Source organism: Kluyvera sichuanensis (assembly GCF_040930405.1).
Classification (GTDB): Bacteria; Pseudomonadota; Gammaproteobacteria; order Enterobacterales; family Enterobacteriaceae; genus Kluyvera; species Kluyvera sichuanensis.
In genome coordinates, this window is the sequence record NZ_CP162271.1 from 2,160,176 (window position 1) to 2,388,852 (window position 228,677).

Genomic DNA, 228,677 nt, shown 5'->3' on the forward strand with positions numbered 1-228,677 from the left:
GATAATTTGCGTCTGGAAGATAGGCGTCACCGAACCGTAGCCAATACCAATTAACGCGCCTGCCAGAATCATCGACGCGCTGCCGTGGGTGTATCCCAGTACCACCAGGCCGATAGTGAACGCCAGCAGGCAAGGATAGACCACATATTTCGGCCCTTTTTTATCGCAAATGTTGCCGGTAAAGGCTCGGCAGATCATCAGGAAAATGGCGTAGCACAGCAGGAAGTTGCTGGCGGCGGCCATCAGATCCAGCTCACGCGCATACAGGGCGAGGAACGCAGAAACGCCAGCGTAGGAGAAGGTCATAAAGAAGGTGACCAGCGCAAACGGCATGGCGGCGCGATCGAACATAGCGGAGAAGCCCAGCTTTGGCTGAGAACCATCGGCATGGCGAATGACCGGCGGCACGCGGACTATCAGCGACAGCACAATGCCGATAGCTGAGACGACGGTACACATCCAGAACGCCTGGGTAAACGCGCTATGCCGCGCCATATTCAGGCCAATCCACGGCCCAACGACCATCGCCAGCCCCATGGCTAAAGAGAAAAAGCTGATGCCCTCCCCACGTCGGGAAGCAGGAATCAGGCGCGCGGAGATCGTACCCTTCACCGTGGTGATCACCCCAAAGGTAATACCGTGCAGCACGCGAATAAAAAGCAGTGCTTCAATGGAATGACAGAACGGATACAGCGCAGTCACCGCTAAAAACGCCAGGGAGGAGAGCATCAGAATCGTTTTGTTCGAATATTTTCCCACCCATTGCCCGGCAAACGGGCGGACGATAATCGCGGCGGCGAGGAAAAAGGTCACCAGCAGCCCGGCTTTATCCGCCGTGGCATGGAGGTTATCGGCGATGTAAATCGGCAGGAGCGTGAGAAGAACATAAAATACGAAGAAGATAATAAAGCTAATAATCGTGATTGCCCAAAAATCTTTAGTCCATAATTTTTCTTTCATTTATATGCAACCTAATTAAACGGCGCGCATTATCACATTCATCACGAATATATAATTCAAGAATGCATTACAAATACAAATAATTGCGTGCGTGATTGTGTGATTCAGTCCGTAGAAAAATTATAAGCAGACGATGTAAATTAGTAAAATTAATCGTCTTAATAGCTTTAATTAGGAAAAACTAATGACACTAACGCAGATCGGCGCGCTGTTAACGGTCCTCGAATGCGGGGGATTCACCGAGGCGGGCAAACGACTGTACATGACCCAGTCCGCCGTCAGCCAGGCCATTTCCGCTCTGGAAGAGGAGTTGGGCGTCGCCATCCTGGTCCGCGAGCGCCGTAAGGCCATCACGCTGACGGTCGCAGGCGTGCGCATCGTGTCCCACCTTCGCCGCCTGATGAGCGAAGTCAGCGCGGTTAAAGAGATTGCCGAGCAGGAGAAAAAAACGCCGCTACGCCAGTTACGCATTGGCTGCTTTCCGAGTATTTGCGCCAGCGTACTGCCCGAGGTGGTGCGATATTTTGAACAGCATCATCCGAATATTAAAATCGTCCCCCACGAAGCCAACAGCGCCGAAATTATCGACGCGATTCGCGACAATAATATTGACGCCGGCTTTGTGCATATTCCGGTTGAAGGCATGTTCGTTGCCCCGGTCTATAAAGACCGCTTTGCCGTCGTGGTGCCAGATAATCATCCCTTTGCGGGGAAAAAAGCCATTTCGCTGAACGCCCTGTTTGACGAGCCGCTGATTGTCAGTAAAGGGCGCTATGAAATGAGCATCATGTCGCTGTTTGCCGGCATGAATATTACCCCCAACATTAAATACGAATTTAACCACCCCAGCACGGCGATGAGCTTTATTCGTCAGGGACTAGGCATCGCACTGCTGCCGGAGCTAACCCTGAAAACGCTGGAGCAACCGCTGCGCTCGGTACCGCTGGAGCCGCCGTTCTATCGCCAGGTGTCGCTTATCGCCAGCGAGCCTCCGGTGAGCGGTAGCCCTTTACAGTTATTACACGACTGCCTGCATCAGCTCGTCGGGGACGGGCACATCTAAGAAAGGCGATACGCAGCACATTTCTCACCATTACCCTTTTCGATTAATGCGCGAATATGTTCGAAATCAAACAAAATAATCCATACACATGACTTAATGTTGTTAAAACGAACATTGAGGACACATTATGGACAGCGCCTCTGTCAATCAATACGATGCCATCATCATCGGCGGCGGAGCCACCGGAGCCGGTATCGCCCGCGACGCCTCCCTTCGCGGGCTGAAGGTTGCGCTGGTTGAACGCTTTGATATTGCCACCGGCGCCACCGGCCGCAACCATGGTCTACTGCACAGCGGCGCACGCTATGCGGTGACCGACAGCGAATCGGCGCGCGAATGCATCAGCGAAAACCAGATCCTGCGACGCATCGCCCGTCACTGCATTGAGCCCACCAGCGGGCTGTTTATCACCCTGCCCGAAGACGACCTCAGCTACCAGCGCACCTTTATGGATGCCTGCCAGGTAGCGGGCATTCAGGCCGAAGCTATCGACCCCACGCTGGCGCGTCGAATGGAGCCTGCGGTAAACCCGGCATTAGTTGGTGCCGTGCGCGTACCCGACGGCACCGTTGACCCCTTCCGTCTCACCGCCGCCAATATGCTCGACGCGCGCGAACACGGCGCGGCGATTTTTACCGCCCACGAAGTCACCGGCCTGATTCGCCATAATGACCGCATCAGTGGCGTTCGCCTGCTCAACCACACCACCGGGCAACCGCGCGAACTGCGTGCGCCAGTGGTGGTTAACGCCGCCGGGATCTGGGGCCAGCGCATCGCCGAATACGCCGACCTGCGCATCCGCATGTTCCCGGCGAAAGGCTCGCTGCTGATTTTTGAAAACCGTATCAACCAGCACGTGATCAACCGCTGCCGCCCGCCTGCCGATGCCGATATTCTGGTGCCCGGCGACACGATTTCGCTGATTGGCACCACCTCAACGCACATTGATTACGATGATATTGACCGCTGCCGCGTCACCGCCGACGAGGTGGATATCCTGCTGCGCGAAGGTGAGAAGCTGTCACCAATCATGGCGAACACCCGCATTCTTCGCGCTTACTGCGGCGTGCGTCCGCTGGTTGCCAGCGACGATGACCCCAGCGGGCGCAACGTTAGCCGGGGCATTGTCCTGCTGGATCACGCCGAGCGCGACGGGCTGGAAGGGTTTATTACCATTACCGGCGGCAAGCTGATGACCTACCGCCTGATGGCGGAATGGGCCACCGATGCTATCTGCCGCAAGCTCAACCACAGCGGCACCTGCACCACCGCCCAAACGCCGCTGCCCGGCTCTCGCGAATCCGCAGAGAAAACGCTCCAGCGCATGATTTCCCTTCCCGCCCCGCTGCGCGGTTCAGCGGTCTATCGCCACGGCGACCGCACGCCGGAGTGGCTCGGCAACAGTCGATTGCAGCGCAGCGTGGTCTGCGAATGCGAAGCCGTGACCGCAGGCGAAGTGGAGTACGCGGTGGAAAATCTGGCGGTCAATAACCTGTTGGATTTACGCCGCCGCACCCGCGTCGGCATGGGAACCTGTCAGGGCGAGCTATGCGCCTGCCGCGCCGCTGGCCTGCTCCAGCGCTATCGCGCCGCCACTTCGGCGCAATCACTCACCCAGCTTTCTGCCTTCCTCAACGAGCGCTGGAAAGGCGTGCAGCCGATCGCCTGGGGCGATGCGCTGCGCGAAAGCGAACTGACCCGCTGGGTGTACCAGGGATTGTGCGGCCTGAAAAAGGAGCCTGAAGATGAAATTTGATAGCGTAATTATCGGCGGCGGGCTCGCCGGGCTGCTGTGCGGCATTCAGCTACAAAAAGCGGGCCTGCGCGCGGTGATTGTTAGCCGGGGCCAGAGCGCGCTGCACTTCTCTTCCGGTTCGCTGGACTTGCTCAGCACTCTGCCCGACGGCCAGCCGGTTACCGACCTCGACAGCGGGCTGGCCGCGCTGCGCGAGCAATCTCCACAACATCCCTATAGCCAGATTGGCGCTGACCTTGTGCAGCGCTACGCGCGACAGACGCAGACCCTGCTGGCAGAGTGTGGGATGAACATGCTCGGCGATATGGCAAAGCCGCATCAGCGCATTACCCCGCTGGGCACCCAGCGCGCCGCCTGGCTCAGCCCGTCGGAAGTACCGATTATTCCGCTCACACACGGGCGCATTCGGGTGGTGGGCATTAGCGGGTTTCTCGATTTTCAGCCGCACCTGGTCGCCGAATCCCTGCAACAGCAGGGATTTAATGCCGATGCTGCGGAAATCGATTTACCGGAGCTGGATGTGCTGCGCGAGAACCCCACCGAGTTCCGCGCGGTGAATATCGCCAGAGTGCTGGATGAAAAAGCACACTGGTCGGTGCTACATCAGGCGCTGCTGCCGCTCAGCGAAGGGCGCGACACGCTGGTGATGCCCGCCTGCTTTGGCCTGCGCGATACCGCGCTGTTCGACTGGCTTAACCATAACCTCCCCTGCACCCTTTCGCTGCTGCCAACGCTGCCGCCTTCGGTGCCAGGCATGCGGCTGCACGCCTCGCTGCAACGGCGGTTTGTTGCGCTGGGCGGCACCTGGATGCCGGGCGATGAAGCGGTGCGCGTCAGCCACGACAACGGCGAGGTTCGCGAAGTCTGGACACGTAACCACGGCGATATCCCACTGCGCCCGCGCTTTGCGGTGCTAGCCAGCGGCAGCTTCTTCAGCAACGGCCTGGCCGCCGGGCGCGACGGTATTCGTGAGTCGATCATGGGGCTGGATATTCAGCAGCCCGCCTCGCGCAGCGCAGGCTATCGCGATGATTTCTTTGACCCACAGCCGTGGCAGCAATCCGGCGCTATCGTCGATGCCGAACTGCATCCCGCGCTCCGGGGCTTACCTATGCGCAACCTGTTTGCCATCGGCTCGGTGCTCGGCGGCTTCGACCCGATTACCCAGGGCTGCGGCGGTGGCGTATGCGCCGTCACCGCGCTGCACGCCGCCGCGCAGATTATCCGTTTGGCGGGAGGTGAAGCATGAGCCAGCAAAGTTTCGAAAACTGCATTAAATGCACCGTTTGCACCACCGTCTGCCCCGTCAGCCGCGTCAATCCGCGCTATCCGGGGCCGAAACAGGCCGGGCCGGACGGCGAACGCCTGCGCCGCAAAGATGCCGGGCTGTATGACGAGGCGCTAAAATACTGCATCAACTGCAAGCGCTGCGAGGTGGCCTGCCCGTCCGATGTAAAAATTGGCGATATTATCCAGCGCGCCCGCGCCGACTATAGCCAGCAAAAGCCGGGCATCCGCGATACGATCCTCAGCCATACCGATCTGATGGGCACGCTCTCTACGCCGTTCGCCCCCATCGTCAACGCCGCCACCGGCCTGAAGCCGGTACGCCAGTTGCTGGATAGCGCCCTCAAGATTGACCACCACCGCGCCCTGCCGAAATACTCTTTCGGTACCTTCCGCCGCCGTTACGCTCGTCTTGCTGCACAGCAGGCGCAGTTTGCCGAGCAGGTGGCGTTCTTCCACGGCTGCTACGTCAATTACAACCACCCACAGCTCGGGCTCGACCTGATTAAGGTGATGAACGCGATGGGGATTGGCGTGCAGCTGCTCAGCAAAGAGAAGTGCTGCGGCGTGCCGCTGATTGCCAACGGGTTCTTTGACAAAGCGCGCCGCCAGGCACAAAGCAACGTTGCCTCACTGCGGGAAGCGATTGGCGGCAAAAAGCTGCCGGTGATTGCCACCTCATCCACCTGCACCTTTACGCTACGCGATGAGTACCCGCACCTGCTGGACGTCGATAACCACGACCTGCGCGACAACATTGAGCTGGCGACCCGCTGGCTGTGGCGCAAACTGGACGATGGCGCTGCATTGCCGTTAAAGCCGCTGCCACTGAAGGTGGTGTATCACACGCCGTGTCATATGGAGAAGATGGGCTGGTCGCTGTACACCCTCGAACTGCTGCGGCGCATACCGGGTATTGAGCTGCAGGTACTGGACTCACAATGCTGCGGGATCGCGGGAACGTATGGATTCAAAACGGAGAACTACCCAACATCACAGGCGATAGGCGCACCGCTCTTCGCACAAATTGAAGCGAGCGGTGCAGACCTGGTGATTACCGACTGCGAAACCTGTAAATGGCAGATTGAGATGTCCACCAGCAAGCGCTGTGAACATCCGATTACGCTGTTGGCGCGGGCGTTAGTTTAAACAACGCCTTCCAAAGGGGGAGAACGCTAGTAGCTCCCCTTTCCTTTTGGTTGTTCGGCCACGGGTTTGAATATCGCCAGACGTTCATCAAGCGCGCGGGTATAGAGATTGGTATCCACCCCTACCGCAACAAAATTAGCCCCCCACGCGAGTACTTTTTGCGCCATTTCTGGGTCAACGGCCAGGAATCCAGCGGCCTTTCCCGCGGCGCGAATGCGTCGTATGCTCTGCTCAATAACCCGCTGAACTTCCGGATGCCCGGCATTATCCGGATAGCCTAACGAGGCGGATAAATCAGCAGGGCCGATAAAGACGCCATCAATACCTTCCACTTCGAGGATCTCATCCAGATTTTCAAGTGCCGTTTTACTCTCCATCTGAATCAGCAAACACAGCTCGTCGTTGGCCTGCGCCATATAGTTCTCCACGCGTCCCCAGCGCGCGGCGCGAGCCACCCCAGCGCCAACGCCGCGGGTACCGACAGGTGGGTAGCGGGTGGCAGAGACAATATCCCTCGCCTGCTCGGCGGTATCGACCATTGGGATCAACAGCGTTCTGGTGCCAATATCCAGCACCTGCTTAATCAGGCTACGATTGCCCTCTACCGGACGAATGACCGGATGGCTGGCGTAGGGAGCAATAGCCTGGAGTTGGTGGTACAGATCCTGGACCGTATTCGGCGCATGCTCGCCGTCAATCAGCAACCAGTCGTAGCCCGAAGTGGCGGCAATTTCCGCCATGTAGGAAGAGGTCGTGCTCAACCACAGACCAATTTGCGCCTCTCCCTGCAAAAGTCCCGCTTTAAATGGATTCGATAAAATGGCGTTCATAGTGCTCCCTTAAATTAATGCTGTAAGGTGCTAGCCTGCGGCACCGTGCGATTAACACGCAGTGAAAAAATAATAACGACCCCAACAATCGCGACGCAGGCGAGCGTCAATAATCCGGCAGAATTGCTGGCGAAGATCGTTTCGGCCTGAACGCGAATAATCGGCGCCAGAAAACCACCGATGGCGCCAAACAGGTTGACGAACCCAATGCCAGCCGCCAGCGCCGTACCGGAAAGCAGCTGCGTCGGCATGGTCCAGAAGACCGGCTGTACGGCAATAACGCCAACGGCGGCTACACACAGCGCGATGATCGCCAGCACCGGTGAAACCAGACCGGAGACCGCAATACCTATTGCTGCCGCCAGCAGAGTGAATGCCGCGATATTACGCCGCTCACCGGTACGGTCGGAGTAGCGTGGAATCAGCCAGGTACCGAACAGCGCCGCAACCCATGGAATCGCAGTCACGACCGAGGCCACAAACCCCACTTTGGTGCCCAGCAGCGCAGCGACCTGAGTCGGCAGGAAGAAAATCAGGCCATAAACCGCAACCTGAATGGTCAGATAGATAATCGCCAGCTGCCAGACGCGGCCATTGCGCAAAGCATCGGACAACCGCGAAGTGACCTTTTTCTGCTCTTCGTTGGCCAGCTCGCTGATTAACGCCTGTTTCTCAGCGGACGTCAGGAAACGCGCATTTTGCGGGGTGTCGTCGAGCCAGAGGAAGGTGAAGAATCCCGCGCCAACGGCAAGCAGCCCTTCAATGATAAACATCCAGAACCAGCCGGGATGCCCCATAAAACCGTGCATTTCCAGCAGCGCGCCGGATAAAGGCGAGCCGAGCGTCAGCGCCAGCGGCGCGCCCATATAAAATAGCCCCATAATGCTGGCGCGGTTTTGCTGCGGGAACCACTGGGAGGTCAGGTAGATCATACCGGGGAAAAAACCCGCTTCAGCGGCGCCGAGCAGCGTGCGCACCAGCAGAAATTTCGCTTCGGTATCCGCCCACGCCATCGCTGCTGACAGAACGCCCCACAGCAGTGTGGTGCAGCCAATCCATTTTCGCGCGCCGAATTTGCGCATCAGCAGATTAGCGGGCACCCCGAGAAAGGCGTACACCACAAAGAAGATCCCCGCCCCCAACGCATAGGCTTCATTACTTAGCCCGGTATCCAGCTGATAGGTCTCTTTGGCAAAGCCAATATTCGAGCGGTCAAGAAATGCCAGCACGTACAGCGCCAGCATAAAGGGGATCAAACGGGCGCGGTTTTTCTTCACCACGCTCTCAAGCAAGGTGTTGCTCATCGTAATATCCTCAAAAAATGGGCCGCACATCAATGCTGTACGGCACGGCTGGATCAGTGGCTATAAGGACGTTTCAGGTTGCAGTCGCGGTTCAGCTCAACGCCGAAGCCCGGTTTATCGAGAACGGTTTTATGAATGCGCCCATTTTGCGGCACCGGTTCACCGACCAGAATCGGGTCAAACTGCGGACGCATTGTTGAGCAGTCCGGGCTGGTCATCAGGAATTCGCTGAACGGTGTGTTGGTAAAGGTAATGACCGCGTGGTGTGAATAGACCGATGATCCGTGCGGGACCACCAGTTGACCGCGCGCTTTAGCAATAGCGGCAATCTCTACCAGCGTGGTCAAACCGCCACACCAGCCCACATCAGGCTGCATAATATCGATGCCGGTTTCTGACAAAGTGCGGAAAGATTGCAGCGTACCGTGGTGCTCACCGCTGGTGACCATCATCCCGGCTGGCGCATTGCGTTTGAGTTCACGATAGCCTTCATACTGCTGCGGTGGCAGGCACTCCTCGATCCACTTAAGGTTGTGAGGTGCGCAGGCGTGAGCCAGCTTAGTGGCGTAATTAACGTCCTGGCTCATCCAGCAGTCAAGCATCAACCAGAAATCCGGGCCGCATTTTTCACGCATATCAGCGACCATCGCGGCGTCTTTGCGGATCCCTGCATCGCCATCGTGTGGCCCCCAGTGGGTCGGCATTTTCCCGCCGATAAAGCCCATCTCTTTCGCCAGGTCTGGGCGTGCGCCGGTGGCATAGAACTGAATTTCATCACGCACCGCGCCGCCCAGCAGTTTATACACCGGCAGGCCAACCACTTTACCGAACAGATCCCACAGTGCGAGATCGATACAGGAGATGGTGTTCATCACCAGGCCGCCGGAGCCGGAATAGTACATCGTGGCGTTGAGCATCTGATCATGGATCAGTTTGATATCGCTGACGCACTTACCTTCGATAAAGCGGTTCAGGTGTTTTTCAACGATAAAGCAGCCCATTTCCCCCGCCGTTGATACCGCAAAACCGGTCTGCCCATTTTCAGCTTCAACTTCAACAATCAGCGTCCCCAGAACGTTGATGCCAAATGACTGGCGAGACTGCTCATACTGTTTGTACTTGCTCATCGGCGTAGCAATGTGATCATCAATCCAGTGGTTTGCACCCTGATCGTGATAATCACCGCCGCCAGCGCCTTTCTCTGCGGTAGCGCCGCCGATAAACCAGGCGCGAACGTGTTTAATTTTCGGTAGGGTCATGATGTTTTTCCTTATTATGAGGCTTGTTGTTCAAAGGGGCTTTTCCACCCCAACAGGCGTGAAATATCTTTCGCGCAGGCAATCGCCTTACCGGCGAGGTAATCACGATTGTCTTCGTTGATTTGCAGGCGCGTGCCCACCACTGAGATAGCAGCGGTCAGCTCGTTATTCGCGTTAAAGACCGGTGCGGCGACGCAGCGAACGTCGGGATAATCTTCGCCATTATCGAAGCTCCAGCCTCTGGCACGAATGCGTTTTAGCTCATCGTGAAGCTGCTGGGCAGTGATGATGGTGGTCGGCGTGGCCCGCTCCCAGCGCAGTTCGCTGATAATCGACTCCTGAACCCGCTCAGGTTGCCAGGCCAGCAGGCATTTACCGATACCGGAACGATACAGCGACAGGCTCTTGCCTTCATGTGAACGCACGCTGATGGTGGCCGGAGATTCGATCTTCAGAATGTAATAGGCGTTGCCGTTATCGATGATCCCCAGGTGGCAGAGCAGTCCGCACTGATCCATCAGCTGCGTCAGGCGCGGGCGCGCCAGTTCGCGCAGGTCCATTTTGCTCAGCGCATGACCGGCCAGTTCAACCAGCTTAGTCCACAGGCAATAGTTATCCTGATTATCCAGGCTGAGGAAGCGCTGTTTTTTTAACTCCCCCAGCAGCAGATAGGCAGTGCTTTTCGGGATACCCAGTTCGTCAATAATGGTCGCCGCGCTACAGGGGCCGATACGGGCGATCAAATTGAGAATATCAATGGCGCGGGTGAGCGCCGGGACTTTGCTTGATTCCAACATACTGGACTCCAATCCTGAATACTGGAATCAGTGTTGCGGTTGTCAGGGCGCTAAATTGTGAGCAACTTCAAACGATGGGGCTATTCCAGCCTGATGGAGGTTTGGAGGGAAAAAGATGAGAGATGGCGCACAGATTATTTCAAAGCAAGTACAACAGGTTGGACTGAAAAAGCGCCGAAGGCCATCTCCGACGCGTTGATGTGTTACAGCACCAGCGAATCCACCACGCTAATCCAGCCGTGTTCACTGGCAACCGGGCGACCGTTCAGCCAGCGGCGCAGCATGTTCAGCGCCATCATTGCGCACACTTCCTGACGCACCGCCAGACCATGACGCGTATTGCTGAACTTCATCTGGAGCGCGTGGGTGGCTTCCGGCGTAGCGAGCGCAAAGTTGATGTGTTCGCTTTCAAGGCCGCTTACCGCCAGCGCCAGCCCGGCGAAATGATTAACCCGGCGCTCAGCGGCCCAGCGGGCGGTCTGCGCTAAGCTCTCATCCTGCGGCGGTACCACTTCGCTGGCGAGCAACGGCGCCTGCGCGCGGGACAGTTGCAGGGCAATCAGCCCGCTGGTGAACTGCTCGCTTAGGGTCAGGCTGAGCTGTTTCTCTTTTAGTACCCGCGCCAGCTGTGCAGGCAGCCCTTCGGTACCTTCGAAAATCAGACTTTCACCCGCCACTTTCTGCACTTCCGGCCACAGCGCCAGCATCGCCTCGCGATGTTCCGCAGGCCCGGTTAGCTTCAGTTCGATAATCGGCATTGAGGAGCGATAGCCCATGCTCACGCCCGGCGGTAGCTCAAGGTGCTGCAGGCTCTGAGCGAGATCGCTTTCTGAGCGGCCAAAGGTGGTCAGACGCAGGCACAGCGGCGGTTCGCCGACCGGATAACGCTGGCGAATGCGCGGCAGAATCTCTTTTTCTACCATCACCTTAAACTCGGACGGCACGCCCGGGGTGAAGAACATCAGGCAGCGGTTGAGCTTGACGGCAAAGCCGCAGGCGGTGCCGACCGGGTTATCGATAAGCTCGGCGCTGGCCGGGATTTCGGCCTGTTTGCGGTTGCTCGGCGCCATGACGCGGCCGCGCTCGCTGAAAAAGCGCTCCATAAACGCCAGCCACTCTTCGTGCAGAATCAGCGATTCGCCTTTGGCCGTTGCCGCGGCAAGCGCGCTGAGGTCATCACTGGTCGGCCCCAGGCCGCCGTTCACAATCAGAATATCCGCCTGGGTACTGCGCTCGCGCAGAATCGCCACCAGGTCTTCCAGGTTATCGCCCACGGTGTTGCGTCGCGTCAGCGGGATTCCCTGCTGAAAGCAAAAGTCGGCAAGCCAGGCAGCGTTTGTATCGACGATCTGCCCCGATAAGACTTCGTCACCGGTGGACAGCATCTCAACCGTTATCATCACTTTCTCCAATAAAAAGAGGACGAGTCACTATAACGCAAGCGGAGGATTTAAGAAGAGAAAAACTGGCGCAGCGGTGCCGCCGCGCCGGGGGGAGATTAGAACGCTGCGCTCACGCCAACGTATGGGCCATCGGCCACGGTGTTGTCGCGATGACCGTCTTTACCCGCGAGGTTCAGGTAACGATAACCCGCTTCGATGCTGATTGGACGCATGATGGTGTAACGCGCGCCCGCGTTCGCTTCGGTGTAGCTGTCGATACCGCTGGAAAGCGAATCTGGAGAGTAGTAGTACTCACCGAACAGACGCAGGCTGTCGCCAATTTTCCACTGCAGGCCGCCGCCGACCGCAGCGGCATAGCCGGAATCGCTGTCGTTCGGATCGGTATAAACGCCTTTACCGCCCACGGTTGCCATGAATGGACCGAGAGGGATATTCAGACCCAGGCCCAGACCTGCGACATCACCGTCGTCGTCGCTGTGCGTCCAGTTACCGGTTAACGCCAGGCCGGATGTCTCAGTGCCGAGACCAAAACCCAGGTTAGTGTAATCTTTACCGGCCTGGCCGCTAAAGCTGACTGCACTCGCTGACGCGGAGACAAACATCAGCCCCGCCAGACCCAATAACACGCTCTTTTTCATCTTCATCCTTTCACGCAAACGCAAAAATAAACGCCCATAACCCGCTGAATTGTACTGCGATACGCAGCGGATTCAATGTACGAAACAGGCAATAATCAGTGGGATTGTAACGAATTACTTCTCATACATCAGCAGGAATAATAATACTTACCAATGCAATCACGCATATCTATTGATCACAATTTTCCCTGTGCGCTTACCCACTGGGTCAACTGATGGCGAGAAACTTTAATTCCCGTCCCTTTCATCGCCTCAGGCAGCAACAGCCAGCGACATGGCTGCTGGAAAACCGCCAGCTTGTCCTTTGCCCACTGCGTTAGCTCGGCCATATTCAGCGTCGGCTCGGCGTCCAGCACCGCCACCGGGCGCTGACCAAATTCGATATCATCAATGGGCACAATAAAGACCTGATTCACCGCCGGATGTTGTACCAATACCCGTTCAACGTCTTCCGGCTGAATGCCCTCACCGCCACTGAAAAACAGATTATCCAGGCGACCAATGACGTGCAGCTTGCCGTCGTGGATTTCTCCGCGATCGCGGGTGGCAAACCAGCCTTCGGCGTTCACCAGCGGCACCAGCTCACCGTTGCGCCAGTAACCTGAGGCCATGCTGCTGGCCCGCAGCCAGATTTCGCCATCGACCAGCCGTAGCTCACGCCCCGGCAGCGGCACGCCAACATCCTCGCCGCCGTTGGCTTCGCGCGCACAGACGGTAGAAGCAAACTCGGTCAGGCCGTAGCCGCAGAAGGTTTGAATCCCCTGCGCCGCAGCTTGTTCAGTCAGCACCGCAGGGATCGCCGCACCGCCCAGCAGCACCGTTTTTAGGGTGAGCGGCTGTTCGTCATTAAGCAGACGCCAGAGCTGCGTCGGCACCAGCGAGGCGTGGGAGCAGCCGTGCAGCGCCTGCGCGAGCGGGCGTTCACTGACCGCCATCTGCGCGCCCATCAGCAGCCAGCGCCAGAAAATCCCCTGGCCGGAGACGTGGAACAACGGCAGCGACAGCAGCCAGCAGTCATCCTGATCAAACGGCATCAGGCTCAGTACGCCGTGCGCGCTCGCCAGATGCGCCGCGCAGGTATGCACCGCCGCTTTCGGCAGGCCGGTTGAACCCGAGGTGAGCGTCATGGAAGCCAGGCGTTCAGCACGCCAGCCGCACGACGATGTCAGCGATGCACAACGCAGCTGCAACGGCGCGAGGCCATAGTGCTCATCGGCTTCCAGATTTAAAAAGTGGCGCAGGCTGAGGCCCGGCAGCAGTTGGTTGACCAGCGTCGTCGGCAGCCGTGGGTTCAGCGGCAGAATACGCGCGCCGCACTGCAACAGCGCCAGCCAGGCCAGCACCGCCTCCGGGCGATTACGCGCGCAGAGCGCCACGCCGTCTTCAGGCTTCACGCCCTGCGCCTGAAACCCGGCGGCCAGCGCGTCGATACGTTCGCACAGCGCCGTCCAGCTTAGGGTTTCATCATCGAAACGCAGGGCAACCGCGTCGCCGCGCACGTCACGCCAGTGCCGCCACGGCCAGGTTGTAAAGGTCACAGCAGTGGCTCCATATCCTCGATCGCGCCGCACGGCAGCAAGCTGCCAGGCCAGCAGCGAATCAGCTGGGTCTGCATCAGATTCAGGGTATCGAGGCCGGGGATGGTTTGCGGCGTTAGCCACGCGGCAATGCGCGCCAGTTGGGTTAAGCCGAGGCTTGATTCCAGCGAGGAGCTGATCACCGCCGTCAGGCCGAGCGCGTGTGCCGCCGCCACCTGGGCTTTGACGCGTTCCAGGCTGCCGGTCAGCGTTGGCTTGATCACCACGGCTTTGAGGCCGGGCTCGGCTTCAAAGCGGAAATCCGCCTCGCGCAGGCTTTCGTCCCAGGCAATCGCAATGCCGGTTTCACGCGCAAAGGCGCGCGAGTCATCGCGGGTTTTGCATGGCTCCTCAAGGAAAGCGATACGCGAGCGGTGATCCGGGTTGACGTATTTGGCGAACTGCTGGGCTTTCAGCGGCGTCCAGGCGCGGTTGGCGTCAAGGCGCAGGGTCAACTCTGGAATGGCTTCGAGCAGCAGGTTCACCACCATGCCGTCGCGGACCGCTTCATACAGGCCGACCTTCACTTTCGCCACCTTCTCGCCGGACATGTCGGCAAGCTTGATAACCAGATCGTCCGGGTCACCGGTACACAGCGGCGCAGCGCGATAATCCGCCGCCTCAGGCAGCGCATCGTTCAGCTCCGCCAGCGCGCAGCTGATGCCGAAGGCTACCGAGGGAACCTCTGGCAACGTGCGATCGTCACCCTGCCGCCAGGCGTTAACCCAGCTCAGCAGCGCCGACTGCGCGTCGTCCAGCGACTCCAGGCTAAAGCCCGGCAGCGGGGAGATTTCTCCCCACCCGTCCCGTTCGCCGTCACGCAGGTAGACGAATAACCCATCACGGGTTTTCAGCCGCCGCTCGCGCAGAACCACACCTGCGTCCATCGGTATCTGCCAGCGGTAAACCTGCGCACTACGCATTACGGATTCCGTTTGAATTTGCTGAAGTCAGGCTGACGTTTCTGGTTGAAAGCGTTACGGCCTTCCTGACCTTCTTCGGTCATGTAGAACAGCATGGTGGCGTTACCCGCCAGCTCCTGCAGACCCGCCTGACCGTCACAGTCAGCGTTCAGCGCGGCTTTCAGGCAGCGCAGCGCCATCGGACTGTTTTGCAGCATTTCGCGGCACCAGCGAACGGTCTCTTTTTCGAGATCGGCCAGCGGTACCACGGTGTTCACCAGGCCCATATCCAGCGCCGCTTTAGCGTCGTACTGGCGGCACAGGAACCAGATTTCACGCGCCTTCTTCTGACCCACGATACGCGCCATGTAGGAAGCACCCCAGCCGCCGTCGAAGGAGCCGACTTTCGGGCCGGTCTGGCCGAAGATGGCGTTATCCGCCGCAATGGTCAGGTCACACATCATGTGCAGCACGTGGCCGCCGCCGATGGAGAAGCCCGCGACCATCGCCACGACCGGTTTCGGGCAGGTACGAATCTGACGCTGGAAGTCCAGCACGTTCAGGTGGTGAACGCCGCTGTCGTCCTGGTATCCGCCGTAGTCGCCGCGCACTTTCTGGTCGCCGCCGGCGCAGAAGGCTTTGTCGCCCGCACCGGTCAGGATGATCACGCCGACGTTGTCGTCATAGCGGGCATCCGCCAGCGCCTGAATCATCTCTTTGACCGTCAGCGGACGAAACGCGTTGCGAACCTGCGGGCGGTTAATGGTGATTTTGGCGATGCCGTCAGCGGATTTTTCGTAGCGAATGTCGGTAAAACCTTCGGAACAATCGTGCCACTCAGCGGGGGCGTACAGCATAGCTTCATCAGGATAGATCATAGCGAGTCCTATAAGTTAACAGGCAGAATCTGAGCCAGGCACGCGGCCACGCCCGCGGGATTTTCCCGGTGCGCGTTGTGCCCGGCATCATGAATAAGGTGGTAAGGGCGCGAGAGTGCCTCGGCAATAGCCCGAAACTTGCGGTCGCGCTCGCCACAGAGATACCAGAATGGAGATGAAAGCGTGTGCAGCGCAGGACGGAGGTCTTCCTGCACGGCTAACGAGGTGGCTAGCAGCATTGCCGCCAGCGCATTGCCGTCGTTGTGCTGACGCAGCGCCACCAGCGAATCGCGCTGCGCGTCGGTGAGGCTGGCAAAGACCGGTTGTTGATACCAGGCGCTGAAAACGTCCGCTAGCGGAAGCTGACGAAAACGCTGCGCCCAGGCTTCGTCATTGCGCCAGCGCGATTCTCGCTCCGCGTCGTCCGTCAGGCCAGGGTGACCGCCTTCGACAATCAGCCCTGCGAGGCCTTCCGGCCGCGAGCAGGCGTAGTGCATGGCAATCCGTCCGCCCAGCGAGTACCCCACCAGCCAGTAATTAAGTATGTTGTAACTAAGCAGCGTAGCCTGGAGTGCGGCGTCCATCTCAGTGAAGTCATTGACCCGGACAGACGCAGAACCACCGTGGCCGGGGAGATCGACATACAGCCGATTCGCCCGCGCAAAGCGCTGCCCCACCGGCTGCCATTCGCGATGGTCGCCGGAAAAACCGTGCAGGAAAACCAGCCACGGCTGCGTGGAGTCGCCCTGCTCGGCCACGGCGTGCAGAATCATAGCTTGCTGACCTGCGCCAGCAGATGCTGCAGCGTTTGCGCACCGTCAGTGTCGTTAACCACCAGCTCAATTACCGTGGTCGCGGGCGTACGCCAGGCGGTGCTCAGCGCGGCTTCCAGCGAGGCCCAATCCTCTGGCTGCTGATAGCGCAGGCCAAACATCTTCGCCGCATGTTCGAAGTGAACATTTTGCGGCATCGCGTAGAAGCGCTCGCGCTCTTCCACCGGCGTCGGCAGCAGAGAGAAAATCTGCCCGCCGTTGTTGTTGACCACAATCAGCACCAGCGGCGCGGAGACCTGACGCAGCAGCGCCAGTGCGTTGAGGTCGTAGAGCGCGGACAGGTCGCCAACGATAGCCAGCGTCGGCCTCGCGCTGGCACGCTGCACACCAGCCGCCGTAGAAATCAGGCCGTCGATGCCACTGGCACCGCGGTTGCTATAAACCGGATAGCCCGCCGGAAGCTGGCCTAAAGCGTCAATTAAGCGCACCACCAGGCTGTTGCCGACGAACAGTTGCCCTTGTTCAGGAAGATAGCGGCGAATACGGTGCGCCAGCTGCGCTTCACCAAAATGTTCACTTTGCGCAGCGACCGCATCCCATGCCTGCTCGGAGAGCGTGGGGATGACCGTGGTCCACGGCGCGCGTTTTTCCGCTGGGTGTTTTTCCAGCCACTGGGCGATATTGCTCACCAGTCGACGACCACGATGGTGCGCCGGATCAAGACGGCCGGAGAGCGGGTCGACCAGCCAGTACTCGTCCGGTTCGCAGGCCAGCTGCCATTGCAGCACGCGTTTGCCGGTAAGGCTGCTGCCGAGCTGCACCACAATTTGGGCCTGCTCAAGCTCGCTGATGGCAGCCGGGTTGCCGAGCCAGAGATCCGCACACGGCAGCGGCTGCCCGGTTTGCGACAGCACGTCGCCAATCAGCGGCCAGCCGAGGGTTTTCGCCCATTCGGCAACCTTCTTGCCCTCTTCCGCGCTCATGCGCCCGGCGACAATCACGCCGCGCTTTTGCCGCCAGAAGAACCAGTCGCGCTGGACGGCACTCTCCTGATGCAGCGCTTCGCGCAGCCAGGGTTTTTCCCCCTGCCACCAGTCGCCTAACGCCTGCTGCCAGGCAAGGCCAGTATCGTCCATATCGCCATACAGCGGTTCAGCAAACGGGCAGTTGATGTGTACGCCGCCGGAATGCAGCGAGCCCAGCGCGTCATCCACCACGGAGACCAGCCAGCGGGCCGGAATATCCTGGCTCGGGCGCGGTAACGAGAGGGTGCTGGACGGGTGTGAGGCAAACATACCGGGCTGGCGGATCGCCTGATTCGCGCCGCAGTCAATCAGTTCAGGCGGGCGGTCGGCGGTCAGCAGAATAATTTTTTCACCGGTCAACCCCGCTTCAATCAGCGCCGGGTAGAGGTTCGCCACCGCCGTGCCGGAAGTGACAATCACCGCCACCGGCTGCTGGCTGACCTTCGCCAGCCCCAGCGCCAGATGCCCAAGCCCGCGTTCATCAAAATGGGTGTGATGAATAAAGGTGCGGTTCTCCGCCGCCGCCAGCGTAAGCGGTGTGGAACGAGACCCCGGCGCAATGCAAACGTGCCGCACGCCGTGACGGGTTAATGCTTCAAGGATCACCGCCGCCCAGCGTCGGTTAAATGCGCTTACTGACATGAAGTTGTCCGGTATCAAATAATCGACTCAGTATAGATTCTACGGCTTAGTAGGATTTTGATATGAATCGGTAATGTTCTATTCAGGGAACAGCAAAGCGCGCAGACCCGCCGCTTTATTTTCGATTTCCTGCCACTCTTGCTCAGGATCCGAGCCGTCGATGATGCCGGCACCGGCATACAGGCGCACCGTGTTGCCTTCCACCTTCGCCGAGCGCAGCGTGACGCAAAATTCGCTCTGGCGACGAGAAAGATAGCCCGCCGACCCGGCGTACCATTCGCGGGTAAACGGCTCGAAACGGTCGATAAAGTCCAGCGCCTGCGCGCGCGGCAGCCCCGCCACCGCCGCCGTCGGCTGCAGTTGCAGCAGGCAGCGCGTGTCGTCCGCCACGTTAAGCTCCGCCTGAATGCAGCGTCGCAGATGCTGCACCTTGCGCAGGCGAACGATTTCCGCGGGCAGAACGTCGAGGGTGTGGGTCAGCCCCTGTAAGCGCTGGCAGATATCTTCCACCACCAGGCTATTTTCCCGCTGGTTCTTATCGTCGTGCATCAGCCAGTCACCCAGCCGCTTTGCGGTTGCCGCATCGTCGTGCGCCGCCACGGTGCCCGCCAGCGCTTCGGTACGCAGCGCCGTGCCGCGCCGCCGCCATAAGCGTTCCGGCGAGGAACCGAGAAACGTCCGCTGCGCGTCGAATGCCATATAGAAATGATAGCAAGAGAAATTGACCCGGCGACTGGCGGCCATCAGCGCACTGGCGTTCGGCGCACTGCTAAAAACCAGATCCGTTGCCCGCGCCAGCACCACTTTGCTAAACGCGCCGTCGCGAATCGCCTGGGTAGCCTGGTCAATCAGCCGACACCAGCCCTCTTTGCCAGGGCGATGGGTTTCACTTTTCTGCTGCACTGCCAGCTCCGCCGAGGCGTGATGAGCAGTGAGTAAGGCCAGCCATGCCCGCGCCTGTTCGGCATCCTGCCGGAGTGAGGTGTCACTCCACAGGTTGATGCGAAGCTGAGCGTGCCCGGCTTCGCGCCGCCATTCCAGACGCGGCAGGAACAGCTGGCCGACGTTGGGATCAAACGCGTTCACGCCGCAGACACGCAGATCGTCGCGCTCAAGCGTGTGCAAAAAGGCATTGGCATTAGCCAGGGAGGAAAAGGTCTGTACGGCACCCAGCGCGGCAATCTCTTCTTTGCCGCTGCGCTGCTGCCAGTAGAACTGCGGCCAGACCGCCTGCCCGCTAAGCCAGGCAAGCGGGTCGAAGGCATCGCTCAGGGGGAAAGAGACTTCGAGGGTTCGCGTGCCGGGCAACGCTGGAAAATCGTCTGTCAGCAGCCCTGACAGGCTCTGCAACGCCGCTAAAATGGATCGCACGCAAACCTCCCTATTATAAAAACCACATAGTATACGGGGTACTTGTTATAAAAAGCAGTACCCACGATTAGGGAGCGGAAACGTAACAAGGCAATATCGCACTGAAAATCAACGCTCTTTGCCTTTCACTATAGACGGGATTTGGGGTTATGCCTGCGCCACTTCGCGCGCCATCCCCACGTGTGGAATACCATCTTCGTCGTAGACGTCGGTGACGGTGATAAACCCGAAATGGCCGTAGAACTCGCGCAGATGCGCCTGCGCGCCAAGATAGAGCGCCCGCTGCGGCCAATGCTGCTGGCAGCTGGCCAGCGCGTGTTCCATCAGCTGATAGCCCAGACGCTCGCCGCGCACCGCTGCGCTGACAATCACCCGGCCAATCACCACCGGTTCAAATTCTTCCTCACTGACCAGAATGCGCGCGTAGGCCACCAGCTTGTCGTCTTTCCAGCCCAGCAGATGGCGGTTTTCGCCGACCAGATCGTCGCCGTCGATATCCAGATACACGCAGGCCTGTTCCACCACGAAGACTTCGCTGCGCAGCTTCAGCAGGTCGTACAGCGTCGGGACGGTTAATTCAGAATGGTGCAAATCTTGCCAGCGAATCATGGTAGGCTCCTTAAACCTTATTTTTTACCGCCAGGGGCGCGGCGCTATGCAATTGACGTTTTTAGGTACATCCGCGGGCGTGCCAACCCGAACTCGCAACGTAACAGCAATGCTGCTGAATCTGCAACACCCGACGCAGCCGGGACTGTGGCTTTTCGACTGCGGCGAAGGCACCCAGCACCAACTGCTGCACACCGCTTTTCATCCGGGCAAAATCGAACGCATCTTTATTAGCCACCTGCACGGCGACCATCTGTTTGGCCTGCCGGGGCTGATTTGCAGCCGTTCAATGTCGGGAAGCGCCCAACCGCTCACCTTGTACGGGCCAAAAGGGTTGAAAGAGTTTGTTGAAACCACCTTGCGCCTGAGCGGTTCGTGGACCGATTTCCCGCTGGAAGTGGTCGAAATCAGCGGCGGGGAGATCCTTGACGACGGCCTGCGCAAAGTCACCGCCTTCCCGCTGAATCACCCGGTCGAGTGCTATGGCTTTCGCGTGGAAGAGCACGATAAGCCGGGTGCGCTGGATGCGCGCAGGCTGGTTGCCGCAGGCGTCGCGCCCGGCCCGCTGTTCCAGCAACTTAAGGCCGGTGAGCAGGTAACGCTGGCGGACGGTCGCGTAATTAGCGGCGCGGATTACCTCTCCCCCGCTACGCCCGGTAAAAAAGTGGCGATTTTTGGCGACACCGCGCCGTGCGACGCCGCACTAGAGATGGCCCGCGACGTTGATGTAATGGTGCATGAAGCGACGCTGGAAGCCGCCATGGCGGAAAAAGCCAACAGCCGTGGGCATTCGTCCACCGAGCAGACCGCCCAGCTGGCGCAGGCCGCCAATGCGAAGCGGCTTATCGTCACTCACGTCAGCTCGCGTTACGACACCGAAGGCTGCCGCCGCCTGCTCAGCGAGTGCCAGGCCTATTTCCCGGCGTGCGAACTGGCCGAGGATTTTGCCACCTTCACGCTGTGATAACGTTTTAGCCGCGCCTGCCGATAACTCAGCTAATAAGAGAACGCTTTTTACGCTGAGGGCACGATGGATAACTTCCAGAAAGAGATCGACGACAGGGCTAACCTGACCCTGTCCAACCGTTTTGAGCTGCTGCTTTTCCGCCTCGGCGCGTCATCGCAGAGCGACGCCTCGGAGCTGTACGGCATTAACGTCTTTAAGCTGCGGGAAATTGTCCCGATGCCGAGCTTCACCCGCCCCGCCGGGATTAAGCCGCCGCTGATGGGCATGGTGAATATTCGCGATCAAATCATTCCGGTTATCGACCTCGCCGCCGTGGCGGGCTGCAAACCTGCCACCGGCCTGAACATTCTGCTGATTACCGAATATGCCCGCAGCGTGCAGGCCTTCGCCGTCGAGTCCGTCGAGAACATTACCCGCCTCGACTGGACGCAGATCCACACCGCCGAGAAAGCGGTGAACGGCAAATACATCACCAGCATCGCCTGCCTCGACGATCATAAGGAGAGCAACAACCTGGCGATGGTTATCGACGTGGAGCAAATTCTTTACGACATCACCCCTTCCAACCACGACCTACACGCCAAAGAGCTGAACCCGCGCAAATTCAATATTAAGCCGGGCGCCACGGCGATTGTCGCCGAGGACTCGAAGGTAGCGCGTGCCATGCTGGAAAAAGGGCTGAAGGCGATGGACATCCCCGCCCAGTTGCATGTGACCGGCAAAGAAGCGTGGGAGAAAATCGAGCTGATCGCCCAGGAAGCGGCGAAAGAAGGCGTGCCGGTGAGCGATAAAATCGCCCTGGTGCTGACCGATCTCGAAATGCCGGAGATGGACGGCTTTACCCTGACCCGCAAAATCAAAACCGACCCACGGCTGCGCAATATTCCGGTGGTGATCCACTCCTCACTCTCCGGGAACGCTAACGAAGACCATATTCGTAAGGTTAACGCCGATGGGTATGTGGCTAAGTTTGAGATTAATGAGCTGGCGGCGGTGATTGAGCGGGTGCTGAATAAGGCGGCTGGGAGGGGGGAGAGTGGGTTGCATGCGGTGAGGTGATTGGGGAACCGCCAGGAAGTGTAGGTGCCTGGCGGGTTTGAGGGCGGCTATGAACGAGAAACGGATGTTTACAATTGTTAACACGGACCAATACTTAGCAGAATAATCTTCATCAACAAAGCACGGCCAGCTTGACCAACAAGGCGGGAAGGTCTGTAAAACAGCTAGAAATGGCGATTCAGACTTGACAACCTAGGTTCGATTGTGAGAGCAAAGATTGCTTAATCGGTAAATTCCTGAGCAGGCATAAAATAAACAGACAGTCCTATCTTGCTAAGTTTCTTCCTGGACAAGGTTTTCAATCGAATGCAGGGAAGGGTTATATGTTAGATGCTAAAGAACTCAATTGCTTCCATAATATTATTCATCATCTGCTTATCACCGCTTGTGACTGCTTGGTGCAAAAGGCCTGAGAGCATGGCATTACGTGTGTTAGCTGGTATGACACAGGGACTGAGTATCCCACGTGACTGCGGATATCCATCCCAGTGAACTCCGAGTTCTTTAGTGCCTCCATTATATTCGTGCTTATGATCATAGTGACCATAAATTAATATCATACCATCATCTTCATGGAATGGTTTAGAGTTTTTCCAGTACGAAATCATGTTCATTTTTATTTCCTCTAATAAAAAACGTTAAGTTAGCTTGCAGCGCCTCAATTAAGATTGGCATTTATTTTCTTAATAGCAGACAAATACATCTCTTTGAAGTTATTATCTACCACATCAATTGAAATAACTTTGACATTAAATGCTTCAAGTAGCCCTTTTTTTTCATCACTAATATCATGTGTGTAAAAATATATTTTGTTATTTATTATTGCTTCTGATAAAAAACGGGCTCTTTTATTTAACAACCACCAAATGTCAGTCTCACTATAGTCTAATGAAAAACCGAGAATATGAACATTGCTTGAGAAAAAAAGATCAACCCAGGATGTGTGGCAAAATGAAGCATCTCGAAGTTTATTTAACATAGACTTAACAGTAACATCCACACCATGAACCTTATGTGAGTATGTACCTTTAACATATGCATCGATTTTACTTACTGAACCACAATAATGGTCTAACCCAAGCATGATAGATTTAGGATTATCTATTTCACCATGAATATTCCAGAGGATTTTTTTATCGTTATTAGACTCATACATTCTCTTCCTTCTCAGACTATAGATATCTTCTGAACTGAGCTTTATTGGCGGAATTTTAAGAGCCTTTTCGAAGGCGTAATCATAATTAGTAGTAATATAATTTCCAACTGATAACAACGCTAACTCTTCAAGAACCTCATTAGTACCTTGTTCTCGTAGTTCGCTGGCTATAATATTTTTTATTTCTAGTTCATCTTTTTTTTCGCATCTATCTGGCGCATGCTTTTCCAGATAGATACGCTCATAAACCATAGTGTTTGGAAGTTGCCCATTTTCAAATTTTTTGATGCCTTTTATACTATCTAACAAATTACTCCAAGTAACATGATTTTCAGAAAGCCTATTTATTCCATTGCCAAAAAAAAGAGTGTTCGCCATTTGTTTCATTTGTTCTTATCCAGTTTAACATGTTAATAAATTGTATGTTTTATAAAATATTCGTGATCTATAATCACTTTTTCTAATAGTAGCGTTAAGAATACAAGCGAGCGCTCGCAATTAATTTAATGTTTTCCTTGTGGTATCGACTTGATGAACATAAGCATATCCCCGGGATAAAACGACTGATTTTTAGGCAGTTTAAGCCTCCTTTCCACCATCCCATCCACTGAATTACTCTGATCACAAACCAGTGTTTCAGAACATCAAGACATTCCTAAACCTATATAACCAGTAAAAAGGGATGGTAAAGACTTTTCGGCAGGTTTCAGTATGGAAAATACTCACCTACCAAAACTATTGCATCCCTATTGGATATACTTGCAGAAAAAGCTTCACTTCCATTTTTCCCCATACTTACTTATGAAGTATGGAATTAATAATTATCACAATCGCAGATAGTTGGCTATAGATCCGAGTCCTTAACTATGTAACTGAGTTGTTCCAACGGATTAATACCGTTTGCATGTTAGCAACATTCACTCATAGCAAAGTAACAGAACTGAATATCCGCTATGAGTGGAAAACGGAAGATATGTCAGTATGAAAATAGGTAGTGTATTAAAACTATCCACTAACGTCTGATTATGCTACATATTACATTGAATCTTGTAAGGTATGCTCTTCTTGTGCTTAAAACGGTTCCCAACACTCGCATAGCTACCAACATTACTACTTTGTGTATGTAAAAAAACGATTCCTCAGCCCATGTTTATTACTAAATACTGACAATACACCCGATAAGATGATTATCATTAATTAATAAGGATAAAATATATTATGAGTGATGAAATAGAAAAGAACACCCCTGCAATCCCTAGGATTATGAAACTGCACATAAAAAACTTTGGATGTTTTGATGAAAAAGGTGTGTCCGTTGACATAAATAAAATCGTGGTCATTGTGGGTGAAAATAATATAGGCAAAAGCACTATTTTGAGAGCGTTTGAGGTCGTCACAACCTCTGGGAAGCTTACATTAGAAGATTTTCATGATAGAAATGACGCGAACAAACCAGAAATAATTATTCACTCATTAGTTGTTAAAGCCAATAAGCCAGGTGATGAATGGTGCATTGCAACAGAAAATAAAAACGAATGGGAAGTACAAGAAAAATGGGTATGGGAAAAAGTAAATATAGCACCAACAAGATATGGGTGGCTAAAAGATCCAGCCTCAAAAGACGGATATAGATGGGCAAATGATAACGATAAAGAAAAATGTCCTTGGGGAGCATCAAACGTAGCAAAATCAAAAAGACCAGATCCTCACAGAATAAATACTTTCGACTCTCCGAGTGAGCAGGAAAAGAAAACCTTAGGTTTACTTGATGCATTGATTGATACATACATAGATCTATTGCTATCAAATGAAAATAATGAAAAGGATGCGATTAAATTCAAAAAAGACATTGAGAAGATTAAAGAATATAAAGGTGCAATAACTGAATCTCAAAAGAAAACAACTGATATGATTGAGGAGGAAGTAAATAAAGTTATATCAAACGTATTCAAAGATCATAAGTTCTACATAAAGAGGAACGATGACTTTATCAGGGCATTATTTAAAAACAACTACCTGATAGAAGTAGGAAGTGATGAATGCAGTTATCCACTATCAAAACAAGGTAGCGGTACACAACGAACTGTACTATGGTCAATTTTAAAAACACTAACAGATAAAAAGGCGCTTCTCGATAAAAAAACAAAACCCGCTAGTAAAAATATTTCAAACATATTGCTCATTGATGAACCAGAACTTAGCCTGCATCCAACAGCAGCAGCTAATGTAAGAGATGTGTTATACAACTTAGCAAATACAGATGGATGGCAAGTTATGATTACAACTCATTCACCTGAATTCATTGACTTGAGCAAGGATCATACAACCATAATTAGGGTAGAGAGAAAAGATGGCGATATCAAAGCCTCAACTCTTTTCTCTCCCGAAAAAGCTAAGCTCGATGGTACAGATAAAGAAAGGTTAAAATTAGAAAACTCTTTTGACTCGCACATATCTAAGGCTTTCTTCGGCGGAGACGTTTTAGTAATCGAGGGGGATACTGAATATAGCATATTTAACTATATAAAGATGAAAGAACTTGAGACTGGAAACAATGAATACTTAAACCTAAATATCATACGAGCTAGGGGTAAAGTTACCGTTGCATCTATGATGAAAGTTCTAAATCACTTCAAGAAGAAATATTATGTTCTACATGATAGTGATACTCAGACATGTTTTTCAAAAAGAAGAGTTGGAGCTAAAACTGATGCTCTAACAATTGAGTATAAGAAAATAGAGCAAGTGAATGGTGCTTGGACAAATAATGAAAAAATAATGAATGAGATGACTGATAGAAGTGATGTTTATGCATCTATAATAAATTTTGAAGATGCTTACCTGTCAGAAATAGTATCATCTGACAAGCCTTCCCACTCAATAGAAATAATAAAATCAGATAATGGATTCTATAAAAAAATGAAGTGTATTTTAGATATAGTACTTGGAAAAAATGAAATAAATGAAGAAAATAAAGACAAGATAATAAAATGGAAAAAAATGGATGATCTAAATTCTGCATATGAAATATGGAAAGGTAAATAGGCAGCAAACTCTGTAACAAATCAAGCGGCTGAAATATTGCCGCTTATATTACTTTCACCTTATACATAAATCCATTATGCTTCCTTTTTCTTCGCCAGTGGTTTGTATTGTGGTAGTGAAAATTATTCTGATGCCAGAAACGTCCTATATTGGCACAAAGCAGAAGTGCGATCCTCAGATTATTCCCGCACAACCCCCGGCCGTCGCTCCGCTCGGCCGGGCTACCATTGTCGCTTGTCGTTAGAATTTCCCGCCCGATTTACTTCGCTTAATCGCCGGAATATCCCCGCTATCGTTCAAGGCACCGGGAAAGGTTTTCAGCCATGCTTTCACTTTGCGCTGGTTGATACTTGCGACGCTCATACCTTCAATGCAGCCCCATAGCTCGCGGGTGTTCTGCGGAGTGATTACGATGCAATCTTTCATTACGCGGACTTTGATGGGCATGCCGTCGATAAATCCGGCTTGGGAGAGCCATTCACCGCCAAGGTGGACGGCGCGGCCTTCAACGAAGGAGTAAAACTCGCAGTGGGTGAAGTCTGGTACGGTAGTCTGAGTGAGGGGTGTCGCCATCGTGGCAGCCTCCAATAAATGATATTTTCTCTCTCATTGGTGGCTAAACCAGACGGGGTTAGAACGACCGACTCATCGATTCAGGTGCATCTTTCAATGCCCCCGCTAGCCCACCATTGAGATGGTGACTGTGCATACGACATAAATATGCGTTAACGCGCTTTATGTCGTCGATGAGGTTAGTTCAGGGTTCCAATCCCGGCACCTGATTTTGCAGGTACAACAACAGGATACTGCGCTTAACGGGCCTGAGCAATACGGGTTGCTGGAAGGACGCTCGCAAAACTGAATGAAAATCCTGGCGCTGTAACATCATTAAAGCCCGATGCACAAAACGTCATCGGGCTTGATTCCGCACTACCAGCAAACAGAGATTACGGGTAAATCCCGCGCTCTTTCCTCGCGGTAAGAATACGCTCGCAGGCAATCGCATACGCCGCCGTACGCAGCGAGATCTTCAGCTGCTGCGATTTATTCCACACATCATCAAAGGCGTTGAGGATGATTTTATCCAGCTTTTGATAAATCTCGTCTTCTGACCAATAGAAGCTGGAGAAATCCTGCACCCACTCAAAGTAGCTCACCGTCACGCCGCCCGCGTTACAGATAACGTCCGGGAGCACGATAATGCCGCGTTCGCGCAAGATGTCATCGGCCTGCGGCACCGTCGGGCCATTCGCGCCTTCCAGCACCAGGCGGCATGAGAGGCCTTCGGCGCGTTGGGCCGTAATCTGGCCCTCCAGCGCGGCGGGGATCACGATGTCATAGTCGTATAGCCAGAACGCATCGGGGCTGACGTCAGCCGCGCCCGGGAAGCCCTTTATCTTGCCGTTCTCGGTTTGCCAGGCGATAAGCGCGTCAATATCAATGCCGGAAGCGTCATACAGCGTGGCGGAGTGATCCTGCACGGAGATGACCTTGGCCCCTTCGCTGGCAAACAGCTGCGCGGCGACGCTGCCGACGTTACCAAAGCCCTGCACGCCAATACGCGCGCCGGTGATGTCGAGGTTAATGTGTTTCGCCGCCGCCATCCCGGTGACAAAGACCCCGCGTCCGGTGGCCTTAACGCGCCCCAGTGAGCCGCCAAGGTGGATAGGTTTTCCGGTGACCACACCGGTGGTGGTAGAGCCGACGTTCATCGAGTAGGTGTCCATCATCCAGGCCATCACCTGCGCATTGGTGCCCACGTCCGGTGCCGGAATGTCCTGCTGTGGCCCAATAATCAGGCCAATTTCGCTGGTGTAGCGGCGGGTCAGCCGTTCCAGTTCCTTCTTGCTGAGCTCGCCTGGGTCAACGCGAATACCACCTTTAGCACCGCCGAAAGGCAGATTCAGCGCTGCGCATTTGATGGTCATCCAGGCGGATAACGCCATCACCTCTTCTAAGGTGACATCCGGGTGGTAGCGCACCCCGCCCTTTCCCGGCCCGCGGGACAGGTTGTGCTGTACGCGATAGCCTTCGAAATGGCGCACGGTGCCATCTTCCATCTCCAGCGGAATGTCGACAATCAGCGCGCGTTTGGGGCGGATCAGGGTGTCGGCCCAGCTCTCCAGCTCGCCTAAATACGGCAGCACGCGCTCAACCTGGGCAATAAAGATATTCCATGCGGAGTCGGGATTGTTATTCAGAAACGACAGCGTTTTCATCGTTTACCTCAACAGTGAAATCGGATTTTTAATAAAAAAACCGACGATACGGATGGCTATCGTCGGTGCTCGGATGAGCAAAGTACCACGGCACTAAAGATGTCCATCTTGTGCAGAAAGCGAGGGTAACGTGGCGGTTCGTCAGTCCTTCAGGGCGTTTTTGATAATCTCCAGCGCCTGGGTGAACTGGAACTCCGGAATGGTTAACGGATAGAGGAAGCGGATCACGTTGCCATACTGGCCGCAGGTGAGCAGCAGTAACCCCTGCTCCAGCGCTTTACGCTGCACGCGCTGAGCCAGTTCGGCAGACGGTTCTCCGCTTGTCGGGTCGGTAAACTCTGCGGCAATCATCGAACCTACACCGCGCACTTCTGCCAGACCCGGCGCGTATTCACGGGCGTCGTTCAGGGTGGCACGCAGGCGTTCGCCTAACGCATCAGCACGCAGGCATAGTTTCTCATCATCAATAATATCCAGCACCGCCAGCGCAGCCGCGACGGAGAGCGGGTTGCCCGCGTAGGTGCCGCCCAGGCCGCCTGGCGCTGGCGCATCCATAATCTCGGCTTTGCCCACCACGCCGGAGAGCGGCATACCGCCCGCAAGGCTTTTGGCGATGGTCATCAGGTCCGGTTTGTCCGCGTAGTGGTCCATGGCGAACAGCTTGCCGGTACGGGCGAAGCCGCTTTGTACTTCGTCGGCAATCATCACGATGCCGTGCTTATCGCAGATGCGGCGAATTGCCGCGACGAAATCTGGCGGCGCGACGACAAAGCCCCCTTCCCCCTGGATAGGTTCGAAGATAATGGCGGCCACCTGCTCAGCATCAATATCGGCCTTAAACAGGCGTTCGATGGCTTTTACCGCATCGTCGGTGGTGATCCCGTGCAGGGCGGAAGGATAAGGCGCGTGGAATACCGAGCCCGGGAAGGGGCCAAAGCCTTTTTTGTAAGGGGCCACTTTGCCCGTCAGGGCCATGGTCATGTAGGTGCGGCCGTGGAAGCCGCCGCCAAAGGCGATAACGCCTGGTCGGCCAGTGTGGGCGCGGGCAATTTTCACCGCGTTCTCTACCGCTTCGGCACCGGTGGTGAAGAAGGCGGTTTTCGCGTCGCTGCCCACCGGGGCCGCGGCGTTAATCTTCTCGGCCAGGGTGACATAGCTTTCGTAAGGGACAATCTGGTAGGCGGTATGGGTAAAGGCCTGCAGCTGCGCTTCAACGGCCTGCACCAGGCGCGGGTGGCGATGACCGGTGTTGAGTACCGCGATGCCGGCAGCAAAATCAATGAACTGGCGACCTTCCACGTCCGTCAGGGTGCTGTTCTCAGCGGACTGCGCGAAGAAATCGCACATCACGCCCACGCCACGTGGGGTGGCGGCCAGGCGACGTTGATGCAGGTTTTTATTACTCATAGTGTTGCCTCATCCTTTTTTTATAAGTCTGTGAATACATCTCACTGCTATTTATTCACCATCTGGTACTCTAATCGAGAGCCAAAACGTTTTATTTTAAGGATCCAAATGCGTTCTCTTGCTGTAGATGTGATCACGCAGGCATTTTCGCAACAGACCGGTGAGAAATTGCATCGTCGTCTTTATGCGGCGATATGCAGTTGCATTCTGGAAGGCAGCCTGAAGCCCGCCACCCGCATCCCTCCTTCCCGGGATCTGGCCGATGAACTGGCGCTGTCGCGTAACACCGTGCTGCGCGTTTATGAACAGCTGCAGGCGGAGGGGTATATCTCGGCCCGCACCAGCAGCGGCACCTTTGTCAGCGAGAGCGTGCTGGACAATCTGGTCCAGCGAAAGATGCCGCCTTCATCCCCGCCGCAGCAGGCGCTCAGCATCCAATTGTCGGAACGCGGCCAGGCGCTGCTGGGCAACGCCAGCGCCAGCCCGCGCCAGTGGGGGGCGTTTGTGCCGGGCGTCCCGGACGTCACCCTCTTCCCGCATCGCGCGCTGAAAAAAATTCAGGATCGCCTCTCCCGCCAGCCGCTACCGCAGTATCTGACCTACGATGCCTACGGCGGCGTGGCTGAACTGAAAGCATCGCTGACCGATTACCTGCGCACGGCGCGCGGGGTGCGCTGCTCCCCGGACCAGATTCTGATAACCGAAGGGATCCACCAGGCGCTGGATTTGGTAACGCGCACCTTATGCAATCCGGGCGATCAGGCCTGGGTGGAGGAACCGGGCTACTGGGGCATCAAAAATATTCTGCGCATGAATGGGGTGAATTTTTCCGCCATCGCGGTGGATGAAGAGGGGCTGGTGCCTGTAGAAGAGAACGCGGTGCCGCCGAGAATGATTTTTGTCACCCCCTCGCATCAGTACCCGCTAGGGTCGGTAATGAGTCTGAGCCGCCGTCAGCAACTGCTGGCGCTGGCGCGTAAAACCCAAAGCTGGATTGTCGAGGACGATTACGACAGCGAGTTCCGCTTTGCCGGGCAGCCGATCCCGTCCCTTCAGGGGCTGGAAGAGTCTAGCCCGGTGATTTACATCGGCACCTTCAGTAAAACCCTCTACCCGGCACTCCGCCTCGGCTATATGGTGCTGCCGGAACCGCTGGCGGCGGCGTTAAAAAAGGTGCATAGCGATCTCTATCGTGGGGGCCACCTGCTGATGCAGGCCGCGCTGGCGGAGTTTATTCGCGAAGGTTACTACGCCGCCCATATCCGCAAGATGCGCCAGCTCTACAGCCGCCGTCGCCTCGCGCTGGTCGCGCTGATTACCCGTCAACTGGGGAAACAGTATCTGGGCGAGTTCAGCAGCAACGCCGGGCTGCATCTGATTTTGCAGCTACCCGATGATGCCGATGACCTCGCCATTACCCAGGAGGCGAACCAGCAAGCGCTGCTGGTGCGCCCCCTGTCACGCTATTTTGCCGACACGCCAACGCGCAAGGGGCTGCTGCTGGGGTTTGCCAGCATTGATGAAGAGGCAATGGCGCTGGCGTTTACCCGGCTGGCGGAGATCATCAAAAAGCACCTCCTTAACCCTGCTTAACTGGCAGCCCATATTAGACATCCCCCTTTACTAACAAAGGGGGTGGCCGATTATTTGTTCTCAGGTTTCAGCTCTTCATCCAGCTTTTTGGAATCGTAATAATCCCCCTGCCAGGTGATTTTTCCGTCCTTCACGCGGATATAGCTCACGCCTTCAAATTTGATGGCGTTGTTGGTAGCCGGGCTACCTGCCCACTCACCGCTGTTTTTACCGACAAACTGCCAGCGAAAGGCAACGGTATCTTTGTCGTAAACCGGCTTATCGGTCATGGTCCATTTCAGGTCGGGCACGGCGTGAATAAAGGCACCGATCACCTCTTTTTCGGCGTTATCCCGGCCCTTCACCGGCTCACCCGCCGCCGCGTCGTAATAGACCACGTCGCTGGACAGCAGGGTCGCCGCCTTGCTGGCATCATGGGCATTCCATGCCGCCATATAGGCTTTTACGACTTCCAGAGAGGAGCTATGGGCCTGCGCCAGCCCGGAGAACAGCACGGCGGAAAAAAGGGCAACTTTAAGGGTTTTCATTTTTTATCCTTGTTATTCAGTGATATCGCACATGATGTGTTTCACTCTGGTGTACTCGTCGAGTGAATAGGAGGAGAGATCTTTGCCATAGCCGGACTTTTTGAAGCCGCCGTGAGGCATTTCGGCACACAGCGGGATATGGTTGTTGACCCATACGGTGCCGAAATCCAGCTCAATGCTGAAACGCTGAGCACGGCCGTGGTTACTGGTCCAGACGCTGGCCGCCAGGCCATACTCCACGTCATTGGCCTTATGCAGCGCTTCTTCTTCGCTGCTGAACGATTGAATGGTCATCACCGGGCCGAAGACTTCGTGCTGGATAGCTTCATCCTGCTGATGCAGGCCGGAGACCAGCGTCGGTTCGAAATAGAAGCCCGGCCCCGGCCCCGCATGGCCGCCCATCTCAATTCTGGCGTGTGACGGCAGGCGTTCAATAAAGCCTTTCACCTGCTCCAGCTGATTTTTGCTGTTCAGCGCGCCGTAAAGCGCAGATTTGTCATCCGGCAGCCCAAAGCGGATGGCTTTGCCTTTCTCGAGCAGTTTTTGCAGGAAAGTGTCATAGACCGACTGCTCAACCAGCAGGCGCGTGGCGGCGGTGCAGTCCTGCCCGGCGTTGAAGAACCCGGCGGTGAGGATGGTATCCACGGCTTTGTCCAGATTGGCGTCAGCAAACACCACTACCGGCGCTTTACCGCCCAGCTCCAGATGTGCTTTGGTCAGGTTGGCTGCCGCCGATGCGGCGACCTGCAGACCGGCACGCACGGAGCCAGTAATCGATACCAGCGAGGCCGTGGGGTTTGAGACCACCAGCGAACCGGTACCGGCCTTACCCAGCACCACGTTAAACGCCCCTGCCGGGAAGAATGGCGCGGCAAGTTCCGCCAGCATCAGGGTGCTGATAGGGGTCGTGTCGCTCGGCTTTAACACCACCGTGTTACCTGCTGCCAGCGCCGGAGCAATTTTCCATACCGCCATCATGAAGGGGTAGTTCCAGGGGGTCACCTGCCCCACAATCCCCAGCGGCTCGCGGCGAATCGTGGAGGTAAAACCTTCGCTGTACTCTCCGCTGGCTTTGCCTTCCAGGCAGCGAGCGGCCCCGGCAAAAAAGCGAATGGCGTCGCAGGACGCGGCAATTTCCTCTTTCTCGATAAAGTGCCGCAGTTGCCCGGTCTCCTGGCTCTGAATTTCCGCCAGGCGCGCGGCGTTGCTTTCAATCGCATCCGCAAGATTCAGCAGCGCCTTCTGACGCTGCGCCGGGGTCGATTTTTTCCATACCGCGAAAGCCGCTTTTGCCGCCGCGTAAGCCTGATCGACCTCCGCTTTGCCGCCGTTCGGGCTCATGGCATAGCATTCGCCGTCGACCGGGCTCACCAGCTCAAACGCCTCTTCCGACGACGACGAGACAAACTGTCCGTTAATAAAATGCTTCAGCGTGTTCATGACCAACTCCTGACATTTAAAACATAAAGAAACTTATGTAATATATTTGTTACCGTCAGGATTCAAACGTGCTGAGCGAACAATATGATACGCTTCGCAAATTTAACTATTTTATTACATTAGAATCACAAAATAGCTAAATCTCAGCGGGGAGGGATTGCTCACCGACGGGATGACGCTATGTTGGCTCAGTGCCAGCAGGCCAGGAGATCGCGAAAACGGGGGTTATCTGCCGTGATTCTCTCCTTTCCTGCCCGGCAGGCTTATGTTAAGAAGGGTGCTCTTTCAGGGAATAAATAATAGAAAAGCTTATGATTACTCATGCAGTTATCTTTGCGCCTATTGGACAGGCCAGTCGCTCCGATCAAATAGTTCAGCGCCTCTCCAACGCGATCATTACCGGGCTGCTGGAACCTCATGAACAGCTGCCCAATGAAACCGACTTAGCGAAAATGATGGGCGTTTCGCACATTACGATCCGCGAGGCGCTTAACACGCTGCGGGCCAATGAATTGATCTACACCGTGCGTGGCAGAAATGGCGGCAGCTTCGTGTGCGAAAGCGTGCGCGATAAAAACAGCAGCCTGCACCCGTTCAAAACCATCAGCACGGATTACCTTTCCGATTTAGGAGAGATGCACTCCGCCATTATCAGCCATAGCGCCAGGCTGGCTTCCCGCCGGGTGACCGCGGCGGATATTGACCGGCTGCGAGGGTTTGTTGACGTGCTGAAGCACGCCGGGACGCCGGAGCAAAGGACCCAGTCTGATATGCGCTGTCTGCTGGCTCTTGCCGCCAGCTCGCATTCAGCCAGGCTGGCAAACCAGGAGCTACAGCTACAGGCTGAGTGGGCCTCACTGGTGGCGGTACTCTACCGTTCCGATGAGATTTTCCCGCAGGTTGTGGCCCTGTACGAGACGCTGACGGAGGCGCTGGCGAACCACGACGAACTGGCCGCCATGGCGATTGCAACCCGACTTATTGATACGTTTATCTACCACCTGATCGACCAAAAGATGAAATATAATCTGAGCGAAGGCTGACCGCAAAATGACCTCTCCCATATCGTTTACCACCCTGATAGATAAAATTGAGGATATTACCGCCTCAACAGTGGCGTCCACCGTCGCGCTGGCAGACCGCATACGTGAAAGCATCACCAGCGGGCAAAAGGCGTCGGCGGAGATGTTATTAGAGCCTGCCGTGAAGGCTACCATTCAGGGGCATATCCAGCACACGTTGCAGCATAACCGCTACTGCTCGGGGGCCGGTTTTGCCAGCCATATTGAGAGCAGCCCAACCGCCAGCGAATACTGGTTGCTGGAGTGGTGGTTTAAAAAGGCCAACGGGATGCAGCAGGTCAATCTCGACCTGGACCAGGCTACCCAGCAGCGGCTGGATTTCAGAACGTTTGAGTGGTTTAAACACACGCCGTCGGTGGGTAAGGCCTGTATTCACGGCCCTTATGTGGATTACGTCTGTAATACCGCGTACACCCTCACCTCTGCGGTGCCGGTTTACAGCAACGGGCAATTTCTTGGCGTGGCGGCTATCGATATGCTGGTAGGCCAGATTGAAGAGGAGCTACTTTCCTGTCGCCCTCCCGCAAAAGTGGTGCTGACTAACCGCGACAGACGCATCATTTTTTCGACTGAACCCCGTTTCCGGGTGGGCAATCTGCTGACCACGCTCCCGGCTACGGTGCTGCATCAAAGCGACTACTTCATTCTGTATCAATGTGACAATTAAGGGCCCGCAGGCCCTTGAGTATTAATAACTTTCTCTTGCTTTCAGCTCATCCGCATAGGCGATGGCATCATTTTCCGGCGCGCTGGAGCGACCAAACGGTCGCGCAATCGCCATATAGAGCAGACCGGTTCCCAGCACAATCGCCAGCCCAATCAGCACCGTCCAGCGATCGAGGAAGGTACTCCCTTCCGCAGGCTGCGCCAGCAACCAGATAGCCGCGACGCCATAGGCCAGCGCCAGTCCATTCACCAGCGTCCCCCAGCCACCGATAGTCCACTCACCGGCCGGTTTCCAGCCGTTCAGGCGTTGACGCATGGCGGCCAGCACTACCATCTGGAAGGAGATATAAATGCCGATCACCGCAAACGCAGTAATGCGCGCCAGGTTGTCAGGCTGGAAGTAGACGCAGACGCAGACAATCACCGGGAGCAGGCAGCTGACGATCATCGCGTTGTCCGGCACGCTGTTTTTGGAGATTTTAGACATCCACTCGCTGCCCGGTAACATTTTGTCGCGGGAGAAGGAGAAGATCAGTCGGCTTAACGCCGCCTGCAGAGAGAGAATGCAGGAGAGCATGGCAATAATCGCGATCACGATAAATACCGTCGCACCGGTTTCGCCCAGCGCTTCATGCAAAATTGCCGGGATAGGATCCGCCACCTTGCCGTTCACGATATTGAGCAGATTCGGTGAGGAGAGCAGATAGCCCAGTACCGAGATAATGGCGGAGATAGCGCCGAAGACGATACTTAAAATCATGGCGACCGGGATCTTCTTGCCTGGGTTTTGCACCTCTTCCGCCACGTTGCCGCAGGCTTCGAAGCCAAAGAACATAAACAGGCCCATCAGCGCGGCGGACATAAAGGCGGTGGTGTAGCTGCCATCATGCGCCATCACGCCCATCGAGTCGAAGATCACCGAGAACGGCTGAGTGCGATGGAAAATCAGTAAGTAGATCCCCAGCGCAATTACGCTGACAATCTCGCACCAGAAGCCGATACGGGCGACGCGCGCCAGGTTTTTGGTACCCGACATATTGATAGCCATCATCATCAGCAGCAGTACCGCTGAGGTTATCAACATCGTCATCGGCGTTTGTCCGTACTTGAACAGCGACTCAACGAAGGTCGCGGTGTATTCCGCAATGGAGGTAACGGTCACGACCAGCGCCCAAAGGTAGATCCAGGCAGCAATCCAGGCGTATTTTTTCCCCCACAGGCGTCTGGCCCAAGGGTATAACCCCCCGGTAATCGGGTATTGCGAAGAGACTTCACCAAAAACCAGCGCCACCAGCAGCTGCCCGCAGGCGACGATCAGAATCCACCATACCGCCGGTGGCCCCGCCAGCGTCACCGCCAGGGCAAACAGCGAGTAGACGGCGGTCAGCGGCGAAAGATAGGTAAAACCCAACGCGAAATTTGAGACCAGGCCAATAGATCTTGTGAATTGCTCTTTGTTATCAGACTGAATATGTTCAGTTTTTTTAGCAGGTGTCTGTTCCATATACGTTTCTCATTTGTAGGTAAAGCGCAGAGTACACCCGCTAATTTATAAAAGATAATAAGTTATATGTATATTGTCATTGTCACATTTTTGTTAAGTTTTTGTGTGGATTTGAGGTACTAAGGAATGGTTTGTCCGAAATCATGCTGCGTTTAGCTCAGCAACCCCGCCCCGACGTTCACCGACAGGCCCAGAATCGCCAGATTGAATACAAAAGAGATAACTGAATGGCAAATGAGGTGGGAAGATCTTTCATTTAGTGCTAATTACAGCGGTATTTAAACCGCTGTTAGCTATCTTTTAGCGCTATATATCAGGCTGGATATATTTATAACGTCTTTATAAATTTAAAAATCTGCCATAACGGCAGATTTCTGTAATCTATAATTAGAGGTTAGCAACGTTGTGATAGACTTTCTGCACATCGTCATCATCTTCAAGAGCATCAACAAGCCCTTCAAAGATGGCTAAATCTTCTGGTGACAGTTCAATTTCTGACTGTGCAATCATTTCTAATTCTGTGGTCGCGAATTCAGTAATACCAGACGCTTTCAGCGCGGCAATACCTTTATGAAGGTCAGTGGCTTCAGTATAAACAATAATGTTGCCTTCTTCTTCAGTCACATCACGAACTTCCACTTCAGCTTCAAGCAGAATTTCAAAAATACTATCAGGGTCTGTTCCCTTAAATACAATCACACCGGTGTTGTCAAACATATAGCTGACCGCACCCGTTGCGCCGATGTTCCCGCCTTTTTTATTGAAAATGTTGCGGACATTAGCAATCGTGCGGTTAACATTAGAGGTCAGCGTTTCAGCGATAAGCATAGAACCGCTTGGCCCAAAGCCTTCATAACGCCCTGCTACGAAGGTTTCATCTCCGCCGCCTTTGGCTTTATCAATGGCTTTATCAATAACGTGCTTTGGAACCTGTGCTTGTTTAGCACGTTCAATAACGAATTTTAACGCGGAGTTTGATTCTGGATCTGGCTCGCCTTGTTTAGCAGCGGCATAGATTTCTACACCGAACTTTGCATATACGTTTGACGTTGCACCGTCTTTAGCCGTTTTTTTAGCAACGATATTGGCCCATTTACGTCCCACTGGAAGAGTCCCCTCAAATATTTATTTACGTTAACGCCAGATTAATAATCTGCACGTTTTTCCTCCGCATTATATCATGATATGTAAATACTCGTCTATGAGAACTAAAAAAAGCAAATTTTCACGACATGTTACTTTAATTATATAAATAATTAACATTGCGGATGAATTATTTTGAAATGAACGCCAGGATATTATATTTCTATTATTAATAACCAAACACCAGCAATAAAATATAATAGAAATAAGGCGGTATTCCTGAAAAATATCGCCGTCATTTTATTATAAAACCACGCACACCTGCCCTACCCTGCCAGCGCCCCAAAGCTCACGATCCGCGAACGCCCTAGCTCTTTCGCCCGGTACAACGCCACGTCCGCCGCACGCAGCAGGCTGTCGCTCTGGGCGTGCTGCGGGTAGCTTGCCACGCCGATGGAGACATCCACATGACCAATCTCCGCACCGCTAAAGCGCAACACCAGTTCGCGTACGCCGTCGAAAATCTCGCTGGCGATGCGGTTAGCGGCCTCATCGTCCATGTCGTACAGCAGCACCAGAAACTCTTCGCCGCCGTAACGGAAAGCTAAGCCTCGGTCCTGCACCACGCGCTGAATGGTGGAGGCGACGCTTTTAATTACGCCGTCGCCCGCCTCATGACCGAAGCGGTCATTGATATTTTTGAAGTGATCGATGTCAATCATCAGACAGCTCATCGGCTCTTCGTTGCGAATCGCCTGGCTCATCTGGGTATTCAGGGTATCGTCCAGATGGTGGCGGTTACGTAGACCAGTGAGCGGGTCGTAGAGCGCTTTTTCCAGCAGCGCATCACGCAGGCGCTGGTTGGCTAACGCCAGGCCCAGCGCTTCCGCCATCAGTTCAAGGTAGGCGCGGGAAGGTGCGGTCTGGTCGTTGAGATTCTGGAATGAGAGCAGGCCGATGGCCTCGCCCTGGGCAATCAGCGGGACGCACAGCGTATGGTCGAGACACGACTCCGGCAGATGGTAGCAGCCGATATCCGGCTCGCCATGTACCGGCGGGTGGCTCTGCCCGCGGCGCACTGCCCAGCACTCATCCGGGTGGAACGGCGTTGGCTCGCCCTCGGGTGATAACCAGGAGGCCACGCAGCGCATCTGCCACGGATCTTTGTCGAGAATATAGAGTCTTCCCGCGACGCCCGGTGCAATATTGGGGGCGAAGAGTTCTGCCACGTTCACCACGTCGTCAAAGCATTCGCAGCCCTGCAGACGCTGGGTCATGCGCGCCAGCAGTTCGCGTATCGCCCAGTCGGCATCGCGCTGCCGTTCAAGCTGTTGCCGCACCAGCCCGTTCTCGCGGAAAATGCGGATCGCCTGCGCCATGTCGCCAATTTCATCAATCTGCTTAAAGTTCGGCGTATCAACGGCGTAGTCCTGAGAAGCCAGGCGATGTACCACGTCGCTCAACCGCACCACCGGGCGCAGCACGCGGCGTTTTAAAATAAAGCCGAGGACGAATAAAAACAGCAGCGCCGTCAGCCCGACCATCACCTCGGATAGCGTACGCAGCATGCGGGAGTCGCGGGTCGCTTCCTGAACCGCACGCAGCGCCCGGCTATCAAGCATCTGGCGGAAATGATCCATGCGCTCCTGCGCCCGATCGAGCTCCTGCTCATAGATTTTGCCATACAGCAACGAGACGGCAATCGGCGCCTCCTCATGCGCTAAGTTGGCGAGCGCAGTTTGTTGTTCATCCTGGAGGTCATACACAATCTGTAGCCCTTCGTGCAGCAGCGCCAGCTCTTCACCCGTCGCCCCGACATCTTCGAGCTTCGACAGATGGTGTTCTATCTCCACCTGCTGCTTTTCCCGTTGATGATATTCGCTCAGCACCTCAGGGTCTTTATTCACCACGTACAGACGCGCCAGGTCAGAGAGCGACCAGGCATTGCTCTCGATTTCATCCGTCAGTCGATCGAACACCAAACGCTGCTGCACCGCCTGCCGCTCGGCGTTATCCGCACTGGAGGCCATCAGCATGACGATACCGGAGACAATCGTCAGACATACCGTCGCGCCGTAGGCCCAGTTGGTTATTGTGGCAATTCTCACCTGTCGGTTCCTTCTACTACCTGAAAACAAGAAGCATGATTGAAATTATAGGAAACGCCTGATTTCTCGTGACAATAAAAAGGCGACCTCAGGCCGCCTTTTGCTATTTCGTGATCGTCATGCCTCGGGCGGACTTTTGCCCTCTTCAATAAACTCTTCATCCAGCCCCTCGACGTTCCCGGCGTGATCTCGCCCGGAGAAGAGGTTCCAGCAGGCGAGGAACAGCGCGGCAATCAGCGGGCCAATCACAAAGCCGTTGATACCGTAGATTTCCATACCGCCAATGGTGGTGATAAGAATCAGGTAGTCCGGCATTTTGGTATCTTTGCCCACCAGCAGCGGGCGCAGAATATTGTCCACCAGCCCGACAATAATCACGAAGAAGCCGACGATAAACAGCCCCTGCCACACCTGCTGGGTGGCGAAGAGGAAGATTGCCGCCGGTACCCAGATAATCGCCGCCCCTACGGCAGGCACCAGCGAGAGAAACGCCATCAGCGCGCCCCACAGCACGCTGCCGTCGATGCCGACAATAGCAAAGGCTATGCCGCCGAGCGTCCCCTGCACCACTGCAACCACCGCCGTGCCTTTGACCGTCGCCCGCGTGACGCCGACAAACTTGGCAAACAGGTGCTGCTTAACGATATCCGTCAGCGGCAAAGAGTCGAGGATCTGGCGCACCAGAAACGGCCCGTCTTTCAGCAGGAAGAACAGCAGATAGAGCATGATGCCGAAGCTGATGGCAAAGCCAAACGTCCCTTTACCAATCAGGAAGGCGCTGCCAGCAAGGTACTGCCCACCCGCCAGTGCGACGTCAGAGAGTTTTTTCTGGATCTGTGCGACGTTATCGAGATTGTGTTCTATCAGGAACCCGCGCGCCCAATGCGGCAGATGCGAGAAGAGGCTGGCTATCACCTGCGGAAAACGGGTGTTGTTCTCCTGCAGCTTGGTGTACACCACGTTTAGCTCAAGCGCCAGCGAGGAGAGGATCACCATCAATGGAATAAAAACGATCAGACAGATAATGCCGATAGTCAGCAGCGAGGCCAATCCGTTACGATCGCCCAGTGCGCTGCGCAGTTTGTTTTTCACCGGGTTAAAGACGACGGTGAGGATCGCAGCCCACAGAATGGCGGAGAAATACGGCGACAGTACATCGAAGAATGCCCAGGTCACGAGCGCGAGAATGAAAATAAAGAAGCCTTTGGTCAATCCGTTAAATCGCATTAGTGAATCCTGTTGCGGGGAAACAGTCTCGACTATAGAAGCGTTTAGCCGGATTTACCAGGCGGCATGTTCATTCTCCCTAACGGACAAGTGACCGCGCCTGGTAACCTACAAAGACCGTTTTCCGGCCCATTGACCGGAAGACACAACGGGAGGAAGCATGTCAGAAGTACTCAACGATAATGAACTTGCACGCATTGCCCAACGTTTACAAGCGCTGGCGCAGACCGGACTCACGTACACCAAAGACGCTTATGACCGGGAGCGTTATGAAGAGCTGATGGGCATCGCCGAACGAATGCTAACCGCGCGCTTTGACCTGCCGGAAGCCACGCTGAAAAATCTGCATAAGGTAGACACCGGCTACGCCACGCCAAAAACCGACGTGCGCGCCATCATTCTGCATGAAGGCAAGCTGCTGATGGTTCAGGAATCTGACGATAAAGGCTGGAGCCTGCCGGGCGGCTGGGCCGATATTGGCGATAGCCCTGCGCAAGCGGTCGAGCGTGAAGTGCGTGAAGAGACCGGGCTTGAGGTGAAAGTAAGCCGCCTTCTCGGCGTCTGGGACCGCAACCAGCACGGGCATCCGCCCTATCCCTGGCATGTCTATAAGCTGATTTTCCTCTGCGAAACGTTGGGCGGCGAGCTTGCCATCAGCCATGAATCGCTGGATATCGCCTACGTTGACCCGAACAATCTGCCGCCGCTCTCCCTGACGCGTATCGTGCCGGAAGAGATCCACGCTAGCATCCGTAGCGTGCGTGAAAACGAACCGGTGTGGTGCGACTAAATATCCGGCAATAAAAAACCCCGCATTGCGGGGTTTTTCACATCGGTGACGATGGATTACATCATCGGCATCGCCAGACGCACAATGCTAATCAGCGGCTGTGGATAGATACCCAGCACCAGTACCAGCAGCGCGGAGATCAGAACCACAATACCGCCTGCGCTGTACTGCCAGTTAGACGGCGCATCGCGGTTTGGTTTTTCCGGCGCGCTCAGGTACAGGCTCACCGCCACACGCAGGTAGTAGTAGAGACCAATCGCGGAACCGACAACCACCGCGCCAACCAGCCACCACAGGTGTGCCTGGACGCCGACGGCCAGCACGTAGAACTTGCCGATAAAGCCGAGGGTCATTGGGATACCGGCCAGAGACAGCATCATCACGGTCATCACCGCCGCCAGAATCGGACGGTGCCAGAACAGACCACGGTAGGCGTACAGAGACTCTGCATCCGGGCCGCGGTACGGGCTGGACATCAGGCTGACGACACCAAACGCACCGAGGCTACTGAACAGGTAACCCGCCAGGTACACGCCAACGGTTTCCATCGACATCTCGCCGCTATGCAGCGCAATCAGCGCCACCAGCAGGTAGCCGAGGTGAGAGATGGAAGAGTAACCGAGCAGACGCTTGATGTTGGTCTGGCTCAGTGCCATCAGGTTACCGAAGATGATGGAGGCAAAGGCGATAAGGCCCAGCACCACGCGTACCGCTTCGCTGTCGCCTACCGGCGCGTACAGGAACAGACGCATCACCACGCCAAAGATAGCAATCTTGCTGGCGGTGGCCAGGAAGGTTGATACCGGCGCAGGGGCACCCTGATAAACGTCCGGCGTCCACAGGTGGAACGGCACCAAAGAGAGCTTGAAGCCGAGGCCAACAATCATCATCCCCAGGCCTGCCAGCAGCAGCGGTTCGTGCAGCATGTTATCGCCGAGGCTCTTACCGAGCGCGACGAAAGACAGGTTGCCGGACTGCGCGTACAGCAGCGCCATACCGAACAGCAGGAATGACGATGCGGCGGCGGACAGAATGGTGTACTTGATGCTCGCTTCCAGAGAACGTTTCTGGCGGAACGCGTAACCAATCAGGCCAAACAGCGGCAGAGAAATCAGCTCAATACCGAGGAACAGCGCCGCCAGGTGGTTGGCGTTCGCCAGCAGAATGCCGCCGAGGGCAGCAATCAGCACCAGCAGGTAGAACTCTTCCTTGTTGTCGGTATAGCCCTCAAGCCACGGGTAAGCAAAGGTACAGGTCGCAAGGCTCGCCAGCAGCACCAGGCCAGTGTAGAACATGGCGTAGGCATCAACGCGCATCAGCGGCGTGACGTCCATCGCCCCCGCCTGACCAACAAACCAGAGCGAGACCAGCGCGGCGTTAAGCCCAAGCACTGACAGCGTGGCATTCAGGAAGTGATTGCGTCGCCACGCAATGGAGAGCATCACAACCACCACCGTCAAGCCGACGATCAGCAGCGGTAATAGCGCGATCAGTTGTTGTGGAGTTATTGTCATGGCGAATTACGGCCTTGTAGTTGAAACAGAATTAACAAACCACTGCTGGATGTTACTCATCGCAGAATGTGACGTGTCCAGAATCGGCTGCGGGTAGAAGCCCAGCAGAACCAGAAGCACGACCAGCAACAGGACGATAAACAGCTCGCGCAGCGACATCCCTGGCAGTTCTTTTGCCGCGATTTCACTCTTCGCTTTGCCAAAGTACGCACGGTGCAGCATCGCCAGCGAGTAAACGGAAGCGAACACCAGACCGAAGGTCGAAATCACCGTAATCGTCGGAACCACATGGTAGCTGCCGAACAGGATCATGAATTCGCCGACGAAGTTACCGGTACCCGGCATCCCCAGCGTACAGACCGCGAAGAACAGTGACAGCGCAGGCAGCCATTTAATTTTGCTCCACAGGCCGCCCATCTGACGCATGTCGCGGGTGTGCAGACGTTCGTAAAGCTGACCACACAGAATGAACAGGCCGGCTGCGGACAGACCGTGCGCAATCATCTGGATAACCGCACCCTGGTACGCCAGCTGGCTGCCGGTGTAGATAGCAATCAGCACGAAGCCCATGTGGGAAACGGAGGTGTAGGCAATCAGACGTTTGATGTCGTACTGCGTGAACGCCATCCATGCGCCGTAGAAGATACCAATCACACCCAGCCACATGGCGATAGGCGCGAATTCTGCGGAAGCGTTCGGGAACAGCGGCAGCGCGAAGCGCAGCAGACCGTAGGCCGCGGTTTTCAGCAAGATACCCGCAAGGTCAACAGAACCGGCGGTTGGTGCCTGTGAGTGTGCGTCTGGCAGCCAGCCGTGCAGCGGAACCACCGGCATTTTCACCGCGAAGGCGATGAAGAAGCCCAGCATCAGCAGGTATTCCACGCCGTGGGACATTGGCGTCTTCAGCAGGTCCTGATAGTTGAAGGTCCATACGCCGGTCGCATCGTGGTGAACGAACACCAGCGCCAGGATGGCAATCAGCATCACCAGACCGCTCGCCTGGGTATAGATGAAGAACTTGGTGGCCGCCGTGATACGCGTTTTACCGTCGGAGGCTTTATGGCCCCACAGCGCGATCAGGAAGTACATCGGCACCAGCATCATCTCCCAGAAGAAGAAGAACAGGAACATGTCGATGGCCAGGAACACGCCGATAACGCCGCCCAGGATCCACATCAGGTTGAGGTGGAAGAAGCCCTGGTATTTCTGGATTTCATTCCAGGAACAGAGCACCGCCAGCACACCCAGCAGACCGGTCAACACCACCATCAGCAGCGACAGGCCGTCGAGCGCGAGGTGAATCGTTATCCCAAAGCGTGGGATCCACGGCAGGATGAATTCAGACTGCCACTGCGGCAGACCGGTGGATTGGGTGAGTGAGTAGCCGCCCTGCAGCCACAGCTGCAGGCCAAGCGCCAGCGTCAGTCCCATGGTTACCAGCGCTATCCAGCGCGGCATCTTCACGCCAAAGCGTTCGGTCTGCCAGCAGAGGAAACCGCCGATAAAGGGAATCAGTATTAGCCAGGGTAATAACATGGCAATTCATTTCCTTATTAATCTATCCGGAGGCGACAAGCCTGCCAGAACAGGAAAACAGCACGACATTTTCATGGGGAGGAAACTCCTCCCCAACGAATTAACGCAATACCATCAACAACGCCAGCACCACCACGGCACCGATGCTCATTGACGCAACATACCAGCGCAGATACCCGTTCTCGCTCAGTACCAGGCCTTTGCCTGCGAAGCGGGAGAGGATAGCCGGAATGTTCATCAAGGCATTGAGCGGGTCGCGCTTCAGCAGCCAGGCGATGCCAAGGAACGGCTTCACGAACACCTTGTCGTACAGCCAGTCGAAGCCCCAGGCGTTATACCACCAGGTCCCCAGCAGGCGGCCAGGTGCGCTGTTGGCGATGGAGGTCACCAGCGTGCGTTTGCCCAGCCACAGCCATGCGGCAATCAGGATCCCGGCAATCGCCACGACACCCGAGGTGATTTCCAGCGTCAGCACGCGGCCGTGTTCCAGTTCGGTCGTTGCCGGCAGTACGCCGTGCAGCGGTGGCACAATCAGCGCGCCGATAAAGGTCGACAGCACCATCAGCACGATCAGCGGCAGGTGGTGAGTAATCCCCTTCCCTGCGTGGGCGTGAATCTGCTCTTTGCCGTGGAAGACGATGAAGATCATACGGAAGGTGTAGAGCGAGGTCATGAATGCACCGACCAGACCCGCTACCATCAGGTTGATATGACCGTTCGCCATCGCACCGGCAAGGATTTCGTCCTTACTGAAGAAGCCTGCGGTAATCAGCGGCAGCGCGGAGAGCGCGGCACCACCGACCAGGAAGCAGGCATACACCAGCGGAATCGACTTACGCAGGCCACCCATCTTGAAGATGTTCTGTTCGTGATGGCAGGCCAGAATGACCGAGCCGGACGCAAGGAACAGCAGCGCTTTGAAGAACGCGTGGGTCATCAGGTGGAAAATCGCCGCATCCCATGCCTGTACGCCAAGCGCCAGGAACATGTAGCCAATCTGGCTCATGGTGGAGTAAGCGAGTACACGTTTGATATCGGTCTGTACCAGCGCGGCAAAGCCTGCCAGCACCAGCGTTACCGCCCCAATAATACCGACCAGATGCAGCACTTCCGGCGTCAGCAGGAACAGGCCGTGGGTACGGGCAATCAGGTAAACACCGGCGGTCACCATGGTCGCCGCGTGGATCAGCGCAGAAACTGGGGTTGGGCCAGCCATCGCATCCGCAAGCCAGGTCTGCAACGGCAGCTGCGCGGATTTACCCACCGCACCGCCCAGCAGCATCAGGGTTGCCCACATCAGCATGTTGTTGCCCGCGGCGAAGTGCGCCGGTGCCAGTTCAACCATTTCGCGGAAGTTCAGCGTGCCCAGCTCGTTGTAGAGAATGAACAGCGCGAACGCCAGGAATACGTCACCGACACGGGTCACCACGAAGGCTTTCATGGCCGCCGCGCCGTTCTTCGGATCGGTGTAGTAGAAACCGATCAGCAGATAGGAGCACAAGCCCACGCCTTCCCAGCCGAGGTACATCAGCAGCAGGTTATCGGCCAGCACCAGAACGACCATGCTGGCGATAAACAGGTTGGTGTAGGCGAAGAAGCGAGAGTAACCCTCTTCCCCACGCATATACCAGGAGGCGAACATGTGGATCAGGAAGCCGACGCCGGTCACCACGGAGAGCATGGTCAGGGATAGGCCATCCAGCACCAGGTTAAAGCCGATGTTGAAGTCGCCGACGGACATCCACGTCCACAGCGGCAGGCTGAAAGCCTGCTTGCCGTTGGCGAAGAAATCCATGCCAGCATACGCCGTGACCAGCGCCGCGAGGCCAATCGACCCGACGCCAACGGTGGCGGAGAGATTCTCCGACCAGCGTCCGCGGGAGAAGGCCAGCAGAACGAAGCCAATGAATGGCAGAATAATGGTTAAGGCAAGCATGTTCATCCGCGCAACTCACTTACTGAATCGATGTTCAGGTTCTGGCGGCGACGATGGAGCTGCAGCAGCAGCGCCAGGCCAATACTCGCTTCCGCAGCCGCGAGGGTAATGGCGAGGATATACATCACCTGACCGTCGGTCTGGCCCCAGTAGCTGCCGGCAACCACGAAGGCCAGCGCGGCGGCGTTAATCATAATTTCCAGCCCAATCAGCATAAACAGCAGGTTGCGGCGGATAACCAGACCGGTTAAACCCAGCACGAATAAAATCGCCGCGAGGATCAGCCCATGTTGTAAAGGAATCATGCGTGTTCCTCCGTTTTCCTTTTCGCGCTATCGCCAGCGCGGTTGCTCAGCACTTCGCCCATGCGGTCTTCACGACCGATATGGAAGGCCACAACCAGGCCTGCCAGCAGCAGCATCGATGCCAGTTCAACCGCCAGTACGTACGGCCCGAACAGGGCAATACCGACTTCTTTGGCGCTGATAGCGTTACCGTCAATACCCTGGTCGTTCAGGCCCATGATGGCGTACACCATCACCGCCAGCAGCACGGCGGACAGAACCGCCGGGCCAATCCAGATTTGCGGCTTCAGCCACTGACGTTCCTGGGCGATTTCAGCGCCGCCCAGGTTCAGCATCATCACCACGAAGACGAACAGCACCATGATGGCGCCCGCATAGACGATGATCTCCAGCGCACCGGCGAAGTAAGCGCCCAGCGAGAAGAACACCCCGGCAATAGCCAGCAGCGAGACAATCAGATACAGCAGCGCGTGTACCGGGTTAGTGTGCGTAATCACTCGCAGGGTCGCGAGGACAGCAATCAGGCCACAGATATAAAAAGCGAATTCCATTGCCCCTCTCCTTACGGTAACAGGCTCTTGACGTCGATAGGCTTAGCTTCGTTCTCTGCTTCGCCCTTATCTTTGCCGTCGATTGCCATACCCGCCATCCGGTAGAAGTTATATTCCGGGTATTTGCCCGGACCGGAAATCAGCAGATCCTCTTTTTCGTACACCAGATCCTGACGCTTGTATTCGCCCAGTTCGAAGTCCGGGGTCAACTGAATCGCCGTGGTCGGGCACGCTTCTTCACACAGGCCGCAGAAGATGCAGCGTGAGAAGTTAATGCGGAAAAACTCCGGATACCAGCGGCCATCTTTGGTCTCTGCTTTCTGCAGAGAGATACAGCCAACCGGGCAGGCTACCGCGCACAGGTTACAGGCAACGCAGCGCTCTTCGCCGTCCGGGTCGCGCGTCAGCACGATACGGCCACGATAGCGCGGCGGCAGGTAGACCGGCTCTTCCGGGTACATCTGCGTTTCGCGTTTGGCGAACGCATGCAGGCCGATCATCCAGATACTGCGTACCTGGGTGCCGAAGCCTACGAGTAATTCTTTTAAGGTCATGGTCTATAGCCCCTTATGGCTGCTGCCAGAGAATGACAGCCGCCGTTACCAGCAAGTTGATGAGCGTCAGCGGCAGGCACACTTTCCAGCCGAAGGACATTACCTGGTCATAACGAGGACGCGGTAACGACGCACGAATCAAAATGAACATCATCATGAAGAACGCGGTTTTCAGCGCGAACCAGATGAATGGCGGTAAGAACGGGCCTTGCCAGCCACCGAAGAACAGCGTCACGATCAGCGCCGACACGGTGACGATACCGATGTATTCCCCCACGAAGAACAGACCGAATTTCATACCGGAATATTCGATGTGGTAACCATCGGCCAGTTCCTGCTCCGCTTCCGGTTGGTCAAACGGGTGACGGTGACATACCGCCACGCCCGCAATCGCAAAGGTAATGAAGCCGAAGAACTGAGGAATGACGTTCCACAGGTGAGCCTGGTTATTGACGATGTCGGTCATGTTGAATGAACCGGCCTGCGCCACCACGCCCATCAGAGACAGACCCAGGAACACTTCGTAGCTCAGGGTCTGCGCAGACGCACGCATCGCACCCAGCAGCGAGTATTTGTTGTTGCTCGACCAGCCGGCGAACAGCACCGCGTAAACCGCGAGACCCGCCATCATCAGGAAGAACAGGATCCCGATGTTGAGGTCGGCGACCACCCAGCTTGGGCTGACCGGCACAATGGCGAAGGCCAGCAGCAGCGAGGTGAAGGCGATAACCGGTGCCAGCGTAAAGATCATGCGGTCCGTAAATTTCGGAACCCAGTCCTCTTTAAAGAACATTTTGATCATGTCGGCAACCAGCTGGAGCGAACCGCCCCAGCCCACGCGGTTTGGCCCGTAGCGGTTCTGGAACAGGCCCAGAAGGCGACGTTCACCGAAGCTCATGAACGCCCCGCAGGTGACGACCACCAGCAGGATGACCACGGCCTTGATGATGCTAAGGAGGATCTCAATCAGATCCGGCGTTAACCAACTCATTGCTGTGCCTCCTGCAGATTCTCAAGACGCGCGCCCGCCAGTGCTGGAGCAATGCCCGGCATGCCCATCGGCAAACCAACCTGCCCTGCCACCAGCCCGCTGGAAATGACCAGCGGCAGCGTGACCGTCTGACCATCAAAGCTGAACGCCATCTTCGCGCCTTCGTTTACGCCAAGCGCCGCGGCATCGGCCGGGTTGAGCTTGAGGTAAGGCTGCGGCATCCGGCTCTGGAACACCGGTGCGCGCTGTGACATCTCGTCGCTACCAAACAGATGGTAGTACGGGGCCACGCGCCATTTCCCGGCTTCAGCCTGGAAGCTTGCCGGTACGGTGGTGAAGTAATCCAGACCGTTAGCAGACGCTTCAATCAGACGTACGCCCGGGTCACCGTGACGCAGTTTGCCGCCCACTTCCGCCTGGAACTTGTTCCATGCCTGCGGGGAGTTCCAGCCTGGAGCCCATGCAAATGGGATCTGCGAGCGCGGCGCGCCCGGCTGGTTGTTCCCTTCCATAGAGAAGGCGAACATGGTGTCTTTATCCTGCGGCTGACGCGGTTCGTGAACGCTGATGTTCGCGCGCATGGCCGTACGACCACTGTAGCGGTGCGGTTCACGCGCCAGCTTCTGACCGCGAATGCGGAAGGTCGCATCCGGCGCAGCATCTTTGATACCTGCCAGCTGCGGCAGCGCCGCGACGGCAGCGTCAATCACGTGGTCCAGCTGAGTCCAGTCAACCTGACGGTTTTCCAGGGTGCTGTGCAGCGAGTGCAGCCAGCGCCAGCTTTCCAGCATGATGGTTTTGCTGTCGTAGTAGCTTGGGTCATACACCTGGAAGAAGCGCTGTGCGCGACCTTCGTTGTTGATGACCGTACCGTCGCTTTCAGCAAAGCTTGCCGCCGAGAGCACCAGGTGTGCATGGTCCATAATCGCCGTACGCTGATGGTCAATGACCATCACCAGCGGAGCTTTATCCAGCGCCGCGTTCACACGGCTGGCAGCCGCATGACGGTGCAGGTCGTTTTCCAGCACGATAACCGCATCGGCAGCGCCGCTTTCCAGCTCGTTCAGGGCGTCATCCAGAGAGCCGCCGCCAATCATGCCGAGGCCAACGCTGTTCACCGCACGAGCAATCATCGTCACGCCAACGTCAGAACCGCGCGCTTTCAGGGCTTTCGCCACGTTCGCTGCAGCCTGAATCACTTCAGCGCTACCGGCGTTGGTGCCGGAGATAATCAGTGGTTTTTTCGCCCCGGCCAGCGCCTGAACGATCACGTCGATCTTGCCCTGTAGATCACGATCGATACCGTCAACGGCCGGCGCGTTGTTGTCCAGCGCATGGGCAATGGCGAAGCCTAAACGCGCCTGATCTTCTACCGGTGCGCGGTAGGTCCACGCGGCGATATCGTCCAGACGGGTGTCGTCCACGTTAGTGACAAACAGCGGGTGTTTTGCACGCTGGCCGATGTTCAGGATTGCTGCAATCTGCCAGTCAGCCACTTTCTGGGCCGCTGCCATTTCACGCGCTTTACCTTTCACCGCCTGGCGTACCGCCAGCGCAACGCGAGCGCCGGTCTGGGTAACGTCTTCGCCCAGCACCAGTACCGCATCGTAAGATTCGATTTCGCGCAGCGCCGGCGTATGAATGCCGCCTTCGCGCAGCACTTTCAGCGCCAGCTGCAGACGTTCCTGCTCGCCTTTGGCGATGCCGGTGTAGAAGTTATCCGCACCCACCAGTTCACGCAGCGCGAAGTTGCTTTCCACGCTCGCACGTGGAGAACCGATACCAATCACTTTCTTCGACTGACGCAGAATATCCGCCGCGCCCTGCATCGCCTGCTCGGCGTTGAGGGTGATGAGGTCATCGCCACGACGCTGAACCGGCTGACGCGGACGGTCTTTCAGGTTCACATAGCCATAGCCGAAACGACCGCGGTCGCAGAGGAAGTAGTGGTTAACGGTACCGTTGTAGCGGTTTTCGATACGACGCAGTTCGCCGTAACGCTCGCCCGGGCTGGTGTTACAGCCGATGGAGCACTGCTGGCAGATGCTTGGCGCAAACTGCATGTCCCACTTACGGTTGTAGCGCTCGGAGTGCGTCTTATCGGTAAATACGCCGGTCGGGCAAATTTCAACCAGGTTACCGGAGAATTCGCTTTCCAGGGTACCGTCTTCTGGACGGCCAAAGTAGACGTTATCGTGCGCGCCGTATACACCGAGATCGGTGCCGTCAGCGTAGTCTTTGTAGTAACGCACGCAGCGGTAGCAGGCGATGCAGCGGTTCATTTCGTGAGAGATGAACGGCCCCAGGTCCTGGTTGCGGTGGGTACGCTTGGTAAAGCGATAGCGACGGAAGCTATGACCGGTCATTACGGTCATATCCTGAAGGTGGCAGTTACCGCCCTCTTCACAGACCGGACAGTCGTGCGGGTGGTTAGTCATCAACCACTCCACCACGCTCTCGCGGAACTGCTTCGCTTCTGCGTCGTCGATAGAAATAAAGGTGCCGTCAGATGCCGGTGTCATACAGGACATCACCAGGCGGCCACGCGTGTCTTCCGCGTTCTGATATTGCTTCACCGCACACTGGCGGCAAGCACCGACGCTCCCAAGCGCCGGGTGCCAGCAAAAGTAGGGAATATCAAGACCCATAGAGAGACATGCCTGTAGCAGGTTGTCCGCTCCGTTGACCTCGTACTCTTTGCCGTCTACATGAATCGTAGCCATTAGCGTGCTTCCAAATTAAAAAAATCGTTACCACTTCCTCATTCAGGCTGCCTCTGCGTTGGCTGCCTTCATTCACCCCAGTCACTTACCAATGTAAGCTCCCGGGGATTCACTCAGTTGCCGCCTTGATGCAACCTGAATGAGTTTGTGGGAATCACCAGCGCGTCTTTAGCAGGTTCGGCTGAATCCCGTTAATTGCATGGGTGTTGCTGAACTGCTGCTTGATGCCTGCTTCGAATTCTTCGCGGAAATATTTAATGGCGCTCTGCAGCGGCTCAACCGCACCAGGCGCGTGCGCGCAGAAGGTTTTACCCGGCCCTAAGAATCGACACAGTTGCTCAAGTGTCTCGATGTCGCCAGGCTGGCCTTCACCGCGCTCAAGGGCGCGCAGAATTTTGACGCTCCACGGCAAGCCGTCGCGGCACGGTGTACACCAGCCGCAGGACTCACGGGCGAAGAACTCTTCCAGGTTACGCACCAGCGGAACCATGCCGATCTCGTGGTCGACGGCCATTGCCAGCGCGGTACCCAGACGGCTACCCGCTTTACCGATGCTTTCAAACTCCATCGGCAGGTCAAGGTGCGATTCGGTCAGGAAGTCAGTCCCTGCGCCGCCCGGCTGCCAGGCCTTAAATTTCAGGCCATCACGCATACCGCCAGCGTAGTCTTCAAGGATTTCACGCGCGGTGGTGCCAAACGGCAGTTCCCAGACGCCTGGGTTTTTCACACGCCCGGAGAACCCCATCAGCTTGGTGCCGGCATCTTTACTGGTGGAGATGTTCTGATACCACTCAACGCCGTTGGCCAGAATCGCCGGAACGTTACAGAGGGTCTCCACGTTGTTGACGCAGGTCGGTTTACCCCACACACCAGAGCTCGCCGGGAACGGCGGCTTAGAACGTGGGTTAGCACGACGGCCTTCAAGGGAGTTAATCAGCGCGGTTTCTTCACCGCAGATGTAGCGCCCTGCCCCGGTGTGCACGAACAGCTCGAAGTCAAAACCGGTGCCGAGAATGTTTTTCCCAAGCAGGCCCGCTTCGGTCGCTTCCGCAATGGCGCGACGCAGGTGCTGTGCGGCTTCAATGTATTCACCACGCAGGAAGATGTAGCCGCGGTACGCCTTCAGGGCGAACGCGGAGATCAGCATGCCTTCCACCAGCAAGTGCGGCAGCTGTTCCATCAACAGGCGGTCTTTATAGGTGCCCGGCTCCATTTCATCGGCGTTACACAGCAGGTAACGGATGTTCATGGATTCGTCTTTCGGCATCAGGCTCCACTTCAGACCGGTGGAAAAGCCCGCGCCGCCGCGCCCTTTCAGGCCAGCGTCTTTGACCTGGTTGACGATCTCGTCCGGGGCCATCCCGGAGAGCGCTTTACGCGCACCGGCATAGCCGTTTTTCGCCTGATACTCTTCCAACCACACCGGCTGTTTGTCGTCGCGAAGACGCCAGGTCAGCGGATGGGTTTCGGGAGTCAGAATAATATTTTTCATTATTTATACTGCTCCAGCAGGTCAGGAATGGCTTCCGGCGTCAGATGGCTGTGAGTGTCCTCATCAATCATCATGGTCGGCCCCTTGTCGCAGTTGCCCAGGCAGCAGGTCGGCAGCAGGGTGAAGCGGCCATCAAAGGTGGTTTGACCCGGTTTGATGTCGAGCTTCTTCTCAATCGCGGCCTGAATGCCCTGATAACCAGTGATGTGACACACCACGCTGTCGCAGTAGCGAATCACGTGACGGCCAACCGGCTGGCGGAAAATCTGGCTGTAGAACGTTGCCACACCTTCTACGTCGCTTGCCGGAATATCCAGAACCTCGGCAATCGCGTAAATCGCACCGTCCGGTACCCAGCCACGCTGTTTCTGAACGATCTTCAGCGCTTCGATGGACGCCGCACGCGGGTCTTCGTAGTGGTGCTTCTCGTGCTCAATAGCTTCACGCTCTGCCGCACTCAGCTCAAAAGCCTCGGTTTGTGGTTGTTGATTCTCGTGCATAATTAGCGGTCCACGTCTGACATAACAAAATCAATACTACCCAGATAGACGATAAGGTCTGATACCAGGCTGCCACGGATCGCCGACGGAATCTGCTGCAGGTGCGCATAGCTCGGCGTACGAATACGGGTGCGGTAGCTCATGGTGCTGCCGTCGCTGGTCAGGTAGTAACTGTTAATACCCTTGGTCGCTTCCACCATCTGGAAGGACTCCTGCGCCGGCATAACCGGGCCCCAGGAAACCTGCAGGAAGTGGGTGATCAGGGTTTCAATGTGCTGCAGCGTGCGCTCTTTCGGTGGCGGCGTGGTCAGCGGGTGATCCGCCTTGAACGGGCCTTCCGGCATGTTGTCGAGGCACTGCTGAAGAATGCGCAGGCTCTGGCGCAGCTCTTCCACTTTCAGCATCACGCGGGTGTAGCAGTCAGAGACGCCACCGCCGGTCGGGATTTCGAAGTCGAAGTTTTCGTAGCCAGAGTATGGACGCCATTTACGTACGTCGAAGCCGATACCGGTCGCACGCAGGCCAGCACCGGTGGTGCCCCACTCCAGCGCTTCTTTTGCGGTATAAGCAGCAACGCCGACGGAGCGGCCTTTCAGAATGGTGTTACGCAGCGCGGCTTTCTCGTAAGAGTCCAGACGCTTCGGCATCCACTCGAGGAATTCACGCAGCAGACGATCCCAGCCGCGAGGCAGGTCGTGAGCGACGCCGCCGATGCGGAACCAGGCCGGGTGCATACGGAAACCGGTAATCGCTTCCACCAGGTCATAGATTTTCTGACGGTCGGTGAAGGCGAAGAAGACCGGCGTCATCGCGCCGACGTCCTGAATAAACGTCGAGATGTACAGCAGGTGGCTGTTGATGCGGAACAGTTCGGAGAGCATCACGCGAATCACGTTCACGCGGTCCGGCGTGGTAATACCCGCCAGTTTCTCTACCGCCAGCACGTACGGCATTTCGTTCACGCAGCCGCCGAGGTATTCGATACGGTCGGTGTACGGAATATAGCTGTGCCAGGATTGACGCTCGCCCATCTTCTCAGCGCCACGGTGGTGGTAGCCGATGTCCGGTACGCAGTCGACAATCTCTTCGCCATCAAGCTGCAGAATAATACGGAATGCACCGTGCGCAGACGGGTGGTTCGGGCCGAGGTTGAGGAACATGAAGTCCTCGTTTTCGGTCCCGCGCTTCATGCCCCACTCTTCCGGTTTGAAGGTCAGCGCTTCCATTTCCAGATCCTGCTTGGCTTTCGTCAGCTCAAACGGGTCGAATTCGGTGGCGCGCGCCGGGTAGTCTTTACGCAGCGGATGGCCTTCCCAGGTCGGCGGCATCATGATGCGGCGCAGGTTCGGGTGGCCGTTAAAGGTAATGCCGAACATTTCCCAGGTTTCACGCTCATACCAGTTGGCGTTCGGGAAAAGTTTGGTGATGGTCGCGACGTTCAGGTCGTTTTCAGACAATGCCACCTTGAGCATGATATCGCGATTGCGGTCTATTGAGATCAGGTGGTAGAAAACGGAAAAGTCCGCGGCAGGTAAACCTTCGCGGTGCGTACGCAGACGTTCGTCCATGCCGTGGAGATCGAAAAGCATGACGTAAGGCTTTGGCAATCTCTTCAGGAAATCGACAATTTCAAGCAGCTGTTCGCGCTTAACCCAAACAACGGGTATCCCGGTGCGGGTGGCCTGAACGGTAAAAGCATCCGGCCCAAAACGGTTGCGCAGTTCGCCGATGACCGGATCATCAAGGTGATCGCGGGTTTGCCATGCGGCTGCGTCTTGCGCGGTTAAATCGGTCATATTGTTCACCATTGCAAAAGGTCCGTGGTGACTGCCGGGGGTGGCCTTCGCGCTGTTGTATATTGGTTTGCGAAGTCAAAAAGTGCCACCGCCCGCAGGCGCAAATTAAATCTCGTCCGGTGTCCGCAGATTCGTCACCGCAATGCGTTCGCCGCGTTTACGCTCGCGCTCCGACTGCATGTTGGCGCGGTAAACGCCCTGATCGCCAACAACCCACGACAGTGGGCGACGTTCTTTACCAATGGATTCCTGCAGCAGCATCAGCGCCTGCATGTAGGCTTCCGGGCGCGGAGGGCAGCCAGGAATATACACGTCGACAGGAATGAATTTATCCACGCCCTGCACCACGGAGTAGATGTCATACATACCACCGGAGTTTGCACAGGCGCCCATTGAGATAACCCATTTCGGTTCCAGCATCTGGTCGTACAGGCGCTGAATAACCGGAGCCATCTTGGTGAAGCAGGTACCGGCAACCACCATCAGGTCAGCCTGACGTGGGGACGCACGCAGTACTTCCGCACCAAAACGCGCAACGTCATGCACCGCAGTGAATGACGTCACCATTTCAACGTAGCAGCAAGAAAGGCCGAAGTTGTAAGGCCAGATTGAGTTCTTACGGCCCCAGTTGACCATGTCGTGAAGCGCGTGTTCGAGTTTCCCCATATACACGCTTTTGTTCACCTCTTGCTCCAGGGGATCGGTAACAATCTCCTGTTTCTGCAGGGGGTAACGGTCGTTCTCACCGTTAGGATCTATGCGGGTGAGCGTATAATCCATCTTATTGCCTCGCTTTTACTGCGTATTACGGTTAGTGACGCTGTCGGTTTCTGGGTTAGCCAGCGTGCGGCGAGAACGCGCAGGCGTCCAATCAAGCGCGCCGATGCGAACGAGGTAAACCAGACCAGCCAGCAGCACAAATATGAAAATGGCGGCTTCGATAAAGCCAACCCAACCGCTCTCGCGAATGGACGTTGACCAGGCGTAGAGGTAGAGCGCTTCAACGTCGAAGATGACGAAGAACATGGCGACCAGATAGAACTTAGCCGACAGACGCAAACGAGCGGAGCCAACGGAGTCGATACCCGATTCAAACGGGGTGTTTTTGCTTCTTGCGCGTGCGCGACCACCAAGGTACCAGCCGCCGATTAACATCAGGCAGCACAGGCCAATGGCAATGATCAGAAAGATAGCGAATGCCCAGTGATGAGCGATGATTTCAGTGGATGTTGACATACGCATTGCTTAACCAAATAAGTAGCATTACCACCTCTGCTCTTACCGGCAGATGGACGCTACATCGATTCATGGGGAGGATTAAAAAACCAACAAACAGCCCAATTCGAAACATAGACCGCAAAATGTGGAGGTTTTTTACTCCTTTCTATAACCTTTTGTCAACTTTAACAAAAGTTTCCTCACATTAATTTACATCAAAAGCATTTCATTAACATTACGTGCCCTTTGATTTGATTCAGCTCAATAGACCCTGCGGTTTATCTGTTGTTGAATCGTGTCCGTTTTGTAGCGACAACAAGAATTACCCTTCTATTTTGACAGGATTTTCTAATGATTCCTCCCCCCAATGAGGAGTATTTTCTTGATCTAAGACACGCTTTTGTTAATTCGACCCGCAAAACGGCAACAATCTATCCGTTTTTTTAACATTAGCAGGTGATATGACTTTGCGTTTAATGGTAGGGCATTTGAAGAGGAAAATAATTCTAATTGCATGATTATTATCACATTATTAGATTTATTTTTTTTCTGGCTACGTAGAAGTACGAAAAAAGAACCGCAAACGGATTTTTCTTCGTCTACGATTCTTTTTTGCATTCACATTTTGTTACTACATTTTGAGCGAGTTGTTAATCAAAGTCCCTCTCATGAATAAGGGAATTATCTCCCCCTTCCGAGGTATAACTGCCAGCATTCGGCCACGGATCGTAACGCTGTTCCTGAGACTGGAAAATCATCTGCGCCAGCTCGTTTTCGCTCTCCACGTTGTAGCTGAGCATATATTCCGTTTCCGGTAGGTCTGGCATCCCCTCTCCTTTGCCGAGGGCGCGGAGATCCGGGCTCATCATCTCGGCCGGCCGACCGGTCACGCCAAGACCCGCTTTAACCGCAGCGCGAACGGCGGAGAGCGTTGAGGCAACGTATGCCAGACGCCACGCGATACCGGCGGCATCCAGCGTTTTGATAATCATATCGCGGAACGGACTTGGATCGTCGAGCAACACCAGCGGTACCGGCTCTTCCGGGCGCAGGGTGAAGTCCGCCGCACAATACCAAAGCGTAGGCGACGTACGTAAAATCGTCGACTCAAAGCCTTCCAACGGATGCGTGGTCAGCGCCAGATCGACCTCTTTGCTTTTCAGCATCTCGGCCATCACGCAGTGACGTTTAACCCGCACATCCAGCGCCAGCTTCGGATAGGCGGAACTAATGCGGTTCAACAGGAACGGGAGAATGGTATCAGAGGACTCATCAGATGAGCCGAGCGTTAGCTGCCCCTGCAGGGAGCTAAACATTAGCGACGTGCATGCTTCATCGTTGAAGCGCAGAATTTTTCGCGCATAGCCCAGCAACTGGATGCCATGCTCGGTGAGGAGCTTATTACGCCCATGGCGGGCAAAGAGCTCTTTCCCCACCAGTTGTTCCAGGCGCTGCATTTGCTGGCTGACGGCGGATTGAGTGCGGCATACTGCCGCCGCCGCCGCCGCGAAGGTGCTCAGGTCGGCAACAGCAACAAAGGTTCTCAGCAGATCGAGATCGAGGTTCAGTATCGGACGATTGGCATTTATCATATTAATCCACTTACAGGTTCGGAGTGCCGACCTGCCTAATTGATGCTGCACTCAAAAGTTCAGGCTAATCCTTTAAATCATCTTTCACCAATCATTGACGAATGACTGCCTGATGAGTGTCAGTATTAAATTTTCTGTTACTACCGTGAGTAACAGTTCCTTTTGCAATATATCCTTTGCCCTGAGGCTAATAATCCATTTCGTTCCGGGTTCACTCTCGCGTAAGAGGCTGTAGGGGTGCCACCGCGATAATGCATCAGAATGAAGATTGTATGTATAAAAGAAGCCAATAAATCCAATGAATAACATCAAGTTATGGAATCAGCCTTGATAATCATCAACAAAAACAGCTAATGAGAGTCTGGTGCTCATCCTCATATTAACCGAAAACCATAAGATTTATAAGCCTTAAATAAGTTCTATCTCAATAAAGAAAAAGGTTTAGATTCAAAACAATTTAAGAAATCTAACAATTCACAGGCATTACTTTTCAAAATATAAGAAAATATTAATTTTCATTATCAGTAGTCCTTAACATCAACTTCACAAAAGTGGGTATCATTGCTAATCCTTATTCGCCATTATTTAATTAAAAATTAAAAATATTGAAGAATGCTTAAAGTATATCGAGCAACCTTAGCACCTAAGCTAAATCATTTTCTTTTTGCCAGGCATAAAACCTACACAACCCATAAACAGTAGTGATTTAAACTATTGAACAATAAATTAACAAAACATCTAATAACGATATTCCTTATCAGGCAGTAAAAAACAATGCACCAACAACGCAAGATGAACAAAATCTTCTACTGTTAACCCTTCAAAACCCCGGGGATGCGGAGTACATTGTTCCGTGCTGACTTCCACGGCAGGGAGTGGCAATAACAGCTAAAAAGGTCAACGATTCATGTCCCCCATTGAAAAATCCAGCAAATTAGACAACGTCTGTTACGACATTCGTGGCCCGGTTCTTAAAGAGGCGAAGCGTCTTGAAGAAGAAGGCAATAAGGTCCTTAAACTTAACATCGGTAACCCGGCACCTTTCGGGTTTGACGCGCCGGATGAGATTCTGGTTGACGTGATCCGTAACCTGCCTACCGCTCAGGGCTACTGTGATTCCAAAGGACTGTACTCCGCCCGTAAAGCCATCATGCAGCACTACCAGGCGCGCGGCATGCGCGACGTGACGGTAGAAGATATTTATATCGGCAACGGCGTATCTGAGCTTATCGTTCAGGCGATGCAGGCACTGTTGAACAGCGGCGATGAGATGCTGGTTCCCGCGCCAGATTATCCGCTGTGGACCGCGGCCGTTTCGCTCTCCAGCGGTAAAGCGGTGCACTACCTGTGCGACGAATCTGCCGACTGGTTCCCGGATTTAGACGATATCCGCGCTAAGATCACGCCGCGCACCCGCGGGATTGTCATCATTAACCCGAACAACCCGACCGGCGCGGTCTATTCCAAAGAGCTGCTGCTGGAGATTGTTGAGATCGCCCGCGAGCACAATCTGATCATCTTCGCCGATGAAATCTACGACAAGATCCTCTATGACGAAGCGCAGCACCATTCGATCGCCGCGCTGGCGCCGGATCTGCTGACCATTACCTTTAACGGTCTGTCCAAAACCTATCGCGTTGCCGGTTTCCGTCAGGGCTGGATGGTGCTGAACGGGCCGAAGAAACACGCCAAAGGCTATATTGAAGGTCTGGAAATGCTGGCCTCCATGCGCCTGTGCGCTAACGTTCCGGCGCAGCACGCTATTCAGACCGCGCTGGGCGGCTATCAGAGCATCAGCGAGTTCATCACACCGGGTGGTCGACTGTACGAACAGCGCAACCGCGCGTGGGAGCTTATCAACGAGATCCCAGGCGTCTCCTGCGTGAAGCCGAAAGGCGCGCTATATATGTTCCCAAAAATTGACGCTAAGCGCTTTAACATCCATGACGATCAGCGCATGGTGCTCGACTTCCTGCTGCAGGAGAAAGTGCTGCTGGTTCAGGGTACCGCCTTTAACTGGCCGTGGCCGGATCACGTGCGTATCGTGACTCTGCCGCGCGAAGATGACCTGGAGATGGCGATTACCCGCTTTGGCCGTTTCCTGTCGGGCTACCACCAGCTCTGATGCTGCTTATGGCCGCTGGTATTTGCATCCAGCGGCCATCTCTGCGCACAATGCCTTTACTGTTGTTAACGCGTAAGGGTCGTTATGAATCAGAGTCATTTTTTTGCCCACCTCTCCCGCCTCAAGTTAATCAACCGCTGGCCGCTGATGCGCAACGTGCGCACCGAAAACGTCTCTGAACACAGTCTGCAGGTCGCGATGGTCGCCCACGCGCTCGCCGCCATTAAAAACCGTAAGTTCAACGGTCAGGTTAACGCCGAGCGTATTGCGCTGCTGGCGATGTATCACGATGCCTCTGAAGTCTTAACCGGAGATTTACCTACGCCGGTGAAGTATTTCAACTCGCAGATTGCGCAGGAATATAAAGCGATTGAGAAAATCGCCCAGCAGAAGCTTATCGATATGGTGCCGGAAGAGCTGCACGATATTTTTGCGCCGCTGATCGACGAACATCAGAGCAGCGATGAAGAAAAAGCGATTGTGAAACAGGCTGACGCCCTGTGCGCATATCTGAAATGCCTGGAGGAACTGTCGGCGGGAAACAATGAATTCCTGCTGGCGAAGGGCCGTCTGGAGAAGACGCTGGCCTCACGCCGCAGCGAAGAGATGGACTATTTTATGGCGGTGTTTGTGCCAAGCTTCCATCTTTCGCTTGATGAAATAAGCCAGGATTCGCCGCTGTAGCTGTCTGTATTCCCGGCGTCGCATTCGCTCGGCCGGGCTACAACATTGAACGTAGCCCGGCCGAGCGAATGCGACGCCGGGTAAAATCAGAACGGGAACAAAATCGGCACCAGCACCACGCAGACAATCATCACCAGAACGGTAAACGGCACGCCGATTTTCACAAAGTCGCTAAAGCTGTACTTCCCTGGCCCCAGCACCAGCGTATTCACCGGTGAAGAGACCGGCGTCATAAACGCAGCGGACGCCGCCATCGCCACCACCATCGCAAACGGATAGGGTGACACACCCATCGTTTTTGCCGTCGCCAACGCAATCGGCGCCATCAGCACCGCCGTCGCGGTATTGGAGATAAACAGACCAATTGCCGCGCACATCACAAACAGGCAGCCCAGCATGAGATATGGCCCCTGCCCGCCACCGATGTCCATCAGCCCTTTAACCACCAGATCGACCCCGCCGGTTTTTTGCAGCGCCAGCGCGAACGGCATCATGCCGACAATCAAAATAATGCTCGGCCAGTGAATAGACTTGTAGGCGCTCTGGGCGTCAATACAGCGGAATTTCCCCATCAGCAGGCAGGCAATAATCGCTGCAATCGGGTTTGGAATTTCATCGGTCAGCATCAGCGCAACCATCAGCACCAGGCAGAAGATGGCGTGAGGGGCCTGGCTGTGCGCCGGTGAGGCATCGCTCACTTCTACCGGCAGATTCAGCACCACGAAGTCGCGGCCGTTTTGCGCCAGTTGGCTAATCAGCTTCCAGTTGCCTACCACCAGCACGATATCGCCCAACTGCAGCGGTTCATCCACCACCGAGCCGTCCAGCGCCTTGCCGTCGCGCTTCATGCCAACCACGTTCAGGCCGTAGCGGGTACGAAAGCCCATTTCACGCACGCTTTTTCCGAGCAGTTCAGATTCCGGGATCAGCGACACCTCAGCCATCCCCACGTCCAGCGCCTGGTCGGAGAAATACTCACCGCGTAGTACCATCGGCTCCAGCATCTGCTCGCTGCAGAACTGGCGCAGGTCAATTTCCGCCGCCGACATATCGATCAGCAACACATCGCGGGCGCGGAATTCCGACACCCCGTTCACGTTTACAATCACCCGACGAAAACGACGCCAGCGCTCAACGCCGATGATGTTCGCGCCGTAACGTTCGCGCAGCTTCATGTCGTCCAGACGCTGACCAATCATCGGCGAGCCGGGGCGAATCGCCAGACGACGGGCGCGCCCGGTAAGGTGATAATCGCGGATAAGGTCACGGAAAGTGCTGCGTTTGCGGCCATCGCGCGACGTATTGCCGTCATCACCTTTCAGCATAAAACGCATCACCAGCATGTAGAAGATGCCGAGCACCAGCACCACAAGGCCAATCGGCGTAACGCTGAAGAAACTAAAACCTTCCAGGCCTTCGCGAATCAGCTCACTGTTAATCACCAGGTTTGGCGGCGTGGCGACCAGCGTCATCATGCCGCTAATAAGCCCGGCGAAGCTGAGCGGCATCATCAGGCGAGAGGGAGAGATATTCATGCGCGCAGAGACGCTGAGCACCACCGGAATGAAGATAGCCACGACCCCGGTGGAGCTCATAAACGCCCCCAGCCCGGCCACCGTCAGCATCAGGAAAACCAGCATTTTGGTTTCACTGCTTCCCGCGGCCTGCACCAGCCAGGAGCCCATATTGGTTGCCACGCCGGTTCGCACCAGGCCATCGCCGATAATAAACAGCGCGGCAATCAGAATAACGTTAGGATCGCTAAAACCGGAAAACGCTTCGCTGAGCGTCAATGTACCGCTGAGAACAAAAGCGACAATAATGCCCAAAGCGATCGCATCCATGCGGACTTTGCCGGTGGCAAAAAGGACAACCGCAATCGCTAACAGACAGAGCACCCAAATCAGTTCACCGTTCACAACATTTCCTTGTCATCAATTAAGCGGTTAGAGAATCAACTAAAAGGCGTTCACCATAGTGACAGAAAAAAGCCCCAACGGTGTGGGGCTAAATCATAAGATCAGGCATTCTGCGTGACGTTGACCGTGCCATCTGGCAATTTCTCAACGCGTAGCGCCGAGAGCGTGGAGAGCACAAAATCAACCTCAAGCAGCTCCGGCGTTTCCGGCGGCACGTTAACAGCAGCCACGTGACAGCCAGCCGCGAGGCCAGACTGCACGCCCGCGGGTGCATCTTCCACCACCAGACATGCCTGCGGTGGTAGCGCCAACTGTTCAGCCCCCAGCAGATAGGCATCCGGCTGCGGTTTACCGCGCTTCACCTGTTCGGCGGTAACAAAGGCGTTCGGCTGCGGAAGCCCGGCGGCGCGGTGGCGCGCATAGGCCACCGGAATCGACCCCGAAGTCACAATTGCCCACGGAATCGCGTTGGCTTCCAGATGCTCCAGCAGTTCAACGGCGCCCGGCAGCGCGCGGATACCGTTAAGATCCCCCGCTTCTATCTGCTCCAGCCGTAAGAACTCCGCCTGAATTTCCGCTTCCGATTTTCCGGGCATAAAGTGGCGCAGCGTGGTGATCGCCTGTTTGCCGTGGATGTAGTCCAGCACCGCTTCCGCGTCAACGCCGTAGCTGTCGGCCCACAGACGCCAGGAGCGTTCAATCACCGCCAGCGAGTCCACCAGCGTGCCGTCTAAATCAAAGAGGAAACCTCGACACTGCACGGTAGCCTCCATCAGGCGTTAATGATTTGGTTAATTTCGTTGCTGCTCAGGTGATACTGGCGCGGGCAGCTATGCCAGACGTTCAGCATGCGCTGGTATTTATCCCACATTGGGGTTTGCGCGTTAAAGCCGTGGGTGCCGGCATCAAAGTGGGTATAGCGGCCTTCAATGTTGACCATAAAGCGAACGTAGCCGAGGAAGCGCGCTTCGGTAGCCGCATCAAAGCCGAGGAAGGTGACGCGGCGTTCGTCGATAGTGCTAGCGTCTTTCAGGTTGGTCCAGGAGACGTGCAGCGCGTGGTACATCTCCATGATGTCGATAACAATACGACAGGTCTCTTCTTTGAGTTCCCCAAATTCCCTATCCAGTTCACGCATCTGTAAACCATAACCACGTTCGATGATGGTCTGCAGGCGGCGGTAGCGCTCAGCGTTGTCGGGATCAAGCATGGTCATCATTTTGTATTGGTTAGACAAAATCAGACGTTGAGCATGGGTCATTTCCATTTTTCGACTCCTGTTGCGCTTTGCAGCATAAAAAAAGACACAATGATTGTGTCTTCTTTTATATGCGTTTTTCGCCCTCAATTACAAATCATCGAGGAAAGTTTTATCCAGTTGTTTGAAGGCGCGCTTAAGCGTGTCAGCCAACGCCTGGTAATCCGGCTTGCCTTCAACCGGCGCCAGCGCCTGCCCTGACTCCTGCAATTTACCGCGCACTTCATAAAACCACTGCAATATAGAAGGGGGCAATGGCGTCACCGAGCGTTTACCCAGCCACCATAGCCCCTGCATTGGCAGGCTCAGCGCAAACAGCGCGGTAGCAACCGCGGGACCAAGCTGGCCGCCAAGCGCGATTTGCCAGCACAGCGTAAAGATGGCCAGCGGCGGCATCAGACGGATGGCGTGGCGCGTTGCACGGATGACGCGGTTTTCAACAAACACCGGCGCGAGCCGTTTTTCCAGCGGCCACGTCTTTGCATAATACTGCCCCCGGCTAAACAAACTGAAGAAACTGACCGGGCGTTGCTCGGGTGTCGACATGGCTTACCTCAACTTCACATATAAAAATTAAAATATTTTTTAAAACAACAACTGACTATGACATCGTTCAAAAAATTTTGGCATAACACCTGCAATCGGGTATTCTGTGCCAGCCTGAGATAACCAGATTCTATCCGCTCCGGCATATCAAATTATCGCATATTCTGCCATCGGCGGAAAATTGTGCAAAATAGCTTAGAATCAATATGTATTTCTTAGATCATGCCTGAAAAGTGTCTCGGGCATGATGTTAATCATAAATGTCGGTGTCATCCTGCGCTACGCTTTATGACTCATTGACGTTTTTTTAGCCACGTATCATAAATAGGTACTTCCATGTCGAGTAAGTTAGTACTGGTTCTGAACTGCGGTAGCTCCTCCCTGAAATTTGCCATCATTGATGCAGTTAACGGTGAAGAATACCTCTCTGGTTTAGCCGAATGTTTCCATCTTCCAGAAGCACGTATCAAGTGGAAAATGGATGGCGGTAAACAAGAGGCCGCTTTAGGTGCAGGCGCCGCTCACAGTGAAGCGCTGAACTTCATCGTTAATACTATTCTGGCACAAAAACCAGAACTGTCCGCTCAGCTGACCGCTATCGGCCACCGTATCGTACACGGCGGCGAGAAGTACACTAGCTCCGTTGTGATCGACGATTCCGTAATCCAGGGCATCAAAGACTCTGCGTCCTTCGCACCGCTGCACAACCCGGCTCACCTGATCGGTATCGCTGAAGCGCTGAAATCCTTCCCTAACCTGAAAGACAAGAACGTTGCTGTGTTCGACACCGCGTTCCATCAGACCATGCCGGAAGAATCTTACCTTTATGCTCTGCCGTACAGCCTGTACAAAGAGCACGGCGTACGTCGCTACGGCGCACACGGCACCAGCCACTTCTATGTGACTCAGGAAGCCGCTAAAGTACTGAACAAGCCGGTTGAAGAAGTGAACATCATCACTTGTCACCTGGGCAACGGTGGTTCTGTTTCTGCTATCCGTAACGGTAAATGTGTTGATACCTCCATGGGTCTGACCCCACTGGAAGGTCTGGTAATGGGTACTCGCTCTGGCGACATCGACCCAGCCATCATTTTCCACCTGCATGACACTCTGGGCATGAGCATCGACCAGATCAACAAGATGCTGACCAAAGAGTCTGGCCTGCTGGGTCTGACCGAAGTGACCAGCGACTGCCGTTATGTAGAAGATAACTACAAAGAAAAAGCTGACGCTAAACGTGCAATGGACGTTTACTGCCACCGTCTGGCGAAATACATCGGTTCTTACACTGCACTGATGGAAGGTCGTCTGGACGCAGTTATCTTCACCGGTGGTATCGGTGAAAACGCGGCAATGGTTCGTGAACTGTCCCTGGGCAAACTGGGCGTTCTGGGCTTCGAAGTTGATCACGAACGTAACCTGGCTGCCCGTTTCGGCAAGTCTGGCTTCATCAACAAAGAAGGCACCCGTCCTGCCATCGTTATCCCGACCAACGAAGAACTGGTCATCGCACAAGACGCGAGCCGTCTGACTGCCTAATATCACACCGCCAGCCTAGCTGGCGGTGCTGTTTTGTATCCCGCCTGAAACTGGCGGTAACGAAAGAGGATAAACCGTGTCCCGTATTATTATGCTGATCCCTACCGGAACCAGCGTCGGCCTGACCAGCGTCAGCCTTGGCGTTATCCGTGCTATGGAACGCAAAGGCGTTCGTCTGAGCGTCTTTAAGCCAATCGCTCAGCCACGCACCGGTGGCGATGCGCCTGACCAGACTACCACTATCGTTCGCGCGAACTCATCTACCACGACGGCAGCTGAACCGCTGAAGATGAGCCACGTAGAAGCCCTGCTCTCCAGCAATCAGAAAGATGTGCTGATGGAAGAGATCATCGCTAACTACCACGCGAACACCAAAGATGCTGAAGTGGTTCTGGTTGAAGGCCTGGTCCCAACCCGTAAACACCAGTTTGCTCAGTCTCTGAACTACGAAATCGCGAAAACGCTGAACGCGGAAATCGTCTTCGTTATGTCTCAGGGCACCGACACCCCAGAACAGCTGAACGAGCGTATTGAACTGACTCGTAACAGCTTCGGCGGCGCGAAAAACACCAACATCACCGGCGTTATTGTTAACAAACTGAACGCACCGGTTGATGAACAGGGCCGTACTCGCCCGGATCTGTCCGAGATCTTCGACGACTCTTCCAAAGCGAAAGTTGTTAAAATCGATGCCGACCAGCTGAAAACCTCCAGCACCCTGCCTGTTCTCGGCGCGGTACCATGGAGCTTCGATCTGATCGCCACTCGTGCTATCGATATGGCGCGCCACCTGAATGCGACCGTGATCAACGAAGGCGACATCAACACTCGTCGCGTGAAATCCGTCACCTTCTGCGCACGCAGCATCCCGCACATGCTGGAGCACTTCCGTGCAGGTTCCCTGCTGGTCACTTCCGCAGACCGTCCTGACGTTCTGGTTGCAGCGTGCCTCGCCGCAATGAACGGCGTGGAAATCGGTGCCCTGCTGCTGACCGGCGGCTACGAAATGGACGCGCGCATCACTAAGCTGTGCGAACGTGCATTCGAAACCGGCCTGCCAGTATTCATGGTGAACACCAACACCTGGCAGACCTCTCTGAGCCTGCAGAGCTTCAACCTGGAAGTTCCGGTTGATGACCGCGAGCGCATCGAGAAAGTTCAGGAATACGTGGCGAACTTTATCAATCCAGAGTGGATCGATTCCCTGACCGCAACGTCCGAACACAGCCGTCGTCTGTCTCCACCAGCGTTCCGCTACCAGCTGACCGAGCTGGCGCGTAAAGCCGGCAAACGCGTTGTTCTGCCAGAAGGCGACGAACCACGTACCGTGAAAGCGGCTGCTATCTGTGCTGAACGCGGTATTGCAACCTGCGTACTGCTGGGTAACCCAGACGAAATCACCCGCGTTGCAGCGTCTCAGGGCGTTGAACTGGGCGCTGGCGTTGAAATCGTTGACCCAGAAGTGGTTCGCGAAAGCTACGTTGCTCGCCTGGTCGAACTGCGTAAGAACAAAGGCATGACCGAAACCGTTGCCCGCGAACAGCTGGAAGACAACGTGGTTCTCGGTACCCTGATGCTGGAACAGGACGACGTTGACGGTCTGGTTTCCGGTGCCGTTCACACCACTGCGAACACCATTCGTCCACCGCTGCAGCTTATTAAAACTGCTCCGGGCAGCTCTCTGGTGTCCTCTGTGTTCTTCATGCTGCTGCCAGAACAGGTTTATGTTTACGGCGACTGCGCGATCAACCCGGACCCAACTGCAGAGCAGCTGGCAGAAATCGCTATTCAGTCCGCTGAATCCGCGATTGCCTTCGGTATCGAACCACGCGTTGCGATGCTCTCCTACTCCACCGGTACCTCTGGTGCAGGTAGCGACGTAGAGAAAGTTCGTGAAGCAACTCGTCTGGCGCAGGAAAAACGTCCTGACCTGATGATCGACGGCCCGCTGCAGTACGATGCTGCGGTAATGGCTGACGTAGCGAAATCCAAAGCGCCGAACTCTCCGGTTGCAGGTCGCGCTACCGTGTTCATCTTCCCGGATCTGAACACCGGTAACACCACCTACAAAGCGGTACAGCGTTCTGCCGACCTGATCTCCATCGGGCCGATGCTGCAGGGTATGCGCAAGCCGGTGAACGACCTGTCTCGTGGCGCGCTGGTAGACGATATCGTCTACACCATCGCTCTGACCGCGATCCAGTCTTCACAGCAGCAGTAATCCTTAGGCCACCCGTTCGCGGGTGGTTTAAAGGTAAAAAAAATCCGGAGACGGGAAACCGCTCCGGATTTTTTGTATCTGGTGTTTAGCCGCGCTTATTCCGCTTCCTCTTCAACGTGGGCTTCGTTGTTGGCATTGCGGGTCATCCACAGCGCCAGCGCCTTCAGCGAGTCGTCGGTAAACTCATCGCAGCGCGCGGTGATCTCTTCCGGCGTCATCCAGCGAACTTCGCTCACTTCTTCTTCCTGTAGCGCGAATGGCCCGTGAGAAACACAACTGAACAGGCTTCCCCAGACGCGACAGTGCTTATCTTCAAAGTAGAACTGCCCGTGATCGGCAAACGGTACGCCAGCAATACCCAACTCTTCTTCCGCTTCGCGGCGAGCAGACTCCAGCAGCGGTTCATCAGCCTGAACAACACCCCCAGCGGTGGCATCCAGCTTACCCGGCTGATAGTCTTTCGTCTCCGTACGGCGCTGCACCAGAATGTTGCCCATACCGTCGTGGACGACGATATAGGTTGCCCGGTGCCGCAGACACTGCGCGCGCATCTGCTCACGGCTCGCTTGCGCGATGACCTCATTGTCTTCGTTGACAATATCGACCCATTCCGTGCTTGCCAAATGATTCTGCTCGACCATCCGTAAACCTTAAATTGAAAGCGCTCTTACGGCGCGTTTTATGATTGATGGGTAACTTACGGGTTAATGGCAACCTCTGCAATAACCTGTTGATCATTGAGTGCGAAAACCTGCAGCCTACCCTCGTCAAGCATCCCATAGCTTGCGGCAAAACCGCCTTTGGGAATGCTAACCGAACCGGGGTTAAATAAGAATATGTCGCCGCGTTTTTCTGCCACCGGCAGGTGGGTATGACCATACGCCAGTACATCTCCAGCCGACAGTGGCGGCAGATTATCAGGATGATAAAGATGGCCGTGGGTCAGAAATAGGCGCTGTGAATCGGTGAGCACCTGTTGCCAGGACGCAGTGATGGGAAACGAAAGCAGCATCTGGTCAACTTCGCTATCGCAGTTGCCACGCACCGCAATAATACGATCGGCAAGCGTGTTCAGTCGCTCTGCCACCTGCGCCGGGGCATAGCCTTCCGGTAGCGCATTGCGCGGCCCGTGGTTAAGCACATCACCCAGAATAATCAGCCAGCGCGCGCCGCTCTCGGCAAACCGTGCCAGCACGCGTTCGGTGGCCGGTAGCGAGCCGTGAATATCCGATGCAAACATCAGTTTCATGAGTCAATTCCCCACAATGATAACCTTGCCATCATAATGGATTTTCACACTTTTTTCAGCCTGTGCGTTTTGCCGAAAGAGCAACATAGCGCTGCACGGAAGCCCGCTGCCACTGGAACGTGGCGTAGTCGGCGAGACGTTCCGGAACATCGTCGCCGTTCAGCACCAGACGATTAATCATTAGCGCCAGGTCAGTATCGGCAATACACCACTCGCCAAACAAATTAGGCCGATCGTCGGCCAGTAATGCACTGGCGGTGTCAAACAGTTTAGCCGCGCTTTTGCGTCCTGCTTCGGTCAAAGGTGCTTTTTTCTCTCCGGCGAAAATCACCGCCGTGGATCGCTCCTCACGAATGGGCATCAGGTCGCTGCGCAGCCACGCCTGAATCTGGCGCGCGCGGGCGCGTTTTTGCAGGTCGTGAGGATACAAACGCTCCCACTCCGGCGGTGCAAAACGTTCATCAAGGTATTCGGTTATGGCGGAAGATTCGCTGAGCTCAAAGCCATCAACATCCAGCAGCGGCACGCGACGGGTAGCAGAGTAACCGCGCCAGCCCGGCTGGAGGTGTTCGCCAAGGCCGAGATTGACGGTTTTGAGGGTAAACGGCAGCCCCTTTTCCTGCAGGGCAACGTAGACAGACATCACGTAGGGCGAGAAAAAATCAGAATCAGACCAAAGCGTTATCACAGGCTGGCTCATAGCGTCCTCAATCACGGGCAGGAGATGCACGAACGATGGACGCAGAACGCGTCCATCTAACATGCTGTCAACATAGCCTGTCTGGCGGGCGATGTCACTTGCCCGCAACATGAGGATTTTGCAATCAGCCAACCACCAGCGTTTTCGGCTCCAGATAAGCCTGCATCCCCCATTTGCCCATCTCACGGCCCAGACCTGACTGCTTCACGCCGCCAAACGGTGCCAATGGTTCATGCTCAAGGGTATTGACCATCACGCGGCCGGATTCAATCCGCAACGCCAGCGCTTCACCACGCTCGCGAGAGCCACTCAGCACCATGGCGTTGAGGCCGTAGTCGGTATCGTTGGCAATCGCCAGCGCTTCCGTTTCGTCGTGATAAGGGATAATCACCAGCACCGGCCCGAAGATCTCTTCGCGGGCGATGCGCATCTGGTTGTTCACATCGGTAAAAATAGTCGGCTTCACGTACCAGCCTTTTTGCTGACCCGCAATGCGCCCCTCTCCGCCTACCAGAATTCGCGCTCCTTCCTGCTGGCCCAGTTGGATATAGCCCTGCACGCGCAGCCACTGTTTCTGGCTAACCATCGGGCCAATCACCGTCTGACTGTCTCGTGGGTCACCGGTAGTGAACCCGCTAACCGCCTCGATAAACGCCTGTTCGAACTCAGCCTGACGAGAAGCGGGAACCAGAATTCGTGTCCCGGCGATGCACGCCTGTCCGCTATTCATAAACCCGGCTTCCAGCGCCAGATGTACCGCCGTCTTCACGTCCGCATCATCGAGGATCACGGTCGGTGATTTGCCGCCCAGCTCCAGCGTGACGCGCTTAAGCGTGCGAGCACCGCTTTCTACAATGTGTTTCCCCACCGCCGTCGAACCGGTAAAGGAGATTTTGGCGATGTCGGGATGGTGATTGATGGTGTCGCCCACCACCTCGCCCCGCCCGGTGACAATGTTAAACACGCCCGCCGGAATCTGCGCGGCGTGCAGCGCTTCAGTGACAATCTGCGTCTGCCAGGCGCTCATTTCGCTCGGTTTGATAACCGCAGTGCAGCCAGATGCCATCGCGGTCGCTAGCTTATTGCAGATAAAACCAGCATCGCTGTTCCACGGGGTAATCAGCCCAGCAACACCGACCGGCATCATCACCACTTTGGCGCGGCCTACCTGCTCTTCAAAGCTAAATTTTTTAAGCGCGTCAATGGCACAGCGAATGGTCTGTGCCGGCCAGGCCGCCATCCAGTTGGCGCGTGCCGACGGTGCGCCGTACTCGGTAATAAGCGCTTCCAGTAGATCCGCTTCCCGCGCCTGTACCGCGAGGTACATTCTCTCCAGCACTGCAATACGTTCTTCACGCGTGGTCTGCGACCAGGCCGGGAACGCGGCTTTCGCAGCGGCAATAGCGCGCAGGGTGTCCTCTTCATCCGCCAGCCGCACCTGGCCAATCACCGCTTCGGTTGCTGGGTTAAACAGGTCAAAACGCTCGCTGCCGTGTGGGGTAACAAACTCGCCGTTGATATAAATCTGGTTGATGTGCAGCATGATTCGGTCCTTTCATCGTGGGATGCCGTGCAGTATAGGAGCCACGCATCGTTACGATAAGAGGGTATAATATGGACGACCTGTCACGAAAATCGGAACAATCATGCACCGCAGCGGCCTTACCGAACTTGAAATCGTCCTTGCCGTCACCCGCCAGCAAAGCTTTCGCGCCGCCGCGCGCGAGTTGGGAATGTCGGCGACAGCCGTCAGCAACGCCGTCGCCGGGCTGGAGTCACGGCTTAACGTCCGGCTTTTTAACCGTACCACCCGCAGCGTCGCGCTAACGGAACAGGGCCAGCGCTATGTGGCGCGCATCGCTCCGGCACTGGCGGAAATACAACGTGCCGCCGAGGAGATTGCCACCGAGCCGGGAAATCCGACCGGGACGCTGCGCATCAACGCCCCGCGCGAGTGCGTGTCGCTGCTGTTCCGGCTGTTTGATACCTATCTGCAGCGCTACCCGCAGATGCGCCTGGATATCACCACTGAGTCACGGCTTATCGACATCGTGGCAGAGGGATTTGACGCGGGTATTCGTCTCGCCGAGTCCGTCCCGCAGGATATGATTGCCGTCGCCCTGACGCCAGACGCGCGAATGCTCATTGTCGGCTCGCCAGACTACTTCGCACGCTACGGCACACCGCGTTCACCTGACGACCTCCAGCAGCATCAGAGCATCGGCATGCGCATGTCGCATGGTGGCGTTTACCACTGGGAACTGGAGCACCATCAGCAAAAATTTACCGTGAATATCCCACCGCGGATCGTTGTCAGCGAGATGCAGGCCATTCATCGCGCGGCGCTGGCTGGACTGGGGCTGGCCTTTATTTCGGAATGGTTTATTCAGGACGAACTCCGCAGCGGCAAACTGGTCAGCGTCCTGGATGAATGGTGCCCAACCTTTGGCGGCCTGCGCCTTTATTATCCGGGGCACCGGCATGTGCTCCCGGCACTGCGCGCGTTTGTTGAACTGGCGCACGAACTGAACGCGCGCCAGACCCTGCCGCGATAAAGATGCTTTAGTGTATGATGCACAGGAAAACAAAAATTACGGAGAACACCTGCAATGTCTCAGTCTGACGCCATCATTCGCATCAAAAATTTACGCCTGCGTACGTTTATCGGCATTAAGGAAGAGGAGATTGCCAACCGCCAGGACGTGGTTATCAATCTTGAAATTCGCTACCCGGCGGAAAAGTCACGCAACAGCGAAGATATTAACGACGCGCTGAACTATCGCACCATTACCAAGAGCATTATTCGTCACGTGGAGAATAACCGCTTCTCTTTGCTGGAAAAATTAACTCAGGATGTGCTCGATATCGCACGCGAACATCACTGGGTCACTTATGCTGAAGTGGAAGTCGATAAAGTTCACGCGCTGCGCTATGCCGATTCGGTATCCATTACCCTGAGCTGGCAACGCTAAGCGCTCCCTTCGGGAGGTGGCATGAAAATTCTGATTACCGGCGGTACCGGGCTGATTGGCCGCCATTTAGTTCCGCGTTTACTGACGCTCGGGCACACGGTCTGCGTGGTGACCCGCTCCCCGGAAAAGGCCCGCCAGACGCTCGACCCGCGCGTTGAGCTGTGGCCTGGGCTACAGAACATGTCATCGCTCGACGGCATTGACGCCGTTATCAATCTTGCCGGTGAACCCATCGCCGACAAGCGCTGGACGGCGCAGCAAAAGCAGAAACTGTGCGACAGCCGCTGGGGCATCACCCAGCGAATCAGCGATTTGATTCAGGCGAGCGCGACGCCCCCTTCGGTGCTGATTTCTGGCTCGGCCACCGGCTATTACGGCGACCTCGGCGAGGTCGTGGTGACGGAAGAGGAGCCACCGCATAACGAGTTTACCCATAAACTGTGCGCGCGCTGGGAGCAGATAGCCTGCACGGCGCAGAGCGAACACACCCGCGTCTGTCTGCTGCGCACCGGCGTGGTTCTGGCGCCGAAAGGCGGCATCCTCGCTAAACTCCTGCCACCTTTCAGACTCGGTCTCGGTGGCCCTATCGGCAACGGCCGACAATACCTGGCATGGATCCATATCGACGATATGGTCAACGGCATTCTCTGGCTGCTGGATAACGATTTGCGCGGGCCTTTCAACATGGTTTCACCCTACCCGGTGCACAACGAGCAGTTTTCCCATGCTCTGGGTCAGGCGCTCAATCGCCCGGCCATTCTTCGCGTTCCCGCCACCGTGATACGTCTGCTGATGGGAGAATCCTCGGTGCTGGTATTAGGCGGACAGCGCGCGCTCCCCAAACGACTTGAAGCCGCCGGATTCGCGTTTCGCTGGTACGATTTAGATGAGGCGTTGGGTGATATTCTCGCCCACTGAGTCATACCACGGTGATGGCGCCTTGCTATCACCGTGCTTCCCTCCACTTCTGGAATTTGCCACGCAATTCGGTCATCGAGCGCATATCCGTCTGAAACAAACGTGAAGCCGATTCCAACGCGTTACCTCCCGCTTTGTCATAACAGCCCAATGCATATTATTTCGCCAGCTTACTGTTGACATTCGTCAACAAAATATCGATACTCTGCGGGAAACATTGATGAAGGAACATCCAGATAAGCATATCAGGGCGGCCATTGATTACGCGCTGCAACGTGGTTGGTTGTTTATCACCAGCGGTAGAAGCGCCCATTGTTTTGGTCGGTTACAGTGCGGCACAGCTGAGCATCGGGATCATATGATGAGCATATGGTCGACACCTGCCGTTCCGCTGCACCACGCCCGGCAAATCATGCGCATGGTCGACCGCTGCCAGCCCAAACATTCGTAGAGCAAGGGAGAAACGGAATGCCATTATTTAACTTCACGCTGACGCTTTCAGGCGTCAGTCGCAGTACGCCAAATCTTGAAGAAGCGCTCTATCATGCGCATTGCGATGACGCGCTGATCTGCTTTTACGGGACGGCGGTCTATCTTGATTTTGACCGGGAAAGCGACTCGCTGGAGCAGGCCATACTCTCCGCCATTCGTGACATTGAATCCGCTTCCTCGCTCAATGCGCGGGTTGAATCTGTCGATTCGACCCTGGTCGGGCTTAGCGATATCGCCGAACTCACCGGCGTCTCTCGCCAGGCAATTTCACTGCTTAAAGATGGCGCCCGCGGCGGCGGTCTGTTTCCCGCGCCCATTCAACGCGTCAAGGGTAACTCCCCGCTCTGGCGCTGGCAGACGGTCGTGCAATGGCTGGTGACGGAGGGTCGCATCGCCGAGACATCACCAATGGTTGCGCATGCCCGCACGCTGGATAGCCTGAATCTGGCACTCCAGCTTCGCGCCTCTCAGGAGAGCAAAATGGTATTGCACTATTTCCAGCGTCTGGAACACACGACTGCCTTCAGTGGCTAATTCCGTGCTATTCCATCACCTCGAGTGCTAAAGTACAGCCTCAGATTTGGCTTAATGGCACAGGAAAATGGCAACCCTCACCACCCGGCGACTACGGCTTTCTCCCTTCAATGACAGCGACTGGCCCTTCTTCCTTCAACTGCGACAAAACCATGAGGTGATGCAGTTTATGGGGGAAGTACTCGACGAGCCGGCGATACGTGCAATTTTTGCCCTACGCTGCAACTCCCCCGCGATCTTTGTTATCCGCGATGAAAACGGTACGCCGCTTGGCGATATTGGGCTGCAGATCAGCAGTAAAAATCCCCACGAAGCGGACGTTGGCTATGCACTACAGCCAGAGGCGCAAGGCAAAGGGTTTGCCAGTGAGGCGCTCTGTGCAATATGCGATTATGGCTTTCAACAGCTTGGTCTATGGGCGATTAATGCCTGGGTACTGGGCGATAATCAAGGTTCGGCAAGGCTGCTGGAAAAGCACGGTTTTATCCGCACGCAGGTGCTGACAAAAGCCTATAGGCTGAACGGCAAGGATTACGATGACTGGGTCTATCGGCGGGAAAACGCCCCCACGCACGCGTGAGGGCGAGTGAAGCTTACTTTAAGGCGCCGCTCAGGAACTGCTGCAGACGCGGGCTCTTCGGATTGCCAAACACCTCTTCCGGATTGCCCTCTTCCTCAATTTTGCCCTGATGCAGGAAAATCACGTGCGATGACACATGGCGAGCAAAGCCCATTTCGTGGGTCACTACCACCATGGTTTTCCCCTCTTCCGCCAGCTTCTGCATAATGCGCAGCACCTCGCCCACCAGCTCAGGGTCAAGCGCTGAAGTGGGTTCATCAAACAGCAGCACTTCCGGCTCCATCGCCAGCGCACGGGCGATGGAAACGCGCTGCTGCTGGCCACCGGACAGGTGCACCGGGTATTTGCCCTGCTGGCGCTCATCAATACCAACTTTCGTCAGGTACTTCACCGCGCGATCGCGTGCTTCCTGCTTGCTCAGACCCAGCACCTGAATCGGCGCTTCCATGACGTTTTCCAGCACCGTCATGTGGCTCCACAGGTTGAAGTGCTGAAACACCATCGTCAGGCGCGTACGCAGCAGGCGAAGCTGGTTTTTATCCGCCACCTTCAGCTGACCGTCGTTATCGCGTACCAGACCGATGTTCTCACCGTTAACGATAATGGTGCCTTCGCTTGGCTTCTCAAGGAAGTTAATGCAGCGCAAAAAGGTACTCTTGCCGGAGCCGGAAGAGCCAATAATGCTTATCACATCCCCGGCGTTCGCCTGCAGCGACACGCCCTTCAGCACCTCGTGCTCGCCATAGCGTTTGTGCAGGTCGATTACGTTTAGTTTTTTATCAGACATCATATTCTCAGTGCGTAGAAGACGGTTTCATATGCTGTAGCCAGCGCTTTTCCGCTTTGCGGAACAGACTAATCAGTACATAAGAGATGACCAGATAGAGCACCGCCGCAATGCCGAAGGCGGTAAAGGGTTGATAGGTTGCCGAGTTAATATCGCGCGCAATCTTCAGTAAGTCAGGCACGGTGGCGGTAAACGCCAGCGCCGTCGAGTGCAGCATCAGGATAACTTCATTGCTGTAAGCCGGCAGCGCAATGCGCAGCGCCGATGGCAGAATGATGCAGCGATAAAGCTTAAACGACGAGAAACCATAGGCGCGCGCGGCTTCCACTTCTCCCGCCGGAACCGAGCGAATTGCCCCGGCAAAAATTTCGGTGGTGTAGGCGCAGGTATTTAACGTTAAGGCCAGCACCGTACAGTTCAGGCCGCTGCGGAAGAAGGCGTTTAACAGCTCCGTGCCTTTGACGATTTCCAGCGTATACATACCGGAATAGAACACCAGTAGCTGCACGTAGAGCGGCGTACCGCGGAAAATATAGGTAAACAGCCAGACCGGGAATTTGATGTATTTATTGCTGGAGACGCGAGCAATAGCCAGAAACAGCGCTAACACGCCGCCCATCACCACCGACAGCACCAGCAGCCATAGGGTAATCGCCACGCCGGTAAAGCGATAGCCATCCGTCCACAGCAGCGATTTCCAATACTCCTGAATGATCTCAATCACAGGTCAGCCCTCTTCACGCCCACGGAGTAGCGGCGTTCGAGCAGCAACAACACGCCATTGGAAACGGTAGTAAACAGCAGATAAATCAAGCCACAGACAATGGCGAAATAGAACGGCTCCCAGGTGCTTTTACCGGCAAGCTGGGTCGCTTTAACGACATCTTCCAGACCCAACAGCGAGACCAGCGCGGTCGCTTTGAGGATGACCTGCCAGTTATTGCCAATGCCCGGCAGCGCATAGCGCATCATCGCGGGAAACAGAATACGACGGAAGGTTTGTGAACCGGTGAAACCAAAAGCCGTCGCGGCTTCAATATGACCTTTTGGCACCGCCATAAACGCGCCGCGGAAGGTTTCGGTGAAATAGGCCCCGTAGATAAAACCGAGGGTGATGATACCGGCGATCATCGGGTCGATATCAAACTGCGCCAGCCCGAGCGCATCGGTCAGCACGTTGAGCGCCATCTGCAGCCCGTAGAAAATCAGCAGCATCAGCACCAAGTCTGGCACGCCACGAATCAGCGTGGTGTAGCCCTCAAAAATTAACGCCAGTACGCGATTTCGGGAGAGCTTCGCTCCCGCGCCTACCAGACCTATAAGCACGGCAAGAACCACTGAGCTGATAGCCAGCTCAAGGGTGACAAGAGCGCCCTGAAAAATTACCTGTGAAAACCCGTACAGCATGCTGCCAGTCCTGTCTTTACGCCCACCGTTTTGTGCGTGCAAAACGGTGGGTTACTCGTGATGATTACTCGCCGTAAACGTTAAAATCGAAGTACTTCTTCGCCAGCTTGTCGTAGGTGCCGTCGGCACGCATGTCAGCAAACGCTTTGTTCAGCGCGTTCAGCAGCTCGGTATCGTCTTTACGCAGACCCATACCGGTACCTACACCGAACAGCTTCACGTCTTTAATGGACGGGCCGCCGAACTGGTAGTCTTTACCGATAGGCTGTTTCAGGAAACCTTCACTCGCCGCCACTTCGTCCTGGAACGCGGCATCAATACGGCCAGCGGTCAGGTCAGAGTAGATATTGTCCTGTCCCTGGTAGGAGACAATTTCAATACCTTTCGGCGCCCAGTGTTCGTTACCGTACGTCTCCTGAGTGGTACCCTGCAGTACGCCCACGCGCTTGCCTTTCAGCGTGGCGAGGTCTGGCGTAATTGGAGAACCTTTTTTCACCACCAGACGGGAGTCAGCGGCATAGAGTTTGTCGGTAAAGGCGATTTCCTGCTGACGTTTTTCGGTGATCGACAGCGAGGACATGATGGCATCGATTTTCTTCGCTTTCAGCGAGGGGATCAGGGCGTCCAGCGGGTTTTCCACGAAGGTACATTGTGCCTGGATGCGCTTACACAGCTCTTTTGCCAGATCAATGTCGAAACCCACTAATTCACCCTGCGCATTCTTTGATTCGAACGGTGCATACGTTGGGTCAGTACCGATACGCACTTTTTGCGGGATTGCTGCAAATGCGCTTGATGCAGAAGCAAGCGCTAATACCAGAGAAAAAGACAACGCCAGTTTTTTCATATCATCCTCTACAAGCTGTGATTCTTGTGTGTTTTTTAGAAATAATCTGAGCAGTTATCGTGCCATCTTTCGGCCCTTCAAGGCAAAGCATTCTGCCCTTTAGGCTGGCTTTTTTCTCATTTAAAATGCTTAATTATGCAACCTCGCGCAACTTTCGAACAAAAAACGCACCATCGTGGTGCAAGGGCAAATATATGCACCACGATGATACATGCGACCGGTTAGTCGCCGTAGACGTTGAAGTTAAAATACTTCTTCGCCATCTTGTCGTAGGTGCCGTCCGCGCGCAGTTCCGCTAACGCTTTATCAAACGCCGCTTTCAGCTCGACGTCATCTTTACGCAGCCCAACGCCGGTGCCGTCACCAAAGTACTTTTTGTCTTTAACTGACGGGCCAGCAAACTCAAAATCTTTACCGGCAGGCTGTTTCAGGAAGCCTTCGCTCGCGGCGACTTCATCCTGCAATGCCGCGTCCAGACGGCCTGCGGCCAGGTCTGCATAGATCAGATCCTGGTTTTGATAGGCCACCACGTCCACGCCTTTGCTGCGCCAGTTTTCATTGGCGTAAGCTTCCTGGGTAGAACCCTGAAGCACGCCGATGTGCTTGCCTTTCAGCCCGTCCAACGTCGGTTTAACCGAGGAGCCTTTAGCGGCAATCAGGCGGGAGTCTGCCGCGTACAGCTTGTTGGAGAAGGCAATCTCCTGCTGGCGCTTTTCGGTTATCGACAGCGAAGAGATAATCGCGTCAATTTTCTTCGCCTTCAGTGAAGGGATCAGCGCGTCAAAATCGCTGCCAACCCAGGTACACTTGATGCTGGCGCGTTTACACATTTCGTTGCCCAGATCGATATCAAAGCCAATAAAATCGCCTTTGGCATCTTTCGATGAGAACGGTGCGTAGGTGGTATCGGTACCGATGCGGATGCTCTGTGGCAGTGCGGCAAATACGCTGGAGGCGCTGCTGAGACCCAGCAGCAAAGAGAGAGCCAGAACCGTCTTTTTCATACTTTCCCCTATTAAACCGTGATGTCGTTAACTGCTAATAGTTATGTTGTGTTGTGTTTGCAAAACCTACTCTGCATCTTCCGTGCCATTTTTAACGTTGCGAAACCCCACAATGTTAAAAATGTTAACAAAAAGATAACGAGAGGTGATCATCAGGAAAGATATCAGCCACAGCGTATAAATCGAGCACAAAAGTGCAAACGGGATGATTAAATATCGAGGATTTGATCGGTGTTACACAATTGCCCTGAAACAGGGCAAAAGCGACATCATGCACAAGGGTGGCGCAGCGCTATGCGCCGGTCCAGCGGGTAAAGAGATCTTCAGGCAGGGTGATATCAAACAGATCGAGTACGCGGTTAACGGTCTGGTTAATCACGTCGTCCAGCGTTTGTGGGCGATGATAAAACGCTGGCACCGGCGGCATGATCACCGCGCCGATTTCCGCTGCCTGAGTCATCAGGCGAAGATGGCCTAAATGCAGCGGCGTTTCGCGCACGCACAGCACCAGCGGGCGGCGCTCTTTGAGCACCACGTCAGCGGCGCGGGTCAGCAGGCCATCGGTATAGCTGTTCACAATGCCGGAGAGCGTTTTTATCGAGCACGGCAGGATAACCATACCGGCAGTTTTGAACGAACCGGAAGAGATGCTAGCGGCAATATCGCGCGCATCGTGCACCACGTCCGCCAGCGCCTGAACCTCACGCACAGAGAAGTCCGTCTCCAGCGCCAGCGTCTGTCTTGCCGCCTGACTCATCACCAGATGCGTTTCGACGTCCGCCACGGTTTGCAGCACCTGCAACAGGCGCACGCCGTAAATAGCGCCGCTTGCGCCGGAAATACCAATGATGAGTCGTTTCACACGGACCGTCCTGTAGCCTTAATGGGGCAAACTTTGCCGGATTACGGCGCCAGACGCAACCGCAACGCGTCGCTATCCGTCACCGAACTGCCGCGCGCCACCAGCCTAACCGGTAGCAGCAGGTTACGTTCACTTTCATCGTTCATCAGCAACTGGAAGGCATCGCGCCCCAGTTCACGTTTATCGACCGCTACCGTGGTCAGCGGCGGGTGAGCCCAGGCCGCAGCGTCGATGTCATCGAAACCGACGATGGCCACCTCTTCCGGTACGCGGATCCCCCGACGGGCGCATTCGCGCATCGCTACCAGCGCGGCTACGTCGTTGTAGGCAAAAATCGCATCCGGTGGCTGCGGTAGCGCCAGCAATCGAGACATTCCTTCGACCAGTGCCTGCTCAATCTCTTTTATCGGCGGCACCTCCACGCAGTATTCTGGCGCAAGCGTCAGCCCGGCATCAAACAGCGCCTGCTGATAGCCCTCGACGCGCTGACGAATACTGTAGTGGCGCTGTGACGTTCCCAGAAACGCAATGCGGGTTCTTCCCTGCTCCAGCAGATGACGCGTGGCAATAAAGCCACCGTGGAAATTATCCGGGTTAACACAGGGAAAATCCGCCGCCCATAAATCGACCAGCGCCACCGGCAGCGCGGTCTGCCGAAGTTCGGCCAGCACTTCCGGCTCAAGATAGCCGGCGCACACCAGCGCATCCGGCTGGTGCAGTTGAATCAGTTCAGATACGGAATCCTGCGGGCCAATTGGCTGAAAGCTCATGGCGATGTCATTTTCCCGACAGGCATCCGCCACGCCCAGCATCACCGTTGAGTAGAACGGCAGCGCGCTGGCGATATTGTGCTCCCGGTGAAGTAAAAACATCAGCCGCTTGATACGCCCGGTGCGCAAGCGGCTAAAGTCATAACCTTCCGCCTGGGCAATCGACAAGATACGTTGCCGCGTTTCATCGCTCAGCCCCGGCTGCCCTTTCAGAGCGCGGGAGACCGCCGCAATGGAAACGCCGCACGCCGTGGCAATATCTTTGATTCTAATTTTCTTCGCCATTCCGTTCGCTTCCGACTGTTAGCTATCACGCCCGACAGAGGATACCACGCGACTCTTTCGGCCCGTAGAGTAAGTTTTCCATTTACTAAACAAACTTACGAAAAAATCGCCAATAACCACCACAAATGACTTTTAAATCGCCAACACCATTTAAATTTGTGACAAAAATCACTAATTACCATTTATTTATAGTAAAAATAAGATCGAATTCACCCTTTAAAACGTACGCTATATACCCGAACTTCGCTCAGGATCTATGCTCAGCGCCGTTAGTTATTTACTAAAAATCGTCAGAGATACGCCGTAATGACTTTTTGAATCATCACACCCTGTTCGAGGATTGGTTATGACCATTGCTGATAACCTGGATACTGATGTACAGACCGTTGATGCGGGAGAGACGCTCTCTACCCGCGAAAAGATAGGCTATGGATTAGGCGATGCCGGTGGGCATTGCATCTCAGATTTGATTAGCGGCTTTTTACTCTTTTTCTACACCGACGTTTTTGGGTTAAGCCCGGCCATCGTCGGCGCCATGTTCTTTACCCTGCGTATCTTTGATGCCGTTTCCGATCCCGTAATGGGGGTGATTGCCGACCGTACCCGCAGCCGCTGGGGGCGCTTTCGTCCGTGGCAGCTGTGGACTGCCGTACCGCTTGGCGTGATCGGTATCCTGACCTTTACCGTTCCGGACATGAGCGCGAACATGAAAATCGCGTGGGCGTTCGGCACCTACTTCCTGCTCTCCATCGGCTATACCGCCAACAACGTGCCTTACTGCGCCCTGATTAATGCCATCACTAACCGCCACGATCAGGTGATGTCCTGCCAGTCCTGGCGCTTCGTGTTAAGCGGCATTGCCGGTTTCCTCGTCTCCGTCGGCCTGCCGTGGATGGTGGAGTTCTTTGGTCAGGGCAACCTGGCGAAGGGTTATCAGTATGGCGTCACCGTACTGTGCACCATCGGCATGGTGCTGTTCCTGCTGTGCTTCTTCTGGGTGAAAGAGCGTGTGCCGCTATCGCTGGCGGGTAACTTCACCCTGCGCGAACACCTGGCTGGGCTGCGCAAAAATGACCAGTTGCTGATGATGCTGATCATGTCTTTCCTGCTGGTGAATATTCTCTGTATTCGCGGCGGCGGCTACATGTACTTCATCTCCTACGCGCTTGAGGGCGGTGCCGGGTACATGTCGATGTTCTTCGGTATCCTCACGATCTCCGGGATTGCCGGGGCGATCGTCGTCAACCCGCTCTCTCGCCGCGTTGATATGGTGCGACTCTACTACTGGACTAACCTGGTGCTGGTCGCGTTCGGGATTGGCATGTACTTCCTCCCGGTTGGCCCGCAGTATCAGGTGCTGTGGCTGGTCTGCATTGCGGTTAACAGCGTGATTCAAGGCTTCACCCTGCCGCTGCATTTCTCGATTATGGCCTTCGCCGACGACTACGGCGAATGGAAAACCGGCGTGCGATCTTCCGGGATGAACTTCGCCTTTAACCTCTTTTTCATCAAGCTCTCCTGGGCCTCTTCCGGCGGCATTATCAGCCTGATCCTGATTATGGTGGCCTATCAGCCGGGGCTTGGGAACCAGACGCCAGCGTCTATCCATGGCATCACCCTGCTGCAAAGCCTGGTGCCAGCCGCATTCCACTTCGTGCTCGCCATGTGCCTGCTGAAGTGCCGTCTTAACGGCCCAATGATGAACCGTATTTCTACCGACCTTCACCAACGCCATTCACACATTTCCTGAGGTAAACATGATGCAGTCTGATGTGATTGAAGCCGATCTGAACCGAATCACCATTACCGACCCGTTTTTAGGGGAATATCAGCGCCTCATCCGCGACGTGGTTATCCCTTATCAATGGGAAGCGCTTAATGACAATCTTCCGGAGGCGGAACCGAGCCACGCGCTGGCAAACTACCGCATTGCCGCCGGTCTTGAACAGGGTGATTTTTATGGCATGGTCTTTCAGGACAGCGACGTCACCAAATGGCTGGAAGCGGTCGCCTGGTCACTCAGCCAGAAGCCTGACGCCCAGCTGGAAAAGACCGCCGATGAGGTGATTGAACTGCTGGCGCAGGCGCAGTGTGAAGATGGTTATCTGAATACCTGGTATACCGTAAAAGAGCCGGGCTTACGTTGGACCAACGTGGCAGAGTGCCATGAGCTTTACTGCGCCGGGCACCTGTTCGAAGCGGCGGTGGCGTTTTACCACGCCACCGGCAAGCGTCGCCTGCTCGACATTTCCTGTCGCTTTGCCGATCACATCGACACGGTTTTCGGCCCCAACCCCAACCAGCTGCGCGGTTATCCGGGGCATCCGGAAATTGAACTGGCGCTGATGCGTCTGTATGAAGTTACAAAAGAACCGCGCTATCAGGCGCTGGCCCGCTTCTTCGTTGAAGAGCGCGGTCAGCAGCCGTACTACTACGATATTGAGTTTGAAAAACGCGGCGGCACTCGCCACTGGGTGGGCTGGGGCGATGCCTGGCCGGGCATGATCAAAGACAAATCGTACACCCATGCGCACAAGCCGCTATCCGAACAGCACGAAGCAGTCGGCCACGCCGTCCGCTCGGTCTATCTGATGACCGGGCTGGCGCATATCGCCCGCATGACCCACGACGAAGATAAGCGCCAGACCTGTCTGCGCATCTGGGACAACATGGTGCAGCGCCGCATGTATATCACCGGCGGCATCGGTTCGCAGGGAATTGGCGAAGCCTTTACCAGCGATTACGACCTGCCGAACGACACCGCCTATGGTGAAAGCTGCGCCTCGATTGGCCTGATGATGTTCGCCCGCCGGATGCTGGAAATGGAGGGAGACGCCCATTACGCCGACGTGATGGAACGGGCGTTCTACAATACGGTGCTCGGCGGGATGGCGCTGGACGGTAAGCACTTCTTCTACGTCAACCCATTGGAGACGCACCCGAAAAGCATTCCCCATAATCATATCTACGATCACATTAAACCGGTTCGCCAGCGCTGGTTCGGCTGCGCCTGCTGCCCGCCGAATATTGCGCGCACGCTGGTCGCCATCGGTCACTACATTTTCACTCCGCGCCCGGATGCGCTGTTCATCAACTTCTACGCCGGTAGCGAAGCGCAGTTCACGGTGAACGAGCAGACGCTGGCGCTCAAAATCGAAGGCAACTACCCGTGGGATGAAGAGGTGAACATTCGTTTCGCGCATCCGCAAGCGGTTGAACACACCCTGGCGCTGCGTCTGCCGGAGTGGTGTGAAGCGCCGAAGGTGCTGGTCAACGGTCAGCCGGCGGTGGGTAACACGATCAACGGTTACCTGCATCTGCACCGTGAGTGGCAGGAAGGTGACGTGATTACGCTGCACCTGCCGATGACCATCCGCCGCGTCTACGCCAACCCGCTGGTACGCCATGCAGCCGGCAAAGTGGCCATTCAGCGCGGGCCGCTAGTCTACTGCCTGGAAGAAGCGGATAACGGCAGCGAACTGCATAACCTGTCGCTGCCAAAAGAGAGTGCCTTCCGTGAAATTCAGGGCGCGGGGGTATTGAAGGGTAAAATTCTGCTGCAGGCGGAAGGGTTACGCGTGCTGACCGCGCAGGAGGACAAGCCGCTCTACAGCTTTGATAATCGGCAGACGGCGGTGGAAAAGCAGACGTTAACCTTTATCCCGTGGTTTAGCTGGGCCAACCGTGGCGAAGGCGAAATGCGGATTTGGGTGGACGAGGCGTAAAACGCCTCGGCCGGGCTACGTGGGGTGCGTAGCCCGGCCGAGCGAAAGCGACGCCGGGAAAATACCGTCGTACTTACCCTTCGTTATGCATCTCTAAATTTTCCACTTCATTCTGCAGCTGTACCGCTTTCGCGTCGTCATTGCGCAGAGAGTCGAGGAAATCGAGATAGGTCTGGTCAACATCTTTGGTCACGTACACACCGTTGAATACCGAGCATTCAAACTGCTGAATATCCGGGTTCTCCGCGCGAACCGCGTCAATCAGATCGTCCAGATCCTGGAAGATAAGACCGTCGGCGCCGATGATCTGGCGAATCTCATCCACTTCACGCCCGTGAGCAATCAGTTCGGTGGCGGTTGGCATATCGATACCGTAGACGTTCGGGAAACGAATTTCCGGTGCCGCAGAGGCCAGATAAACCTTCTTCGCCCCGGCTTCACGCGCCATCTCAATAATCTGCTCAGAAGTGGTACCACGCACGATGGAATCATCCACCAGCAGCACGTTCTTATCGCGGAATTCAGCGCGGTTAGCGTTGAGCTTGCGACGCACGGACTTACGGCGCAGCTGCTGGCCCGGCATGATAAAGGTACGGCCCACGTAGCGGTTTTTCACAAAGCCCTGACGGTATGGTTTACCGAGAATACGAGCAATTTCCAGCGCGATATCGCAGGAGGTTTCCGGAATTGGAATCACCACGTCGATATCCAGATCTTCCCATTCACGCGCAATCTTCTCGCCGAGCTTAGTACCCATGTTCACACGGGCGCTGTAGACGGAAATTTTGTCGATAAAGGAGTCTGGACGCGCGAAGTAGACGTATTCGAACAGGCACGGGTTGCTCACTGGGTTGTCTGCACACTGACGGGTGAACAGCTGGCCGTTTTCGGTGATGTAGACCGCCTCGCCCGGCGCAACGTCGCGCAGGAATTCAAAGCCGAGGGTGTCCAGCGCCACGCTTTCGGAGGCCACCATATATTCGGTGCGACCGTCGCCGATATCACGCTTGCCCAGCACCAGCGGACGAATACCGTTCGGGTCGCGGAAGGCCACCATGCCGTGGCCGATAATCATCGCGACGCAGGCATACGCACCGCGAATCTGGCGGTTGGTTGCGGCGATAGCAGCGAAGATATTGTCGGCTTCCAGCGGGTAATGACGGAAGTTATCCAGCTCGCTCGCGAAGATATTGAGCAGGATTTCAGAATCGGAGGTGGTGTTGATGTGGCGGCGTTTTTCTTCAAACAGCTTTTGACGTAACTCGTGCGCATTGGTCAGGTTACCGTTATGCGCCAGCGTAATGCCGTACGGGGAGTTGACGTAAAAAGGCTGGGCCTCAGAGGCGCTGGAGCTGCCCGCCGTTGGGTAACGCACGTGGCCAATACCCATGTTGCCCTGCATACGCTGCATGTGGCGGGCTTCAAAGACATCGCTCACCAGACCGTTCGCTTTACGCAAGCGGAAGCAGTTGTTGGCATCAATGGTGATGATGCCAGCGGCATCCTGTCCACGGTGCTGCAGCACCGTTAGCGCATCATAAATCGACTGGTTTACCGGCATGACACCGGCGATACCGACAATACCGCACATACGTCTTTTCCTCGTTAAGCAACGACCCAAAGCTTATACTTTGGGCAAGAAACTTGACGAGCTTTGAAGGTATTCAAAAAACCATCTGATAACCGGCGAGAAATAGGGAATAAACTGCGAGTGCTGCCAGTCATCGCTTTTGGACATTCCGGTAAAGGTGTCAAGGAAGAACAAGATAGCGGCGATAATCAGCACCCCACGTAGCGCGCCGAAGCAGATCCCCAATACCCTGTCTGTACCCGACAGACCGGTCTTCTCCACCAGCTGACCTATCACAAAGTTGACGATAGCGCCGACGATGAGCGTCGCGATGAACAGCGCCGCAATAGCAATCCCATTTCGAACCCGTTCGTCCTCAAAGCCCGTAAACCAGACTGACAGGTCAGTGTAGTAATGGCTGGCAACGTAGAAGGCACAGCCCCATGTTACCAACGATAATGCTTCACGAACAAAGCCGCGGATGAGGCTCACCAAGCAAGATAAGCCCAGCACCGCGATAATGGCGTAATCAATCCAGACCATATATGTCCCACGATTTTACGCCCTGTCATCCAGTTCGGGCGCATTCTAACAGAAAAAGAAAACGTTTGCGTAGGGATTTCCTTCCCCGGCGTAAATAAAAAATGGCGCTGAAAAAATATTCAACGCCATCGTTTTTTGGTCGTTTTCGGCGTTGTTCAGCCCCCCTCCCCCTAACCCTCTCCCCTGAGGGGAGAGGGGACCGTTGGGAGACGGCGACAAGCCCGGCACCGACTTTCTCCCTCGCCCTCTGGGGAGAGGGCCGGGGTGAGGGGAAAAAACCTACGCCTTAGTTCGGCGTATATCCCATCACCACGCCGCTGAGCCCCGACAACCGATTCAGTTCACCAAGTGAACCTTTCAGCTTATCTTTCGAGGCATCCGGGCCGACCAGAATACGGGTGATTTTACCCTGAACGGGCGTCGAAGGCGACGTGTAGGCGTGATATCCCGCACCACGCAGACTCGCCACAATTTCGTTCACCTTATCCGCATTCTTCAATGCTCCAAGCTGCACCACGTACGCTTTACCTACCGGTGCCGGTTTCTCTTCCGGCGCGGCTTTCGGCGGTGGCGTCGTTGCCGCGACCTGTTCAGCAACAGGCTGCGGTTTTGGTTTCGGTTTTTCTACTGGTTTTGGCTTCGGCAGTTCGGCGGCCGGCGGGATCTGTTCAAGATCGCCGTTGCCGTTAACGGCCAGACGGCTGGAGTCCAGCGACGGCGCTGCCGCGTCGCCTGCCCTCACCTCTTCCGCCGCCCCTTCAGGCGGCTGAGCAGGCAGCGCCTGCGTTGCCGTCGGCAGCATATCAGGTTCATCACGGTCCCCCGGTTTTGGCACCAGCGGAATCGCCGCGAACTCATCCTGATAATGCTTTTTTTGCCCGTCAAGCAGCCCTGGCAGCACAATGACCCCCAGCGCAACTAATACTATCGTCCCGACGAGACGGTTTTGAAACTTACTTGCCACCGGCACTCCCCGCGTCCAACGCTTCCATCACATGCGCTACCGTGTGGAACGAACCACACACCAGCACCGTATCTTCAGGCGCTGCGTCAGCCATGGCGGCATGCCACGCCTGCACGACGCTGGTAAAAACGGTCCCTGCGCGCAGATGCTCGCGCAGCTGTTCCGCCGTGGCGCCGCGAGGTCCTTCGAGCGGCGCACAGTACCAGCTATCCACAACGTCCTCCAGACACGCCAGCGTACCGGCGATGTCCTTATCATGCAGCATACCAATAACCGCCAGCACTCGCCCAGTTTTCGGCAACGATTTGAGACGCCCGGCAAGATAGGCCGCGGCGTGCGGGTTATGTGCAACATCAAGAATCACGCGTGGCTCAAGCTGGAGGGTCTGGAAACGGCCCGGCAGAATAGCGCTGGCGATGCCTTCACGAATCACCGCTTCACTCACCTCAAGCCCGCTGGCGCGCAGCGCGGCAAGCGCCGTGGCGGCGTTAGGCTGCGGCACGTTTGGCAACGGCAGGTTACGCAGTTCGCCCTGGGCGTCACTGAAGGTCCAGCTATCGCCTTCGACGGTATAGCGCCAGTCAACGTTACGCTGCTGCAGCAGTGCGCCCTTTTCATGGGCCACATCGGCAATGGTGTGCGGCATATCCGGCTCACCAACCACCGCAGGGCGATTAGCGCGGAACACGCCCGCTTTCTCGCGGCCAATGCTTTCACGGTCTGGCCCCAGCCAGTCGGTATGGTCCAGCGCAATGCTGGTTACCACGGCGACGTTAGCATCAACGATGTTAGTGGCATCAAGACGACCGCCTAAGCCTACTTCCAGGATAACAACGTCAAGCTTTGCCTGCTTAAACAACCACAGCGCCGACAGCGTGCCGTATTCGAAATAGGTCAGTGAGGTATCACCACGCCCGGCTTCAATCGCCGCAAATGACGCGGTATGTGCGCTTTCGGCAAGCTCTGCGCCCTGAACGCGTACGCGTTCGGTGTAGCGCACCAGATGCGGGGAACTGTAAACGCCAACCTTATAGCCTGCGGCCATCAGGATGGTTTCCAGCGTGCGACAAGTGGTGCCTTTGCCGTTGGTTCCGGCGACGGTAAAGACGAACGGCGCAGGCTGCAGCACGTCTAACTGACCGGCAACGCGGCTAACACGTTCAAGGCCGAGGTCGATGGTTTTTGAGTGGAGGTTTTCCAGATAAGAAAGCCACGTAGCCAGGGGCGACGTGGCCTGAGGAATAAGATTTTTGTCCATAGTGCCCGCAACATCCAACAACGGTGAATAAAAGCAAAAAGGGCAGAGCCACCCGGCCCTGCCCTTTGGATTATCAGGCCTCTGGTTCCTGATCCGGTACCGGTGGCACCACCACGCTTTCGCGCGGCGCGTCCGGGTTCGGTGCCGGGAGATTCATCAGCTTCGCCAGAATGCTAGCAAGCTTCAGACGCATTTCCGGGCGGCGCACGATCATGTCGATAGCGCCCTTCTCGATGAGGAACTCACTGCGCTGGAAGCCCGGTGGCAGTTTCTCACGAACGGTCTGTTCGATTACGCGCGGGCCAGCAAAGCCAATCAGCGCTTTTGGCTCAGCGATGTTCAGGTCGCCCAGCATCGCGAAGCTCGCGGAGACGCCACCCATGGTTGGGTCGGTCAACACGGAGATATACGGTAAACCGCGTTCCTGCATTTTCGCCAGCGCCGCAGAGGTTTTCGCCATCTGCATCAGAGACATCAGCGCTTCCTGCATACGCGCCCCGCCGGAAGCGGAGAAGCAGATCAGCGGGCAGTTGTCTTCCAGCGCCTGTTCAACGGCACGGACAAAACGCGCACCGACAACAGAACCCATTGAGCCGCCCATAAAGGAGAACTCAAAGGCCGCACCGACAACCGGCATCCCGTGCAGGGTGCCTTTCATCACGATCAGCGCATCTTTTTCACCCGTCTCTTTCTGAGCGGATGCCAGACGATCTTTGTATTTTTTAGAGTCACGGAACTTCAGCACGTCTTTTGGCTCAAGCTCACTTCCCAGTTCTACCAGGGACCCTTCATCTAACAGGCTATGCAGGCGATTACGCGCTGACATACGCATGTGATGATCGCACTTCGGGCAAACCTCGAGGTTACGCTCCAGCTCGGCGCGATACAGAACCTGACCACAGCTATCGCACTTGGTCCATACCCCTTCCGGGATGCTCGCCTTGCGGGTAGGTGTGATATTGCTTTTAATTCGTTCAATCCAGCTCATTGATAACCTTTCTGCCTGAACCTGGTCGATGCCAGTTTTGCCATAAGGGGGCGCGCATAATGCCACTTTTGCCCCTCATAGACCATGAATGTTGCACATTAAAACATAACAGCCCGAAACTTGGCATAAAAAAGTGGTCGAACCGCGAAACATGTCGTAACAGGGCACGGCTGAATCGTGCCCCGCGTGCAGGGTTTATTTTGCCGCTTTTGCCGCCTTACGACGGTGGCGAATCACTTCAATCACGCCCGGCAATATCGACAGCACAATGATAGCGACAATCAGCAGCTTCAGGTTTTCCTGAACCACCGGCAGATCGCCAAACAGATAGCCCGCGTAGGTGAACAACAGTACCCACAGCAGCCCACCGGTCACGTTGTAGATAGCAAAATGACGATAGGACATATGGCCCATTCCCGCCACAAATGGCGCAAATGTTCTGACGATAGGCACAAATCGCGCCAGAATAATGGTTTTTCCGCCGTGTTTATCGTAGAACGCATGGGTCTTATCGAGGTAGCTGCGACGGAAGATCTTCGAGTTCGGATTGCTAAACAGCTTCTCACCGAACAGCCGCCCAATGGTGTAGTTCACCGCATCCCCGACAATCGCCGCGATCACCATCAGCACCACCATCAGGTGGACGTTGAGATCGTTGGTTGGCAGCGCCGACAGCGCACCGGCAACAAACAGCAGCGAGTCGCCCGGCAGGAACGGCGTGACCACCAGCCCCGTTTCGCAGAACAAGATCAGGAACAGAATGGCGTAGACCCAGATGCCGTACTGCGCAACCAGCTCCGCCAGGTGCACATCAATGTGCAGGATGAAATCAATCAAAAAACGGATGAGATCCATATTGTCTTAGCCCTAAATGACTTCGTTAGTCCGCCAGGAAAAGCGGGCCCATCGGCGCGGCGGGCAGTGCAAAGTGAGCGGGATAATCTACCGCCACCAGGTACAGCCCTTCCGCTTTTGCCGTTGCGGCGGCAAGCGTCCTGTCTTTTGCCGCCAACAGTTCTGCAATCCAGCTCTCCGGCTGGTTTCCTGCGCCAACTTCCATCAGGCTGCCAACAATATTCCTTACCATGTGGTGCACAAAGGCGTTCGCTTTGATGTCCACCACAATATAGTTGCCATAGCGCGTCACGTTGATATGCATAACGTTACGCCACGGCGTACGCGACTGGCACTGCACCGCACGAAACGAGGTGAAGTCATTCTCGCCCAGCAGGCTTTGCGCGGCGCGGTGCATCCGCTCCGCGTCCAGCGGCTGGTGATAATGGGTCACCCCCTGGCTCAACACCGCCGGACGCAGCCGGTGGTTGTAGATAACGTAGCGATAGCGGCGCGCCGTCGCGCTAAAGCGCGCGTGAAAATCGTCGGGAACAGCTTTCACCCAACGTACCGCGATGTCACCAGGTAAATTCGCATTTACACCCAGCGTCCATGCGGCGTCTTTACGCAGCGCGCGCGTTTCAAAGTGCACCACCTGACCCGTGCCGTGAACGCCAGCGTCGGTACGCCCGGCGCAGTACACGTTGATAGGCTCGTTTGCCACCTGCGAGAGCGCTTTTTCAAGCTTCTCCTGCACGCTGCGCACTTCGTTTTGCCGCTGCCAGCCGTAGTATTTGCTGCCGTCGTACTCAATGCCCAGCGCAATTCGATAAACCGGCAGCAGCTCTTTGTCAGACATTAGTACAAATACTCCTGCACCAGTTTCTCAGCGGTTTTGACCGCCATCAGCGCGCCGCCGAAGCGAACGTTGTCGGCGACGGACCAGAACTGAACCTGCTCCGGCATGCCGTAATCGTTACGGACGCAGCCGATGGAGAGATGCGCGCTGCCGGTGGCATCGCCAACCTGAGTCGGGAATTCACCCTCCTCAGACAGCACGATGTCTTCGCCGCGAGAGAAAGCATCACGCGCTTCTTCCGCAGACAATGGACGCATGGCTTCAAAGCTCACCATCTGCGCATGGCCGTAGAATACCGGCGACTGCACGCAGCTTGCAGAAATCATCAGGCCTTCGTCCTGCAGGATTTTGCGAACCTGGTCGACGATACGACGCTCTTCACGCACGCTACCTTCGCGGTCTGGCAGCAGCGGCAGCATGTTGAACGCCAGCTGGCGGCCAAAGAAATCATCTTCATCAATCGGAATACCGTTCAGCAGCTTGGCGCTCTGGCCTGCCAGCGCATCAACGGCTTTCTTACCGTGCGCGGAGGCGGAGATCAGGCTGGTCACGTTGATACGCGACAGGCCGCCGTCATCAATCAGCGGCTTCAGCGCAGCCAGCAGTTGGCTGGTCTGGCTATCGGCGACGGCAATCAGGTTACGGTTGCGGTAGTCCGCCATCACGAATGGGTTAACGTCAGGCACCACCAGCGGTACGTCCGGCTCCAGCGCGAACAGACCGCTGAGGTCGATGACCAGGCAGCCCGCGTTGGTGGCTTCTTCCGCGTAGCTCGCTGAGGCTTCCTGACCGGCGGCAAAGAACGCCAGCTGGGCCTGAGTCCAGTCGAACTCTGCGGCGTCTTGTACCCTGACCGATTTACCGTTAAAACGCAGATGTTCGCCCGCGCTGTCGGTGCGCGCCAGCGCATAGATATCACCCACCGGGAACTGACGTTCAGCAAGGGTTTCAAGCAGGGCTTCGCCTACGGCGCCGGTTGCGCCCAGGATGGCAATATTCCAGCCTTCAGACATGGTGATTTACTCCAGAAAAAATGCGACTCTGCCGGAGTATCCAGCAGAGTGATTAAGAAGACATTAACAGTGTACGGCGTTAAACCCGAGTTTTTGCAGCAGCTCGGCCGCATCGGCATCATCACACTCAACGGTCAATGATGACCATTCGCGACGCTCGAGATAGTTCTTGCGCAGTTTGTCGAATTCGCCGGGGATACCCGCCACTTTTCGCAGCGGCGCGTCATCGCGGCGCACATCATACACTAAATGGACCAGTCTTTTCAGCGTAGGCTGATCGAGCGAGCCATGCAGGCTAATACGGCCAAATTCCGGCGCCGGCAGCAGCGTCGAAAGCGCCACTTCCTGTGGTTGGCCAATAAACTGGCTATAGGCTTCAAACACCTGGGTAGTGCCGCGCGCTTTACCTTCCAGCGTGTAGCCGGCGATGTGCGAGGTGCCCAGATCGACTTTATCGAGCAGCGCCAGGTTGAGATCCGGCTCGGGCTCCCAGACGTCCAGCACCACGCTCAGCGCCTGCCCCGCTTCCAGACATTTCAGCAGCGCGGCGTTATCCACCACCGGGCCGCGACAGGCGTTGATCAGAATCGTCCCCGGCTTCAGGCGACGAATCAGGGCCTCGTCGGCAAGATGCAGCGACTTATACTGCCCATCTTTATATAACGGCGTGTGGAAGGTGATAACGTCAGCTTCAGCGACCAGGTCGTCGAGCGAGCGGAAATCGCCTTCGTCGCCGTTGTCCGCACGTGGCGGATCGCAGAGCAGCGTTTTAATACCCAGCGCTTCAAGACGTTTTTGCAGACGGCCGCCGACGTTACCCACGCCGACGATGCCGACGGTGCGGTCAGCCAGCGCAAAACCGTCGCGCTCGGCCAGCATCAGCAGCGCTGAGAAGACATATTCCACCACCGCAATGGCATTACAGCCCGGCGCGGCAGAAAAACCGATGCCCGCCTGCGCCAGCCACGACTGGTCGACGTGATCGGTGCCCGCGGTGGCGGTACCGACAAACTTAATCGCCTTGTCGCCAAGCAGCGCTTCATTCACCTTCGTTACCGAGCGCACCATCAGCGCATCGGCATCGGTCAACGCATCGGTCGGGATCGGGCGGCCAGGAACAGCCCTCACTTCGCCCAGACGACTAAAAAGCTCACGGGCGTAGGGCATATTTTCATCAACAAGGATTTTCACGGTTCAGTACCTGTCTGAGAACGAGAGTAAACCGGGGAAGTGTGCCATAATCTTGCCGCCAGGAATACTCGCGCCTGGCATCAGTACTGCTTTACAGAAAGGATGAATCATGACGCAACCCATCTCAGGTATGCCTGCGCGCCCTCCGGGGGCCGGTCCCACTCCGCTTTCCAGTGCCGGAGAGCAGCCGCTTAACCTTCAGCAACGCACCGTGCTGGAGCGTTTGATCACGCGCCTTATCACCATGACGTCGCAGCAAAATGCCGAAGTGTGGGCGGGCGTAAAACACGATCTGGGACTGAAAGGTGATACGCCGCTGCTGGCGCGTCATTTTCCGGCGGCGGAACAGAATCTGAACCAACGCATCGGCACCGCCGAGCAGAACCTGAGCATGAGGCAGACGCTCTCACAGCTCACCGAACTGCTGGGCCAGGGCAATAATCGCCAGGCCGTCAGTGATTTTATCCGTCAACAGTACGGGCACACCGCCCTGAACCAGCTTACCCAGCCGCAGCTTAATAATGTGCTGCAGCTGCTCCAGCGCGGCCAGCTGTCAATTCCTCAGCCGCAGCAGCGCCCAGCGACCGACCGTCCGCTACTGCCGGCGGAGTACACCACGCTTAACCAACTGGTCAGCAAGCTGTCGGCGGCGACCGGCGAGTCGAGCAAGCAAATCTGGCAGTCGCTGATTGAGCTCGCCAGCGTGAAGCCCGACGCGCTCTACTCCGATAAAGCACCATCGTCGTCCAGTGACGCCAATAAACCGCTATGGCAGTCGCTACAGGAATTTTCGCCGGTGAAGACCAGCGAGCTGATCCCCGCGAAATATTTCACCTCGCTGGTGACGTTATTGCAGGCGCGGCTGACGCTGAGCACGCATCCGGCTCCTACGTTTAACGTGCTTCAGGCCGCACTTAAGCAGCCGTTGGGCGATCAGGAGCTTCAGGTGCTGCGGGATTATGGGCAACAAAACTGGAATATGACGCCGCAGACGGTGCTCACCACCGTTCAGGTTCAGGAGTTGCTCAACCTCCTGTTTCTCAAGCGTATTGAGCGTGAGCGCGTAGCGCATGCCGAGGCGCTGGAGGCGCGGAACATTCAGCCGATTTATGCGCCGTTCGCACCGATGATTACCTCAATTAAGTCACTGTCGGCACGCCCTGGGCTGGCCTTTGTGGTGCTGATTGTGGTGGCGGTGCTACTTTGGGTGCTGCTGTAAACTCAGCACCTGGGCAATGGTCGTCATAACCGCATCGTCATCATTGGTGCCGGTAATAAACCGCGCGGCCTGCTTGGTTTCGTCAAACGCATTGCGCATGGCGAAGCTCCAGGTGGCGCGGGTCATCAGTTCGATATCGTTCAGCCCATCGCCAAAGACCATCGTTTCGTCTTTGTTGACGCCCAGCCTCTCCTGCAGGATTTCCACCGTATGGCCTTTGTGTACGCCCACGTCGGCGATATCAATCCACGCGTCTTCTGAGACCACGATATAAGCTTTATCAACGTAATCTGCGAGATGCGGCTTAATCTGCGGGCAGCGACCTTTGATGTCGAAGAGGGAAATTTTAACGAAGTCGTGCCCGACCTCATCGAACGCCGCAACCTGCACCACATTGGCGTAGGACATCTTCACTTTCTGCAGCATCTCTGGGGCAATAGTATTTTTGACATACGCGCCAAACGGCGTGCAGGCGATGATCACCGGCTCGCTGTTGACCTCCTCAAGCGTGTGGATGATTTCTCGCCCCAGCGCGTTTTTGATCAGCGACTGATAGACATAGTTTCCGTCATGTTTAATCCGCGTGGCGCTGTCGCCCAGGATCCAGAAGTCACGCACCTGCTCGCCAAACAACTCCTCAACGCGCTCGCACTGCTTGCCAGTGCACAGCGCAAAGGCGACGCCCTGCTGCTGCATCAATGCCTTAATCTGCGGGAACAACTCGCGGTTGTAATCACCATGGCGGTTTAAGAAAGTGCCGTCGAGGTCGGTAATAATCAGCTTAATCATCTTTATCTCCCGAAAAATGGTGCGCGTATGCCCCCTGCCCCCTCCCCAGTGGGGCGAGGGGACCGTTTTGTGCCGTGACCTTCGTTAAGCATTCTGTTCCGCTGCGGCCGACATATTGACTTTGTTGGCGGCAATCACGAACGGCAGGTAGATAAGCGTGGCGACGACCAGGCATAGTATGCCGACAAAGAGCGCCATCCAGTTCCCCCCCGTGCCGAAGAAGGCAATCAGTGGCCCAGGCGTGGTCCACGGCACCGCGTAGGCAATCGGCGGAATGATTTCCAGGGTAATAAAGAAGTAACCAATCAGCGAGTTAACAAACGGCACCAGAATAAATGGAATCACCAGAATCGGGTTCAGTACGATAGGCAGACCGAACATCACCGGTTCGTTGATGTTAAACAATCCAGGCACAAAGGCCATTTTAGCGAGATCGCGGTAGTCCTTGCGGCGAGAGGCAATAAAAATAGCCAGCAGCAGGCCCAGCGTCATCCCGGAGCCGCCACAGTTGGCGAAGGCGTCGTTAATACCGGTCCAGGTAATCGGGTACGGCGCGCCCCAGGTGGAACCGTGGGAGGCCGCATAGGAGAGGTTCTCCAGATTCGCTTCTGAGAAGATGGTTTCACGAATCGCTGCCACGGTGTTCGGCCCATGAATGCCGAGGATCCACAGGAAGTTTGCCACCAGCCCCAGAATCAACACGGTCACGATGTTGGTGCCCATATCCTTCAGCGGCGCCTGAATCAGCGTGTAGATCAGGTCGTTCAGGCCGTTTGGCGAGATTTTTAACAGCAGGTAGTTCAGTACCGAGAAGAAGATCATCACGAAGAAGATCGGCAGCAGCACCTTGAAGGAGCGTGCTACAGCAGGCGGTACTGCGGCTGGCATATTGATGGTCACCTTCGGATTACGCGCCAGGCGACAGAATATTTCACTCGCCAGCAGCGCGACAATAACCGCCACAAACAACCCCTGCGGCCCCAGATATTTGGTGCTCAGGTAAGCCTGCCCGTCGATAATCGTATACGGCGTATAAACCACAAAGAACGCGCCAATAGCGGTCAGGCCACACAGCAGATCATCCTGCTGGTAGCTTATCGCCATATTACGCGCCACGAGGAAGGTAATGAGCACCGCCATAATATTGACCGAGCCGTTCATCACCGGGGTAAATATTTGCTGCGCATCAGCCAGGTTCGGGAATATCGTCCCCAGATGCAGGATGCTGGCGATAAAGCCGTCCGGAGAGAGGATGGCGAAGTTAATCAGAATAATCAGCGAACTGGCCATGACGATGGGAAAGGACAGAATAAAGGCGTCGCGAATGGCCGAAACGTGGATCTGCGAGTTTAATTTTATGGCTATCGGAACGAGGATTTTTTCCATCCCGCGTTCAAATGAATTCATTAACCCCATAATGGTCCCTTAATTATATAAAAAATAGAAAAACAATTATTAATCCAATAATTGGAAAACAAATTAAAATACTGTCTTGCTATCCTGGCACTCCTGAACTTTTATTCTTTCGATATTCTAATCGCGCAATCTAATAATATATTTCGCATCCCATTTCCTTTATAAGTGAAATATGTATTCATTGACGTTCACTTTAATAATTGTTAATTTTCTTAACCTGCATTGCGATCACAGTTAACGGTGCCAAAGTTGTTCAATAATTGACTTGTAGTTGAACGTGTTGGCGCATCCTTACGGGAATGGATTCATAACCTTTTGTTTAAAAAGGACTTAAGGAGGTTCAAAAGTGGTTTATCAGAACATCATTAATCTGCTTAAAAACAGATTAAACAGCTCAATCTACAATATCGGCGATCTTCTGCCATCGGAAAAAGAGTTGGCAGAGCATTATGATGTTTCGCGTAATACTTTACGCAAAGCGCTAAAAACGCTGGAAGAGGAAGGGATGATTGAACGGCGGCATGGTTCTGGCACCTATCTGCGTAATAAACATTTCCAGGCCTCCGTGACCCACCTCGATAGCTTTACCGAAATCGCCCGCAACGAGGGCAAAACCCCCACCAGCCAGATCCTGAAGTTTGAGCTACAGACCGCCTCTGAAGAGATTGCCAATAACCTGCGGGTGATGCTCGGCGAACCGGTGTACTACGCTAAACGTCTGCGTTTAATCGACAATATTGCCATGCAGATTGAGGAGACGTGGCTTTCCGCCAGTCGGTTCCCGGACCTGACGCTCGCCCATATGAAGAAGTCGAAATTTGCCTATATTGAGAATGAGTGCGGCGTGAAAATTCTTGGCTGCTACGAGTCGATTCAACCCATTCTACCGTCGCCGGACGTGGCCAACCTGCTGCACATCAGCGCATTAGACCCGATTATTCGGATGCAGACACAGGCCATTGATGAACAGTCTAACCCTATCGATTACTCGATTCTGTACACCAACATGTTTGAATTCCAGGTGAAATATTTCCTGCCGCGCAAAGCGGTTGCCGGCCCCCAGACGCGCGGAGCCGGGCAATAACGATTACTTACGGAATGACCAGAGGGTGACCACAATCCCCAGCACGGCAGAAATCGCTCCGCCCAAAAAGACGGACGGATAGCCGAATGAGGTCGCCAGCATGCCAGCCAGCGGCCCGGATACGCCCAGCGCAATATCCTGGAACGCGGCGTAGCCGCCCAGCGCCGTCCCGCGAACCTGCTGCGGCACGCGTTTTACTACTTCCACACCCAGTGCCGGGAAAATCAGCGAGCAGCCGGCTCCGGTCAGCGCCGCGCCGGAAAGCGCCACCCATGCACTCGGCGCCTGCCACAGCAGCAATAGACCCACGGTTTCCACCAATAACGAGACCACGGCCACCTTCACGCCACCAAAGCGATCCGGCATCCAGCCAAACAGAATACGCACCAGCACGAAGGTGCCACCGAATGCCGTCAGCGTGAAGCCCGCCATCGACCAACCTTTGCTCATAAAGTAGAGCGATACGAAGGTGCCAATCACTGCGAAACCCACGCCCTGGAGCGCCAGCCCCATGCCCGGTTTCCAGATAAGGCCAATCACGCTAAACAGCGACGGACGTTCCCCGGCCATCGCGGCGACCTTACGTACCGAGCCGTTGAAGGCCCATGCCAGCAGCGGCAGCGCCATCGTGACCCCAGCCAGCACGGCAAAACCGTAGCGCGCATTGATAAACAGCCCCAGCGGCGCCCCTGCGGCCAGTGCGCCAAATATCGCCATGCCGTTCCAGGACATCACCTTGCCGGACTGCTTCGGCCCCACCAGTCCCATCCCCCAGGTCAGGGTACCGGTTAACAGCTGACTTTCACCAAAGCCGAGAATTAAGCGTCCGACGATAAGCAGGCCAAATTTAACCATCGCATCCACCGGCAGCAGCGCCGCACCAAGCCAGGCTGCCCCGGCAAACGCACAGGCGGCCATGCCCTGCAATGCTGAGCGCTTACCGCCATACTGATCCGCCAGACGCCCAGCATAGCCGCGCGTCAGAACGGTAGCAAAGAACTGAATACCGACGGCAATGCCCACCATGGTGTTGCCGTAGCCCAGTTCCTGGTGCACAAAGAGTGGGATGACCGGCAGCGGAATACCGACGGTGAGATAGGTCAGAAACACCGCAAACGCGATGCGGAATAACGACCCGTTCGAAGAAGATGTTGGTTCAGTTTGAGTGACTGCTGTCATGCTTTACTCCAGAATGCTGAGTAAGGCGAGGTACTGTGGCCACGCCCCCTCTACCTGTGAATCAGGATTAAGGTGCGTTGGTTGACGTTGAACGCTTACGCATTATCGTGATGATAATGTTGAGCCAGGAGTTTGCCTGTTATTTCAGGCGATTGTCAACGCATAAAAAAAGGAGCCTGGAGGCTCCCTTTTCTCACCAACTGTAAAAATTACAGCTTGCGCATGACCAGCGTGGCGTTAGTGCCACCGAAGCCGAAGCTGTTGGACATGACGGTAGTCAGTTCGCGGTCGGTTGGTTCCGTCACGATGTTCAGACCCGCAGCCTGCTCGTCCATCTCGTCGATGTTGATGCTTGGGGCGATAAAGCCGTGTTCCAGCATCAGCAGAGAGTAGATAGCTTCCTGCACGCCAGCGGCGCCCAGAGAGTGACCGGTCATCGCTTTAGTTGCAGAAATTGCTGGGCTGTTGTCGCCGAACACTTCCTGAATCGCACCCAGTTCTTTCACGTCGCCTACCGGAGTAGAGGTACCGTGGGAGTTCAGGTAGTCGATTGGGGTGTCAACGCCGTGCATCGCCATCTTCATGCAGCGCACTGCGCCTTCACCGGATGGAGCAACCATATCTGCGCCATCGGACGTTGCGCCGTAACCAACGATTTCTGCATAAATATGCGCACCACGAGCCAGTGCGTGTTCCAGTTCTTCAACCACAACCATACCGCCGCCGCCTGCGATGATGAAACCATCACGGTGCGCGTCATAGGTACGGGATGCTTTCTCTGGAGTTTCATTGTATTTGGTAGACAGTGCGCCCATCGCGTCGAACTCACAGGCCATTTCCCAGCCCAGCTCTTCGCCGCCGCCGGCAAAGACGATGTCCTGTTTGCCCAGCTGAATCTGCTCTACTGCGTTACCGATGCAGTGTGCGGAGGTAGCACATGCGGAGCTGATGGAGTAGTTCACACCGTGAATTTTGAACGGCGTAGCGAGGCACGCGGAAACCGCAGAACCCATCGCCTTGGTCACAACGTATGGACCCACCGCTTTCAGGCCACGCGGGCTACGCATTGCGTCAGCACCGAATACCTGCGCTTTAGAAGAACCACCGGAGCCGGCAATCAGGCCTACGCGCGGGTTGTTCTGATAATCTTCTGCTTTCAGGCCAGAGTCTTCAACCGCCTGCTGCATGGAGAGATAAGCATAGATAGAGGCATCGTTCATGAAACGGACCACTTTGCGGTCGATAAGACCGGTGGTGTCCAGTTTGACGTTACCCCATACGTGGCTACGCATACCAGAATCTTTGAACTCTTGAGAGAAAGTGATCCCCGAGCGTCCTTCACGCAGAGATGCCAGGACTTCCTGCTGGTTGCTACCGATGCTGGAAACGATACCCAGGCCAGTAATCACTGCACGTTTCATTCAATACCTCTGTAAGTCATCACTATTTTAAAGTTTCGAGTCGCAAGATAGCGTACACTTGTACGCCGAACAAGTCCGATCAGCAATTTTATGCAGAAATTTGCGCCATCGAGCCCGCATCGTTAAGATCCGCAGACTCCTTGCCGCACGAGTAACTTACGTGAAACATAACGCCATACAATCTGCCAACCTCGAATTTAACAGTGAGGGTACACCTGTTTCCCGAGATTTTGATGATGTCTACTTCTCCAATGACAACGGCCTGGAAGAGACGCGCTACGTCTTTCTCGGCGGTAATCAACTCGAGGAACGCTTCCCAAACCACCCTCGCCCGCTGTTTGTGGTGGCAGAAAGTGGTTTTGGTACCGGCCTCAATTTCCTGACGCTGTGGCAGGCATTCGACGCCTTTTGCCGCCAGCATCCTGACGCTACGCTACAAAGATTACATTTCGTCAGTTTTGAAAAATTCCCGCTGAAGGCCGAAGATTTGCGTCTGGCGCATCAGCATTGGCCGGAACTGACACCGTGGGCTGAACAGCTCCAGGCGCAGTGGCCGCTGCCGCTGGCAGGCTGTCATCGCCTGTTGCTCGACAAGGGTCGCGTCACGCTGGATTTATGGTTTGGCGATATCAACGAGCTCACCGATAAACTCGATGATAGCGTTAATCAGCAGGTCGATGCCTGGTTTCTTGATGGCTTCGCTCCCGCTAAAAACCCGGATATGTGGACCCCGACGCTGTTTGCCGCGATGGCGCGAACCGCCAGAGTGGGCGGCACGCTTGCCACTTTCACCTCGGCAGGATTTGTTCGCCGTGGCCTGCAGGAAGCTGGGTTCACCATGCGCAAGACCAAGGGCTTTGGGCGTAAGCGCGACATGCTCTGCGGGACGATGGAGCAGGATTTAGCGCCACCATCAAAAACCCCGTGGTTTGCACGCAAAGGGACAGACAAGCGAGAAGTCGCCATCATTGGCGGGGGGATTGCCAGCGCTGCGCTTTCGCTCGCGCTGCTTCGTCGCGGCTGGCAGGTGACCCTCTACTGCGCGGATGATAAACCCGCCCAGGGGGCTTCGGGCAACCGTCAGGGAGCGCTATACCCGTTGTTGAGTAAACAGGATGGCAGCATCAACCGCTTCTTCCCGGCAGCCTTTACCTTTGCTCGCCGTCTGTATGATGCGCTGCCAATCCCTTTCTCGCACAGTTGGTGTGGCGTCACTCAGTTAGCATGGGATGAGAAGAGCCAGCAAAAGATAGCGCAACTGCTGTCATTAGATCTTCCATCGGCGCTGGCGACAGCGGTGGAAGCTGATGAGGTTGAGCAGATAGCCGGCGTGGCAACGGACTGTGGGGGAATAACCTACCCGCAAGGCGGATGGCTGTGCCCTGCCGAATTGACAGCAGGAATTCTGACGCTGGCCGAGCAGCAAGGATTGCATACCGTCTACCGACATACCGTCTCGTCATTAACAGAACAGGAAGACAACTGGCAGGTGGCCTTTGCGCATAACAAAACAGCGCATCATCAAACGGTGGTTTTAGCCAATGGGCACCGGATCAATACCTTTGTTCAAACGGAGGCGTTACCGGTCTATTCCGTCAGCGGGCAGGTCAGCCATATTGAGACCACGCCGTCACTTGAAGCCCTTAAGCAGGTATTATGCTACGACGGCTATCTCACGCCATACGCTCCGCAAACACAGCAACACTGTATCGGCGCCAGCTATCGTCGTGGTAGTGAAGAGATTGACTACCGCGATAGCGAGCAACAGCAGAATCGACAACGACTGATTGACTGCTTCCCACAGGCTGAGTGGGCGAAGACGATTGATGTGAGCGCAAAGAATGCGCGCTGCGGCGTGCGCTGCGCCTCACGCGATCATATGCCGATGATCGGCAATGCTCCGGACTACGACGCAACATTAAGCGTCTATGCACAGCTTGCAAACCATAAAGAAGCAGCAATTCCGGCCCCTTACTATCGCGGTTTATTCCTCATCGGCGCTCTCGGGTCGCGCGGGCTATGCTCTGCCCCGCTTTGTGCAGAAATTCTGGCAGCGCAAATGAGCGAAGAACCGATCCCAATGGATGCGGAAACATTGTCAGCGCTGAACCCAAACCGTCTTTGGGTCCGCAAGTTGCTGAAAGGCAAAGAAGTGAAGAAAAAGGCGTAGAGAGTAGAGATAAGAGAGGGCTAGTTCACAGCCCTCTCTGTACTATTGACCTTTATTAAAGATAAGCTTCACGCCAATGGCCTGGTCCGCCGGGCCATGATCTTCATACACCATGCTGGCGTCTTTGTCCCAGATCGCAATATAGCTCTCTCCTGATTTTAGACGCTGGACCAGCGGGGCGGATAAATGTTCAGGCAGATGCTCAGCATAACCGCGAGTTTCTTCATCGACATTGCCTGCCAGTATATAGAACAGGGGTGTCCATTCACTCTCAGCGATTTCTTTGCCGGCTATCGTTGTGGCAGGCGATTTTTCTTTAGTAGCAAGAGACCGGGAAGATGCTTTCGCCAGGTTTTCAGTATGGAAAAAGACCCCTTTTTTTAAATCGACTTTATAGGATACGCGGGAAAGGTTTAAACCGGGGTTGGGAAAATCATCGCCAATGATATTTGAGTGCTGCAAAAGGGACTGCTCGCCAACGGCAATAACGCCCGTTCGCGGTAGGTTTAATGTTTCGGCTGTATTCCATTTTAAAACACCCCACTGAATAATATTTTTCTCTTTCAGTTCCTTGCGTCGGGTCTCCACCTGAGTTCTGGAATAGGATAGCCCCTCATTGCGGCTCACATTTATCGTGTGAGTGTTTTGTGAAACCACACCAGTAGAGTAGGTCGAAGCCAAAGACCCATTATAGTAGCAATAGTCATTGCCATATTTTTTCACAGAAGGGGCTAACGTCGAAATTTCTATACAGCGATCAACCCAGAGAAATGGTTGGCTATTACCAAAATCATTGGCTAAATAAGATGCAGGAAGTAAACTATTATCACCATAGGCAACTAAATCATCGTAACGAAAGTAAACATTTTCAACTTTTCCAGATTCAGCATAGCCGATGAGCAAGGGGAAATTATAAGATTGTCCGCCAAATGAAATCTGATGGCCAGTTTGGTCGATAGCAACGACCTTTTCTAAAGAGGGGTACCCCCAGAACTTGGAGTCGATTATCTTTCGCCAGGAAAACATTTTTAAATCGATCACTTTCTCACTCAGAAAACGTTCTGGAAGTGTCGGTAACGTGCCATTTAAATCACGGCCAAAAGCAATGGGATGAGAACCATAGTTTAAAAAACGTAATAATGTTGAAGAAATATCAAGAGTGGTACCCGGACGCGCATTTTTTGAAGGCCTAATGCCGGCACCTGTGATCATAAATAGATTATGCCGTTCTTTTTTTTGCAGCGTCTGGTATGGGCGAACCATCGCAGGTGCAAGATGATCTGAAGACAAAACGATCATCGTATTCTCCAATATACCAGCCTTTTTCAATGACAGATACAACTTACCAATGAGCATATCAGTACAGTGCACTGCATTTAATAGTTTATCTTTGCCATCTGCATATTTCACATCCAGACATGAATGAGCAAGATAGCCATCAGGTTGATGAGTACCAATATTAATTGAGAACATTCCCCAAGGCGTGGTCTGGTCGTTTAATTTTTTAACTTGTGAAAGCAATAACTCGTATAGTTTATCATCAGATATACCCCAGTTATTAATAAATTTATCATCGGTAATATCTTTAGTAAATTCACTTTTCCCCTTCACAATGGGAAAGCCATGGTTTTTATAGAACAGACCTTTTCCGGCAAAAGCGCTGTCCGCACCACCAAAATATTCAAGGTGATACCCTTTAGATTTCAAAATATCACCCAAGCAAACTGCATTTGGCATGAAATTGCTAATACTAAAGTGGTCGTTAGCGAACGTCGTCAATAATGGTAGACCACATTGACTAGAGACCATACCAGCCATCGTCCAGCTAGCGCCAACCGTTTGCCCTATATTAGTAAATGATACACTTTCTTTTTCTATCTTGTGCAGCTCGGGGGTCAAGCCAGGAAAAATGGATTCATCCATATAGCTATACTCAAGGCTTTCAAGATATAGGTATATTATATTTTTTGGCTTTTCAACTGTAGCATCAACCTGAGGAGGAATAAAATATTCAATAAAATCATCAGAATACTGCGTGTTAAACAGATACCACAGTAAGTTAGATGATGCGGGATGAACCGTGAAGGCACAAAATATCATTATTGCGCCTTTGACTATCTGAGAAACAGAATTTTTGAAGCATCGATATTTATGCAGGAAGGTTCTCAGATAGAAAACAAGTGCGGCCGCAAAAATCAATTGCAGTACAACAAACAGGATGATTAAGAAGTAGAAATCAGCATATCCCGCACCCTCGACGCCAAATTTAAGATGGTACAATATCGAATCATCAAATCCAATGCCGGTAAACCAGTTTGCAACAAAATAACTACCGGTAAATATACTGAATATCACTGTAGATACAGCGACCAGTAAAACAATGACACTTCCTACTCTTCCTCTACTGGTTCCCTTACAAAAAAAGAATATTGCTGACAAATAAAAAAAGAAAGATAAAAGAGAAAAAAGATCAAACCCCATATTCATAACGTAAAACCTTATAAATAGAAATAGGTATACAGCGATATACACGTATCTGAGATTAGCAGGAGTGAAATGGTCAAAGACCATATTTTATACTGCAGAAAGAGGTAAAGCGGGGATACTAAAAAAAATAACCCCTGCAGGAAAGACCTACAGGGGAAAATATTTTACACAACTAACTGATGTTGAATTTCCTGAACATGATGGCGAGCAAGAGCTAAGTTAGCTTTTGATTTATCCAAAACAAAATAAATAAACAGACCCGGAGTTTTATCGATAGGGTGGATAATATGATACTGTTTTCCTAATGTAATCAGGATATCTTCGATTTGATCGTTAGATTTCAATGTTTCCATCGTTCTCAGTTTAGCGCGAACCACCTCAGTATTACCTGCAGATGCTAACTCCAGATCAACGCCAGAACCAATTTGCCCTAACATCATACCGCTATTCGAATCAACAACTGACGCAGCAATTGCACCAGAAACTTCCATCAGTGAGTTCAAAGACTCAGTAATATTACTCATTTATTAATCCCTTATAAGATATAAAAATCCAACCGATTTACTTGACAAGCATAGCAAGCAACTTCAGTACATCTTCCTTATCCCTGATATCTACAGCAATAACAGGAACAGAAATATTTATAGCATCCATGAAATTTAAGAATTCAGCAACACGAGACTCATAACAATCGCTATATTTACTAATACCTATGATGCATTTCTCTGTGAGCAATGCGTCCTTAAATCTGTTAATAAAAAATTCCATTTCTGATATATAAGTATTACTAGATATATCAAAAAGAATTATTGTTCCATGACTACCTTTATGGATCAGGTCCCATAGAAACTCAAACCGACTTTGCCCTGGGACACCGTAAAGACGAACTCTTTTGCCATCTTCAAAACTAAACTCACCATAATCGATACCAATCGTGACCATATTTTTGGGTATCAGTTGACTCTTTTCCGACTCGGTATCCAGTGAAGAACGAAGTGCCTCAGTACTCACGACGGTAATTTCACTGACAGCTGCTATAGCCGTTGTTTTACCCGCACCGGTTGGTCCGACAAACAATATTTTAAATTCATCCATAAATAAAAGCACCAAATATTATAAAGGCACCTTCTCGTCTATCCGCTTTCGGTATAACACGAAGGAAATTATAGTCATAAAAAAAACCAATGACCAGTAAAAAAAACGAATATCATAATTAAATACGCTTTCAAAAGACGTAAAAATATATCAGCGCAATATCATATTAAAAATCATTAATATTGAGAAAATATATAGCATACGATGTTAACAAATTTTAAAATGATAAAAATCATCTCATATTTTATTAAAAAAAAGACGAGGATTTCAATCGCCTCTCAATTGTTTAATCCCCCCATTATAAGATCGAGGTGAAGCATTTACCTTTTGAATGCGTCCTTCAGATTTAGTATGAACGCCTGAGAGTCTTTGCTTTCGGTTATCCACACGCTGCGCTTCTGGTCTCTTTGTGTTGGATATGACGGGTATTGGCATTATAGGTGCCGTAACAGTCTGTCCAATATCAACATTAGCAATCCGTTGCACATAACTACTTTTCCCTCCAGCATCAGCAATAAAACCGCGATGAAAGTTTCCGCTATAGTAACAGGAAAATGCTTTTAGCCTGGCATCGTTATAGTCTGAGGTCTTCAACGCTCTGGTAAAACACTCCTGATAGATAGACGCAGCGGCACGAAGATTCGCACAGGGTTCAAAAACTGAATGATAGTTCAAACCATATTTAGCCAAATTATATCGATTGACTTGCGCAAGGCCCATCGAGAAGTTCCAGCCATTATCAGCCAGGAATTTAGCCGTCACGACAGCTTCATCCTTCGTTTTCGGTTGCCGTTGAAGACGCCCTCCAACAACTCCGATGGCATAAGGATTAAAGGAAGATTCTACACTGACGATACGGTGGATGACTTCAGTAGCGACATCAGGCCCACACTGATCGATAACTGGTGGAAGATCCATATCCACACCTCTATTTAATCCTTATCGGAATAATTCTCTTCGGAAGAACTTTCATCAGAAACTTCTGCAGGGTTAATATACTCAATGGTATTTTTGAACATTATACTACTGAGGACTTCAATTAATACATCAAGCTTTGTGGCTACAAAAGAATTATCGGTCCCTACACACTCATCACCCCATTGCTTTACAGTATAATTGTTAACGAGAGAGATATAAAAAATATCCGACTCCGTTGCCTTTCTATCTTCAGGGTATTTCTTTAAGCCATCTTTAATAACACCACATAGGTTGTAGCTTTTCATGAGAGTTCTTCTAAAACCTTCATGGCTATCTTCACCATCGGAGATAACAAATATATATTTTCTTGGATTTTTACCCTTAGCTAACAAAGGAACAGATCTTAATAAGCCCGAAAGACTTTCCGTATAGCCTTGTGGATACATAGAGTCAAACTCATCAAACACGCTTGAATCTTCAGTAAGGTTAAGCAGATAATAGGCTGGTTTCTCTATTTCTTTAATTTTTTTATACATCGCAGTTTTATGGGCATATGCATCGTCATAGGCATCAGCACAGGTCCAATAAAAAGGAATATCAGTTAATGGGTTTTGAAAGTTAACCAATGTCTTGATATTATCTTCATTGAATAAATAATCACCAGACAGTGTTCCTTCGATATCCATTGTGTTTTCATTCATTATCCCGTATTTAATATATTCGTAGTAACTCACATCCAGAAAATTTTTTAGATTTTTCTCAAGCTCCACCTGATTTCTGTCATTATGTATAGATGAATTATCGTCAGCATCACATATTAATTCACCTTTAGCATTGGCGTAACAATATCCTTTATCAATAAGCCAATTATCAGCCGCAGGATTCTTTGTCGAATTAACATATCCATTAGCTTTAGCAATTATATTAATATAATAACTTCTGAGATCTTTATCATTTCTGGTAATAAAATTATTTAACGTTATGGTCCTCCCAGTATTTGCACCCGTAGGTTTATTGTACCAAAATGACCAGTCAAGGCTTTCATAGCCATCTTTCATTTTACCGGCATAGGTACAACCAATTTCCTTACTCGATGCACTCGCATAGTTTGTTTTATCAAGACGAGCAGGAACACCTATAGAATAGGGGACAATACCTATTGTACTACCATTGTTAAGTTCAAAAACTTGTTCACCTAAGCGTCTAACAACGCTTTTAAGCAGTTCTTCTCTTGTATACCCTGGTTGTGCCGAGGTGTATGTCATAGAGGTCGAAAAATCAACGACAAAAACATAATCTGTAGCTCCTGCTTTAGGCACAGCCGTCGTACGCCTGGCCGTTCCCGAAATACCATTGCCACTGATGGTAACATTTTTATCAAATCCTATATTAGTATCTGTCTTATTAAATTCAAATATTGGATGGCTTATTTTGTTTGCAACAACCTGATAATCAACGGCAATTGGCTCATTGTTCTCATCAAAAACAGTAGTCGCATTGACAGTAACATTATCAGAATTGATTGTTTCTGTGGGAAAATAATATGAAATATAATTATTGGCGAGTTGATTATTCGCAGTTTTAGCTTCAGGTGTTTCGTTACGATTATCTACTACAGCAAGTGCATAGACGCTATTATTAATTGCATCATTTAGCCTTGCACGGTCAGAGTTAAAGCGAGAACCATCAATTGCAATTGAATAAAATCCAAGTAATGAAGGAAACATTATCGCGGTTGCTACCGCAATCGTACCTTTATTCATTATTAAAAATGTTTTGCATAGAGAGATAATATTTTTCATGATAATTACCAGAGATATAACCGCAGATAGCGTTACAAACGTGGTAGTCCCGCATCCCGAATATAAAGACTATCTAAGTCTTTGTTAAATAACCCTATTGCCCGATGAAAATAACTGATAGCACCAGGGATACATAAAGTAACCTCATACACCGGGTACCAGGATGGGGTCGCGATATTCAATGTTGTAGGAGGTAGGCCCCAAACCGATAACGCACTTAAATTAGCGATAGGCAATAAGTTATTGTCAATGGCGCATCCTCTTATATTATCCGTTTTAAAACTAGTAGCGGTGGCCCTTTGAATAGCGGCTGTAGAATTCGCAGCAAAAGTGATCTGTCTAATATTGAGTTGATATGGTTCAACGCTACCATCGCTTTTCATCAAAAACCGGTCGGCGACACTTTTCAACGTGGTAAGGTCATTTCTAGAAAGATTAGCAGCACCATCGAAAAAAGTACTACGCTCACGCAAAATTGAGAATAATGAATTATTCAGTCTTTCCAGATTATTTTTTTTTACAATGGAAAAACTCATGTCCATGATAAAACCACACAGCATGGTAAAAACAAAGATATACATAGCGAACTCAATAGCTGAAGCTCCCTTTTCAGAGGATATAAAATTTTTCATACTAATCACTTCTCCATATCAACGCTATCGAGATAAATTGTGTTCCTGTACAAAAACGACGCTACGAACCATTTCACCTTGTACAAATGAAGTAGGAAATGCAAAAAAAACTGGTTCGTAGGGGACTGAAATTTTATAAACCCCTAATAGCGCATCAGATGCAGAGGATGACGAGCATTGGTTATTTGCTAGTTGAGTAATGGAATCGCAATACTGGATGCTCGTTTGCACTTTGACATCCTTACCGTACAGCAAGAATGGCCAATTACTGGCCATCTCATTAATCATTTTATCAAAATAAGTGTCCGCTTTCGATGAATTGGTTAGCGTTACCGATGCAGTCCCAGCTTCTGAAAGAATAAGGTCAATTGAAGACATTACATAAACGACACGACATAATTCCATAATAAATAATATAGATATAATAAAAGGAATTACCACAAATGCAAACTCTACTGCTACAGCCCCATCATTCCTGAGGAATAAATTTCTTTGTCGTCTCATATCAATCCCCCATGCCATATTGTAATGATATACCCAACGGATATAGCAATACCAAACGGTACGGTTTTATATTTTTTCTTTAACAACAAATTAAACAACACTAGTGCCATAATTGAGACTGGTGCACCTATACAACAAACTGCAAAGAAGAGATCTGATAGCAAACTCTGCGGTACACTAATAACCAGTACCACTATTAATTTTATATCACCAGCGCCTATCATCCCCGTTATCGCCAATATAAAACCAATAATCAGAACGAAACAAGGAATTAAAATATTTATATGACCAGACATGATAGCTATACCAATAGAAGATAAAAGGATAGCCACCACACATAGGTTTTCTATTTTCCTGTACAAAATATCCGTAATACAAGAATACAGCAGCAGAATCACTATAACCAATTGTAATAGATGATAGAACAGTTCATACATTTTTAGGTTCAACCAGTTCATTCCGCATATAGAATATGCGGAAACACAGAAATTTAACTACCTCTATCTTTTGCCTTTTTTTATTTTCGCTTTTTTCATTTTTTGATATACCGGAATCACTATGGTGCGACTTCCAGGAATCGACGACGCCATTGGAACCTCATTTACAGGAGGAGCGACTTTATCGCTTGCAACTTCTATTGATAACATGTTGCGCATGTTATTAACCATTATGAAATAGCATTTTATCGTATCAAAGATCTTTTGATCACGATCGTAGAGAACCGGCTCAACCGCAATAGCACCACATGAAATATCTGAACTGGTTAGTTGAATTGCTTTATCAAAAAGATATTCAATTTCATTATTGGTACTACCAAGGTATTCATTTTTAATTTCAACGCTGACGTTATAAATTAAATCATACAGAAAATTCAACCGCTGCTCCGTTAGTTTATCTCGACTATCTATCACTGGGTTAATTGATATATAGCCACTAACATGATCGGCGGAGCAGATCTTAACTGCACAATTTAAAATGAACGATTTTTTCATCATTATTTCCCAATAATTATTAAATAACTTTTTTGCACACTTCAATAATGCTTTCAGATAAATTTTTCATACGCCAGAATATCTGACCAATAGGCTCATCTTTTTCGGTTATCGCCATTACACACAGTATGTGTTGGGCAACAGTAATCCGATTAAACAGAATCATATTATCGTCGCTTTCCATAAAGACTGTGTTTTGCTCACCAGTACCAACCTCTTTCAACATCGCAGAACTAATTCCGAGTAATGAACTGGCCAAGGCGGATACTTTTCTGACATGAACCTCATTGCCTGTGGTGAGCAACGATGCAACTTCGAATCCATCCTCCGTCGACACGATGATATTCTTCAGAACAGAATTATTTTCACAAAATTCTTTTAACTCGCGATTTAACGCCCCGACTAACTCTTCTGAAATATTGCGTATCTTTGTATCACTGGAGACAATCACGGGTTCATTATTAACCACAGTCTCTTTCAAAGATTCATCTTCGTCTGACTTTGTCGCATATATATCAAAAGGTAACTTATGTAGACCCATCACAACTCTCCAAAATAAGTTAGTTGATATTAATTATCTATTCTTAAAGATCATTTCTCATTCAGTTGTATATTTTATATAACTGAGATATTCAGATAAACAGACAAGCACTCATTCAGTTTCAGCCTAGTTAGCGCTATATTTGAACTTTTTACTATATTAATATAAATAAAATGATTATTTGTATGTGAAAAGGCTGTCAATAAGTGGATATCATTACTATACGTAATCAATATATCTTCGAAGCATTTTTTTGATGACAGTCGAGTATACTTTATGTTAGTTCTAACGATATCGATCATTGCCTGAATTAAAGGCCCATTGTTTTCATCAAGATTAATGCCACACGCAACCTTTTTTTTTATACTATCAATTAACGCTACCTTGGTTACTCCATTTATCCTTGACAACTCAAGTAATAAATCCTCAAAGTTAATTTCCATTAACAACTCCCAAATACAATCCTATATTAATAAATTTAAACACGTTAGATATAATACCCTCCTAAGAAAATGGTCATTGGTTTAATTATATATGCTGGTACGAATGTTTTGATGACCAATCAATCATATGTGAAATCTATCAATATTTTTTCTTTAATCTTACCCGTTGAAGTTGTTCTCTTAATCACATTCGATTTGATACAGCGTGCAGCAACAACTCGTAATATGGTATTTCCATCACCTTTATTGATAAACTCAATTTTTCTGATGCCTGGATGTTTTTTCATTATTGACAATTGTGAACTAAATACCGACTTTACTGGTTGAACGCTAAATAATTCTATTTCTATCTGGTTATCATACAACTTAGGTAATAGCATATAGTTAATCGGATATAATGAATACAACGCTAATCGGTCACCATTTGTGATTGGTGCGGATGTCAACATCCCTATGGTTTTGGCTTTAGCAATACTCCCCTTAAACGGCAAAACCTTGTCATTCTGACTGTCTACAAAGTCACATTTGTTCGATATAACATTGGTTGAAGACTCTGAATGTTCATTAACAGATACCGTCTGTATAGGTTCAAGCGTTGGCTTGCTAAGCTTAACTGGCAGTGCTTCATTATTTTTTGACTCAGGTTTATTATTTACACGGTCAATATTTTTAGCCAGAATAGTATTAGGCTTTATAGCGATCTGAACCTGTTCCCGCGGCGACAACTTCGCTAATGAGGTGATAAGATCCTCCGTATCAGTTGAGGTGAGTTTTTCACTTGCAATTATCTTTCTTGCGCTTTCATAATCTCCCATTTTCACAAGAGAATAGACAAGATTATACACCGTCTGTGGTCGATATTTTTTCCTGACGTATAAGGACAACAGGTGGTCACGAGCTTTGGCATAGTCTTGCTGCAAAATCTCCATCATGGCGATATTATTAACCACTATCTCTTCGTTATAGAAGAGGCCTCTGGCCTTCTCAAAAGATCGTAATGCATCGGAATAACGTCCTTGCTGTGCTAATATAATACCTTGCAGGTTCCATAACTCACCATTTGCTCCATCTTTTGATATAAGGCTGTCTAAAATGACTCTGGCAGCGTTCTCATCTCCCAGTTCAATGAGGTTCTTAGCCTGGAGCAAGGAATATTTGGTATCTCCCTTACTCTCTACTAATGGCTTAAGGTATATATTAGATGAGCTATAATCCCCAATTTTATTATAGAGCAGAGATAGATGATAACGGTCGTCCGCACTATCTTTAAGGCTTAGTTTCTTTCTATATATTTCTATCAAACCCTGATAATCATTCAACTGCGTTAGTATATATTCCTTCTGATCATCTTCTGATGCATTTGATAACCCATCTGAACATCCACTAAGTACAACAAGCATTAATATAGGTAATAATTTTTTTACCATGATGAGCTCATCTTAATCAGGCCCGGACCGGCAACCAGTGCTATTAGGGGAAAGAGAATAAACATAATCATTGGAAACGTCATTTTTGCTGACAACGCGGCAACTTTCTCCTCCATACTCAATAACTGCATTTGTCTGATGTCCTTCGACAAATCTATTAGTACGTTATAAATTGATGAACCAAACTTAGTACTTTGTAATAACGTTGAACAAAGCATTCGTACTTCTTCATTGTTTACTTCATTGGTCAGTTGCTCAAGCGCAGTGTTGATGCCGCTGACCTCAGATCTCAGCACGGTACGGACAAGTAGTGCCGATAAATCTTTATTAATACTATCGATCTTATATGCTATATATGTTAAAGCCGCTTCAACCGTCATTCCTGATTGAATACAAACAGCCAAAAGATCAATCAAATAAGGTATATCATTAGAAATTCGACTGAATCTTCTCTGCGTCACAGATTTTTGGATGCGTGAAGGGACAATGACAATAAAAGACAGAATAGCGAGAATTACAATCATAAACGTCTGCGGACCTAACTCTAGCCAACCGCTATACTTCAGAACCGTAACAGGCAGTGCCATAAATAAAAAAAGTGCGGCTTTCACCTTCACGTTTTGGTCCAACGCTGATGATACAGAGATAATTTTGCTATTCTTTTTAAATGTTTTATCTAATTGCGATTCAATTAAGCTGCTACCATAGGTAAGTACATTTTTAGAATTTTCATTTCGGGATGAGAAATTAATTAATTTTTCGACCTTCTTCATTCTTCGTTGTCGATAAATAAGCAATAATATACTTCGCATACCAATTGCAAACAAAATGCAGAAAAATGCATATATCATTTTATCCAACCTTATTCATCATCATCCAAACCAACCATATCCCTGTTAATATGCTGCCTATTGCATAATAGAGTATAGCTCGTCCAGAATCCGTCCCTATCAATATATCAAAGTTATCTGGCGAAACAAATTTAATAAAGAAGAAAAAAAACACAGGTATAATTACAAGAACTTTCACTGACATTCTGGCCTCAGCCGTCATGGCAATTTTTTTCCTGTCTAACGCTTTGCTTGCTGAGATCAGCATAGTCAATCGAGTCATTACTTCGCTAACTTGTCCTCCACCTTTCAAGTTTATTAAGACCGTAATTACAAATGAAAAATATTCACTATAGGGATAGCGATAATAGGAATCCATAAAAACGCGTTCGGGCTCATCGCCGATATCAAGCCTCATTAATATTCGCTTGAACTCCTGGCCAAAATCACTATTGATCATTTTTGCACATTCTTCAAAACCTTGTAATACCGGTCGACCAACTCTGACTGCACTATTAATAATATTCAATGCTTCTGAAAAATCACGTTCAAACTCAGATCTACTTTTCTTTATCTGTTGAATATAGAGAATATAAGGTATGATTATCATCACGATTACGGCAATAGTGAAATGATCAAACTGCAGGAACTCAGTATTGACGTATAATGCAGCAGCTACGCCAACCGCTGTGATGGCTATATTCCTAATAAGTAACTCACTATTCTTGCCAATGAGATTTCGGCGTATTTTTTCTATAACCGCTTTGACATAGTTAACTAAATTAGTGATTATTAATTTTTTTTGCGTATGTTCATGTCTGGCAATGATGTTTGTTGATAATATTTTACTTTGTATTTTCTTTGTATTTTTAACTGAAAGATAGATTTGAAAAATGCCTATCAATAAAAAAACAATTGAAACAAACACGATCATCATGACTCTTTACTCCCGAATAGTTGACGTAAAGGTTCAAGATAGCCATGTACTAACGCCTGCCGATATACTGCAGAACGCTGGAGCAGACCATTACAGGCAAACGTACCGGTAATCATCCCGTTGCTATCTCTTTCAGGGTTGGCAGTAAAATTAAAGATATCCTGCAAAATGATATTTTCGCCCTCCATCCCCATGATTTCAGAAATATTCGTTACCTTTCTTGAACCATCAGGTAAACGTGAGGCCTGCACAACAATATTTACCGCCGTTGAAATATTACGACGAATTGCAATTAGCGGCAGTGCCGCATTAGCCATCATCACCATACTCTCTAATCGGGCTAACGCATCCCTGGGGTTGTTCGCGTGCAGTGTTGACATGGAACCATCGTGCCCGGTATTCATCGCCTGCAGCATTTCAAACGCTTCAGCACCGCGACACTCACCGATGATGATGCGGTCGGGTCGCATACGCAGGGAGTTAATCACCAGGTTTCTCATATTGATCTGCCCCTGATTTTCTGACCCTGCAAGCCTTGTTTCCAGTCTCAGTACGTGCGTTTGTTGCAGTCTGAGTTCGGCGGCGTCTTCGAGGGTTAACACGCGTTCACTTTCTTCAATATACTGCGACATTGCATTCAATAATGTTGTCTTACCTGAACCAGTCCCTCCTGATACAATAATATTCACCCGGCAGCGACTGGCAATAACCAAAAAATTAGCCATTATCTCATTCATGCTGCCGAACTTTATCAACTCTCCCAGAGTTATGTTTCCTTTGCCGAATTTACGTATCGACATTGACGTTCCGTCAATGGATATTGGTGAGATGACAACGTTTAAGCGACTGCCATCAGGCATACGCGCATCAACCAGAGGTTGTGAATCATCGATGCGCCGGCCAACCTTACCCACAAGCCTTCTGGCGATATCTGTTAATTGTTCATTATTGATGAATTGTTTCTCAGATAACTCCAGACGCCCTTTCCTTTCAACGAAAATACGGTTGGGACCATTAACGAGAATATCGCTGATCGAATCATCCTCCATCAATTCTCGTAAAGGTCCATATCCCGTTATTTCATCAACAACAAGCTCACACAACTCTTGTCGCTCTGGGGCAGAGAGATAATTTTCCGTACGGTTGTCATTAACCACCGAGCGAATAACAGAATTCACTTCATTAAGAAGTTCTGATCTATTTTCTTTTATACTGTCAATCTGCTCAAGATCAATACTTTTAAGAACTTCTTGCCTGAAATAGACAAATGAACTCGATTTATTCATAGGAAATAATCCATGAGTGATAGATAAATTATTGCTAAATTAAAATAATTTATTTCTTTTTAAATATTGATGAGAGTCGCAACCCATTCTTTTTATTACTAGCTTTAGCATTATCATTTTTACCGAGCATTTTCATCACAAAGTTATGAATCGCGGTATTTTTATTTTTTTGCTTCATATCCTTTAAATAGGTATGGACAATATCTATTTTCTTACCGAGGTAGTTTTCAATATCTTCATTCGATAATTCATCAGGCCTCGCAAGATGATTCTCATTTAATATGATGATATTCTTTGATAACTCTTTCGCAGTCTCCGAAGAAGGTGAGATACGCTCAAATTCATCAATGATCAGGCGTGCATTGCGCACCGAGGCTAACTCTCTGGTAACCACGATAAACATAAAATCCGATCCCGGAACTATCAATGTTAACTTATCCCTGACCTGCGTTGTAACATTATGATCAAAAATAACGATATTATAATTTCGGTAATCAGGGGCATCGAACTGCCATAACTCTTCTTCTGTCGCTATTTTAATACCCTGATGGTCATTAAGATGGGTGATGACCCCATCACGCGCTAACGTGGCGTCAGCAATAAGATCCAGATCAGGAGTGCCCGTATGGCCCTGAATCAAAAGTATAGGGAAGTTGCTAAACTCACTAAAAGCATTAAATAGCTTCCAGGCTATTAATGATGTGCCACTTCCCCCTTTGCTGCCAATGACGCTAATTTTTTGTGTATGACTTGAAGTATCGGCAACCTCATTGACTTTTTTCAATGCATTTCCAATCATCAGCATTTGTGATTCAAAATGTAAATAAACTGCTCCTATTCTGCTCATTTCATCACAAAAACGAATCGAATCGGTATCGCCAACAAATATTTTTTTTGTTGTTATTGGTAGTAGAAACTTAATCTTTTGTTCAATTATTGAGATATCGTTAAAGTTTTCAAGGTCGATAATAACGTAATTACTTGATGGTATCATTTTTCCATCAACCATTTCGTAAAAACATGCATCAGTACGTGTGACCTCTATCCCTACATTCATTCTTATCTGTGTTGCTAAACCTGATGCTATATTTTCTCTTGCAGTAATAATAGTGATTGAACCCGATGAGGAAGTATCGTTTTTACTCTCTATATTCTTTTTATTAATTTTAGTTAAGTCTAACATAGTTATTCTCTACCTAGCGGATAAAGCCACCACGTGAAATAAACCCACGCGCATCGTTATCTTCAAGTCTATTGATATGTTCGTCTTCGACACCTACATTAAAGAATAATTTATCAACAGAGGTTTTATGGAATTTGGGTACAGGTAATTTATAACTTTCAGCGGCAGACACGGGTTTGACTAATTTAACAGTGGCAAACACCACTAATTCGCTTTTTTCCCGTTCAGATTGACTGCTACGGGCAAATGCGCCAAGGATAGGTATATCACCAACGTACGGTACCTTGGATAAGGATTCACGGTCTGACTCGCTTAGCAACCCACCAATAACAAAACTATCGCCATCGGCAAGTTCTATCGTTGACTGCGTCCTGCGCGTATTCATCGTTGGAATGGAGTACGAATTATAGGTATAACTCCCCGTCACGTTACTAAGTTCATTAGCAATAAATAAACGGATTTTATCACTACGATTAACTTTCGCACCAATATTAAGTCTGATCCCATATTCTTTATATTGTACAGAGGTAGAACTGTCTCCACCGCTATCGATTACAATTGGGATTTCGCCACCAACCAGGAAACTTGCAAATTCTCCAGAGAGCACGGTTAAATTTGGCTGTGCCAGCACTCTGGCAATACTATCATTTTTAACGGCATTGATTACTGTACTAATATTTCCCGCATCAAAGCCGCCTTTAAAGCCGATCAGGCTGAATACACCCGCAGCATTCGTACTGCTGCCGCCATTAATAATACTATCCAGCGTTAAACTACTCCACTCAATGCCCAAGGCATCGGTGAACGTCTTTGTGACCTCAACGACCGTCAACTTTACGTTAACCTGCTGTGGTGTTGAAAGCACAGTCATGCGGTCAATCACGTTGCCCCACTGTTGTTTAGTCAGATGGTCAATATTATTACCACCGCCGTCCTGTGAACTCCAATTGATCGCTCTTTCCTTTTTATCATCGCCAACCAGACTACCGACCGTGTAATATATTTCGTCTCTGATTTCTTCAGTCGCAACATCACCTTTTATTATATATGTTAGCTTATCACCACTCATATACCTTTCAATTTTTATATTTGTCCCAGGATACTGTTTATTTATCCTTGCAGTCAGCGTTCCCCCAACGGAGTCCACAGTGACCGTAATTGTTCTTAAAATTTTTCCTTTAGCCCCATAAATAGTGAGATCGGTAGTACCTGGTTTTTTGGCATACAGCACAACTTTCTTATTATCGATAACTTTATAGTCAGCAACATCCGGGTTGGATATGAAAACAGTATCTATTTTTTGCCCTGATGATATATTTTTTGCCTGGCCTTCTTTTAATACCATATCTTCGGCAAATGATGACTGAATCGCGAAGGGTAATAACAGCAAAAGTATAAATACTTTAAGTATTTTGAACATACTACATCCTCTCGTTATTGTATGGGTTTCAAGTCCATTTCGATATGGTATCAATCCGTTCCACAATAAGGGACCGGTAGCTATCTATAGATTAAATAGTCTTATTTTTTTGGATTTTCGATCGTAGTGCTCGTACTGGAACTCCCTCGATATTCCTTTATCGAATCCATTAAATCCATATTTTCTGGTATAACCTGTTCCACGACTATAGGCGCTGGGGATGATGTATTGGTAAACAGGATATTCCGATTATCTATCGGCCACTGCCCTTCATTACCAACCAGCACTGAATGTTCAAGACTCATATCGCCGTCGTTACGGTTCGTCGGGAATAGATAAATAGATTTATTATCCAACCCTTTTAGCGTCAACACTTCAGCGGGTGAGAGCTCAACCAATATATAGCCCTCATTATCCAGCGGATTGCTTTGTTCCACTATTTTCTGCATCTTGGAGGTCTGCGACCTGATCGATAGGATCTTCTTGTTCTTCATTATTAATTTAAAATGTCTATTATTTATGTTATCGGTCAAATCGGCTGTTGGTATCGATTCCTTCAGGCCATCATCTTCTCTCCTCTCCCTCAGCATATAAGCCAGATAGATATCAATGCCTTCTCCAGCACGAAGATTGGTGAAAAGATAACTGTCTGACTTCTGTATGGAAAAGCCATAAACGATGCTTCCTGATTTTGTCGACATCTGAATATATTCATCGCTCCCTGGTTCGACCAATACCGTAGTCGGTATTTTTCCGCCCATCGCGACATCGCTCTTGACCATCCAGTTATCAATATCGCCGACTGAGAACTGTTTCGCTTCCCCGCTATCCTTCTCGACCAGAGCGGTCTCTAACCTGAAATCCTCAGAAGTTAAACGGACCCCTTTTTTAAGCTCTTTCCTGGCGATGGCGACCGTTATACTTTCCTTTGGCGTTTCAGGCGCCTTAGTCTGCAACACCTGCTCAACCTGAGGCATACTCTTATTGTTGTTTGCCGTATAATAAATCACCATTCCAATAATGCCGATGATGACCATGGCAATATTAATTATTAGTTTATATTTTTTGCTCATCGATATCCTCAGAATTAACACTCGTAATAATTCATTTTACACGCAACTGACTCAAAGTCATTCATAATGACTGGGTATGAATTTCAGAACGTAAGAAGAAGCAGGTATATTGATAGTTTGGATTTTTGATATTCACACGATAAATAATAAAACTAAATATGCATAGCTACCGCATGAACTGAATAGCAATTCAGCCCTATTTTTTTAATTTTCACATACCCACCACACATTAATATTGTGAATGATAACTTTACTGTAAAAATACAGACGGCATATAATGCCGCCTGTAGTTTTACTTGCAATACTTATATTAACTTCCAGAACCACCGCTGATGAGATTGCTGTTCACTACTGCTGAAGCTTTGTTGAACAGGTTAGTGATCATCTTGTCAACCTGGCCATCGTTACCAAATACAACGGCAACCACTGCAGCTACACCTGCCAGCACGATGGCATATTCAACCGCGGTAACACCATTTTGGTCTTTGCAAAAATCACGCATTTTCTGCAGGCCAACGCTTCCCAGAACGTATGTTTTGAGTATTAAATCATTCATTTCATGTATTCCTTTATTAAACATCCCAATAATATTTATTAATTCTATTGTTCAATCCGAATATATAAGACATAGCTTGAACGATAAATATTATATTCCGCTGAGACGAGAAAAACCTGGCACAGGTATTTTTTTCGGATATTATTTATATAGGAATAATGAATTAATTATTGTGCCGCTACCATCAGCCCCGGAAATATATTAGTTACCTAACCTATTGATAAGCAATGCATGTTTTTATCTATTTGAAATAAAGATAAGATGAAATTATAGATTATGATATTATATTTTGACGTTCATGCTATTAATCTTATATTTACAACAAGAGAATTTCTCACTAGCCGATTTATTATCTTCAGCATTAACCCTATCATCGAGCAAAAAAAGCCCCGCAAACATTCATTACTTGCGGGGCTTTTCCGTATTTCATCTATAACCCGTACGGTTATCTCAAAGACATTACCGTGTACCTTTCTGGAACAGTGAGTCCCACATTGACTTAACCAGCGCCTGGTCTCGAGGCGTGAGTTCACCCGCCCCAATAGCCTTTTCCAGACTCCCTGCTACGGTGCGATAGACGGCCTCTGCGGAGCGATCGTCGCCCTCTTCTAACTCAGCTACCGCGAGCGTTAAATGGCCGCGCAGATAACCGCTGGCAAACAGCTCATCATCACTGGCGTGCTCCACCATGTCATCAATTAACGCCAGAATGCGTGCTTCAAACTCCGCGATCATCTTCTTTCCTCTTTCGGTAACATGGCTTTAGAGATCTTCCGGCCATGGGAATTGTTCCGCCGTTAGGGTCGGCGTATGGTAATAATCCTGTAGTGCTTTGATAAACGTCGCCGGGCGCGACGGGATGCCTTGCGTCAGATAGGTCATCACCTGCGCGTGTACACGCCGCTGGAAGACGATACGGTCCGGTTCAAAGTCACCTTCCAGGTTGTCGCAGCTAACGTTGAACGGGAAGCCCGCCGCCACGCAGAACAGCCAGTCAAACGCCTGCGGCTTCACCTCAACGTCTTCAAACTGCCCCTGGGTTTTGGCATCGCGCCCGTCCGGGCAGTACCAGTAACCAAAATCAACCAGTTCACGTCTTGCTTTACCGGCAATACACCAGTGTGAGATTTCATGCAGCGCGCTGGCGAAAAAGCCGTGCGCGAAGACGATACGGTTATAGGGCACCTCGGCGTCCGCCGGAAGATAAATAGGTTCGTCGTCGCCTTTAATCAGACGAGTATTAAACTCATCGGCAAAGCAGCCATCGAAAATCGTCACCAGCTGCTGGTAATCGTGTGTGTTCGTCATTAATTCATCCCTAACCAATGCATAATCTGCTGTCCATGGCTGTCATACAGCAGCTTCGCGCTCATCACTGCGGAAACCACCACGATCATCGGGCGAATCAGCGTCTGCCCTTTACTTAGCACCAGACGGGAACCCATACGAGCGCCGAAAAACTGCCCAAGCATCATCACAAAGCCGGTTGCCCAGATCACCTTGCCACCAATAATGAATAGCAGCAGCCCTCCCACGTTAGAGGTAGCGTTAAGAACCTTGGCGTGTGCGGTAGATTTAGCGAGGTTGAAACCCATCAGCGTGACGAATGCTAACGCGTAGAAAGACCCTGCGCCGGGGCCAAAAAAGCCGTCGTAGAAACCGACGCAGCCGCCGGCCACTAGCGCGAACGGCAGACCATAGAGGCGCTGTTGGCGGTCAGCTTCGCCAAGCTTCGGCATCAGCAGGAAATAAAGACCGATACCTATCACCAGCAGCGGCAGAATTTGGCGCAAGATTTCCGACTGCACGTATTGCACCAGCAGCGCACCGGTCATCGAGCCGATAAAGGTCATCAGGATATTGAGCTTTTGGTCCGCAAGATTGACCACTTTGCGGCGAACAAAATAGAGTGAGGCAGATAGCGAACCGCCACAGGCCTGCAGCTTGTTGGTTGCCAATGCCTGTGCTGGCGGCATGCCGGCGGCCATCAGTGCCGGTACGGTCAGTAAACCACCGCCGCCCGCCAGTGAATCAATAAAACCCGCCAGAATCGCAGTAAAGAAAAGGACCACCAGCATCAGTGGTTCAACCATAAATAGTGCGGAGAAGCTGTCCATTAGAGTACGTGTTCGTCCAGTAGCGCCTGGCAGGAAGGCGGCAACGGAGGAGGCGTCTTCTTCACAGGCTTAGTGGCGCCAGGTTTTGGCGGTTCAAACCAGCTTTGCAGTTCAGCGCCGCAGCCGTCTCCAGCCGGGGGCAGTGCCTGCTCTTCACACTCAAGGCTGTTCGCCGGGCACTTCAGGCGGACGTGCATATGCGCACGATGCTGGAACCACGGGCGAACTTTACGCAGCCAGTCGCGGTCGTTACCCGCGTCGAGGCAAAGCTGTTGTTTAATAGCTGGGTTAACAAAAATGCGTGTCACTTCACGGTCTTCGGCAGCGAGCTTAATGAGTTGGCCGATTTCCGGTTTCCACAGCGTCGGGACAACGTGTTTACCATCCGCACTGACTAAATCCAGCGCCTGGGGTTTCAGCAGTTGGGCTGAACTCCAGCGCGCCTTCGGTAGCTGCAGGAAAATATCGACATCCAGCCCGCTCTGGTGGCTGGCGTGTCCGCCGTTAAAGCGCCCACCGGCAGGCATCCCCATATCACCAATCAGCATCGTGCCCATCCCATGCTGCTGTACCTGGTTGCCCAGACGCTGGATAAACTGCACCAGATCCGGGTGACCAAAGTAGCGGCGCTGGTCGGTACGCATCACCTGATAGGTGTCTGATTGCAGCGGTAGCGCCTGTGCACCCACGATACAACCGTTGGCAAACGCGCCAATAGACTGAGCGCTGCCGCTGATAGGCTGGGTGATTTTCTGCCACGGCGTTGCCGCCAGCGCCGTGCCGCTGGCCACCAGAGCCAGCAGCGCAATAACGGTTTTTTTCATGTTTACCAGCGTGGAATCGACGTTGTCACATCGGCGTTCTGCGCGCGTTGGCGCATAAAGTGATCCATCAACACAATTGCCAGCATCGCTTCAGCAATGGGCACCGCACGGATGCCCACGCAAGGGTCGTGACGACCTTTGGTGATCATCTCCACTTCTTCGCCAAAGCGGTTCAGCGTTTTGCCCGGTACAGTAATGCTGGAAGTCGGCTTCAGCGCAATATTCGCCACGATCTGCTGACCGCTGCTGATACCGCCCAGAATGCCGCCCGCGTGGTTGCTCTGGAAACCGGCTTTGGTGATTTCGTCGCGGTTTTCGCTGCCGCGCAGTTTCACCACCTCAAAGCCATCGCCAATCTCCACGCCTTTCACCGCGTTGATGCTCATCATCGCGTGGGCGATGTCCGCATCCAGACGGTCAAACACCGGTTCGCCAAGGCCTGCAGGCACGCCATCCGCCACTACGGTCACCTTAGCACCAATAGAGTCGCCCTCTTTTTTGAGGCCGCGCATCAGTTCGTCCAGCGCTTCGATCTTGTCTGGATCCGGGCAGAAGAACGGGTTCTGTTCTACCTGATCCCAATCTTTGATCGCCAGCGGAATGTCGCCCATCTGGGTTAAACAGCCGCGAATAACGATACCGAATTTCGCCGCGAGGAATTTCTTGGCAATCGCCCCTGCCGCCACGCGCATCGCCGTTTCACGGGCAGAAGATCGGCCGCCGCCGCGATAGTCGCGCAGGCCATATTTCTGTTCGTAGGTGTAGTCTGCATGCCCCGGACGGAAGACGTCTTTAATGGCGCCGTAGTCCTGAGAGCGCTGATCGGTATTTTCAATCAGCAGACCGATGCTAGTACCGGTGGTCACCCCTTCAAACACGCCGGAGAGGATTTTCACCTGATCCGGTTCGCGACGCTGGGTGGTGTAACGCGACGTGCCCGGGCGGCGACGGTCAAGGTCGTGCTGCAGGTCAGCTTCGGTTAACGGGATGCCCGGTGGCACACCGTCAACGATGCAGCCCAGCGCGATGCCGTGCGACTCGCCAAAGGTCGTTACGCGAAAGAGTTGTCCAATTGTATTTCCTGCCATCACGACTCCGTTATCGTTGTTCTGTTGTTGCGTGCTGGATTAATCAGTCTTTGTACTGGGCGAAATGATCCTGCGCGGCAATCAGCTGCGCTTTGGTCAGCATAAAGACGCCGTCACCGCCGTTATCAAACTCGAGCCAGGTGAACGGAACATCCGGGTATTGGTCCATCAGATGTACCATGCTGTTACCCACTTCACAAATCAGAATACCGTCGTCGGTGAGGTAATCCGGCGCGCAGCCGAGAATACGACGGGTCAGGTGCAGGCCATCTGCGCCGGAAGCCAGACCCAGCTCCGGTTCGTGGCGATATTCTGACGGCAGGTCAGACATATCTTCTTCATCCACGTACGGTGGGTTGGTGACGATCAAATCGTATTGCAGCTGCGGCGCATCACGGAACAGATCGGAACGGATCGGCGTGACGTTATGGATCATGCCGTGTTCTTCAATGTTGAATTCGGTGACGGCCAGGGCTTCAGGGGAGACGTCAATGGCGTCCACTTCCGCTTCCGGGAAAGCGTAGGCGCAGGCAATCGCGATGCAGCCGCTGCCGGTACACATATCAAGAATATGATCAGGACGATGGTTAATCAGGCCCGCAAAGCGGTTGTTAATCAGCTCACCAATGGGAGAGCGCGGCACCAGCACGCGATCGTCAACGTAAAATTCGTGGCCGCAGAACCAGGCTTTGTTGGTCAGGTATGCCACCGGAATACGCTCGTTCACGCGACGGATCACGCGTTCAACGATCAGCTGTTTTTCCGTAGTGGTCAGGCGCGCGCTGCGCATATCTTCTGGAATATCCAGCGGCAGGTAGAGCGTCGGCAGCACCAGTTGCACCGCTTCATCCCACGGGTTATCGGTGCCGTGACCGTACCAGATCTCGGCCGCGCTGAAGCGGCTTACCGCCCAGCGGAGCATGTCCTGAATGGTATGCAGCTCATTGACTGCTTCATCAACAAAAATCTTATCCACATTGTCCTCCAGGGGCATGCGTCGGGGTAAATTCGGCGGCTAGTTTGCCATGAAGGCGGCGATAAATCAGCATTCTTGCGTAGGGTGCGGGGAAAAAAGCGTTTTCGCTGCAGGGAGCAGCGTGAAAAGGTAAACTAAGGGAAAAGGCGAATTGAGAAGAATCAATAATGAAGAACAAAAATTCACTGAGCGAGGAGGATCAGGCACTCTTCCAGCAGCTAATGACGGGCACCCGCAAAATTAAGCAGGACACCATCGTGCATCGCCCGATACGTAAAAAGATAAGCGAAGTGCCGCCAAAGCGCCTGTTACAAGAGCAAGCAGACAACAGCCACTACTTTTCCGACGAATTCCAGCCGCTGCTCAATACCAACGGCCCGGTCAAATACGTGCGCGAAGATGTCAGCCACTTTGAGTTGAAAAAGCTGCGCCGAGGTGACTATTCACCGGAGCTGTTTCTCGACCTGCACGGGTTAACGCAGATGCAGGCCAAGCAGGAGCTGGGCGCGCTGATTGCCGCCTGTCGCCGGGAACATGTGTTCTGCGCCTGCGTGATGCACGGCCACGGCAAGCATATTCTGAAGCAGCAAACGCCGCTGTGGTTGGCTCAGCATCCGCACGTGATGGCGTTTCATCAGGCGTCGAAAGAGTACGGTGGAGATGCCGCGCTGCTGGTGCTGATTGAAGTGGAAGAGTGGCTGCCGCCAGAACTCCCCTGACAGATTCCCGGAGTCGGCGTAAACGCCTCGTCCGGGCTACAGGGAAAATTGACATTACCCAGCCATCAAGCTGGGTAAAAAACGATTAAATCGCTTTCGCCATTTTCAGATTGCACGGGCTCATTTGCCAGTTCAGGACACCTTGTCCGTTAGCGTCAAGGGTGACGCTGGCAATGGCGGAGGTGGTAAACATCGGCGGAACTTCGCCTGGGCACAGTTCAGCAACCAGATAACCCACCAGCGGCAGGTGAGAAATCACCAGCACCGATGAGGTCCCTTCATTGGCTAACGCCTGAAGATAGGCGCTGACCAGGCCGATATCGCCGCATGGCGTGAGCTCAGGCAGAACATCCACCTCTTTTGGCAGGTTAACGCACTCCCCTACCACTTCGAGCGTCTGCTCCGCACGCAGGAACGGGCTTACCAGAACACGATCGATATTCACATTTTGGTCTTTCAACCAGGTTGCCATCTGACGAGATTCATCACAACCACAACCGGTGAGAGGACGAACCGAGTCACTGGCTGCATCGAGGGCAGCGTCGCCGTGACGCATAATAAAAACTTGCATATTGCACCGCTTTTGTTGACCAGAAGCACCAACGTCACCATAACGGTGACGCGGTAGCCGGGCATTGTGCCTTATCCATTCACTGAATGAAACGCTGATTTTTACCTTACTGGTGTAAGTATAGTCAACATCCGTTTACAAAATAGCCAAAAACCATGCATTTCATCTGGGTTCAATACCTTTGACCTCAGCTCAGTGAATCTGTTTCATCACCTGGCCAAAAGGTATCGCCGCGCTCCGCCCGCTGCACGAGTGCCTCGCATGGGGTAAATCGCGAACCATACTGTGTAGCCAATCGTTGCAACCGGGCAACTACCTCACCCGCGCCTAATGAATCCATATAGCGCAGCGGGCCACCGAGGAACGGTGGAAAACCAATGCCAAAGACCGCGCCGATATCGCCGTCACGGGCGCTACGGATCACGCCTTCATCACGACAACGCGCCGCTTCATTCAGCATCAGCATCACGCAGCGTTCAGCCACTTGCTCAGCCGAACACTGACTACGCCGAGCCGACATTCCCGGGAGGGAATAGACCGCGCTATCGACCTGTTTCTTGCTTTTACGCCCTTTCGCACCATAAAGATAGAAACCGCGACCATTTTTTCTACCTTTGCGATCGTCATTCAAAATTGCCTGAATCAACGTTGCAGGCGCGCTAAAACGCTCGCCGTAGGCGGCTTCAAGAATAGGCAGAATTTTGGTGCCGGTGTCGATACCCACTTCGTCGAGCAACTGAATAGGTCCAACCGGGAAACCAAATTTAACCAGTGCATTATCAATATGTTCGATACTTTCGCCGTCCACCAACATGCGCATGGCCTCGGCGATATAGGGCGCAAGAATGCGGTTAACGTAGAATCCCGCTTTATCTGCGACCACAATCGGCGTTTTGCCCTGTTTCTTGGCAAGCTTCACGGTGGTCGCAATTGTCTGCTCTGAGGTTCCAGCATGGGGAATTACCTCGACCAACGGCATTTTTTCAACCGGGCTGAAAAAATGCAGGCCGATAACCTGTTCAGGCCGTTGGGCCAAGGCTGCAATATCGCCAATCGGTAAAGATGAGGTATTCGAAGCAAAAATAGTGTGTGGTGCGCAATACTGTTCAATCTCACCCACCATCTTCTGCTTGAGCGCTAAATCTTCAAATACCGCCTCAATCACCAGATCGCGATGGGCAAAACCACGATAGTCGGTGCTGCCGGAGATCAGCGCCAGCTGTGCGTCACGCTCCGCTGCTTTCATATGGCGACGGCGCACTTTTTGTTCAAGCTGATCCCAACTGTACTTCAACGCATGGTTAATTCCGTTGGCGTTAATATCTTTAATGCGTACTGGCAATTTGCCTTTTACCGCTGTGACATAGGCTATGCCGCCACCCATTAATCCACCGCCCAGCACGCCTACCGAACGCAGCGGGCCAGGGGCAACAACGGCACCGGGATCTTTTTTGATATCGGTACTGGCAAAGAAAATGCTACGCAGCGCTTTAGACTGCGGCGTCATTGCCAGCTCACCAAACGCGCGCGCTTCCGCCTCGTAGCCGCTGTTCACGCCGTGCGCCAGGCCGGTTTCAATAACCTGCAGAATTTTATCGGTCGCCGGGTAGTTACCCTGGGTTTTTTGTGCCGTCTTTTTGGCGGCCATGCTAAACAGCAGATTGCGCCCCAGCGGCCCCGCCAGAATGCGCTCGCGTACCGGCAAACGACGATGTTCGTGGTGCGGTTTACGGGCGTACTCCGCTGCAGCCTCCAGCAGAATTGAGTGCGGCACCACTTCATCCACCAACCCGGCTTTCAGCGCCTGACGAGCACGAAGGTGCTTGCCAGTGAGAATCATATCCAGCGCCGTGCTGACGCCAATCAAACGCGGTAAACGCTGGGTGCCGCCGGATCCCGGCAGCAGACCAAGCTGTACTTCCGGCAATCCCAAAACGGTTCGCCCATCGTCTGAGCAAATACGCGCATGGCAGGCTAACGCCAGCTCCAGCCCGCCACCAAGACAAGCTCCGTGTATCGCCGCGACCACAGGGATCGACAGGCTGTGAATTTCAGCCATCACCTGCTGCCCCTGACGGGCGAGGGATTCCGCTTCCTGTGCGCTTTTGCAGCGGCCAATCATATTAATATCCGCTCCGGCGATAAAGTTATCTGCCTTCGCGGAGATCAGCACCACGCCCTGAAGCGCTTTGTTTTCTCTGATTTGCTTGAGGATCGCGCGCACCTGGCCGCCAAACTCGGCCTTCAGGGTGTTCATCTTTTCGTCAGGCACGTCAATCGTCACTACCGCCACGTTGTCTGGGCGCACGGTGAGCGTAAATGCGGATTTCATTTCCATTATTCAGCCTCCAGAACCATTGCCGCACCTAACCCGCCCGCCGCACACGCCGTCACCAGCCCGAACCCACCGCCACGGCGGCGCAGTTCGTTCAGGGTTTGGGTGATCATACGTGCGCCGGTCGCCGCAAACGGGTGACCGTAGGCAATTGAACCGCCCAGGACGTTGAATTTACTTTCATCAACCTCACCGGTAGCGTGGCTGCGCCCGAGCACTTCGCGGGCAAATTTTTCGCTCGCCAGGCACTGAATATTCGCCAGCGTCTGAGCGGCAAAGGCTTCATGCATATCGATAAGCGTGAGGTCGGCAAAGGTCAGCCCTGCGCGATCCAGAGCCAGCGGCGTGGACCACGCCGGCCCCAGCAGCATATCCTGCCAGACATCGATCGCCGTAAAAGCGTAGCTACGCAGATAACCCAACGGCACCAGACCCAACTCTTTGGCACGGGATTCGGTCATCAGGATAACCGCAGCCGCACCGTCGGTTAACGGCGTACTGTTGGCCGCCGTCACCGTACCGTGTTGACGGTCAAATGCTGGACGCAGCTTGGCGTAATCGGCAAGCGTAGAGTTTGCACGGATGTTGTTATCCTGCTCCAGCGGGTTGCGGTACGGCGGCGAGTAGGCCGTCATGACTTCATCAGTCAATTTTCCTGCCGCCCAGGCCTGCGCCGCCAGTTGATGCGAGCGGTTAGCCAGCGCATCCTGCTGCTCACGGGTGATGCCGTAGGTTTTCGCCATTTGCTCCGCGGTGTCGCCCATCCGCAGGCCGGTCGAGTATTCTGCCACCGCCGGAGGCACCGGCATCAGGTCACGCAGGCGCAGTCGAGAGAAGAGTTTGAGTTTCTGGCCCAGGGTACGGGCTTTGTTGGCATCCACCAGCGTACGCGCCAGCTTTTTGCTCACGCCGATAGGCAGCACCGAGGAAGAGTCGGCCCCGCCCGCAATACCGGCGCGGATGGTGCCTGCCATCAGGCTTTCCGCAACGTTTGCCACCGCCTGGAAGCTGGTGGCGCAGGCACGGCTGACGCTGTAGGCATCGGTATGCACGTTCATTCCGGTACCCAGCACAATTTCGCGGGCGATATTCGGCGCGGCGGGCATCTGCACCACCTGGCCAAAGACTAACTGTTCGATAACTTCAGGGGAGATTTCGCTACGGGCCAGCATTTCACCCACGACCATTTTACCGAGGTCGACGGCGGGAACGCCGTGAAAAGCGGTCGCCTGTCGGGCAAACGGGGTACGTAATCCACTGACTATAGCAATGCGATCGCCCTGACGGGTGATAAGCGGTAACGCCTGACTCATAACTCTCCCCTGTTAACGGAATAAAACCAAGTGGTCTGACCTGATAACAGTTTTAACTAATTTATTACACTTAGCCAATCGGGGAGAGAAAAAATTGGGAGCTAAAACACACTGAGAACAAAAGAAAACGCCCCTGTTACCAGCGTAACAGGGGCGTTATTTAACGTCGTTGTGCGGGAGGCGCGATTAACGCAGGCCCAGCTGGAAGATCAGCGTTTCAGCTTCGCAGGCGAAGACAAAATCGATATCCAGCTGCACGCCGCCTTCGACTTCTTTGAAGTCAGCGGTAATTTTGCAGGGTTCAGATTCTACGCTACGGGCTTTTTCTGACAGCGCGGCCAGCGTTGCTTCTGCGTCGGCACGGTTGGCGAATACACGGCTATAGGAAGCGGTGCAGTCGGAGTTGTCCATAATGGTACCCACGTCCATGCAGCAGCAAACCGGGGTTTCATCAGCACTACATTTGCTCATTGTAGATTTCCTCTGTTTTGTGCACTCAAGGTGCCAGATAAACGATGAGCATATTTTACGTCCACCCGCTTTTCGCCTCCAGTCGAGAATGTGATCTCTGACGTTAAGTGACCGAAATCACAATTAAAAATGATCTAAAACAAATTTAGTGTTTCTCCCCCTATGACAAGACCCGCAATTTTGCCAACCAGATCCCGTTTCAAACAACATCTCAGAAAAAATTAATAAACAATATTGCAACATACCAGCTGGTCAGACCTATACTCTCGTCACTGGTCTGATTTCTCTGTCGTAGTCCAGCCCCTACACTTCGCGCTTCTGTTACTACATGTAACATTGTTTGTATAAAAATAACTCAATGAGGTTATGGTCATGAGCCAGAAAACCCGTTATACGAAGTCTGCTCTTGCTGTCGCAGTGGCACTTGTTTCGACTCAAGCCTGGTCCGCAGGCTTCCAGCTTAATGAATTTTCATCCTCTGGTCTGGGCCGTGCCTATTCCGGCGAAGGTGCTATCGCAGATGATGCGGGTAATGCCAGCCGTAACCCGGCGCTGATAATGATGTTCGACCGTCCAACATTTTCTGCTGGTGCGGTGTTTATCGATCCGGATGTGAATATTTCGGGCAAGTCGCCACTACCTTTCGGTAACCGCACTGATGCCGATAACATTGCGCCAACCGCATGGGTACCTAACTTGCACTATGTTGCGCCAATTAACGATCAATTCGGTTGGGGAGCGTCCGTCACCTCTAACTATGGCCTCGCTACCGAATTCAATAATAACTATGCTGCAGGTATATTCGGCGGTAAAACCGATCTACAAACGCTGAACCTGAACCTCAGCGGCGCATATCGTCTGAACAACAACTGGAGTTTCGGTTTAGGCTTTGACGCAGTTTATGCTAAAGCGAAGATCGAGCGTTATGCAGGTGAGGTCGGTCAAGTTATTGGGCAGCAACCAAACTCCCAGATTGCCTACCTTAAGGGTGATGAGTGGGGTTATGGCTGGAATGCTGGCATCCTGTACGAACTGGATAAAGACAACCGTTGGGGCTTCACCTATCGTTCTGAAGTGAAGGTTGATTTTGACGGCGACTACCGTAGCTCAATCCCAAGCCAACTTAATGGTGCTCTCCCTCCTGGTATACCTTTTGGCACCAACGGCAATACTATCGGCGGTTCCTTATCGCTGCATTTGCCTGAGATGTGGGAACTCTCTGGTTATAACCGCGTAGCGCCACAGTGGGCTATCCACTATAGCATTGCGTATACCAGTTGGAGTCAGTTCCAGGAGCTGAAAGCAACCGGTTCAAGCGGGCAAACGCTGTTCTATAAAGAAGAAGGCTTCAAAGATGCTTACCGCATCGCGCTGGGTACCACCTACTATTACGATAAAAACTGGACCTTCCGTACCGGTATCGCATTTGACGATAGCCCAGTTCCAGCAGATAACCGTTCAATCTCTATCCCAGACCAGGATCGTTTCTGGATCAGTGCCGGTACGACCTATGCATTTAATGATGATGCTTCCGTCGACCTGGGTGTTTCCTATATGCATGGACAGGATGTCACCATCAACGAAGGCAACGCTCCACTTAACTACACCTTCAAATCCGAAGGTAAAGCCTGGCTGTTCGGTACCAACTTTAACTATCGCTTCTGATAGCCTGCCGACATAAAAAAAGGGTGAACATCATGTTCACCCTTTTTTATTGCCGCTAATTCACTATTCGGAATCGATATCTTTCAGGTCACCCTGAATTGCCTGCGCGTTCGGGTTCTCTTCCGGCTTCAGCTTACCGCCGCTGGCGATAAAGTCATGCTGCTGGAAGTAGGCTTCACGCACCATAATGTACGGATCGGAAGACTGGCGCAGCAGACCGTCGGAGTCGAGCAGCTGTGCACGCGTTTCTACCCCTTCAACCATCCACTTACCGATAGACATCGGCCAGGTCAGCCAGGAGAGCACTGGATAGGTGGTATCCGCGAAATCACCGCCGTCTTCACGCAGCGTGAAGCTGCCGTAGAACGGCAGTTGCAGATACGGACCATAGCCTACGCCGTAATGGCCCAGCGTGCTGCCAAAGCGGTGCGGCTGGACGCGCTGCAGTTTCGGGTTAGCCATACCCGCCACGTCGATAAAGCCGCCCATCCCCAGAATGGTGTTGAGGAAGAAGCGGGTAAAGTGCACCATCCCCTGGTACGGGTCGCCCTGTAAGAAGTAGTTCACCATCGTCGCTGGCTCTTCCAGGTTGCTGGTGAAGTTACTGAGGCCATTACGCGCAGGTTGCGGAACATAGTCACGCCAGGCGACGGCGACTGGACGAACGACATACGGGTCCAGCACGTTGAAGTTGAAGCTGTACATCGTGCGGTTAAAACCTTCGAAGGGGTCTGAACGCCCCTGCTGTTCTGTACCGGAACTCGCACAGCCCACCAGCAGTGTCGTCCCGAGCGCAAGCGCCGACAGGCGAAGCTTCATAAATGTCTCCCTGTTGATTATGGCTATCGCTGATTGCCATCCATGCGGCACGTTTACGTATCCGCCTGTTTAGATGTGAGCGATTGTAACAGCCCATCGGACGATGTCTATATAGCCAAGTTTTGTTGATTTTATCATAGCCTGGTAAAGCCGGGGCTGCGGCACGCCATGCCTGCCTGGCGCAATTAAATCTTTGCAATAACGTCAGTATTTCAGAATAGCGCCAAACCTGCATTGTCTGTAACCCGCTACGCTTAGGCTATATGTGCTTATTTCAGGGCCACCGCGATGGATGAACTCAAAAGAGAGACCATAGACCGCCACCATGACGAAATAGCCGTTGAAAGCGAAGAAAAACAGCAAGGGAAAAGCATTGAAGTGAATGAAGACCGGCTCCCCTCTCGCGCCATGGCGATTCATGAGCATATTCGCCAGGAGGGCGAAAAGGAGATGGAGCGTGATGCAATGGCGAGTGTTTGAGCAGTCGAGCGGCCGAGCACTTACTCAGGCGCACAAAAAACGCTATACTCGGCCCGCTCTGTCCCCTTAGTTAAATGGTCAAAGAGATTAAAAAACATAACTACATGTATAACAAAGAAATAATTTAGAAATAAAAAACAAAAATGTACACATATATGTACTCATAAAAAGCCACTTTTCATACATCATCAACTGGTTACATCACCGGGCAATCGTCAAACTCTCCAGTTCTTGCATCGTTGATGATGTACGTAATCACCCCGAAAACAGGGAGTGACCCCGTATATCCGCCTTCATCTTCCGGTAGCTCTTCTCTTCGGCCATTTTCCAGATTGATCAGATGTGGGGTCGGGTACATGCGATAACGCTTTATCCTGAACTCTCCCTCGATAGCACACACAAGAAGTGAGCCATCGAACGGAGAGAGCGAAGAGTCGACCACCAGCAAGGCCCCCTGCAAAACTCCTTCACGAAAATGAGAGCACGCGGCGCGCATAAAGTAAGTCGCAGCTGGCTTACTGATAAGTAGCTGATCAAGGGAAATTCTTGTTTCAGCGAAATCAGCAGCTGGAGATGGAAATCCCATGTTAACGCCCTCTTTGAACCGGATAAAAACACAGTATAAATACTGTATATACATCCAGTAAAGAGGGAATTAACCACGCTTATGGAACTCGTTTACAGCAAAGGGAATTTTGATGTTTTGGCAGGTGCGAAGGACTTCGAGATCGAAGTACCCTTCTAGTACACGCCTGAAAATGAATTATCAGTATGTTTTTAAATGAAAAACAACCTTTTCGCGTGGCGAAAATCACATAAAAAAGCGGTGTGTTAACTAACTGATATCAATGAACTAAAAAATAGTTTGCAGAAGAGGTTATAAGCTATCATCCTCTTTTACTCCCCCGGTTTTTAGTGCCTTTATCTCATTCCTCAGCGCATCAATCTCTTTTCTCAAGTCCTTAACATACCCCAGCAAATCCATAATGATAGGGTTATTATCCACGCTCGGGCGGTCGCGGTACTTAGCCCCCACCTTCTCGCCGTTCTCATCCAGGATATCTTCATATTGTTCCTGATTGTGTTTGATGTACTGCGGCGCGGTTAACTCCACTTCTTCTGCAATAACCCCAAAGCGCACCCGGTTCTGTTCGTCGTCGTTATAGACAAAATTAACCATGCGCAAACTGTCGATTCGCGCGATGGCTTCGGAGTAATTAGCATCCGTCACATCGTGCTTATAGTCGATACCGGATGTTCCCTGGAGAGCTATTACACCGGCGGTGTTGGGGAATGCAATCGCAATTTGTCCCATTGTACCGCCGGTTTTTGACCGACGAACTAACGATACCCCGGAGGTGGGTTCGGTTTTACTGTATAGCGTCTCAAAAAATGTAAAACCGCCAACAACGGTGTCAGGGATTACCGCACCGTCTGTATACAACGGATAAAACCTAACATTAGGGTATGAACTCCCCGAAGCGGACAAGTTACCGGCAGTGACAATACTCGTTGTAGTGATAGGTTTTGTGGTCGATATCTCACCCGTTGCGTTACTGATGTTTAAATACGTACCTAAACTGGTTCCCGCACTGTTAAACGCGATAAACTGAAAATCAGCATTCGCCCCTTCACGTCCAACCCGCCATCGCGCTGTCACGGACGAGTCTCTGAAAACTATCCACGCCGGATTTGATCCAGTTGGCTGCAATCTTATCAGGTCGTTCTGATCTGATTTCGCCTCTATCGTGCCGTCAGTTCGACCAGTACCACCAGCGGACAATGGGACCACACTCCCGGAGTTGTAATACTCAACCCACGGAGTCCAGTTAACGCCGTTAAAGATACGCGAAAACATGCGGCTAGAGCTATAAACCCGATACTCTTGGACGCATCCAGTGTTATTCGATGCGCTCGTCCAGTAGACCTTTAAACTACCCGCAGAACTTACCGGATAGTTATTTTCCGGTTTCGCGTTGACGTTCTGTGAGTTGAAATATTCGCCCGCCTTCAAGCCGTTGAAGTCGTTTAGATTGTCCGTCGCGGTTAGTGTTGTGGGGGACCGATAAACAACTTGCAGGTTAGTACGCGCTGCGGCCTTGTCGGCTACGTCGCTAAGGTTATTCGCCTTCTTAAGTTGGTTATCCGGGTTAGCGGATTGCGCCCGGTCTGCTTCGGTCTTCGCGCGGTCAGCTTGCGTCGTTGCAGTGGTGGCACTGGCGGCGGCCGCAGTGGCGGACCCGGCTGCCGCCGTTTGAGAACCGGCGGCGGCGTTCTTCGCGGCGATGGCATCGGTCTTGGCCTGCACGATGACCGGCTTATCTGCTGCGACCTGGGCTGCGTCGGTGTGGATCTGGGCCGCCAGCGGTTTAATCGCGTCGATATCCATATCGGTCATGATCTCGCTTAGCTTCTTCCAGGACAGCCCCGTTAACGTCGTACCATCCGGCAGCACCACAGTAGCGGTATCATCGGCAGACAGCACGGCCTGCCAGTTGATGGCGTTCTCGTTACCCAGGCGCAGCGCTTCGTTTACCTGCCTGTTCAGTTCGGCGGTGACGCGGAGCATCGCTTTACGCGGCACTGCCTGCCATGCCACGCTCGCTGTTGTCGGGCCGGTAAATGGAGCAGACAGCACCAGCGCTGTCGCGTTCGTCACAGAGTCAACGGCAAGTGAATGCGTCGTACCTCCGACAGTGACGACAACAAAATCGGCGGTGGTGAGGTCAGTGGTGAAACTGGTGCCGGTGCCAGTCACGGCAGTACTGCCATTAGTGAGCTTTAAAGTGCCTGCTGACATAAAAGCCTCTTGTCAATTTTTGGATATGCGGAATCCTGCGCGGAACACGCAAAAATTAATGATATGAAGTAAGGGGATATAACAGTTAAATGTTAATCGTAATCACCAACACGTAACGCGATGGCGTTAGTGTGTCCGTTTATATAGGATACCCCGGATACTCCACCTGTCGGCGCGCCGCCGTCACCGTAACCATAAATCCTGGTATTATTGCCACTGGCAACTGCAATAGCTCGTACATTTGACTGGAACGGTCTTGGGTATGGGTCGTTTATAACCCCAACCACCATCCCAAGAAATTCAGGCACAACCCCCCATTTACCAGTAAGCGTAACATTGGTATTGATCCCGTTATCTCCGGCAGACCCGGTGCCGCCGATTTTTAATACATCCGTTAAAGTCTTTGTCTCATGTGTTAATATTAAATTGCTATTAGCATCCCATATGGCGATACCGTATTTAGATGCGGGCATTGGTTGCGGGAATATTGAAAAGAAGTACGCCTCAACCACGGCACGTTGCGAAGCGTTCCATATTGTGACGGTACAGACCCCATTATTGGTCTCATACCATAAGGCCCCCGTCCCATTAACCCGTACAAATGGGATTATCGGATTATTAACATCGTAGGCTTGCGTTATCGTAGTGTATGCCTGCGGGTTAGATACCGTGACACTTTTTTTAGAAAGTAATGCTAAAGGTGTACTTTCCGGAGAGACCCATACTTCCCCCGATGTGGTTTTAAGAAGCACGCCGTAGGACATTTATGCCTCCAGTGTAATGATTAAGAAAGCCCGTCCAGCGGGAAACGTATTAGCCAGGTACTCGGCATTTCCAGCTGACGAAACCGTTATCGTGTTCCCTGCTATCACGACTTTTCTCCGTCCTGAATTTAGCCCCCCTGCGTCACCGTTGCCGTTTTGCACATGATAATAATTGAGTTTTAACCCGGCTGGCACGGTAAATGACCATGACCCAGATTTCTGACCATTAGTTAGTAATATCGATGATAATACCGAAACGGGCTTTATTCCGTAGTTATTGGGGGTGCCATCTACACCCCACGTTTGCACCCCATAATCCGCCATCACCACACCCCCGTTATTAATCCTAACTGCACCCTGACGGTATTATTTTCATCCCGGACGGTTATATTGTTTTGCGTAGTTTTCATGCCCCCCTGCCCAGAAGTAGACCCTAAGTTAATAAATGTTCCATCTTTACCCAAGTGCCACCCCTGAGTGATGCCGTCATACGCCGTTGATTGAATGAAATCTCCGATTTTAGCACTGGTGATCGTGCCGTCCTGGATAAACGCATCATTGATAAACGTCTGTCCGCCTTTCACGGCGAAAGGAGAAAACAGCGTGTTACCGCTGCCGGAGAGTAGCGCAAATTCCTCCGCGTTGAACGCAACGCGTGCCGTCGGAGGTTTGCCAGGCTGAGCAATTGCCGCAATCGACATACCCGCGAGGACTTCCTGCCCGTTGTACTTCACGCCGACTTTCAGCGTATAGATCGAGCTGGACCCATCCGAGTCAACCATTGCGGTTAACTTCTCGGATATTGCTGCCGTGTTATTGCCGATTTGCGCTCGCAGGTCGGTGCCCAGGTCGGCTACCGACTGGTCGACTTTAGCTACGGCGGTTGATACGATCTGAATATCCGCCGTGTTTTTTGCAATGGCTGTTTTGTTCGTCTCAATTTCTGCGTGCAGACCCTGGCCCATCTGCGCCATCGCCTTATCTACTTCCGTTACGGAGGTTGATACCTGGGTGATCTTCGCGGTGTTCTCGTCGATCTGCGTGGTCAGCTCTGTACGCATCTGCGCCATCGCATGGTCTACTTCGGCAACGGTAGTCGCGACCTGCATAATCTCAGCGCGCACTGTACCCAGTGCAGCGTACTGCGCGTTCAGGATATTCCCGCCCGCCAGCGCATTCTGCCAGCTTGCGTCTAATGCCTGCTCAATGCTTTCCGTCAGGCGTTGCCCGTCCTCAGACGTGAGAAGGTCATCTGCAATGCCGGCCAGGTAGTCGTCGGCGTTATTGTTAGCCATGCCCCGGATCCAGCCTGTCCACCCGGACTCATTCCCGCTTTTATCTACCAGTTGCGCGCGGAACCAGAACTCCTGGCCAGCTTTAAGACCAAGCTGGCTATATTCAGATGAAGGATATGGAACATCACTGAGCAAAAGCGGGTCCGACTGGTCCCCGTTCGGGGTGTACTGGATTTCCGTTTTCAGGGTGTCCGATGTGTTCGCCGGGAATCCCCAGTTCAAACGGATACCCCAGTTTATCGGCGTGGCCGCAAACCCAACCGGCTTCGGCGGATTTCCCACTTTCCCGGTCAGCGTTGCCTCTGCCGAGTATCCCCACCCGGACGATATTTCCGCCGCGTTGATGGCGCGAACGCGGACCAGGTACCGGCCAGCATAGATGGATTCAACCTCGAAACTGGTCGTCGAGCTGCGCGGCACGTTTACCCAGTTGCCGTCGTCGCGGCGCCATTGCGCCTCATAGGCGATAGCGTTATCAACGACGGACCAGGTCGCGCGCAACGTTTCCACGCTGATACCCTGCTGCACAACGGAATAACTCTCAATGCCAATGTCATCAGGCGCTGACTGGTTGCCCGGCGGAATGACACTGACAGGGCGCTGATCAATGATGGCACCATTATCGATACGGGAATATTTATCCGGATCGTGCCATGCGCCGGTAATCGAGAAAGTGCCATCATCGTTATCGGAAACGCTGACAACTCGATACTGCTGCGCGTAAAGCTCGTCAGATTCAACCACCCAAACAGCTTCGGCCTGTGGCATCTCACTGTATGCCGTGGTGACGGTTACTGATTCACCGTTCACGGCCTGAATGGTCCTGCTCTGCGATGCTCCGGAAGGTAGGTTGAGAATAAGGCGACCACCTGCTGCCGCATCTGCCACGCGGTCAAGTTTTATAACGCGACCGTTAACGGCGCTGATGCGTCCGCCCATCACCTTTCCGGATAGCAGCTCGTCAGCCACGGCGATGATGTACCCCGGCTGCGGAATGTTTCCGTCCAGCCCGACATCAAACGAAACAACACGATCCTTGTTGTTGGTGAGAATACCCCAGCGCCCCTTTCGGTTAGCCTCTGACTGCCTGGTGCAACCGATGGCTGTCATTTCCAGCTGATTGAATCCGTAACGCGCCACCAGCGCCTGCTCAAATACCGGTTCCATCGCGTCTGCATAGGCGTTACCGGGATCGGACCATGACACCAGCGCGGTGGTGTAGCGACTTTTCGTGGTGCTGCTCGAATAGGTAAAGCGACCGCCAACAACGTTGGCGCGGGTATAGCTGTAATCCACATCGCGCGGCATATCAGCCAGTGCCACGATCTGATCACCGCCCCAGTAGGTCATGCCACGGAAAATAGCAGCAAAATCCCGCAGGACAGTGTAAGCGTCATTCCGGTCCTGAATGTACACGTTGCAGGTATAGCGTGGTTCGGTACCGTTGCCCCCTTTACCGTCTGGCACCATCTGATCGCAATACTGAGCAACCTGATAAAGTGTCCATTTATCAATGTTTGCAGCAGTCAAACGGTGCCCAAGACCGAACCGGTCAGAAACAACCAAGTCGTAAAAAATCCACGCTGGGTTATCTGTCCACGCCCACTTAAATGCGCCGGTCCATGTCCCGCTATAGATACGGTTTTCAGGGTCGTAGGTATCAGGAACGCGAATTACACGCCCGCGCGGTTCGCAGGAAATCTGCGGAATAGAACCATTAAACTGGCTGGAGTCAAATTCGATGTAGAGTAGCGCTGTGTTGGGATAGCGTAACTTGGCGTCAATCACCTCAGTAAAACTCTGCAACGTCATCGTATCGCCAATCTTCGCGCTGTTGGCGTCAGAAGTAATCTTACGCAGCCTGATTGTCCAGGTGCTGCCCTCCTGCGGCAAATCAATACGATGACTCCGTTCATAGCCCGTGGTGGTTTTCCCTGATACACGAGTACTTAGAACTGTTTTCCATGTGCCGCCGTCCGTCTGCAGGTCGATGGCGTAATTTATCGTGTATCCCACCAGGTCGCCGTTGTCCTCCTGTTTGAAAAGCGAGGGCCATTTCAGACGCAGACGAACTGCTGAAAGTTGCGTATTGGTAAACGTGCGCGTCCAGGCTGTAGCGCTTGAAACCTCAGTTCCCACGCTGATCTCGTTTTCTGTACCGGGAATACCCTGAATATATTTTTGCGCCTGTGTTCCCGCGCGAAACTCCCACGTCACGCCGCTGAAGTTTTGGGAGCCGTCGGCATTCTCCAGGGCCGTTCCGTCCAGGTAGATATCTTTGCCGGTTAGCTGCCCTGCAAACTCCCCTTCCCCAAGCGCAACGAGGATTTTTGCCTTCGCTACAGATTGCAGATCATCAGGCTGTTCGGTTGGGGTTCGGGAACTTGAGCTGCCGCCCTTGCGGCCCTTTAACACTTTTTCTGTAGCCATATTGCGCCCATAAAAAAGCCACCCGAAGGTGGCTACTGTTTGAATATCAGGATGTTGCTTCATTACATACCTAGGTATGTTGGTGTTTTGCTGTAGTTACTTCTCTCAAATATGAGCATTCATCTGGAACAAATAGGTTAAGGAAAATGTAATGATTGTCGTGTCATCCTTTGAAATAACTGAATCAGGAAGACGTTCCCAGCCATGGGGTGCAACCGAAGGGCATGAGTATAAAGCAGGAAAATACTATAATTTTAGAGAGCAACCCGAACTTATCACTACACATTTAGAAGACTTTGTGGATCACGCAGACCAAATGTCTGTACAAAATTTCTACGAGTTTATTAGATGGATAAATGGTCCAGAAAGTGCGCTGGAAAGCACTGATTGTATGCTATCCGGGGAACCTAAGGATGTTCCATCAGCAGCCCTGTTCAGGTGTACACATGGAATCACAGGCCGTTTCGAGTTTTTCATTCGCCAGATAGAAATGAATGCAAACAAAGAAGCAATCAGATGGGTTTACGATAAATTATCGATATACCTTCAGATAGAAAGGCCCGATTTTAGAAAAGGATCCTTCCGCATCAGCCCCCTCATAACGGACTACATCACTCCCGACGGGAACAAGCTGACTGGGCACAGATTCTGCATTTATTTCCAAGCTTACGGGAATGGCATTCATGATACCTGGCTCTCGCTCGAAACAATGTTTGATAGTCTCGCGAAAACCACAAAACGGCTGAACACTGAAATCATCAGCGGCCAAGCTGTACCGCTGTAAAAAAAGATTCTTATCCATAATATCCCTCCGGCCTCAATAGTGAGGCCTATTGCTGATCTTCGACATAAATACCGGCAGAAATGATTGCGCCACCGATTCGACGGCGACCGTAGAGAAGCGGTACCGGGTAGCCTTGCGCCGCGGTATTTGTCACCCCGCCGAACGCATACGATGCACGGTTATCTGCGCTTTGTTTGCTGGCTATGCCTGATGGCTGCGGTGATAGAAGCTGAATAACCCCACCGAGTACCAACGAAGCGCCAGTGGCTGCAGCAAACCCAGTCAACCCACCAGCAGAGAATGCAGCGCCAATACCGCCGGGGCCAGTCAATACAGCAGCTGTAATAAGCACGGCCCCCAATATCGTCTGTAAAAGGCCAGCTTTTTTACTTCCTATCACAACAGGTACAATCCGGATCACTTCGCCGGTGACGGGAAATCCGAAATCATCAACGCCAATATTCTTTTTATCTCTATAAACAGCATATGTCAGCCCTCGGGCTTTGCTAGTGTTTAAGAATTTCTCGAAACCATTGATTGTTTTTGCAAGTGCATTAATGGCTTCAGCAGTGGTGCGAACCAGGCGGTGATGAACCTTCCCATATGTTTTACCCAGTATTCCGCTAAGTTCAATACGTGTCATTACCTCATGCATAGCACCTCCAAATAAAAAAACCGCCTAAGCGGTTTGATATTATTAATGTTCAGGGCCTCATGTATTGAGAGTTGAGTTTGGGTATACCTTTTTCAGCCCTGTTTTTATTAACATCCTTGAAAAACATTTTTTTGACGGGGATATCATAGCCGGCACTTGCACAGAGAGTGGAAATAACGGACTGGTCTACGGGCTCCCCGGTTTGTGAGTTAACATCGAAGGATGCCGCGATAAGCTTTCCATCTGCATTTTTACCTAAGAATGTCGCAAATAGTTGTTTTCCTGAATACGCTCCATATGAATTTTTACCGTTAACATATCCACAATAGGTGAAAGTATTGTCAGGATATGGGAAATCCATATGGTAAAACTTTGCAGCTTCAGGGTCTTTCATCTCTTCCCTGATAACATCTTCTACTGCAGCTCTCTCATCTGCAGTAATTGGTCTAGCTTCAACGTGCATTCCAACAAATGCCAACATCAAAAGTGCTAAGCGTTTCATTTTTCCCCCTTTACGTTTGAAGGTTAAATGATAACAGGCCAATCCCCTTTCAGAAATATGCCGACATAACGGATTCATAATAGCGTTTTAAAACGTAGAATCTTCATTGTCCTTTCTTGCCAGTAACCACCATACGGCACGCGCTGACTTAGGTGACCGTACAGGTGGTGCAGCAGCATATTCCCCTCTAACAAAATTCCCGCATGATTCCACTTATTGGCCTGCACTTGCATTATAACCATGTCGCCGGCACGCGGCGGCCCGGAAAATTCACGGAACCCACATTCATACCAGCAATCACGGTAAAAATTCCCCGGGTACTGGTCCTCCCACCAGGGATAATCCACCCGGTAATCGTGGACCTCGATACCATGCGTTTGCCGGAAATAGCTCATTACCAGCCCCCAGCAGTCGAAGTGTCCAAGCACAAACGGACGCTCCAGCAGCGGCAGTTCTCCGCGCGGCTGGATGGTGCGTAAATCCCCCTCCGGCCAGCTCACAATATGCCAGGGTAAAAGCGTTGCGTCGCATTGCGCTTTATCCAGTTCGCTCGGTTGCGTTGTGGCGTCAGGGTGACTGTGAACGATGGCGATCACCGTTCCCCAGTCCTCAGCAGCTGCGTAGTCTTCGGGGCAAAGGACAAAATTGTCATCTGGCGCCGCGGCAAGATTCCGGCACGGGAAATAACGTTCAACACGGCTTTTTTGCGCCACCACGCCGCAGCATTCACGCGGATATTCCTCTTCTGCGTGCGCCATGATGGCATCAATGATTTTCTGACGCATATCAGCTCCTGATTAGTGACGTTCCAACGAATCCGCCATGTGATAGTTCGTTATTTTCACCGAACCGGAGTTTGCAGGCCTTCAGCGTGCCGTTGCATTCATCCAAAGAGGGATCATCGACGGGATTGTTGTGCTTATCGAAATAGCGCGTGCCAGCATAATCACAACCGTCGCCGGAGCGATACTTATTGCGGATGCACCAGGTACACAGGGAATGCAATTGACGAGTGGGAATCATCAGGCCCTGCAGGTCCATCGGGCTTGAAAGCGTAAACTCCACAGCTTCATTCGTCTCGCTGCTTTTAGCATCGATATAAAAGACCTTTAGCTTTTCCTGCGTAGGGTCTGCCGTAGCATTCCCATCAGGAAAATTCTGCGTATCAAGGTATTTAGCTAGCGTGTCATGGATCGTAACCTTCGCCTGCAGCATGTCGTCGTAAGCAAGACATAACGCTGTGATCGAGCTATCCAGATTCGCCACTGACAGCTTCGGCTGGGCTGAGCTGCCATCAGTGGAGGTCTCTATGCCTTCAATCTGGCAGGGCCAGGCTGAATACTCTTCTCCCTGCCACCAGATACTTTTTGCTGGCAGTTTGGTTTCATCGCCACCTGCAGCAAGGATTTCCTCTTCCGTATGAGGGATGTTATAGGCGTGGAATCGTAATACCTCACCCACGCCGAAATCGCTCCCGTCGACTTCAAAGAGCCTGACTTCGCTACCGGGTTCTAACTTCTGATAATCTGCGTTTAAGCTCATGGTGCAAACGCCTGTTCAAACGTGGCCGAAACGGTTTCCACCGTTTTACCTTTGGTGACGCGCTGCAGGCTGTCGGCCTCAACACGCCACAATGCCAGGTCACCGCCCGGCGGTGTAAACGAAAATGACTTCGTCTTATGGCGCCGCAGGAAGGCATAGATATCCCTGACAGTCCCCGGTTCACCGGTGAATGAAAACTCATAGCTGAGCGTTTCATCATTGAGCCCAGAGCCAGTCACCTGTTTATAACCGTCACCAAACTGTGCCGTGCGGACGCTATCCTTGCTCTTCAGCGTTGGCTGGCTGGATGCTTTGATCCGCCATCCAAAATGTTCAATCGCCATCGTTACCTCTGTTTATTAGCGTTCCAGATCATGCCGCCCGGCTGTATGGCCTTCGCAATCCCTGCGCGGACGGAGCTATCAATGACCTGCTGATAGGCTTTTCCGACTGCATCACCGCTCCCTTTCTGCTGGCCGGAATCCCCTTGCCCCGTGGTGATGGATACCGGCGCATAGACGCTGACACCGAAAGGAGACGCAACACCGCCCCCACTCCCGCCAACCAGGCCACCCGTCGCGTAACCGCGCATCATGCGGTACAGATTGCCGACGCCGATCCGGTTTGTGGCCTCCTGGGTAAAGACAAACTCGCCGCGGTGAACCACACCCGCCGGCTCATACTTACCGCCGGTACCGGTGTAACCCCCACCCGCAAAACCGAGCGCAGATGTGGCTGAGTTAACCAGCCCCACCATGGCCTGCTTCATCAGGATTTGCGTCAGCATCGACAACGTCGAGCGGGTAAAATCAGCCCAGTTAGCTTTACCTGTCGTCAGCATATCCGCCATGTTCTGGCTGATACCGTCGAACGTGGCGGAAGCTGCTGATTTCATGGAACCATACGCGTCATTGGCAGAGTCCGCGTAGTCAGCCCAGGCTGACTTTGCCCCCGCCTTCCAGTCTCCACGCAGCTCATCCTGAGCAGCGTAGTAATCTTTCAGCGCTGACAGCTCATTCTGATAACCCTGATCCGCATCCGTACCACCGGCATTTATCCAGCCCTGCCGCAGTTGTGCCTCTTCATTCTGCCGCTGCGCACCGCGGCTGCTCATGCTGCCGCCGGCTACCAGCGCTTTGGTTTTCTCACCAATCTGGGTAACGTATTTCTGCGAGCTATCCTGTAGGCGGTTTAAACGTTCCTGGGCAACAATCTGATCGCCAAGCCGGGCATTAACCTCCGCCCGCGCCAGTACCTCATCTTTGTTCGCCAGCACCGATTTTTCATCAGCTGTCAGCGCGCGCTTTTTAGCGGCCTCTTCCAGTACAGAAAAACGGGATTGTTGTTTCCACAGTTCCTGCCGCTGCTGGCTGATGGTATCCGTGATGCTCTTATGCTCTTCCAGCGTGCGTAGCTGCGCTTCCAGCTCCAGCGTCTGCGCACTGGCTGTATCGATACTTTTCACGCCTGCCGGCGTTTTCACCGCTGACGGCTTTTTAGGTTTCTTCAGCGAGTCGTCGTATTCTTTTTTGGCGGCTTCAAGGTTGATGTTGTAGTCCGCCTGGAGGATCCGCCCATCCTTCAGCGCCTTATTCAGTTCGTTCTGGCGAGCAGTGTATTTCTCCAGCGCACTTTGCGTCTTCGCATAGTTTGACTGGGCCTGCGCGGCATACTTCTGGCGATCGGATTCCACCACCGCCTCTCTCGCGGCGTTGTCCTCGGTCGCTTTCGCCACATTGGCCTGCTGCTGCGCCATTTCCAGCGCCAGCCGTGCCGACTCCCGGTCGTTCCAGTAGCGGGCGCGCGCATCGTCATTCACGTAGCGGTCGCCTTTGCGCAGATTCCAGACTTCATCCGCGCGCTTAAACGCCGCCTCGGCTTTAGAGACAATTTCCTGCGACGTGTCCGGCCGTCCGATATCCAGCGCCGCATCCCACATAGATTTAAACGCACGCTTCAGGCTATCCGCTGCTGACTCAATCGAGCCCATATTGTCACGCAGGCTCTTTGTCTGATCGCGAAAACCATTCGTCGCTGCATCGTTAGCCGCCTGCAGCGCCGCGGCCTCATCCCCGGATCGTTGCAGTTGCGCCACATAGGCAATCTGTTCGGCGGTGACGTTGTGGAACTGCTGCGCCATGGCAATCAGGCCAGAAGTCGGATCGTTCGTCAGTTTCCCGAACGCGGCCGCCACTTTATCGACAGGTACACCCGATACCTCGGTGAATTTCGCCACCGCCTGGCTCATATCATCGAACCGGGCACCGGCGCGCACACCGGCGTTTAGCAGTTCGGTGAGTGCGCTGCTGGTCTGGTTAAACGTCAGTCCTGCCTGCTCGCCAGACTTCGCCAGCACCAGCATGCGGTTTGAAGTCAGCCCGGCACTGTTACCGGAAAGGACCAGCGTTTTATTGAAGTCGGACAACGTGGACGAGCCCTGATACCAGGCATAAACCATTGCCCCGGTAGCGGTTGCCAGCGCACCAACACCCACCATAACCGGCGATATTGAGCCCAGCAGCGCGCGGAAGGTCGGAATAATGCCGCCGAACGAGTCTTTCACCTGACCGCCCTGCTGTAGCAGAATGAGCCATGGGCTCTGACCGCCGGCCAGCTGGGTGGCAATATCCGTAAACTGCGCGGGCAGCATTCGCATTGCGGCGTTGTACTGCCCCACAGAAATACCGGCCTTTTTCGCCGCGCTCTCCTGCCGGGTAAACGACTGCTGCACCTTTAGCGCGGAATCATTCGCCGCATCGCCGGTCTGCTTAAACTGCCGTTTAACGTATTCCATCTGTTCGTTGAACTTCGACGAGTCAACGTCAAGGTTAACGACCAGGTCACCCACTGCCGTCTGGGCCATAGCGAACGCCTCCTGAAATGCCCTCGGCCTTTGCCATCAACACGGCATCACCGGGTTCATCGTCGGTAATATCCTCCGCTGAAGGTGAAAGCAGGCTGAAGCTGGCAGGGGTTGATGTGGTTTTGGGGTCAAGTGCGGTGATGACGATATGCATCAGCGAGGAAAAATGTGCATCCATCTGCACATCATTAAAAAAGTTGTCCTGGTAGAACGTTCGCCAGTCGGCGTATTCCGTTGACGACATACCAGCAAGCATGGCGCGCCAGTCCGGCCGGCGAAATTCACGCGCCAGTTTCAGGACGAATGTCAGCTCACTGGCGAGGACTTTTCCAGACTGACCGGTTCGGTTACCGCATCATCCTGTGGCACAATGGATTCCGATGGCGGAACCATGCCGGACAGCAACTTCACGCTGTACTCTGCTGCGGAGATAATCTCCAGCGGCCAGGTCGTCAGCACCTCATTCTGGATCTGCTCAACATCCTCTTTGGGCGTTTTATGCGTCCCTTTCAGAGGATGTTCATGCCATAACGACATGGCCACAAGCAATGCACCTGCCGTAATCGTCATTTTCATCGCCGCCTGCATGTCTGCATCGACAACAGTTTCCAGTGTTTTCAGGTGTTCAAGATGCTCAATGCGCTGCAGTGCCGACAGTTCGTAGAGCGTGACAGTTTTGCCGTTGCGCTCGAACGGCTCACTTTTTAAAAACATGGGTAGACTCCAGGAAGTGGGGCCGAAGCCCCGTTGTTCAGGAAACGGTGACGCTGCAGGTAGCAACGAACAGCCCGTCGTTGGTCATCACGATAATCTCGGCAGTACCTGCCGCAATACCGGTTACCGTCAGAGCCGTATCAACAACAGACACCGTGGCAATACCCGCTGCCGTCGTGGTAGCACGGAACGATTTGTCGCTGGCGCTGGCTGGCGCCACGGTGACATGCAGCGTCGTGGTTGCCGCTACAGCAACAGTGGCCGTCGATTTATCCAGGCTGACGCCGGTCACCGCAATCGCAGCCGCGGCACTTTCTTCTGCCAGTCCAGGCTTACCGTTGTTGCTGATTTTGACTGAACGCGTGATGGTGTCTTTTGCGGTCACTGTTTTACCGAGGCTACTCACCCACCCGCGGAAAACATCGACAGCGCCATTCGGGTATTTGATTTTGTAAGCCAGCACAGTACCGTCGTCGAACCAGCGAACCAGATCCTGCTGACCAGGCTCGGCAGGCTTCCAGGCCAGCGTAAAACTGGCCTCCCCTGCTGATTTCTGCCCCTGGGAGGTAGCAGTCCAGTCCGCATCCGCATCATCCAGGTACGTATCATCGTTTGATTCAGCGGTCAGTTCGCCAGGCTGCAGGTCTTTAATTTTCGCCAGACGCGTCCAGTCGACATCCGATAACGGATTTGCAAACGGGTTACCTGTTCCGGAATAAGTCCAGAGCGTGGTGGTGGCACCCTTAACCGGCGCCAGTGGGTTTGGTGTAGTCATTACGTCCTCACATTTCGTAAGTAATGGAATATTTCAAATCAGCCGAACTCCACAGCCCAAGATCGTCATCGCGCTGGTAGTCATAACCCTGCTGCACAATGTTGGTAATAAGCCCGGCGAGCCCTGGCACATCGCTCAGCACCGGATAAATTCGGGACTCCATCCAGTTATCCAGATCTGAATCCGGCACCTGCGCCGGTAAAAAGATTTCGACATGCAGCGTCGCCTGCCAGGTATCCGCATCAAGCTCTTCACCGGTATATTCGGCATCCGTCAGATAGATAGCGATAGCCGGAAAGTCGCCATCCTCGAGTACTGCCGGACGCCCATCAAAATAGAGAGCCTCTTCACCAATATTGCTCTCCAGCGCATTGATGATGGCCCTTCGGATATCACTGTGTTTCATTGTTTCAGAATCAGCCTGAGTTGGTTTTTAAGGGATGCCCGCAGTTCTTTGGGCATATCCGATTCAATGAGCTTTGGCAGCTCATCTTTAAATGCGGTCGTCAGGGGAGCCGCCAGGGGAATACTGACCACCTCTATCGGGTAGCGGGGTTTTGACGTCCGACGCATGACGTGCCAGCGACCATTCTTCAGTTGCTGAATAAAGCCACCCGGGAAACGAAAAGGGCCAATTCGCAATTCGCTATTGGCCCCTTTTTTATCCCGTTTTCGACGGGATAATCGCACGCTGGCGGTTCCCAGTTTTATCGCCGGCAGATTGCCCCGGTTAACCCGGATGAGCGCTCTTGGCTTTTTCGTCGTGGCGCGCCTTATCCTGGCGCGCTGCTTCACCAGCTTTCGGGGAACCCGGGTTTCTTTCGATACCACTGCAACGCTTCGGCTAACAGCCCGGGTGGCCACACGGTTGACCGCCTGCGCTGAGGCACGAGGAACCGCCGTGTTACTGATGCTGTTAAGGTTCGCTATTGCCTGTTCAAGCCCTTTTATCGACATCACATCTCCTTAACGGCGACGGGTTGATGCGGGAGGAGAACCCGCCCCTAACCAGATATGACAGGAGCCACAATCATCCGAGCCAATACGTTCAACCCAGAAAGACTTGCCGTTAATATCCAGCGTATCCAGCCGTGCCAGCTGCTCAATCACTGCTGATTTCACAAACAGCGACGGGCTGGTCCCCTCGACACGGATGCCGGGTGTGGCGTAACCGATATTTTCCGGATCATCGAAAACACCACTCAACGTGACACCAGAAATCGCGCCGGACGTTACCGTTGCCGAAGTCCCCATAATCTGCCGAATAGTGTCATCGGCCTGTGTGATTGCAGCATCAAAAAGGTTATCGAAATCAGTCACACAGCCCCCTGTTAGTGTTCGCGCACCAGTCCGAGCGCAACCAGGCTGTCCGCATCCGTTTCTGTCACACGAATCACGGTCCCCGCTTCCACAATAGAGACCGGCTCATCTAGGGTCGCATGCAGCGCCTCAATGTGCAGAGTGGCTAGCGTTTCGACGGCCACCAGTGCGTCATCGGTACTGCCGCTTAACACAGTATTCGCTGGCGGTGCGAGTTTTACGGAGCCGGTTGATTCCCCGCCACCACCCACGCCACCATTTTCAACACCATCGGTATCCGTGTCGTCACCCAGCTCTTCCTCCAGCTCTGCAATGCGCATTGAGAGCTCCTGAATGGTGCCACCGGTGTTCACTTCCCGACCGAGCTGCACGCCGAGCTCATTAAGGCGTGCGATCAACTTTTCTTTTTCTGTCATGAGAACAGCTCCGAAACAGGGCCCCGAAGGGCCACAGAATAAAATCAGGCGAGTTTGACTGACACAAACGCATCCGGATCGGCCAGCAGCATCAGCGGTGCGGACTGGATCATGGTGAACTCGCGCGCCGGGTCACCGGTCTGCACCCAGTTTTTCGGGTAACGCGCAGAGGCGTTAATACCTTCACGCTGGGCATCCACATCCTGAATGCAGCCGTAAGTGCGCAGCCCGCGCGCCTGGGTATTACCCAGCACCATGCTCAAATCCGGCAGGTAGTTCTTTTTGGTGTCGTTTTCAATGTACTGACCGGAGTAGACGACAATGGCCACATCGCCATACATCCCCTTATAGGAGACGGCTTCGCCCAGATCCTTCAGCGCCGTTTCCAGTTCAGAGTTAGAACCACGACGGGTATCGAGCTTCTCTTTTACCGCTTTGAACGAACGGAACAATGCCCAGCCTTTCGGATCAAAGACGATGATATTGACCACACCGCTGGCGTTCAGCGCGTAGGTTTCGATATCGTCTGTCGGGTCATAGGTTTCTTTGTCGCGACCGCTCCATGCCGCGGCACCGACCTGAGTGATGTTGTTGCCGACGCTGCGCCCCATATCTACTTCAACCGGTTCAAACGCATCACCGGTCATGGTGTACTTACCGTTGAGGACGGCAGCAACGGCCTGCTTCTCCTCCACCTGGGCAATTGCCAGTTCTTCATCCTTCATGTTCTGCAGGATAATGCGACGGCGACGGTAAGCCGGGTCAGCCAGGTTTTGTGGATCTTCATCTGGCAGGCGACGCAGCGTCATCTGCGGGTTTACTTCATGCTTCGGCTTGACGTAGCCCGGCGTAAACTCAGACGTTGCACCGCCGCGGGAACGGATGACCTTGCCGGAAACAACAGGCGAAACGTACAGCGCCATGTTGACCATGCCCGGGATCTGCGACAGATAGACCTTCTCAGTGCTGAAGGGGTAGCTTTCACGGAAGAAGATGCGCAGGAAAAGCGGGTCAAACTTGAATTTCTTCTCATTGACCGCCAGAAGTTGGGCTGTAGTGTAAATTGACATAGATTTTTCCCGTAAAAAAAGCCGCGATGGCGGCTTCTATGGATGATGGTTGCAGTTCAGAAAAGGGTCAGACAATGCTGATGGCGGTACCCGTAAATGCGTTGCGCTTGATGTGTTCATCCGTCACAGTCACTGGCCAGAGCACATCTTCAATGCGGAAAGAGCCGGACTTATAGAATGCCAGCTCGGCGTTGCTCTGATCAGATGTCACCGCCAGAACGCCGCAAGCGGCCCCCGCATGCTGGCCATCCCAAACGGTTAGCTTACCGGAAGTAGCATCCAGCATCAGCGGCGTCATCGCCGGCACTGATTTCGTCAGTTCACCAGGTGCATACGCGGTATGCGCCGGATCACTGTTCCCGAGGGGCTGGAGGTGAGTAAATTGCTCAATGTTAGACATGTTGACCTCTTAAACAGGCGTATTTAACAAATCGTCACCCGCATCAGCAGATGAACTCCCTGCCGCTACGGTGCCGGGTGCGGTTTCCATCAGACGATCCAGCGCGGTATCCGTGCGGGCCTGAGCACTCTGAGGCGCGGCGGCAAGAATGCGCTGTGCACTTTCCACCGTCATGCCGGGCGTTTCAGCCAGTGCGCGCGCCTGTGATTCGCGCCCTTTTGCCTCTTCACAGTTCAGGATCCCCATAATGCGACCATTTTCAGCGGCGACCGCCGCCGCGACCTGGCTGCTCACATCAACAGATGCAGTAGTTGCAGGGTCAACGACCACAGCGGGTGCGTCAGCAGTGGCCACGGGCTGGTTAACAGCAGCGGTTGCTGCTGGTTGAGCGGTATCTGCGGATGCAGTAGTACCTTTCATACTTCCTCCTCGGGAAATCATCGTTCGTTTGTTAATTGCATCGCGCATAACGTTCAGCGCATCCATGTTGTTGACCAGTTGCTCCGCCAGTCCGTTGTCTACTGATTCCTGGCCTGAAAAAACAGCCGCTTCAGTGTCCAGAACGGCCTGGACCGACATGCCGGTGTAACCCGCCACCTTTTCAGCGAACATCTGCCGGGTCGCGTCAATACGCGCCTGAAAATCTGCGCGTACTTCTTTGGGTAATTTCTCGTAGGGGTTCCCGTCCACCTTGTGCTCGCCGCTGTAAATGAGCGTGACCTCAACGCCGCTGGTTTTCAGGGCGGCACCGTAATTGCTATGAGCCATCATGACGCCAATGGATCCCGTTCTGGCCGTCTGCGTCACAAGCCGGCGCGAGGCAGCACTGGCAATCAGCTGACCTGCGCTGCAGTTCATATCGTTTGCCAGCGCCCAGATGGGTTTGATATCGCGCATACGGGCAATAATGTCCGCACAATCAAAAGCCCCCGCCACCATTCCGCCTGGGGTGTCCATATCCAGAAGGATGCCGTCAACACCCGGATCGCTGATGGCCTGCTGAAGACGGGCGATAATGCCGTTGTAACCCGTCATCCCCGAATATGGCTGGAGTGCACGGGTTTTACTGACCAGGGTCCCGGATACCGGCAGCACTGCGATCCCGTTAGTGACCTGATAGCTTCGTGACGGTTTTGGCTCCATATCCTCATCATCGCCAAAGAGCACCAGCGGTTCAGCCATTTGCTCTGCACCAAGGGTCACGCCAGATACAGTGTCGGTCAGACGGGTAATGCCAAGCTGGCCAGCAAGCGCGCAAAAGAAAACCCGCGCATAGGCGGGTTCAAGTAATAGCGGCTCATTGAAAGCCATACTGGCAATGTGCGGGAGATTACGCAGCTCGGGCGTCATCGTTCCCCTCCTCATTTGATTTTTTCAGTCCAGACTCAAAGGCAGAAGCCGCCCAGGCTGGAGGTTTAAGGCCTGCCGCGCGACGCTCCATCGTTTCACGTACCTGCTGCGAAAATATTTCCTGATAATCGTCCCCGCGCTTGGCGCACTCCTTCTCATAAGTGCTCAGGCCTGCCTCAATAAGCATGACGGCCTCCTGCACTTCCTTCAGCCCATCTATCGCCATACGGCCAGAGCCTATCCAGTTGGCATTGCCCCAGGCTGTTCTCGCTTCCTGAAAACTGAATCGTGCTCTGGATGGCAACGTCACCACCCGGCGGACAATAGCCTCCTCCAGCCAGCATACAAACATCTGGCAGGCCTGTCGGGCTGCCACGAACTTGCGGCGGCCCATAAAGAACGCCCAGGACTCGTTCGCGCTGGCGCGTGCAGTGGAGTAGCTCATCTGCGAATAGTTGCGCGAAAGTTGCTCATAAGACACACCCAGACCAGCAGAGATATAACGCAGCAGTGATTGCTCGAACGTCGAAAAACCGTTGTCCGTATCCTGCGCTGACTGAAGATTCAGGGAGTCACCCGGCATCAGATGGGGAACCTTCGCACCGCCGAGCCGAACCGGTGCCGCGGTATAATACGAGGCCATTTCACCCAGCCAGCCCGTCATCTTGCTCTGCTGGTCTTTGCTGTCAGAGCCGAGAATAAAGTCCATCGCGGTTTGCGTATCCAGCTCACTTTCTATCGTGGCCGCATACATCGCCTTAACGATAGCGCTCTGGAGCTGGGTATTTTGCAACGTATCGAGCATCTTCATTTGCTCCATGACGCTGTAAAACACGTTGGCGCCGCGGGTCTGTCCATCCTCCAGCGGTTCAAATACATGGATAAAGGACGGCCGCCCGCCGGGCAGCTCGCGCGGAATGTAAGACCATTTCTGTGCCATCCATCCCGGATATCCGTCTTCGCTGACGTAATATCCCAGCGCAGCGCCACCGTCGTTTATTCTGACACCTGACCGGCAGTTTCGCGTGTCTCCGCCATTATTAGGGTTGCTGATGCGCTTCGGACTCACCATCTTGAACTGTGTCCGGAAGAGCCGCGTTGAATCACTGTCCCAGGTGGGCTGGACACACAGCTCGCCGTTAAATGCATGAGTCGCGACACCTTCGCGGATCATCATCGTAAACGTCCGCTTGCGCTCAGCATCGATCCCGCAAAAATCATCTTCAGCATACTCATACCAGGCGGCCTCCACCTCCCTGGCAAATGCGCGGCTTTCTTCTTCTTTGATACCGAGATAACGCCAGCTCGGGCAGTAACTCAGTCGGAAGAAGGAACCGACAATGTGATCCTGATGAAGCTGCACGGCGTTTGCCGCATAACCATTATTTCGAACCAGATCGTCTGCTCGCGCATTACCACGGGATAAATTAGGCAATAACGCAGCATCCGCGCTTTCGCTCGGTGGGTTCCAGGCGCGTAACTGGCCGCCAAAGCCACCAGCACCACCGTGATACCCGGCGTAGTCCCGCAATGCGGTTTTACCGTCCGGCCCTAACAAAGCAGGTGTTTTCATGCGTAAAATCCTGCCGGTCCCCGGCGTCGTTGAGTAATGCCAATCTGTGATTCAAGTTCGGCAATGTATTTTTTCAGGTCGGCTACTGAGGTAGCGGTGAACTCAACCCGCCGGCCGTCCTTTTGCACCGTTGCCACCCGCTTTCCCATCATGAGGTCATGCAACGCAGCGCGGGCGGCATCCAGATCGGTCTGTGTCGCCATTATTCGTCTCCAGATAATGCCCGGGCATAATCCGCCAGGGTCTTGTTATGGGTTCGCCCCCCTTCTTCCTCCAGCAAACTGGCCAGAAGAGAATCGAGATTTAACTGCCAGCGCGAAATACTGATCCGAAGCGCAGCCAGCGCATAAACGAAGCAGTCCAGCGCCTCGTTTCGTCGCTTTTTGCTGTCCCAGAGGATCTTCTTCTTACCGTCCACCCATTTTTCAACCTGCTCCTCAGCGGTGAGCTGCTGTGCTTCAGCCAGGTCGTAAACGTCGGGGTTGTTTGGGAAATGCACAGCGCCGGCGAGGGGTTCATCACCTTCGGGCTGCAGGGTAAAGCGGTTGTAGATCTGCTCTTTCGCTGTGTCCGTCCCGACTTCCGTCAGATACACGCCGTTCTTGTTCCGTTTGCGCGGCATGCTGGCAACAGGTTTGCCATAAACAGAGGCCCCTTTGATGGGGATAAGACGAAACAGGCCGTGCTTTTTCGAGCGGTTGTATACGATGGTTGGATCGATACCGCCGATATCCCAGCAAATACGGGATATCGACATTTCAACGCCATTTTTCCGGGTGTATGCCCTGTTTATGGCCTCATCCACCCTGATGAGGGTCGCTTCATCATCATGTCGTCCCATGATGATCTGCCGGTCAATCAGCCAGCTTTCTTCACCCGGTCCCCATCCCCAGACGCGCATCTCATAGCGGTCAAGCTGTGAGTCAATGCCAGCGGTCAGGTAGGCCACCCGGTCAGGTACTGAGGCAGAAAAGTGTTCTTTCCTTTCCGCCATCACGTCCGCATCCGGGCGTTCGCCAATCTTCGGCTCCCATGTCTCACCCAGCGTGGTATTCACGAAGGTTTTACGCTTACCGGTATCCCCTTTCGTCTTGATCCAGTCTTTTACTATCTGCACCCAGGTGGTAAACGGGCTGTATGCGGTCCATATGTGGAAAGTGACGCTGTCTGGCGGTTCAATGTCGGTGCCAGAGGACGCAAACCAGTTCAGGCCATCGCGTGTCCAGATCCCCGTCTCGTCGCAGATATAGCGCGCCTGCGAGAAATCCAGCTCCTGCTGATTAATGACGCAGGCGTTATGCTCGCAGAGGTAAAAAACGCTGGCCGGTTCGCCAGGCATCCACTTAAACCCGAATGGCGTTTCCTTATCGCCAAACTTCAGATATTGCTCTTCCCCACAATGAGGGCAGGCAACGTGAAAACGCATAAAATGCCCGGACTCACTCGCGGCACGCTCAATCTGGCAGGTTCCCTTTAGCTTTGGCGTGGAGCCACGGATTGACTTCGGCCAGACGGAGCCCTCAATACGTTTATCACCGAGGAAGGTGGGCGAGCCCTCTTTCTCAATATCTTCATCAAATGCTGCCAGCTCATCGTAGCCGGCGACATCAACCGATTTCTCACGGTAGTTTTTCGCCGCCTTACCGCCCAGACACCAGAAGCCGCGACCGTTGGAAAAGCGCTTCATGCTGAGCGTATTGTCGCGGTTCTTTTTGCCGTACCACGGCGCGAGCGACAAAAGCGAGGGGATATCACGGATAGTGGGCTCAACATGAGACTTCATGAAGTTCTCAGCATCGCCATCGGTTGGCAGCCAGATCAGCGAATTTCGCTGCTTGTGTTCGATAAAGTATGCATACACGCCGAGCAGCATTTTCGAGTAGCCAACACGGGCAGATTTAACGACATTCACCTCTCGGATATAGTCGTTACCCATGGCATTCATAATGGCTATCTGGAAAGGAAGCGTAACCCAGCGCCCTTCCTGATACGCTGACTCTTTAGGGAGATAATAATGCGCATCAGCCCATTCAACAGCTGTCAGTGGTTCAGGCCGAAATAGCGAACGGAGCCCTGCCTGAGCAGAGTACCGCAGCCCTTTAATCTGACTGTTCGATATATTCACTCAGCAACTCCGGTATTATTTCATCCAGTGCAGCTGCCTTGTTCATGGCTTTAATGATGTCCTTTTTCAGGAAATCAATGTGCCGGTTTTCCAGTTCGGGGAAACGCCGCTGAACGGATAGAGGAACGCCATCGAGGATACTGGCTATTTCTCCGGCCACCCGCGATAACACGAACGTGCAGAATGCGGTTTCCACCACCTCAGCGGTGTCTTTTGCATTTTTCAATTCCTGCGTGTCGGCCTGCGCCCTGATGAGTCGGTGGCGCTCATAATCTATCGTGCCGGGTTGAAGATCCGACTCCGAAGCGATTCGCAGATCTTCGACTTCTTTCCGCAATTTCTCATTTTCAATTGCGGCATCACGGGCGGAATACCACTCAATAACCGCCGCGGAATCATAGAGCACCTCATTACCTTTTCCGCCACCACGGGCAACTGGCATCCCCTGATCCTGCCAGTTCTGAATGGTGCGAACACTGACGCCAAAAATCTCAGAGAGGCGTTTTTTGTTTACCTCCATGGCTCACTCCATGCGCAAAACAGAGAAAGGAAACGACATCGAGTAATTTGCCTGTTATCGGACTCTGCCGCTTCCTTTCTTTTCAGGGGGTGTTTTCAGTAAAAACAGGCAATTAGCTAGAAGAAGAACGGAAACGACTAAAACCGAAAAAATCTCATAAATAGCGAGAATCTGCGCGGACGCCGCCCCGTAGCGCATCGATATGCCGGAAAGGACCCGTAAGTGATAATAATTACCATTTGCAAGTGGAGGTTAACGCTTCAGAGAATTCCAGATCGGACCTCCAGGCGCCAGAGAGTTGCGGATAGCATCGCCCACTGCGTCATTAACTGCCTGTTGCAGATTAACGGTTGATGCTGCCTGAGCAGCTATCGCAGCCTGAAGGGATGTGAACAAATCGCTTTCGCGTACGGCATCAATTACGGCCTGTTTCATTTCATCAGTAAGCACTGGGATAGTGGTTACATTCACCGGCGTAAAGAGACCTGCCTTAAACACGATCTTGCGCGAATCACCTTCATTGCTTGAAGTTTCACCAAGGTAACCACCAACAGGCATACCAAAGCGTGTGTTGACCAAATGCTTAATGGCAAACTCCTGCCCTTCAGCGGTCAGGAAGGTGAAATAATTTTCCTTTTGATACTCCGTCGCGGTATGGCGTGTCTCAGCGAATCCCAGCTCCCGAAGCTCAGCAGCACCAGATTTAGCTGGCAGGTCACCAGACTGAAGCGCGCCACGGAAAAACAGCGCATACAGAACATCCGTCGCCGCGCCGGACAACGTAATAATTTTCTGACCCATGATTTATTTCCTTTTAGGCGTGAGCCTGTCGCACGGCAAAGCCGCCGAAAGTTAACGGTTTGCCCAGGCTCACAGCTGAAAGACTTTCTTTGATGTGCGCGTGCGATGCGCATAAAAAAAGCCACCGGCGAATACCAGTGGCTACTTAATTTTTAAACGGATTACTTAGCAAGAATTACATAATCAGAAATTAACTCTGCTTTTTGCGAATACTCTTTTGCCAAGCGCTCAAGCTCACTCGCTTCGAGTTTCCCGGACTGTGAGCTTTTGATGTAAGCGGCAATCTCGGATTCGTGAAGTAGGACATTTGGGTTTTGGGAAATAATTTCTTTTACAGCACTATAAAATATTCCCATATCGATAGGATGCCCTGTATGCCATGTGGAGCGAGCAAGCCATTTATCTAAAGCACTAATACCTTTCAACATAAAACCTCCTGTTTGTGTGGAATGCTATCCTCCCACCAAATGAGTTATGTCAAAAATGTTTTTTCCATTATCGCAGGCACTCCGTGAATGCCTGCTGTAATGCCGTTAGTCGTCCAGCTGCAACACGCCGTGCTCCAGTGAATCAGAATACGCGATCAGCCCAGTGTATCCTGGGATAATCTCACCATTCTCAGCTTCGAACTCAGGGATGGCCCCGGTAGTGATGGTGTATTGTGGCTGTCCATCTTCTTTCGCGAAGGTTGCCAGTTCTTCAATCTGTTTTGCCGTAAGAACTACAGTCATGCTCATTCCTCTGTTGTTAAAAAGCCCCGCTATTGCGAGGCTGTAGGGTTATTGTTTGACTCTCTCACCGAGTTATAGATACGCTCACACGTCATTCCTGCCCGGTAGCTTTCGTCAGCTCGTCCAGCATAATATCGAGCTTCTTCTGCAAGACTTCCGAGCATGTCGGCGAGCATTGCGGTATCTGCTCCGACTGTTTTGCTTCTGACGGCAGCGGCAAGATCTGCGGTGTGCTTTGCGGCGTCCAGGCGGGTAGCGAGCTTCCTTGCTTGCTGTTGCAGCTGGTTAACAGTGGTAGCCAGGCCAGCAGAAGTAACGGCAGCGCTCGCTGCTTTAGCTTGAGCATCTTTAACAGCCTCATCACGGGCTATTGTTCGCCCTTGTTCAATCATGCGAGCAGCGGTCTGTGCGTTCGCTTCCTGTGAAGATTCCGCGCTATCCCGGTCAGCCCACTTTATTTTCCAGCTGCGGTTCGCCCACTCACTGCCAGCGAGAAATGCGCAAGCCACCAGCAACATAGAGATAATAAGCTGAGTTCGCAGGCTCATCAGAACACCCCTAGACTTTGTGGCTTCTGACCCCACTGGCAAACTTCGCGCTCAATCTCTCTACGGGTAATTAGCCCTTTCCATTGCTTGCCGCCTGCATAAGTCCAGCGCCGCAACTGCTCGCATGCGCCTTTAATGTCACCCTGATTGATTGTTCTCAGCAGCGTGGAGGTTTTGAAGTTACCGGCCCCGACGTTGTAAACGAACGAATAAAGCGCACCGCGTGTGGTTTCTGGGATAGGAACCTTAATATACGGGTTAATCTGACTTGCTACGGTGGCAAGGTCTTTGTTGAGCAATGCCCGACACTCCGCCTCGGAGTATGTCTTTCCGAGCATGATGTCATTGCCGGTGTGTCCGTAACAGATAGTCCATTTATTGACCACGTCCTGATAAGGAACGTATCGGACACCTTCAAGACCGTCATTCCCAGTCGGTCCGGTGATTAGCGCGGAAGCAATGGCGATAGCGCCAACCGGCACCGCCGCGATAACGCTATTCCTCAGCTTTGGTGACATAGCCATTGAGCCTGTCCTCCCGCTCTTTACGACGGTAATACCAGTTCACGCCGCAGGTGATAACGGTGCATGCGATACCGACAATAATTGCCCAGTCACTTAAACCGAGTCCTGCCACTTTGTCGGCCAGCATCCACGATACCTCTTTAGTTATTTCGGCATGGGCCTTTGCAGAGACACCGCAGCCAGTCAACGCGGTTCCCGTCCCATATGAAAGTCTGCTGTAAATTGTGCTCATTCTGGTCATAGCCTCACCTCCGGATAATTCGGATGGTGCTGTGTGTTTTGAAGGGGACTCAGGCTCTCGGGCTGATTTAACAACAACACACGTCGAGGAGTTTTCCCGGAGCCTGAAAAAGAAAAGGCCCGCCGAAGCGAGCCTGAAGAATGAAAATATCAAGAATTAGAGGCGCTCCATCTGACAAACCACCCACGGTTATTCAGACTTTAATGGAGCGCTTTTGAATGGACGCTGGTTAGGTAACACATCGCAGTGGCATGCCGCAGTATTATCACAACAGCGCCCATTCAAAACTGGAGCGGTCAGCGGGAATCGAACCCGCATCATCAGCTTGGAAGGCTGAGGTAATAGCCATTATACGATGGCCGCAATCTGGTATGCAGTGCCGGGTGCCTCCCGGTGAGTCAGCCAGTCGAACTGCCTCGCGCGAGCATTTGAACATTATCAGTTTTGACTGAGCGCCCCGCCGCATAGGGGGATTCACTGCATCAATAACGTAAAACATTTTCATAAATTACGTCAATGCATTATCCATTACGGCTGACGGTGTTTGCCGTTGCAATGATTTTGCCACTATCCGAAGTGGCCACGCTCATGCCCTTGAGGTGCTGTCGCTCTATCGCCGCTGATAACCGGTGCGCGTCTGGCGTTCGCGCTGCTCTACCGGAGCTATTTTTAATACATGAACCTTAACCCATCACTACACAGGCTCGCTCAGTGGCGACTCAGGGCAGCATCATGACTGCTGCTTTGCCTTTCGGCTGCGGTCTATCCGTTTACTGGTGCATTTTCTTCCCCTTCTGAAAAGCAAAAACCCCGCCGAGGCGAGGTTATGAATTCTTTTAAGTTCGTGTCTAAGTGACCACTCTTAACACAGTAATACATAAAATGCGGACCGCGTGAACAAAATCTATGGTATTTTTGAAGTGATTGGGTACAATCGGCAGCCATTTTATGCACATTTTATACCCAACACCCAAAAACAGCTTAACTTATGTGCGTATTATGCCGATAGTGACTAGGCATTATGGTGATAGCTAGCATTCCTTCTTGATTTGATAATTTTTGAACATAAGGACAATGATATGTTTGAGCAGCGTAAAGCTCTCTATACACAGCTGGAAAAAGCCCGCAATTCGAAAGTTCTATGCTATGTAACCGGTGATAGGCCCAATCAAGAAGCGCAAATAAGTGCAGATGTATTTGATTTATTTGTTAATCATCTTGATGTAATCGGAGATGTCCAGAAGATTAGTTTGATACTTTACACTCGTGGAGGCGATACCTTAACCGCATGGAGTTTGGTCAACCTTCTTCGACAGTTTTGTAAAGAACTAGAGATTATTATCCCATCCAAATGCCATAGTTCAGGGACTATAATGTGTCTCGGCGCAAACAATTTGGTTATGACGAAACAGGCAACCTTGGGGCCAATCGATCCTAGTGTGAATACTCCACTTAACCCAACAGCCATTATCAATGGTCAACAAATTCAACTACCTGTGAGTGTTGAAGAGATCAATGGTTATCTTGAAGTTGTTAAGCATGACCTAAGCATCAAAGATGATGCCTCACTTGCTAGTATTCTTCTGGCCTTAAGTGAAAAGGTTCATCCTTTAGTTCTTGGTAAGATTTACAGGGCTAAAAGTCAGATTCAAATGCTCGCGAGAAAGCTTTTGGCTCATCAGCTCACAGACAGCGAAAACATAGAAAAAATTGTGAGCTTTCTCTGCAGTGATTCCGGTAGCCATGACTACACTATAAATAGAATCGAAGCTGTTCATGACCTAGGCCTCACTGTTGAGAAGCCTGACGAACAGCTTTACGCGCTTATTAAAGAAATTTATGAAGATTTCAAAACTGAGATGCGCCTTGGGGAACCTTTCGATCCAAATGCTATCTTAGGAGCAGTTAACCAAGCAACCTATGTATCTGTCAGAAGCATACTAGAAGCTCCTGATACTTTTTCATATCAATTCCGTACTGAGGGAGTCTTGCAGCGTTTTCAAGCTGCACCAGGCCAGTTCGGTGTAAATCATAATTTAACTTCAGAAGGGTGGGCTCAACATGGATAACAAATCATCAACAGGAAACTTTGTTGTCTACACGAACAGAAACGCAAATACGGCGGCACCTAAACCAGCCACTACGCCGACTACGGCACAAAAAGTAAGTTACAATACAGTCAATGGATACAGTAACTTTCTAAGCTGTACAACGGGTTCCGTTACTAAAAAAACCTTCTAAAATCACAACGGCTCCAAAAGAGCCGTTGTTGTATTTATTCGCTTTCTAGTTTCACATCCAACATACATAAACACCCGTCGATAAAACCCTCGGCCATTTGTATCTCAATGCGTATGAGCCTCTCATCTTTTTTTCGTGCCTTGGCAATCTTACGCTTAGATACACCATATAGATAATGAGCAACGATAAGTGAGTGCTCATATGGTTTGCGGCTCTTCAGTCGTGCCAGACATCCTTCAATGATGAGGGCATCATTATCAGTACAAGACAGACGATTTTTGCTTGTTTGAGGTAATAATCCCTTGAATCCTGCAGCAATCGGCGAGTAATCAACACCAGAGCTATCTCCTGATGCCCATCCGCCCCATCGTTCTAACACCATCTGAATATCGCGCATGTTATCTCCACAATTCATGCCAGTACGCCGATTGCCAGCGCACGATCTAAAAACCGAAACAGCAGCACCAGCTGGTCACCGTATTTCGCTTCAAATGCCACAGGGCTGGCATGCAACTCGTCGTGATGCTCTCTGCACAGAGGAATCACAAACAGGTCGTGTGCCTTGGTACCCATTCCACCCTGCCCGTGGCCGATAAGGTGATGGGGGTCGTCTGCCGGATTGCTACAGCACATGCACTGCTGCGTTTTAACCCAGCGGGTATAATTCTCTTTCTCCCAGCGACGGCGTTTTGGCTTTCTCATCGCCGCCTCTGGCGTGTCAGGGTCTACTTTCAGCGCAACGATGAGTTTTGCTTTCTCCTGCACCAGCTGCGTGGCAGCAATCGCCGGGACAATCTCGCTCTCACGCATTACTGACTGGTGTGTTTCCTGCGGCATCCTGAGTGCCTTTCTCGCTATGCTCTCAGGGATGACATCAGCCGCATCTTTAGTGACGAGCCACCAGCAGAACTCCGGTAATGTCAGTTCATGTTCCGGGGGAAAAGCCAGTTCCCGGCATGCAACCGATAAAATCCAGGATACCAGGTTTGCTCTGGCAATTCCTGCCTGACGTTCAGTTGTTTGCTCTCGCTGCTGGTTATCGCAATGCCAGCATAAACGGATTGAGCCGGGGTGGCGGCGAAGGGTTGTGAAGTTGTGGCTATGGTAGTCACTCAGAGCCCACTGGCAGGCAAGCTGTTGCTCAAGCCAGTAATCAAGGCCAGGCAGCCCACCAGCAGCATTGATGACCTTTTCGTTCTCAAATACAGAGGACATCGCCGGCTCAGCTGCCAGCGGCTGGACTGCAGGTGGAATAGCTCCAGTAGCAAAATTCACGTATCCCTGCGGCTCTGTCTCCAGCAGAACTCGCCCTCTGGTAAACAGTGGCATCAGGTCAGCACCAGGACGGAACAGCACAATGCCCATGCGATGGGCCACTTCAGGTGTTAACAGTGCTCTCACGCCGCATGCCCCTTAGCAATATGCGCGGTCCAGAGCCCGCCTATCCACTTAACACCCTTAGCCGTAAAGCGCGCCTGGCTGAATGCATAGTTTGAAGCACTTGTTGTGCCGGTCTTCACTTCGAACCGCCCTGCTTCAATATGCTGGTGATAAGGTGTCAGCACGTTACTCAGGCGGTACATGATGTGGTTATCCAGCAGGAACAGTCGGAACTCCGGCTCTTTGGCATTAAGCAACTTTGCTACCTGCCGGAATGTCATCGAGCCAGTGGCGGTGACGTAGCGATCCACAAACTCAGCTTTAGGCGCGGCAACCGCCAGTTCATCCTTTAGCTGTTGCTTCTGTTCTTCCAGTTCGGCGGCCAGGCGCAATGCCTCCGAGAAAGACTGAGGGACTTTCGGCTGATTAAGCTGCTCCAGTTCAAGCCAGCGATCTATGATCCGTTTACGCAGAATAACGCTGTAGCCAGAAACCAGCGTGAGGCATAAATCCTTCGGCAAATGAAAGCAGGGATAGCTTCGACCTTTATCGTCCCGGTAATCTCCTAAGAACTCAGGAGATTGAATATTGAGCAAAGTGAGCATATTACGAATATCGGACATCACATTATCGTGTCGTTTTTCACACAGCCCGGCAATTTCCAGGCTGGTCATTGCCGGGAAGCCAGGATCGTTCTTAACGTTAATTAACTGATTCATGCCTTTCTCCACTTATCAGGCGGCTGCACCCGCCGGTTGGTATCTGTTGATCGTTATCTCAACCTTCCCTTTCGGTACCACTGGCCCCCACTCCACCAGCATGCGTTTCACCTGGCTGTCGTCCTCCCACACGCCAGCATGTGTTAGCGCGTCAAACAGCGCTTTGTTGTAGTTGTCGATATCCCGGCGGCGCTGATCCGGTGGGTACAATGTGATTTCCACCGCAGCAGCTTCTGATGATGGTTTCGGGAGTTTGCGGAGTTGTTCGATAATGGCCGCACAAGCAGCGCTCTGGAATTCTCGCCCCTTCTGACTAATCAGATGTCGTCCCTTCAGTGGGCCGCTATTCGGTGCGCGCCAGTAAGTGTTAACGCTAGGTGGGAACGGTAGAATCAGCTTCATGATGCAGACTCCTGTACTTCCAGCCAGGCAATGGCATCTTCGCGAGCACGGTCTCTACCCTCCAGCAGGGACCGAATGATCCAAACAGCATCGTGATCCACTGCATCACCAATAATCGTTATCCCACGGGCTACGCCTGGCGCTACGGTGATATAGCCCTTTTTCTTCAACGCGGTCACATGCGCGGCGGCAGCGTTCGGTGATGAGCAGCCAATCAGGCCAGCCAGCTCAAATATCGTCGGCGGGAAGCCAATACGAGCCTTATAGTCCTTGATAGCTTTCAGAACCTCTCCCTGACGCGGTGTTAACTCGTTCATAGCTCCTCCCCGAAGCGTCCATTCATGCGGCCAATAACGCTATTGAATTCAATCAGGCTGATACCCAGTGGCGCTACCTGTTGATGGTGCTTACGCAGGATCGGCGGACATACCTGGTTCCAGGCTGGTCTAGGCTTAACCCGCATCGCTGCACGCAGCTCGTCGGCACACCGTCGCGCTGCTGCGCGAACTGCATTCTCATGCTCTGGCTTCACTCGACCACCTCCAGTACAGCAACCAGATCCTTTGCCACTTTACGTGTGCTGCCTTTGCAGGAGATGGAGCGGCGCGCTGGAATGGTGTGCAGGCGGAAACCATGCTGTTCATACAGTTCCACGACATGAGGTGCCACTGAGTTCGAGATGACGACGCTTGCGCCACGACGGTGAGCGGCAACGCAGCATTCCACCAACTCAATCTGGTTATCCCAGGTGAAGCCACCAGCGGAGTACGCAGTAAAGCCACTGGTACCCGGCAGCGGTTCGTAAGGCGGATCGCAGTAAACAACATCTCCCTTCCCGGCCAGGCCAATCGTCCGGCGGAAACCGGCAGTCATGAACACACAGTTGTGCGCCATATCGGTGAATGATTTGAGTTCCTTCTCAGGGAAGTACGGCGCTTTGTACTTGCCCCAGCCCACATTGAACTGGTGAGACAGGTTGTAACGCATCAGGCCATTGAAGCAGTGGCGGTTCAGGTACAGGAACGCTGCTGCACGTTCGGCGGCATCCAGAGTCTGCCCGTTAAACTCCTGGCGGATCAGCTCGTAGTTTTCCGGCGTTCCCATCCGCTCAAACATCCAGCGCGCACTGCTCTCAACGGTATCTGGTACCACCGCCAGCATCTGGTACAGGTTGATCAGGTCAGGATTCACATCGGCCAGCAGGAAATTGGCGTGTTTATCGCTGTTGAGAAACACTGAGCCACCGCCTACGAACGGTTCAATCAGGCGCAGGCCACTCGGGATGTGCTGGAACAGGTCGCTCAGCTGGGTGAACTTACCACCCGCCCACTTCAGGAATGGTTTGCTCATGAGCGGAACCCCGTGTTTTCAGGCAGTGAGTAATCCACACCCTGGTAGCTGGCGCGGTTAATCGCTGACCCAGGAACGGATGCACCGGAGGAAGCCGCCAGCTTGAGGCTCAGTTCATCCCACTTCTCACGCAGCTTGGATGGGCTCAGGATGTTCTTGCACCAGAACGAGTCCCGGTTCACCCGGCCATACAGCTCGCAGATCTGGCGGTGAGTGCGACCATCCTGAGAACACATCAGGCGAACTTCGTTTGCCCAGGCAGTCCAGTTTGGTTCTTTCGGGCGAACCACTTCACCGTCAGTTTCGGCAGCCTGTTCGTACAGCTTGATGATTCGACCCCACAGCCATTCGGCGCAGGTTAAGTCTTCCTGGCTACCCCACTGACGTTTTGCAGCGCTGTACACCACCGCCGTAGGGTTACGAGTCAGAAAATCATCTGGCTTGCCAGCGTCGTCCGGTTGCGAAGCTTCCGGACAAGAAGGGGTTTTATTCTCTGTAGTACTCTCTGTTGTAATCTCTGTAGGATCATCAGTGCAATTTGACCCGATGACAGCAGTTCGTTTTGACCTGATGGAGCGTGTCACTTTGACTTCTTTCATCGTGTCATTTTGACCTGATGGAAAAGCGCATTTTGACCTCTTCGATTCGGTCACTTTGACTTCATCTAAAAGCTCGCTTTCATAGTTGATTGTGTAGAAGTTGGTCATGTCGCGTTGAGACTTGTTCAGTTGCTCAATTTTGAGCACACCGAGTGTCTTCAGGCGGGTGAAGGTACGCTTCAGAGTTGACTCAGACCAGAACGGGAACTGCTCAAGCCACTGTTCTGTCGTGTTGTAGATCCAGCGTACACCATCACTTTCCATGCCTGATTTGGTTTCTTGCAGCCAGTAATTAATCTGCTGCAATGCAATCGCCTCATTCAGGCCAATGCTGTATGCAAGGTCAGGATTTATTACTATTGGCCGGGATGTCATTAACAGGCTCATTCTGTCCCTCTATTTCCCTGAATTTACGCTGAAACTGTTCGAGAGGACTGAAGCACTCATGCTCGTATCCGTCGCGCAGGTATATAACCCGTTGAGTTTCTGGCTCCCACCGGATAACCCTGACTGGGACGCCGTAGCTGTCTTTAAACCGTCTGTTGAGTGCTCGCATTCGACCTTTTCCGCCTGGCCGTTGAAATCACCTACAACCCAATCGGCAAACTGGTAGCAGACAGGCTCAAAGCATCCGGATACCATTACCCCATACACGAACTGCGCCGGACCTTTTCCACCCGGCATAGGTCGAGCAATAAGTTGCGACCTGCGGTACTGTGTTGTTACACTGTTCATGCGTTAGTTTCTCCACTGATACGACACGCCACGACGCCCGGAGCTGCACACTCGCGGGCGTCACTTATTTCGGCGGCTGAATAACGAGATAATCGCCGTGATCTCTTCTTCGCGTGCTGCCAGGTGACGGCGGTGATACTCACGAATTTCTTCTGCTTCATGCTTTTCAATCACTCCATCTTCCAGAGCCTTTTCGATAATCTGATCGACGTGTCCACGTGCTGCAGATGTGCGCATTGCACGGGTAAAAAGGTCGGTGCGATCGAGGTCTTCAAACTGGGGAATGTCCACCAGCAATGCACCGCGACGCTTGGCGAAGTAGTCAGCCAGAAGAGACGTGTTGCTGATGTCTTCCATCGCTTCCAGCTCGCTCACTTCGAAGAAGCGACAGCCGTTCTTCTCGTACAGGTTGTTGTTGAACTGGGTTAAGGTCATTCCCAAAGCACCGGCCATAGCCTCACGACCACCGTGTAAGGCTTTGCACATCGCCCTTACCACGTCTTTTAAACTTTGCTTTTGCTCTACCATGTTGTTTTTCCTTTGGTAGTTACTGTTATGCAGCCGTTTCGCTAGGCTTCTGATAAAGGGATGCGTCGTATTTCAAAGCACCGTCTGTAATTCGCTCAATAACGAATGCCTGCTTCTCGGGAATGATGACTCCCCAACGGCAAACTGCTGGGTGGGAAATACCAAGGGCATTAGCCGTTTTTTGAATGCCGCCAAAGTGCTTAACAACTTCAGATTTACGCATGTTTCCTCCTAAGTGATGACGCCTTAAAGGTAACAAAAGGTACATTAAATAGCAAACAACAGTTACCTTGAAATTAGGTAACATTAGTTACATGAAAACAGAGATGAAAGACCGAATCCGATCGCGACGCTTACAGCTCGATATCACCCAACTGTCACTAGCTAAACGGCTCGGTGTAAGTAGGGTTTCCGTGACCAAGTGGGAAAACGGGACAACCAAACCTGATGGGGAAAATCTCCACCAGTTGGCACAATCCCTTTCAACAACTCCAGAGTGGCTACTCTATGGTCAAGGTGATGATGTCAGTGATGATACGAAGGTAGTTCCATTTATCAGGCCGCCTAAGGCTGTACCTATTATTTCTGCTGTTCAGGCTGGGCACTGGACTGAGAGCTACACTGCGGCGAGGCTTACTGATGTGATTTCATGGACGCAAACTACAGCTGATGTATCCGAAGAGGTTTTTGGTTTAGTTGTACGTGGTGAGTCCATGACAAACCCGAACGGATTGCCATCAATTCCCGAGGGATCTATTGTTATCGTCGAACCTCATTACGGGCAAATGGATGATTTGTATGGAAAAATCATTGTAGCAATCCTTGACGGTTCGTCTGAAGCAACAGTTAAAAAACTGGTTTGGGATAGCCCCTACAGTTATTTAATGCCCCTCAACCCTGCTTTCAAACCTATCCCAATTGACGGTAACTGCCGCATCGTAGGCAGGGTCGTTCAAATCACACAAAACCTTTAATGGTTTTCCCTAGCCAGGTACCTCCTGGCTATTTTTTTATTCTTGATGGTAACTTTTGGAACATTGTCACTTGACCATTTAGGTAACTAAAGGTACATTTATTTCATCAACAGCGAACAGGCAGGACGCCCACGAAGTAGCCGCCCCAGGCGTATGAAGATGGGGATGATTCGCGATTAACAGTGGAGACTGGCAATGGACTTACCCGAACAAAGCAGCGATAGCAAAAAGCCTTTACGCATCTACGCAATGGCTTTTGTGGAAAAGGCTATGACAATTTCAACCGATGATCGCGATGATTTTTGGCTGGAAATAGCAAGCAACTCTGGCTGGATTAAATTCAAAAGACTCCGCTCAGACGCTGAATTTACAAGTGATGGAGCGTTGTTTGTAGCCACTGAACTGCGTTCGGGATCTGACCAAGCCCCTTCCCCAGCAGTTCAAGCACGATGTGTTTTGTGGCGTCAGCGGGAAGCTCTTTTAAGCGCTGCAAATACGCTTTCTTTTCTTCTGGGTCAGGGACGTTCTGATTTATGAACTCCCTGATCGATGAAAGCGTTTCATCATGCAGCTTTACAGTCACGATTTTGAGGGATGCAGAAATACTACCTTCTTCACTCAGTAAGTTTACAGCATGGTTAGTGGCAGTGATCAGGTCAATAGCAGGTTCCATTCCATCGAATGAATCCTCTATCCCACCGATTATTAGCCCCTCCTGTTGAAGATAGGCGATGTTCTGTAGAAGTGTTTTTTCGTCAATCGATGACAGTTTTATAGGGATGTTATTGATTTGCTCTGGATAAGATTCAATAGCGAGTTCAAGTATTTGCAGTTGAAGTTTTCGGTCGAAAGAAGCCATGTTTTTCCATTCTTGGTTGTGTGAGAAGCACCAAGATACCACTGAGCCTGATGTGGTGAAAAGACAGGCACACAACAGATGAGGACATTGAGTATCCATGAGAGAACTCCTTCAGCGAATCTCATGGTTAACCAGAGGACCAGTGTCCTCATCGTTGTGGTAATGCGGCTGTGCGCACGTGACGAGGCCACCAGCTTATTCAACTTAAAAATGAATATGTGTCTTGGTTAGTGTACGTCGCCGGGAATGGTCGCCCCGGCAGGTGGAGGCACCACCACCACAACCCTAGTTACCAGGAAGTAAGATAGCTGTAGGCAGTATTGGCGGTACCAGTACCATCCTTGAAGTTCTCTGGTACCGCCCTTTTTACTCAACTGAAAGCGCGCTCTGTCCATTTCGTTAAGTGTGTCAGTCGTTAAATCAGCCAACCGGAGCGCGCTTCCAGTTGAGTGGAGAAGCTAACAGGCGATTGCAGTCGCCCGTTTCACTAAGTGCCCTACCCTGGGTGCTTACTGAAACGAAACCCAAAACTTTTATTCACCTTCGGGTGAGGGATTCGTGCAACCAAAATTCAGCGCCGTGCAGGGCGCATATAACACGGAGAAACTAACAATGGGTAACTTAGTAGTCGTTTCAGAGCAGAAACCACGCATGACCAGAGAGCAGTTGATTGATGCTGCCCGTAAAGCCGCCCCTCTCCTTCCAGCTGCTTCCCAGTGGCTGATGAACGAGCTGGCGAACCGCTACGATGTAGCCTGCGTGGCGCTGTGCGAATCCATGGAACAGCGCAAAGCACTTCAAAGTGATGTCATCAATTGGGCCCGAGAATGTGATCGGGTCACTGAACGTCATACCAAGTCACCGTGCAACCTTCACGTCCTGTCAGCTCAAAGAGAACTGCGTGAGCTGGACCCAACAACTGCTGTTGTGATTAACGAAGGGACTCTGTGATGGCCGCTAACTCATTCAAGCTGATGACTCGTTCCGGGGTTATTAAGCGTACCGATACAGGCATGTTTATCAGCCTGGACGATATCCACGTTCGTGACGGTTTCAACAAGCGTGAAGACGATGGACGTACCCGCCAGGCAGATGACGATCTGTTCAACTACCTGATGAACGGTGGTTCAGTTCCGCCGCTGGAAGTTATCGCGCGTGATGAAGGTGGTGTGTGGGTTGTTGAAGGCCACCGCCGTCGCCGCTGCTATGCGCGCTGCCGTGATGCTGGTAAGCCAGTAGACCGAATCCACATCATGCCGTTCAGCGGTAACGATGTGCAGCGCCTGGCTCGCATCATGACCAGTAACAATCAGCTGCCCCTCTCAGCTATTGAACAAGCTGCTGTAATCCAGGAGCTGCATAACGCTTTTAACCAGTCCGCCAGCGAGATAGCAAAGCTGGTGAACAAATCAGTTCCTACCGTTGAGAAGTTGCTGGCGCTAAGTATGGCGAACCATGATGTTCAGCAGGTTGTAAAAGCTGGTGAGGTTTCTGTTGAAGTCGCTGTTGAGAGAGTAAAGGAACATGGCGAACGTGCTGGAGAAGTGCTGGCGCAGGACAAAGCCAAAGCAGCTGCTGCCGGAAAGAAAAAGGTCACCAAATCATTTATCGCTCCTGAAATCAGCGTGAAGAAAGCGCGTCGCGCTATCGAGTTGCTAGCACTGGCTCAGATAAGTGACGAAGGCGTTATCACCTTAGAAGGCCTCGCTCTTGCCGAAGTGCTGGACATTATCGACGAACAGAAACGTATCACTGCGGATCGCAGTAAGGCGGCAGCATGAACAGAGAAAAATTTGAAGTGTGGCTTAATCCTTTATGGCATCTGGAAACCTTCAAAGGTAGCGATGATAGCTTGCAGTACAGGGATGAAGTAATCCAGGGGAAATGGGAAACCTGGCAAGCAGCATCCAAAGCATCAGAGCAGCGGCTTGCTGCGGTGGTGGCGGAGCTTAGTGCGATTGAAGCTATCCACAACGACGCGGTATTTATCACCGATGAGCATTACGAGCAATGTCCGCCAGAAGCACAGAAAATTATTGGTGCGCTGGCCGTGCTCAAGATTCCTGCCTACGACGCGTACCTGGCTGAAGTGCGTACTAATGCTCGTGAAGAGGGCATCAACTATGCAGCCAGCCGACTCGCTGCCGCCTATAACCATGGGTTTGTAGATAAGCCACTGGCAGAGGTATATGACGTGGTGCGCATGATTCTTACAGCGAAAGAAGACCTAACAAATGACCCGGCCTCTGGAGAGTATGCCGAGAAGTCTCTGGTCGAGTTCGCCGCCCAGTTACGCCAAGGAGGCGAGCATGAGTAACCGATTCTACATGCTCTGTACGCGAGAAACCGTAGGGAGTAACGCCTCGTTCCACTGCCAAAATGGAAATGGGTATAGCTCCAACATCAACCGCGCGCACGAATACACACTGGAAGAGGCGCAACGCAGCTGGGAGTTGGGTAGAGAGATTGACCAGCCTGTATGCGCTGACAGCGTAGATGCCCTCGCCAAATGGCACGTTGATTGCCAGTACATTCCATCCGAAAGCGTTACCGAGGCTGGCTGTGATGCGTACGTTGCTTACCAGAAAGGAAGCTGGAACGGGAACGATGTTTACTGGCTCCAGAGTGGTGGCCTGCCCACTGATGACTTCTCTAAGGCGTTTGTATTTGTCTCTGCGAATACCCAAGAGCCAGGCGTTGTCTGGTTGCCGTTTTCAATAGCCGATAGGGTGAAACGCCGCACATTCAACATCCAGGATTTCAACCGTCACATTATGGTTCAGGGTGCTGGGTTGGTTATGCCCGACTGGTTGAAAAAACATAACCGTCGGCAAAAGGCGCGAAGTGGCAAGGTTCGCTGGAATTGCCCTTGCTGCGGGAAAATCAGCTGGCAGTACAACCCATATGATTTTGACGGGTGCCGCGACTATAAATGCGAAGAATGGAGACCCCAATGAACGATATCACCGCACTGATGGCGACCATGAAAGCGGCAGCAGAGAAAGCGACTCCGGGTGAATGGTGGTCTGATGTTGTCGAGACTGACGGCGAATATGGCGAGGGCGAGGACAGATTCTCAGGTTACCACTCATACGCGGTCTATGTCGGCAGCGAGTCATTGCTAGATATGACCAACTCTACCGCCGCGTGCATTCACGAAGAGTGGGATCACGATTACCACATGGCCTGGGATGAGACAGCTAAGCGCAATGCTGAATTCATCGCCGTCGCATCTCCCGACAACGTCAAGACGCTGGTAGAGGCGCTGGAGAAGGCGCAGCGGCATGAGCAAGAGTGGAAGTCCTTGTGTGAAGCGGCGGCGGTTGACCTCGATGACTGGCGGGAGATTGACGACAAGTCGCGTGGGTTGGTCTGCAAAATGGCTGATTCAATCATCGCACTTAACGAGCGCATCGCCGAGCTGGAGTCCCGCACCGTCACCGTGAAGTTGCCGGGCCCGTTGATGCCAGCTCAGCACAATAGCGGCGAGCTATTCATGACACCAGACAACGTTATCCACGGCGGATACCTGAATCGTGATGATGTGCTGCGCAACCTCCGCGCCGCTGGCATCCAGGTTATCGAAGGAGAGCAGAGGAATGGCTAAATCAACAGATGTACATGACCTGTTAACTGCTTACCAGCAACAGGCGCGAAAAATACCAGCGAAGGGTGTTTACGCCTCAAGGCATCGTCAGGTTGAAGTGAATGCGGCACGCGTGCGCAAGTTAATGCGCAAGCGTCGGCGCTCAGCTGGCAAGTCAAATAAGCTCGGCTATCGCTTTACTGCCGAAATGCGCGTCGCACTGATTTGCGATATGAACTTCTGGGCGCTGGTATGTCGCTCTAACCGCCAGAACTCCAATTTGACTGATGGAGTTGTCGTCGCTGCGGGAATTCCGGTTATCGAAGGAGAAGCATGATGATTCACTATCACGGTGGTCCCATTACGCCGGATACGTGCGCCATAAGGGCATGGAAAGGACGCCACGCGTTTATCAGTTTCGCGCACTCCGGACAAATTAACCTTGCAGCTGAATACTGCCAATCCTTCGCTTTAGATAACGGCGCGTTCACTGCATGGAAAGCAGCTGGCAAAAACAAAATCGACTGGAGCGATTACTACGAGTTTGTAGCTCGATGGAAAAATCATCCTGGTTTTGATTTCGCAATAATCCCGGATGTTATCGACGGCGGGGAAACGGAGAACGACGCGCTTCTTGATGAGTGGCCGCATGGTGAGTTCTTCGGCGTTCCGGTCTGGCATATGAACGAAAGCGACGAACGGTTTATCAGGTTGTGCAATGAGTATCCACGCGTGGCTATCGGCAGTTGTGGAGATTACGACGTTAAGCGTCCGAATCTAGCCGTGGCACGGATGAAAGACTTGCTTCGCCATATTACCGACACCCACGGCCAGCCAGTCACGAAGTTGCACGGATTGCGAATGCTTAACCCGCTTATCTTCACAAAGTTGCCGTTAGCCAGCGCCGACAGTACGAACGTCGCCCGTAATATAGGCATCGATAAAGCCTGGTCTGGTGCTTATGCGCCAGCCTCAAAGGAAACGCGCGCCACTTTGATGGTTGAGCGTATTGAGTCGCACAATAGCCCCGGCTCTCTCGCGTACTGCGAACAACGTGACCGGTTCGACATGCAATTGCAATTAGCGGTGTGAGGACTAACCGATGACAATCAACTTAACAGACCCAGCTAACCACCCGGCAAACGGAAGGCTCACAGGTGAGCGCATTGAACGTGTTATCGAAGCGCTGCAGCGTTCCATTCAGTACCAGAACGGCGGTGATATGGCATACGTCATCGCTGATGCGATTAAAGGGCTGGAAGAGTTGAATGTGATACGCAAAGCATCACCAGTACCGATAGTACCAGATGGCTGGAAATTGGTGCCGGTTGAGCCGACAGAGGCCATGATTGTTGATGGCTTCGAGTCTGAGCCAGATGAAGATTTTAGTGACCCGAAAGTATGGGCAGAATATGAAGGTATGAGTGGATGCCAACAGGCAGCTCACCGCGCAAAACTTTGCTGGGCAGCAATGCTTTCAGCTGCGCCAACAGCACCAGAGCAGGAGAATATTTAGCGTGAACCATTTAATGATCGACCTTGAAACCATGGGCACAAAACCAAATGCCCCCATTGTCTCCATCGGTGCTGTTTTCTTTGATCCTGCTAACGGTGAGCTGGGAAATGAGTTCTACCAGGTTATCACTCTTAAAAGCTCAGTAGATGGCGGTGCTGTTCCCGACCCAGAAACGATTATGTGGTGGATGCAGCAAAGCGAAGAGGCCAGACTGGCTATCTGCGATAAAGAATCAGCCGTAAGCATCGCTACAGCTCTCAGCAGTCTCGCTTGCTTCATCCGTGATAATACCAATCCTGATAAGGTTCAGGTGTGGGGCAACGGCGCAACGTTTGATAACGTCATTCTACGAGCCAGCTATGAACGTGAATGGATTCCTTGCCCATGGATATTCCCGAATGACCGTGATGTTCGAACCATCGTCGAGCTGGGGCGGCAAATAGGAATCAACCCGCGACGGGACATGCCGTTTGAAGGGGATATGCATAATGCCCTAGCAGATGCCAAACATCAGGCTAAGTACGTGTCTGCCATCTGGCAGCGTCTCATTCCGAACCAGATTGATAAGTAGAGAGGTTGTTATGACTACTAATGATTTTATGGAAGAGCAGGAAGTGTTCAACTTGCTTGGAAAGAAGAAGACTGCTGTTTGGCGCTTACGTAAAGATCATGGTTTCCCTATGCCTGTTTTGACCTATCCAACACGGTACAGCCGCAAAGCAGTAACGCGCTGGATAGAAGAAGGGGGTGTTAATCGAGCCGGTTAACATGCCACATTATTTTTTCTGCATACAACTCATACGCTTCTTTCTGCTCATCAAGCCAGTCGTGTTTGTTATACACGGCCATCACACCTGTAAGTTCGTGCCCCAGCATTTTCTCTGTAACATGGGGCGCGACTCCCTCCCCTGACAAATTTGTCACCAGTGAACGCCTGAAATCATGGGTCGTCCAGTGCGGTATATCAATTCCATTTTTTAAATTTCGGATGTACAAATTAGCGGTGCTTGCGTCAAGAGGCCGATCCAGGTACTTGCCAGGGAACAAAACCTCATTCCCCGCATTCAGCAATCGCTCAACGAACGGCTCCATTTGTTTGAAGATGGGTCTGCGGATAAGGTTCCCCATCTTCGAGTGCTCTTCTGGTGTTGTCCAGATCATGTCGTCCATATTGAACTCTGCCGGAGTCGCTAAACGCATTTCAGAAATGCGCGGCCCCCAAAGCATAGTCATTTGGTGCAGTACACGATTGGAGGTAACAAGCCTGGAATCCTCCATCGCTTTCCAAATTTTCGCCAGTTCTGTCCATGTCAGTACCCGTTTTCCCACATCCGGCTTTTTACCAATTGTCTTCACGCTCAGCTTTAACAGCTCACAAGATGGAACCAGCTGGCGGCTGATGCACCAGTTAATCACCGATCTTAGCTGAAGCATCAGAACGCGAGCTTTTTTGATATTTTTCTTTTCCTGCCGGGTAAAGAATTGCACCCAGTTTGACACTGGAATGTGTGCTACAGGCATATCTTCAAATTCTGTGTACATGGTGTTGTACACAACCGACCTATAGAGGGTCTGGGTATTTGGTTTTAGTGTTGTGGCGTAGTTATCCCACCACTGATCGAGACACTCTTTAAGAGTCAGTTCACCACCAGCTCGGGTAAAATAATTTTTTGGCGGGATACCCTTGGTGTACAATTCGCGCATCTCACCGACTATCACCCTGGCATCTTTAAGTGTGACTGCTGGATAACGGCCTACGGTCAAACGAACCGGCTTACCATTCCAGCGATATCGGTATTGAAATGTAATCGTTCCGACTGGCGTTATGCGTACACTCAGCCCATCACCATCTGTCAGCTCAGGCGCTCCAGAGTAGGGCTTACCGTGTATGCTTCGTAGCTTTGTATCGCTGAGTGCCATCTTGTAACCTGTACACAATGATTTTTCTCATTCTGTACTCAATGTGTACTCAATGGCAAGTGAACGACACAGATTTATAACGGAACAGATAGAGATAAACGGAACACAAAAGAAATGAATTGCTTGCCGCAGCAAGGGTTTTTGCGATAACATCACAAACAAGCAAAACGCTTAAGATTCAAGCCGTTCTATGTCCCCTTAGTTAAATGGATATAACGAGCCCCTCCTAAGGGCTAGTTGCAGGTTCGATTCCTGCAGGGGACAATCCTGCCGCTTTTCACTTCCTGTCATAAAGCCTAAAAAATCCTTATAAAACAATCAGAAACATTCTATAGCAGCCTTAACTAAAATCATTGTTTGTTAGCTAATATAAACTTAACGCGGGTATAAAAACGGGTATACCCGGTTCGATGGGAATTTATACCCGTCCGCGATGAGGCCTGACGGATACTAAAATACGCAAAACAAAACCAGATACTGAGAACGGGAAGATATCAAGCTAAGTGAAGGTAACGGCCTGTATTGCTGGATAGATCCGAACGGTTCCCGGTACTGGCGTTTCAGGTGACCGACGCACGCGCCGCCCGTGATGCTTATCTGTCCGATCTTGCTAACGGCATTGATCCCCGTCGTGTCATCCCGGAAAAAACAATCACGTTTGAAGAAACCGCCCGAACCTGGCATGAAAGAAAAAAGAAAGGCTGTGACGAAGACCACGCCGCCAGCGTTCTTCGCGGCCTGGAAAAGCATATATTCCCTGTTATCGGTAATGCCTCAATAAAAAACCTGCCCCCCCCGATCTGTTAGTACCATTAAGAATAATGGAAGAACAAGGCATTCTAGAAACAACTGCACGCCAAAAATGAAAGATGGGGATCGGCTCTATAAAGATTACGTCAACCATGCCCGATCAGCTGGTGACGACCCAACAAAAATTATTTCAGATGCCAAGCGTTCTCAAATTTCATGTAAAACCCCGTTTAATGCCTATTCTGGCGCTTCTTTCCTGCAATTTTCGAAACTGAAAAAATTCTCACCACGTAAACGCCGCGGGCGTGCGGATGAGCGCAGTTTTCGTCCTGCTGGCGTTTGCGTCGCAACAAATCAGTAACACACAACCACATGTACAACTAGCTGTACGTGTGGCATACTTACGCCGTAAGAACTTTGGCGGAGCAAACAAATGCAACATGTAAACTACACCGATGCTCGACAGCATTTAGCTGACCTGATGCAGCAGGCTAATGATGATCGTGCGCCAATCCTGGTTACGCGTAAGGGTGCTAAAAGCGTGGTAATGATCGACGCGGAAGAGTTCGCATCGATTCAGGAAACGTTACACCTGTTCAGTAACCCGGCGAACGCCGCACACATTGAAGCCAGCCTTGCATCGCTCGAACGCGGCGATTATGAGGAACTGGACGTTTAATGAAAGTCAGGATATCCCCGCAGGCAAAAAGCGATCTTCAGTACTGGGCCGAGAATGACCCAAAGACGCATACGAAGGTAATGGAGTTAATCAAATCGGCTAAGGAAAGCCCCTTCAAGGGGATAGGGAAGCCGGAGGCGCTAAAGCACCGTAAGCCCCTCTGGTCACGTCGCATCACGAAAGAACATCGCCTGGTGTACTACGTTGAGCAAGGCGATCTGTATATCGTCGCGTGTCGTTATCACTACACCACGATCTAACAACTTTTCCCTGGCTGGCGGGTTTGCCTTAAACTTTGCCAGCTAATCTTGCCCTCCCCTTTCTGTATGTGATTCTCAAAAAGGGAATCTCATGAAACGGGTATAAATACGGGTACAAACAAAACCATCATCATAAAAACAAATTTAACATCAATCAGTTATCATTAAAGGCGTTTCCTGCAGGGGACAAATCCCTCCCTCTCCAGCCGTAAACGTCCCAACAACTGCAATTACACAGCCCTACGACTTTTATATTATTACTCACAATATAAATAGCCACCTAACATACAAAAAACAAATCCAAGTTTATCAACCTGCCAATAAGTCGATCCCACAAACACTTTTGAAACATTGTTCCAAATCCACACTTTCGACATCATTTTTTGTGAACATCGTCAGCGAAATAATTGGTTACATTCATTAACCTGCACAACGAGCAGCATTAAGACCCTTTTTCGCTGCCCCTTCCCAGGGGCGGTTCTTACTCTGTTTTTCTCTATTAATGGATATTAATACGTGTCTGGAGAAGGAAAATGAAATTGACAAAAACACTGTTAAGCTTGTGCATTGGTTCGACCTTAATATTGACTGCCCACACGACTCTCGCGCAGATATTACGCGCCGCTGACGTCCATCCCGCCGATTATCCGAACGTCGTTGCCGTAAAACATATGGGTGAAAAACTCAGCACCGCAACCCAGGGCCGCCTTGATATTAAAACCTTCCCTGGCGGCGTTCTCGGCGATGAAAAGCAGATGATTGAGCAGGCGCAATTAGGTGCGATTGATATTATCCGTGTATCCATGGCCCCGGTTGCAGCGATTCTGCCTGAGATAAACGTCTTTACCCTGCCCTATATTTTCCGTGACGAAAACCATATGCATCAGGTACTTGATGGTATGATTGGCCAGGAAATTGGCGATCGTCTGACCGGTAATAGCAAGTCTCGACTGGTGTTCCTCGGTTGGATGGATGCCGGTACTCGTAACCTCATCACCAAAGAACCGGTCGCCAAACCGGAAGATCTTAAAGGGATGAAAATTCGCGTACAGACCAGCCCGGTAGCGCTGGATACCTTAAAAGCGATGGGCGCTAACGCCGTTGCTATGGGAACCAGCGAAGTGTTCAGCGGCATGCAAACCGGCGTCATTGACGGCACGGAAAATAACCCGCCAACCTTTGTAGCCCATAACTATTTACCGGTAGCGAAAAACTATACCTGGAGTAAACACTTTATTATTCCTGAACTGTTCCTGTTTTCAAAACCAAAATGGGATAAGTTGAAAAAAGAGGACCAGCAGTTAATTCTCAATCTGGCGAAAGAGGCGCAGATGGAACAGCGTCAACTTTGGCAAGTCTATAACGAAAAATCCCTCGAAACGATGAAGGCCAACGGCGTTCAATTCCATAATATCGACACCGAATACTTTTATAACGCTACTCAATCCGTGCGCGATAAATACGGTAAAGACCATCAGGATTTAATTAAGAAAATTCAGGACGTGAAGTAATCGTTCGGGCGGGTGAACCTGTTCATCCGCCTCAGTTCCATTATGTCTTCGAGGTTATGATTATGGACGAACGCTATTCGTCATTGATGGATATTATCTATCGTATCTCCATGTGGATTGCCGGGCTTGCGCTGCTGGTCATGGTTGCCGTTATTCCCGTGGGTATTTTTGCCCGCTACGTGATGAACAGCGCCCTCTCCTGGCCTGAACCGGTTGCCATTTTATGTATGGTGACTTTTACCTTTATCGGCGCCGCCGTCAGCTATCGCGCAGGCTCCCATATTGCCGTCAGCATGGTCACCGATCGTCTGAGCGAAGGCGCGCGTCGCGCCTGCCTGATCCTGGCCGACCTGATGCTGATGGCCATCAGTCTGTTTATCCTCTGGTACGGCACCCTGCTGTGCTACGAACTGTGGGAGCAGCCGGTGGCGGAGTTTCCGCTGCTCACCGCCGGAGAAAACTACCTGCCGCTACCAATTGGTTCCGCTATCACCCTGCTTTTCATCATCGAAAAGCTCTGGCGCGGGCCGCAGTATCAGCGCCCTGTCGTGATGCTGGGTTCCACCAGTTAAGCCCCGGTTATTGAGAAAAGGAATACAGATGGACGCATTTATTCTCGTCTTTACGCTCGGCATTATGCTGGCAATTGGGGTACCGGTGGCTTTCGCCGTGGGCATCAGCGCCATTATTGGCGCCTGGTATATTGATATCCCGCTGGAAGCGGTGATGATTCAGTTAACCAACGGGGTCAACAAATTCTCCCTGCTGGCGATTCCGTTCTTTATCCTCGCCGGGGCGATTATGGCCGAGGGCGGCATTGCCCGCCGACTGGTGAACTTCGCCTATATTTTCGTGGGCTTTATCCGCGGCGGCCTGTCGCTGGTGAATATCGTCGCCTCAACCTTCTTTGGCGCCATCTCCGGCTCGTCCGTGGCGGACACGGCATCGATTGGTTCGGTGATGATCCCGGAAATGGATAAAAAGGGCTATCCGCGCGATTTCGCCGCAGCGGTCACCGCCAGCGGTTCGGTGCAGGCCATCCTGACGCCACCAAGCCATAACTCGGTGATCTACTCGCTGGCGACCGGCGGCACGGTCTCCATTGCTGCACTGTTTATTGCCGGTATTTTACCGGGGCTGCTGCTGAGTTTAAGTCTGATGGTGATGTGCGTATGCTTCGCCCGCAAGCGCGGCTATCCGAAAGGTGAACGTGTGCCGTTCCGCCAGGCGCTGAAGATTTTCGTCGATACCCTCTGGGGACTGATGACCGTAGTCATCATTATGGGCGGGATCCTCTCCGGCATCTTTACCGCAACGGAATCCGCGGCCATCGCCTGTCTGTGGTCGTTCTTTGTGACGATGTTTATCTACCGCGACTACAAATGGTCCGAGCTGCCAAAACTGATGTACCGCACGGTAAAAACCGTCACTATCGTCATGATCCTGATTGGTTTTGCCGCCGCTTTTGGCGCCATCATGACCTATATGCAGCTGCCAATGCGTATCACCGAAGCCTTCACCAGCATCTCCGATAACAAGTATGTAATTCTGATGTGCATTAACATCATGCTGCTGCTGATCGGTACGCTGATGGATATGGCGCCGCTGATTCTGATCCTGACGCCGGTGCTGCTGCCGGTAACCAATGCGCTGGGCATCGACCCGGTTCACTTCGGGATGATTATGCTGGTTAACCTGGGGATTGGTCTGATTACGCCGCCGGTCGGTTCGGTGCTGTTCGTTGCCAGCGCGGTCAGTAAGCAGAAAATCGAGCAGGTGGTAAAAGCCATGCTGCCGTTCTACGGCGTCCTGTTCCTGATTCTGATGCTGGTCACCTATATCCCAGAGATCTCGCTGTTCCTGCCTAAACTCTTCGGGGTGATGTAAAAAACAGAGAGGCGACGTTTTCGTCGCCTCTATCCCAATGCTATTTGGCCCCCTACCTGCCTACTGAACGGCCTTCCACATCTCAACGCAGTTTCTTCCACGCTTTTTGGCAATGTAAAGCGCTTCATCCGCCAGTTGGATCAGCCGTTCATAGTCCGGGTGACCGTTAAACATCGCCGCTCCGATCGACAGCGACAGCGGGATATCATTACCGTCCGGTGCCTTCACTTTGGTTTTCTCAACCCGACTGCGGATACGTTCGGCGGTGCGCAGTGTATCAACCGGGGAAGCTTCGGTGAGGACGATAATAAATTCATCACCGCCGTAGCGGAACACGTAATCGCTGCTGCGCACGTTGTCATAAAAGACCTGAGACACCCGACGCAAAATATCATCGCCGGTGTTATGACCCCAGGTATCATTAATTTTCTTAAACTTATCGACATCAATCACCAGAATAGACAGCGGCGTGCCAACCCGGTTAGCGTGGGCGATTTCACGTTTAAAAATGGTTGGCAGAAAACGGCGGTTGAGCAGTTTCGTCAGCACGTCCATCCCTACCTCATGGCGAGAAACCTCTTCAAACAGCTCACGGAGCAGAGTCAGGATCTGCGATACCGTACTTCTAAGCAGGATCAGAAACTTATTACGCTGGGCTTTGTTGCCGAGCGATTTATCTCCCGCGCTCTGGACGTGGATAACACCATCGAAATCCTGCATCAGTCGGGAAATATGGCCCACTTCGGCAATACCGCTGAAGTAATGACGTCCCTTATGGTTAAACCACAGGCCAAAGTCCGACTGACTGAGCGGCATGCTGTTGCCGAGATCCGAATCCAGCACGACTTTATAGATAATATCGAGCTCCCAGGTCAGTAACGTGGCGATTTGCCGCTCTTTCTCCTCTTCGGCATTCTCCAGCAGCGAGAAGATTCGGTAGTTCTCATCCTCTTTCGATAGGCTGCTTTCACTGAAGGAAAATGCCCGCGACATAACCTCCATCGCCAGGTCAATACTGTTGATAGCGAAGTGGTAGATCTGCAGCTTATCGGCCGCCTCCTGCGAGCTGTAAATAATGGCGGGATAGAGGATTTTCTTCAGTACCCGGAATCCCATCTCCACCAGTTCAACCGGAATACCGATCCGCGCGTGCACTTCCGCAACGGTATGCTGGGCTTCAATCAGGCGGTCGATGTCCTCCTCTTTGCAGGAGAGAATATCGATAATCCACTTCTCCAGCGCGCTCTTGAGCTGTTTTTCCACCTGCTCATTGCTAAGGAACTCTTCAGCGTGAGGGTCGACCAGCACCACTTTATAAAATTCAGCGCACAGCGCATGCGCATTTGCGGCGGCAATCTCTGCGGCCAGCGTCCGTATGTGAGGTTCGGTCTGCTTAAGCAGCAACAGCCACTCGCCTTTCATCTTCTTCAGGTATGTCTCCATGGGCGACTCTCTCACATAACAATCATTCATAAATTAAATAACAACTATGCAACTATGACCTTTAGCGGCATAAGACACAAGCCACAGGCTTCACTTGCCCGGTAAGTTCTGGCAATCTGGCGACCACATTTTCCCGTATAAACAAGGCCGTCAGGATGAAACAGATCACCTGTAACGATATGCAACAGCAGAGCGCCGCTGCCGCTCAATCTCCACGACTGCGCGCGCACCGTAATTTCCATCCTGAGCTAAGCGATCCGGTTCAGCGTCTGGCGATTGCGATGGAGCCAGGTACCTACGTGCGCCCACACCGCCATCCGCATACCTTTGAGCTGCTGCTGCCGCTCAGCGGACGTTTTGTGGTGCTGAATTTTGACGAACAGGGAACGGTAACTCACCGGGCGGTACTGGGAGAAAGCTGCACCGTACTGGAAATGGCGGCGGGCACCTGGCATGCCGTGCTGTCGCTGGACAACGGCGGCGTGATTTTTGAAGTGAAACAGGGCGCGTATCAGCCTGTCGCTGAACAAGACTACGCGCCGTGGTCTCCGGCTGAAGGGGAAGCGGGAACCGCTGAATTGATGGCATGGTATGCCATGGCTCAGGTTGGTGACAGCACGCCAGCCCGCTGAGTGTCCTCAATGCCCCGCCATCCTGCGCGGGGCGTTTTTAACCACTGACGCTAAAGCCCTTCGGTAACGATTTTTGCCGCAGCGGCCAGTACATCGCGGCGACTTTCCGCCTTCTGCTCCGGCTGGGTAAAGTAGGTCACCAGAATCAGCGGCGCATGGTCTTCCGGCCAGATAACGGCGATATCGTTGGTCGTACCATAATCCCCGCTGCCGGTTTTATCTCCCACCACCCATGATGTTGGCAGGCCCGCCTGAATGCTCGCGCTGCCGGTGGTATTGCCCTTAAGCCACGTCACCAGTTGCGCCCGCTGGGTTTCCGCCAGCGCTTTACCCAGCGTCAGATTACGCAGCGTCTGCGCCATCGCCAACGGCGTGGTGGTGTCGCGCGGGTCGCCGGGGATAGCAGTATTGAGCGTTGGTTCGGTTCGGTCGAGACGGAAGGTTTCATCCCCCAGCGAACGGGCAAAGGCTGTGACTTTATCCGGGCCGCCAAGATGCGCAATCAGCTTATTCATGGCGGTATTGTCGCTGTACTGCAGCGCCGCCGCGCTAAGTTCCGCCAGCGTCATGGTGCCGTTAACGTGCTTTTCGGCTATCGGATTGTAGTTAATCAGATCGCTCTTCTTAATTTCAACACGCTGGTTTAAAAGCGTCTTATCACTTTCGCTCTGCTTGAGCACCGCCGCTGCCGCCATCACCTTACTGGTGCTGCACATCGCAAAGCGCTCGTCTGCGCGATAGACAATTTGCGAATCATCAGCGGTGTTAATCAGCGCCACACCCAGCCGTCCGCCCGTGCTTTTCTCCAACGCTTCCAGCTTTTGCTGCACGCTGCTGGTCCCGGCGTACAGTGCCGTACTGCCAAGCAGTAGCGGAAGAGTGGCCATCATCATTAACATTGTCCGGCGAACGCCCAGGGTCATCATAGAAAATCCTCTGTCAGTATTATCCCTCGTCCATTCAGTATTCATTGAAAAAACAAAAAGTAAAAACAAAACGGCCCGTTTTTTGCCGATCCGTAGCCGCATGTTCAATATCCGCGTCAGAGGGCACATTCTATTTCGCCATCCTGCCAATAAAGGGCTCAGGCGAAGAACGATGATTATCCGACATTCGTCACAAAATTAGCCTTTAAATCAATGGGGTTTAAGCGAGCAGAAAGCGGTAAACGAAACGTCGCCAGAATGGAATTTATTACCGTATGAAATTAAAGTGTCGCCGAATCACGACACTCGTAAGTAACTAAAAATTAATAAAAAAATCCCTCTTGTTTCCCCTCATCTTTAGGCGTACATTAGCGCCATCTGGAGCACAAATGCACAGAATTCTGAGGTGATGCCAGTCGCGAAAAGTCAGTCAGATTTTTCTGTCGGTTGATATCAACTCGCAGTACCACCCGGTCATAAGTGCGTAGAAAAAATTACGCGGAGAGATGAGTCGTGAAATATTTCTTTATGGGCATTTCCTTTATGGTCATCGTTTTTGCCGGCACGTTCGCCCTGATGATCTAGCCAATAAAAAGCAAAAAAAACAGGAGCCAATTGGCTCCTGTTTGCTTTTCTGGGGATGAAGCGATCAGCCCGCTGATTTACCCTCTGACGGCAGCAGGCCGTCGGCGCGGAACATCGCTTTGATGCCGCGAATGGCCTGGCGAATACGGTCACGGTTTTCAATCAGCGCAAAGCGCACATGGGTATCGCCATAGTCACCAAAGCCGATGCCCGGCGACACGCAAACCTTCGCATCCTGCAGCATCTTCTTGGCGAACTCCAGCGAGCCCATATGGGCGTACTGCTCGGGTATTTTAGCCCACACGTACATCGATGCTTTCGGCATGTCGACCATCCAGCCCGCCTCATGCAACCCTTTCACCAGCACGTCGCGGCGGCGCTTGTACTGCGCGGCGATATCGTGCACGCACTGTTGATCCCCTTCGAGCGCGGCAATCGCTGCAACCTGTAGCGGAGTGAAGGTACCGTAGTCGTGGTAGCTCTTAATACGCGCCAGGGCATTGACCAGGGTTTTATTACCCACCATAAAGCCAATACGCCAGCCCGCCATGTTGTAGCTTTTCGACAGCGTGAAGAACTCGACCGCCACGTCGCGAGCACCGGGAACTTCCATAATCGACGGCGCTTTCCAACCATCGTAGACGATATCGGCATAGGCCAGGTCATGCACCACCAGCACGTCGTAACGTTTAGCCAGCGCGACCACTTTTTCAAAGAATTCCAGCTCGACGCACTGCGCGGTCGGGTTCGACGGGAAACCTAAGATCATCATCTTCGGCTTCGGATAGCTTTCACGAATCGCGCGCTCCAGTTCGTTAAAGAAATCGACCCCTTCCACCAGCGGTACGGAACGTACCTGGGCTCCGGCAATTACCGCGCCGTAAATGTGGATCGGATAACTCGGGTTCGGCACCAGTACGGTATCGCCGTGATCGAGCGTCGCCAGCATCAGGTGCGCCAGCCCCTCTTTTGAACCAATGGTCACAATCGCTTCGCTTTCCGGGTCAATCTCAACGTTGTAGCGTTCCTGATACCAGCGAGAAATCGCCCGGCGCAGGCGCGGAATACCGCGTGAGGTAGAGTAGCCGTGAGTGTCCGGGCGTTGAGCCACGGTACAGAGCTTTTCGACGATGTGCGGCGGCGTCGCGCCGTCCGGGTTCCCCATGCTGAAATCGATAATATCTTCGCCGCGCCGACGCGCAGCCATTTTCAGTTCAGCGGTAATGTTAAAAACATACGGGGGTAAGCGATCGATACGCGTAAAACGGCGTTCAGGACTGGAGTCAGCCATAGGTTCCTCAGATTTACGTTAGCGCCCGAACCGTTCGAGCGACGCTGCCACCGATGTGGCATGACTAGAAAATAACCTGAAAAAATTGGCGCTGTCGAGGGGGCAGGTAAAAAAATATTTCCGCAGCGAAAAGGGGAAGGCCTACGAATGGGAATTAATCACTAGCGGTCAAAATCAGTAAAATTAAAACACAGATATAACAATATATTATCTAGTGATTTTCATTGGAGTTGTACTGAACGGTCGAAAATTTATGATCTCACCTCGGTGATTCGTTTTTTCTATCAATCCCCTTTTAAAAACAGGGTTTATCCCTATTCATGCGTACCGCTGGTCATCCGCCGCCGGGTTTCTTATCATAAGCGCTTTCCTGAAAACATTCGGCGCTCCCCCATGCACGAAATACTCAATATGCTGCTCGCGGTCTATGACCGGGCCGCATTAATGCTGATCTGTCTTTTTTTCCTGATTCGCATCCGTCTGTTCCGCGAACTGCTGCATAAATCAGCGCATACCCCGAAAGAGTTGCTGGCGGTCACGGTCATTTTCTCGATGTTCGCTATCTTCAGTACCTGGTCCGGCGTGCCGGTGGAAGGGTCGCTGGTGAACGTGCGGATCATCGCAGTGATGTCTGGCGGGATCCTGTTTGGCCCTTGGGTAGGCGGTATTGTGGGGATTATCGCCGGGATCCACCGCTACCTGATTGATGCCGGTGGCGTCACCGCGGTGCCATGTTTTATTACCAGCATTATTGCCGGGATCCTCTCCGGCTTGATTAACCGCCGGGTGCCAAAAGAGCTGCACTGGAAAATCGGTATTCTTGGCGGGATGCTGTGCGAAACGCTGACCATGATTCTGGTGATCGTCTGGGCGCCAAACATCGCACTGGGCGTGGATATTGTGTCAAAAATCGGTATCCCAATGATTGCCGGCAGCGTCTGCATCGGCTTTATCGTCCTGCTGGTACAGAGCGTTGAGGGGGAAAAAGAGGCCAGCGCCGCGCGCCAGGCCAAGCTGGCGCTGGATATCGCCAACAAAACGCTGCCGCTGTTTCGCCAGATAAACAGCGACACGCTGCGCCAGATTTGCGACATCATTCGTCAGGATATTCACGCCGATGCGGTAGCGATCACCAATACCGACCGGGTACTGGCCTACGTCGGCGTGGGGGAAGATAACTACCACAATAACGATGACGCCATCAGCCCCACCACCAAACAGGCGATCAACAATAACGAAATCATCATTAAAAACAATGATGAAGCCTATCGCACCCCGGAAATTCACTCGATGCTGGTGATCCCACTTTCCGAGAAAGGGGTCGTCACCGGTACGCTAAAAATTTACTACTGCCACGCGCACCAGATTACCTCCTCGCTGCAGGAGATGGCGATAGGGTTATCGCAAATCATCTCTACCCAACTGGAAGTTTCTCGCGCCGAACAGCTGCGGGAAATGGCAAATAAGGCAGAGCTGCGCGCGTTGCAAAGTAAGATCAATCCCCATTTCCTGTTTAACGCCCTGAATGCGATTTCGTCATCGATTCGCATGAACCCGGACACCGCCCGGCAGCTGATTTTCAATCTCTCGCGCTACCTGCGCTATAACATTGAATTAAAAGATGATGAGCAGATTGATATTCGTAAAGAGCTGTACCAGATTAAAGACTATATCGCCATCGAACAGGCACGTTTCGGCGATAAGCTCACGGTCATTTATGATATTGACGATGAGGTGAACTGTCTGATCCCTAGCCTGCTGATCCAGCCGTTGGTGGAAAACGCCATCGTGCACGGCATTCAGCGCAGCAAGGGGAAAGGCGTGGTTACCATCAGCGTAACGGAGTCTGGTAACCGCGTGCGCATTGGCGTGCGCGATACCGGGCCGGGTATCGACCCGCAGGTCATTGCGCGGGTTGAAGCCAACGAAATGCCGGGGAATAAGATAGGCCTGCTCAACGTGCACCACCGCGTCAAACTGCTGTACGGCGAAGGGTTGCATATTCGCCGTCTGGAGCCGGGCACGGAAATGTCGTTCTATATTCCTAACCAGCGTACGCCCGTGCCGGTCGCCGCCACGTTATTGCCCTAACCCGGAGCTTACATGAAAGTCATCATTGTCGAAGATGAATTCCTGGCGCAGCAGGAGCTGACCTGGCTGATTCAGCAGCATAGCCAGATGGAGATTGTCGGGACGTTTGACGACGGGCTCGACGTGCTGAAATTTTTGCAGCACAACAAAGTGGATGCCATTTTCCTCGACATCAACATTCCGTCGCTGGACGGCGTCCTGCTGGCGCAGAACATCAGCCAGTTTGCTCATAAGCCGTTTATCGTCTTTATCACCGCGTGGAAAGAGCATGCGGTGGAAGCCTTTGAGCTGGAAGCATTCGACTACATTCTGAAGCCGTATCAGGAATCACGCATCGTCACCATGCTGCAAAAGCTGGAAGCCAGTTGGCAACAGCAGCAGGCGGGTAGCGTCAGCGTGGCCAGCAGCGCGCCGCGTGAAAATGACACCATCAACCTGATTAAAGACGAGCGCATCATCGTGACGCCGGTAAACGACATCTACTACGCCGAAGCGCATGAGAAGATGACGTTTGTCTACACCCGCCGCGAGTCATACGTAATGCCGATGAACATCACCGAGTTTTGCGCCAGGCTGCCGGCCAGCCAGTTTTTCCGCTGCCACCGCTCCTTTTGCGTCAACCTGAATAAAATTCGCGAGATAGAGCCATGGTTTAATAACACCTACATTCTGCGCCTGCGCGACCTGGAGTTTCAGGTGCCGGTGAGCCGCAGCAAGGTGAAAGAGTTTCGCCAGATCATGCACCTCTAGTTCGGGAACAGGGAATGAAAGCGCCAGGATTACCCGCGGACCAACAATATTTTGCCGACCTCTTCAGCGGCCTGGTGCTTAATCCGCAAAGGCTGGGGCGCGTCTGGTTCGCGACCCAACCCGCCAGCCTGCCGAACGGCAGTCTGTGTCTCGACCTTCCACGGCTCGACGTAGTGCTACGCGGTGAATACGGTAATCAGCTGCATCAGGATCAGCAGCGCATGACCGAGGGCGAGATGCTGTTTATTCCCGCCCGCGCCGCGAACCTTCCTGTGAGCGACAAGCCGGTCATGCTGTTGAGCCTGGTCTTTGCTCCCGCCTGGCTGGGGCTGTCCTTTTACGATAATCGCACCGCCTCCCTGCTTCGCCCGGTACGCCGCATTGAACTGCCGCACCTACAGCGTGGCGAAGGCGAAGCCATTCTGACCGCCCTCACCCATCTGAGCCGTTCGCCGCAGATGCAGGACGTTATTCAGCCGCTGATGCTCAGCCTGCTGCACCTGTGCCGAAACGTGGTCAACACTCGCCCGGAGGCGCTGCGCCCTCGGTCAGAATTTCTCTACCAGAGCATGTGCAACTGGGTGCAGGACAACTATGCCCAGCCGCTAACGCGCGACAGCGTGGCACAGTTTTTTAATATCACGCCCAACCATCTCTCGAAGCTATTTACCCAGCACGGCACCATGAGCTTTGTGGAGTACGTGCGCTGGGTGCGTATGGCGAAAGCGCGAATGATCCTGCAGAAATATCATCTGTCGGTTGCCGAGGTCGCCAGACGCTGCGGGTATCAGGACAGCGACTATTTTTGCCGCGTGTTCCACCGGGAGTTTGGGCTAACGCCAGGGGAGTACGGGGCAAGGTTTAAGGGATAAGTCTTCTATTGGGCGAGCGGATGATATTGTTTCCCACCACAAGCAATTTTTGATTCCGTTTAAGCCTCCTGCAAACGCGCCAGCATATTTTTCCTGCTGACGTAAATAATCGCGCACAGCAATAGGCTCAGCAACGCGGTACCAATAAACACCCCCGCTCCGGTCATCGCTAGCAGCACGCCGCCAATTAACGGCCCGGCAGCGACGCCCAGCGTCGACAGGGTTGAGGCACCAAGATAGGCACCGCGATGCTCAGCCGGGGCCAGTTGATCGAGCAGAATATTCAGGTTCGGCATCAAAATCGCCTCTCCCATACTGAACAGGCAGGTAACCGCAAGCCAGATACTCATCTCCGTTGAACGTACGGAGAAAAAACACAACTGCGAGAGAAAGAAGATGGCACCGCCAATAAGAATACGTTTCGGCAGCGCAATGTGAGCCATAAAGCGCACGATAAACGTCTGAAATATCAGTACGGTACAGGCATTGGTAACCAGTATCAGGGTGATCAGCTTAATCGCGGCTTGACCATCGAGCGATAAAAGATACTGCGGCAGCACGGCCTCGTAGTGGATAAACACCACGCTGCACAAGATGCTGCACAGCAGGGCCGCCACATAGATGCTATCTCTGGCAATAATGCCTATCACCTGATGCAGTTTCACCACCGGGCCGCTGCCAGCGACCTCTTCGCCCAGCAGTTTACCCTTAGGGATAAACAACAAAACGTAGACGAAAAACGGCAGATAGCTCAGCCCAGTTATCAGGAATGTCCCTTTCTGCGACGTCAGGCCGAAAACGATGCCAACCAGAGGGCCGAACACCGCCGCGACGTTGATCAGGTAATAACGCATCTGTAGGGCAAGCGCACGGCGACGACGATCGCCGAGCAAGTCGCTCATCAGTGCGCGCACCGGCGGGTCAACCCAGGCAAAACAGACGCCGATAATCATCAGGCCGCAGATAAACAACGCCATGCTGGTCGCCTGCGCCAGGATGATATAACCCACGGCAGAAAACCCGCAGCCCAGCAGAAGAATGACCCGTCTCCCCAGTCGGTCAGAAATCTGCCCGCCATACATCCCCAGCACCACCGAGATCAGCGCGCTGCTGGTCATTGCCATGCCAATGGCAATCGGCGACATATGGTAATTCTGCGTCATGATCACCGCGATAAACGGCCACGCCATAAAATAGCTAAAGCGAATGACCAGGGTGAAAAACAGCAGCGCATGGACGGTAGCAGGGAACGTTTTGAGCGTCTGGAATAGTCCCGGAGCCGCGCAAACCTCAGCGGCGGGTTTTGTTGTCATAGTTCAGCTCGTTGGTAATAATTTTGTTGTAAGCGATTAAATATTAATAAGATTATTCAACCAGCACCGCAAGATAAATGTTAATGAAATGTTTAATTCACCTGTTTGTGATGTACAACCTCTTTGCGACAGCGAAATATAAGGGAAAGCGTGAAGCAGATGATAAAAGGCGGGAGTTAATACTAAAGACCCGGTTAGCGGACCAAAGAGGTAAATGACGCTACCAGATAAAGGTTCTTTTCACCCACAGTGAGCAGTTACCCCCCTAAAAATGAGGCGTCGGGCACCTGTCAGGTTGGTGTCGCCTCCCTGTCGTGCCACTGCTGGGAAAGATGTGCAAGACTCTTGCTATCACATATCTACGAGGCAGCAGCAATGAGTACAAGTGAGAAAATTAAAGCCTACCGGCTCAAAAATGCATGGTCACAGGAACAGTTGGCGCAACTGGCCTCCCTGTCGGTGAGAACGGTACAGCGTATTGAAAGCGGACACACTCCGGGGCTGGAAACCATCAGCGCGCTGGCCTCGGTATTTAATGTTACGGTATCAGAACTGTCGGAGGAGACAGATCCCACAAGCGAAGCCCTGGATACCCGGATCCACGACGCCAGACATCGCGTACAGGAGGAAGCGCGTTTCTACCGCGCTCTGACCATGGCCACGCTGGTTTGTGCCGGGCTGATGGCGGTGAACTACTTTTACTCGCCTGGCAGCTATTGGTCGCTGATAGTGACCCTTATCTGGGGTTCACTTATCGCCTTTCGCGGACTGAGAACCTTTGTCCTCCGGGAGCATATTGCCCAATGGCAGCACAACCGGATGCTGCGGCTTTTGCGTGAAAAAAAGGCCACATCGACGCCGGATAAACCACATACCGATAGCGACGCTAATTCATGATGTCATGAGCGATGGCCGGATAAAGTGTTTACGCAACCGTCCGGCAATTCGCCTCAGAAGCGCTATGCCAATTGATAGGGAAAGAGATGAACAACATTACTGGCTAGCGGGAAGAGCCCCAGGCTTTCGGTTCGTTTTCGAGCCTCTTCCCGCGGCAGCCCGGCAATCGGTTCGCGCCCACCCCAGATAAGCAGGCCTTTGTTGGCATAGTCAGCCATGACTTCCACCGTTTTGCCGTTGTTAAGCGCGATCAGCAACTTGTTCTCTTTCACCTGGTGCAGGGCACCATCAGCATTTGCAATAAACAGCGCAATACCGCCGCCCGAAGTGGAATTATTTTCATGATGCGGGGAGATAATCACGCCATTTGATGCCACCGGCATGATGTTCAGCGTCGAAAACGCGGTATCAGCCGAGGAGGCAGAGGGCATCCGCCCGCCCCAGATATGAATACCGTCGGGAATTTCCGCCGGTAACGGCTGCTGGCTTTCCGCCAGTTCTAGCGTCTTGCCGTTATCAAACTCAACCACAACGCTGCCGCCTTGCTGCAACGCTAAGCCGCCCTTCTGGTCGATGAGATAGAGGTTCATACCCTCCCCTTATTCAGCAGCAGATACACCGCGATCATCGCCACGATGTTCACTATCACGCTGATAATAAAATAGGTTTTAAACGGCTGTTTTTGCGTTTTATGGCGAAATACCTGCTGCCCCACCAGCGCGCCGGGCCAGCCGCCCACCACGCCAAACGCCAGAAGCGTCGCCTCTGGCACCCTGCGCCAGCCCTGACGAGCCGCCAGTTTATCGGCACCGTAAATCACCAGCGTCAGAACATTAGCCAGCAGGAACCACGCCACAACCGGATAGGGTGTAAAAACGCTGGCAAGAGCCGCCAGCGCCAGCAGCAAATAACAAAAGCGATTGAGATTCATCGTCGTCAGTACAAGGTTGTTGAGCGAATCGAAAGCGCATTATACGCAAAATGAATGTTTTTCACCTTCCCGGTGACCACCACCATGAACTTCTCTCATGTTGCAATGAAATTAAGTCGCTTTCCCTCTTCCACCGCCTCTGGCATAAATTATCAACATTAACTTATCGGCAACATTAAGACTGCTGAATGAGCAAACCAGAGCACAAACTCTGGGTACCAGGACGTGATTTTAATTTTCATTTCAGCACTCGGGATGCAAGACGCGATGAACAAAGACTTTACCTTTACGATTAAAAGCAGCCGTTTCGACGAGAACTATAACCCGGCGGAAAATACACGTATTACCACCAACTTCGCGAACCTGGCCCGTGGGGAAAATCGTCAGGAAAACCTGCGCAATACGCTGAAGATGATTGATAACCGTTTCAATACCTTAGCGCATTGGGATAACCCGAAAGGCGATCGCTATGCCGTTGAACTGGAGATTATTTCCGTCGAAATGAATATCGATGCGGAAGGGAAAACAAATGCCTTCCCGGCCATCGAAATTTTGAAAACGCATATTGTTGATAAGCAAACCAACGAGCGTATCGAAGGGATTGTCGGCAATAACTTCTCGTCCTACGTGCGGGATTATGACTTCAGCGTCCTGCTGTTAGAACATAATAAAAACCGTACAGAATTTAACATCCCGGATACCTTCGGCGACCTGCACGGCAATATCTTTAAGCGCTTCGCTCACTCCGCAGAGTACAAAGCGAACTTTAAAAAATCGCCGGTTATCTGCCTGAGCGTGTCCAGCAAAGACGTCTACCGCCGTACCGGTAACGAACATCCGGTGCTGGGGATTGAATATCAGCCGAGCAGCGCGTCGCTGACCGAGCAGTACTTCGGCAAGATGGGCCTGAAGGTGCGCTATTTCATGCCGAAAAACAGCGTCGCACCGCTGGCCTTCTTCTTCTCCGGTGACCTGCTGGCGGATTACACCAGCCTGGAGCTTATCAGCACCATCAGCACCATGGAGACGTTCCAGAAGATTTATCGCCCGGAAATTTACAATGCCAACTCAGCGGCAGGCCTGTGCTATCAGCCAGATCTGAACCAGCAGGATCACTCATTAACCAAAATTGTTTACGACCGCGAAGAGCGTAGCCGGTTAGCGATTGAGCAGGGCAAATTTACCGAAGAGCACTTTATTAAGCCTTACCAGAACATTCTTGAGCAATGGTCCGCAAGCTACGCTCTTTGATTAACGAAAAATACCAGGTTATCGACTATGAAAACATTGCTCCCTACCTCCACCGCCGGCAGCCTGCCGAAACCTTCCTGGCTGGCACAGCCCGAGACGCTATGGTCTCCGTGGAAACTGCAGAACGACGAGTTAATTGAAGGGAAGAAGGATGCGCTGCGTCTCTCCCTGCAGGAACAGCTGCTGGCCGGTATCGATATCGTCAGCGACGGCGAGCAGACCCGTCAGCACTTTGTTACTACCTTTATTGAGCACCTGAGCGGCGTCGATTTTGAAAAACGTGAGATCGTGAAAATTCGCAATCGCTACGATGCCAGCGTACCGACGGTGGTGGGTGAAGTGGCGCGTCAGAAACCGGTCTTTGTTGAAGACGCACGCTACCTGCGTCAGCTCACTAAGCAGCCTATCAAGTGGGCGCTGCCGGGGCCAATGACCATGATTGATACGCTGTATGACAACCACTATAAAAGCCGCGAAAAGCTGGCGTGGGAATTTGCCAAAATCTTAAACCAGGAAGCCCGTGAATTAGAAGCCGCTGGTGTGGATATCATTCAGTTCGATGAACCGGCATTTAACGTCTTCTTTGATGAGGTCAACGACTGGGGCATCGCCGCCTTAGAGCGCGCCGTTGAAGGGCTGAAATGCGAAACTGCGGTACATATCTGCTACGGCTACGGCATTAAAGCCAACACCGACTGGAAAAAGACGCTGGGTTCAGAGTGGCGTCAGTACGAAGAAGCGTTCCCGAAACTGCAGTCGTCGAATATCGATATTATCTCGCTGGAGTGCCACAACTCTCGTGTACCGATGGATCTGCTGGAGCTGATTCGCGGTAAAAAGGTGATGGTTGGGGCTATTGACGTGGCAAACCATGCGATTGAAACGCCTGAAGAAGTAGCCAACACGCTGCGAAAAGCCCTGCAGTTTGTCGATGCAGAGAACCTCTACCCGTCAACCAACTGCGGCATGGCACCGTTGCCTCGCCAGGTCGCGCGCGGCAAGCTTAATGCGTTAAGCGCCGGGGCCGAGATCATCCGCAAAGAGATCCTGAGCCGATAATCTCGTCTGTGCCCAGGCCGGATAAGCGCAACGCTATCCGGCCTACAACCTTATTCAGAACACCAGTTCCGACTCCAGCAGCGTCAAAATACCGTCGGCATCTTCCGCCGCAAACAGCGACTGACGGAACTGCTTATTCACCAGCTTACGCGCCAGCTGTGAAAAGACCTTCACGTGGTTCATGCCTTCATCGGCGCCCAGCGTTAGCATAATCACCAGCTCAACCTCACCCATCTCAGACTGCCAATCCACCGGCTTCGCCAGGCGGGCAATGCTGATACTGGAGTGGCGTATCCACTGCGATTTGGTGTGCGGAATCGCCACGCCAAAGCCAACGCCGGTCGTCACAATCTCCTCACGCTGCCACACGTCCTCTTCCAGTTCGAACGGATAGTCGGTGCGGCCGTTTACGCCGAGGTTGCCGCAGAGGAACTGAATCGCCTGCTCTTTATTGGCGAACGATTCGCCGACAAAGATATTTTCCAGCGCCAGCAGCGGACGAACGTCTTTTTCCGGTGCGAACTGATTTAACAGCGTTTCAATCTCCTCCGCGCTGCGGCATTCACAGGCCTGAAGCGCCAGTTCACGGCAGGCCTGGCTATCAAGCTGGCGAATCTGGCTTTTCACCGCCGGAATGCGCGGACTACTCATGCTCAGCTCGTCCAGACCTAATCCCAACAACAGCGGTAAATAGCGGCTCTCACCGCCCAGCTCACCGCAGATGCCGACCCATTTTCCACGTTCATGCGCCACCCGGACAATTTGCTGCAGCATACGCAGAAACGACGGCGTAATCGGATTATACAGCGGCGAAACGCGCGGGTTATTACGGTCAACCGCGTACAGATACTGCGTCATATCGTTGGAGCCAATGCTGAAGAAATCAACCTCGTCGCAGAAATGGTCGATGATGTAACAGACCGAAGGCACCTCCACCATAATGCCCAGTGAGAGGTGCTCGGCATGGCGCAGGCCGTCCCGCTTGAGCTCCGCTACGGCTTTTTGCAGTTCGCTTTTCACCCACAGGATCTGATCGAGGCTATGCACCATTGGGATCATCAGCCGGGCGTCGCCAAAGATTGCCGCTCGCAGGATGGCACGAAGCTGGCTGCGAAAGAGCCCGGCAAATTCAGGGTAGATACGTACCGCGCGGTAACCGAGGAACGGGTTCTCTTCCTGTGGGATATTGAGATAGGGAATATTTTTATCGCCGCCAATGTCCATGGTGCGGAAGATAACCGGCTTGCCTTCCGCTGCCAGCAGCACCTGCTGATAGGCTTCAAACTGCTCCTGCTCGTCGGGGGCGCTGTCTCTGTCCATAAACAGCATTTCGGTGCGGAACAGCCCAACCCCTTCGGCGCCGTTGGCAAACGCGCCGGGCGCTTCCAGCGCGGTACCGATATTGGCGGCTATATCTATGCGCTGGTTATCTTTGGTCAGCGCAATCTGTTCGGCGTCTCGCGTCTGCTGCTGCTGACGCTTATCCGCCAGTCGTTGCGCAATGGCGTAATAGCCGCTCACCGCTTCATTCGGGTTAATTGCCAGTACACCGCACTGGGCATCCAGCACCGCAGGCTGGCCTGCGTAGCGCACAATGGCGTCCAGCGGCAGCTCACTCAGCACCGGAATGGCCGACGCACGCGCCAGAATCAGCGTGTGGGAGGTGCGCCCGGTCTTCTCCAGAATCATCCCGGAGAGATGCTGTAGATCGAGGCTTAAAAACTGGCTGGGCGTCAGGTCTTCGGCCACCAGAATCGTGGGTTTATCCAGCACCAGCGCATTGCGCGGGCGGCGATCGGGCCAGGTGATGTGCAGCAGCTGTTCGCTGATATCGCGGATATCGCTCACCCGTTCACGCAGATAATCACTAGTGGAAGCCAGCAGCTTGTCGCACACCTGCTCCATGTTGGTGATGATCGCATCGCCAAGCCCTTTTTGCCGTCCGGCCATCAGGCGACGGATATTCCCGGCAAACTCGTCGTCCTGAATCAGCGACAGATGCGCGCTGAGGATCGTTTTGCTTTCGCCATCGCGCTCGCGCAGCTGTTGGTTCAGCCGTTCGGCAAGCGTCGCCAGACTATGTTCCAGCCGGGTCGCATCTTCGGCATTAGCGGGGATCGCACGATAAATGTCCAGGCTATCGCTTTGCCAGAGGGTCAGTTCCCCTGCTCCGACGCCCCCCGCCAACACGTTGCCGTAGAGCAGATCGGGGTTCAGACGAATCAGCGAGCGGGGCAATGGATGCGCCGCCAACTCCGCGGCCGTAGGCTGGACGCTGTCGCTGTCTATAAAGCGAGTCTGAATGTACTCCTCCAGCACGCGTCTCGCCTGCTCGGCGTCGCTGCCGGTAATGTTCAGGCTGCAACTATCGTTGAACAGCGTGCCGGTGCCAATCAGCGCCAGCGAGCTTTTCGCATCTGCCTGGGCATTCTGGCGATGATTGATAAAAATGATGTCGCTTTGCCACTGGCTGCACTGCTCTTTGAGTTCCCATGCTGGGCGCGCGTGCAGGCCGTTCGGTAGCGGGCAAAGAAATTGAATCGTTAACATAACCACTCCTGTTAGCGCGAGATCAGCACCTGAAGTCCGTCAGGTGAGCCACGGTCTCACGCGTAAAACCGGTAATCAACGCCGAAAGCAGCGCCTGGGTTTGCAGAATGTCGCGGCAGTCGGCAATCGAGGCAGCGCAGTGCCCATGGCGGGTCGCTGGGCCGATAACGACAGTCGGAACGCCCGTCCCGCTGAGGTGAACGGCGCCGCCGTCGGTACCGCCGTTGCTGAACATGTCGAGCTGCAGCGGGATATCCATCCCAGCGGCAATCCGTTCGATAAATGCCGTCAGTTTCGGGGGCGCAATCAGCGATTTGTCGCTGAGCACCAGCATTGGCCCTTTTCCTATCTGCCGATGATTCGCCGCGCCATAGTCGAAGTTTTTTGCCCAGCAGGCGGTATCCAGCACAATGGCCACATCCGGCGACACCGCGCGGGTGGCCGTCTGCCCCCCACGTAGTCCCACCTCTTCGCTGGAACTCGCCACCAGCCAGACCTCAGCGGGCAACTCGGTCGCGTGCAGTTCACGCAGGAGCGCCACCAGCAGGTAGCAGCCAAGCCGATCGTCGAAGGCCTTGCCCATGACCCGCTGGTGCGGCAGCGCCTGGAAAGGGGTATCAAAGGTGACGCGATCGCCCGGGCGAACCCCCGCCGCTATCACCTCATCGTAAGATCGTGCGCCAATATCGACCCGCAGCGCGCTCACCTCATTGCCGCTTCGCTCGCCGTCGAGCAGGCCGGGAATTTTGCTCGCCTCTCGGGTAGTGATCCGCACCGGCTGGAGCTGACGGGCGGCCATGCGCACGTTGCCGACCGGCAGCACATCAATCGCCCCTTCCGAGGAGATGCTGCGCACAATAAAGCCCACTTCATCCATATGCGCGCAGATCATCACCTTCGGGCCGTCGGATTCATTTAATCGGATCAGTACCGATCCTAGTCCGTCAAAGCGCACCTCTTTGCGCAGACGATCCGCCTCTTCCAGCAGGATCTGGCGAACCTCATGTTCTGAGGAGGCGATCGCATCTGCCTCGCTCAGCGCTTTTAACAGCGATAAATCCATCATGCCTCTCCCGTGCATAACAATGTTTTCGGCATACCGTAGAGCACCTCGGCACCGGTTGGCGTCACCAGCACGACGTCTTCAATGCGCACACCGCCCTGCCCCGGTAAATAAATGCCGGGCTCCACGGTCAGCAACATGCCCGGTGCAAGCAGCGTGGTATCGGTTGGCGAGAAGCGCGGATCTTCATGGACATCAATGCCAATCGCATGACCGGTGTTATGACCGAAGTATTCACCGTAGCCCGCCTCGGCGATGGTGTGCCGGGCGGCTGTGTCCACCTCCTGGCAGCGTACGCCGGGGCGAATTGCTGCGATGCCAGCAAGCTGCGCCTGTAGCACCACCTGATAAACCGAATAAAGCGGGTGCGCCTGCGGCGAAACGCCGCCGGAGACCAAAAAAGTGCGTGTCATATCAGAGCAGTAGCCTTGATACTGCGCGCCGAAGTCGAGGGTGATTAACTCTCCGGCCTCAACAAGCTTGTTACTCGCCTTGCCGTGCGGCAGCGCGCCGCGCCAGCCGCTGGCGACAATGGTGTCGAAAGAGGCTGTTTCCGCACCCTGCGAGCGCATAAACCACTCCAGTTCGGCAGCAATGTCGCGCTCGCGCATCCCCGGTTGGATAAAGCGGCGAATATGCTCCGCGCTCTGGTCAGCAATCCGGCAAGCCTGGCGAATCAGGTCAATCTCCTGCGGCGTTTTGATACGCCGTAAAGCATCGAGGGAAGTGCCGACCAGCGCGGCGTTGATCGACGCTTGCCAGCGCTGTGCGGTCTGCCAGCTCACCTGTCCGCCCTCAAAACCGAGGGTGTGCAGATGCTCGTCGGCCACAATCTGATTCACGATGGCCGTCAGCGTCCGCTCGGCGTCCAGCAGGTGCATCTGGTAGCCATCGGCACGAGACTGGATATCGGCGTAGTAACGCGCATCGGCCAGGATATGCGCACTGTCACGGGTAATCAGCACATAGCCGGAGCCGGTGGAAATCCCCAGATGTGGCTGCTTATTCTGGCGCGATGAAATCAGTACCGCGTCCAGCTTCTGCTCTGCCAGCCACTGTCGCAGCGATGCCAATAACGTCATGATCTTCGTCCTTATCCTTAGAGGCTTTCAATCAGCAGTTTGCCTCTGCGGTACTGCAGGTTACGCAGGAACACCACCATCAGCGCGGTAATAATCGCCCCCAGCGCAATCCCTGCCATATAGACGCCAAGGTTACTCACCAGCGGCCACGCCCAGATAGCTGACTCTGGGAACCACTGAACCGCGCCCAGCCAGACGGCGGCGGTCGAACCCACAATGGCCCCTACCATATAGGACGGAATAGCGGTAACCGGGCTCTCCAATGCAAACGGAATCGCCCCTTCGCTGATCCCCATAAACGCCAGGAACATCGCCGTTTTCCCCTGCGGATAAAGCTGAGCGCTGAACAGCCGTTTGCCGGTTAAGCGACGGTCAAGGATGGTGGCCAGCCCCAGACCAATCGGTGGAATGACGATCGCTATCGAACGGGCCGTAATCGGCAGAACGTGGTCGGTGGTAAAGCTAAAGGCCACAAAGCCTGCCGCTTTGTTGATAGGCCCACCGAGGTCGATTGCCGTTGCCGCCGCGATCCCCATCGCGTACATCAGCGTGCCCTTTTCGCCCGCGGTAGTCAGCAGCGTACGAATACCGCCGTTGATCCAGCCGCCGAAAGGTGTGATGACGTAATACATCGCCAGCATGACGAAAATCGCAGAGAGGATCGGCAGTAAGAAGGTGGTTTTAAACGCCAACAGGAAATCAGGCAGCTGGATTTTCTGGTTCATCCACTTCACCAGATAACCGGCGACGATGGAGATAATCAGCGCGCCAATAAAGGTGGAAGGAACCGGCGCGGTGGTCACCCAGTGCAGCGTGTTCGAGTCAAAGTTAAGCATCTGGGTTGGCTGAGTGGACATCAACCCGCCGATAAACCCGGCCGGAAACGCCAGCTTGCCGCCGATGGAGTTCGCCACGAAGGCGGCAAACATCGGGATCGCAAAGCCAAACAGCACGCCGCCAAAGGACTGCGACAGCCAGGCAAATTTCAGTAGCGAAAGATTAAAGCCCGTAAATTGTCCGCTGTTAAGCGCATCCATGATGCCGGTATCGGCGGGGATCTTGAGCCAGCTGTAGGCGATAAGCTGGCTGAACGCGAGGATCACCCCGCCCATGATAAGCGTCGGTACCATGCGCGAAATCCCTGACATCACGTGCTGCGGGAGTTCGCCCCAAAAGCTGTTTCGAGCGGCTGGCGGCGTTTTTATCGCGGCAGCACCGGATGCGCCAGGCACAACGGTTGCACTGCGTTTCTTTATGGCCATAGTGGTATCCCTGTCGACAATTATTGTTGTTCGGCTGCAACCATCTCTTCGATTTCTTTAATAATGCCAGCGGCATTTTTGATGGCGTCCTGTAACGTAATTTCGTACACGTCACGGGTTTCAAAGCGCTCGTTATCCTCCGGCGTGACGGCAACGGAGTGGATGATTAGCGTCGCTTCGGCGATGTCCTGCGCCGTCAGGCGGTTTTGGATACCGTCTGCGCCCTGCGTTTCAATTTTCACTTCGTATCCCGCTTCAACCGCCGCTTCTTCCAGCGCCTGAGCTGCCATAAAGGTATGTGCCAGACCCATCGGGCATGCGCAGACTGCAATCAGTTTTTTAGTCATCACAAACTCCTTCAGATAGTTAACGAGGGGAATTATGGCTAACACTTCGCAACCATTGTTAGCAGACGAACAATGCTTTTACTGGACAAATAATCCCGCCTGACGGAAATGTGACGAACGTCGGAATGATGAATAACGGGCGAAAAAAAACCGCGTCATGAACGCGGTTTGGCGATGTGGTTCCCGGCGTCGCAACGCTCGGCCGGGCTACATGGGTTTTCCGACAGTTTACAGAATTTGGCCCAACGTTTGACGCAGGTGCGCACCGGAACCCAGCAGCCCCGGATTGTCGTGGACAATCAGGTAGACCGGGATTGGGTGTACGTAATCTTTAAAGCGGCCCTTATCTTCAAACCCGCCACGGAAGCCGGAGGCTTTGAAGAACTCAAGGAAGCGCGGCACGATGCCACCGGCGATATAGACGCCGCCAAAGGTGCCAAGGGTTAACGCCAGGTCGCCGCCAAAGCGGCCCATGATGACGCAGAACAGGGACAGCGCGCGGCGGCAGTCGGTGCAGGTATCAGCCAGCGCGCGTTCGGTAATATCCTTCGGCTTGTAGTTTTCCGGCACGCGGTTGTCGGACTTCACAATGGCCCGATAGAGGTTGATAAGGCCAGGACCGGAGAGCACGCGCTCGGCGGAAACGTGGCCAATTTCTTCGCGCAACACTTCAAGGATAATCCCCTCTTCTTCGCTGTTCGGCGCGAAGTCAACGTGGCCACCTTCGCCCGGCAGGCTGACCCAGCGCTTGTCGACGTGAACCAGATGCGCCACGCCAAGGCCGGTGCCCGCGCCGTAAACGGCGATCGGTTTGCCTTCCACCGGCTCGGTGCCGCCGAACTGGATCAGATGCTCTTTTTTCAGCATCGGAATCGCCATGGAGACCGCGGTGAAGTCGTTGATAATTTCCAGATGCGAGAAACCGAGGTTTTTCTTCATTTCCGCAATCGAGAACTGCCAGGTGTGGTTGGTCATCGCCACCCAGTCACCGGTAATCGGGCAGGCAATCGCGATACAGCCGTCTTCGACCGACACGTTATGCTCGTCGAGATAGACGCGGACAACGGCTTCCAGGCTTGGATAATCCAGGCCGGAATAGGTTTTCGCCTGCGAAATTTCACCGCTGGCTAAATCGCACAATGCCAGACGCGCATTGGTGCCCCCAACATCACCCACTAAAGCAAACTTTGTCATTCCGTTACGGCTCCGCTAAAGTCAGAATAAATCTTTGTCACACTGTAAATTCAAGGCGCTTTCACGACAATGACGTTTGTGTGAGCACCCCAGGATTATCGATCCCGGTCACATTTTTTGCCTCATTCTTATCAGATGCAAAGGCCGGATGCGCTATCGCGCCGTATCGTTTCAGCATCATTTGCGCTGAACGTAAACGCCGGAAAATGCAAAGTAACCTCAGCATTCAGTCAAAAGGATAAAAACATGCTCCACCCGCGAGCCAGAACGATGTTGTTGCTCTCTATTCCCGCGGTGCTGATCGGTATCGCCTCGAGCCTGCTTTTAATTGTGGTGATGAAAATTGCCGCCGTGCTGCAACATCTGCTGTGGCGCAATCTGCCCGCGACGTTCGGCGTGGCCTTTGACTCCCCTTTTTGGATAATCCTGATGCTGACCCTGACCGGCATCGCCGTCGGTCTGGTCATTCGCTATAGCCCCGGTCATGCCGGGCCGGATCCGGCCAGCGAACCGTTAATCGGCGCGGCAGTTCCCCCTTCACATCTACCGGGACTGGTACTTGCGTTAATTATCGGCCTGGCGGGCGGGGTTAGCCTCGGCCCTGAGCACCCGATTATGTCGGTGAACATCGCGCTGGCGGTTGCGCTGGGCGCACGCTTCTTCCCGCGTGTCAGCTCGCTGGACTGGACCATTCTCGCCGCAGCGGGCACCATCGGCGCACTGTTTGGCACTCCGGTTGCCGCCGCGCTGATTTTCACCCAGACGCTAACCAGCAATAACGAATCACCGCTGTGGGACCGCCTGTTTGCGCCGCTGCTGGCCGCCGCCGCCGGGGCATTAACCACCGGCGTATTCTTTCATCCGCAGTTTTCACTGCCGATTGAGCATTATCAGACGCTGCGCATCGTCGATATTTTCAGCGGGGCGATTGTCGCCGTCTTTGCTATCGCCGTCGGTATGGTCGCCGTCTGGTGCCTGCCGCATCTGCACGCGCTGATGCACCGATTGAAACATCCGGTCTTAATCCTCGGCGTCGGCGGTTTTGTGCTGGGGATTATTGGCACCGTTGGCGGGCCAATCACCCTGTTTAAAGGGCTGGATGAGATGCAGCGGCTAACAGCCGGGCAGAGCTTCGGCGCAGGCGACTATATGCTGTTTGCGCTCAGCAAGCTGGCGGCGCTGGTCGTGGCTGCCGCCTGCGGGTTCCGTGGTGGGCGCATCTTCCCGGCGGTATTTGTCGCAGTGGCGCTAGGCCTGATGCTGCATGCGCATGTGGATGCCGTTCCGGCGGCGATTACCGTCTCCTGCGCTATTCTGGGGCTGGTTTTAGTGGTCACTCGCGATGCCTGGCTGAGCCTGTTTATGGCCGCCGTGGTGGTGCCTGATACCACGCTGCTGCCGCTGCTGTGCATCGTGATGCTCCCCGCCTGGCTCCTGCTGGCGGGGAAACCCACAATGATGGTGCCGCGCAAACGTAAGGATTAATGGCTGTTGTTACGCGCCTCTAGCGCCTGGGTGACCGCTTTTAACAGCGGCGGAATATCCATTTTCGGCAGCATCACCTCAAGCAGGGTCAGCCTGTCCCGGTGGGCGGCGCGCGCCAGCGCGTCGCTAAGCTGCGAGACGTTGCTCACTTTCCAGCATTCGGCCTGGCAATCCAGGTTGAGTGCCTGCGGCAGCTGGGTCCAGTTCCATAGGCTGATATCGTTATAGCGCTCTTCCGGGCCATGAATCGCCCGTTCGACCGTGTAGCCTTCATTATTCAGCAGCAGAATCAGCGGCTTCAGCCCATCGCGCAGCATTGAGCTGAGCTCCTGAATCGTCAGCTGCGCGGCCCCGTCTCCCACCACCAGCACTACGCGCCGCTCCGGCTGCGAGGTCTGCGCGCCAAATGCGGCCGGCAGCGTGTAGCCAATCGATCCCCACAGCGGCTGCACGATCAGGCTGGCCCCCTGCGGGAGCGTCAGGTCAGCAAGCCCGAACGCCGCCGTCCCCTGATCGCCCAGTATAATGTCGTGCGGCATCAGATATTTATCCAGAGTTTGCCAGAAGTGGCGCTGGGTTAGCTGCCCGGTATCCGCCGTCGCCGTTTTCTGCGCCCGAGGGGGCTGAATTTGCCACTGCGCGGAAAAGTCACGGCTCAGCGCGATAAGCGCATTCACCGCCTCCTGCATGCCTATCCCGCTAAACCAGCGTTTCCCTACCCGCGCGGCAAAAGGCTGGATTTCAATCGATTTTTCTACCGGAATCTGGTGGGTAAAGCCCGCCGTGATCGTGTCGGTAAAACAGGTGCCGATGCAAAAAATAACCTCCGCATCTTCTATTGCGGCTCGCGTTTCCGGCTGGCTGGCACCACCGCTGTAAGTGCCCACAAACCCAGCATGCGTCTCATTAAATAGCCCTTTGCCCATCAGCATGGTCGCGTGAGGGATCGGTAGCGCATCCATCCATTTGTTTAGCGTCGATTGCAGACCAAAGCGTAGGGCAAGCACATCGGCCAGCAGCGAGACACGGCTGCGGTCATTCAACAACGCGCGGGCGTGCGAAACAAAATCGGTCAGTTCAGTCGAGTCAACCGGCGTAGGTTTTGCCGTGAGAGCGTTTACAGGAGGAGAGGTTGGCAGCGCGGCGATATCCGCAGGCAACAGCAGATAGCCAGGGCGGCAGTAGTGCAGAATATCGCGCAGCACGCGGTCAATTTCATCGCGGGCGTTAGCAGCATCCAGCACGCCCTGCGCTACCGAGATAGGCGCGCTCATCTGGCGAAAGCGATCGAAATTGCCATCACCCAACGTGTGGTGTAAACACTCACGTCGCTGCTGAGCACCGGTACAGGGGGCACCGACAATATGCAGAACAGGAACGTGTTCAGCAAAGCTCCCCGCTACCCCGTTCAGCGCACTCAGTTCACCGACGCCGAAGGTGGTGAGCAGCGCGCCGCAGCCCTGCATCCGCGCGTAACCATCGGCGGCGTAGGCGGCGTTGAGTTCGTTCGCGCAGCCGACCCAGCGAATCTGTCGGTGCGCGATAACATGGTCGAGAAACTGGAGGTTGTAGTCTCCGGGGACGCCAAACAGGTGGTCAACGCCACAGTCGGCGAGGCGGTCAAGCAGATAATCTGCCACGGTATAGGACGTTGTCATCATGCACCTCCTCCAGTCAGTATTCTTTGAGTATTGAGGAAGTGTTAAGGCTGTCCAGATTTCGTCAAAAAGTCCCCTGGAAAGCAATTTTTACAGATTTCAGGAGTGTACGAGTCGGTGGACATTCGCTAGTGTAAGCGTATACACAACCGGATAATCTGGAGGACACAATGGTTTACAAGGCAAGCCCGACGCGTTACGAGACCATGACGTTTCAGCGCTGCGGCAATAGCGGCCTCAAGCTGCCGGCCGTTTCGCTGGGGCTGTGGCACAACTTTGGCGATGAAACGCGAGTAGAAAACAGCCGCCAACTGCTGCAACACGCGTTCGACCTTGGGATCACCCATTTCGACTTAGCGAACAACTACGGGCCGCCTCCAGGCTCTGCTGAAAGCAACTTTGGCCGCATCCTGCGGGAAGATTTCCTGCCCTACCGCGATGAGCTGATTATCTCCAGCAAAGCCGGTTATACCATGTGGGACGGGCCGTATGGCGACTGGGGTTCACGTAAATATCTGATTTCAAGCCTCGATCAGAGCCTGAAGCGGATGGGGCTTGAGTACGTCGATATTTTCTATCACCACCGCCCGGACCCGGAAACGCCGCTGCAGGAAACCATGCGTGCGTTGGATCATATCGTGCGTCAGGGCAAGGCCCTGTACATCGGGCTTTCCAACTACCCGGCCGAACTGGCAAGTCAGGCTATTGCGATGCTGAACGACCTCGGTACACCGTGTCTTATTCACCAGCCGAAGTATTCAATGCTTGAGCGAAGCCCTGAAAATGGCCTGCTTCAGGTACTCCAGCAGGAAGGCGTCGGCTGTATCGCCTTCTCACCGTTAGCGGGCGGGCAACTGACCGATCGTTACCTGCACGGCATTCCGGCAGACTCCCGTGCCGCTAGCGGCAGCATCTTCCTGAAGCCAGAGCAGTTGACCGACGGCAAGCTGGAAGCCGTACGCCAGCTTAACGCTATCGCAGAGCAGCGTGGTCAGAAGCTATCGCAGATGGCGCTGGCGTGGGTTTTACGCCAACAGGCGGTGACGTCGGTATTGATTGGTGCCAGCAAAACCGCGCAGCTTGATGATGCAGTGGGCATGCTGAGCAATCGGCATTTCAGCGCTGAGGAAAGCGAAACCATCGATAGTATTCTGCGCAGTATAAAATAACGGCGACTTTAGCAAAAAGTGCTCTCTCCTGACGATTTAAGAGTTACCCCAATAATCGCGGTATTTACCGAATTGTAATATTGCGTTAACAGGCCTTACAGGCCACGATCGTATAGGAGAGAAGTATGTTCAGGTCACTGATTCTGGCGGCAGTGTTGATGGCATCGGCCCCGATGTTCGCGAATGCTGGTGAAATCACCCTGCTGCCGTCCGTAAAATTACAAATTGGCGATCGCGATAATTACGGTAATTACTGGGACGGCGGTCGCTGGCGCGATCGTGATTACTGGCATCGTAACTGGTATCACCGCGATAACGGCTGGCACCGCGGTTGGGATAACCGCAAAGCCTATGAGCGCGGCTATCGTGAAGGCTGGAGCGACCGCGACGATCATCGCGGACGCGGGCGCGGTCATGGACACGGGCATCATCACTGATATTTTCCCGGAGTTGCTGCTCTTGTCCGGGCTACACATCAAAAGTAGCCCGGACAAGCGGGTTTATTACATCAACGTTCCCAGCAGCAACCACCCATTCAACGCCACCACAATCGCCACAATCACCCAGCCAATCCGTTTAATCCACAGCGTGTTGACCAGTTCGCCCATCAACTGACGATTGCTGGTGAAAATCAGCAGCGGCACCAGCGCCAGCGCGATGCCGAAGCTTAGCAACACCTGGCTCATCACCAGAATACGCGTTGGGTCGAGCCCCATCAGAATCACAATAAATGACGGCAGCATCGTCACCGCACGACGGAACCACAGCGGAATGTGGAAGCGAATAAAGCCCTGCATTACCACCTGACCTGCCAGCGTCCCAACCACCGTGGAGGAGAGTCCCGCCGCCACCAGACTCAGGCCGAAGATGGTTGCTGCCGCATGGCTCAGCAACGGTTCGAGGGTGAGATACGCTTCATCAAGGTCGGCAATGCCGGTGTGACCGTGGAAGTGGAACGCCGCGGCCGCCGTCGCCATCATCGCCAGGTTCACAAAACCGGCAATGGTCATGGCGATCGCCACATCCCAGCGCGTGGCGTGATAGCGCTCTTTGGCGCTGCCGCCATGCAGATGCTGAGTCAGAGATGAGTGCAGATAAATAACGTGCGGCATGATAGTCGCACCCAGCACGCCCGCCGCGAGGAACACCGCTTCGGAGTTAGGCAGCGACGGAATAATCATCCCTTTCGCGAGCGGTGCCATCTGTGGCTGGGAAAAAACCAGCTCAACGATATAGGCCGCTGCCACAAATAGCAGCAGGCCGCCAATCACTTTTTCCAGCGGCTTTTGCCCACGGCGCTGCAACATCAGAATCAGGTAGGTGGCAACCCCCGTCAGCACCGCCCCTTGCAGCAGCGAAACGCCGAGGATCAGCTTAAAGCCGATTGCCGCCCCGATAAATTCTGCCAGATCGGTTGCCATAGCGATAATTTCCGCCTGCACCCAGTAAAACCAGACCACCGGGCGCGGATAATGGTCGCGAATCTGCTCCGCCAGGTTTTTTCCCGTGGCGATACCGAGCTTCGCGGACAGCACCTGAATCAGCATCGCCATCAGGTTCGCCCAGACGACAACCCACAGCAACTGATAGCCGAAGCTCGCCCCTGCCTGAATGTTGGTGGCAAAGTTGCCGGGATCGATATAGCCGATGGCGGCAATAAATGCGGGCCCCATCAGCGCTAGCCGCATACGGCGCGCTGCACGACCGGTGTTACTCTCAACGCGACTGTTTGTCATGGTCTGCCTCAAAAACATAGCCTTTGCTATGTTTCAGGCTAACAGAATGCGAATGATTATCAAGTTCATTTGTAAAAGATGATAATGATTGCTCTGATAGCCGGAATCAATCGCCAGACTGGAGGTTGCGGGGGTTTGGTGTACGCTTAAGATGAGAGTAGTACAACAAAGGAACTTTTCATACATTTACTTAACATCACAAAAATGTATCTTTGATCACTAATTTTGAGTTTGCTCACAGGAACTAAATATAGTGGGATGGAGATCTCGTTTTATTTAATGATGTTACATAGAATGTGCAAGAAAATTTAACCCGTCTCATGTTTGGAGCAAATATGGACCGCGTCTTGCATTTTGTTCTCGCGCTCGTTGTGGTAGGGATCCTGGCCTTGCTGGTCAGCACCAACCGCAAACAGATTCGCATTCGTTATGTTATTCAATTACTTGTCATTGAAGTTTTACTGGCATGGTTCTTCCTGAACTCTGACATTGGTCTGGGCTTCGTACGCGGCTTTGCCGAAATGTTCGAAAAACTGCTTGGTTTTGCGAACAACGGGACCGACTTCGTCTTCGGCAGCATGAACGATAAAGGTCTGGCCTTCTTCTTCCTGAAGGTGCTCTGCCCTATCGTCTTCATCTCCGCGCTGATCGGTATTCTGCAGCATATCCGTATTCTGCCGATTATCATTCGTGCGATTGGTACCGTGCTGTCTAAAATCAACGGCATGGGTAAACTGGAATCTTTCAACGCCGTCAGCTCCCTGATTCTGGGCCAGTCTGAAAACTTCATCGCTTATAAAGATATCCTCGGCAAAATGTCCCGTAACCGCATGTACACCATGTCGGCCACGGCGATGTCTACCGTTTCCATGTCTATCGTGGGCGCCTACATGACCATGCTGGAGCCGAAGTTCGTTGTTGCGGCGCTGGTACTGAACATGTTCAGCACCTTTATCGTTCTGTCGCTGATCAACCCGTACCGCGTGGATGCTAGCGAAGAGAACATTCAAATGTCTAACCTGCACGAAGGACAGAGCTTCTTCGAAATGCTGGGTGAATACATTCTGGCAGGCTTCAAAGTTGCGATTATCGTTGCGGCAATGCTGATCGGCTTTATCGCCCTGATCGCCGCGCTGAACGCCCTGTTCGCGACCGTTACCGGTTGGTTCGGCTACAGCATCTCCTTCCAGGGCATTCTGGGTTATATCTTCTATCCTGTTGCATGGGTTATGGGTGTACCGGCAAGCGAATCCCTGCAGGTGGGTAGTATCATGGCGACCAAACTGGTTTCTAACGAATTCGTTGCCATGATGGATCTGCAGAAAGTCGCCGCTGAACTCTCCCCTCGCGCAGTTGGTATCATCTCCGTATTCCTGGTTTCCTTCGCTAACTTCTCTTCTATCGGTATCATCGCTGGCGCGATTAAAGGCCTGAACGAAGAGCAGGGTAACGTGGTTTCCCGCTTCGGTCTGAAGCTGGTGTACGGTTCTACGCTGGTGAGCGTTCTGTCTGCTTCTATCGCGGCACTGGTTCTGTAATCTACCCGCATTAAAAAAGGGCCTGTAACGTTGTTACAGGCCCTTTTTATTTATGACTCGGTCTGGTAGCCAATATCGCAAAGCGGTCTTGGCTTATCAATGAGATACCCCTGCATATAGTCCACACCTAGCTCCATTAGCAGCGCCTGCTGCGCCTCGGTCTCGACATATTCCGCCACAACCTCCAGATCCTGCATCTCCGCCAGTTCGCAGATGGAACGAATGATCATCGCATCCATTGGGTTAGTGAGCACGTCACGCACAAACGCGCCGTCAATCTTGATGATATCGGCCTCAAGACGCTTCAGGCGCTCATAGTTGGCGTAGCCAGTACCGAAGTCATCAATCGCAATCTGGCAACCGAATTCCCGCAGTCTATTGAGGTTCTGAATGCTGATATCCGAGTTCGAAAACGCCTGTTCTTCGGTAATTTCAATAATGATGCGCTGAACCTTAACCCGATAGCGTCGGAACAGCGCGATGATTTCGGCAGCACTCTCTTTGTGCATCAACGTGTAGGGCATCAGGTTGACGGAAAAACGCTGTCCTGGAAACGCCGGCAGCGAGCGGAACAGGTTTTCCAACACCTGCATGTCGAAGCGTTTGCTCAGGTTGAACTGCGTCAGGATGGGGATAAATTTATCCGGCATCACCATGCCGTTGGCATCCACCAGTCGGCTAAGGATTTCATAGTAGCCTTCGCCCGATGGCTTTCTGATAGGCTGCGCGTAGAGGACAAAGTTGTCCCACTCCAGCGCGCTTTTAATACGGTTGAGGAGCACAACGCGGTCGCCGGTTTCGTCATAGGCTTCCACCTGGCCGTTATCCAGTTGCAGTATCTGGCTCTCTTCACCGGCCTGTTCTGCCAGCCAGCTAAGCTGCCCAAGCGTATGGTAGAGATTGTCGTCCTGCGTACACACCCTGCCCCACGAAATACCGTATTCCAGCGTCAACAACGTGTTATTCCAGCGAATATCCTGACGGCGCAGAAAATCCACCAGATGGTTAAGCCTCGCTTCCGTTTCCGGGCCGTTCAGCACCAGCAGTAGTTCGTTGCCCGGCAACTGGAAGAGTTTCTCATTGTTATCGAGCTTAGGCTGCAGCACCTGAGTGATACTGCGCTTGCACTGAATACGCATCATCATGCCGTAGTGGCGGCTGAGGAAGTCCAGGTTTTTGATGTGCAGGCAGCAGACGCTAGTGACGCCCGGCGCCTTCATATAATCCTCCAGCGCACGCAGGTTAGGCAGCCCGGTCAACGGATCAATCATGGCCTGCTCGTGCCATTTCTGCTTCAGATGCTTGCTGCGATGGTAGATTTGCAGCATGTACTGCAGACAGACGGTAAACGAGATCAGCGCCGATAGGATAAATGAGAGCGAGTACTGAGTTTGAATGCCGTGTAGGAAATTTTTGTTGTACATCACCAGCACAAAGGCGGACAGCGTCCAACTTATCATGATCAACGGATACGACAGCTGGCTGATACCGAAGGCGAAAAAGATAAAGATGATGGGGACGAGATAACCGGCAAAGTAGCTGTCGCCGAACGGCGCACAGAGGAAAAACAGCATGCAAACCAACGCGAAGATCCAGGCGATAACGAAGCATTTGCCCCTTAACCCCGTATAGCCCGCAATGTTTTTACGCCAGAATACTCTGGCATAGCGGGTGTTCAGGCACATCCGCAATGGATAATAAAACAGTTTAGTAAATATTAAGGATGCGCAAACCAGTCCTTGAATATCAACAATCGCATAAATAACGGATGTTACATTAAAATAGCTAAACATTTCGACGGGAACAATGGTCAATTCTCCCGCGATATACATCATAATCTTAGCTAATATTGGCGCGATGAACCCGAGCCAAAAAATACGTAAGCCAATATGATGAATATCCAAACCATGTCGCCAACGTCGACCCAGCATGGAATATAAAATAAAGCTGGAAATGCAGACGGCGGTCAACTGACAGAACAGTAATATTAATGAATCAAAAGGCGAAAGGTGCAGCTGCCAGTAGTTAGTGGCGATAAAGCCCAGCGCCAGAGGCAGCACGGCATGGCGGCCAAACAGCATCATCAGCGCAATCATTACGCTCAGCGGTAACCATGCCAGATATACAGAATGACCATCATAAAACGCGGTCGGAGAGATATATCGAGAAACAGGAATCATCGTCAGGCTAATAATCAATGCCAGGACGAATTTCCTTATTGGGGTGCTCCGTTGCACAGTCATGCGTATCTGCCGATATCCTTTATCGTACGTAGAGTGACTGCTTAAATATTATTGATAGTTATTATTCGAAGCAAACCGAGTTGAGTAAATCCTGATCTACGCATGCTTTTTATAATATAAATGCTGTTTTTTTGTTCATACGCATAAAACAAAAAACCCCCGCCATAGGCGAGGGTTTCGAATTTTGGTGGAGCTAAGCGGGATCGAACCGCTGACCTCTTGCATGCCATGCAAGCGCTCTCCCAGCTGAGCTATAGCCCCACATTTTCTTTACGTTCCAAACCTGATGGGAGCAGGATTTGGTGGAGCTAAGCGGGATCGAACCGCTGACCTCTTGCATGCCATGCAAGCGCTCTCCCAGCTGAGCTATAGCCCCAACGTAAAGCTGTCGTGTTGACGGGCGGCATAATATGAATTCCCTAACACAGTGTCAACGGCAAAATAGGCGAAATAGTTCTAATCGCTGAAAAAGCAGGCAAACGCGCCATATTGCTCGCCTCCTCGCAGGTTGGAGTTAAACCTGTCACGTTTTCTCATAAAACGATGCTATAACATGGACATGTAATTCCCACACTGCGACTCAGGAAATTGTATGCTCAAGGAACGAATGACGCCGGAGGAGATTGCTCATCTGACGGGATACAGCCGACAAACCATCAACAAATGGGTGCGTAAAGAGGGCTGGAAAACGTCACCCCGTCCCGGCGTTCAGGGAGGAAAAGCCCGTCTGGTACACGTTAACGACGAAGTCATGGAATTCATCCATAGCGCCCAGCGCGCCTCTGAGTCTTCGGCTCCCTATGCGGTGAACGGTAGCGACAATCCTTTCCACACGCTGCTGCTGACGCTGGTTGATGAAATGACCGAGGCCGAGCAGAAACAGCTCACGTCACTGCTGCTACGGGAAGGGATTAGCGGTTTATTGCAACGTTTAGGAATTCGCGGTTAAACACTGTCTATGAAAAAACTTCCCGCAAAAATGTCCACGGAAGAGCTGGCTGAGATGCTGGGGATGACCCGGCAGACTATCAACCGTTGGATTCGTGAAAAAGAGTGGCATACCGAACCGATGCCCGGCATTAAAGGCGGCCGCGCACGGCTTATCTTTATTACCGATGAGGTGATGGATTTTCTGGTGAATACGCCGGCTTTCCGCCAGTTGCCAAACGACAATCAAATTGATGAACCCGCAGGCAGCTACACCGCACATGCTTCAGATGCGGTCTGGCGGCAAATTAGCGACGTATTGCAGAACAACATGACGCCGCTGGAACAAGAGCGCTTATGTCGGCTTTTGGCCCGTGAAGGTATTTGCGGTTTTCTGGCGCGACTTGGGCTGGGCGACCAGAACGATAAGGTATAAAAAAAGCGGGTTCCCCCGCTTTTTTCACATCTGAACGCCGATTACTGCTGACTTTCACGCTCAGCGATAAACGCCAGCGCTTTGTTGATGCGCTCGATGCTACGGGATTTACCGATCGCATGAACGGTCACGTCCAGGCCAGGTGACTGCCCTGCTCCGGTCACCGCAACGCGCAGCGGCATACCCACTTTGCCCATGCCCACTTCCAGCTCATCGGCGGTTGCCTGAATCGCGTGGTGAACATTTTCAGCGGTCCAGTCGGTGATGGCGGAGATTTTGTCACGTACCACTTCCAGCGGCTGACGCGCAACCGGACGCAGGTGTTTCTTCGCAGCGTCCGCATCGAATTCAGCGAAATCTTCGTAGAAGTAACGGCAGCTCTGCGCCATCTCTTTCAGCGTTTTGCAGCGCTCGCCCAGCAGTTTCACCAGCTCGCTCAATTGTGGACCCACGCGAGTATCAATATTTTCCTGCTCAATGTGCCACTGCAGGTGCGTCGCCACGTATTCCGGCGCCATCGTATTGATATAGTGGTGGTTCAGCCACTGCAGTTTGTCAGTGTTGAACGCACTGGCGGACTTGCTGACCGCGCCCAGAGAGAAGAATTCGATCATCTCTTCACGGGTGAAGATCTCCTGGTCGCCGTGGGACCAGCCCAGACGCACCAGATAGTTCAGCAGCGCTTCCGGCAGGTAGCCGTCATCGCGATACTGCATGACGCTGACCGCACCGTGACGTTTGGACAGCTTTTTGCCGTCGTCGCCGTTGATCATCGACACGTGCGCGTAAACCGGCACCGGCGCGTTCAGCGCTTTCAGGATGTTAATCTGACGCGGGGTGTTGTTGATATGGTCTTCACCGCGAACAACGTGGGTGATTTCCATATCCCAGTCATCAACAACCACGCAGAAGTTGTAGGTTGGGGAACCGTCGGTACGACGGATGATCAGATCGTCCAGTTCCTGGTTGCTGAATTCAATTGGCCCACGGATCTGGTCGTCAAAAATAACGGAACCTTCCTGCGGGTTAGCAAAACGCACTACGCACGGCTCATCGTCAGCATGATGTTCGTGACCGTGGCGGCAGCGACCGTCGTAACGCGGCTTCTCGCCGTTGGCCATCTGCTCTTCGCGCAGTGCTTCCAGACGCTCTTTGGAGCAGTAGCATTTATACGCCGTGCCGGCTTCCAGCATTTCATCAATTACCGCGTTGTAGCGATCGAAACGTTTGGTCTGATAGTACGGGCCTTCATCCCACTCCAGATTCAGCCAGTTCATACCATCCATGATGGCTTCAATGGCTTCCGGCGTTGAGCGCTCGAGATCGGTGTCTTCAATACGCAGCACAAACTCACCTTTATGGTGACGTGCGAAAAGCCAGGAATAAAGAGCAGTACGAGCACCGCCGACGTGCAGATAGCCAGTCGGGCTAGGCGCGAAGCGAGTTTTGATTTTCATGAAATGGCCTTACGTTTATAAACATGCCGACAACCGGCAAATCCTGGAAATAGAAGTGGGCAATATTCTATCACTCCCACTCGGTTGTTCCCACCGCAAGCGTGTGGTTTGCATTTTTTGCATAGAATTCATACACCATAGCGTGTTTTGCGATCACATCGTCTAATTTTACGACGAACAGATAAATTATTTATAAAAGGCGTTGACTCATTTTCAACTCTCCCTATAATGCGACTCCACACAGCGGGGGTGATTAGCTCAGCTGGGAGAGCACCTCCCTTACAAGGAGGGGGTCGGCGGTTCGATCCCGTCATCACCCACCAACTACTTTATGTAGTCTCCGCCGTGTAGAGTAAGAAATTGAGAAGTGGGTGATTAGCTCAGCTGGGAGAGCACCTCCCTTACAAGGAGGGGGTCGGCGGTTCGATCCCGTCATCACCCACCACTTTCTCGCCAGCTGGATTTCTTACTAAAAATTGAAGTACCGAAGTGGGTGATTAGCTCAGCTGGGAGAGCACCTCCCTTACAAGGAGGGGGTCGGCGGTTCGATCCCGTCATCACCCACCACTTCGGGTCGTTAGCTCAGTTGGTAGAGCAGTTGACTTTTAATCAATTGGTCGCAGGTTCGAATCCTGCACGACCCACCAATGTAAAAAGGCGCCCTAAAGGCGCCTTTTTGCTATCTGCGTTCTGAGAAGTTTTCCAACGTAGCCCGGCCAAGCGCAGCGCCGCCGGGAAAAGCTCAAGTCTCCTCCCATTCTGCCGATACTCCTTATATTTCTCCCAATAAGGCGTTCACCATGACCACCATCAGCGCTCCCTCTATCGCTTCACTAAAAACCACCACCAGCACTGCCGCGCCGAGCGGTAACGATACGGCATCACAAATGGCACGTATCACCCAGCAGATCGTTAAGCTAACCCAGCAGCTTAAAGAGATTGCGGACGGCAGCGGCAGCACAGAAGAAAAGCAAAAGCAGGCCGAGATGATTCAGGAGCAGATTGCCATGCTGGAAGCACAGCTGGCGCAGCTCCAGAATCAGCAGGCAGAAAAAGCGCAGGAAAAACAGGAAGCCTCTTCTGCCGCGATCACCGGCGTGAACAAGCCCAGCGACGATCACCAGATCGATATTTACGTCTGATACAGCGGGTCCTGTAGCCGTTCATCCATGAGTTGCTGGCTTTGCTCCCGCACCACGTCCCACAGCGCCTGAGCCGCGGTGGAGAGCGAACGATTTTTCCGTCTCGCCAGCATCAGCTGGCGCTCTACGCCCGGCGACATCCGCTTCACTACCAGCGGGCTCCCCTCCGGTAATGGTAGCGCCAACGCCGGAATAATGCTGATACCAATGCCCGCCGTCACCATAGGGAACAGCGTCGCCGGGTGACCAATCTCCTGAACGATATTCGCCTCAATCTGATGCAACTGGAGCGCCGCATCAATCAACATCCGGCTGCCGGAAGCGTAGTCCTGCAGCACCAGTTTCGCGCCCTGCAACGCCTGCCAGTCGACCTCCGGCATAACGGCAAACGGGTGATCGCTGCGACACAGCAGGAAGAATGGCTCAGAGAGCACCGTTTCGCACTGCAAATCCCCCACAACGCCAGGATCGATAACGATACCGAAATCAACGTCCCCCTGACGAATACTCTCCAGCACCCACTGCTGCGGCCGGTCGTGCAGCACAAAGCGAATGTCCGGGTACCGGCGGTTGCTTTGGGCAATGCACTGCGGAATCAGATGCGCTGAAATCGTCTGGCTGGCCGCCACCCTGACCGTTCCACTTAGCTGCTGCCCGGTGCGCCCGGCTTCCCGTAGCGTGCCCTGTAGCTCATCCAGTAACCGTTCCAGGCGAGCGGCAAGCTGCTGCCCCGCTTCCGTCAGCACCACTTCACGCGTGGTGCGGTCGAGCAACCGGACGCCGGTCTGGCTCTCCAGCTCCTTTACGCTGTGGCTGACCGCCGACTGGCTCAGGCCGATTATTTCCCCTGCCCGGCTAAAACTCTTCGCCTGGGCCACCGTTACAAACACCTTCAACTGTCGCAGCGAGTAATTCATCTGTTTTATTCATGAATGGATGCAATAAATCAATTTTATTTCTCAAAAATAAAAAAGCAAAATGTGTGCATCGATCTTCAGGAGTCTTTATGAAACTTTTCCGCATTTTAGATCCGTTTACGCTGACGCTTATTGCGGTTGTCCTGCTCGCCACCTTCTTTCCGGCGCGCGGCGACTTCGTTCCCTTTTTTGAAAATCTGACCACCGCCGCTATCGCGCTGCTGTTCTTTATGCACGGCGCCAAGCTGTCGCGTGAGTCGATTATTGCCGGCGGCAGCCACTGGCGACTGCATCTGTGGGTAATGTGCAGCACCTTTGTGGTCTTCCCGGTGCTGGGCGTGCTGTTCGCCTGGTGGGCACCGATTAACGTCGACCCCCAGCTTTACGCTGGTTTCCTGTATCTGTGCATTCTGCCTGCTACCGTACAGTCGGCCATCGCTTTTACTTCGCTGGCGGGCGGTAATGTTGCCGCCGCAGTGTGCTCTGCGTCGGCATCCAGCCTGCTGGGGATCTTCCTGTCGCCGCTGCTGGTTGGCTTGGTGATGAACGTACACGGCGCGGGCGGTAGTCTCGAGCAGGTGGGCAAAATCATGCTGCAACTGCTGCTGCCGTTTGTGCTGGGGCACCTTTCCCGCCCGTGGACTGCGGCGTTTGTGACCAAACACAAAAAATGGATTGCCAAAACCGACCAGACCTCGATTCTACTGGTGGTCTACTCCGCCTTCAGCGAAGCGGTGGTCAACGGTATCTGGCATAAGGTTGGCGTGGGGTCACTGCTGTTTATCGTGGTGGTGAGCATCGTGCTGCTGGCGCTGGTGATTCTGATTAACACCGTAGTTGCCCGTCGGCTGGGCTTCAATAAGGCGGATGAGATTACCATTGTCTTCTGTGGGTCGAAAAAGAGTCTGGCCAACGGTATTCCGATGGCCAATATTCTCTTCCCAACCTCAGTGTTGGGGATGATGGTGCTGCCGCTGATGATCTTCCACCAGATTCAGCTGATGACCTGCGCGGTGCTGGCCCGTCGCTACAAAGCGCAGGCCGAAAAACTGCAGGCCAAAGAGCAGGCCCGCGTAGGCAGCTAGCGCTTAAGGGGCTGAACCAGCTGGCTCAGCCCTTCTGTTTTGATGAGCAGCGTCAGTTGCATCAGCTCGCCAAGATGCCCGGCAGGAAACTGATCCTTCCGGGCAAACCACAGCAGATACTCTTCCGGCACGTCAATAAGCCGCCGTCCTTTGTACTTACCAAACGGCATTTCGGTGTTGGCAATCTCAATCAGCTGTGCTTTATCCACCTCAGACTCCTAACAGACGCAGCATTTCGGCTTCGTCGATCACCGCAATGCCAAGCTCCTGCGCCTTCACCAGCTTCGAGCCTGCGGCTTCACCGGCAATCACCAGATCGGTCTTCTTCGACACGCTACCGGCAACTTTCGCCCCCAGCTCGACCAGGCGTGCTTTGGCATCGTCACGGGACATCTGGCTCAGGCTGCCGGTCAGCACCACGGTTTTACCAGCAAACGGGCTATCTATCTCTTCGGCGTTGATCACCACCGGAGCAGGCCAGTTCACGCCCTCTTTCAGCAGTTGTTGAATCACGTTACGGTTGCTCTCTTCGGCAAAGAAGTTGAACACGTGATTCGCCACCACCACGCCGACGTCCGGCACCTTTTGCAGCTCTTCAATGGAAGCCGCTTCCAGCGCGTCAAGCGTACCAAAGTAGGCCGCCAGACCGGCTGCCGTTGCCTCGCCCACTTCACGAATACCTAACGCGTAGAGGAAGCGAGCGAAGGTGGTCTGTTTGGCTTTTTCCAGCGCGCTGACGACGTTTTGCGCCGATTTCGGCCCCATACGGTCAAGCCCGGTCAGCTTGCCGGCGGTCAGGGTGAAAAGATCGGCCGGAGTATGGACATACTCCTTCTCCACCAACTGGTCGATAATTTTGTCACCCATGCCGTCGACATCAAGGGCACGACGGGAGACGAAGTGCTTGAGCGCCTCTTTACGCTGCGCACCGCAGATAAGGCCACCGGTGCAGCGGGCTACGGCTTCACCTTCCACGCGCTCTACGTCAGAGTTACATACCGGGCAATGAGTCGGGAAGACGATTTCCTGCGTGTCGTCCGGGCGCTCAGAAAGCACCACGTTGACCACCTGCGGAATCACATCGCCCGCGCGGCGAATCACCACTTTGTCACCAATACGCAGGCCAAGACGCTCGATTTCATCGGCGTTATGCAGCGTCGCGTTGCTGACCAGCACACCGGCTACCTGCACCGGCTCCAGGCGCGCCACTGGCGTAATCGCCCCGGTACGCCCTACCTGGAACTCCACGTCGCGCACAAAGGTCATCTGCTCCTGCGCCGGGAACTTAAACGCCACCGCCCAGCGCGGCGCGCGGGCTACGAAGCCCAGCTGTTCCTGCAACGCCAGCGAGTTCACCTTGATCACCACGCCATCGATATCAAAACCGAGCGTAGGACGATCGGTTTCAACCTTATGATAGTAAGCGAGCACTTCCTCCGGGGAGTCACAGAGCGTGACCCGGTCGCTCACCGGCAGCCCCCATTCTTTAAACTGCAGCAAACGCCCCAGATGGGTATCCGGTAGTTCGCCCCCTTCCAGCACACCCACGCCGTAGCAGAAGAAAGTGAGCGGTCGCTTCGCGGTAATCCGCGGGTCAAGCTGACGCAGCGAGCCAGCGGCGGCGTTACGCGGGTTAGCGAACACTTTGTTACCGGTGCGACGGGCTTCGTCGTTGATTTTTTCAAACCCGGCCTGCGGCATAAACACTTCACCGCGCACTTCCAGACGGGCCGGAATGTTCTCTCCGCGCAGCTTCAGCGGAATAGCGCGAATAGTACGGACATTCGAGGTGATATCTTCGCCGGTGGTGCCGTCACCGCGCGTCGCCGCGCTGACGAACACGCCGTTTTCATAGAGGATGCTGACCGCCAGGCCGTCCAGCTTTAGCTCACAGCACCAGGTCAGTTTATCCGTACTCTTGAGACGGTCCTGGACGCGCTTGTTAAAGGCAAGGAAGCTCTCTTCGTCAAAGACGTTGTCCAGCGACAGCATCGGCACTTCATGGCGAATCTGGCTGAACGCCGCCAGCGGCTCGGCGCCGACCCGCTGCGTGGGCGAGTCGGAGGTAATCAGCTCCGGGTGCTGCGCTTCCAGCTCGCGCAGTTCGCGCATCAGACGGTCATACTCCGCGTCCGGCAGTTCCGGGGTATCTAAAACATGATACAGATATTCATGATGGCGAAGCGTCGCTCGCAGTTCATTCAGTTGTTGTTCTATAGGTTGCATATCACACCATCAATGATAAAAAACCCCCGACAGGCGGGGGTTCAGGAAAGATTGGAAACGCGCGAGCCTATCAGGCGTTGGCGTCTTTAACTTCGCGGATGCGGTCCTGATACTCACGCAGTTTTTGCGGGGTCATCATGCGGCGCTGGTCGTCCAGCACTACACCACCCACTTCGTCGGCAATGTACTGCGCCGACTGCAGCATCAGCTTGAAGTTTTGCAGCTCATCGCCGTAGGACGGCACCTGCATGAAAATGGTCACGCCAGTGGTTTCCATCTCGCCCATCGTTTCCGGTTCAAAGGTGCCTGGCTTGAGCATATTGGCCAGGCTAAACAACGCCGGTCCACTGCCGTCCGGGCTAAGATGACGATGGAAAATATTCATATCACCAAATTTAAACCCGGCCTGCTGAATGCTATTCAACAACAGTTCGCCGTTAATCTGCGTACCCTGATGCGCGGAGACGTTCATGACGATAACCGTCTCTTTACGCTCTTTTTTCTCAGGCTGAGGAGGTTCAGGCGCTGGCTGTGCGGCAACCGGTTCTGGCTGCACCGGCTGAGCGACTGGCGCTTCTACCGGCTGCGGAGCCTGAGGCGCTACAGGCTGCTGAGCAACATGCTGCGGCGCTTGAGGTACCGGCTGAGGTTCGACAACCGGCGGACGCGGAGGCTGCTGAACAGGCTGCGGCGGCGGTACCGGCGCGGGCTGTGCAGGCTGATAAGGCTGTTGCACATGCGGTTGCTGTACCGGCTCTGGCGCACGCGCAGGCTGAGGCGCCTGACGCTCATAAGGCGGCTGGTACTGGTGTTGAGGCGCGTGACGAGGGGCTTCATGCTCCCCAGTTGCCCCAGGGGCGTGATTGACCTTGTGGACCCGAACTTCACCCACGCCTTCAACATTGTCATCAGCATCGTCTTCCGACTCATCATCGGCATCACGAGACTTCATTCGCTTCATTGGTCGATCGCGGAACATCGATGAACGCTCTTTACGGCTCGTCCAGAAACCATGAACCAGTAAAGCAAGTATGGCGATCGCGCCAACAATGATTAATATCAGACGCAAATCCTGCATCATTATATTCTCTGTTGTTCTAACACCTTGCCACCACGGCAAACATTTACTCACTAAGAGTATTTGCCCATCACGTCAAGTGCAAGTGTGCACATGACATTCACCGCATAAAGATGCGTTAAATCGTACTTTTTGCTGTTTTTTCGAACATTTCCTAACTGGTCATTGTCCAACAACCCGATAATATATAGTCGTCTTTTCAATGTAGTCCGTAAAAGGAGCTTCACCTGACCATGGTTTCATCGTCCACCCCTGCCGCACGTAGCGGCGTCTACTATTTTTCTCAGGGCTGGAAACTGATCGGCTTGCCGGGCATCCGCCGATTCGTCATCTTACCGCTGTTGGTCAATATCATCCTGATGGGCGGCGCCTTCTGGTGGCTGTTCAGCAAGCTGGAAAGCTGGATCCCATCCTTAATGAACCGTATCCCCGACTGGCTGCAGTGGCTGAGCTATCTACTGTGGCCGGTGGTGGTGATTTCAATTCTGCTGGTGTTTGGCTACTTCTTCTCGACCATTGCCAACTGGATTGCCGCGCCGTTCAACGGCCTGCTGGCAGAACAGCTGGAAGCGCGCTTAACCGGCGCGACGCCGCCGGATACTGGAGTGGTTGGCATCATGAAAGATCTGCCGCGCATCATGAAGCGTGAATGGCAGAAGCTGGCATGGTATCTGCCGCGCGCGATTGTACTGCTCCTGCTGTACTTTATTCCGGGCGTTGGTCAGACGGTCGCGCCGGTGCTGTGGTTCCTGTTCAGCGCGTGGATGCTGGCTATCCAGTACTGCGACTACCCGTTCGACAACCATAAAGTACCGTTTAAAACCATGCGCCAGGCCCTGCGAACTCGCAAAGTCACCAATATGCAGTTCGGGTCGCTAGTGAGTCTGTTTACCCTGATTCCGGTGCTGAATCTGGTGATTATTCCGGTCGCCATCTGCGGCGCAACGGCGATGTGGGTTGACTGCTATCGCGACAAACACGCCATGTGGAAGTAATCACCTCTCCAGGCGGGGCTTATGCCCTGCCTTATTCCATCCCGCTTGCCATTATTTCCCTTCAGTATATAGATATGCGAAATCCTTACTTCCGCAGAATCTTTAAGCAGGTATGCTGGACCAGTACCCCAAATTTCATACAGTTAAGGATAGGCCATGAGTAAGATTTTTGAAGATAACTCCCTGACTATCGGTCATACACCACTGGTACGACTGAACCGCATCGGTAACGGGCGCATTCTGGCGAAGGTTGAGTCACGTAACCCAAGCTTCAGCGTCAAATGCCGTATCGGTGCCAATATGATTTGGGATGCCGAAAAACGCGGCGTGCTGAAGCCTGGCATCGAACTGGTTGAGCCAACCAGCGGTAACACCGGTATCGCTCTGGCCTATGTCGCTGCCGCCCGTGGTTATAAGCTGACGCTGACCATGCCGGAAACCATGAGCGTTGAACGCCGTAAGCTGCTGAAAGCACTTGGCGCGAACCTGGTGCTGACCGAAGGCGCGAAAGGCATGAAAGGCGCGATTCAGAAAGCCGAAGAGATTGTTGCCAGCAACCCGGAAAAATTCCTGCTGCTGCAGCAGTTCAGCAACCCGGCTAACCCGGAAATTCACGAAAAGACCACCGGCCCGGAAATCTGGGAAGATACCGACGGTCAGGTTGACGTATTCATTGCGGGCGTCGGCACCGGCGGTACGCTGACCGGCGTAACGCGCTACATTAAAAATACCAAAGGCAAAACGGATCTGATCTCGGTCGCCGTTGAGCCAACTGATTCTCCGGTTATCGCTCAGGCGCTGGCGGGTGAAGAACTGAAGCCAGGCCCACATAAGATTCAGGGGATCGGCGCAGGTTTCATCCCTGGCAACCTTGATCTGAAGCTGATCGATAAAGTCGTCGCCATCACCAACGAAGAAGCTATCTCCACGGCGCGTCGCCTGATGGAAGAAGAAGGCATTCTGGCGGGTATCTCTTCCGGTGCAGCGGTTGCCGCAGCATTGAAACTCCAGGAAGATGAAACCTTTACCAATAAGAATATTGTGGTTATCCTACCGTCTTCGGGTGAGCGTTATTTAAGCACGGCGCTGTTCGCAGATCTCTTCACCGAGAAAGAACTGCAACAGTAATGCCAGTTGGTTAAAATCGTGTAAAAAAGCACCCAAATGGGTGCTTTTTTGTGGCATGCATCAAACTTTTACCCCCCCTGGCATTGATTCACCTCCGTAGGTCTGGTATTTAACCTCTCATATTTATTTTGAGCCGCGAAATTATTCTTAACAGGTTTTCCATAAGCTGAATCGATTTTATGATTTGGTTCAAATCCTGCTTTCACGGCATAATGTTTAATGATAAGCGAAACGTCAAAGGCCAGAAGCGTCTGCGTCGGATGGTTTGTCGCCGATGGTAGTGCTGATTTTGTGGGCGTCGCTTGATTTGTAATACAGGCTAAAGTCTATCCACCAGGCTAGACTTTAGTTCCACAACACTAAACCTATAAGTTGGGGAAATATAATGTTCCAGCAAGAAGTTACCATTACCGCTCCGAACGGTCTGCATACCCGCCCTGCTGCTCAGTTTGTTAAAGAAGCGAAAGGCTTCACTTCCGAGATCACTGTGACCTCCAACGGCAAAAGCGCTAGCGCAAAAAGCCTGTTCAAACTGCAAACTCTGGGTCTGACCCAGGGCACCGTTGTTACCCTGTCCGCAGAAGGTGAAGACGAGCAGAAAGCAGTTGAACATCTGGTTAAACTGATGGCTGAACTCGAGTAAGTTCAACGAGTTCTTTTAAATATCAGTCACAAGTAAGGTAGGGTTATGATTTCAGGCATTTTAGCATCCCCGGGTATCGCTTTCGGCAAAGCACTGCTGCTGAAAGAAGATGAAATTGTCATCGACCGGAAGAAAATTTCTGCCGATAAAGTTGAGCAGGAAGTTGAACGTTTTCTGAGCGGCCGTTCTAAAGCGTCAGCTCAGCTGGAAGCTATCAAGACTAAAGCTGGCGAAACTTTCGGTGAAGAAAAAGAAGCCATCTTCGAAGGGCACATCATGCTGCTCGAAGATGAGGAGCTGGAGCAGGAAATCATAGCCCTGATTAAAGATAAGAACATGACGGCTGACGCAGCTGCGCATGAAGTTATCGAAGGTCAGGCAACTGCCCTGGAAGAACTGGATGATG

At 53.0% G+C, this 228,677-nt stretch carries 225 protein-coding genes, 8 tRNA genes and 3 pseudogenes (2 of these 236 running past the window's edge); 74 read left to right on the forward strand and 162 right to left on the reverse strand.

Annotated features, from left to right (window positions below; genetic code table 11):
* A protein-coding gene (locus tag AB2B48_RS10535) for an MFS transporter (RefSeq protein WP_331387588.1) crosses the window boundary here: on the reverse strand, nt 1–960 show its 5' portion. The gene continues 231 nt to the left of window position 1, outside the view; the window shows 960 of its 1,191 coding nt (coding positions 1–960); the start codon lies at nt 958–960; its stop codon lies off the left edge, out of view.
* Between the two features lie 184 nt (nt 961–1,144).
* Here AB2B48_RS10535 and AB2B48_RS10540 point away from each other — a divergent pair, with 184 nt between their 5' ends.
* The 4 genes from AB2B48_RS10540 (at nt 1,145) to glpC (ending at nt 6,215) form a co-directional block, all read left to right on the forward strand.
* Nucleotides 1,145–2,023, forward strand: coding sequence for a LysR family transcriptional regulator (locus AB2B48_RS10540; RefSeq protein ID WP_368301711.1), 879 nt, complete (start codon nt 1,145–1,147; stop codon nt 2,021–2,023).
* Between the two features lie 127 nt (nt 2,024–2,150).
* Nucleotides 2,151–3,779, forward strand: coding sequence for an anaerobic glycerol-3-phosphate dehydrogenase subunit A (glpA, locus tag AB2B48_RS10545; RefSeq protein ID WP_368301712.1), 1,629 nt, complete (start codon nt 2,151–2,153; stop codon nt 3,777–3,779).
* Nucleotides 3,769–5,028, forward strand: coding sequence for a glycerol-3-phosphate dehydrogenase subunit GlpB (gene glpB, locus AB2B48_RS10550; protein ID WP_368301713.1), 1,260 nt, complete (start codon nt 3,769–3,771; stop codon nt 5,026–5,028). Before glpA ends, glpB begins: the two co-directional genes overlap by 11 nt.
* Nucleotides 5,025–6,215, forward strand: coding sequence for an anaerobic glycerol-3-phosphate dehydrogenase subunit GlpC (gene glpC, locus AB2B48_RS10555; RefSeq protein WP_185666855.1), 1,191 nt, complete (start codon nt 5,025–5,027; stop codon nt 6,213–6,215). The genes glpB and glpC overlap by 4 nt, the downstream gene beginning before the upstream one ends.
* Nucleotides 6,216–6,241: 26 nt before the next feature.
* Here glpC and yfaU read toward each other — a convergent pair whose 3' ends face one another.
* The 13 genes from yfaU to AB2B48_RS10620 all read right to left on the reverse strand — a co-directional run bounded on the left by yfaU (nt 6,242) and on the right by AB2B48_RS10620 (nt 20,223).
* Nucleotides 6,242–7,045: a 2-keto-3-deoxy-L-rhamnonate aldolase gene (yfaU, locus tag AB2B48_RS10560; RefSeq protein WP_333009642.1), complete on the reverse strand. Its 804-nt coding sequence runs from the start codon at nt 7,043–7,045 to the stop codon at nt 6,242–6,244.
* Between the two features lie 14 nt (nt 7,046–7,059).
* The gene (locus AB2B48_RS10565; RefSeq protein WP_368301714.1) at nt 7,060–8,349 is read right to left on the reverse strand and encodes an MFS transporter; all 1,290 of its coding nucleotides are present in this window, start codon (nt 8,347–8,349) and stop codon (nt 7,060–7,062) included.
* Nucleotides 8,350–8,402: 53 nt separating this feature from the next.
* A complete protein-coding gene (gene rhmD / locus AB2B48_RS10570) occupies nt 8,403–9,608 on the reverse strand; it encodes an L-rhamnonate dehydratase (RefSeq protein ID WP_139539127.1) in 1,206 nt (401 codons plus the stop codon).
* Between the two features lie 14 nt (nt 9,609–9,622).
* Nucleotides 9,623–10,405, reverse strand: a complete 783-nt coding sequence (locus AB2B48_RS10575) for an IclR family transcriptional regulator (protein ID WP_185666852.1) — start codon at nt 10,403–10,405, stop codon at nt 9,623–9,625.
* Nucleotides 10,406–10,608: 203 nt separating this feature from the next.
* Nucleotides 10,609–11,805: a nicotinamide mononucleotide deamidase-related protein YfaY gene (locus AB2B48_RS10580; RefSeq protein ID WP_368301715.1), complete on the reverse strand. Its 1,197-nt coding sequence runs from the start codon at nt 11,803–11,805 to the stop codon at nt 10,609–10,611.
* A gap of 98 nt (nt 11,806–11,903) precedes the next feature.
* Nucleotides 11,904–12,446, reverse strand: coding sequence for a YfaZ family outer membrane protein (locus tag AB2B48_RS10585; RefSeq protein ID WP_185666850.1), 543 nt, complete (start codon nt 12,444–12,446; stop codon nt 11,904–11,906).
* A gap of 176 nt (nt 12,447–12,622) precedes the next feature.
* Nucleotides 12,623–13,984: an o-succinylbenzoate--CoA ligase gene (gene menE, locus AB2B48_RS10590; RefSeq protein ID WP_368301716.1), complete on the reverse strand. Its 1,362-nt coding sequence runs from the start codon at nt 13,982–13,984 to the stop codon at nt 12,623–12,625.
* The gene (menC, locus tag AB2B48_RS10595; RefSeq protein WP_368301717.1) at nt 13,981–14,946 is read right to left on the reverse strand and encodes an o-succinylbenzoate synthase; all 966 of its coding nucleotides are present in this window, start codon (nt 14,944–14,946) and stop codon (nt 13,981–13,983) included. Before menC ends, menE begins: the two co-directional genes overlap by 4 nt.
* Nucleotides 14,946–15,803 (reverse strand): 1,4-dihydroxy-2-naphthoyl-CoA synthase, encoded by an 858-nt coding sequence (menB, locus tag AB2B48_RS10600; RefSeq protein ID WP_035892608.1) that lies wholly within the window; start codon nt 15,801–15,803, stop codon nt 14,946–14,948. Before menB ends, menC begins: the two co-directional genes overlap by 1 nt.
* Nucleotides 15,804–15,811: 8 nt before the next feature.
* The gene (gene menH / locus AB2B48_RS10605) at nt 15,812–16,576 is read right to left on the reverse strand and encodes a 2-succinyl-6-hydroxy-2,4-cyclohexadiene-1-carboxylate synthase (RefSeq protein ID WP_368301718.1); all 765 of its coding nucleotides are present in this window, start codon (nt 16,574–16,576) and stop codon (nt 15,812–15,814) included.
* Complete coding sequence (menD, locus tag AB2B48_RS10610; protein WP_368301719.1) at nt 16,573–18,243, reverse strand: 2-succinyl-5-enolpyruvyl-6-hydroxy-3-cyclohexene-1-carboxylic-acid synthase; 1,671 nt, start codon at nt 18,241–18,243, stop codon at nt 16,573–16,575. Before menD ends, menH begins: the two co-directional genes overlap by 4 nt.
* 78 nt (nt 18,244–18,321) lie before the next feature.
* Nucleotides 18,322–19,614 (reverse strand): isochorismate synthase MenF, encoded by a 1,293-nt coding sequence (menF, locus tag AB2B48_RS10615; protein ID WP_368301720.1) that lies wholly within the window; start codon nt 19,612–19,614, stop codon nt 18,322–18,324.
* A gap of 147 nt (nt 19,615–19,761) precedes the next feature.
* Nucleotides 19,762–20,223, reverse strand: coding sequence for a GNAT family N-acetyltransferase (locus AB2B48_RS10620; RefSeq protein WP_368301721.1), 462 nt, complete (start codon nt 20,221–20,223; stop codon nt 19,762–19,764).
* A 46-nt stretch (nt 20,224–20,269) separates the two neighbouring features.
* Between AB2B48_RS10620 and rbn the strand changes: the two genes are divergently transcribed.
* Nucleotides 20,270–21,187, forward strand: a complete 918-nt coding sequence (rbn, locus tag AB2B48_RS10625) for a ribonuclease BN (RefSeq protein WP_368301722.1) — start codon at nt 20,270–20,272, stop codon at nt 21,185–21,187.
* Nucleotides 21,188–21,253: 66 nt separating this feature from the next.
* Nucleotides 21,254–22,249 (forward strand): chemotaxis protein, encoded by a 996-nt coding sequence (locus AB2B48_RS10630; protein ID WP_185667033.1) that lies wholly within the window; start codon nt 21,254–21,256, stop codon nt 22,247–22,249.
* Between the two features lie 326 nt (nt 22,250–22,575).
* Here AB2B48_RS10630 and AB2B48_RS10635 read toward each other — a convergent pair whose 3' ends face one another.
* Both AB2B48_RS10635 and AB2B48_RS10640 read right to left on the reverse strand, forming a co-directional pair.
* Nucleotides 22,576–22,863: a hypothetical protein gene (locus AB2B48_RS10635; protein WP_333494452.1), complete on the reverse strand. Its 288-nt coding sequence runs from the start codon at nt 22,861–22,863 to the stop codon at nt 22,576–22,578.
* A gap of 44 nt (nt 22,864–22,907) precedes the next feature.
* Nucleotides 22,908–23,792 (reverse strand): SIR2 family protein, encoded by an 885-nt coding sequence (locus tag AB2B48_RS10640; RefSeq protein WP_368301723.1) that lies wholly within the window; start codon nt 23,790–23,792, stop codon nt 22,908–22,910.
* A gap of 831 nt (nt 23,793–24,623) precedes the next feature.
* On the opposite strand from AB2B48_RS10640, the gene AB2B48_RS10645 reads away from it, so the two are divergent.
* Nucleotides 24,624–26,450: an ATP-dependent nuclease gene (locus tag AB2B48_RS10645; protein WP_368301724.1), complete on the forward strand. Its 1,827-nt coding sequence runs from the start codon at nt 24,624–24,626 to the stop codon at nt 26,448–26,450.
* Between the two features lie 240 nt (nt 26,451–26,690).
* Here AB2B48_RS10645 and AB2B48_RS10650 read toward each other — a convergent pair.
* From AB2B48_RS10650 to puuE, 3 genes and pseudogenes are all read right to left on the reverse strand, one after another.
* Nucleotides 26,691–26,978: pseudogene (locus AB2B48_RS10650) on the reverse strand (SymE family type I addiction module toxin); the annotation flags it as partial.
* Between the two features lie 419 nt (nt 26,979–27,397).
* Nucleotides 27,398–28,669, reverse strand: a complete 1,272-nt coding sequence (locus AB2B48_RS10655) for a Glu/Leu/Phe/Val family dehydrogenase (protein ID WP_220440381.1) — start codon at nt 28,667–28,669, stop codon at nt 27,398–27,400.
* A gap of 141 nt (nt 28,670–28,810) precedes the next feature.
* Complete coding sequence (gene puuE, locus AB2B48_RS10660) at nt 28,811–30,076, reverse strand: 4-aminobutyrate transaminase (RefSeq protein WP_220440380.1); 1,266 nt, start codon at nt 30,074–30,076, stop codon at nt 28,811–28,813.
* Between the two features lie 108 nt (nt 30,077–30,184).
* Here puuE and AB2B48_RS10665 point away from each other — a divergent pair, with 108 nt between their 5' ends.
* Nucleotides 30,185–31,669, forward strand: coding sequence for a PLP-dependent aminotransferase family protein (locus tag AB2B48_RS10665; RefSeq protein WP_368301725.1), 1,485 nt, complete (start codon nt 30,185–30,187; stop codon nt 31,667–31,669).
* Nucleotides 31,670–31,719: 50 nt separating this feature from the next.
* Here the strand turns inward: AB2B48_RS10665 and AB2B48_RS10670 are convergent, their stop codons facing one another.
* Complete coding sequence (locus tag AB2B48_RS10670; protein WP_185666826.1) at nt 31,720–32,196, reverse strand: ester cyclase; 477 nt, start codon at nt 32,194–32,196, stop codon at nt 31,720–31,722.
* Between the two features lie 12 nt (nt 32,197–32,208).
* A complete protein-coding gene (locus AB2B48_RS10675; protein WP_368301726.1) occupies nt 32,209–33,636 on the reverse strand; it encodes a gamma-aminobutyraldehyde dehydrogenase in 1,428 nt (475 codons plus the stop codon).
* Nucleotides 33,637–33,947: 311 nt separating this feature from the next.
* Between AB2B48_RS10675 and AB2B48_RS10680 the strand changes: the two genes are divergently transcribed.
* A complete protein-coding gene (locus AB2B48_RS10680; RefSeq protein WP_368301727.1) occupies nt 33,948–34,679 on the forward strand; it encodes a FadR/GntR family transcriptional regulator in 732 nt (243 codons plus the stop codon).
* 7 nt (nt 34,680–34,686) lie between these two features.
* Nucleotides 34,687–35,385, forward strand: a complete 699-nt coding sequence (locus AB2B48_RS10685) for a cache domain-containing protein (protein ID WP_368301728.1) — start codon at nt 34,687–34,689, stop codon at nt 35,383–35,385.
* 21 nt (nt 35,386–35,406) lie between these two features.
* On the opposite strand, the gene AB2B48_RS10690 is transcribed toward AB2B48_RS10685, so the two are convergent.
* The 4 genes from AB2B48_RS10690 to AB2B48_RS10705 form a co-directional block, all read right to left on the reverse strand.
* On the reverse strand, nt 35,407–36,888 hold the full coding sequence (locus AB2B48_RS10690; protein WP_185666822.1) for an APC family permease: 1,482 nt from the start codon (nt 36,886–36,888) through the stop codon (nt 35,407–35,409).
* A 387-nt stretch (nt 36,889–37,275) separates the two neighbouring features.
* On the reverse strand, nt 37,276–37,992 hold the full coding sequence (locus AB2B48_RS10695; protein ID WP_185666820.1) for a YebC/PmpR family DNA-binding transcriptional regulator: 717 nt from the start codon (nt 37,990–37,992) through the stop codon (nt 37,276–37,278).
* A gap of 305 nt (nt 37,993–38,297) precedes the next feature.
* Nucleotides 38,298–40,079, reverse strand: a complete 1,782-nt coding sequence (locus tag AB2B48_RS10700; protein WP_368301729.1) for a diguanylate cyclase — start codon at nt 40,077–40,079, stop codon at nt 38,298–38,300.
* A gap of 117 nt (nt 40,080–40,196) precedes the next feature.
* On the reverse strand, nt 40,197–41,306 hold the full coding sequence (locus AB2B48_RS10705) for an AI-2E family transporter (RefSeq protein WP_368301730.1): 1,110 nt from the start codon (nt 41,304–41,306) through the stop codon (nt 40,197–40,199).
* A gap of 160 nt (nt 41,307–41,466) precedes the next feature.
* Here AB2B48_RS10705 and AB2B48_RS10710 point away from each other — a divergent pair, with 160 nt between their 5' ends.
* Nucleotides 41,467–42,096: an NUDIX hydrolase gene (locus AB2B48_RS10710; protein WP_368301731.1), complete on the forward strand. Its 630-nt coding sequence runs from the start codon at nt 41,467–41,469 to the stop codon at nt 42,094–42,096.
* A 56-nt stretch (nt 42,097–42,152) separates the two neighbouring features.
* Here AB2B48_RS10710 and nuoN read toward each other — a convergent pair whose 3' ends face one another.
* The 14 genes from nuoN to lrhA all read right to left on the reverse strand — a co-directional run bounded on the left by nuoN (nt 42,153) and on the right by lrhA (nt 58,804).
* A complete protein-coding gene (nuoN, locus tag AB2B48_RS10715) occupies nt 42,153–43,610 on the reverse strand; it encodes an NADH-quinone oxidoreductase subunit NuoN (RefSeq protein WP_185666816.1) in 1,458 nt (485 codons plus the stop codon).
* Nucleotides 43,611–43,616: 6 nt separating this feature from the next.
* A complete protein-coding gene (gene nuoM / locus AB2B48_RS10720) occupies nt 43,617–45,146 on the reverse strand; it encodes an NADH-quinone oxidoreductase subunit M (RefSeq protein WP_368301732.1) in 1,530 nt (509 codons plus the stop codon).
* Between the two features lie 100 nt (nt 45,147–45,246).
* On the reverse strand, nt 45,247–47,088 hold the full coding sequence (nuoL, locus tag AB2B48_RS10725) for an NADH-quinone oxidoreductase subunit L (RefSeq protein WP_185666814.1): 1,842 nt from the start codon (nt 47,086–47,088) through the stop codon (nt 45,247–45,249).
* Nucleotides 47,085–47,387, reverse strand: a complete 303-nt coding sequence (nuoK, locus tag AB2B48_RS10730; protein WP_035892477.1) for an NADH-quinone oxidoreductase subunit NuoK — start codon at nt 47,385–47,387, stop codon at nt 47,085–47,087. The genes nuoL and nuoK overlap by 4 nt, the downstream gene beginning before the upstream one ends.
* Complete coding sequence (gene nuoJ, locus AB2B48_RS10735) at nt 47,384–47,938, reverse strand: NADH-quinone oxidoreductase subunit J (protein ID WP_185666813.1); 555 nt, start codon at nt 47,936–47,938, stop codon at nt 47,384–47,386. Before nuoJ ends, nuoK begins: the two co-directional genes overlap by 4 nt.
* Before the next feature lie 11 nt (nt 47,939–47,949).
* A complete protein-coding gene (gene nuoI / locus AB2B48_RS10740; RefSeq protein WP_000172742.1) occupies nt 47,950–48,492 on the reverse strand; it encodes an NADH-quinone oxidoreductase subunit NuoI in 543 nt (180 codons plus the stop codon).
* 13 nt (nt 48,493–48,505) lie between these two features.
* Complete coding sequence (nuoH, locus tag AB2B48_RS10745) at nt 48,506–49,483, reverse strand: NADH-quinone oxidoreductase subunit NuoH (RefSeq protein WP_185666812.1); 978 nt, start codon at nt 49,481–49,483, stop codon at nt 48,506–48,508.
* Complete coding sequence (nuoG, locus tag AB2B48_RS10750) at nt 49,480–52,206, reverse strand: NADH-quinone oxidoreductase subunit NuoG (protein ID WP_185666811.1); 2,727 nt, start codon at nt 52,204–52,206, stop codon at nt 49,480–49,482. The genes nuoH and nuoG overlap by 4 nt, the downstream gene beginning before the upstream one ends.
* 154 nt (nt 52,207–52,360) lie before the next feature.
* Complete coding sequence (gene nuoF, locus AB2B48_RS10755) at nt 52,361–53,698, reverse strand: NADH-quinone oxidoreductase subunit NuoF (protein WP_115073851.1); 1,338 nt, start codon at nt 53,696–53,698, stop codon at nt 52,361–52,363.
* Nucleotides 53,698–54,198, reverse strand: a complete 501-nt coding sequence (nuoE, locus tag AB2B48_RS10760) for an NADH-quinone oxidoreductase subunit NuoE (RefSeq protein WP_035892483.1) — start codon at nt 54,196–54,198, stop codon at nt 53,698–53,700. The genes nuoF and nuoE overlap by 1 nt, the downstream gene beginning before the upstream one ends.
* Nucleotides 54,199–54,200: 2 nt before the next feature.
* Complete coding sequence (nuoC, locus tag AB2B48_RS10765) at nt 54,201–56,006, reverse strand: NADH-quinone oxidoreductase subunit C/D (RefSeq protein WP_115073849.1); 1,806 nt, start codon at nt 56,004–56,006, stop codon at nt 54,201–54,203.
* A gap of 93 nt (nt 56,007–56,099) precedes the next feature.
* Nucleotides 56,100–56,774 (reverse strand): NADH-quinone oxidoreductase subunit NuoB, encoded by a 675-nt coding sequence (nuoB, locus tag AB2B48_RS10770; protein WP_002913178.1) that lies wholly within the window; start codon nt 56,772–56,774, stop codon nt 56,100–56,102.
* Nucleotides 56,775–56,789: 15 nt separating this feature from the next.
* Complete coding sequence (nuoA, locus tag AB2B48_RS10775) at nt 56,790–57,236, reverse strand: NADH-quinone oxidoreductase subunit NuoA (RefSeq protein ID WP_185666810.1); 447 nt, start codon at nt 57,234–57,236, stop codon at nt 56,790–56,792.
* A 626-nt stretch (nt 57,237–57,862) separates the two neighbouring features.
* Nucleotides 57,863–58,804 (reverse strand): transcriptional regulator LrhA, encoded by a 942-nt coding sequence (gene lrhA / locus AB2B48_RS10780; RefSeq protein WP_185666809.1) that lies wholly within the window; start codon nt 58,802–58,804, stop codon nt 57,863–57,865.
* Between the two features lie 907 nt (nt 58,805–59,711).
* On the opposite strand from lrhA, the gene alaA reads away from it, so the two are divergent.
* Together alaA and yfbR are read left to right on the forward strand one after the other, a co-directional pair.
* Nucleotides 59,712–60,929: an alanine transaminase AlaA gene (alaA, locus tag AB2B48_RS10785; protein WP_185666808.1), complete on the forward strand. Its 1,218-nt coding sequence runs from the start codon at nt 59,712–59,714 to the stop codon at nt 60,927–60,929.
* 84 nt (nt 60,930–61,013) lie between these two features.
* Nucleotides 61,014–61,613, forward strand: a complete 600-nt coding sequence (gene yfbR / locus AB2B48_RS10790; protein ID WP_035892488.1) for a 5'-deoxynucleotidase — start codon at nt 61,014–61,016, stop codon at nt 61,611–61,613.
* An 86-nt stretch (nt 61,614–61,699) separates the two neighbouring features.
* Here the strand turns inward: yfbR and AB2B48_RS10795 are convergent, their stop codons facing one another.
* The 4 genes from AB2B48_RS10795 to yfbV all read right to left on the reverse strand — a co-directional run bounded on the left by AB2B48_RS10795 (nt 61,700) and on the right by yfbV (nt 65,336).
* Complete coding sequence (locus AB2B48_RS10795) at nt 61,700–63,532, reverse strand: SLC13 family permease (protein ID WP_368301733.1); 1,833 nt, start codon at nt 63,530–63,532, stop codon at nt 61,700–61,702.
* 101 nt (nt 63,533–63,633) lie between these two features.
* The gene (locus tag AB2B48_RS10800) at nt 63,634–64,293 is read right to left on the reverse strand and encodes a sugar phosphatase (protein WP_368301734.1); all 660 of its coding nucleotides are present in this window, start codon (nt 64,291–64,293) and stop codon (nt 63,634–63,636) included.
* 11 nt (nt 64,294–64,304) lie between these two features.
* Nucleotides 64,305–64,799 (reverse strand): YfbU family protein, encoded by a 495-nt coding sequence (locus tag AB2B48_RS10805; RefSeq protein ID WP_185666804.1) that lies wholly within the window; start codon nt 64,797–64,799, stop codon nt 64,305–64,307.
* A gap of 81 nt (nt 64,800–64,880) precedes the next feature.
* A complete protein-coding gene (gene yfbV / locus AB2B48_RS10810) occupies nt 64,881–65,336 on the reverse strand; it encodes a terminus macrodomain insulation protein YfbV (protein WP_185666803.1) in 456 nt (151 codons plus the stop codon).
* Between the two features lie 336 nt (nt 65,337–65,672).
* Between yfbV and ackA the strand changes: the two genes are divergently transcribed.
* Together ackA and pta are read left to right on the forward strand one after the other, a co-directional pair.
* The gene (ackA, locus tag AB2B48_RS10815) at nt 65,673–66,875 is read left to right on the forward strand and encodes an acetate kinase (RefSeq protein ID WP_035892493.1); all 1,203 of its coding nucleotides are present in this window, start codon (nt 65,673–65,675) and stop codon (nt 66,873–66,875) included.
* Between the two features lie 76 nt (nt 66,876–66,951).
* The gene (pta, locus tag AB2B48_RS10820; protein ID WP_185666802.1) at nt 66,952–69,096 is read left to right on the forward strand and encodes a phosphate acetyltransferase; all 2,145 of its coding nucleotides are present in this window, start codon (nt 66,952–66,954) and stop codon (nt 69,094–69,096) included.
* A 95-nt stretch (nt 69,097–69,191) separates the two neighbouring features.
* Here pta and yfcD read toward each other — a convergent pair whose 3' ends face one another.
* The 4 genes from yfcD to AB2B48_RS10840 all read right to left on the reverse strand — a co-directional run bounded on the left by yfcD (nt 69,192) and on the right by AB2B48_RS10840 (nt 72,588).
* Nucleotides 69,192–69,737: an NUDIX hydrolase YfcD gene (yfcD, locus tag AB2B48_RS10825; RefSeq protein WP_185666801.1), complete on the reverse strand. Its 546-nt coding sequence runs from the start codon at nt 69,735–69,737 to the stop codon at nt 69,192–69,194.
* A 56-nt stretch (nt 69,738–69,793) separates the two neighbouring features.
* Nucleotides 69,794–70,345 (reverse strand): phosphodiesterase, encoded by a 552-nt coding sequence (gene yfcE, locus AB2B48_RS10830; protein WP_220439670.1) that lies wholly within the window; start codon nt 70,343–70,345, stop codon nt 69,794–69,796.
* 55 nt (nt 70,346–70,400) lie between these two features.
* Nucleotides 70,401–71,045: a glutathione transferase gene (gene yfcF, locus AB2B48_RS10835; RefSeq protein ID WP_220439671.1), complete on the reverse strand. Its 645-nt coding sequence runs from the start codon at nt 71,043–71,045 to the stop codon at nt 70,401–70,403.
* Between the two features lie 124 nt (nt 71,046–71,169).
* A complete protein-coding gene (locus AB2B48_RS10840; RefSeq protein ID WP_368301735.1) occupies nt 71,170–72,588 on the reverse strand; it encodes an aldehyde dehydrogenase family protein in 1,419 nt (472 codons plus the stop codon).
* Between the two features lie 103 nt (nt 72,589–72,691).
* Between AB2B48_RS10840 and AB2B48_RS10845 the strand changes: the two genes are divergently transcribed.
* From AB2B48_RS10845 to AB2B48_RS10870, 6 genes are all read left to right on the forward strand, one after another.
* A complete protein-coding gene (locus AB2B48_RS10845; protein WP_368301736.1) occupies nt 72,692–73,600 on the forward strand; it encodes a LysR family transcriptional regulator in 909 nt (302 codons plus the stop codon).
* Between the two features lie 54 nt (nt 73,601–73,654).
* Entirely contained in the window at nt 73,655–74,017 is a 363-nt protein-coding gene (gene folX, locus AB2B48_RS10850) for a dihydroneopterin triphosphate 2'-epimerase (protein ID WP_368301737.1), read from the forward strand.
* A gap of 21 nt (nt 74,018–74,038) precedes the next feature.
* Nucleotides 74,039–74,935, forward strand: a complete 897-nt coding sequence (locus AB2B48_RS10855) for a TIGR01777 family oxidoreductase (protein ID WP_368301738.1) — start codon at nt 74,039–74,041, stop codon at nt 74,933–74,935.
* Between the two features lie 220 nt (nt 74,936–75,155).
* On the forward strand, nt 75,156–75,386 hold the full coding sequence (locus AB2B48_RS10860) for a hypothetical protein (RefSeq protein ID WP_185666794.1): 231 nt from the start codon (nt 75,156–75,158) through the stop codon (nt 75,384–75,386).
* Nucleotides 75,387–75,403: 17 nt separating this feature from the next.
* Complete coding sequence (locus tag AB2B48_RS10865) at nt 75,404–75,961, forward strand: helix-turn-helix transcriptional regulator (protein WP_368301739.1); 558 nt, start codon at nt 75,404–75,406, stop codon at nt 75,959–75,961.
* 67 nt (nt 75,962–76,028) lie between these two features.
* Entirely contained in the window at nt 76,029–76,541 is a 513-nt protein-coding gene (locus AB2B48_RS10870) for a GNAT family N-acetyltransferase (RefSeq protein ID WP_368301740.1), read from the forward strand.
* Between the two features lie 13 nt (nt 76,542–76,554).
* On the opposite strand, the gene hisP is transcribed toward AB2B48_RS10870, so the two are convergent.
* The 7 genes from hisP to AB2B48_RS10905 form a co-directional block, all read right to left on the reverse strand.
* Entirely contained in the window at nt 76,555–77,328 is a 774-nt protein-coding gene (hisP, locus tag AB2B48_RS10875) for a histidine ABC transporter ATP-binding protein HisP (protein WP_185666791.1), read from the reverse strand.
* A gap of 7 nt (nt 77,329–77,335) precedes the next feature.
* Nucleotides 77,336–78,052 carry an ABC transporter permease gene (locus AB2B48_RS10880; RefSeq protein ID WP_368301741.1) on the reverse strand — a complete coding sequence of 239 codons (717 nt, stop codon included), beginning with the start codon at nt 78,050–78,052 and terminating at the stop codon, nt 77,336–77,338.
* Nucleotides 78,049–78,735, reverse strand: a complete 687-nt coding sequence (locus AB2B48_RS10885) for a histidine ABC transporter permease HisQ (protein ID WP_368301742.1) — start codon at nt 78,733–78,735, stop codon at nt 78,049–78,051. The genes AB2B48_RS10880 and AB2B48_RS10885 overlap by 4 nt, the downstream gene beginning before the upstream one ends.
* A 64-nt stretch (nt 78,736–78,799) precedes the next feature.
* Entirely contained in the window at nt 78,800–79,582 is a 783-nt protein-coding gene (gene hisJ, locus AB2B48_RS10890; protein ID WP_035892515.1) for a histidine ABC transporter substrate-binding protein HisJ, read from the reverse strand.
* Nucleotides 79,583–79,803: 221 nt separating this feature from the next.
* Nucleotides 79,804–80,586 carry a lysine/arginine/ornithine ABC transporter substrate-binding protein ArgT gene (gene argT / locus AB2B48_RS10895; RefSeq protein ID WP_220439677.1) on the reverse strand — a complete coding sequence of 261 codons (783 nt, stop codon included), beginning with the start codon at nt 80,584–80,586 and terminating at the stop codon, nt 79,804–79,806.
* 292 nt (nt 80,587–80,878) lie between these two features.
* Nucleotides 80,879–81,448: a UbiX family flavin prenyltransferase gene (locus AB2B48_RS10900; protein ID WP_185666787.1), complete on the reverse strand. Its 570-nt coding sequence runs from the start codon at nt 81,446–81,448 to the stop codon at nt 80,879–80,881.
* Nucleotides 81,449–81,489: 41 nt separating this feature from the next.
* Nucleotides 81,490–82,503: a LacI family DNA-binding transcriptional regulator gene (locus AB2B48_RS10905; protein ID WP_185666786.1), complete on the reverse strand. Its 1,014-nt coding sequence runs from the start codon at nt 82,501–82,503 to the stop codon at nt 81,490–81,492.
* A 346-nt stretch (nt 82,504–82,849) separates the two neighbouring features.
* On the opposite strand from AB2B48_RS10905, the gene AB2B48_RS10910 reads away from it, so the two are divergent.
* On the forward strand, nt 82,850–84,253 hold the full coding sequence (locus AB2B48_RS10910; RefSeq protein ID WP_185666785.1) for an MFS transporter: 1,404 nt from the start codon (nt 82,850–82,852) through the stop codon (nt 84,251–84,253).
* Nucleotides 84,254–84,260: 7 nt separating this feature from the next.
* On the forward strand, nt 84,261–86,228 hold the full coding sequence (locus tag AB2B48_RS10915; protein ID WP_368301743.1) for a glycoside hydrolase family 127 protein: 1,968 nt from the start codon (nt 84,261–84,263) through the stop codon (nt 86,226–86,228).
* Between the two features lie 73 nt (nt 86,229–86,301).
* Here the strand turns inward: AB2B48_RS10915 and purF are convergent, their stop codons facing one another.
* The 9 genes from purF to pdxB all read right to left on the reverse strand — a co-directional run bounded on the left by purF (nt 86,302) and on the right by pdxB (nt 95,448).
* Entirely contained in the window at nt 86,302–87,819 is a 1,518-nt protein-coding gene (gene purF, locus AB2B48_RS10920; protein ID WP_185666783.1) for an amidophosphoribosyltransferase, read from the reverse strand.
* A gap of 33 nt (nt 87,820–87,852) precedes the next feature.
* Nucleotides 87,853–88,341 (reverse strand): colicin V production protein, encoded by a 489-nt coding sequence (gene cvpA / locus AB2B48_RS10925; RefSeq protein WP_035892519.1) that lies wholly within the window; start codon nt 88,339–88,341, stop codon nt 87,853–87,855.
* Nucleotides 88,342–88,627: 286 nt separating this feature from the next.
* On the reverse strand, nt 88,628–89,305 hold the full coding sequence (gene dedD / locus AB2B48_RS10930; RefSeq protein ID WP_185666781.1) for a cell division protein DedD: 678 nt from the start codon (nt 89,303–89,305) through the stop codon (nt 88,628–88,630).
* The gene (gene folC, locus AB2B48_RS10935; RefSeq protein ID WP_368301744.1) at nt 89,295–90,563 is read right to left on the reverse strand and encodes a bifunctional tetrahydrofolate synthase/dihydrofolate synthase; all 1,269 of its coding nucleotides are present in this window, start codon (nt 90,561–90,563) and stop codon (nt 89,295–89,297) included. The genes dedD and folC overlap by 11 nt, the downstream gene beginning before the upstream one ends.
* A 73-nt stretch (nt 90,564–90,636) precedes the next feature.
* Entirely contained in the window at nt 90,637–91,551 is a 915-nt protein-coding gene (gene accD, locus AB2B48_RS10940) for an acetyl-CoA carboxylase, carboxyltransferase subunit beta (RefSeq protein ID WP_035892521.1), read from the reverse strand.
* Between the two features lie 195 nt (nt 91,552–91,746).
* Complete coding sequence (locus tag AB2B48_RS10945) at nt 91,747–92,406, reverse strand: DedA family protein (RefSeq protein WP_333494403.1); 660 nt, start codon at nt 92,404–92,406, stop codon at nt 91,747–91,749.
* Nucleotides 92,407–92,431: 25 nt separating this feature from the next.
* Nucleotides 92,432–93,244, reverse strand: a complete 813-nt coding sequence (gene truA / locus AB2B48_RS10950) for a tRNA pseudouridine(38-40) synthase TruA (protein ID WP_185666777.1) — start codon at nt 93,242–93,244, stop codon at nt 92,432–92,434.
* Nucleotides 93,244–94,257, reverse strand: coding sequence for an aspartate-semialdehyde dehydrogenase (locus AB2B48_RS10955; protein WP_035892524.1), 1,014 nt, complete (start codon nt 94,255–94,257; stop codon nt 93,244–93,246). The genes truA and AB2B48_RS10955 overlap by 1 nt, the downstream gene beginning before the upstream one ends.
* A gap of 63 nt (nt 94,258–94,320) precedes the next feature.
* Nucleotides 94,321–95,448 (reverse strand): 4-phosphoerythronate dehydrogenase PdxB, encoded by a 1,128-nt coding sequence (pdxB, locus tag AB2B48_RS10960; RefSeq protein ID WP_368301745.1) that lies wholly within the window; start codon nt 95,446–95,448, stop codon nt 94,321–94,323.
* A 109-nt stretch (nt 95,449–95,557) separates the two neighbouring features.
* Between pdxB and AB2B48_RS10965 the strand changes: the two genes are divergently transcribed.
* Complete coding sequence (locus tag AB2B48_RS10965; RefSeq protein ID WP_185666775.1) at nt 95,558–96,667, forward strand: flagella biosynthesis regulator; 1,110 nt, start codon at nt 95,558–95,560, stop codon at nt 96,665–96,667.
* On the opposite strand, the gene AB2B48_RS10970 is transcribed toward AB2B48_RS10965, so the two are convergent.
* Nucleotides 96,647–97,456, reverse strand: a complete 810-nt coding sequence (locus AB2B48_RS10970; RefSeq protein ID WP_368301746.1) for an HAD family hydrolase — start codon at nt 97,454–97,456, stop codon at nt 96,647–96,649. The two genes, AB2B48_RS10965 and AB2B48_RS10970, sit on opposite strands and share 21 nt — an antisense overlap.
* A gap of 84 nt (nt 97,457–97,540) precedes the next feature.
* Nucleotides 97,541–98,872: a PTS sugar transporter subunit IIC gene (locus tag AB2B48_RS10975; RefSeq protein WP_185666773.1), complete on the reverse strand. Its 1,332-nt coding sequence runs from the start codon at nt 98,870–98,872 to the stop codon at nt 97,541–97,543.
* A 346-nt stretch (nt 98,873–99,218) separates the two neighbouring features.
* Between AB2B48_RS10975 and AB2B48_RS10980 the strand changes: the two genes are divergently transcribed.
* Nucleotides 99,219–99,956 carry a GntR family transcriptional regulator gene (locus AB2B48_RS10980; protein ID WP_368301747.1) on the forward strand — a complete coding sequence of 246 codons (738 nt, stop codon included), beginning with the start codon at nt 99,219–99,221 and terminating at the stop codon, nt 99,954–99,956.
* Nucleotides 99,957–99,959: 3 nt separating this feature from the next.
* Here AB2B48_RS10980 and AB2B48_RS10985 read toward each other — a convergent pair whose 3' ends face one another.
* The gene (locus AB2B48_RS10985) at nt 99,960–101,135 is read right to left on the reverse strand and encodes an MFS transporter (RefSeq protein WP_333009582.1); all 1,176 of its coding nucleotides are present in this window, start codon (nt 101,133–101,135) and stop codon (nt 99,960–99,962) included.
* A gap of 209 nt (nt 101,136–101,344) precedes the next feature.
* A complete protein-coding gene (fabB, locus tag AB2B48_RS10990) occupies nt 101,345–102,556 on the reverse strand; it encodes a beta-ketoacyl-ACP synthase I (RefSeq protein ID WP_185666770.1) in 1,212 nt (403 codons plus the stop codon).
* Between the two features lie 160 nt (nt 102,557–102,716).
* On the opposite strand from fabB, the gene mnmC reads away from it, so the two are divergent.
* Nucleotides 102,717–104,726: a bifunctional tRNA (5-methylaminomethyl-2-thiouridine)(34)-methyltransferase MnmD/FAD-dependent 5-carboxymethylaminomethyl-2-thiouridine(34) oxidoreductase MnmC gene (mnmC, locus tag AB2B48_RS10995; RefSeq protein ID WP_368301748.1), complete on the forward strand. Its 2,010-nt coding sequence runs from the start codon at nt 102,717–102,719 to the stop codon at nt 104,724–104,726.
* Between the two features lie 42 nt (nt 104,727–104,768).
* On the opposite strand, the gene AB2B48_RS11000 is transcribed toward mnmC, so the two are convergent.
* The 24 genes from AB2B48_RS11000 to prmB form a co-directional block, all read right to left on the reverse strand.
* Entirely contained in the window at nt 104,769–107,213 is a 2,445-nt protein-coding gene (locus AB2B48_RS11000; protein ID WP_368301749.1) for a sulfatase-like hydrolase/transferase, read from the reverse strand.
* 164 nt (nt 107,214–107,377) lie between these two features.
* Nucleotides 107,378–107,737 (reverse strand): hypothetical protein, encoded by a 360-nt coding sequence (locus tag AB2B48_RS11005; protein WP_368301750.1) that lies wholly within the window; start codon nt 107,735–107,737, stop codon nt 107,378–107,380.
* A 37-nt stretch (nt 107,738–107,774) separates the two neighbouring features.
* Nucleotides 107,775–108,308, reverse strand: coding sequence for a GTP-binding protein (locus tag AB2B48_RS11010; RefSeq protein WP_368301751.1), 534 nt, complete (start codon nt 108,306–108,308; stop codon nt 107,775–107,777).
* 267 nt (nt 108,309–108,575) lie between these two features.
* Entirely contained in the window at nt 108,576–109,226 is a 651-nt protein-coding gene (locus tag AB2B48_RS11015; RefSeq protein ID WP_368301752.1) for a lytic transglycosylase domain-containing protein, read from the reverse strand.
* A gap of 14 nt (nt 109,227–109,240) precedes the next feature.
* On the reverse strand, nt 109,241–111,028 hold the full coding sequence (locus AB2B48_RS11020) for a TadE/TadG family type IV pilus assembly protein (RefSeq protein ID WP_368301753.1): 1,788 nt from the start codon (nt 111,026–111,028) through the stop codon (nt 109,241–109,243).
* Nucleotides 111,029–111,060: 32 nt separating this feature from the next.
* The gene (gene tadF / locus AB2B48_RS11025; protein ID WP_368301754.1) at nt 111,061–111,660 is read right to left on the reverse strand and encodes a tight adherence pilus pseudopilin TadF; all 600 of its coding nucleotides are present in this window, start codon (nt 111,658–111,660) and stop codon (nt 111,061–111,063) included.
* A gap of 24 nt (nt 111,661–111,684) precedes the next feature.
* Nucleotides 111,685–112,164, reverse strand: coding sequence for a TadE/TadG family type IV pilus assembly protein (locus tag AB2B48_RS11030; protein ID WP_368301755.1), 480 nt, complete (start codon nt 112,162–112,164; stop codon nt 111,685–111,687).
* Nucleotides 112,161–112,601 carry a prepilin peptidase gene (locus AB2B48_RS11035; protein ID WP_368301756.1) on the reverse strand — a complete coding sequence of 147 codons (441 nt, stop codon included), beginning with the start codon at nt 112,599–112,601 and terminating at the stop codon, nt 112,161–112,163. Before AB2B48_RS11035 ends, AB2B48_RS11030 begins: the two co-directional genes overlap by 4 nt.
* A 63-nt stretch (nt 112,602–112,664) precedes the next feature.
* Entirely contained in the window at nt 112,665–113,159 is a 495-nt protein-coding gene (locus AB2B48_RS11040) for a hypothetical protein (protein WP_368301757.1), read from the reverse strand.
* A 16-nt stretch (nt 113,160–113,175) separates the two neighbouring features.
* A complete protein-coding gene (locus tag AB2B48_RS11045; protein ID WP_368301758.1) occupies nt 113,176–113,697 on the reverse strand; it encodes a roadblock/LC7 domain-containing protein in 522 nt (173 codons plus the stop codon).
* Nucleotides 113,698–114,259: 562 nt separating this feature from the next.
* Nucleotides 114,260–115,567 carry a tetratricopeptide repeat protein gene (locus AB2B48_RS11050; protein ID WP_368301759.1) on the reverse strand — a complete coding sequence of 436 codons (1,308 nt, stop codon included), beginning with the start codon at nt 115,565–115,567 and terminating at the stop codon, nt 114,260–114,262.
* The gene (locus AB2B48_RS11055) at nt 115,561–116,340 is read right to left on the reverse strand and encodes a type II secretion system F family protein (RefSeq protein ID WP_368301760.1); all 780 of its coding nucleotides are present in this window, start codon (nt 116,338–116,340) and stop codon (nt 115,561–115,563) included. The genes AB2B48_RS11050 and AB2B48_RS11055 overlap by 7 nt, the downstream gene beginning before the upstream one ends.
* Before the next feature lie 79 nt (nt 116,341–116,419).
* Complete coding sequence (locus AB2B48_RS11060; protein ID WP_368301761.1) at nt 116,420–117,334, reverse strand: type II secretion system F family protein; 915 nt, start codon at nt 117,332–117,334, stop codon at nt 116,420–116,422.
* Nucleotides 117,331–118,620 carry a CpaF family protein gene (locus AB2B48_RS11065; protein WP_368301762.1) on the reverse strand — a complete coding sequence of 430 codons (1,290 nt, stop codon included), beginning with the start codon at nt 118,618–118,620 and terminating at the stop codon, nt 117,331–117,333. The genes AB2B48_RS11060 and AB2B48_RS11065 overlap by 4 nt, the downstream gene beginning before the upstream one ends.
* 49 nt (nt 118,621–118,669) lie before the next feature.
* Nucleotides 118,670–119,803, reverse strand: a complete 1,134-nt coding sequence (locus AB2B48_RS11070; protein WP_368301763.1) for a hypothetical protein — start codon at nt 119,801–119,803, stop codon at nt 118,670–118,672.
* Between the two features lie 13 nt (nt 119,804–119,816).
* Entirely contained in the window at nt 119,817–121,223 is a 1,407-nt protein-coding gene (locus AB2B48_RS11075; protein ID WP_368301764.1) for a type II and III secretion system protein family protein, read from the reverse strand.
* A gap of 101 nt (nt 121,224–121,324) precedes the next feature.
* A complete protein-coding gene (locus AB2B48_RS11080) occupies nt 121,325–122,296 on the reverse strand; it encodes a hypothetical protein (protein WP_368301765.1) in 972 nt (323 codons plus the stop codon).
* 310 nt (nt 122,297–122,606) lie between these two features.
* Entirely contained in the window at nt 122,607–122,852 is a 246-nt protein-coding gene (locus AB2B48_RS11085) for a Flp family type IVb pilin (protein WP_368301766.1), read from the reverse strand.
* Nucleotides 122,853–123,311: 459 nt separating this feature from the next.
* Entirely contained in the window at nt 123,312–123,587 is a 276-nt protein-coding gene (locus AB2B48_RS11090; RefSeq protein WP_185669537.1) for a YfcL family protein, read from the reverse strand.
* A gap of 27 nt (nt 123,588–123,614) precedes the next feature.
* Nucleotides 123,615–124,160: an elongation factor P hydroxylase gene (locus AB2B48_RS11095; protein ID WP_368301767.1), complete on the reverse strand. Its 546-nt coding sequence runs from the start codon at nt 124,158–124,160 to the stop codon at nt 123,615–123,617.
* Nucleotides 124,160–124,969, reverse strand: a complete 810-nt coding sequence (locus tag AB2B48_RS11100) for a sulfite exporter TauE/SafE family protein (protein ID WP_368301768.1) — start codon at nt 124,967–124,969, stop codon at nt 124,160–124,162. The genes AB2B48_RS11095 and AB2B48_RS11100 overlap by 1 nt, the downstream gene beginning before the upstream one ends.
* Entirely contained in the window at nt 124,969–125,793 is an 825-nt protein-coding gene (gene mepA, locus AB2B48_RS11105) for a penicillin-insensitive murein endopeptidase (RefSeq protein ID WP_220438225.1), read from the reverse strand. The genes AB2B48_RS11100 and mepA overlap by 1 nt, the downstream gene beginning before the upstream one ends.
* A 2-nt stretch (nt 125,794–125,795) precedes the next feature.
* Complete coding sequence (aroC, locus tag AB2B48_RS11110) at nt 125,796–126,881, reverse strand: chorismate synthase (RefSeq protein ID WP_185669533.1); 1,086 nt, start codon at nt 126,879–126,881, stop codon at nt 125,796–125,798.
* A gap of 43 nt (nt 126,882–126,924) precedes the next feature.
* Nucleotides 126,925–127,857 (reverse strand): 50S ribosomal protein L3 N(5)-glutamine methyltransferase, encoded by a 933-nt coding sequence (prmB, locus tag AB2B48_RS11115; protein WP_185669532.1) that lies wholly within the window; start codon nt 127,855–127,857, stop codon nt 126,925–126,927.
* 167 nt (nt 127,858–128,024) lie between these two features.
* Here prmB and smrB point away from each other — a divergent pair, with 167 nt between their 5' ends.
* A complete protein-coding gene (smrB, locus tag AB2B48_RS11120; RefSeq protein WP_185669531.1) occupies nt 128,025–128,576 on the forward strand; it encodes an endonuclease SmrB in 552 nt (183 codons plus the stop codon).
* Between the two features lie 85 nt (nt 128,577–128,661).
* On the opposite strand, the gene sixA is transcribed toward smrB, so the two are convergent.
* The 4 genes from sixA to AB2B48_RS11140 all read right to left on the reverse strand — a co-directional run bounded on the left by sixA (nt 128,662) and on the right by AB2B48_RS11140 (nt 133,266).
* Entirely contained in the window at nt 128,662–129,147 is a 486-nt protein-coding gene (gene sixA, locus AB2B48_RS11125; protein WP_220438227.1) for a phosphohistidine phosphatase SixA, read from the reverse strand.
* Nucleotides 129,148–129,334: 187 nt separating this feature from the next.
* Nucleotides 129,335–131,485 carry a fatty acid oxidation complex subunit alpha FadJ gene (gene fadJ, locus AB2B48_RS11130; RefSeq protein WP_368301769.1) on the reverse strand — a complete coding sequence of 717 codons (2,151 nt, stop codon included), beginning with the start codon at nt 131,483–131,485 and terminating at the stop codon, nt 129,335–129,337.
* Nucleotides 131,485–132,795 carry an acetyl-CoA C-acyltransferase FadI gene (gene fadI, locus AB2B48_RS11135; RefSeq protein WP_333009564.1) on the reverse strand — a complete coding sequence of 437 codons (1,311 nt, stop codon included), beginning with the start codon at nt 132,793–132,795 and terminating at the stop codon, nt 131,485–131,487. Before fadI ends, fadJ begins: the two co-directional genes overlap by 1 nt.
* Before the next feature lie 186 nt (nt 132,796–132,981).
* Nucleotides 132,982–133,266, reverse strand: a complete 285-nt coding sequence (locus AB2B48_RS11140) for a YfcZ/YiiS family protein (RefSeq protein WP_185669527.1) — start codon at nt 133,264–133,266, stop codon at nt 132,982–132,984.
* A 372-nt stretch (nt 133,267–133,638) separates the two neighbouring features.
* Here AB2B48_RS11140 and fadL point away from each other — a divergent pair, with 372 nt between their 5' ends.
* On the forward strand, nt 133,639–134,931 hold the full coding sequence (gene fadL / locus AB2B48_RS11145; protein ID WP_185669526.1) for a long-chain fatty acid transporter FadL: 1,293 nt from the start codon (nt 133,639–133,641) through the stop codon (nt 134,929–134,931).
* 63 nt (nt 134,932–134,994) lie between these two features.
* Here fadL and mlaA read toward each other — a convergent pair whose 3' ends face one another.
* On the reverse strand, nt 134,995–135,750 hold the full coding sequence (gene mlaA / locus AB2B48_RS11150; RefSeq protein WP_185669525.1) for a phospholipid-binding lipoprotein MlaA: 756 nt from the start codon (nt 135,748–135,750) through the stop codon (nt 134,995–134,997).
* Nucleotides 135,751–136,038: 288 nt separating this feature from the next.
* Here mlaA and AB2B48_RS11155 point away from each other — a divergent pair.
* Nucleotides 136,039–136,221: pseudogene (locus tag AB2B48_RS11155) on the forward strand (hypothetical protein); the annotation flags it as partial.
* A 205-nt stretch (nt 136,222–136,426) separates the two neighbouring features.
* On the opposite strand, the gene AB2B48_RS11160 reads toward AB2B48_RS11155, so the two are convergent.
* From AB2B48_RS11160 to AB2B48_RS11175, 4 genes are all read right to left on the reverse strand, one after another.
* The gene (locus AB2B48_RS11160) at nt 136,427–136,816 is read right to left on the reverse strand and encodes a S24 family peptidase (RefSeq protein WP_368301770.1); all 390 of its coding nucleotides are present in this window, start codon (nt 136,814–136,816) and stop codon (nt 136,427–136,429) included.
* Between the two features lie 291 nt (nt 136,817–137,107).
* Nucleotides 137,108–139,030 carry a pyocin knob domain-containing S74 family peptidase gene (locus tag AB2B48_RS11165; protein ID WP_368301771.1) on the reverse strand — a complete coding sequence of 641 codons (1,923 nt, stop codon included), beginning with the start codon at nt 139,028–139,030 and terminating at the stop codon, nt 137,108–137,110.
* Between the two features lie 92 nt (nt 139,031–139,122).
* On the reverse strand, nt 139,123–139,794 hold the full coding sequence (locus AB2B48_RS11170; protein WP_368301772.1) for a hypothetical protein: 672 nt from the start codon (nt 139,792–139,794) through the stop codon (nt 139,123–139,125).
* Between the two features lie 323 nt (nt 139,795–140,117).
* Nucleotides 140,118–143,519 carry a host specificity protein J gene (locus AB2B48_RS11175; protein ID WP_368301951.1) on the reverse strand — a complete coding sequence of 1,134 codons (3,402 nt, stop codon included), beginning with the start codon at nt 143,517–143,519 and terminating at the stop codon, nt 140,118–140,120.
* 151 nt (nt 143,520–143,670) lie between these two features.
* Between AB2B48_RS11175 and AB2B48_RS11180 the strand changes: the two genes are divergently transcribed.
* Nucleotides 143,671–144,303, forward strand: coding sequence for a hypothetical protein (locus AB2B48_RS11180; protein ID WP_325951242.1), 633 nt, complete (start codon nt 143,671–143,673; stop codon nt 144,301–144,303).
* Between the two features lie 46 nt (nt 144,304–144,349).
* Here the strand turns inward: AB2B48_RS11180 and AB2B48_RS11185 are convergent, their stop codons facing one another.
* The 27 genes and pseudogenes from AB2B48_RS11185 to AB2B48_RS11315 all read right to left on the reverse strand — a co-directional run bounded on the left by AB2B48_RS11185 (nt 144,350) and on the right by AB2B48_RS11315 (nt 163,336).
* Nucleotides 144,350–144,958: a tail assembly protein gene (locus AB2B48_RS11185; RefSeq protein WP_368301773.1), complete on the reverse strand. Its 609-nt coding sequence runs from the start codon at nt 144,956–144,958 to the stop codon at nt 144,350–144,352.
* 49 nt (nt 144,959–145,007) lie between these two features.
* A complete protein-coding gene (locus AB2B48_RS11190; protein WP_263070954.1) occupies nt 145,008–145,460 on the reverse strand; it encodes a hypothetical protein in 453 nt (150 codons plus the stop codon).
* A gap of 74 nt (nt 145,461–145,534) precedes the next feature.
* Nucleotides 145,535–146,245, reverse strand: a complete 711-nt coding sequence (locus AB2B48_RS11195) for a C40 family peptidase (protein ID WP_368301774.1) — start codon at nt 146,243–146,245, stop codon at nt 145,535–145,537.
* A 1-nt stretch (nt 146,246) separates the two neighbouring features.
* Nucleotides 146,247–147,002 carry a phage minor tail protein L gene (locus tag AB2B48_RS11200; protein ID WP_368301775.1) on the reverse strand — a complete coding sequence of 252 codons (756 nt, stop codon included), beginning with the start codon at nt 147,000–147,002 and terminating at the stop codon, nt 146,247–146,249.
* On the reverse strand, nt 146,999–147,346 hold the full coding sequence (locus AB2B48_RS11205; RefSeq protein ID WP_368301776.1) for a phage tail protein: 348 nt from the start codon (nt 147,344–147,346) through the stop codon (nt 146,999–147,001). The genes AB2B48_RS11200 and AB2B48_RS11205 overlap by 4 nt, the downstream gene beginning before the upstream one ends.
* A 215-nt stretch (nt 147,347–147,561) precedes the next feature.
* Nucleotides 147,562–149,865, reverse strand: a pseudogene (locus AB2B48_RS11210) (phage tail tape measure protein); the annotation flags it as partial.
* Nucleotides 149,843–150,121, reverse strand: a complete 279-nt coding sequence (locus AB2B48_RS11215; protein WP_322262643.1) for a phage tail assembly protein T — start codon at nt 150,119–150,121, stop codon at nt 149,843–149,845. The pseudogene AB2B48_RS11210 and the gene AB2B48_RS11215, both read right to left, overlap by 23 nt.
* Before the next feature lie 50 nt (nt 150,122–150,171).
* The gene (locus tag AB2B48_RS11220; protein ID WP_368301777.1) at nt 150,172–150,579 is read right to left on the reverse strand and encodes a phage tail assembly chaperone G; all 408 of its coding nucleotides are present in this window, start codon (nt 150,577–150,579) and stop codon (nt 150,172–150,174) included.
* A gap of 37 nt (nt 150,580–150,616) precedes the next feature.
* Complete coding sequence (locus AB2B48_RS11225) at nt 150,617–151,354, reverse strand: phage tail tube protein (RefSeq protein WP_368301778.1); 738 nt, start codon at nt 151,352–151,354, stop codon at nt 150,617–150,619.
* A gap of 7 nt (nt 151,355–151,361) precedes the next feature.
* Complete coding sequence (locus tag AB2B48_RS11230) at nt 151,362–151,760, reverse strand: phage minor tail U family protein (protein WP_368301779.1); 399 nt, start codon at nt 151,758–151,760, stop codon at nt 151,362–151,364.
* Nucleotides 151,757–152,311 (reverse strand): phage tail protein, encoded by a 555-nt coding sequence (locus AB2B48_RS11235; protein WP_368301780.1) that lies wholly within the window; start codon nt 152,309–152,311, stop codon nt 151,757–151,759. The genes AB2B48_RS11230 and AB2B48_RS11235 overlap by 4 nt, the downstream gene beginning before the upstream one ends.
* 9 nt (nt 152,312–152,320) lie before the next feature.
* Nucleotides 152,321–152,674 carry a head-tail joining protein gene (locus AB2B48_RS11240; RefSeq protein ID WP_368301781.1) on the reverse strand — a complete coding sequence of 118 codons (354 nt, stop codon included), beginning with the start codon at nt 152,672–152,674 and terminating at the stop codon, nt 152,321–152,323.
* 11 nt (nt 152,675–152,685) lie between these two features.
* Complete coding sequence (gpFI, locus tag AB2B48_RS11245) at nt 152,686–153,090, reverse strand: DNA-packaging protein FI (protein WP_368301782.1); 405 nt, start codon at nt 153,088–153,090, stop codon at nt 152,686–152,688.
* Between the two features lie 44 nt (nt 153,091–153,134).
* Nucleotides 153,135–154,160, reverse strand: a complete 1,026-nt coding sequence (locus AB2B48_RS11250) for a major capsid protein (RefSeq protein ID WP_368301783.1) — start codon at nt 154,158–154,160, stop codon at nt 153,135–153,137.
* A 67-nt stretch (nt 154,161–154,227) separates the two neighbouring features.
* On the reverse strand, nt 154,228–154,560 hold the full coding sequence (locus tag AB2B48_RS11255) for a head decoration protein (protein ID WP_368301784.1): 333 nt from the start codon (nt 154,558–154,560) through the stop codon (nt 154,228–154,230).
* Between the two features lie 9 nt (nt 154,561–154,569).
* Entirely contained in the window at nt 154,570–155,910 is a 1,341-nt protein-coding gene (locus AB2B48_RS11260; protein ID WP_368301785.1) for a S49 family peptidase, read from the reverse strand.
* The gene (locus AB2B48_RS11265) at nt 155,891–157,483 is read right to left on the reverse strand and encodes a phage portal protein (RefSeq protein WP_368301786.1); all 1,593 of its coding nucleotides are present in this window, start codon (nt 157,481–157,483) and stop codon (nt 155,891–155,893) included. The genes AB2B48_RS11260 and AB2B48_RS11265 overlap by 20 nt, the downstream gene beginning before the upstream one ends.
* Nucleotides 157,480–157,686 carry a phage head-tail joining protein gene (locus AB2B48_RS11270; RefSeq protein ID WP_172728728.1) on the reverse strand — a complete coding sequence of 69 codons (207 nt, stop codon included), beginning with the start codon at nt 157,684–157,686 and terminating at the stop codon, nt 157,480–157,482. Before AB2B48_RS11270 ends, AB2B48_RS11265 begins: the two co-directional genes overlap by 4 nt.
* Nucleotides 157,686–159,608 (reverse strand): phage terminase large subunit family protein, encoded by a 1,923-nt coding sequence (locus AB2B48_RS11275; RefSeq protein ID WP_368301787.1) that lies wholly within the window; start codon nt 159,606–159,608, stop codon nt 157,686–157,688. The genes AB2B48_RS11270 and AB2B48_RS11275 overlap by 1 nt, the downstream gene beginning before the upstream one ends.
* The gene (locus tag AB2B48_RS11280; RefSeq protein WP_061279056.1) at nt 159,583–160,128 is read right to left on the reverse strand and encodes a terminase small subunit; all 546 of its coding nucleotides are present in this window, start codon (nt 160,126–160,128) and stop codon (nt 159,583–159,585) included. The genes AB2B48_RS11275 and AB2B48_RS11280 overlap by 26 nt, the downstream gene beginning before the upstream one ends.
* A 252-nt stretch (nt 160,129–160,380) precedes the next feature.
* On the reverse strand, nt 160,381–160,929 hold the full coding sequence (locus tag AB2B48_RS11285) for a hypothetical protein (protein ID WP_368301788.1): 549 nt from the start codon (nt 160,927–160,929) through the stop codon (nt 160,381–160,383).
* A 161-nt stretch (nt 160,930–161,090) separates the two neighbouring features.
* Nucleotides 161,091–161,357, reverse strand: coding sequence for a hypothetical protein (locus AB2B48_RS11290; RefSeq protein ID WP_058671258.1), 267 nt, complete (start codon nt 161,355–161,357; stop codon nt 161,091–161,093).
* A gap of 105 nt (nt 161,358–161,462) precedes the next feature.
* Nucleotides 161,463–161,660, reverse strand: a complete 198-nt coding sequence (locus AB2B48_RS11295; RefSeq protein WP_368301789.1) for a hypothetical protein — start codon at nt 161,658–161,660, stop codon at nt 161,463–161,465.
* Between the two features lie 29 nt (nt 161,661–161,689).
* Nucleotides 161,690–162,208, reverse strand: a complete 519-nt coding sequence (locus AB2B48_RS11300; protein WP_368301790.1) for a DUF2514 domain-containing protein — start codon at nt 162,206–162,208, stop codon at nt 161,690–161,692.
* The gene (locus tag AB2B48_RS11305; RefSeq protein WP_368301791.1) at nt 162,208–162,732 is read right to left on the reverse strand and encodes a lysozyme; all 525 of its coding nucleotides are present in this window, start codon (nt 162,730–162,732) and stop codon (nt 162,208–162,210) included. Before AB2B48_RS11305 ends, AB2B48_RS11300 begins: the two co-directional genes overlap by 1 nt.
* Entirely contained in the window at nt 162,704–162,973 is a 270-nt protein-coding gene (locus tag AB2B48_RS11310) for an HP1 family phage holin (RefSeq protein WP_281549152.1), read from the reverse strand. Before AB2B48_RS11310 ends, AB2B48_RS11305 begins: the two co-directional genes overlap by 29 nt.
* Before the next feature lie 288 nt (nt 162,974–163,261).
* A tRNA-Gly gene (locus AB2B48_RS11315) sits at nt 163,262–163,336 on the reverse strand.
* A 716-nt stretch (nt 163,337–164,052) separates the two neighbouring features.
* On the opposite strand from AB2B48_RS11315, the gene AB2B48_RS11320 reads away from it, so the two are divergent.
* The gene (locus tag AB2B48_RS11320) at nt 164,053–165,042 is read left to right on the forward strand and encodes an SDH family Clp fold serine proteinase (protein ID WP_368301792.1); all 990 of its coding nucleotides are present in this window, start codon (nt 164,053–164,055) and stop codon (nt 165,040–165,042) included.
* A gap of 206 nt (nt 165,043–165,248) precedes the next feature.
* On the opposite strand, the gene AB2B48_RS11325 is transcribed toward AB2B48_RS11320, so the two are convergent.
* The 11 genes from AB2B48_RS11325 to AB2B48_RS11375 form a co-directional block, all read right to left on the reverse strand.
* Nucleotides 165,249–165,611, reverse strand: a complete 363-nt coding sequence (locus tag AB2B48_RS11325; protein WP_368301793.1) for an antiterminator Q family protein — start codon at nt 165,609–165,611, stop codon at nt 165,249–165,251.
* A 14-nt stretch (nt 165,612–165,625) separates the two neighbouring features.
* Entirely contained in the window at nt 165,626–166,615 is a 990-nt protein-coding gene (locus AB2B48_RS11330; protein WP_368301794.1) for a DUF968 domain-containing protein, read from the reverse strand.
* The gene (locus AB2B48_RS11335) at nt 166,612–167,313 is read right to left on the reverse strand and encodes a phage antirepressor KilAC domain-containing protein (RefSeq protein ID WP_368301795.1); all 702 of its coding nucleotides are present in this window, start codon (nt 167,311–167,313) and stop codon (nt 166,612–166,614) included. Before AB2B48_RS11335 ends, AB2B48_RS11330 begins: the two co-directional genes overlap by 4 nt.
* Nucleotides 167,314–167,328: 15 nt before the next feature.
* The gene (locus AB2B48_RS11340) at nt 167,329–167,715 is read right to left on the reverse strand and encodes a RusA family crossover junction endodeoxyribonuclease (RefSeq protein WP_368301796.1); all 387 of its coding nucleotides are present in this window, start codon (nt 167,713–167,715) and stop codon (nt 167,329–167,331) included.
* Complete coding sequence (locus AB2B48_RS11345) at nt 167,712–168,032, reverse strand: LexA family transcriptional regulator (protein ID WP_368301797.1); 321 nt, start codon at nt 168,030–168,032, stop codon at nt 167,712–167,714. Before AB2B48_RS11345 ends, AB2B48_RS11340 begins: the two co-directional genes overlap by 4 nt.
* A complete protein-coding gene (locus AB2B48_RS11350) occupies nt 168,029–168,247 on the reverse strand; it encodes a hypothetical protein (RefSeq protein WP_368301798.1) in 219 nt (72 codons plus the stop codon). The genes AB2B48_RS11345 and AB2B48_RS11350 overlap by 4 nt, the downstream gene beginning before the upstream one ends.
* Nucleotides 168,244–169,065: a DNA adenine methylase gene (locus tag AB2B48_RS11355; RefSeq protein WP_368301799.1), complete on the reverse strand. Its 822-nt coding sequence runs from the start codon at nt 169,063–169,065 to the stop codon at nt 168,244–168,246. Before AB2B48_RS11355 ends, AB2B48_RS11350 begins: the two co-directional genes overlap by 4 nt.
* Nucleotides 169,062–170,051: a hypothetical protein gene (locus tag AB2B48_RS11360; RefSeq protein ID WP_368301800.1), complete on the reverse strand. Its 990-nt coding sequence runs from the start codon at nt 170,049–170,051 to the stop codon at nt 169,062–169,064. The genes AB2B48_RS11355 and AB2B48_RS11360 overlap by 4 nt, the downstream gene beginning before the upstream one ends.
* On the reverse strand, nt 170,008–170,220 hold the full coding sequence (locus AB2B48_RS11365; protein WP_104651423.1) for a DUF4222 domain-containing protein: 213 nt from the start codon (nt 170,218–170,220) through the stop codon (nt 170,008–170,010). The genes AB2B48_RS11360 and AB2B48_RS11365 overlap by 44 nt, the downstream gene beginning before the upstream one ends.
* A gap of 239 nt (nt 170,221–170,459) precedes the next feature.
* Entirely contained in the window at nt 170,460–170,927 is a 468-nt protein-coding gene (locus AB2B48_RS11370; RefSeq protein ID WP_368301801.1) for a YmfL family putative regulatory protein, read from the reverse strand.
* A gap of 25 nt (nt 170,928–170,952) precedes the next feature.
* Nucleotides 170,953–171,150, reverse strand: a complete 198-nt coding sequence (locus AB2B48_RS11375) for a Cro/CI family transcriptional regulator (RefSeq protein WP_368301802.1) — start codon at nt 171,148–171,150, stop codon at nt 170,953–170,955.
* Between the two features lie 91 nt (nt 171,151–171,241).
* Here AB2B48_RS11375 and AB2B48_RS11380 point away from each other — a divergent pair, with 91 nt between their 5' ends.
* Entirely contained in the window at nt 171,242–171,901 is a 660-nt protein-coding gene (locus tag AB2B48_RS11380; protein ID WP_368301803.1) for a LexA family protein, read from the forward strand.
* Between the two features lie 367 nt (nt 171,902–172,268).
* On the opposite strand, the gene AB2B48_RS11385 is transcribed toward AB2B48_RS11380, so the two are convergent.
* On the reverse strand, nt 172,269–172,859 hold the full coding sequence (locus AB2B48_RS11385; protein ID WP_368301804.1) for a hypothetical protein: 591 nt from the start codon (nt 172,857–172,859) through the stop codon (nt 172,269–172,271).
* A 552-nt stretch (nt 172,860–173,411) separates the two neighbouring features.
* Between AB2B48_RS11385 and AB2B48_RS11390 the strand changes: the two genes are divergently transcribed.
* The 10 genes from AB2B48_RS11390 to AB2B48_RS11435 are packed head-to-tail and all read left to right on the forward strand — an operon-like array spanning nt 173,412 to nt 178,629.
* Nucleotides 173,412–173,711, forward strand: a complete 300-nt coding sequence (locus AB2B48_RS11390; RefSeq protein ID WP_368301805.1) for a hypothetical protein — start codon at nt 173,412–173,414, stop codon at nt 173,709–173,711.
* Complete coding sequence (locus AB2B48_RS11395) at nt 173,711–174,541, forward strand: chromosome partitioning protein ParB (protein ID WP_368301806.1); 831 nt, start codon at nt 173,711–173,713, stop codon at nt 174,539–174,541. Before AB2B48_RS11390 ends, AB2B48_RS11395 begins: the two co-directional genes overlap by 1 nt.
* Nucleotides 174,538–175,077 carry a hypothetical protein gene (locus AB2B48_RS11400; RefSeq protein ID WP_368301807.1) on the forward strand — a complete coding sequence of 180 codons (540 nt, stop codon included), beginning with the start codon at nt 174,538–174,540 and terminating at the stop codon, nt 175,075–175,077. Before AB2B48_RS11395 ends, AB2B48_RS11400 begins: the two co-directional genes overlap by 4 nt.
* The gene (locus AB2B48_RS11405) at nt 175,070–175,717 is read left to right on the forward strand and encodes a hypothetical protein (RefSeq protein ID WP_368301808.1); all 648 of its coding nucleotides are present in this window, start codon (nt 175,070–175,072) and stop codon (nt 175,715–175,717) included. The genes AB2B48_RS11400 and AB2B48_RS11405 overlap by 8 nt, the downstream gene beginning before the upstream one ends.
* On the forward strand, nt 175,714–176,367 hold the full coding sequence (locus tag AB2B48_RS11410) for an ead/Ea22-like family protein (RefSeq protein WP_368301809.1): 654 nt from the start codon (nt 175,714–175,716) through the stop codon (nt 176,365–176,367). Before AB2B48_RS11405 ends, AB2B48_RS11410 begins: the two co-directional genes overlap by 4 nt.
* Nucleotides 176,360–176,683, forward strand: a complete 324-nt coding sequence (locus AB2B48_RS11415) for a hypothetical protein (RefSeq protein ID WP_368301810.1) — start codon at nt 176,360–176,362, stop codon at nt 176,681–176,683. The genes AB2B48_RS11410 and AB2B48_RS11415 overlap by 8 nt, the downstream gene beginning before the upstream one ends.
* Complete coding sequence (locus AB2B48_RS11420; protein ID WP_368301952.1) at nt 176,683–177,438, forward strand: hypothetical protein; 756 nt, start codon at nt 176,683–176,685, stop codon at nt 177,436–177,438. Before AB2B48_RS11415 ends, AB2B48_RS11420 begins: the two co-directional genes overlap by 1 nt.
* 10 nt (nt 177,439–177,448) lie before the next feature.
* A complete protein-coding gene (locus tag AB2B48_RS11425; RefSeq protein ID WP_368301811.1) occupies nt 177,449–177,862 on the forward strand; it encodes a hypothetical protein in 414 nt (137 codons plus the stop codon).
* Between the two features lies 1 nt (nt 177,863).
* Nucleotides 177,864–178,433: a 3'-5' exonuclease gene (locus AB2B48_RS11430; RefSeq protein ID WP_368301812.1), complete on the forward strand. Its 570-nt coding sequence runs from the start codon at nt 177,864–177,866 to the stop codon at nt 178,431–178,433.
* 10 nt (nt 178,434–178,443) lie between these two features.
* A complete protein-coding gene (locus AB2B48_RS11435; protein WP_274512729.1) occupies nt 178,444–178,629 on the forward strand; it encodes a hypothetical protein in 186 nt (61 codons plus the stop codon).
* On the opposite strand, the gene AB2B48_RS11440 is transcribed toward AB2B48_RS11435, so the two are convergent.
* Nucleotides 178,613–179,782 (reverse strand): tyrosine-type recombinase/integrase, encoded by a 1,170-nt coding sequence (locus AB2B48_RS11440; protein ID WP_368301813.1) that lies wholly within the window; start codon nt 179,780–179,782, stop codon nt 178,613–178,615. The genes AB2B48_RS11435 and AB2B48_RS11440 overlap by 17 nt on opposite strands.
* 192 nt (nt 179,783–179,974) lie before the next feature.
* Between AB2B48_RS11440 and AB2B48_RS11445 the strand changes: the two genes are divergently transcribed.
* From AB2B48_RS11445 to AB2B48_RS11480, 8 genes are all read left to right on the forward strand, one after another.
* Nucleotides 179,975–180,046: transfer RNA gene (locus tag AB2B48_RS11445), tRNA-Arg, on the forward strand.
* A gap of 300 nt (nt 180,047–180,346) precedes the next feature.
* A complete protein-coding gene (locus tag AB2B48_RS11450) occupies nt 180,347–180,589 on the forward strand; it encodes a phage integrase central domain-containing protein (protein ID WP_368301814.1) in 243 nt (80 codons plus the stop codon).
* Nucleotides 180,590–180,644: 55 nt separating this feature from the next.
* On the forward strand, nt 180,645–180,893 hold the full coding sequence (locus AB2B48_RS11455) for a hypothetical protein (RefSeq protein ID WP_368301815.1): 249 nt from the start codon (nt 180,645–180,647) through the stop codon (nt 180,891–180,893).
* Between the two features lie 72 nt (nt 180,894–180,965).
* Complete coding sequence (locus AB2B48_RS11460) at nt 180,966–181,211, forward strand: type II toxin-antitoxin system Phd/YefM family antitoxin (protein WP_368301816.1); 246 nt, start codon at nt 180,966–180,968, stop codon at nt 181,209–181,211.
* Nucleotides 181,211–181,471: a Txe/YoeB family addiction module toxin gene (locus AB2B48_RS11465; protein WP_368301817.1), complete on the forward strand. Its 261-nt coding sequence runs from the start codon at nt 181,211–181,213 to the stop codon at nt 181,469–181,471. Before AB2B48_RS11460 ends, AB2B48_RS11465 begins: the two co-directional genes overlap by 1 nt.
* A 533-nt stretch (nt 181,472–182,004) precedes the next feature.
* The gene (locus AB2B48_RS11470; protein WP_368301818.1) at nt 182,005–182,982 is read left to right on the forward strand and encodes a TRAP transporter substrate-binding protein; all 978 of its coding nucleotides are present in this window, start codon (nt 182,005–182,007) and stop codon (nt 182,980–182,982) included.
* Between the two features lie 62 nt (nt 182,983–183,044).
* Nucleotides 183,045–183,554, forward strand: a complete 510-nt coding sequence (locus AB2B48_RS11475) for a TRAP transporter small permease (RefSeq protein ID WP_368301819.1) — start codon at nt 183,045–183,047, stop codon at nt 183,552–183,554.
* A gap of 28 nt (nt 183,555–183,582) precedes the next feature.
* Nucleotides 183,583–184,869, forward strand: a complete 1,287-nt coding sequence (locus AB2B48_RS11480; RefSeq protein WP_368301820.1) for a TRAP transporter large permease — start codon at nt 183,583–183,585, stop codon at nt 184,867–184,869.
* A gap of 60 nt (nt 184,870–184,929) precedes the next feature.
* Here the strand turns inward: AB2B48_RS11480 and AB2B48_RS11485 are convergent, their stop codons facing one another.
* Nucleotides 184,930–186,312, reverse strand: coding sequence for a diguanylate cyclase (locus AB2B48_RS11485; protein WP_368301821.1), 1,383 nt, complete (start codon nt 186,310–186,312; stop codon nt 184,930–184,932).
* A gap of 155 nt (nt 186,313–186,467) precedes the next feature.
* Here AB2B48_RS11485 and AB2B48_RS11490 point away from each other — a divergent pair, with 155 nt between their 5' ends.
* Entirely contained in the window at nt 186,468–186,944 is a 477-nt protein-coding gene (locus tag AB2B48_RS11490) for a WbuC family cupin fold metalloprotein (protein WP_368301822.1), read from the forward strand.
* A 50-nt stretch (nt 186,945–186,994) separates the two neighbouring features.
* Here AB2B48_RS11490 and blaCTX-M read toward each other — a convergent pair whose 3' ends face one another.
* A complete protein-coding gene (gene blaCTX-M, locus AB2B48_RS11495) occupies nt 186,995–187,870 on the reverse strand; it encodes a CTX-M family extended-spectrum class A beta-lactamase (protein WP_368301823.1) in 876 nt (291 codons plus the stop codon).
* Between the two features lie 513 nt (nt 187,871–188,383).
* On the opposite strand from blaCTX-M, the gene ypdK reads away from it, so the two are divergent.
* Nucleotides 188,384–188,455, forward strand: a complete 72-nt coding sequence (gene ypdK, locus AB2B48_RS11500; RefSeq protein ID WP_100249902.1) for a membrane protein YpdK — start codon at nt 188,384–188,386, stop codon at nt 188,453–188,455.
* 64 nt (nt 188,456–188,519) lie between these two features.
* Here ypdK and alaC read toward each other — a convergent pair whose 3' ends face one another.
* Nucleotides 188,520–189,746 (reverse strand): alanine transaminase, encoded by a 1,227-nt coding sequence (alaC, locus tag AB2B48_RS11505; RefSeq protein ID WP_333494377.1) that lies wholly within the window; start codon nt 189,744–189,746, stop codon nt 188,520–188,522.
* 393 nt (nt 189,747–190,139) lie between these two features.
* Between alaC and AB2B48_RS11510 the strand changes: the two genes are divergently transcribed.
* Genes AB2B48_RS11510 through AB2B48_RS11520 form a run of 3 tightly spaced genes read left to right on the forward strand, consistent with a single transcriptional unit; the run spans nt 190,140 to nt 193,459 of the window.
* Nucleotides 190,140–191,837, forward strand: coding sequence for a sensor histidine kinase (locus tag AB2B48_RS11510; RefSeq protein ID WP_220438236.1), 1,698 nt, complete (start codon nt 190,140–190,142; stop codon nt 191,835–191,837).
* 12 nt (nt 191,838–191,849) lie between these two features.
* A complete protein-coding gene (locus AB2B48_RS11515; protein WP_185669514.1) occupies nt 191,850–192,587 on the forward strand; it encodes a LytR/AlgR family response regulator transcription factor in 738 nt (245 codons plus the stop codon).
* Nucleotides 192,588–192,601: 14 nt separating this feature from the next.
* Nucleotides 192,602–193,459 (forward strand): helix-turn-helix domain-containing protein, encoded by an 858-nt coding sequence (locus AB2B48_RS11520; RefSeq protein WP_368301824.1) that lies wholly within the window; start codon nt 192,602–192,604, stop codon nt 193,457–193,459.
* 59 nt (nt 193,460–193,518) lie between these two features.
* Here the strand turns inward: AB2B48_RS11520 and AB2B48_RS11525 are convergent, their stop codons facing one another.
* Nucleotides 193,519–194,772 carry an MFS transporter gene (locus AB2B48_RS11525; protein ID WP_368301825.1) on the reverse strand — a complete coding sequence of 418 codons (1,254 nt, stop codon included), beginning with the start codon at nt 194,770–194,772 and terminating at the stop codon, nt 193,519–193,521.
* A gap of 375 nt (nt 194,773–195,147) precedes the next feature.
* Here AB2B48_RS11525 and AB2B48_RS11530 point away from each other — a divergent pair, with 375 nt between their 5' ends.
* Complete coding sequence (locus AB2B48_RS11530) at nt 195,148–195,669, forward strand: helix-turn-helix domain-containing protein (RefSeq protein ID WP_368301826.1); 522 nt, start codon at nt 195,148–195,150, stop codon at nt 195,667–195,669.
* 62 nt (nt 195,670–195,731) lie between these two features.
* On the opposite strand, the gene AB2B48_RS11535 is transcribed toward AB2B48_RS11530, so the two are convergent.
* On the reverse strand, nt 195,732–196,259 hold the full coding sequence (locus AB2B48_RS11535; RefSeq protein WP_368301827.1) for a hypothetical protein: 528 nt from the start codon (nt 196,257–196,259) through the stop codon (nt 195,732–195,734).
* On the reverse strand, nt 196,256–196,600 hold the full coding sequence (locus tag AB2B48_RS11540; protein ID WP_368301828.1) for a DUF1294 domain-containing protein: 345 nt from the start codon (nt 196,598–196,600) through the stop codon (nt 196,256–196,258). Before AB2B48_RS11540 ends, AB2B48_RS11535 begins: the two co-directional genes overlap by 4 nt.
* Before the next feature lie 267 nt (nt 196,601–196,867).
* Here AB2B48_RS11540 and AB2B48_RS11545 point away from each other — a divergent pair, with 267 nt between their 5' ends.
* Together AB2B48_RS11545 and AB2B48_RS11550 are read left to right on the forward strand one after the other, a co-directional pair.
* A complete protein-coding gene (locus AB2B48_RS11545) occupies nt 196,868–197,851 on the forward strand; it encodes a DUF1852 domain-containing protein (RefSeq protein ID WP_368301829.1) in 984 nt (327 codons plus the stop codon).
* Between the two features lie 27 nt (nt 197,852–197,878).
* A complete protein-coding gene (locus tag AB2B48_RS11550) occupies nt 197,879–198,910 on the forward strand; it encodes a methionine synthase (protein ID WP_368301830.1) in 1,032 nt (343 codons plus the stop codon).
* 54 nt (nt 198,911–198,964) lie between these two features.
* On the opposite strand, the gene ptsP is transcribed toward AB2B48_RS11550, so the two are convergent.
* From ptsP to glk, 6 genes are all read right to left on the reverse strand, one after another.
* Nucleotides 198,965–201,460, reverse strand: coding sequence for a phosphoenolpyruvate--protein phosphotransferase (gene ptsP / locus AB2B48_RS11555; protein WP_368301831.1), 2,496 nt, complete (start codon nt 201,458–201,460; stop codon nt 198,965–198,967).
* Nucleotides 201,461–201,482: 22 nt separating this feature from the next.
* Nucleotides 201,483–202,523 (reverse strand): aminopeptidase, encoded by a 1,041-nt coding sequence (gene ypdE, locus AB2B48_RS11560; RefSeq protein WP_368301953.1) that lies wholly within the window; start codon nt 202,521–202,523, stop codon nt 201,483–201,485.
* Complete coding sequence (gene ypdF, locus AB2B48_RS11565; RefSeq protein ID WP_368301832.1) at nt 202,523–203,605, reverse strand: aminopeptidase; 1,083 nt, start codon at nt 203,603–203,605, stop codon at nt 202,523–202,525. Before ypdF ends, ypdE begins: the two co-directional genes overlap by 1 nt.
* Nucleotides 203,606–203,622: 17 nt before the next feature.
* Nucleotides 203,623–204,867, reverse strand: coding sequence for a PTS fructose transporter subunit IIC (locus AB2B48_RS11570; RefSeq protein WP_368301833.1), 1,245 nt, complete (start codon nt 204,865–204,867; stop codon nt 203,623–203,625).
* Between the two features lie 20 nt (nt 204,868–204,887).
* Entirely contained in the window at nt 204,888–205,214 is a 327-nt protein-coding gene (locus tag AB2B48_RS11575) for a PTS fructose transporter subunit IIB (protein WP_035895492.1), read from the reverse strand.
* Nucleotides 205,215–205,442: 228 nt separating this feature from the next.
* Nucleotides 205,443–206,408: a glucokinase gene (gene glk / locus AB2B48_RS11580; protein WP_368301834.1), complete on the reverse strand. Its 966-nt coding sequence runs from the start codon at nt 206,406–206,408 to the stop codon at nt 205,443–205,445.
* 246 nt (nt 206,409–206,654) lie between these two features.
* Between glk and AB2B48_RS11585 the strand changes: the two genes are divergently transcribed.
* Entirely contained in the window at nt 206,655–207,893 is a 1,239-nt protein-coding gene (locus tag AB2B48_RS11585; protein WP_368301835.1) for an ion channel protein, read from the forward strand.
* Here AB2B48_RS11585 and AB2B48_RS11590 read toward each other — a convergent pair.
* On the reverse strand, nt 207,890–209,551 hold the full coding sequence (locus AB2B48_RS11590) for an alpha-keto acid decarboxylase family protein (RefSeq protein WP_368301954.1): 1,662 nt from the start codon (nt 209,549–209,551) through the stop codon (nt 207,890–207,892). The two genes, AB2B48_RS11585 and AB2B48_RS11590, sit on opposite strands and share 4 nt — an antisense overlap.
* A 170-nt stretch (nt 209,552–209,721) precedes the next feature.
* On the opposite strand from AB2B48_RS11590, the gene mgrA reads away from it, so the two are divergent.
* The gene (mgrA, locus tag AB2B48_RS11595; protein ID WP_368301836.1) at nt 209,722–210,720 is read left to right on the forward strand and encodes an L-glyceraldehyde 3-phosphate reductase; all 999 of its coding nucleotides are present in this window, start codon (nt 209,722–209,724) and stop codon (nt 210,718–210,720) included.
* Between the two features lie 125 nt (nt 210,721–210,845).
* A complete protein-coding gene (locus AB2B48_RS11600; protein ID WP_185669503.1) occupies nt 210,846–211,157 on the forward strand; it encodes a DUF2502 domain-containing protein in 312 nt (103 codons plus the stop codon).
* A 66-nt stretch (nt 211,158–211,223) separates the two neighbouring features.
* Here the strand turns inward: AB2B48_RS11600 and AB2B48_RS11605 are convergent, their stop codons facing one another.
* Nucleotides 211,224–212,456, reverse strand: a complete 1,233-nt coding sequence (locus AB2B48_RS11605) for an Nramp family divalent metal transporter (protein ID WP_185669502.1) — start codon at nt 212,454–212,456, stop codon at nt 211,224–211,226.
* A 335-nt stretch (nt 212,457–212,791) separates the two neighbouring features.
* On the opposite strand from AB2B48_RS11605, the gene AB2B48_RS11610 reads away from it, so the two are divergent.
* Nucleotides 212,792–213,994 (forward strand): NupC/NupG family nucleoside CNT transporter, encoded by a 1,203-nt coding sequence (locus AB2B48_RS11610; protein WP_185669501.1) that lies wholly within the window; start codon nt 212,792–212,794, stop codon nt 213,992–213,994.
* Between the two features lie 50 nt (nt 213,995–214,044).
* Here the strand turns inward: AB2B48_RS11610 and AB2B48_RS11615 are convergent, their stop codons facing one another.
* The 3 genes from AB2B48_RS11615 to AB2B48_RS11625 all read right to left on the reverse strand — a co-directional run bounded on the left by AB2B48_RS11615 (nt 214,045) and on the right by AB2B48_RS11625 (nt 216,613).
* Complete coding sequence (locus AB2B48_RS11615; RefSeq protein ID WP_368301837.1) at nt 214,045–216,237, reverse strand: EAL domain-containing protein; 2,193 nt, start codon at nt 216,235–216,237, stop codon at nt 214,045–214,047.
* Nucleotides 216,238–216,422: 185 nt separating this feature from the next.
* Nucleotides 216,423–216,498 (reverse strand) — tRNA-Ala (locus AB2B48_RS11620).
* A 39-nt stretch (nt 216,499–216,537) separates the two neighbouring features.
* Nucleotides 216,538–216,613, reverse strand: a tRNA-Ala gene (locus AB2B48_RS11625).
* Between the two features lie 216 nt (nt 216,614–216,829).
* On the opposite strand from AB2B48_RS11625, the gene AB2B48_RS11630 reads away from it, so the two are divergent.
* Nucleotides 216,830–217,186, forward strand: a complete 357-nt coding sequence (locus AB2B48_RS11630; RefSeq protein WP_185669499.1) for a YfeC-like transcriptional regulator — start codon at nt 216,830–216,832, stop codon at nt 217,184–217,186.
* Nucleotides 217,187–217,195: 9 nt separating this feature from the next.
* The gene (locus AB2B48_RS11635; RefSeq protein WP_368301838.1) at nt 217,196–217,600 is read left to right on the forward strand and encodes a YfeC-like transcriptional regulator; all 405 of its coding nucleotides are present in this window, start codon (nt 217,196–217,198) and stop codon (nt 217,598–217,600) included.
* A 41-nt stretch (nt 217,601–217,641) separates the two neighbouring features.
* On the opposite strand, the gene gltX is transcribed toward AB2B48_RS11635, so the two are convergent.
* Complete coding sequence (gene gltX / locus AB2B48_RS11640; protein WP_185669497.1) at nt 217,642–219,057, reverse strand: glutamate--tRNA ligase; 1,416 nt, start codon at nt 219,055–219,057, stop codon at nt 217,642–217,644.
* A 247-nt stretch (nt 219,058–219,304) separates the two neighbouring features.
* Between gltX and AB2B48_RS11645 the strand changes: the two genes are divergently transcribed.
* The 5 genes from AB2B48_RS11645 (at nt 219,305) to AB2B48_RS11665 (ending at nt 220,199) form a co-directional block, all read left to right on the forward strand.
* Nucleotides 219,305–219,380, forward strand: a tRNA-Val gene (locus AB2B48_RS11645).
* A gap of 46 nt (nt 219,381–219,426) precedes the next feature.
* Nucleotides 219,427–219,502: transfer RNA gene (locus AB2B48_RS11650), tRNA-Val, on the forward strand.
* 46 nt (nt 219,503–219,548) lie between these two features.
* Nucleotides 219,549–219,624 (forward strand) — tRNA-Val (locus tag AB2B48_RS11655).
* A gap of 4 nt (nt 219,625–219,628) precedes the next feature.
* Nucleotides 219,629–219,704 (forward strand) — tRNA-Lys (locus AB2B48_RS11660).
* Nucleotides 219,705–219,857: 153 nt separating this feature from the next.
* The gene (locus AB2B48_RS11665) at nt 219,858–220,199 is read left to right on the forward strand and encodes a FlxA-like family protein (protein ID WP_368301839.1); all 342 of its coding nucleotides are present in this window, start codon (nt 219,858–219,860) and stop codon (nt 220,197–220,199) included.
* Here AB2B48_RS11665 and AB2B48_RS11670 read toward each other — a convergent pair.
* The gene (locus AB2B48_RS11670) at nt 220,190–221,116 is read right to left on the reverse strand and encodes a LysR family transcriptional regulator (protein WP_185669919.1); all 927 of its coding nucleotides are present in this window, start codon (nt 221,114–221,116) and stop codon (nt 220,190–220,192) included. The genes AB2B48_RS11665 and AB2B48_RS11670 overlap by 10 nt on opposite strands.
* 89 nt (nt 221,117–221,205) lie before the next feature.
* On the opposite strand from AB2B48_RS11670, the gene AB2B48_RS11675 reads away from it, so the two are divergent.
* A complete protein-coding gene (locus AB2B48_RS11675) occupies nt 221,206–222,201 on the forward strand; it encodes a bile acid:sodium symporter family protein (protein ID WP_052282372.1) in 996 nt (331 codons plus the stop codon).
* Here AB2B48_RS11675 and AB2B48_RS11680 read toward each other — a convergent pair.
* The 3 genes from AB2B48_RS11680 to zipA all read right to left on the reverse strand — a co-directional run bounded on the left by AB2B48_RS11680 (nt 222,198) and on the right by zipA (nt 225,508).
* Nucleotides 222,198–222,410 carry a DUF3820 family protein gene (locus tag AB2B48_RS11680; RefSeq protein ID WP_035896906.1) on the reverse strand — a complete coding sequence of 71 codons (213 nt, stop codon included), beginning with the start codon at nt 222,408–222,410 and terminating at the stop codon, nt 222,198–222,200. The two genes, AB2B48_RS11675 and AB2B48_RS11680, sit on opposite strands and share 4 nt — an antisense overlap.
* Before the next feature lies 1 nt (nt 222,411).
* Nucleotides 222,412–224,427: an NAD-dependent DNA ligase LigA gene (gene ligA / locus AB2B48_RS11685; RefSeq protein WP_368301840.1), complete on the reverse strand. Its 2,016-nt coding sequence runs from the start codon at nt 224,425–224,427 to the stop codon at nt 222,412–222,414.
* Between the two features lie 70 nt (nt 224,428–224,497).
* Nucleotides 224,498–225,508 (reverse strand): cell division protein ZipA, encoded by a 1,011-nt coding sequence (gene zipA, locus AB2B48_RS11690; protein ID WP_368301841.1) that lies wholly within the window; start codon nt 225,506–225,508, stop codon nt 224,498–224,500.
* A 230-nt stretch (nt 225,509–225,738) separates the two neighbouring features.
* On the opposite strand from zipA, the gene cysZ reads away from it, so the two are divergent.
* The 4 genes from cysZ to ptsI all read left to right on the forward strand — a co-directional run.
* Nucleotides 225,739–226,500, forward strand: a complete 762-nt coding sequence (gene cysZ / locus AB2B48_RS11695; RefSeq protein WP_368301842.1) for a sulfate transporter CysZ — start codon at nt 225,739–225,741, stop codon at nt 226,498–226,500.
* A 156-nt stretch (nt 226,501–226,656) separates the two neighbouring features.
* Nucleotides 226,657–227,628: a cysteine synthase A gene (gene cysK / locus AB2B48_RS11700; RefSeq protein WP_035896911.1), complete on the forward strand. Its 972-nt coding sequence runs from the start codon at nt 226,657–226,659 to the stop codon at nt 227,626–227,628.
* A 385-nt stretch (nt 227,629–228,013) separates the two neighbouring features.
* The gene (ptsH, locus tag AB2B48_RS11705; RefSeq protein WP_002913505.1) at nt 228,014–228,271 is read left to right on the forward strand and encodes a phosphocarrier protein Hpr; all 258 of its coding nucleotides are present in this window, start codon (nt 228,014–228,016) and stop codon (nt 228,269–228,271) included.
* 45 nt (nt 228,272–228,316) lie between these two features.
* A protein-coding gene (ptsI, locus tag AB2B48_RS11710) for a phosphoenolpyruvate-protein phosphotransferase PtsI (RefSeq protein WP_185669913.1) crosses the window boundary here: on the forward strand, nt 228,317–228,677 show its 5' portion. Its footprint extends 1,367 nt past the window's final position; only the first 361 of its 1,728 coding nucleotides appear in the window; its start codon is at nt 228,317–228,319; its stop codon lies beyond the right edge, outside the window.

Excerpts from the sequence above, each read along its gene's own strand:
- AB2B48_RS10870 (WP_368301740.1), top strand. The coding sequence starts at position 76,029 with ATGGCAACCCTCACCACCCGGCGACTACGGCTTTCTCCCTTCAATGAC.
- gpFI (WP_368301782.1), bottom strand. The coding sequence starts at position 153,090 with ATGACAGAAAAAGAAAAGTTGATCGCACGCCTTAATGAGCTCGGCGTG.
- folC (WP_368301744.1), bottom strand. The coding sequence starts at position 90,563 with ATGGACAAAAATCTTATTCCTCAGGCCACGTCGCCCCTGGCTACGTGG.
- AB2B48_RS10965 (WP_185666775.1), top strand. The coding sequence starts at position 95,558 with ATGACGCAACCCATCTCAGGTATGCCTGCGCGCCCTCCGGGGGCCGGT.
- nuoN (WP_185666816.1), bottom strand. The coding sequence starts at position 43,610 with ATGACAATAACTCCACAACAACTGATCGCGCTATTACCGCTGCTGATC.
- yfbV (WP_185666803.1), bottom strand. The coding sequence starts at position 65,336 with ATGTCGACACCCGAGCAACGCCCGGTCAGTTTCTTCAGTTTGTTTAGC.
- menB (WP_035892608.1), bottom strand. The coding sequence starts at position 15,803 with ATGATCTATCCTGATGAAGCTATGCTGTACGCCCCCGCTGAGTGGCAC.
- AB2B48_RS11410 (WP_368301809.1), top strand. The coding sequence starts at position 175,714 with ATGAACGATATCACCGCACTGATGGCGACCATGAAAGCGGCAGCAGAG.
- tadF (WP_368301754.1), bottom strand. The coding sequence starts at position 111,660 with ATGAAAAATTTTATATCCTCTGAAAAGGGAGCTTCAGCTATTGAGTTC.
- nuoF (WP_115073851.1), bottom strand. The coding sequence starts at position 53,698 with ATGAAAAATATTATTCTGACTCCCGAAACCCATCCGCTGACCTGGCGT.
- AB2B48_RS11575 (WP_035895492.1), bottom strand. The coding sequence starts at position 205,214 with ATGACTAAAAAACTGATTGCAGTCTGCGCATGCCCGATGGGTCTGGCA.
- nuoB (WP_002913178.1), bottom strand. The coding sequence starts at position 56,774 with ATGGATTATACGCTCACCCGCATAGATCCTAACGGTGAGAACGACCGT.
- AB2B48_RS11040 (WP_368301757.1), bottom strand. The coding sequence starts at position 113,159 with ATGATGAAAAAATCGTTCATTTTAAATTGTGCAGTTAAGATCTGCTCC.
- argT (WP_220439677.1), bottom strand. The coding sequence starts at position 80,586 with ATGAAAAAGACGGTTCTGGCTCTCTCTTTGCTGCTGGGTCTCAGCAGC.
- AB2B48_RS11270 (WP_172728728.1), bottom strand. The coding sequence starts at position 157,686 with ATGGCGACACAGACCGATCTGGATGCCGCCCGCGCTGCGTTGCATGAC.
- nuoC (WP_115073849.1), bottom strand. The coding sequence starts at position 56,006 with ATGGTGAACAATATGACCGATTTAACCGCGCAAGACGCAGCCGCATGG.
- AB2B48_RS11590 (WP_368301954.1), bottom strand. The coding sequence starts at position 209,551 with ATGACAACGTCCTATACCGTGGCAGATTATCTGCTTGACCGCCTCGCC.
- AB2B48_RS11670 (WP_185669919.1), bottom strand. The coding sequence starts at position 221,116 with ATGAATTACTCGCTGCGACAGTTGAAGGTGTTTGTAACGGTGGCCCAG.
- AB2B48_RS11100 (WP_368301768.1), bottom strand. The coding sequence starts at position 124,969 with ATGGACAGCTTCTCCGCACTATTTATGGTTGAACCACTGATGCTGGTG.
- AB2B48_RS11395 (WP_368301806.1), top strand. The coding sequence starts at position 173,711 with ATGGCCGCTAACTCATTCAAGCTGATGACTCGTTCCGGGGTTATTAAG.
- AB2B48_RS10885 (WP_368301742.1), bottom strand. The coding sequence starts at position 78,735 with ATGCTGTACGGGTTTTCACAGGTAATTTTTCAGGGCGCTCTTGTCACC.
- AB2B48_RS11300 (WP_368301790.1), bottom strand. The coding sequence starts at position 162,208 with ATGAGCCTGCGAACTCAGCTTATTATCTCTATGTTGCTGGTGGCTTGC.
- AB2B48_RS10640 (WP_368301723.1), bottom strand. The coding sequence starts at position 23,792 with ATGAAACAAATGGCGAACACTCTTTTTTTTGGCAATGGAATAAATAGG.
- AB2B48_RS11320 (WP_368301792.1), top strand. The coding sequence starts at position 164,053 with ATGTTTGAGCAGCGTAAAGCTCTCTATACACAGCTGGAAAAAGCCCGC.
- AB2B48_RS10635 (WP_333494452.1), bottom strand. The coding sequence starts at position 22,863 with ATGAACATGATTTCGTACTGGAAAAACTCTAAACCATTCCATGAAGAT.
- AB2B48_RS11165 (WP_368301771.1), bottom strand. The coding sequence starts at position 139,030 with ATGTCAGCAGGCACTTTAAAGCTCACTAATGGCAGTACTGCCGTGACT.
- AB2B48_RS11060 (WP_368301761.1), bottom strand. The coding sequence starts at position 117,334 with ATGATGATCGTGTTTGTTTCAATTGTTTTTTTATTGATAGGCATTTTT.
- AB2B48_RS11230 (WP_368301779.1), bottom strand. The coding sequence starts at position 151,760 with ATGAAACACAGTGATATCCGAAGGGCCATCATCAATGCGCTGGAGAGC.
- AB2B48_RS11610 (WP_185669501.1), top strand. The coding sequence starts at position 212,792 with ATGGACCGCGTCTTGCATTTTGTTCTCGCGCTCGTTGTGGTAGGGATC.
- nuoL (WP_185666814.1), bottom strand. The coding sequence starts at position 47,088 with ATGAACATGCTTGCCTTAACCATTATTCTGCCATTCATTGGCTTCGTT.
- AB2B48_RS10805 (WP_185666804.1), bottom strand. The coding sequence starts at position 64,799 with ATGGAAATGACCCATGCTCAACGTCTGATTTTGTCTAACCAATACAAA.
- AB2B48_RS11180 (WP_325951242.1), top strand. The coding sequence starts at position 143,671 with ATGATTGTCGTGTCATCCTTTGAAATAACTGAATCAGGAAGACGTTCC.
- AB2B48_RS10580 (WP_368301715.1), bottom strand. The coding sequence starts at position 11,805 with ATGATAACGGTTGAGATGCTGTCCACCGGTGACGAAGTCTTATCGGGG.
- AB2B48_RS11005 (WP_368301750.1), bottom strand. The coding sequence starts at position 107,737 with ATGAGTAATATTACTGAGTCTTTGAACTCACTGATGGAAGTTTCTGGT.
- AB2B48_RS11515 (WP_185669514.1), top strand. The coding sequence starts at position 191,850 with ATGAAAGTCATCATTGTCGAAGATGAATTCCTGGCGCAGCAGGAGCTG.
- AB2B48_RS10840 (WP_368301735.1), bottom strand. The coding sequence starts at position 72,588 with ATGCTGCACATCAACCAGATTTATATCAACGGCGAGTTTGTTACCCCA.
- aroC (WP_185669533.1), bottom strand. The coding sequence starts at position 126,881 with ATGGCAGGAAATACAATTGGACAACTCTTTCGCGTAACGACCTTTGGC.
- AB2B48_RS11630 (WP_185669499.1), top strand. The coding sequence starts at position 216,830 with ATGCTCAAGGAACGAATGACGCCGGAGGAGATTGCTCATCTGACGGGA.
- AB2B48_RS11365 (WP_104651423.1), bottom strand. The coding sequence starts at position 170,220 with ATGCGAGCACTCAACAGACGGTTTAAAGACAGCTACGGCGTCCCAGTC.
- hisJ (WP_035892515.1), bottom strand. The coding sequence starts at position 79,582 with ATGAAAAAACTGGCGTTGTCTTTTTCTCTGGTATTAGCGCTTGCTTCT.
- AB2B48_RS11490 (WP_368301822.1), top strand. The coding sequence starts at position 186,468 with ATGAAACAGATCACCTGTAACGATATGCAACAGCAGAGCGCCGCTGCC.
- gltX (WP_185669497.1), bottom strand. The coding sequence starts at position 219,057 with ATGAAAATCAAAACTCGCTTCGCGCCTAGCCCGACTGGCTATCTGCAC.
- AB2B48_RS11195 (WP_368301774.1), bottom strand. The coding sequence starts at position 146,245 with ATGCGTCAGAAAATCATTGATGCCATCATGGCGCACGCAGAAGAGGAA.
- AB2B48_RS11190 (WP_263070954.1), bottom strand. The coding sequence starts at position 145,460 with ATGAAACGCTTAGCACTTTTGATGTTGGCATTTGTTGGAATGCACGTT.
- cysK (WP_035896911.1), top strand. The coding sequence starts at position 226,657 with ATGAGTAAGATTTTTGAAGATAACTCCCTGACTATCGGTCATACACCA.
- AB2B48_RS11585 (WP_368301835.1), top strand. The coding sequence starts at position 206,655 with ATGCTCCACCCGCGAGCCAGAACGATGTTGTTGCTCTCTATTCCCGCG.
- AB2B48_RS10945 (WP_333494403.1), bottom strand. The coding sequence starts at position 92,406 with ATGGATCTCATCCGTTTTTTGATTGATTTCATCCTGCACATTGATGTG.
- AB2B48_RS11175 (WP_368301951.1), bottom strand. The coding sequence starts at position 143,519 with ATGGCTACAGAAAAAGTGTTAAAGGGCCGCAAGGGCGGCAGCTCAAGT.
- nuoA (WP_185666810.1), bottom strand. The coding sequence starts at position 57,236 with ATGCGTATGTCAACATCCACTGAAATCATCGCTCATCACTGGGCATTC.
- yfcE (WP_220439670.1), bottom strand. The coding sequence starts at position 70,345 with ATGAAACTGATGTTTGCATCGGATATTCACGGCTCGCTACCGGCCACC.
- AB2B48_RS11550 (WP_368301830.1), top strand. The coding sequence starts at position 197,879 with ATGAAAACATTGCTCCCTACCTCCACCGCCGGCAGCCTGCCGAAACCT.
- AB2B48_RS11295 (WP_368301789.1), bottom strand. The coding sequence starts at position 161,660 with ATGACTGTAGTTCTTACGGCAAAACAGATTGAAGAACTGGCAACCTTC.
- AB2B48_RS11535 (WP_368301827.1), bottom strand. The coding sequence starts at position 196,259 with ATGAACCTCTATCTCATCGACCAGAAGGGCGGCTTAGCGTTGCAGCAA.
- AB2B48_RS11405 (WP_368301808.1), top strand. The coding sequence starts at position 175,070 with ATGAGTAACCGATTCTACATGCTCTGTACGCGAGAAACCGTAGGGAGT.
- AB2B48_RS11415 (WP_368301810.1), top strand. The coding sequence starts at position 176,360 with ATGGCTAAATCAACAGATGTACATGACCTGTTAACTGCTTACCAGCAA.
- AB2B48_RS11015 (WP_368301752.1), bottom strand. The coding sequence starts at position 109,226 with ATGGATCTTCCACCAGTTATCGATCAGTGTGGGCCTGATGTCGCTACT.
- AB2B48_RS11020 (WP_368301753.1), bottom strand. The coding sequence starts at position 111,028 with ATGAAAAATATTATCTCTCTATGCAAAACATTTTTAATAATGAATAAA.
- nuoE (WP_035892483.1), bottom strand. The coding sequence starts at position 54,198 with ATGCACGAGAATCAACAACCACAAACCGAGGCTTTTGAGCTGAGTGCG.
- AB2B48_RS11095 (WP_368301767.1), bottom strand. The coding sequence starts at position 124,160 with ATGACGAACACACACGATTACCAGCAGCTGGTGACGATTTTCGATGGC.
- AB2B48_RS10915 (WP_368301743.1), top strand. The coding sequence starts at position 84,261 with ATGATGCAGTCTGATGTGATTGAAGCCGATCTGAACCGAATCACCATT.
- menH (WP_368301718.1), bottom strand. The coding sequence starts at position 16,576 with ATGATTCTGCACGCCGTGGCCGAGCAGGGCGACTCCACGCAGCCGTGG.
- AB2B48_RS11160 (WP_368301770.1), bottom strand. The coding sequence starts at position 136,816 with ATGGGATTTCCATCTCCAGCTGCTGATTTCGCTGAAACAAGAATTTCC.
- alaC (WP_333494377.1), bottom strand. The coding sequence starts at position 189,746 with ATGGCTGACTCCAGTCCTGAACGCCGTTTTACGCGTATCGATCGCTTA.
- AB2B48_RS10975 (WP_185666773.1), bottom strand. The coding sequence starts at position 98,872 with ATGGGGTTAATGAATTCATTTGAACGCGGGATGGAAAAAATCCTCGTT.
- AB2B48_RS11200 (WP_368301775.1), bottom strand. The coding sequence starts at position 147,002 with ATGAGCTTAAACGCAGATTATCAGAAGTTAGAACCCGGTAGCGAAGTC.
- AB2B48_RS10675 (WP_368301726.1), bottom strand. The coding sequence starts at position 33,636 with ATGAACACGCTGAAGCATTTTATTAACGGACAGTTTGTCTCGTCGTCG.
- AB2B48_RS11090 (WP_185669537.1), bottom strand. The coding sequence starts at position 123,587 with ATGATCGCGGAGTTTGAAGCACGCATTCTGGCGTTAATTGATGACATG.
- AB2B48_RS11510 (WP_220438236.1), top strand. The coding sequence starts at position 190,140 with ATGCACGAAATACTCAATATGCTGCTCGCGGTCTATGACCGGGCCGCA.
- AB2B48_RS11265 (WP_368301786.1), bottom strand. The coding sequence starts at position 157,483 with ATGAAAACACCTGCTTTGTTAGGGCCGGACGGTAAAACCGCATTGCGG.
- ptsH (WP_002913505.1), top strand. The coding sequence starts at position 228,014 with ATGTTCCAGCAAGAAGTTACCATTACCGCTCCGAACGGTCTGCATACC.
- glpC (WP_185666855.1), top strand. The coding sequence starts at position 5,025 with ATGAGCCAGCAAAGTTTCGAAAACTGCATTAAATGCACCGTTTGCACC.
- menC (WP_368301717.1), bottom strand. The coding sequence starts at position 14,946 with ATGCGTAGTGCGCAGGTTTACCGCTGGCAGATACCGATGGACGCAGGT.
- mepA (WP_220438225.1), bottom strand. The coding sequence starts at position 125,793 with ATGAAAAAAACCGTTATTGCGCTGCTGGCTCTGGTGGCCAGCGGCACG.
- AB2B48_RS11440 (WP_368301813.1), bottom strand. The coding sequence starts at position 179,782 with ATGGCACTCAGCGATACAAAGCTACGAAGCATACACGGTAAGCCCTAC.
- yfcD (WP_185666801.1), bottom strand. The coding sequence starts at position 69,737 with ATGGTCGAGCAGAATCATTTGGCAAGCACGGAATGGGTCGATATTGTC.
- AB2B48_RS11170 (WP_368301772.1), bottom strand. The coding sequence starts at position 139,794 with ATGTCCTACGGCGTGCTTCTTAAAACCACATCGGGGGAAGTATGGGTC.
- AB2B48_RS11425 (WP_368301811.1), top strand. The coding sequence starts at position 177,449 with ATGACAATCAACTTAACAGACCCAGCTAACCACCCGGCAAACGGAAGG.
- AB2B48_RS11355 (WP_368301799.1), bottom strand. The coding sequence starts at position 169,065 with ATGAGCAAACCATTCCTGAAGTGGGCGGGTGGTAAGTTCACCCAGCTG.
- AB2B48_RS10860 (WP_185666794.1), top strand. The coding sequence starts at position 75,156 with ATGAAGGAACATCCAGATAAGCATATCAGGGCGGCCATTGATTACGCG.
- AB2B48_RS11345 (WP_368301797.1), bottom strand. The coding sequence starts at position 168,032 with ATGAACGAGTTAACACCGCGTCAGGGAGAGGTTCTGAAAGCTATCAAG.
- purF (WP_185666783.1), bottom strand. The coding sequence starts at position 87,819 with ATGTGCGGTATTGTCGGTATCGCCGGTGTCATGCCGGTAAACCAGTCG.
- AB2B48_RS11215 (WP_322262643.1), bottom strand. The coding sequence starts at position 150,121 with ATGCTTGCTGGTATGTCGTCAACGGAATACGCCGACTGGCGAACGTTC.
- glk (WP_368301834.1), bottom strand. The coding sequence starts at position 206,408 with ATGACAAAGTTTGCTTTAGTGGGTGATGTTGGGGGCACCAATGCGCGT.
- AB2B48_RS10655 (WP_220440381.1), bottom strand. The coding sequence starts at position 28,669 with ATGAAAACGCTGTCGTTTCTGAATAACAATCCCGACTCCGCATGGAAT.
- AB2B48_RS11600 (WP_185669503.1), top strand. The coding sequence starts at position 210,846 with ATGTTCAGGTCACTGATTCTGGCGGCAGTGTTGATGGCATCGGCCCCG.
- AB2B48_RS10680 (WP_368301727.1), top strand. The coding sequence starts at position 33,948 with ATGATTACTCATGCAGTTATCTTTGCGCCTATTGGACAGGCCAGTCGC.
- AB2B48_RS11050 (WP_368301759.1), bottom strand. The coding sequence starts at position 115,567 with ATGGTAAAAAAATTATTACCTATATTAATGCTTGTTGTACTTAGTGGA.
- AB2B48_RS10865 (WP_368301739.1), top strand. The coding sequence starts at position 75,404 with ATGCCATTATTTAACTTCACGCTGACGCTTTCAGGCGTCAGTCGCAGT.
- ptsP (WP_368301831.1), bottom strand. The coding sequence starts at position 201,460 with ATGTTAACGATTCAATTTCTTTGCCCGCTACCGAACGGCCTGCACGCG.
- AB2B48_RS11675 (WP_052282372.1), top strand. The coding sequence starts at position 221,206 with ATGAAACTTTTCCGCATTTTAGATCCGTTTACGCTGACGCTTATTGCG.
- AB2B48_RS11085 (WP_368301766.1), bottom strand. The coding sequence starts at position 122,852 with ATGAATGATTTAATACTCAAAACATACGTTCTGGGAAGCGTTGGCCTG.
- AB2B48_RS10710 (WP_368301731.1), top strand. The coding sequence starts at position 41,467 with ATGTCAGAAGTACTCAACGATAATGAACTTGCACGCATTGCCCAACGT.
- glpB (WP_368301713.1), top strand. The coding sequence starts at position 3,769 with ATGAAATTTGATAGCGTAATTATCGGCGGCGGGCTCGCCGGGCTGCTG.
- AB2B48_RS11420 (WP_368301952.1), top strand. The coding sequence starts at position 176,683 with ATGATTCACTATCACGGTGGTCCCATTACGCCGGATACGTGCGCCATA.
- AB2B48_RS11475 (WP_368301819.1), top strand. The coding sequence starts at position 183,045 with ATGGACGAACGCTATTCGTCATTGATGGATATTATCTATCGTATCTCC.
- hisP (WP_185666791.1), bottom strand. The coding sequence starts at position 77,328 with ATGTCTGATAAAAAACTAAACGTAATCGACCTGCACAAACGCTATGGC.
- AB2B48_RS11400 (WP_368301807.1), top strand. The coding sequence starts at position 174,538 with ATGAACAGAGAAAAATTTGAAGTGTGGCTTAATCCTTTATGGCATCTG.
- AB2B48_RS11310 (WP_281549152.1), bottom strand. The coding sequence starts at position 162,973 with ATGACCAGAATGAGCACAATTTACAGCAGACTTTCATATGGGACGGGA.
- AB2B48_RS10585 (WP_185666850.1), bottom strand. The coding sequence starts at position 12,446 with ATGAAAAAGAGCGTGTTATTGGGTCTGGCGGGGCTGATGTTTGTCTCC.
- AB2B48_RS11220 (WP_368301777.1), bottom strand. The coding sequence starts at position 150,579 with ATGTTTTTAAAAAGTGAGCCGTTCGAGCGCAACGGCAAAACTGTCACG.
- fabB (WP_185666770.1), bottom strand. The coding sequence starts at position 102,556 with ATGAAACGTGCAGTGATTACTGGCCTGGGTATCGTTTCCAGCATCGGT.
- AB2B48_RS10705 (WP_368301730.1), bottom strand. The coding sequence starts at position 41,306 with ATGCGATTTAACGGATTGACCAAAGGCTTCTTTATTTTCATTCTCGCG.
- AB2B48_RS11075 (WP_368301764.1), bottom strand. The coding sequence starts at position 121,223 with ATGTTCAAAATACTTAAAGTATTTATACTTTTGCTGTTATTACCCTTC.
- folX (WP_368301737.1), top strand. The coding sequence starts at position 73,655 with ATGTCTCAGTCTGACGCCATCATTCGCATCAAAAATTTACGCCTGCGT.
- AB2B48_RS11480 (WP_368301820.1), top strand. The coding sequence starts at position 183,583 with ATGGACGCATTTATTCTCGTCTTTACGCTCGGCATTATGCTGGCAATT.
- AB2B48_RS11080 (WP_368301765.1), bottom strand. The coding sequence starts at position 122,296 with ATGAGCAAAAAATATAAACTAATAATTAATATTGCCATGGTCATCATC.
- ypdE (WP_368301953.1), bottom strand. The coding sequence starts at position 202,523 with ATGGATTTATCGCTGTTAAAAGCGCTGAGCGAGGCAGATGCGATCGCC.
- AB2B48_RS11470 (WP_368301818.1), top strand. The coding sequence starts at position 182,005 with ATGAAATTGACAAAAACACTGTTAAGCTTGTGCATTGGTTCGACCTTA.
- AB2B48_RS10620 (WP_368301721.1), bottom strand. The coding sequence starts at position 20,223 with ATGATTCGCTGGCAAGATTTGCACCATTCTGAATTAACCGTCCCGACG.
- AB2B48_RS10905 (WP_185666786.1), bottom strand. The coding sequence starts at position 82,503 with ATGGCGAAGAAAATTAGAATCAAAGATATTGCCACGGCGTGCGGCGTT.
- AB2B48_RS11225 (WP_368301778.1), bottom strand. The coding sequence starts at position 151,354 with ATGACTACACCAAACCCACTGGCGCCGGTTAAGGGTGCCACCACCACG.
- mgrA (WP_368301836.1), top strand. The coding sequence starts at position 209,722 with ATGGTTTACAAGGCAAGCCCGACGCGTTACGAGACCATGACGTTTCAG.
- puuE (WP_220440380.1), bottom strand. The coding sequence starts at position 30,076 with ATGAGTAATAAAAACCTGCATCAACGTCGCCTGGCCGCCACCCCACGT.
- AB2B48_RS10845 (WP_368301736.1), top strand. The coding sequence starts at position 72,692 with ATGCACCGCAGCGGCCTTACCGAACTTGAAATCGTCCTTGCCGTCACC.
- AB2B48_RS11455 (WP_368301815.1), top strand. The coding sequence starts at position 180,645 with ATGAAAGATGGGGATCGGCTCTATAAAGATTACGTCAACCATGCCCGA.
- AB2B48_RS11250 (WP_368301783.1), bottom strand. The coding sequence starts at position 154,160 with ATGTCAATTTACACTACAGCCCAACTTCTGGCGGTCAATGAGAAGAAA.
- rbn (WP_368301722.1), top strand. The coding sequence starts at position 20,270 with ATGCAATTGACGTTTTTAGGTACATCCGCGGGCGTGCCAACCCGAACT.
- AB2B48_RS11360 (WP_368301800.1), bottom strand. The coding sequence starts at position 170,051 with ATGAGCCTGTTAATGACATCCCGGCCAATAGTAATAAATCCTGACCTT.
- nuoI (WP_000172742.1), bottom strand. The coding sequence starts at position 48,492 with ATGACCTTAAAAGAATTACTCGTAGGCTTCGGCACCCAGGTACGCAGT.
- AB2B48_RS11605 (WP_185669502.1), bottom strand. The coding sequence starts at position 212,456 with ATGACAAACAGTCGCGTTGAGAGTAACACCGGTCGTGCAGCGCGCCGT.
- AB2B48_RS10855 (WP_368301738.1), top strand. The coding sequence starts at position 74,039 with ATGAAAATTCTGATTACCGGCGGTACCGGGCTGATTGGCCGCCATTTA.
- AB2B48_RS11460 (WP_368301816.1), top strand. The coding sequence starts at position 180,966 with ATGCAACATGTAAACTACACCGATGCTCGACAGCATTTAGCTGACCTG.
- AB2B48_RS11520 (WP_368301824.1), top strand. The coding sequence starts at position 192,602 with ATGAAAGCGCCAGGATTACCCGCGGACCAACAATATTTTGCCGACCTC.
- AB2B48_RS10575 (WP_185666852.1), bottom strand. The coding sequence starts at position 10,405 with ATGTTGGAATCAAGCAAAGTCCCGGCGCTCACCCGCGCCATTGATATT.
- AB2B48_RS10645 (WP_368301724.1), top strand. The coding sequence starts at position 24,624 with ATGAGTGATGAAATAGAAAAGAACACCCCTGCAATCCCTAGGATTATG.
- menD (WP_368301719.1), bottom strand. The coding sequence starts at position 18,243 with ATGTCAGTAAGCGCATTTAACCGACGCTGGGCGGCGGTGATCCTTGAA.
- AB2B48_RS11290 (WP_058671258.1), bottom strand. The coding sequence starts at position 161,357 with ATGTTGAAAGGTATTAGTGCTTTAGATAAATGGCTTGCTCGCTCCACA.
- ligA (WP_368301840.1), bottom strand. The coding sequence starts at position 224,427 with ATGCAACCTATAGAACAACAACTGAATGAACTGCGAGCGACGCTTCGC.
- fadL (WP_185669526.1), top strand. The coding sequence starts at position 133,639 with ATGAGCCAGAAAACCCGTTATACGAAGTCTGCTCTTGCTGTCGCAGTG.
- AB2B48_RS11235 (WP_368301780.1), bottom strand. The coding sequence starts at position 152,311 with ATGTCGATAAAAGGGCTTGAACAGGCAATAGCGAACCTTAACAGCATC.
- blaCTX-M (WP_368301823.1), bottom strand. The coding sequence starts at position 187,870 with ATGATGACCCTGGGCGTTCGCCGGACAATGTTAATGATGATGGCCACT.
- AB2B48_RS11325 (WP_368301793.1), bottom strand. The coding sequence starts at position 165,611 with ATGCGCGATATTCAGATGGTGTTAGAACGATGGGGCGGATGGGCATCA.
- AB2B48_RS11545 (WP_368301829.1), top strand. The coding sequence starts at position 196,868 with ATGAACAAAGACTTTACCTTTACGATTAAAAGCAGCCGTTTCGACGAG.
- AB2B48_RS11070 (WP_368301763.1), bottom strand. The coding sequence starts at position 119,803 with ATGTTAGACTTAACTAAAATTAATAAAAAGAATATAGAGAGTAAAAAC.
- glpA (WP_368301712.1), top strand. The coding sequence starts at position 2,151 with ATGGACAGCGCCTCTGTCAATCAATACGATGCCATCATCATCGGCGGC.
- AB2B48_RS11635 (WP_368301838.1), top strand. The coding sequence starts at position 217,196 with ATGAAAAAACTTCCCGCAAAAATGTCCACGGAAGAGCTGGCTGAGATG.
- AB2B48_RS11390 (WP_368301805.1), top strand. The coding sequence starts at position 173,412 with ATGACCAGAGAGCAGTTGATTGATGCTGCCCGTAAAGCCGCCCCTCTC.
- AB2B48_RS11370 (WP_368301801.1), bottom strand. The coding sequence starts at position 170,927 with ATGGTAGAGCAAAAGCAAAGTTTAAAAGACGTGGTAAGGGCGATGTGC.
- AB2B48_RS10690 (WP_185666822.1), bottom strand. The coding sequence starts at position 36,888 with ATGGAACAGACACCTGCTAAAAAAACTGAACATATTCAGTCTGATAAC.
- AB2B48_RS11615 (WP_368301837.1), bottom strand. The coding sequence starts at position 216,237 with ATGACTGTGCAACGGAGCACCCCAATAAGGAAATTCGTCCTGGCATTG.
- accD (WP_035892521.1), bottom strand. The coding sequence starts at position 91,551 with ATGAGCTGGATTGAACGAATTAAAAGCAATATCACACCTACCCGCAAG.
- AB2B48_RS11205 (WP_368301776.1), bottom strand. The coding sequence starts at position 147,346 with ATGGCGATTGAACATTTTGGATGGCGGATCAAAGCATCCAGCCAGCCA.
- fadJ (WP_368301769.1), bottom strand. The coding sequence starts at position 131,485 with ATGGAAATGAAATCCGCATTTACGCTCACCGTGCGCCCAGACAACGTG.
- AB2B48_RS11385 (WP_368301804.1), bottom strand. The coding sequence starts at position 172,859 with ATGGATACTCAATGTCCTCATCTGTTGTGTGCCTGTCTTTTCACCACA.
- rhmD (WP_139539127.1), bottom strand. The coding sequence starts at position 9,608 with ATGACCCTACCGAAAATTAAACACGTTCGCGCCTGGTTTATCGGCGGC.
- AB2B48_RS11255 (WP_368301784.1), bottom strand. The coding sequence starts at position 154,560 with ATGTCTAACATTGAGCAATTTACTCACCTCCAGCCCCTCGGGAACAGT.
- cvpA (WP_035892519.1), bottom strand. The coding sequence starts at position 88,341 with ATGGTCTGGATTGATTACGCCATTATCGCGGTGCTGGGCTTATCTTGC.
- AB2B48_RS11285 (WP_368301788.1), bottom strand. The coding sequence starts at position 160,929 with ATGGGTCAGAAAATTATTACGTTGTCCGGCGCGGCGACGGATGTTCTG.
- ackA (WP_035892493.1), top strand. The coding sequence starts at position 65,673 with ATGTCGAGTAAGTTAGTACTGGTTCTGAACTGCGGTAGCTCCTCCCTG.
- AB2B48_RS10970 (WP_368301746.1), bottom strand. The coding sequence starts at position 97,456 with ATGATTAAGCTGATTATTACCGACCTCGACGGCACTTTCTTAAACCGC.
- AB2B48_RS11485 (WP_368301821.1), bottom strand. The coding sequence starts at position 186,312 with ATGGAGACATACCTGAAGAAGATGAAAGGCGAGTGGCTGTTGCTGCTT.
- nuoJ (WP_185666813.1), bottom strand. The coding sequence starts at position 47,938 with ATGGAATTCGCTTTTTATATCTGTGGCCTGATTGCTGTCCTCGCGACC.
- AB2B48_RS10910 (WP_185666785.1), top strand. The coding sequence starts at position 82,850 with ATGACCATTGCTGATAACCTGGATACTGATGTACAGACCGTTGATGCG.
- AB2B48_RS11260 (WP_368301785.1), bottom strand. The coding sequence starts at position 155,910 with ATGACGCCCGAGCTGCGTAATCTCCCGCACATTGCCAGTATGGCTTTC.
- zipA (WP_368301841.1), bottom strand. The coding sequence starts at position 225,508 with ATGATGCAGGATTTGCGTCTGATATTAATCATTGTTGGCGCGATCGCC.
- AB2B48_RS11065 (WP_368301762.1), bottom strand. The coding sequence starts at position 118,620 with ATGAATAAATCGAGTTCATTTGTCTATTTCAGGCAAGAAGTTCTTAAA.
- AB2B48_RS10985 (WP_333009582.1), bottom strand. The coding sequence starts at position 101,135 with ATGACAGCAGTCACTCAAACTGAACCAACATCTTCTTCGAACGGGTCG.
- AB2B48_RS11030 (WP_368301755.1), bottom strand. The coding sequence starts at position 112,164 with ATGAGACGACAAAGAAATTTATTCCTCAGGAATGATGGGGCTGTAGCA.
- AB2B48_RS11665 (WP_368301839.1), top strand. The coding sequence starts at position 219,858 with ATGACCACCATCAGCGCTCCCTCTATCGCTTCACTAAAAACCACCACC.
- smrB (WP_185669531.1), top strand. The coding sequence starts at position 128,025 with ATGAAGAACAAAAATTCACTGAGCGAGGAGGATCAGGCACTCTTCCAG.
- lrhA (WP_185666809.1), bottom strand. The coding sequence starts at position 58,804 with ATGATAAATGCCAATCGTCCGATACTGAACCTCGATCTCGATCTGCTG.
- AB2B48_RS11335 (WP_368301795.1), bottom strand. The coding sequence starts at position 167,313 with ATGAATCAGTTAATTAACGTTAAGAACGATCCTGGCTTCCCGGCAATG.
- AB2B48_RS11380 (WP_368301803.1), top strand. The coding sequence starts at position 171,242 with ATGAAAACAGAGATGAAAGACCGAATCCGATCGCGACGCTTACAGCTC.
- AB2B48_RS11435 (WP_274512729.1), top strand. The coding sequence starts at position 178,444 with ATGACTACTAATGATTTTATGGAAGAGCAGGAAGTGTTCAACTTGCTT.
- AB2B48_RS11185 (WP_368301773.1), bottom strand. The coding sequence starts at position 144,958 with ATGCATGAGGTAATGACACGTATTGAACTTAGCGGAATACTGGGTAAA.
- ypdF (WP_368301832.1), bottom strand. The coding sequence starts at position 203,605 with ATGACGTTATTGGCATCGCTGCGACAGTGGCTGGCAGAGCAGAAGCTG.
- AB2B48_RS10670 (WP_185666826.1), bottom strand. The coding sequence starts at position 32,196 with ATGAAAACCCTTAAAGTTGCCCTTTTTTCCGCCGTGCTGTTCTCCGGG.
- AB2B48_RS11570 (WP_368301833.1), bottom strand. The coding sequence starts at position 204,867 with ATGGCCATAAAGAAACGCAGTGCAACCGTTGTGCCTGGCGCATCCGGT.
- AB2B48_RS11340 (WP_368301796.1), bottom strand. The coding sequence starts at position 167,715 with ATGAAGCTGATTCTACCGTTCCCACCTAGCGTTAACACTTACTGGCGC.
- yfbR (WP_035892488.1), top strand. The coding sequence starts at position 61,014 with ATGAATCAGAGTCATTTTTTTGCCCACCTCTCCCGCCTCAAGTTAATC.
- truA (WP_185666777.1), bottom strand. The coding sequence starts at position 93,244 with ATGTCTGACAAAGAGCTGCTGCCGGTTTATCGAATTGCGCTGGGCATT.
- fadI (WP_333009564.1), bottom strand. The coding sequence starts at position 132,795 with ATGAGTCAGGCGTTACCGCTTATCACCCGTCAGGGCGATCGCATTGCT.
- AB2B48_RS11140 (WP_185669527.1), bottom strand. The coding sequence starts at position 133,266 with ATGAGCAAATGTAGTGCTGATGAAACCCCGGTTTGCTGCTGCATGGAC.
- AB2B48_RS10565 (WP_368301714.1), bottom strand. The coding sequence starts at position 8,349 with ATGAGCAACACCTTGCTTGAGAGCGTGGTGAAGAAAAACCGCGCCCGT.
- nuoK (WP_035892477.1), bottom strand. The coding sequence starts at position 47,387 with ATGATTCCTTTACAACATGGGCTGATCCTCGCGGCGATTTTATTCGTG.
- nuoH (WP_185666812.1), bottom strand. The coding sequence starts at position 49,483 with ATGAGTTGGTTAACGCCGGATCTGATTGAGATCCTCCTTAGCATCATC.
- AB2B48_RS10630 (WP_185667033.1), top strand. The coding sequence starts at position 21,254 with ATGGATAACTTCCAGAAAGAGATCGACGACAGGGCTAACCTGACCCTG.
- AB2B48_RS11530 (WP_368301826.1), top strand. The coding sequence starts at position 195,148 with ATGAGTACAAGTGAGAAAATTAAAGCCTACCGGCTCAAAAATGCATGG.
- yfcF (WP_220439671.1), bottom strand. The coding sequence starts at position 71,045 with ATGAGCCAGCCTGTGATAACGCTTTGGTCTGATTCTGATTTTTTCTCG.
- AB2B48_RS10955 (WP_035892524.1), bottom strand. The coding sequence starts at position 94,257 with ATGTCTGAAGGCTGGAATATTGCCATCCTGGGCGCAACCGGCGCCGTA.
- alaA (WP_185666808.1), top strand. The coding sequence starts at position 59,712 with ATGTCCCCCATTGAAAAATCCAGCAAATTAGACAACGTCTGTTACGAC.
- AB2B48_RS11525 (WP_368301825.1), bottom strand. The coding sequence starts at position 194,772 with ATGACAACAAAACCCGCCGCTGAGGTTTGCGCGGCTCCGGGACTATTC.
- AB2B48_RS11055 (WP_368301760.1), bottom strand. The coding sequence starts at position 116,340 with ATGAAGAAGGTCGAAAAATTAATTAATTTCTCATCCCGAAATGAAAAT.
- AB2B48_RS10540 (WP_368301711.1), top strand. The coding sequence starts at position 1,145 with ATGACACTAACGCAGATCGGCGCGCTGTTAACGGTCCTCGAATGCGGG.
- nuoM (WP_368301732.1), bottom strand. The coding sequence starts at position 45,146 with ATGTTATTACCCTGGCTAATACTGATTCCCTTTATCGGCGGTTTCCTC.
- mlaA (WP_185669525.1), bottom strand. The coding sequence starts at position 135,750 with ATGAAGCTTCGCCTGTCGGCGCTTGCGCTCGGGACGACACTGCTGGTG.
- AB2B48_RS11280 (WP_061279056.1), bottom strand. The coding sequence starts at position 160,128 with ATGGAGGTAAACAAAAAACGCCTCTCTGAGATTTTTGGCGTCAGTGTT.
- AB2B48_RS11375 (WP_368301802.1), bottom strand. The coding sequence starts at position 171,150 with ATGCGTAAATCTGAAGTTGTTAAGCACTTTGGCGGCATTCAAAAAACG.
- AB2B48_RS11045 (WP_368301758.1), bottom strand. The coding sequence starts at position 113,697 with ATGGGTCTACATAAGTTACCTTTTGATATATATGCGACAAAGTCAGAC.
- AB2B48_RS11000 (WP_368301749.1), bottom strand. The coding sequence starts at position 107,213 with ATGAATATGGGGTTTGATCTTTTTTCTCTTTTATCTTTCTTTTTTTAT.
- AB2B48_RS11010 (WP_368301751.1), bottom strand. The coding sequence starts at position 108,308 with ATGGATGAATTTAAAATATTGTTTGTCGGACCAACCGGTGCGGGTAAA.
- AB2B48_RS11035 (WP_368301756.1), bottom strand. The coding sequence starts at position 112,601 with ATGTATGAACTGTTCTATCATCTATTACAATTGGTTATAGTGATTCTG.
- AB2B48_RS10665 (WP_368301725.1), top strand. The coding sequence starts at position 30,185 with ATGCGTTCTCTTGCTGTAGATGTGATCACGCAGGCATTTTCGCAACAG.
- AB2B48_RS11540 (WP_368301828.1), bottom strand. The coding sequence starts at position 196,600 with ATGAATCTCAATCGCTTTTGTTATTTGCTGCTGGCGCTGGCGGCTCTT.
- cysZ (WP_368301842.1), top strand. The coding sequence starts at position 225,739 with ATGGTTTCATCGTCCACCCCTGCCGCACGTAGCGGCGTCTACTATTTT.
- yfaU (WP_333009642.1), bottom strand. The coding sequence starts at position 7,045 with ATGAACGCCATTTTATCGAATCCATTTAAAGCGGGACTTTTGCAGGGA.
- AB2B48_RS10685 (WP_368301728.1), top strand. The coding sequence starts at position 34,687 with ATGACCTCTCCCATATCGTTTACCACCCTGATAGATAAAATTGAGGAT.
- nuoG (WP_185666811.1), bottom strand. The coding sequence starts at position 52,206 with ATGGCTACGATTCATGTAGACGGCAAAGAGTACGAGGTCAACGGAGCG.
- AB2B48_RS11305 (WP_368301791.1), bottom strand. The coding sequence starts at position 162,732 with ATGGCTATGTCACCAAAGCTGAGGAATAGCGTTATCGCGGCGGTGCCG.
- sixA (WP_220438227.1), bottom strand. The coding sequence starts at position 129,147 with ATGCAAGTTTTTATTATGCGTCACGGCGACGCTGCCCTCGATGCAGCC.
- AB2B48_RS11465 (WP_368301817.1), top strand. The coding sequence starts at position 181,211 with ATGAAAGTCAGGATATCCCCGCAGGCAAAAAGCGATCTTCAGTACTGG.